217 protein-coding genes, 3 pseudogenes and 2 riboswitches (2 of these 222 running past the window's edge) are annotated in these 226,163 nt (G+C 63.2%); of the genes and pseudogenes, 98 read left to right on the forward strand and 122 right to left on the reverse strand.

Annotated elements, in window-relative coordinates:
* Positions 1-496, reverse strand: partial view of a 5-oxoprolinase subunit PxpA gene (pxpA, locus tag CIT25_RS06175; protein ID WP_095483992.1) — the 5' portion only. The gene continues 227 nt to the left of window position 1, outside the view; the window shows 496 of its 723 coding nt (coding positions 1-496); its start codon is at positions 494-496; its stop codon lies off the left edge, out of view.
* Positions 497-631: 135 nt separating this feature from the next.
* Here pxpA and CIT25_RS06180 point away from each other — a divergent pair, with 135 nt between their 5' ends.
* Positions 632-1,537, forward strand: a complete 906-nt coding sequence (locus tag CIT25_RS06180; RefSeq protein WP_095483669.1) for a LysR family transcriptional regulator — start codon at positions 632-634, stop codon at positions 1,535-1,537.
* Positions 1,538-1,689: 152 nt separating this feature from the next.
* Here the strand turns inward: CIT25_RS06180 and CIT25_RS06185 are convergent.
* The 3 genes and pseudogenes from CIT25_RS06185 to CIT25_RS06195 all read right to left on the reverse strand — a co-directional run.
* Positions 1,690-2,016: pseudogene (locus CIT25_RS06185) on the reverse strand (type II toxin-antitoxin system VapC family toxin); the annotation flags it as partial.
* 187 nt (positions 2,017-2,203) lie between these two features.
* Complete coding sequence (locus tag CIT25_RS38245) at positions 2,204-2,377, reverse strand: hypothetical protein (protein ID WP_245467655.1); 174 nt, start codon at positions 2,375-2,377, stop codon at positions 2,204-2,206.
* A gap of 121 nt (positions 2,378-2,498) precedes the next feature.
* On the reverse strand, positions 2,499-3,260 hold the full coding sequence (locus tag CIT25_RS06195; RefSeq protein WP_095483671.1) for an IclR family transcriptional regulator domain-containing protein: 762 nt from the start codon (positions 3,258-3,260) through the stop codon (positions 2,499-2,501).
* Positions 3,261-3,398: 138 nt separating this feature from the next.
* Between CIT25_RS06195 and CIT25_RS06200 the strand changes: the two genes are divergently transcribed.
* The 3 genes from CIT25_RS06200 to CIT25_RS06210 are packed head-to-tail and all read left to right on the forward strand — an operon-like array spanning position 3,399 to position 5,113.
* Positions 3,399-4,130, forward strand: a complete 732-nt coding sequence (locus tag CIT25_RS06200; RefSeq protein ID WP_095483672.1) for a 3-oxoacid CoA-transferase subunit A — start codon at positions 3,399-3,401, stop codon at positions 4,128-4,130.
* A 1-nt stretch (position 4,131) separates the two neighbouring features.
* Entirely contained in the window at positions 4,132-4,803 is a 672-nt protein-coding gene (locus CIT25_RS06205) for a 3-oxoacid CoA-transferase subunit B (protein ID WP_095483673.1), read from the forward strand.
* Between the two features lies 1 nt (position 4,804).
* On the forward strand, positions 4,805-5,113 hold the full coding sequence (locus CIT25_RS06210; RefSeq protein ID WP_206072920.1) for a thiolase family protein: 309 nt from the start codon (positions 4,805-4,807) through the stop codon (positions 5,111-5,113).
* On the opposite strand, the gene CIT25_RS06215 is transcribed toward CIT25_RS06210, so the two are convergent.
* From CIT25_RS06215 to CIT25_RS06245, 7 genes are all read right to left on the reverse strand, one after another.
* The gene (locus CIT25_RS06215) at positions 5,110-6,159 is read right to left on the reverse strand and encodes a 3-carboxy-cis,cis-muconate cycloisomerase (protein ID WP_095483674.1); all 1,050 of its coding nucleotides are present in this window, start codon (positions 6,157-6,159) and stop codon (positions 5,110-5,112) included. The two genes, CIT25_RS06210 and CIT25_RS06215, sit on opposite strands and share 4 nt — an antisense overlap.
* Positions 6,156-6,770, reverse strand: coding sequence for a protocatechuate 3,4-dioxygenase subunit alpha (gene pcaG, locus CIT25_RS06220; RefSeq protein WP_095483675.1), 615 nt, complete (start codon positions 6,768-6,770; stop codon positions 6,156-6,158). The genes CIT25_RS06215 and pcaG overlap by 4 nt, the downstream gene beginning before the upstream one ends.
* Complete coding sequence (pcaH, locus tag CIT25_RS06225) at positions 6,770-7,528, reverse strand: protocatechuate 3,4-dioxygenase subunit beta (RefSeq protein WP_095483676.1); 759 nt, start codon at positions 7,526-7,528, stop codon at positions 6,770-6,772. The genes pcaG and pcaH overlap by 1 nt, the downstream gene beginning before the upstream one ends.
* Positions 7,525-7,929 carry a 4-carboxymuconolactone decarboxylase gene (pcaC, locus tag CIT25_RS06230; protein WP_095483677.1) on the reverse strand — a complete coding sequence of 135 codons (405 nt, stop codon included), beginning with the start codon at positions 7,927-7,929 and terminating at the stop codon, positions 7,525-7,527. The genes pcaH and pcaC overlap by 4 nt, the downstream gene beginning before the upstream one ends.
* Positions 7,926-8,726 (reverse strand): 3-oxoadipate enol-lactonase, encoded by an 801-nt coding sequence (gene pcaD, locus CIT25_RS06235; protein WP_095483678.1) that lies wholly within the window; start codon positions 8,724-8,726, stop codon positions 7,926-7,928. Before pcaD ends, pcaC begins: the two co-directional genes overlap by 4 nt.
* Before the next feature lie 5 nt (positions 8,727-8,731).
* On the reverse strand, positions 8,732-10,624 hold the full coding sequence (locus tag CIT25_RS06240; RefSeq protein ID WP_095483679.1) for a bifunctional sugar phosphate isomerase/epimerase/4-hydroxyphenylpyruvate dioxygenase family protein: 1,893 nt from the start codon (positions 10,622-10,624) through the stop codon (positions 8,732-8,734).
* A gap of 84 nt (positions 10,625-10,708) precedes the next feature.
* Positions 10,709-11,395: a TetR/AcrR family transcriptional regulator gene (locus CIT25_RS06245; RefSeq protein WP_095483680.1), complete on the reverse strand. Its 687-nt coding sequence runs from the start codon at positions 11,393-11,395 to the stop codon at positions 10,709-10,711.
* A gap of 177 nt (positions 11,396-11,572) precedes the next feature.
* On the opposite strand from CIT25_RS06245, the gene CIT25_RS06250 reads away from it, so the two are divergent.
* From CIT25_RS06250 to CIT25_RS06285, 8 genes are all read left to right on the forward strand, one after another.
* Positions 11,573-12,481 (forward strand): shikimate dehydrogenase, encoded by a 909-nt coding sequence (locus CIT25_RS06250; protein WP_095483681.1) that lies wholly within the window; start codon positions 11,573-11,575, stop codon positions 12,479-12,481.
* Positions 12,482-12,529: 48 nt separating this feature from the next.
* Positions 12,530-13,516, forward strand: coding sequence for a TRAP transporter substrate-binding protein DctP (gene dctP, locus CIT25_RS06255; protein WP_095483682.1), 987 nt, complete (start codon positions 12,530-12,532; stop codon positions 13,514-13,516).
* Positions 13,517-13,595: 79 nt separating this feature from the next.
* Complete coding sequence (locus tag CIT25_RS06260; RefSeq protein ID WP_095483993.1) at positions 13,596-14,114, forward strand: TRAP transporter small permease; 519 nt, start codon at positions 13,596-13,598, stop codon at positions 14,112-14,114.
* Positions 14,111-15,412 (forward strand): TRAP transporter large permease, encoded by a 1,302-nt coding sequence (locus CIT25_RS06265; RefSeq protein WP_095483683.1) that lies wholly within the window; start codon positions 14,111-14,113, stop codon positions 15,410-15,412. Before CIT25_RS06260 ends, CIT25_RS06265 begins: the two co-directional genes overlap by 4 nt.
* A 4-nt stretch (positions 15,413-15,416) precedes the next feature.
* Positions 15,417-15,851: a type II 3-dehydroquinate dehydratase gene (locus CIT25_RS06270; RefSeq protein ID WP_095483684.1), complete on the forward strand. Its 435-nt coding sequence runs from the start codon at positions 15,417-15,419 to the stop codon at positions 15,849-15,851.
* A gap of 173 nt (positions 15,852-16,024) precedes the next feature.
* The gene (locus tag CIT25_RS06275; RefSeq protein WP_158302519.1) at positions 16,025-16,780 is read left to right on the forward strand and encodes a cyclase family protein; all 756 of its coding nucleotides are present in this window, start codon (positions 16,025-16,027) and stop codon (positions 16,778-16,780) included.
* Positions 16,781-16,852: 72 nt separating this feature from the next.
* Complete coding sequence (locus CIT25_RS06280) at positions 16,853-17,203, forward strand: M20/M25/M40 family metallo-hydrolase (protein WP_095483686.1); 351 nt, start codon at positions 16,853-16,855, stop codon at positions 17,201-17,203.
* Positions 17,204-17,295: 92 nt separating this feature from the next.
* Positions 17,296-18,642: an NAD(P)/FAD-dependent oxidoreductase gene (locus CIT25_RS06285; protein WP_095483687.1), complete on the forward strand. Its 1,347-nt coding sequence runs from the start codon at positions 17,296-17,298 to the stop codon at positions 18,640-18,642.
* Between the two features lie 71 nt (positions 18,643-18,713).
* Here the strand turns inward: CIT25_RS06285 and CIT25_RS06290 are convergent, their stop codons facing one another.
* The 8 genes from CIT25_RS06290 to CIT25_RS06325 form a co-directional block, all read right to left on the reverse strand.
* A complete protein-coding gene (locus CIT25_RS06290; protein ID WP_095483688.1) occupies positions 18,714-20,225 on the reverse strand; it encodes an amidohydrolase family protein in 1,512 nt (503 codons plus the stop codon).
* A 68-nt stretch (positions 20,226-20,293) separates the two neighbouring features.
* The gene (locus CIT25_RS06295; RefSeq protein WP_095483689.1) at positions 20,294-21,187 is read right to left on the reverse strand and encodes an ABC transporter permease; all 894 of its coding nucleotides are present in this window, start codon (positions 21,185-21,187) and stop codon (positions 20,294-20,296) included.
* Positions 21,172-22,218 carry an ABC transporter permease gene (locus CIT25_RS06300; protein ID WP_095483690.1) on the reverse strand — a complete coding sequence of 349 codons (1,047 nt, stop codon included), beginning with the start codon at positions 22,216-22,218 and terminating at the stop codon, positions 21,172-21,174. Before CIT25_RS06300 ends, CIT25_RS06295 begins: the two co-directional genes overlap by 16 nt.
* Positions 22,215-23,780, reverse strand: a complete 1,566-nt coding sequence (locus tag CIT25_RS06305; protein ID WP_095483691.1) for an ABC transporter ATP-binding protein — start codon at positions 23,778-23,780, stop codon at positions 22,215-22,217. Before CIT25_RS06305 ends, CIT25_RS06300 begins: the two co-directional genes overlap by 4 nt.
* A gap of 22 nt (positions 23,781-23,802) precedes the next feature.
* Positions 23,803-24,873 carry a BMP family ABC transporter substrate-binding protein gene (locus CIT25_RS06310; RefSeq protein WP_095483692.1) on the reverse strand — a complete coding sequence of 357 codons (1,071 nt, stop codon included), beginning with the start codon at positions 24,871-24,873 and terminating at the stop codon, positions 23,803-23,805.
* A 105-nt stretch (positions 24,874-24,978) separates the two neighbouring features.
* The gene (locus tag CIT25_RS06315; RefSeq protein ID WP_095483693.1) at positions 24,979-25,299 is read right to left on the reverse strand and encodes an NIPSNAP family protein; all 321 of its coding nucleotides are present in this window, start codon (positions 25,297-25,299) and stop codon (positions 24,979-24,981) included.
* Entirely contained in the window at positions 25,296-26,927 is a 1,632-nt protein-coding gene (locus CIT25_RS06320; RefSeq protein WP_095483694.1) for a GMC family oxidoreductase, read from the reverse strand. The genes CIT25_RS06315 and CIT25_RS06320 overlap by 4 nt, the downstream gene beginning before the upstream one ends.
* 2 nt (positions 26,928-26,929) lie before the next feature.
* Entirely contained in the window at positions 26,930-27,781 is an 852-nt protein-coding gene (locus tag CIT25_RS06325; RefSeq protein ID WP_245329774.1) for a uracil-DNA glycosylase family protein, read from the reverse strand.
* Positions 27,782-28,006: 225 nt separating this feature from the next.
* Between CIT25_RS06325 and CIT25_RS06330 the strand changes: the two genes are divergently transcribed.
* Positions 28,007-28,684, forward strand: a complete 678-nt coding sequence (locus CIT25_RS06330; protein ID WP_095483696.1) for a TetR family transcriptional regulator C-terminal domain-containing protein — start codon at positions 28,007-28,009, stop codon at positions 28,682-28,684.
* Positions 28,685-28,758: 74 nt separating this feature from the next.
* Here CIT25_RS06330 and CIT25_RS06335 read toward each other — a convergent pair whose 3' ends face one another.
* Together CIT25_RS06335 and CIT25_RS06340 are read right to left on the reverse strand one after the other, a co-directional pair.
* On the reverse strand, positions 28,759-29,655 hold the full coding sequence (locus tag CIT25_RS06335; RefSeq protein ID WP_095483994.1) for an arginase family protein: 897 nt from the start codon (positions 29,653-29,655) through the stop codon (positions 28,759-28,761).
* A gap of 382 nt (positions 29,656-30,037) precedes the next feature.
* The gene (locus CIT25_RS06340) at positions 30,038-30,946 is read right to left on the reverse strand and encodes a LysR family transcriptional regulator (protein WP_095483995.1); all 909 of its coding nucleotides are present in this window, start codon (positions 30,944-30,946) and stop codon (positions 30,038-30,040) included.
* A gap of 113 nt (positions 30,947-31,059) precedes the next feature.
* Here CIT25_RS06340 and CIT25_RS06345 point away from each other — a divergent pair, with 113 nt between their 5' ends.
* The gene (locus CIT25_RS06345; protein ID WP_158302520.1) at positions 31,060-31,539 is read left to right on the forward strand and encodes a cupin domain-containing protein; all 480 of its coding nucleotides are present in this window, start codon (positions 31,060-31,062) and stop codon (positions 31,537-31,539) included.
* A gap of 29 nt (positions 31,540-31,568) precedes the next feature.
* On the opposite strand, the gene CIT25_RS06350 is transcribed toward CIT25_RS06345, so the two are convergent.
* The 8 genes from CIT25_RS06350 to CIT25_RS06385 form a co-directional block, all read right to left on the reverse strand.
* Complete coding sequence (locus CIT25_RS06350; RefSeq protein WP_095483698.1) at positions 31,569-32,645, reverse strand: ABC transporter ATP-binding protein; 1,077 nt, start codon at positions 32,643-32,645, stop codon at positions 31,569-31,571.
* Positions 32,642-33,442: an ABC transporter permease gene (locus CIT25_RS06355; protein ID WP_095483699.1), complete on the reverse strand. Its 801-nt coding sequence runs from the start codon at positions 33,440-33,442 to the stop codon at positions 32,642-32,644. Before CIT25_RS06355 ends, CIT25_RS06350 begins: the two co-directional genes overlap by 4 nt.
* Before the next feature lies 1 nt (position 33,443).
* Complete coding sequence (locus tag CIT25_RS06360; RefSeq protein ID WP_095483700.1) at positions 33,444-34,304, reverse strand: ABC transporter permease; 861 nt, start codon at positions 34,302-34,304, stop codon at positions 33,444-33,446.
* A 69-nt stretch (positions 34,305-34,373) separates the two neighbouring features.
* Positions 34,374-35,378 (reverse strand): ABC transporter substrate-binding protein, encoded by a 1,005-nt coding sequence (locus CIT25_RS06365; RefSeq protein ID WP_095483701.1) that lies wholly within the window; start codon positions 35,376-35,378, stop codon positions 34,374-34,376.
* A 68-nt stretch (positions 35,379-35,446) separates the two neighbouring features.
* Complete coding sequence (locus CIT25_RS06370; protein WP_095483702.1) at positions 35,447-36,922, reverse strand: aldehyde dehydrogenase; 1,476 nt, start codon at positions 36,920-36,922, stop codon at positions 35,447-35,449.
* On the reverse strand, positions 36,919-37,971 hold the full coding sequence (locus CIT25_RS06375; protein ID WP_095483703.1) for an LLM class flavin-dependent oxidoreductase: 1,053 nt from the start codon (positions 37,969-37,971) through the stop codon (positions 36,919-36,921). Before CIT25_RS06375 ends, CIT25_RS06370 begins: the two co-directional genes overlap by 4 nt.
* A 6-nt stretch (positions 37,972-37,977) precedes the next feature.
* Positions 37,978-39,771 (reverse strand): alpha/beta fold hydrolase, encoded by a 1,794-nt coding sequence (locus CIT25_RS06380; RefSeq protein ID WP_095483704.1) that lies wholly within the window; start codon positions 39,769-39,771, stop codon positions 37,978-37,980.
* Positions 39,764-40,351 carry an amino acid synthesis family protein gene (locus CIT25_RS06385; protein ID WP_095483996.1) on the reverse strand — a complete coding sequence of 196 codons (588 nt, stop codon included), beginning with the start codon at positions 40,349-40,351 and terminating at the stop codon, positions 39,764-39,766. The genes CIT25_RS06380 and CIT25_RS06385 overlap by 8 nt, the downstream gene beginning before the upstream one ends.
* A 147-nt stretch (positions 40,352-40,498) precedes the next feature.
* On the opposite strand from CIT25_RS06385, the gene CIT25_RS06390 reads away from it, so the two are divergent.
* From CIT25_RS06390 to CIT25_RS06425, 7 genes and pseudogenes are all read left to right on the forward strand, one after another.
* Complete coding sequence (locus CIT25_RS06390) at positions 40,499-41,170, forward strand: GntR family transcriptional regulator (protein WP_095483705.1); 672 nt, start codon at positions 40,499-40,501, stop codon at positions 41,168-41,170.
* A 248-nt stretch (positions 41,171-41,418) separates the two neighbouring features.
* Complete coding sequence (locus CIT25_RS06395) at positions 41,419-42,006, forward strand: sulfocyanin-like copper-binding protein (protein ID WP_245329775.1); 588 nt, start codon at positions 41,419-41,421, stop codon at positions 42,004-42,006.
* A gap of 264 nt (positions 42,007-42,270) precedes the next feature.
* On the forward strand, positions 42,271-43,077 hold the full coding sequence (locus CIT25_RS06400) for an SDR family oxidoreductase (RefSeq protein ID WP_095483997.1): 807 nt from the start codon (positions 42,271-42,273) through the stop codon (positions 43,075-43,077).
* 10 nt (positions 43,078-43,087) lie between these two features.
* Positions 43,088-44,036 (forward strand): annotated as a pseudogene (locus CIT25_RS06405) (3-hydroxyacyl-CoA dehydrogenase).
* Positions 44,033-44,995, forward strand: a complete 963-nt coding sequence (gene kce, locus CIT25_RS06410; RefSeq protein ID WP_095483707.1) for a 3,5-dioxohexanoate:acetyl-CoA acetone transferase — start codon at positions 44,033-44,035, stop codon at positions 44,993-44,995. Before CIT25_RS06405 ends, kce begins: the two are co-directional and overlap by 4 nt.
* 265 nt (positions 44,996-45,260) lie before the next feature.
* Positions 45,261-46,472 carry an acyl-CoA dehydrogenase family protein gene (locus tag CIT25_RS06420; protein WP_095483708.1) on the forward strand — a complete coding sequence of 404 codons (1,212 nt, stop codon included), beginning with the start codon at positions 45,261-45,263 and terminating at the stop codon, positions 46,470-46,472.
* Between the two features lie 31 nt (positions 46,473-46,503).
* On the forward strand, positions 46,504-47,541 hold the full coding sequence (locus tag CIT25_RS06425) for a phosphotransferase family protein (protein WP_095483709.1): 1,038 nt from the start codon (positions 46,504-46,506) through the stop codon (positions 47,539-47,541).
* 27 nt (positions 47,542-47,568) lie between these two features.
* Here the strand turns inward: CIT25_RS06425 and CIT25_RS06430 are convergent, their stop codons facing one another.
* The 6 genes from CIT25_RS06430 to CIT25_RS06455 form a co-directional block, all read right to left on the reverse strand.
* The gene (locus tag CIT25_RS06430) at positions 47,569-48,066 is read right to left on the reverse strand and encodes a sarcosine oxidase subunit gamma (RefSeq protein WP_095483710.1); all 498 of its coding nucleotides are present in this window, start codon (positions 48,064-48,066) and stop codon (positions 47,569-47,571) included.
* The gene (locus CIT25_RS06435; RefSeq protein ID WP_095483711.1) at positions 48,059-51,013 is read right to left on the reverse strand and encodes a sarcosine oxidase subunit alpha family protein; all 2,955 of its coding nucleotides are present in this window, start codon (positions 51,011-51,013) and stop codon (positions 48,059-48,061) included. Before CIT25_RS06435 ends, CIT25_RS06430 begins: the two co-directional genes overlap by 8 nt.
* On the reverse strand, positions 51,010-51,306 hold the full coding sequence (locus CIT25_RS06440; RefSeq protein WP_095483712.1) for a sarcosine oxidase subunit delta: 297 nt from the start codon (positions 51,304-51,306) through the stop codon (positions 51,010-51,012). Before CIT25_RS06440 ends, CIT25_RS06435 begins: the two co-directional genes overlap by 4 nt.
* 13 nt (positions 51,307-51,319) lie before the next feature.
* Entirely contained in the window at positions 51,320-52,576 is a 1,257-nt protein-coding gene (locus tag CIT25_RS06445) for a sarcosine oxidase subunit beta family protein (RefSeq protein ID WP_095483713.1), read from the reverse strand.
* Between the two features lie 10 nt (positions 52,577-52,586).
* A complete protein-coding gene (locus CIT25_RS06450) occupies positions 52,587-53,735 on the reverse strand; it encodes a M24 family metallopeptidase (protein ID WP_095483714.1) in 1,149 nt (382 codons plus the stop codon).
* Between the two features lie 75 nt (positions 53,736-53,810).
* Entirely contained in the window at positions 53,811-55,043 is a 1,233-nt protein-coding gene (locus CIT25_RS06455) for a M24 family metallopeptidase (RefSeq protein WP_342587090.1), read from the reverse strand.
* A 199-nt stretch (positions 55,044-55,242) separates the two neighbouring features.
* Between CIT25_RS06455 and ehuB the strand changes: the two genes are divergently transcribed.
* From ehuB to CIT25_RS06480, 5 genes are read left to right on the forward strand one after another with little or no spacing between them, the layout of a single operon-like run.
* Positions 55,243-56,112 (forward strand): ectoine/hydroxyectoine ABC transporter substrate-binding protein EhuB, encoded by an 870-nt coding sequence (gene ehuB / locus CIT25_RS06460; protein ID WP_095483716.1) that lies wholly within the window; start codon positions 55,243-55,245, stop codon positions 56,110-56,112.
* Positions 56,113-56,165: 53 nt separating this feature from the next.
* Positions 56,166-56,894, forward strand: a complete 729-nt coding sequence (ehuC, locus tag CIT25_RS06465) for an ectoine/hydroxyectoine ABC transporter permease subunit EhuC (RefSeq protein ID WP_095483717.1) — start codon at positions 56,166-56,168, stop codon at positions 56,892-56,894.
* On the forward strand, positions 56,891-57,550 hold the full coding sequence (gene ehuD / locus CIT25_RS06470) for an ectoine/hydroxyectoine ABC transporter permease subunit EhuD (RefSeq protein WP_095483718.1): 660 nt from the start codon (positions 56,891-56,893) through the stop codon (positions 57,548-57,550). The genes ehuC and ehuD overlap by 4 nt, the downstream gene beginning before the upstream one ends.
* Positions 57,547-58,326 (forward strand): ectoine/hydroxyectoine ABC transporter ATP-binding protein EhuA, encoded by a 780-nt coding sequence (gene ehuA / locus CIT25_RS06475; protein ID WP_095483719.1) that lies wholly within the window; start codon positions 57,547-57,549, stop codon positions 58,324-58,326. Before ehuD ends, ehuA begins: the two co-directional genes overlap by 4 nt.
* Entirely contained in the window at positions 58,323-59,045 is a 723-nt protein-coding gene (locus CIT25_RS06480; RefSeq protein WP_095483720.1) for a GntR family transcriptional regulator, read from the forward strand. The genes ehuA and CIT25_RS06480 overlap by 4 nt, the downstream gene beginning before the upstream one ends.
* 152 nt (positions 59,046-59,197) lie before the next feature.
* On the opposite strand, the gene CIT25_RS06485 is transcribed toward CIT25_RS06480, so the two are convergent.
* Together CIT25_RS06485 and CIT25_RS06490 are read right to left on the reverse strand one after the other, a co-directional pair.
* On the reverse strand, positions 59,198-59,503 hold the full coding sequence (locus CIT25_RS06485; protein WP_095483721.1) for a hypothetical protein: 306 nt from the start codon (positions 59,501-59,503) through the stop codon (positions 59,198-59,200).
* 7 nt (positions 59,504-59,510) lie between these two features.
* Complete coding sequence (locus CIT25_RS06490; protein WP_095483722.1) at positions 59,511-60,281, reverse strand: DUF899 domain-containing protein; 771 nt, start codon at positions 60,279-60,281, stop codon at positions 59,511-59,513.
* A gap of 124 nt (positions 60,282-60,405) precedes the next feature.
* On the opposite strand from CIT25_RS06490, the gene CIT25_RS06495 reads away from it, so the two are divergent.
* From CIT25_RS06495 to CIT25_RS06545, 11 genes are all read left to right on the forward strand, one after another.
* A complete protein-coding gene (locus CIT25_RS06495; protein WP_095483723.1) occupies positions 60,406-61,626 on the forward strand; it encodes a helix-turn-helix domain-containing protein in 1,221 nt (406 codons plus the stop codon).
* A 9-nt stretch (positions 61,627-61,635) separates the two neighbouring features.
* Entirely contained in the window at positions 61,636-62,283 is a 648-nt protein-coding gene (locus tag CIT25_RS06500; protein WP_095483724.1) for a Vgb family protein, read from the forward strand.
* Between the two features lie 387 nt (positions 62,284-62,670).
* The gene (locus tag CIT25_RS06505) at positions 62,671-63,387 is read left to right on the forward strand and encodes a GntR family transcriptional regulator (protein WP_158302521.1); all 717 of its coding nucleotides are present in this window, start codon (positions 62,671-62,673) and stop codon (positions 63,385-63,387) included.
* Entirely contained in the window at positions 63,387-64,481 is a 1,095-nt protein-coding gene (locus tag CIT25_RS06510) for an LLM class flavin-dependent oxidoreductase (protein ID WP_095483998.1), read from the forward strand. Before CIT25_RS06505 ends, CIT25_RS06510 begins: the two co-directional genes overlap by 1 nt.
* Complete coding sequence (locus CIT25_RS06515; RefSeq protein WP_095483726.1) at positions 64,481-65,026, forward strand: flavin reductase family protein; 546 nt, start codon at positions 64,481-64,483, stop codon at positions 65,024-65,026. The genes CIT25_RS06510 and CIT25_RS06515 overlap by 1 nt, the downstream gene beginning before the upstream one ends.
* 95 nt (positions 65,027-65,121) lie before the next feature.
* Entirely contained in the window at positions 65,122-66,099 is a 978-nt protein-coding gene (gene dctP, locus CIT25_RS06520) for a TRAP transporter substrate-binding protein DctP (protein ID WP_095483727.1), read from the forward strand.
* Between the two features lie 61 nt (positions 66,100-66,160).
* On the forward strand, positions 66,161-66,673 hold the full coding sequence (locus CIT25_RS06525; protein ID WP_095483728.1) for a TRAP transporter small permease: 513 nt from the start codon (positions 66,161-66,163) through the stop codon (positions 66,671-66,673).
* Positions 66,674-66,677: 4 nt separating this feature from the next.
* The gene (locus CIT25_RS06530) at positions 66,678-67,988 is read left to right on the forward strand and encodes a TRAP transporter large permease (RefSeq protein ID WP_095483729.1); all 1,311 of its coding nucleotides are present in this window, start codon (positions 66,678-66,680) and stop codon (positions 67,986-67,988) included.
* 26 nt (positions 67,989-68,014) lie between these two features.
* Positions 68,015-68,713, forward strand: coding sequence for a hypothetical protein (locus CIT25_RS06535; protein WP_095483730.1), 699 nt, complete (start codon positions 68,015-68,017; stop codon positions 68,711-68,713).
* A gap of 66 nt (positions 68,714-68,779) precedes the next feature.
* The gene (locus CIT25_RS06540) at positions 68,780-69,535 is read left to right on the forward strand and encodes an HpcH/HpaI aldolase family protein (protein WP_095483731.1); all 756 of its coding nucleotides are present in this window, start codon (positions 68,780-68,782) and stop codon (positions 69,533-69,535) included.
* A 15-nt stretch (positions 69,536-69,550) separates the two neighbouring features.
* Positions 69,551-70,507, forward strand: a complete 957-nt coding sequence (locus CIT25_RS06545; RefSeq protein WP_095483732.1) for a C-terminal binding protein — start codon at positions 69,551-69,553, stop codon at positions 70,505-70,507.
* 21 nt (positions 70,508-70,528) lie between these two features.
* Here the strand turns inward: CIT25_RS06545 and CIT25_RS06550 are convergent, their stop codons facing one another.
* The 8 genes from CIT25_RS06550 to CIT25_RS06585 all read right to left on the reverse strand — a co-directional run bounded on the left by CIT25_RS06550 (position 70,529) and on the right by CIT25_RS06585 (position 77,843).
* Entirely contained in the window at positions 70,529-70,987 is a 459-nt protein-coding gene (locus CIT25_RS06550) for a MaoC/PaaZ C-terminal domain-containing protein (protein WP_095483733.1), read from the reverse strand.
* Position 70,988: 1 nt separating this feature from the next.
* On the reverse strand, positions 70,989-72,065 hold the full coding sequence (locus tag CIT25_RS06555; RefSeq protein WP_095483734.1) for a Gfo/Idh/MocA family protein: 1,077 nt from the start codon (positions 72,063-72,065) through the stop codon (positions 70,989-70,991).
* The gene (locus CIT25_RS06560) at positions 72,058-72,387 is read right to left on the reverse strand and encodes an L-rhamnose mutarotase (RefSeq protein WP_095483735.1); all 330 of its coding nucleotides are present in this window, start codon (positions 72,385-72,387) and stop codon (positions 72,058-72,060) included. Before CIT25_RS06560 ends, CIT25_RS06555 begins: the two co-directional genes overlap by 8 nt.
* 10 nt (positions 72,388-72,397) lie before the next feature.
* Positions 72,398-73,510 (reverse strand): mandelate racemase/muconate lactonizing enzyme family protein, encoded by a 1,113-nt coding sequence (locus CIT25_RS06565; RefSeq protein WP_095483736.1) that lies wholly within the window; start codon positions 73,508-73,510, stop codon positions 72,398-72,400.
* A 4-nt stretch (positions 73,511-73,514) separates the two neighbouring features.
* On the reverse strand, positions 73,515-74,612 hold the full coding sequence (locus CIT25_RS06570; RefSeq protein WP_095483737.1) for an ABC transporter ATP-binding protein: 1,098 nt from the start codon (positions 74,610-74,612) through the stop codon (positions 73,515-73,517).
* A gap of 1 nt (position 74,613) precedes the next feature.
* Positions 74,614-75,480: a carbohydrate ABC transporter permease gene (locus tag CIT25_RS06575; RefSeq protein WP_095483738.1), complete on the reverse strand. Its 867-nt coding sequence runs from the start codon at positions 75,478-75,480 to the stop codon at positions 74,614-74,616.
* Positions 75,481-75,482: 2 nt separating this feature from the next.
* On the reverse strand, positions 75,483-76,379 hold the full coding sequence (locus CIT25_RS06580) for a carbohydrate ABC transporter permease (RefSeq protein WP_095483739.1): 897 nt from the start codon (positions 76,377-76,379) through the stop codon (positions 75,483-75,485).
* Between the two features lie 144 nt (positions 76,380-76,523).
* On the reverse strand, positions 76,524-77,843 hold the full coding sequence (locus CIT25_RS06585) for a type 2 periplasmic-binding domain-containing protein (RefSeq protein WP_095483740.1): 1,320 nt from the start codon (positions 77,841-77,843) through the stop codon (positions 76,524-76,526).
* Positions 77,844-78,007: 164 nt separating this feature from the next.
* Between CIT25_RS06585 and CIT25_RS06590 the strand changes: the two genes are divergently transcribed.
* On the forward strand, positions 78,008-78,793 hold the full coding sequence (locus tag CIT25_RS06590) for an IclR family transcriptional regulator (RefSeq protein WP_095483741.1): 786 nt from the start codon (positions 78,008-78,010) through the stop codon (positions 78,791-78,793).
* Between the two features lie 65 nt (positions 78,794-78,858).
* Complete coding sequence (locus CIT25_RS06595; RefSeq protein ID WP_095483999.1) at positions 78,859-79,695, forward strand: amidohydrolase family protein; 837 nt, start codon at positions 78,859-78,861, stop codon at positions 79,693-79,695.
* 20 nt (positions 79,696-79,715) lie between these two features.
* Here the strand turns inward: CIT25_RS06595 and CIT25_RS06600 are convergent, their stop codons facing one another.
* The 8 genes from CIT25_RS06600 to CIT25_RS06635 are packed head-to-tail and all read right to left on the reverse strand — an operon-like array spanning position 79,716 to position 87,240.
* The gene (locus tag CIT25_RS06600; protein ID WP_095483742.1) at positions 79,716-80,681 is read right to left on the reverse strand and encodes an ABC transporter permease; all 966 of its coding nucleotides are present in this window, start codon (positions 80,679-80,681) and stop codon (positions 79,716-79,718) included.
* 5 nt (positions 80,682-80,686) lie between these two features.
* Positions 80,687-81,637: an ABC transporter permease gene (locus CIT25_RS06605; RefSeq protein ID WP_095483743.1), complete on the reverse strand. Its 951-nt coding sequence runs from the start codon at positions 81,635-81,637 to the stop codon at positions 80,687-80,689.
* A complete protein-coding gene (locus CIT25_RS06610; RefSeq protein ID WP_095483744.1) occupies positions 81,634-82,365 on the reverse strand; it encodes an ATP-binding cassette domain-containing protein in 732 nt (243 codons plus the stop codon). Before CIT25_RS06610 ends, CIT25_RS06605 begins: the two co-directional genes overlap by 4 nt.
* A complete protein-coding gene (locus CIT25_RS06615) occupies positions 82,358-83,095 on the reverse strand; it encodes an ATP-binding cassette domain-containing protein (RefSeq protein WP_095484000.1) in 738 nt (245 codons plus the stop codon). Before CIT25_RS06615 ends, CIT25_RS06610 begins: the two co-directional genes overlap by 8 nt.
* A 58-nt stretch (positions 83,096-83,153) precedes the next feature.
* A complete protein-coding gene (locus CIT25_RS06620) occupies positions 83,154-84,341 on the reverse strand; it encodes an ABC transporter substrate-binding protein (RefSeq protein WP_095483745.1) in 1,188 nt (395 codons plus the stop codon).
* Positions 84,342-84,361: 20 nt separating this feature from the next.
* Positions 84,362-85,528 carry an ABC transporter substrate-binding protein gene (locus CIT25_RS06625; RefSeq protein WP_095483746.1) on the reverse strand — a complete coding sequence of 389 codons (1,167 nt, stop codon included), beginning with the start codon at positions 85,526-85,528 and terminating at the stop codon, positions 84,362-84,364.
* Entirely contained in the window at positions 85,525-86,685 is a 1,161-nt protein-coding gene (locus tag CIT25_RS06630) for a CaiB/BaiF CoA transferase family protein (RefSeq protein ID WP_095483747.1), read from the reverse strand. Before CIT25_RS06630 ends, CIT25_RS06625 begins: the two co-directional genes overlap by 4 nt.
* 3 nt (positions 86,686-86,688) lie before the next feature.
* A complete protein-coding gene (locus CIT25_RS06635; protein WP_095484001.1) occupies positions 86,689-87,240 on the reverse strand; it encodes a MaoC family dehydratase in 552 nt (183 codons plus the stop codon).
* A gap of 190 nt (positions 87,241-87,430) precedes the next feature.
* On the opposite strand from CIT25_RS06635, the gene CIT25_RS06640 reads away from it, so the two are divergent.
* The 13 genes from CIT25_RS06640 to CIT25_RS06700 all read left to right on the forward strand — a co-directional run bounded on the left by CIT25_RS06640 (position 87,431) and on the right by CIT25_RS06700 (position 102,582).
* Positions 87,431-88,528, forward strand: a complete 1,098-nt coding sequence (locus tag CIT25_RS06640) for a lactonase family protein (protein ID WP_095483748.1) — start codon at positions 87,431-87,433, stop codon at positions 88,526-88,528.
* Positions 88,529-88,629: 101 nt separating this feature from the next.
* A complete protein-coding gene (locus CIT25_RS06645) occupies positions 88,630-90,147 on the forward strand; it encodes a S10 family peptidase (RefSeq protein ID WP_095483749.1) in 1,518 nt (505 codons plus the stop codon).
* Between the two features lie 328 nt (positions 90,148-90,475).
* Positions 90,476-91,504 (forward strand): proline racemase family protein, encoded by a 1,029-nt coding sequence (locus CIT25_RS06650; RefSeq protein ID WP_095483750.1) that lies wholly within the window; start codon positions 90,476-90,478, stop codon positions 91,502-91,504.
* 76 nt (positions 91,505-91,580) lie between these two features.
* Positions 91,581-92,165: a DUF1349 domain-containing protein gene (locus CIT25_RS06655; protein ID WP_095483751.1), complete on the forward strand. Its 585-nt coding sequence runs from the start codon at positions 91,581-91,583 to the stop codon at positions 92,163-92,165.
* Positions 92,158-93,240 carry a Gfo/Idh/MocA family protein gene (locus CIT25_RS06660; RefSeq protein WP_095483752.1) on the forward strand — a complete coding sequence of 361 codons (1,083 nt, stop codon included), beginning with the start codon at positions 92,158-92,160 and terminating at the stop codon, positions 93,238-93,240. Before CIT25_RS06655 ends, CIT25_RS06660 begins: the two co-directional genes overlap by 8 nt.
* A 109-nt stretch (positions 93,241-93,349) precedes the next feature.
* Positions 93,350-94,261 carry a dihydrodipicolinate synthase family protein gene (locus tag CIT25_RS06665; protein ID WP_095483753.1) on the forward strand — a complete coding sequence of 304 codons (912 nt, stop codon included), beginning with the start codon at positions 93,350-93,352 and terminating at the stop codon, positions 94,259-94,261.
* A 96-nt stretch (positions 94,262-94,357) separates the two neighbouring features.
* On the forward strand, positions 94,358-95,857 hold the full coding sequence (locus tag CIT25_RS06670) for an aldehyde dehydrogenase family protein (protein ID WP_095483754.1): 1,500 nt from the start codon (positions 94,358-94,360) through the stop codon (positions 95,855-95,857).
* A 53-nt stretch (positions 95,858-95,910) separates the two neighbouring features.
* The gene (locus CIT25_RS06675; RefSeq protein ID WP_095483755.1) at positions 95,911-97,548 is read left to right on the forward strand and encodes a choline dehydrogenase; all 1,638 of its coding nucleotides are present in this window, start codon (positions 95,911-95,913) and stop codon (positions 97,546-97,548) included.
* A 101-nt stretch (positions 97,549-97,649) separates the two neighbouring features.
* A complete protein-coding gene (locus CIT25_RS06680) occupies positions 97,650-98,330 on the forward strand; it encodes a GntR family transcriptional regulator (RefSeq protein WP_095483756.1) in 681 nt (226 codons plus the stop codon).
* Positions 98,331-98,576: 246 nt separating this feature from the next.
* Positions 98,577-99,731 carry an ABC transporter substrate-binding protein gene (locus CIT25_RS06685; protein WP_095483757.1) on the forward strand — a complete coding sequence of 385 codons (1,155 nt, stop codon included), beginning with the start codon at positions 98,577-98,579 and terminating at the stop codon, positions 99,729-99,731.
* Positions 99,732-99,813: 82 nt separating this feature from the next.
* Positions 99,814-100,692, forward strand: coding sequence for an ABC transporter permease (locus tag CIT25_RS06690; RefSeq protein ID WP_095484002.1), 879 nt, complete (start codon positions 99,814-99,816; stop codon positions 100,690-100,692).
* A 3-nt stretch (positions 100,693-100,695) separates the two neighbouring features.
* Positions 100,696-101,484 (forward strand): ABC transporter permease, encoded by a 789-nt coding sequence (locus CIT25_RS06695; protein WP_095483758.1) that lies wholly within the window; start codon positions 100,696-100,698, stop codon positions 101,482-101,484.
* Positions 101,485-101,496: 12 nt separating this feature from the next.
* On the forward strand, positions 101,497-102,582 hold the full coding sequence (locus CIT25_RS06700) for an ABC transporter ATP-binding protein (protein ID WP_095483759.1): 1,086 nt from the start codon (positions 101,497-101,499) through the stop codon (positions 102,580-102,582).
* Positions 102,583-102,681: 99 nt separating this feature from the next.
* Here CIT25_RS06700 and CIT25_RS38420 read toward each other — a convergent pair whose 3' ends face one another.
* From CIT25_RS38420 to CIT25_RS06735, 7 genes are all read right to left on the reverse strand, one after another.
* Complete coding sequence (locus tag CIT25_RS38420) at positions 102,682-102,813, reverse strand: hypothetical protein (protein ID WP_425351733.1); 132 nt, start codon at positions 102,811-102,813, stop codon at positions 102,682-102,684.
* Between the two features lie 168 nt (positions 102,814-102,981).
* Positions 102,982-103,914 (reverse strand): nucleoside hydrolase, encoded by a 933-nt coding sequence (locus CIT25_RS06710; protein WP_095484003.1) that lies wholly within the window; start codon positions 103,912-103,914, stop codon positions 102,982-102,984.
* Positions 103,915-103,925: 11 nt separating this feature from the next.
* Positions 103,926-104,939, reverse strand: coding sequence for a nucleoside hydrolase (locus tag CIT25_RS06715; protein WP_095484004.1), 1,014 nt, complete (start codon positions 104,937-104,939; stop codon positions 103,926-103,928).
* An 11-nt stretch (positions 104,940-104,950) separates the two neighbouring features.
* Complete coding sequence (locus CIT25_RS06720) at positions 104,951-105,937, reverse strand: ABC transporter permease (RefSeq protein WP_095483760.1); 987 nt, start codon at positions 105,935-105,937, stop codon at positions 104,951-104,953.
* On the reverse strand, positions 105,925-106,965 hold the full coding sequence (locus tag CIT25_RS06725) for an ABC transporter permease (RefSeq protein ID WP_095483761.1): 1,041 nt from the start codon (positions 106,963-106,965) through the stop codon (positions 105,925-105,927). The genes CIT25_RS06720 and CIT25_RS06725 overlap by 13 nt, the downstream gene beginning before the upstream one ends.
* 16 nt (positions 106,966-106,981) lie before the next feature.
* The gene (locus CIT25_RS06730) at positions 106,982-108,508 is read right to left on the reverse strand and encodes an ABC transporter ATP-binding protein (protein ID WP_167391038.1); all 1,527 of its coding nucleotides are present in this window, start codon (positions 108,506-108,508) and stop codon (positions 106,982-106,984) included.
* Between the two features lie 177 nt (positions 108,509-108,685).
* Positions 108,686-109,690: a BMP family lipoprotein gene (locus CIT25_RS06735; protein WP_095483763.1), complete on the reverse strand. Its 1,005-nt coding sequence runs from the start codon at positions 109,688-109,690 to the stop codon at positions 108,686-108,688.
* Between the two features lie 255 nt (positions 109,691-109,945).
* Here CIT25_RS06735 and CIT25_RS06740 point away from each other — a divergent pair, with 255 nt between their 5' ends.
* Entirely contained in the window at positions 109,946-110,530 is a 585-nt protein-coding gene (locus tag CIT25_RS06740) for an amino acid synthesis family protein (protein ID WP_095483764.1), read from the forward strand.
* Positions 110,527-111,111, forward strand: a complete 585-nt coding sequence (locus tag CIT25_RS06745; protein WP_095483765.1) for an amino acid synthesis family protein — start codon at positions 110,527-110,529, stop codon at positions 111,109-111,111. The genes CIT25_RS06740 and CIT25_RS06745 overlap by 4 nt, the downstream gene beginning before the upstream one ends.
* 6 nt (positions 111,112-111,117) lie before the next feature.
* Here the strand turns inward: CIT25_RS06745 and CIT25_RS06750 are convergent, their stop codons facing one another.
* The 3 genes from CIT25_RS06750 to CIT25_RS06760 are packed head-to-tail and all read right to left on the reverse strand — an operon-like array spanning position 111,118 to position 113,591.
* A complete protein-coding gene (locus CIT25_RS06750; RefSeq protein WP_095484005.1) occupies positions 111,118-112,305 on the reverse strand; it encodes an amidohydrolase family protein in 1,188 nt (395 codons plus the stop codon).
* Positions 112,306-112,346: 41 nt separating this feature from the next.
* On the reverse strand, positions 112,347-112,898 hold the full coding sequence (locus CIT25_RS06755) for a MarR family winged helix-turn-helix transcriptional regulator (protein WP_095483766.1): 552 nt from the start codon (positions 112,896-112,898) through the stop codon (positions 112,347-112,349).
* A 48-nt stretch (positions 112,899-112,946) separates the two neighbouring features.
* Positions 112,947-113,591, reverse strand: coding sequence for a cysteine hydrolase family protein (locus tag CIT25_RS06760; RefSeq protein ID WP_095484006.1), 645 nt, complete (start codon positions 113,589-113,591; stop codon positions 112,947-112,949).
* A gap of 233 nt (positions 113,592-113,824) precedes the next feature.
* Here CIT25_RS06760 and CIT25_RS06765 point away from each other — a divergent pair, with 233 nt between their 5' ends.
* Together CIT25_RS06765 and CIT25_RS06770 are read left to right on the forward strand one after the other, a co-directional pair.
* On the forward strand, positions 113,825-114,679 hold the full coding sequence (locus CIT25_RS06765; protein WP_095483767.1) for an NAD-dependent epimerase/dehydratase family protein: 855 nt from the start codon (positions 113,825-113,827) through the stop codon (positions 114,677-114,679).
* On the forward strand, positions 114,676-115,482 hold the full coding sequence (locus tag CIT25_RS06770; protein ID WP_095483768.1) for an SDR family NAD(P)-dependent oxidoreductase: 807 nt from the start codon (positions 114,676-114,678) through the stop codon (positions 115,480-115,482). The genes CIT25_RS06765 and CIT25_RS06770 overlap by 4 nt, the downstream gene beginning before the upstream one ends.
* 59 nt (positions 115,483-115,541) lie before the next feature.
* On the opposite strand, the gene CIT25_RS06775 is transcribed toward CIT25_RS06770, so the two are convergent.
* The 5 genes from CIT25_RS06775 to CIT25_RS06795 all read right to left on the reverse strand — a co-directional run bounded on the left by CIT25_RS06775 (position 115,542) and on the right by CIT25_RS06795 (position 120,822).
* Entirely contained in the window at positions 115,542-116,612 is a 1,071-nt protein-coding gene (locus CIT25_RS06775) for a Gfo/Idh/MocA family oxidoreductase (RefSeq protein ID WP_095483769.1), read from the reverse strand.
* Between the two features lies 1 nt (position 116,613).
* Positions 116,614-117,513, reverse strand: a complete 900-nt coding sequence (locus CIT25_RS06780) for a carbohydrate ABC transporter permease (protein WP_095483770.1) — start codon at positions 117,511-117,513, stop codon at positions 116,614-116,616.
* Positions 117,513-118,442, reverse strand: coding sequence for a carbohydrate ABC transporter permease (locus tag CIT25_RS06785; RefSeq protein WP_095483771.1), 930 nt, complete (start codon positions 118,440-118,442; stop codon positions 117,513-117,515). Before CIT25_RS06785 ends, CIT25_RS06780 begins: the two co-directional genes overlap by 1 nt.
* Positions 118,439-119,377 (reverse strand): sugar phosphate isomerase/epimerase family protein, encoded by a 939-nt coding sequence (locus CIT25_RS06790; protein ID WP_095483772.1) that lies wholly within the window; start codon positions 119,375-119,377, stop codon positions 118,439-118,441. The genes CIT25_RS06785 and CIT25_RS06790 overlap by 4 nt, the downstream gene beginning before the upstream one ends.
* 98 nt (positions 119,378-119,475) lie before the next feature.
* Complete coding sequence (locus CIT25_RS06795) at positions 119,476-120,822, reverse strand: ABC transporter substrate-binding protein (RefSeq protein WP_095483773.1); 1,347 nt, start codon at positions 120,820-120,822, stop codon at positions 119,476-119,478.
* 503 nt (positions 120,823-121,325) lie between these two features.
* Between CIT25_RS06795 and CIT25_RS06800 the strand changes: the two genes are divergently transcribed.
* On the forward strand, positions 121,326-122,345 hold the full coding sequence (locus CIT25_RS06800) for an isopenicillin N synthase family dioxygenase (RefSeq protein ID WP_095483774.1): 1,020 nt from the start codon (positions 121,326-121,328) through the stop codon (positions 122,343-122,345).
* A gap of 395 nt (positions 122,346-122,740) precedes the next feature.
* Here CIT25_RS06800 and CIT25_RS06805 read toward each other — a convergent pair whose 3' ends face one another.
* From CIT25_RS06805 to CIT25_RS06860, 13 genes are all read right to left on the reverse strand, one after another.
* Positions 122,741-125,962: an AfsR/SARP family transcriptional regulator gene (locus CIT25_RS06805; RefSeq protein WP_095483775.1), complete on the reverse strand. Its 3,222-nt coding sequence runs from the start codon at positions 125,960-125,962 to the stop codon at positions 122,741-122,743.
* Between the two features lie 235 nt (positions 125,963-126,197).
* Positions 126,198-126,845, reverse strand: a complete 648-nt coding sequence (locus CIT25_RS06810; protein WP_245329777.1) for a phosphoadenylyl-sulfate reductase — start codon at positions 126,843-126,845, stop codon at positions 126,198-126,200.
* Between the two features lie 45 nt (positions 126,846-126,890).
* Positions 126,891-128,321 carry a putative sulfate exporter family transporter gene (locus tag CIT25_RS06815; RefSeq protein WP_095483776.1) on the reverse strand — a complete coding sequence of 477 codons (1,431 nt, stop codon included), beginning with the start codon at positions 128,319-128,321 and terminating at the stop codon, positions 126,891-126,893.
* Positions 128,318-129,775, reverse strand: coding sequence for a di-heme oxidoredictase family protein (locus CIT25_RS06820; RefSeq protein ID WP_245329778.1), 1,458 nt, complete (start codon positions 129,773-129,775; stop codon positions 128,318-128,320). Before CIT25_RS06820 ends, CIT25_RS06815 begins: the two co-directional genes overlap by 4 nt.
* Positions 129,776-129,784: 9 nt before the next feature.
* Positions 129,785-130,477: a hypothetical protein gene (locus CIT25_RS37395; protein ID WP_245329779.1), complete on the reverse strand. Its 693-nt coding sequence runs from the start codon at positions 130,475-130,477 to the stop codon at positions 129,785-129,787.
* Positions 130,478-130,662: 185 nt separating this feature from the next.
* Complete coding sequence (gene atzF, locus CIT25_RS06825) at positions 130,663-132,492, reverse strand: allophanate hydrolase (protein WP_095483777.1); 1,830 nt, start codon at positions 132,490-132,492, stop codon at positions 130,663-130,665.
* On the reverse strand, positions 132,489-132,830 hold the full coding sequence (locus CIT25_RS06830; protein ID WP_095483778.1) for a cupin domain-containing protein: 342 nt from the start codon (positions 132,828-132,830) through the stop codon (positions 132,489-132,491). Before CIT25_RS06830 ends, atzF begins: the two co-directional genes overlap by 4 nt.
* Positions 132,823-133,491, reverse strand: coding sequence for a cysteine hydrolase family protein (locus tag CIT25_RS06835; RefSeq protein WP_095483779.1), 669 nt, complete (start codon positions 133,489-133,491; stop codon positions 132,823-132,825). The genes CIT25_RS06830 and CIT25_RS06835 overlap by 8 nt, the downstream gene beginning before the upstream one ends.
* The gene (locus tag CIT25_RS06840; protein WP_095483780.1) at positions 133,491-135,017 is read right to left on the reverse strand and encodes an ABC transporter ATP-binding protein; all 1,527 of its coding nucleotides are present in this window, start codon (positions 135,015-135,017) and stop codon (positions 133,491-133,493) included. Before CIT25_RS06840 ends, CIT25_RS06835 begins: the two co-directional genes overlap by 1 nt.
* 9 nt (positions 135,018-135,026) lie before the next feature.
* Entirely contained in the window at positions 135,027-135,728 is a 702-nt protein-coding gene (biuH, locus tag CIT25_RS06845) for a biuret amidohydrolase (protein WP_095483781.1), read from the reverse strand.
* 25 nt (positions 135,729-135,753) lie between these two features.
* Complete coding sequence (locus tag CIT25_RS06850; protein ID WP_095483782.1) at positions 135,754-136,680, reverse strand: ABC transporter permease; 927 nt, start codon at positions 136,678-136,680, stop codon at positions 135,754-135,756.
* Entirely contained in the window at positions 136,680-137,786 is a 1,107-nt protein-coding gene (locus tag CIT25_RS06855; protein WP_245329789.1) for an ABC transporter permease, read from the reverse strand. The genes CIT25_RS06850 and CIT25_RS06855 overlap by 1 nt, the downstream gene beginning before the upstream one ends.
* Positions 137,787-137,844: 58 nt before the next feature.
* A complete protein-coding gene (locus CIT25_RS06860; protein ID WP_095483784.1) occupies positions 137,845-138,972 on the reverse strand; it encodes a BMP family ABC transporter substrate-binding protein in 1,128 nt (375 codons plus the stop codon).
* Positions 138,973-139,272: 300 nt separating this feature from the next.
* Between CIT25_RS06860 and CIT25_RS06865 the strand changes: the two genes are divergently transcribed.
* From CIT25_RS06865 to CIT25_RS06900, 8 genes are all read left to right on the forward strand, one after another.
* Positions 139,273-139,965: a GntR family transcriptional regulator gene (locus tag CIT25_RS06865; RefSeq protein ID WP_185928188.1), complete on the forward strand. Its 693-nt coding sequence runs from the start codon at positions 139,273-139,275 to the stop codon at positions 139,963-139,965.
* Positions 139,966-140,098: 133 nt separating this feature from the next.
* Positions 140,099-141,853: an adenylate/guanylate cyclase domain-containing protein gene (locus CIT25_RS06870; RefSeq protein WP_095484007.1), complete on the forward strand. Its 1,755-nt coding sequence runs from the start codon at positions 140,099-140,101 to the stop codon at positions 141,851-141,853.
* A gap of 208 nt (positions 141,854-142,061) precedes the next feature.
* A riboswitch (guanidine-I (ykkC/yxkD leader) is annotated at positions 142,062-142,176 on the forward strand.
* A 100-nt stretch (positions 142,177-142,276) separates the two neighbouring features.
* Positions 142,277-143,341: a putative urea ABC transporter substrate-binding protein gene (locus CIT25_RS06875; protein WP_095483786.1), complete on the forward strand. Its 1,065-nt coding sequence runs from the start codon at positions 142,277-142,279 to the stop codon at positions 143,339-143,341.
* 63 nt (positions 143,342-143,404) lie between these two features.
* Positions 143,405-144,256 carry an ABC transporter permease gene (locus CIT25_RS06880; protein WP_164547257.1) on the forward strand — a complete coding sequence of 284 codons (852 nt, stop codon included), beginning with the start codon at positions 143,405-143,407 and terminating at the stop codon, positions 144,254-144,256.
* A complete protein-coding gene (locus CIT25_RS06885; RefSeq protein WP_095483788.1) occupies positions 144,253-145,062 on the forward strand; it encodes an ATP-binding cassette domain-containing protein in 810 nt (269 codons plus the stop codon). The genes CIT25_RS06880 and CIT25_RS06885 overlap by 4 nt, the downstream gene beginning before the upstream one ends.
* Before the next feature lie 12 nt (positions 145,063-145,074).
* The gene (locus tag CIT25_RS06890; RefSeq protein WP_095483789.1) at positions 145,075-146,283 is read left to right on the forward strand and encodes an agmatinase family protein; all 1,209 of its coding nucleotides are present in this window, start codon (positions 145,075-145,077) and stop codon (positions 146,281-146,283) included.
* A 2-nt stretch (positions 146,284-146,285) separates the two neighbouring features.
* Entirely contained in the window at positions 146,286-146,804 is a 519-nt protein-coding gene (locus CIT25_RS06895; protein ID WP_095483790.1) for a hypothetical protein, read from the forward strand.
* Positions 146,805-146,841: 37 nt separating this feature from the next.
* Positions 146,842-147,444 (forward strand): HupE/UreJ family protein, encoded by a 603-nt coding sequence (locus CIT25_RS06900; RefSeq protein ID WP_206072921.1) that lies wholly within the window; start codon positions 146,842-146,844, stop codon positions 147,442-147,444.
* 180 nt (positions 147,445-147,624) lie between these two features.
* Here CIT25_RS06900 and CIT25_RS06905 read toward each other — a convergent pair whose 3' ends face one another.
* A complete protein-coding gene (locus CIT25_RS06905; RefSeq protein WP_095483792.1) occupies positions 147,625-148,338 on the reverse strand; it encodes a GntR family transcriptional regulator in 714 nt (237 codons plus the stop codon).
* Positions 148,339-148,599: 261 nt separating this feature from the next.
* On the opposite strand from CIT25_RS06905, the gene CIT25_RS06910 reads away from it, so the two are divergent.
* The 6 genes from CIT25_RS06910 to CIT25_RS06940 all read left to right on the forward strand — a co-directional run bounded on the left by CIT25_RS06910 (position 148,600) and on the right by CIT25_RS06940 (position 154,591).
* Positions 148,600-149,688 carry an ABC transporter ATP-binding protein gene (locus CIT25_RS06910; protein ID WP_095483793.1) on the forward strand — a complete coding sequence of 363 codons (1,089 nt, stop codon included), beginning with the start codon at positions 148,600-148,602 and terminating at the stop codon, positions 149,686-149,688.
* A gap of 33 nt (positions 149,689-149,721) precedes the next feature.
* On the forward strand, positions 149,722-151,011 hold the full coding sequence (locus CIT25_RS06915) for an ABC transporter substrate-binding protein (RefSeq protein ID WP_095483794.1): 1,290 nt from the start codon (positions 149,722-149,724) through the stop codon (positions 151,009-151,011).
* 245 nt (positions 151,012-151,256) lie between these two features.
* Positions 151,257-152,171 carry an ABC transporter permease gene (locus tag CIT25_RS06925; protein WP_095483796.1) on the forward strand — a complete coding sequence of 305 codons (915 nt, stop codon included), beginning with the start codon at positions 151,257-151,259 and terminating at the stop codon, positions 152,169-152,171.
* Between the two features lie 4 nt (positions 152,172-152,175).
* The gene (locus tag CIT25_RS06930; RefSeq protein ID WP_095483797.1) at positions 152,176-152,994 is read left to right on the forward strand and encodes an ABC transporter permease; all 819 of its coding nucleotides are present in this window, start codon (positions 152,176-152,178) and stop codon (positions 152,992-152,994) included.
* Positions 152,995-153,002: 8 nt separating this feature from the next.
* Complete coding sequence (locus CIT25_RS06935) at positions 153,003-153,749, forward strand: aspartate/glutamate racemase family protein (protein WP_095484008.1); 747 nt, start codon at positions 153,003-153,005, stop codon at positions 153,747-153,749.
* Between the two features lie 5 nt (positions 153,750-153,754).
* Complete coding sequence (locus CIT25_RS06940; protein WP_095484009.1) at positions 153,755-154,591, forward strand: GNAT family N-acetyltransferase; 837 nt, start codon at positions 153,755-153,757, stop codon at positions 154,589-154,591.
* A 154-nt stretch (positions 154,592-154,745) separates the two neighbouring features.
* Here CIT25_RS06940 and CIT25_RS06945 read toward each other — a convergent pair whose 3' ends face one another.
* From CIT25_RS06945 to CIT25_RS06970, 7 genes and pseudogenes are all read right to left on the reverse strand, one after another.
* Positions 154,746-155,405: a GDSL-type esterase/lipase family protein gene (locus CIT25_RS06945; RefSeq protein WP_095483798.1), complete on the reverse strand. Its 660-nt coding sequence runs from the start codon at positions 155,403-155,405 to the stop codon at positions 154,746-154,748.
* Between the two features lie 59 nt (positions 155,406-155,464).
* A complete protein-coding gene (locus tag CIT25_RS38070; RefSeq protein ID WP_280953348.1) occupies positions 155,465-155,593 on the reverse strand; it encodes a hypothetical protein in 129 nt (42 codons plus the stop codon).
* A 174-nt stretch (positions 155,594-155,767) separates the two neighbouring features.
* Positions 155,768-157,066, reverse strand: coding sequence for an NAD(P)/FAD-dependent oxidoreductase (locus CIT25_RS06950; protein ID WP_095483799.1), 1,299 nt, complete (start codon positions 157,064-157,066; stop codon positions 155,768-155,770).
* Positions 157,063-158,036, reverse strand: a pseudogene (locus CIT25_RS06955) (branched-chain amino acid ABC transporter permease). The gene CIT25_RS06950 and the pseudogene CIT25_RS06955 overlap by 4 nt, the downstream one beginning before the upstream one ends.
* Positions 158,033-158,941, reverse strand: a complete 909-nt coding sequence (locus tag CIT25_RS06960; protein WP_095483800.1) for a branched-chain amino acid ABC transporter permease — start codon at positions 158,939-158,941, stop codon at positions 158,033-158,035. The pseudogene CIT25_RS06955 and the gene CIT25_RS06960 overlap by 4 nt, the downstream one beginning before the upstream one ends.
* Positions 158,938-159,705 (reverse strand): ABC transporter ATP-binding protein, encoded by a 768-nt coding sequence (locus CIT25_RS06965; RefSeq protein ID WP_095483801.1) that lies wholly within the window; start codon positions 159,703-159,705, stop codon positions 158,938-158,940. The genes CIT25_RS06960 and CIT25_RS06965 overlap by 4 nt, the downstream gene beginning before the upstream one ends.
* Positions 159,702-160,502 (reverse strand): ABC transporter ATP-binding protein, encoded by an 801-nt coding sequence (locus CIT25_RS06970; RefSeq protein ID WP_095483802.1) that lies wholly within the window; start codon positions 160,500-160,502, stop codon positions 159,702-159,704. Before CIT25_RS06970 ends, CIT25_RS06965 begins: the two co-directional genes overlap by 4 nt.
* Positions 160,503-160,629: 127 nt before the next feature.
* On the opposite strand from CIT25_RS06970, the gene CIT25_RS06975 reads away from it, so the two are divergent.
* From CIT25_RS06975 to CIT25_RS07000, 6 genes are read left to right on the forward strand one after another with little or no spacing between them, the layout of a single operon-like run.
* The gene (locus tag CIT25_RS06975) at positions 160,630-161,367 is read left to right on the forward strand and encodes a GntR family transcriptional regulator (RefSeq protein ID WP_095483803.1); all 738 of its coding nucleotides are present in this window, start codon (positions 160,630-160,632) and stop codon (positions 161,365-161,367) included.
* A complete protein-coding gene (locus CIT25_RS06980) occupies positions 161,364-161,849 on the forward strand; it encodes a DUF3830 family protein (protein ID WP_095483804.1) in 486 nt (161 codons plus the stop codon). Before CIT25_RS06975 ends, CIT25_RS06980 begins: the two co-directional genes overlap by 4 nt.
* Positions 161,850-162,209, forward strand: a complete 360-nt coding sequence (locus tag CIT25_RS06985; RefSeq protein ID WP_095483805.1) for a TIGR04076 family protein — start codon at positions 161,850-161,852, stop codon at positions 162,207-162,209.
* Positions 162,206-163,261 carry an aldo/keto reductase gene (locus CIT25_RS06990; protein WP_095483806.1) on the forward strand — a complete coding sequence of 352 codons (1,056 nt, stop codon included), beginning with the start codon at positions 162,206-162,208 and terminating at the stop codon, positions 163,259-163,261. The genes CIT25_RS06985 and CIT25_RS06990 overlap by 4 nt, the downstream gene beginning before the upstream one ends.
* Positions 163,262-163,269: 8 nt before the next feature.
* On the forward strand, positions 163,270-163,698 hold the full coding sequence (locus CIT25_RS06995; RefSeq protein WP_095484010.1) for a DUF4440 domain-containing protein: 429 nt from the start codon (positions 163,270-163,272) through the stop codon (positions 163,696-163,698).
* 53 nt (positions 163,699-163,751) lie between these two features.
* Positions 163,752-165,011, forward strand: coding sequence for an ABC transporter substrate-binding protein (locus tag CIT25_RS07000; RefSeq protein ID WP_095483807.1), 1,260 nt, complete (start codon positions 163,752-163,754; stop codon positions 165,009-165,011).
* 73 nt (positions 165,012-165,084) lie between these two features.
* Here the strand turns inward: CIT25_RS07000 and CIT25_RS07005 are convergent, their stop codons facing one another.
* The gene (locus CIT25_RS07005) at positions 165,085-165,624 is read right to left on the reverse strand and encodes an Lrp/AsnC family transcriptional regulator (protein WP_095483808.1); all 540 of its coding nucleotides are present in this window, start codon (positions 165,622-165,624) and stop codon (positions 165,085-165,087) included.
* Between the two features lie 48 nt (positions 165,625-165,672).
* Between CIT25_RS07005 and CIT25_RS07010 the strand changes: the two genes are divergently transcribed.
* Complete coding sequence (locus CIT25_RS07010) at positions 165,673-166,845, forward strand: MFS transporter (protein ID WP_095483809.1); 1,173 nt, start codon at positions 165,673-165,675, stop codon at positions 166,843-166,845.
* A gap of 162 nt (positions 166,846-167,007) precedes the next feature.
* The gene (locus CIT25_RS07015; RefSeq protein ID WP_095483810.1) at positions 167,008-167,433 is read left to right on the forward strand and encodes a GNAT family N-acetyltransferase; all 426 of its coding nucleotides are present in this window, start codon (positions 167,008-167,010) and stop codon (positions 167,431-167,433) included.
* Between the two features lie 79 nt (positions 167,434-167,512).
* Here CIT25_RS07015 and CIT25_RS07020 read toward each other — a convergent pair whose 3' ends face one another.
* The 9 genes from CIT25_RS07020 to murA all read right to left on the reverse strand — a co-directional run bounded on the left by CIT25_RS07020 (position 167,513) and on the right by murA (position 178,383).
* Entirely contained in the window at positions 167,513-168,628 is a 1,116-nt protein-coding gene (locus CIT25_RS07020) for an anhydro-N-acetylmuramic acid kinase (protein WP_095483811.1), read from the reverse strand.
* A gap of 7 nt (positions 168,629-168,635) precedes the next feature.
* Complete coding sequence (locus tag CIT25_RS07025; protein ID WP_095483812.1) at positions 168,636-169,640, reverse strand: serine hydrolase domain-containing protein; 1,005 nt, start codon at positions 169,638-169,640, stop codon at positions 168,636-168,638.
* Between the two features lie 232 nt (positions 169,641-169,872).
* On the reverse strand, positions 169,873-171,621 hold the full coding sequence (locus CIT25_RS07035) for an ABC transporter ATP-binding protein (RefSeq protein WP_095483814.1): 1,749 nt from the start codon (positions 171,619-171,621) through the stop codon (positions 169,873-169,875).
* Positions 171,618-172,457, reverse strand: a complete 840-nt coding sequence (locus CIT25_RS07040; protein WP_095483815.1) for an ABC transporter permease — start codon at positions 172,455-172,457, stop codon at positions 171,618-171,620. Before CIT25_RS07040 ends, CIT25_RS07035 begins: the two co-directional genes overlap by 4 nt.
* The gene (locus CIT25_RS07045) at positions 172,457-173,416 is read right to left on the reverse strand and encodes an ABC transporter permease (RefSeq protein ID WP_095483816.1); all 960 of its coding nucleotides are present in this window, start codon (positions 173,414-173,416) and stop codon (positions 172,457-172,459) included. The genes CIT25_RS07040 and CIT25_RS07045 overlap by 1 nt, the downstream gene beginning before the upstream one ends.
* 43 nt (positions 173,417-173,459) lie before the next feature.
* Positions 173,460-174,998 carry an ABC transporter substrate-binding protein gene (locus tag CIT25_RS07050; protein WP_095483817.1) on the reverse strand — a complete coding sequence of 513 codons (1,539 nt, stop codon included), beginning with the start codon at positions 174,996-174,998 and terminating at the stop codon, positions 173,460-173,462.
* 126 nt (positions 174,999-175,124) lie between these two features.
* The gene (gene murQ / locus CIT25_RS07055; protein WP_095483818.1) at positions 175,125-176,048 is read right to left on the reverse strand and encodes an N-acetylmuramic acid 6-phosphate etherase; all 924 of its coding nucleotides are present in this window, start codon (positions 176,046-176,048) and stop codon (positions 175,125-175,127) included.
* 191 nt (positions 176,049-176,239) lie between these two features.
* Complete coding sequence (locus CIT25_RS07060; protein WP_095483819.1) at positions 176,240-177,130, reverse strand: glucosamine kinase nucleotide-binding domain-containing protein; 891 nt, start codon at positions 177,128-177,130, stop codon at positions 176,240-176,242.
* Positions 177,127-178,383: a UDP-N-acetylglucosamine 1-carboxyvinyltransferase gene (gene murA / locus CIT25_RS07065; protein ID WP_095483820.1), complete on the reverse strand. Its 1,257-nt coding sequence runs from the start codon at positions 178,381-178,383 to the stop codon at positions 177,127-177,129. The genes CIT25_RS07060 and murA overlap by 4 nt, the downstream gene beginning before the upstream one ends.
* A 180-nt stretch (positions 178,384-178,563) precedes the next feature.
* Here murA and CIT25_RS07070 point away from each other — a divergent pair, with 180 nt between their 5' ends.
* Entirely contained in the window at positions 178,564-179,421 is an 858-nt protein-coding gene (locus tag CIT25_RS07070; RefSeq protein WP_095484011.1) for a MurR/RpiR family transcriptional regulator, read from the forward strand.
* Between the two features lie 39 nt (positions 179,422-179,460).
* Here the strand turns inward: CIT25_RS07070 and CIT25_RS07075 are convergent, their stop codons facing one another.
* From CIT25_RS07075 to CIT25_RS07095, 5 genes are all read right to left on the reverse strand, one after another.
* A complete protein-coding gene (locus CIT25_RS07075) occupies positions 179,461-180,243 on the reverse strand; it encodes an ABC transporter permease (RefSeq protein WP_095484012.1) in 783 nt (260 codons plus the stop codon).
* Positions 180,240-181,106: an ABC transporter permease gene (locus CIT25_RS07080; RefSeq protein ID WP_095483821.1), complete on the reverse strand. Its 867-nt coding sequence runs from the start codon at positions 181,104-181,106 to the stop codon at positions 180,240-180,242. Before CIT25_RS07080 ends, CIT25_RS07075 begins: the two co-directional genes overlap by 4 nt.
* Entirely contained in the window at positions 181,103-182,164 is a 1,062-nt protein-coding gene (locus CIT25_RS07085; RefSeq protein WP_095483822.1) for an ABC transporter ATP-binding protein, read from the reverse strand. The genes CIT25_RS07080 and CIT25_RS07085 overlap by 4 nt, the downstream gene beginning before the upstream one ends.
* 94 nt (positions 182,165-182,258) lie before the next feature.
* Complete coding sequence (locus CIT25_RS07090) at positions 182,259-183,296, reverse strand: ABC transporter substrate-binding protein (protein WP_095483823.1); 1,038 nt, start codon at positions 183,294-183,296, stop codon at positions 182,259-182,261.
* 66 nt (positions 183,297-183,362) lie between these two features.
* On the reverse strand, positions 183,363-184,346 hold the full coding sequence (locus tag CIT25_RS07095; protein ID WP_095483824.1) for an isopenicillin N synthase family dioxygenase: 984 nt from the start codon (positions 184,344-184,346) through the stop codon (positions 183,363-183,365).
* Between CIT25_RS07095 and CIT25_RS38075 the strand changes: the two genes are divergently transcribed.
* The 5 genes from CIT25_RS38075 (at position 184,345) to CIT25_RS07115 (ending at position 189,710) form a co-directional block, all read left to right on the forward strand.
* Positions 184,345-184,479, forward strand: a complete 135-nt coding sequence (locus CIT25_RS38075; protein WP_280953349.1) for a hypothetical protein — start codon at positions 184,345-184,347, stop codon at positions 184,477-184,479. The genes CIT25_RS07095 and CIT25_RS38075 overlap by 2 nt on opposite strands.
* Positions 184,480-184,567: 88 nt before the next feature.
* Complete coding sequence (locus CIT25_RS07100; RefSeq protein WP_245329780.1) at positions 184,568-185,728, forward strand: carbohydrate kinase; 1,161 nt, start codon at positions 184,568-184,570, stop codon at positions 185,726-185,728.
* Positions 185,729-185,758: 30 nt separating this feature from the next.
* Entirely contained in the window at positions 185,759-186,688 is a 930-nt protein-coding gene (locus tag CIT25_RS07105; RefSeq protein WP_095483826.1) for a pseudouridine-5'-phosphate glycosidase, read from the forward strand.
* Between the two features lie 70 nt (positions 186,689-186,758).
* Complete coding sequence (locus CIT25_RS07110) at positions 186,759-187,580, forward strand: enoyl-CoA hydratase/isomerase family protein (RefSeq protein ID WP_095483827.1); 822 nt, start codon at positions 186,759-186,761, stop codon at positions 187,578-187,580.
* 3 nt (positions 187,581-187,583) lie between these two features.
* Positions 187,584-189,710, forward strand: coding sequence for an acetate--CoA ligase family protein (locus CIT25_RS07115; RefSeq protein WP_095483828.1), 2,127 nt, complete (start codon positions 187,584-187,586; stop codon positions 189,708-189,710).
* Here CIT25_RS07115 and CIT25_RS07120 read toward each other — a convergent pair whose 3' ends face one another.
* From CIT25_RS07120 to CIT25_RS07160, 8 genes are all read right to left on the reverse strand, one after another.
* Positions 189,711-193,181, reverse strand: coding sequence for an indolepyruvate ferredoxin oxidoreductase family protein (locus CIT25_RS07120; RefSeq protein WP_095483829.1), 3,471 nt, complete (start codon positions 193,179-193,181; stop codon positions 189,711-189,713).
* Complete coding sequence (locus CIT25_RS07125) at positions 193,178-194,596, reverse strand: FAD-binding oxidoreductase (RefSeq protein WP_095483830.1); 1,419 nt, start codon at positions 194,594-194,596, stop codon at positions 193,178-193,180. Before CIT25_RS07125 ends, CIT25_RS07120 begins: the two co-directional genes overlap by 4 nt.
* A gap of 292 nt (positions 194,597-194,888) precedes the next feature.
* A complete protein-coding gene (locus CIT25_RS07135; protein WP_095483832.1) occupies positions 194,889-196,169 on the reverse strand; it encodes an amylo-alpha-1,6-glucosidase in 1,281 nt (426 codons plus the stop codon).
* Between the two features lie 59 nt (positions 196,170-196,228).
* On the reverse strand, positions 196,229-197,269 hold the full coding sequence (locus CIT25_RS07140) for an ABC transporter ATP-binding protein (protein ID WP_095483833.1): 1,041 nt from the start codon (positions 197,267-197,269) through the stop codon (positions 196,229-196,231).
* 21 nt (positions 197,270-197,290) lie between these two features.
* Positions 197,291-198,133 carry a carbohydrate ABC transporter permease gene (locus tag CIT25_RS07145; protein ID WP_095483834.1) on the reverse strand — a complete coding sequence of 281 codons (843 nt, stop codon included), beginning with the start codon at positions 198,131-198,133 and terminating at the stop codon, positions 197,291-197,293.
* Positions 198,130-198,975: a carbohydrate ABC transporter permease gene (locus CIT25_RS07150; protein ID WP_095483835.1), complete on the reverse strand. Its 846-nt coding sequence runs from the start codon at positions 198,973-198,975 to the stop codon at positions 198,130-198,132. The genes CIT25_RS07145 and CIT25_RS07150 overlap by 4 nt, the downstream gene beginning before the upstream one ends.
* Positions 198,976-199,047: 72 nt before the next feature.
* Entirely contained in the window at positions 199,048-200,313 is a 1,266-nt protein-coding gene (locus tag CIT25_RS07155; protein WP_095483836.1) for an ABC transporter substrate-binding protein, read from the reverse strand.
* A 36-nt stretch (positions 200,314-200,349) separates the two neighbouring features.
* The gene (locus CIT25_RS07160; RefSeq protein ID WP_095483837.1) at positions 200,350-201,408 is read right to left on the reverse strand and encodes a substrate-binding domain-containing protein; all 1,059 of its coding nucleotides are present in this window, start codon (positions 201,406-201,408) and stop codon (positions 200,350-200,352) included.
* 218 nt (positions 201,409-201,626) lie between these two features.
* Here CIT25_RS07160 and CIT25_RS07165 point away from each other — a divergent pair, with 218 nt between their 5' ends.
* The 10 genes from CIT25_RS07165 to CIT25_RS07210 all read left to right on the forward strand — a co-directional run bounded on the left by CIT25_RS07165 (position 201,627) and on the right by CIT25_RS07210 (position 213,443).
* The gene (locus CIT25_RS07165) at positions 201,627-202,601 is read left to right on the forward strand and encodes a sugar-binding transcriptional regulator (RefSeq protein WP_095483838.1); all 975 of its coding nucleotides are present in this window, start codon (positions 201,627-201,629) and stop codon (positions 202,599-202,601) included.
* 44 nt (positions 202,602-202,645) lie between these two features.
* Positions 202,646-204,091, forward strand: coding sequence for an ABC transporter substrate-binding protein (locus CIT25_RS07170; RefSeq protein WP_095483839.1), 1,446 nt, complete (start codon positions 202,646-202,648; stop codon positions 204,089-204,091).
* A 205-nt stretch (positions 204,092-204,296) separates the two neighbouring features.
* Entirely contained in the window at positions 204,297-205,220 is a 924-nt protein-coding gene (locus CIT25_RS07175) for a carbohydrate ABC transporter permease (RefSeq protein WP_095483840.1), read from the forward strand.
* 9 nt (positions 205,221-205,229) lie between these two features.
* A complete protein-coding gene (locus CIT25_RS07180) occupies positions 205,230-206,087 on the forward strand; it encodes a carbohydrate ABC transporter permease (protein WP_095483841.1) in 858 nt (285 codons plus the stop codon).
* A gap of 5 nt (positions 206,088-206,092) precedes the next feature.
* The gene (locus CIT25_RS07185) at positions 206,093-207,211 is read left to right on the forward strand and encodes an ABC transporter ATP-binding protein (RefSeq protein WP_095483842.1); all 1,119 of its coding nucleotides are present in this window, start codon (positions 206,093-206,095) and stop codon (positions 207,209-207,211) included.
* A complete protein-coding gene (locus tag CIT25_RS07190) occupies positions 207,208-208,332 on the forward strand; it encodes an ABC transporter ATP-binding protein (RefSeq protein WP_095483843.1) in 1,125 nt (374 codons plus the stop codon). The genes CIT25_RS07185 and CIT25_RS07190 overlap by 4 nt, the downstream gene beginning before the upstream one ends.
* Positions 208,332-209,885 carry an FGGY-family carbohydrate kinase gene (locus tag CIT25_RS07195; RefSeq protein WP_095483844.1) on the forward strand — a complete coding sequence of 518 codons (1,554 nt, stop codon included), beginning with the start codon at positions 208,332-208,334 and terminating at the stop codon, positions 209,883-209,885. The genes CIT25_RS07190 and CIT25_RS07195 overlap by 1 nt, the downstream gene beginning before the upstream one ends.
* A 10-nt stretch (positions 209,886-209,895) precedes the next feature.
* A complete protein-coding gene (locus tag CIT25_RS07200; protein WP_095483845.1) occupies positions 209,896-210,936 on the forward strand; it encodes a 2-hydroxyacid dehydrogenase in 1,041 nt (346 codons plus the stop codon).
* 48 nt (positions 210,937-210,984) lie between these two features.
* Entirely contained in the window at positions 210,985-212,502 is a 1,518-nt protein-coding gene (locus CIT25_RS07205; RefSeq protein ID WP_095483846.1) for a glycerol-3-phosphate dehydrogenase, read from the forward strand.
* Entirely contained in the window at positions 212,502-213,443 is a 942-nt protein-coding gene (locus CIT25_RS07210; protein ID WP_095484013.1) for a sugar phosphate isomerase/epimerase family protein, read from the forward strand. The genes CIT25_RS07205 and CIT25_RS07210 overlap by 1 nt, the downstream gene beginning before the upstream one ends.
* Positions 213,444-213,486: 43 nt before the next feature.
* Here the strand turns inward: CIT25_RS07210 and fba are convergent, their stop codons facing one another.
* The gene (gene fba / locus CIT25_RS07215) at positions 213,487-214,551 is read right to left on the reverse strand and encodes a class II fructose-bisphosphate aldolase (RefSeq protein WP_095483847.1); all 1,065 of its coding nucleotides are present in this window, start codon (positions 214,549-214,551) and stop codon (positions 213,487-213,489) included.
* Positions 214,552-214,840: 289 nt separating this feature from the next.
* On the opposite strand from fba, the gene CIT25_RS07220 reads away from it, so the two are divergent.
* From CIT25_RS07220 to derI, 3 genes are all read left to right on the forward strand, one after another.
* Positions 214,841-215,608 (forward strand): DeoR/GlpR family DNA-binding transcription regulator, encoded by a 768-nt coding sequence (locus tag CIT25_RS07220; protein ID WP_095483848.1) that lies wholly within the window; start codon positions 214,841-214,843, stop codon positions 215,606-215,608.
* A gap of 111 nt (positions 215,609-215,719) precedes the next feature.
* Entirely contained in the window at positions 215,720-216,478 is a 759-nt protein-coding gene (locus CIT25_RS07225; protein WP_095483849.1) for a triose-phosphate isomerase, read from the forward strand.
* A 38-nt stretch (positions 216,479-216,516) separates the two neighbouring features.
* The gene (gene derI / locus CIT25_RS07230; protein ID WP_095483850.1) at positions 216,517-216,960 is read left to right on the forward strand and encodes a D-erythrulose-4-phosphate isomerase; all 444 of its coding nucleotides are present in this window, start codon (positions 216,517-216,519) and stop codon (positions 216,958-216,960) included.
* A gap of 98 nt (positions 216,961-217,058) precedes the next feature.
* Here derI and dhaL read toward each other — a convergent pair whose 3' ends face one another.
* The 9 genes from dhaL to oiaX all read right to left on the reverse strand — a co-directional run.
* The gene (dhaL, locus tag CIT25_RS07235; RefSeq protein ID WP_095484014.1) at positions 217,059-217,697 is read right to left on the reverse strand and encodes a dihydroxyacetone kinase subunit DhaL; all 639 of its coding nucleotides are present in this window, start codon (positions 217,695-217,697) and stop codon (positions 217,059-217,061) included.
* An 11-nt stretch (positions 217,698-217,708) separates the two neighbouring features.
* On the reverse strand, positions 217,709-218,716 hold the full coding sequence (locus CIT25_RS07240; protein WP_095484015.1) for a dihydroxyacetone kinase subunit DhaK: 1,008 nt from the start codon (positions 218,714-218,716) through the stop codon (positions 217,709-217,711).
* A gap of 75 nt (positions 218,717-218,791) precedes the next feature.
* Positions 218,792-219,265 (reverse strand): 6,7-dimethyl-8-ribityllumazine synthase, encoded by a 474-nt coding sequence (locus CIT25_RS07245; protein WP_095483851.1) that lies wholly within the window; start codon positions 219,263-219,265, stop codon positions 218,792-218,794.
* A gap of 75 nt (positions 219,266-219,340) precedes the next feature.
* Positions 219,341-219,487: riboswitch (FMN riboswitch) on the reverse strand.
* Positions 219,488-219,604: 117 nt separating this feature from the next.
* Entirely contained in the window at positions 219,605-221,893 is a 2,289-nt protein-coding gene (locus CIT25_RS07250) for a xanthine dehydrogenase family protein molybdopterin-binding subunit (RefSeq protein WP_095483852.1), read from the reverse strand.
* Positions 221,894-221,902: 9 nt separating this feature from the next.
* A complete protein-coding gene (locus CIT25_RS07255) occupies positions 221,903-222,889 on the reverse strand; it encodes an FAD binding domain-containing protein (RefSeq protein WP_095483853.1) in 987 nt (328 codons plus the stop codon).
* 3 nt (positions 222,890-222,892) lie between these two features.
* Positions 222,893-223,552 (reverse strand): 2Fe-2S iron-sulfur cluster-binding protein, encoded by a 660-nt coding sequence (locus CIT25_RS07260; protein WP_095483854.1) that lies wholly within the window; start codon positions 223,550-223,552, stop codon positions 222,893-222,895.
* 89 nt (positions 223,553-223,641) lie between these two features.
* On the reverse strand, positions 223,642-224,526 hold the full coding sequence (locus tag CIT25_RS07265) for a helix-turn-helix domain-containing protein (protein WP_095483855.1): 885 nt from the start codon (positions 224,524-224,526) through the stop codon (positions 223,642-223,644).
* A 167-nt stretch (positions 224,527-224,693) separates the two neighbouring features.
* On the reverse strand, positions 224,694-226,028 hold the full coding sequence (locus CIT25_RS07270; RefSeq protein WP_095483856.1) for a four-carbon acid sugar kinase family protein: 1,335 nt from the start codon (positions 226,026-226,028) through the stop codon (positions 224,694-224,696).
* 11 nt (positions 226,029-226,039) lie between these two features.
* A protein-coding gene (gene oiaX, locus CIT25_RS07275; protein ID WP_095483857.1) for a 3-oxo-isoapionate-4-phosphate decarboxylase OiaX crosses the window boundary here: on the reverse strand, positions 226,040-226,163 show its end. Its footprint extends 1,127 nt past the window's final position; only the last 124 of its 1,251 coding nucleotides appear in the window; its start codon lies beyond the right edge, outside the window; its stop codon occupies positions 226,040-226,042.

A 226,163-nucleotide genomic window follows, 5' to 3' on the forward strand; every position in this document is an offset into this window, starting at 1 on the left:
GATCGGCATAGAACTCGGCGACGAATGGGATACCGCGCTCTTGATAGATCTCCTCGTGCAGGGTGCCCGTCATGCCGAAGAGGGGTACGCCGAAAACCTCTGCCGCGTCGCACACGCCATGGGCGATTGCCTCCTGCTGCATTGCCATGAAGTAAAGGCTGCCATGCGGCTTGATATGGTGGAGTTCCACACCCTCGGCCTTGAGGAATCCGGCAAGCGCTCCCACCTGGTAAATGATGGTGTTCCTGACTTCGTCGCGGGTCAGCCGCATCTCGCGCCGGCCGAAACCCTGAATGTCCGGCAAGCCTGGATGGGCGCCGATCTTTACGCCACTCGCCTTGGCGCTGCGGACGGCGGCGTGCATGTGATCCGGATCGGAAGCGTGAAAACCACAGGCGACATTGGCAACGTCGATGATCGGCATCATGCCCACATCATCACCAACCTTGTAGAGGCCAAAGCTTTCGCCCATGTCGCAGTTTAGCGTCACCGCCATCGCATTGTTACCCCTCGAAGCTGCCGTCTTTGCGGCGTTGCAGCATTTTTTGCGCATGCGCGGGCATTTGTGAAATAGTAGTTTATTGATTGTCATATCAAAAAAACAGATAATGGTTCTGGGCCGGAGCGCACCATGACCATCACCTTGAAACAGCTTGATTATTTTATCGCGACCGCCGAGAGCGGACAGGTCAGTCATGCCGCGGTGGAACTCAACATCTCACAATCGGCGGTCACTGCGGCGATAAAGACGCTTGAGGCTGACCTGGGCGTACGGCTTTTGGAGCGTAACCACGCTGGCGTAAGATTGACGATGGAGGGCGCGCGGTTTCTTGAACATGCGCGTGTTATCACCGGGGCCGTCGCGGCCGCCGTCCGAAGCCCGTTGCGCGATAGGAAAGGCCTGGCGGGCAAGCTGCGGCTGGGCATGACCTACACGGTCGTCGGCTACTACATGTCGCGCCACTACGCGCGGTTTCGAAAGACCTATCCCGAAATCGAGGTCGAGGTGCTGGAACTGCCCCGAGACGCTCTCGAAAGCGGCTTGATGTGCGGGGACATCGACATGGCCGTGATGCTGGTGTCCAACCTGGAGCACACCGAGGAATTGGCGCAGGAGGTCTTGATGCGGTCGAACCGCCGGCTCTGGCTTTCGGCTGATCATCATCTGCTCGCGCGGCAGGAAATCAGCCTCGCCGATGTGGCGGCGGAAGATTATGTCATGCTGACGGTGGACGAGGCACGCACGACGGCCGCCCGTTACTGGGATGCCGCGGGCCTTTCGCTCCGCGCCGTCCTTACCACCAGTTCGGTCGAGGCCGTGCGGTCGCTCGTGGCTGCCGGCATGGGGGTCACTGTCCTGTCCGACATGGTTTACCGCCCCTGGTCCCTGGAGGGGCAGCGCATCGAAGTGCGCGGGCTTGTCGAGCCGATCCCCACTATGGATGTCGGCCTGGCCTGGTCGCGTGACAGACCAATCGACCCGGCGGCAGCGGCCTTCCGGGCCTTCATGTCCGTGACCATGGGCGGCGGCGGCTAACCGCCGGCCCGTCAGACAGACGCTCTACCTCAGGCTCGCTGGTTGGACAGCGGATGGTCGTGAAATAGTCCGCGACGATCGCGTCCTTCTGCTCATCGGTCCAGTCACCAGCCACGGGCGCCCGGCATGGTCGGCGGGGCAGGAGGGCTGGATCATGCCAGCAGCTGCGTCGGCACGCCGAGCATCGGACCGGCCTCGGCAAGCCGCTGGTCGAGCGTGTGTACCGTGGCGCCATGCTCCGACGCTGTCGCTAGATGCAGAGCATCGCCGGCGCGAAGTCCGAGCGTATGCTGATCGGCGAACTTCGCCGCCGCCCGGAAATGCCCGCCCGTCACTGGCAGCACGTTGAAGCTCTCGGTGATCAGCTTGTTGAACATGGCGAGCGCCGCCGCGTGCTGCTCCAGGTTGACCTGCCCGGTCCGCAGCTTGATAGCCATCGCCGAGGACATCTCGGTGATGGTCCAGTCGCTGATCAGAAGCGGGGTTCTTCAGCCCATTCCATCCTGCGAACCTACTGCCGTGACGGAGAACAAGCTGTCCTCCAAATTGCACGCTTCGCGATGCACGCCCCTGATCGCTCGCCAGCACAAAGCCCGTGAGTCTTTAGGAGATGTAATATGATGATCGATCAAACTTCCTGCGAACTCCGTGATGTACACAGTTGGACTAGTGACGGATCGTTGATCCCGGACTGGGTGTGCAGTCAGCGATGACTGTGTCCTCGCTGACCTCGGTAAGCGCTGCGCCACCGGTCGCCGCCTTCTCGTTGTCGACGAGATCCGCCTCGTTCCGCTTCACCGACATCGACATGGCGCAGCTCTGCGCGTCGAGCGGCGCCATCGCTTCCCGCCAGGAGGCGCCTGGGAGCGGCTTCCCACTGGCGAGCCACGCTACAGGCGTCGCGAGTTGGTTCCGCGCCCGCCGGCGCGGTCGTCCGGGCTGAACCATTGCGCGACCATGTTCAGCGTAGGATTTCCTGCATTCTCGAGCTGACGGTCTGAAGCGCCGAGAGATAGCGCGCTGCGAGCTCTTCGATCGGCTCGCTGCGGGCCGGCAACCCGAGATTGACGGCAGCGACGATGACACGGCGTGCCGTCACCAGGGGAACCGCGATGGAGCGGAGGCCGACCTCGACCTCTTGGTCGATGACGGCATAGCCTTCTGCCCGAACGCGAGCCAGCTCGGCCATGACCGCCTCGGGCTCCGTAAGCGTATGCGGGGTGCGACGGGGCAGGGGGACGGAACCGAGCCGCTCCCGCGCCTGGGCCTCGGGCAGGGCGGCGAGCAGCACACGGCCCATCGAGGTGCAATAGGCCGGCAGGCGCGAGCCGGGCATCAACGTGATCGACATCACCTTTCGCTGCGCCGCGCGGGCGACATAGACGATCTCGGCGCCATCGAGGATCGAGACCGAGGAGCTTTCCCCGATCTCGTCGGACAACTGGTCGAGCAACGGCTGCACGAGTTGCGGCAGCGGCATGGTGGCGAGGCAAGCCGTGCCCAGCCGCAGCACGCGCGGGGTCAGCGTGAAGAACTTCCCGTCATAATCGGCATAGCCGAGATGTGCGAGCGTCAGCAGGCACCGCCGTGTCGTCGCCCGATCTAGCCCGGTGGCCGCCGCGACCTTGGAGATCGACTGGCGCGGGTGGTTGGGGCTGAACGTCTCGATCACAGCCAGGCCCTTGGCGAGGCCGCCCATCAGGTCGCGTTCGGACACGGTCATGCTGCTTCTTACGTCAATGTTGAGCGATATGCGAACAAATGCTTCATATCGCACAAGCTGAATGGACGGAAGCTCGGGCCGGGCCTATCCCTCGCTTTGCCGCAGGCGTTTTGTGCCACGGAACTGAGAGGAACTCGGATGGACAAGACAGTCGCAGACCCCGCCACGGCGGTGGCGGGGATCGGAGACGGCATGACCGTGATGATCGGAGGCTTTGGGGGGGCGGGTTCGCCCATCGAGTTGATCCACGCGCTCATCGACCGTTTCCGCACCACGGGGCACCCGAAGGACCTGACGATCATCAACAACAATGCGGGCAACGGCCATGTCGGCCTCGCCGCGCTGATCGGGGCCGGGATGGTGAAGAAGCTGATCTGCTCCTTCCCGCGCTCTGCTGATCCGGTGGTGTTCACCGATCTCTATCTGTCCGGGAAGATCGAGCTGGAGCTGGTGCCGCAGGGCACGCTTGCCGAGCGCATCCGCGCGGGTGGGGCAGGAATCCCGGCCTTCTATACGCCGACGTCCTACGGAACGGATCTCGCGAAGGGCAAGCCGGTCGCTGAATTCGACGGACGGTGCTATGTGCAGGAACGCTGGCTGAAGTGCGATGTAGCGCTCGTGAAGGCGGAGATTGCCGACGCCCATGGCAATCTCACCTATCGGGCGGCCGCGAGGAACTTCAATCCGCTGATGTGCATGGCGGCGGCGGAGACCGTCGTGCAGGCGACGCGGATCGTGCCGGCGGGAGGGATCGACCCCGAAATCGTCATCACCCCCGGCATCTTCGTCCAGAAGGTGGTCGCGGTCGCCCATCCGCGGCAGGAAGAAGATCTGAACCGCGCGAACGCCGTCTATCCGGAAATTGCCTGAGATGATTGTGAAGCTGACCAACAACCAGATCGCCTGGCGCGCCGCGCAGGACATTCAGGACGGCGCCTATGTCAATCTCGGCATCGGCTTTCCCGAGAAGGTGGCGCAGTATCAGCCGCCCGGTCGGGAGGCGATCTTTCACACCGAAAACGGCATCCTGAACTTCGGCGAGCCTCCGCCGAAAGACGAAGAGGACTGGGATCTAATCAATGCCGGCAAGAAGGCGGTGACGCTGAAGCCTGGCGCCGCGTTCTTCCACCACGCGGACAGCTTCGCCATGGTGCGGGGCGGCCATCTGGATGTGGCGATCCTCGGCGCCTATGAGGTAGCCGAGAGTGGCGACCTCGCCAACTGGTCGACAGGGCCAAATGGGGTGCCAGCGGTAGGCGGCGCGATGGACCTCGTCCATGGCGCCCGGCGCGTTGCGGTGATTACCGATCACGTGACGAAAGACGGCAAGCCGAAGCTTCTGAGGCGCTGCACCCTGCCTCTGACCGGCGTCGGCTGCGTGACGCGCGTCTATACCTCGCTTGCGGTGATCGACATCGAGGGCGGGCGCTTCGTCATGCGCGAGAAGCTGCCCGCATTGTCCCTCGATGATCTGCAGTCCGTCACTGGCGCCGAATTGCTGGTGACCGGCACTGTTGCCGACCTGATCGTCCCGGAACTCTAGGATGACGGACGTTTCCATTTGCGACTATATCCGCACGCCGATCGGCCGCTTTGGCGGGGCATTCTCTTCGGTACGGGCCGACGATCTTGGCGCCATTCCGCTCAAGGCGTTGCTAGCGCGCAACGGCGGCGTCGATTGGGAGGCCGTGGACGATGTGATCTTCGGCTGCGCCAATCAGGCGGGCGAAGACAATCGCAACGTGGCGCGAGCATTTTGCAGCCAAGTGGAATCAATTGGCGTCGCAGAAATGCAGCTAAAACAAATAGATAGAGCGGGACGCCCAGTTCAATTTGAATGCATCCCGCTCTAGGCTCCGATCGCCGTAATGTTGCTCAGCAGCCTGTCCGCGACACAGGTCGATGCTCCAGCCGCCATGAGCATCTGCGGCAGGATCAACCATTCCAGCGTCCAGGCGGCGCCAGAGCGCTCCTGCTCGTGGACGAGCGCATGATGCATCCCCGAGAGCTGGACGGCGTTGTAGCGGGCGAGCGTCACCAGCATCTCGGCATCGATGGGATTGCGCTTGTGCGCCATGGCGGACGATGAACCGCCGCCCGCCAGTTGCAGCTCGTCGCCTGCCTGCGCCATCAGCGCAATGTCCTGCCCGAGCTTGCCGAGGCCGCCCGTCACAAGCGACAGCCAGTTGGCCAGCTCAGCGATGCGGTCGCGCTGGCTGTGCCATTGCGGCGCGTCGCCGAGGCTCAGCCGCTCGGCCACCGCGGCACGGACGGCGGCTCCCTTGTCTGCGAACTTCTCGAGTGTCCCGACGGCGCCGCCGAACTGGATGACGAGAACCGATCTTCGCATCGATTGAAGCCGCTCGTGGTGGCGCACGAGCGGTTCGCGCCAGCTTGTGACGCGGTCGGCTACGGAAATCGGGATCGCTGCCTGCATTCGGGTTCGGGCCATCAGCGGGCGATCGCCAAACCGATGACCGAGATCGGCAAAGGCGACCACCAGTGCCGAAAGCCGTTCTTCCAACAGGTCGATACAGGCGCGAATTCGCAGGATCATGGCCGTGTCGATCACGTCCTGGCTGGTCGCACCGAAATGCACATGCTCCGAATGCGGCTCTCCCACGGCATGCCTGATCTGCCGCACCAGCTCCGGCACCATGACGCCGTCGCGCGCTGTCGCGTCCCTCAGGGCCGGGATTTCCGGCTGGAAGTTGTCGAGGACGCGTCCGATTGCGCTTGCTGCAGCCGCGGGGACGATGCCGAGCGCACCCTCTGCGTCGGCGAGCGCTTTCTCGAATTGCAGCATCGTCGCAAGTTCGGCCTCGACGCCGAGCAGCGTCGCCATCTTCTCATCGCCGAGAAGCCCGGACAGGAGGGGACTGTCGAATGCTGCGATCATATGTCGAAGAAGACCGTCTCGTTCATGCCCTGAAGATGAATGTCGAACTTATAGATGTCGCCATCGCGCGGCGCGACCAGCGTTGACACGCGCTCTCTTTGCTCAATACGCATCAGGACGGGATCCTCGGCGTTGGCCGTTTCCTCGTCGCCGAAATACATGCGGGTGTGAAGGCCAATGTTGATGCCACGCGCGACGATCCAGACTGTCAAATGCGGCGCCATCTTGCGGCCGTCAAAAAAGGGCACGCGACCGGGTTTGATGGTCTCGAACATGCATTCGCCCGTCGTCATGTCGGTGGGCAGCCGGCCCCAGCCGGTAAAATTCGGGTCGGCGGAGCCACGCAGATCCGAGGGCGAATTGTAGATGCCGGCGGCGTCCGCCTGCCAGATCTCCACAAGCGCGTCTTTCAGCGGCGAGCCGGCGCCGTCGATCACCCGGATGTTGACCCTGATGCGCTCGCCCTTGGTCTTGTCGGCGACCATCGCGGCGCCAAGGTCGCGTTCATAGACGCCCGAGATGCCGACAAAGTTGGGCGTCAGCCCTATATGGACGTAAGGTCCCGCAGTCTGCGAGGCGCTTTCCTTCAGCCGGCTGAGACCCTGGACCATCAGCTGCCCTCGATGCGGTTTTCGAACGGCGTCGAGCGGCGGCCGCGCAGCACGATGTCGAATTTGTATGCCCGCGCATCCATCGGCATCGTTGCCTCCATGTCGAGCGCGGCGGTGAGGCCTTCAATAGCGCGGCGGTCGTTGATGGTCCGCACGATCGGGCACCTCCAGATCATCGGGTCGCCCTCGAAATACATCTGGGTGATCAAGCGCTGCGCGAAGCCGTGCCCGAAGATCGAGAAATGGATGTGGGCTGGGCGCCAGTCGTTGGGTCCGTTGGGCCAGGGATATGGCCCCGGCTGGACCGTGCGGAAACAATAGGAGCCATCCTCGCCGGTGATGGTGCGGCCGCAGCCGCCGAAGTTCGGATCGAGCGGCGCGAGATAGGTTTCCTTCTTGTGTCGGTAGCGTCCGCCTGCGTTGGCCTGCCATATCTCCAGCAGCGCACCGGCGACGCCGATGCCGCGCTCATCGAGTACGCGGCCATAGACGAGGATGCGCGGCCCGATCGCGCTTTCGCCCGGCCCGGCAAAATTGTATATGAGGTCATTGTCCAGCTCACCGAGAATATTGTGGCCGAAGACCGGCCCCGTAAGCTCCGACAGGGTGTTGTCGAGGGAAAGAAGCGGCCGTTGCGGCGAGCGCAGCACCGAAGTCTTGTAGGCTGGCGTGAAAGCCGGCGGATGCCAGTTGCGGTCGCGCTGAAAGAAGGCGCCGATTTCCGGCGTGCGGTTGGCGGGAAAGCGCGACTTGGTCATGATTTGCCGGCTTGAGCATCCATTTCGTCGAACGTCTTCCTGGCGATCTTCATCGCGTGATTTGCCGCCGGCACGCCGGCATAGATTGCCACATGCAGTAGCGCCTCGCGTATGTCGTCGCGCGTCGCTCCGGTATTGACGCTGGCGCGGATATGCATCGCGACTTCTTCATCCTGCTTCAGCGCGGCGAGCAGCGCGATGGTGATCATAGAACGCTCGCGCTTGGTGATGTTCGGCCGCGACCAGACGTGGCTCCATGCAGCCTCCGTGATCAGTTCCTGGAAAGGAATGTCAAATTCGGTCTTGGCCGCCTCTGCGCGGTCGACATGGGCGTCACCCAGCACCGAACGGCGCGTCGTCATCCCTTCGACGTATCGGGCGCCGTGTTGTTGCTTGCTCATTCGCGCTCCCTTCGCATGTCGTTCAGGAAGCCACGGATCAGCCCTGCGAGCCTTCCCGGCTGCTCGACGCATGGGATGTGGCCCGCACCGGCGATGACCTCGAACCGTGAGGCGGGGATTGAGAGGGCCAGCGATTCCACCAGTTCAGGCGGCGTCGATCCGTCTTGATCGCCGACAATGCAGAGTGTCGGCACTTTGATCGCGGCGGTCGTAGCGGTCAAATCGGCGTCGCGGATAGCTGCGCAGGCAGCAGCGTAGCCGGCCGGATCCTGGCGCGTCAGCATCGTTTTATACCCGGCCAGTTCCTCGCCGCGATTCTTATGGAAATCCGGTGTGAACCATTTTCGCATCACGTCGTCGGCAAAGCTCGCGATGCCCTCCGACAGCGCCGCGTTGATGCGCCCGTTCCACATCTCGGCCGTGCCGATTTTCGCTGCCGTATCGCAAAGGATCAACCCCTCGATCAAATCCGGCCGCGTCTTGTAAAGGCATTGCGCAATGACGCCGCCGATCGAAAGCCCGCAGATCACAGCGCGTTTTACGCCAAGATGGTCGAGCAGCCCTGCAAGGTCCGTCGCATGGGTCTCGATTGTTTGCGGCGCGTCACCCAGCTCGCTCAGACCGTGTCCGCGCTTGTCAAATGCAACGAACGTGCAGTCGTTGGCGAGCCTTCGCTCGACCTCGTTCCAGATGCGCATATCCGTGCCGAGCGAGTTCGCGAAGACGACCGTCGGCCTGCCAGCTGCGGGACGATACCGATAGTGGATCGTCGCGTCGTTGATGCGAGCAAAGTTCATAGCGGTCATATCTTTGGCATTCCTTTGGGCCGCATCAGCCGCTTTTGCGCGGCGATGCGGAATGGTGCGTTCGGCGCACCATATCCTGCATACGCGCTGCGCCGTTCAACAAACTCGATAATGAACCCCTCTCCGAATGTCGGCGCATAGAGCTGAAAAAATTCGCCGTTGTCGTCGCGGTCATAAAGAATATTGGCTGAGCGCAACCGATCGGCGACCTCCGGATCCAAACCGAAGCGCGCCTCTACGTCGTCGTAGTAGTTCATCGATATCTGAAGCGGTTCGAAGCCGTTGGCCTGCAGCTTCGCCGCCGTCGCAAAGATGTCATCGGTCGCGAGTGCGAAATGCTGGACGCCGGAACCAAAGGTTTCGGCGATGAAATGGCCAGCCAGGGTGCGGTGACTCTCGGCGCCGTTCAGCGTGAGGCGGAAGCGCTTGTCCAGACCTTCGATCACCTGGCTGCGCACGAGGCCGGCCGGATCGACGATGTCGACCATAGGGGTCTTGGTCGTCCTGAAGATCGAGACATAGAACAGCAGCCAGCTCGGCATCTCCTCCTGTGCCATGGTCTGCCCGACATGATCGATGCGGGTGAGGCCGACGCCATTGCCGGAACTTGTCGGCATGACCGGCGTGAACTCTATGTCCCAGACCTTCGCCAGGTCGGTCTTGGCGTCGAGGAAGTAGATCAGTCCGCCACCGACGCCGCGGATCGCCGGGATCGACAGCTCGCCAGGGCCGACCCGCTGGTGAAAGATCTCCGCGCCCAGCGCCTCGGCGCGCGCAACCGTGGCGGCGGCGTCCTCGACCTTCAGGCCCATCGCATATGCCGATGTGCCATGGACAACAAAGGAAGAATGGGCGAAGCCCTGCCGCTCCGTATTGATGACAATATTGATCTCGCCCTGGCGGTAGAGCGTGACGTCCTTCGAGACGTGTCGACCGGCCTCGACAAAGCCGAGCATGCGCAACAGCGATCCAAGCTGTCCGGCGTCCTGGCGATCGGCCGCGAACTCGATGAACTCGACCCCTCCAACCGAGATGCGGTCGGGCATGGGCGGGATAGCAACGTCAAGTGCCGGTTCTTCACGCCGCACCTGATCCATCAACCACACGAGCGAACGCCGTCCGTCGACGGAGATCGCCTTTGCCGACCCGCCACGGAACTGGTCGTTGAAAATCTCGAGCGACAGATAGCCATCATAACCGGTTGCCGCGACCGCCTGCATGAACTGTCGCACCGGCAGATCGCCTTCGCCTGGCATGTTGCGGAAGTGCCGGCTCCAATAGAGCAAGTCCATTTCGATCAACGGCGCGTCGGCGAGTTGGACAATGAAGATCTTGTCGGCGGGTATCGAACGGATGGAGCCGAGCTCAATCCTGCGGGCTAGCGTGTGGAAAGAATCGAGAACCAGCCCGATGTTCGGATGCGCAGTCCTGCGCACGATTTCCCACGCATCGCGATGATCGTTGACGTGACGCCCCCAGGCCAATGCCTCGTAGCCGACGCGCAGGCCGCGCTTGGCGGCGCGCTCGCCAAGCTCGTGAAAGTCCATGGCCGCCCGGTCGATCCCGCCAAGCGAGACCGGCGATACCGACGAGCATACCAGCATCAGGTCGGTGCCGAGTTCCTGCATGACGTCGAACTTGCGCTCGGCACGGTCGAAGGCGCGGCTACGCTGGGGCTCCGGCAAACCCTCGAAGTCCCTGAACGGCTGGAAGAGCGTTATGGTCAAACCTGCGTCATCAGCCATTCGGCCGACGTCGCGCGGTGAGCCGTCAAAGGCGAGGAAATCGTTCTCGAAGATTTCAACACCGTCGAAGCCCGCGGCGGAAATTGCCGCGAATTTCTCCGCCAGGTCACCGGCGATCGACACCGTCGCGATCGAAGTCTTCAAACGCGCCTCCTCCCTGGTTGTTATGAACGAACCAGTTCGTACATAATTAAGGCAACGCTGGCAGCACCGCAAGTTTTGGCGCGCTCAGCGTTCTGCGGGAGCTTCGTCCTTCGCGACAAAGCGCAACAGCATCTCCACGCTGTTGCGCTTGAGCCGCTCGAGTTGTGCCGGAGCGCCAAAGTCGCGTCCGAAGATCATCGAAAAGGTGGCGCGGTTGGAAACGTTGAAGAAGCACAGCGCGCTTACCTGCCAATGGAGTTCGACCGCGTCGAGCCCCGGCCGGAAGACCCCCTCTTCGACACCGCGTGAATAGATGCGAGAGATATGGTCGATCGCAGTCACGTTCAGTTCGCGGATCGCATCCGATTGTTCGAGGTATTGGCCGTGATGGATGTTCTCGATCATCACCATGCGGATAAATTCCTCGTGTCGGTGATGGTGGTCGAACGTGAACTCCACTAGGCGCGTCAGTGCCGCCACGGGGGGCAAACCTTCGATATCGAGTTGGGCCTCGCCCTCGCGCACCTGGCGATACGCGTTCTCGAGCGCGCGCAGGTAGAGGCCCTCTTTGTCACCAAAGTAGTAGTAGATCATGCGCTTGCTGAAGCGTGTGCGCGCCGCAATCTCGTCTATGCGCGCGCCCGACAAGCCGTTCAGGGCAAACTCCTTGGAGGCGATCTCCAGGATGTTGCGGCGCGTGCCCTCAGGGTCCTGGATACGCGTCGTGCCCGCGTCCGGCTTCGTCTTTCGTTCCTTCTTGATAACGGCCATGCAGTTTGAGTTCCCGCCCCGGCGCCAGCCGGCAATTGACTAAACTAACCAGTTAGTACATCATTCGCAAATCGCGACGGACTTATTTACCGGCGCGTTTGACGTGAACACAAGGGCGATCCAAGAATTGCCGCATTTGGGCCAGGAGGCGGCCCGCACAGGGAGGAATCTCGGGAGATGGGCGACAGCCTTGTCGACCTCCTTTGCCGTCTTGCGGACGAGCACAAGGGTGCCGCCAGCTGCGACAGCGAAAAGGTCGTGATTGGCCTTGTCGGACGCGGCATTCAGTCCTCGCGCACTCCCGGCATGCATGAGCGTGAAGCCCGGCGCCTTGGCATCGGCTATTCGTACCTTTTGCTCGATTTCGACAGGCTCGGATTTCCGGACGCGGCGATCGGCGACTTGATCGCGGCGGCGCAAATTGCGGGCTTTCAGGGCCTCAACGTCACTCATCCGTTTAAACAGGCTGTTATTCCCGTCCTCGATGCGCTGTCGCCAGAAGCGCGCGCGATAGGCGCGGTGAATACGATCGTGTTCGCTGGCGGACGCAAGGAAGGCCACAACACCGACGGCTGGGGTTTCGCGGAGAGTTTTCGCGAAGCGATGACAGGCGCATCGATGGGCAGTGTCGCCATGTTCGGCGCCGGCGGAGCGGGCGCCGCAGTCGCAAACGCGCTGATGGAGATGGGCGTTGGCCGGCTGTTCGTCGTCGACAGCCAACCCGATCGCGCCTCGGATCTTGCGTCGCGCATGGGCGCCTTGTTCGGCGGCCGCGTCGAGGCGTGGCCGGACCTGGCCGCAGCGGTGCGCATGGCAAACGGCATCGTCAACACGACCCCGGTGGGCATGGCGAAATACCCCGGAACACCGTTCGACACGGCTCTTCTGACGGCCGAAAAATGGGTCGCCGACATAGTCTATTTTCCGATGGAAACGGAGTTGTTGATCGCGGCCCGTAAGATCGGCTGCAGAACGCTGCCGGGCATCGGCATGGCGATCTATCAGGCCGTCCGCGCGTTCGAGCTCTTCACCGGGCGCAAGGCCGACCGCCGCGCCATGGCAGATCACTTCGAGGCCGCCGCATGAACTCAATGACGCCTATAGCCGCATGAAGACCACTGGGAGGAAATCGACATGAAAGCTGAAATGAACCGACGCATGTTTATGATCGCTGCCGGCGCATTTGCCGCCGGAACCGCTGTCCCCGCCTTCGCGCAGGACAAACCAAAGCTGCGTTTCTCGGCCGTGTTCTCGGAACAGGACATCCGGGCTGAGATGATGAAAATGTTCGCTGACGCCATCAAGGACGACTTTGCTTTCGAGGGCTACTACGGCGGCAACCTGTTCAAGCAGGGCACCGAGCTTGTCGCCATCCAGCGCGGCAACCTCGAAATGGGCAACATCGCCCCGCAGGACATCTCCAAGCAGATTCCGGCCTGGTCTATCGTCACCGTCGGCTACCTGTTCCGCGACGCCGCGCATCTCAAGGCCTTCTTTGCCAGCGACGCCGGCGCGGAGCTGAAGAAGATGACCGAGGACCAACTCGGCGTGAGGGTGCTCGGCCCCACCTATTTCGGCCTGCGTCAGGTCGGCCTGAAGCCCGATAAGGAAATCAAGACTCCCGCCGACTTGGCCGGCGTCAAGCTGCGCATGCCGGGTGGCGACGCCTGGCAATTCCTCGGCCAGGCGCTCGGCGCGAATCCTACGCCGATGGCCTACGCAGAGGTCTATACTGGCCTGCAGACAGGAGCGATCGATGGGCAGGACAACCCTCTGCCCAACGTCGAGAACATGAAGTTCTACGAGGTCATGTCGCAGATCGTGCTGACCTCGCACCTTGTCGGCTTCGACCTCCTCAGCATCTCGAAGAAGGTGTGGGACGAGATGGGGGCCGAGAAGCAGGCAAAGGTCCAGGCCGCGGCGGACAAGGCGATCGACTTCTCGACAGAGAAACACCTGACGCGCGAGAAGGAACTCGTTGAAACATTCAAGGGCAAAGGCCTGAAGATCTACGAGCCCGACGTCGCTGCATTCCGCAAGCACGTGCAGGAGCAATATCTTGCCTCTGACCTCGCCAAGGAATGGCCGGCCGGGATGATCGACAAGATCAACGCGCTTTGACGCGCCAAAACTCGCCAGCCGGTCCGCTTGTGACCGGCTGGCCCAAACTCGTTTAGCCAGACGACGCCAGGGAGGCATGATGAACCCGGGATTGAGAAAGGTCGGCGGCTGGCTATACCGGCGCGCCGAGAACGCCATCGCCATCGCAATCGGCGCCATGTTCGCCGCGTTTCTTCTGCAGGTTGCTTTTCGTTACCTTCTCAACTGGCCGACCGGCTGGAGCAACGAGCTCACCGTCGTGCTCTGGATTTGGGTTGTGCTGTTCGGCGCAGCGTTCGTCGTTCGTGAGGAAGAGGAAATCCGTTTTGATCTCCTCTATGCCGCAGTCGGTCCGAACATAAGGCGAGCGATGACGCTCGCCTTCGCGATCGCTCTCGTCGCGCTCTATGGCTGGTCCTTTCCGGCCGTCTTCGACTATGTGACCTTCATGAAGGTCGAGAGCACCGCCTACCTCAAGATACGCTTCGACTGGCTGTTCTCGATCTACCTCGTCTTCGTGGTCGCCGTGATTGCCCGCTACCTATGGCTCGCGTGGCGTGCTCTCCGGGGCGAAGCGCCGGCGGAATTTGACCCGACGAAAGCGAGTTCCGGCGTATGAGCCTCGCGAGTCCCTTTTCGCTGTCGGTCGTTGCGATCACAGCGCTGGCCCTGCTTGGCCTGCCGATCGGTCACTCGATGATCGCCGGGTCGATCCTCTATCTCTGGCTAGCAGGGCTCGACATGGGCACGTCCGCCGAGCAGCTCCTCAACGGGCTCTACACGAGCTACATTCTGCTTGCCGTGCCGATGTTCATTCTCGCCGCGGAGTTGATGAACGCCGGAACAATGACCGACCGGCTGCTGCAATTCTGCAACGCTGTCGTCGGCCGTTTCCGCGGCGGCCTGGCGCAGGTCAACGTGCTGCAGTCGATCATCTTCGCCGGCATGTCCGGCTCGGCCATTGCCGACGCCGCGGGCACCGGCAAGATGATGCAGCAGCTCATGACCAAGGATGGCAAGTACCCGGCGAGCTATGCCGCTGCGCTGACAGCCGTCACCTCCGTGATCGGCCCGATCATTCCTCCGTCAATTCCGCTGGTCATCTATGCGCTGATCTCGGATGCATCCATCGGCTACCTCTTCATTGCGGGTATCGTGCCGGGCCTTCTTCTCGCCCTGTCGCAGATGATCATCGTCGCCATCGATGCGCGCCGGAAGAACTTTCCGGTCGAGAAGCCGGTGCCGCTCAGGGAATTTCCGGGGATCACCTTGCGAGCGTTTCCGGCGCTGATGCTGCCGGTCGTTCTGCTGGTCGGCATAAGGGGCGGCGTGATGACCCCGACCGAGGCTGCGGCGGTCGCCGCCGGCTACGCGCTGCTCATCTCGGTCGCGATCTATCGCAGCGTGACGCCGGTTCAGCTCTACCATGCGCTTCTCAACAGCGCCCGCACCACGGCCTCGATCGGCATGCTCATCGCCGGCGCCCTGGTGTTCAACTACGTTGTCACGGTTGAGAACATTCCGCAGTCCCTGTCGGTGATCCTGCAGTCCTGGGATCTTTCGCCGATGGGTTTCCTGATCCTCGTCAACATCCTGCTGCTGATCCTGGGCTGCGTGCTGGAGGGCACGACTATTCTGCTGGTGATCGTGCCGGTGCTGATTCCGACGGCGAAGGCGCTCGGTGTCGACATGGTGCATTTCGGCGTGATGGTCGTCGTCAACATCATGCTCGGCCTCGTCACCCCGCCATACGGGTTGCTGCTGTTCATCATGACCCGCATCGCAGAGGTGCCGCTGCGCGACCTGGTGCATGACGTAATGCCGTTTCTCTACGCCATGATTGCCGCCCTGATGCTGATCACCTTCTTCCCATCGCTGGTGCTGTGGCTGCCGCGCCTGCTGGGCTATCAAGGATAGGACCATGACCAAGCCAATCTTCGTTCTCAACGGTCCAAACCTCAATCGCTTGGGCAGCCGCGAGCCGGAAATCTACGGGACGACGACGCTTGCCGAGATCGAGACGATGTGCCGGAAGGCCGCAGACGGGCTTCCAGTCCGCTTTCACCAGTCGAATTTCGAGGGTGAGATCGTCGGCTGGATCCACGAGGCGATCGACGACGGCGCCGGCATCATCATCAACCCGGCGGGCTTCTCGTTCACCTCGATTGCCATCCTCGACGCGCTCAAGATGTTTCCTGGGCCGATCGTTGAGCTCCACATTTCCAACATCCACCGACGCGAGGAAATCTATCACAAATCGCTCGTCTCGACGGTGGCGACGGCGGTCATCGCCGGTTTGGGGCCGCGGGGATACGCCACCGCGGTCAATTCGCTGAAGCAACTGATGGAAGGTTAGGTAAGGCCACAGGCAAGGCGTGAAATCCGCAGCGGGAATATACTAACTGGATAGTACGACAATCGTCTCGTCAAGATCGCCAATGGGAAGGAAAAAACATGTGCCCTCCGGGATGCCTGCATTCAATCTGTGAGAAAGCCACACGTAGAGGTCTTCTCAAAACCGGCTTCACTTTGGGCCTCGGCGCCGCCGCCGCGGCGTTTCCTGGCACGCCACAAGCCCAGGCCGCTCCAACGAGCTTCAGCGAGACGGTCGACCTTTCGCACGCGCTCTATGAAGGGTTTCCGACCTTTAGCGGCGAGAAATGGTTCACCGTCGAGCATTTGGTCACCTTCGCAAAGGACAAGGTGAACCTGAACCGCTGGACGATCGTCGAACACAGTGGCACCCATATGGACGCGCCCATCCATTTTTCTGCCGATGGCTTGACGGCCGATCTGATTCCCATCTCCGACCTGATCGTGCCTGTCGCGGTCATCAATATTGCTTCGCGGGCGGCCGAGAATGCGGACACATCTCTCACCCCCGACGATATCAAAGCGTGGGAGGCAAAGAACGGGCCTCTTCCGGAGGGATGCTGTGTGGTGATGAATTCCGGATGGCACAAGCTTCTGGACGATCCAAAGTTCACCGGCAATGACGGCGAGAAGAGAAATCATACCCCCGGCTTTCACGTCGAGACTGCGCAATTCCTGATAGGCGAGCGAAATGTTAAGGGCATTGGGGTCGACACCCTCTCCCTCGACACGGGGCTTAATTCGGGCGGGGCGTTTCCCGTCCACTACGAATGGCTTGGAAGCGGTCGCTGGGGCGTCGAGTGCCTTGCAAATCTAGACGCGATTCCTGAAGTCGGGGCGCGTCTCTTCCTCGGGATTCCGAAGGTGAGGGGCGCGACGGGCGGGCCGACTCGGGTGATCGCGCTTCTCTAGATCCACCCGGTGGCGACTGCGGTAAAAAGACGATCTGCGGGCTTGAGAGCCGTTTGAAAAATCGAGGGCTGGATGGCCCAGATCGCCAAGAAGACCAAGCGCAATCACCACGGACTCCTCTGCGCGCACGAGTATGACGACGTCTTCGCCGATTCCATCAACGAGCCCGAGGCGACGGCTATCTTCGCCAACGGATTGGAGCGTGCGGGTATTGGGCGGCGCGACCAGAAGGTGCCGTCGGTCGGTTCGGAGGATTTCGGGCAGTTCGGGCTGAGCGGCGCAAAGGCCGCGATGCTCTTTCTCGGGTCCAGCCCCGACTGGCCACGGTTCCATCCTCCTGATTATGACTTCCGCGACGAACTGATTCCGGTGGGTATCCGGATATTCTCGGAGACGCTGGCGGCCTGTCTGGATAACAGCTGAATGCGATCGTCTGCGATGTCCTGCCGACCGATGCCGCCGGCAGAAGTGTGCGGATAAGGTGTCGATGTGACCAAGAGAAAGACAGGCTGCCATTGACAACCTTCCCGTTCAGCGAAGCCATCCCGGTGCAGTTTCAGGCGCTGCTGCCGAAGACATCCGACGTCGTGATCGTTGGCGGAGGCATCATCGGCGTGATGACGGCACTGTTTCTGGCGCGACGGAACATCTCGGTCACGCTTGTCGAGAAGGGCCGCATCGCGGCCGAGCAGTCATCGCGCAACTGGGGTTGGATCCGGCAGCAAGGCCGCGACGCTGACGAACTGCCGATCATGATCGAAGCGCGCCAACTCTGGCAGCAACTTGCCGAAGAGTGCGGCGAGGATATCGGTCTGAGGCAGACCGGCATCACATACCTTGCGCGGACCGACACGGAGATGGCCGCGTTTGCTGCGTTCGTGCGGATCGCCGGCGCACACGGTGTCGACACACGCCTCCTCGACCCGAATGAGGTCGTGGATCTGATCCCCGCCATGTCGCGGCGCTACAAGGGCGGAATGATAACCCCGTCGGACATGCGGGCCGAGCCTTGGGTTGCCGTGCCGGCGATCGCTCGCCTGGCCGCCCGGGAAGGCGTCACGATCATCGAGAATTGCGCGGCGCGGATGCTTGACCGATCCGGCGGTCGGATCAGCGGCGTCTGGACCGAGAAGGGCCGCATCGCTACCTCGAATGTTCTCGTCGCCAGCGGCGCGTGGACATCGCTCTTCCTGCGCGCGCATGGCATCTCGATCCCGCAGCTCAGCGTCAGGTCGACCGTCGCCGCGACCGAGCCGATGCCCGAGATCTATGCGGGGGCAGCCACCGACGAACACATCGCCTTCCGGCGGCGGCAGGATGGCGGCTATACGCTCGCGTCGGGCGGTGCCAGCCAGCTCTATGTCGGCCCGGACGCATTCCGGCATGCGATCAAATACGTTCCCGCCTTGAGGGCAAATCCCCTGGGCACGCGATACCTGCCGGCGGCGCCAATGGGATATCCGGATGCCTGGTCGACGCCGCGCAAGTGGGACGCGACCCAGGAAAGTCCGTTCGAGCGGATGCGCATCCTGAACCCCGCTCCCGAACCCTCCGGGCTCCGCTCGATCGAGCGCGGGTTCAGGGAGCTTTTCCCTCAGGTCAAGGACGTGCGGCTGAAGGCGAGCTGGGCGGGCATGATCGATGCGATGCCGGACGTGGTGCCCATCGTCGACCGCGTAGCCGAGATTCCAGGCCTCGTCGTTGCGACCGGGATGAGCGGCCACGGTTTCGGCATCGGGCCCGGCATGGGCCGCGTCGTGTCGGACCTGATCCAGGGTAATGAGGTTGGCCACAACCTCAATCGGTTCCGCATCTCGCGATTCAGCGACGGCAGCCCGATCCGATTGGGGCCAGCCTTGTAGCCCCCATACCGACCATAATGACGGTGCTTGAGGCATGTCGCCGGCGGAATGATGGTGCCCGCTACGCAGGCTCATGCGCCATGATTTCCGGCATAGCGGTTCATCCCGATGTCCTTCGACGTGGCGCGCCGATGGATTTCCGCCATGGCGGAGTGGAACACCGCGTTCCGTGTCTCCAGTTCGGCGTGCGCGGCGAGGTGCGCCGGGACAAGCTCACGGATCTCGGCCAGTATGGCGGCTTCGTCGATCGTTTGCAGGCGGCCGTCATGGACGACGATCTGCCCCGCTATCATCACCGTTTCGATGGAAGAACCGTTCTCGGCATAGACGAGATGCTTGGCGATATCGTTGAGCGGGGTGAAGCTGAGGGTGGTGAGATCGAGGATCAGCAGATCAGCGGCCTTGCCGACTTCGAGCGAACCGGTGACATTCTCCAGCATGGCACTGCGTGCGCCGCCGATCGTCGCCATGGTCAGGATTTCCTCAGCACGGATCCACTGGTCATAATCCGGGCCGGAAACACTGTGGATCAGCCCGGCCACCCGCATGACGTCGAAGATGCGCGCCGTGTCGTTCGACGACATGCCATCGGTCCCGAGACCAACGGTTATGCCTGCATTCATCAGGCGGCGAATGGGAGCAATGCCGGCGCCGAGCTTCTGGTTGGAAATGGCATTGTGGGCAACGGAGCACCCTGCCTCGCCCATCGTCGCGATGTCCTTGTCGCTCACCCAGACGGAATGGGCGATCGTCGTGTTGCGCGACAGCACGCCGAGATCGCTCATATAGCCGATCAGGCTCTTGCCGTAGACTTCATGGCCGGTCACGGCCTGTGTCTTGGTTTCCAGGATATGCGTGTGTAGCGGCACGCCCATGTCAACGGCGAGTGCATGGCAGGCTTGCAGCAAGTCCGGGGTACAGCGTTGCGGCGCTGACGGTGCGATCATGAAATTGAGCCGGCCGGCCCTGCCATGCAGCGACGCGAAGGCGGAACGGCAGTAGTCCATATAGGCGTCGGTCGACATCGGCGGCCCGAAATCGAGCTTCTGCTGCAGGTGGAGCGGCATCACCTCGCGGGCGTAGGGCAGGGCGTCCAGCGCATGCACGTTCATGGCCGCGCTCGACACATTGGCGCGGATGCCCGCGTCCTCATAGGCCCTGAAGACGGCTGACAGCCGTGAGAGGTCGTGCGCAGGCGGATCGAAGAAGTCGTCGCATATCGTCGTGACGCCGCTGCGCAGCGATTCCATCGCGAGGAGAAGGCTGCGCAGGTAGAGAAGTCGCTCGTCGACGACAGGGCCCATCAGCAGGGGGTAGGCGTAGAGAAGCCAGAGCTCTAGCGGCATGCCTTCATATCGGCCGCGAAAGAAGGTTTCGCCCGAATGGGCATGGGCATTGACGAGGCCCGGCATTACCAGCCGGTTTTGGCCGTCGATTAAGGTGGCATCCGGCGCAGCCACGAGGTTCTGTCCGACGGCAGAGATGCGGCCGTCCTCGATAAGAATGTCGCCTTGGAACGGCTTGCTTCCGTTCCGGGCGCACATCGTCAAAAGGGTGGCGTTCTTGATCAGTGTCTGGGGCATGGGCATGTCCTGCTCGTGTCGCGCTGTACGCGCCCGGCTGCCGGTCCGGTGCGATGCCAGCCTGGTGTCTATTGGTCGCGCAGCTCACCGAAGCCGCTGGCGGCCTTGGTGCCGCCGCGCAGCTGCGTGCTGAGCCAGATGCCGAGAACGGTGGCTATGTAAGGCAAGGCGAGCAGCAGATCGTGCGGGACGCGGTCGCCGAAGGCGAGCTGCGCCCTGATGCCGAGCGCACCAACGACGGCGAAGAACACGGCTGCCAGAGTCGCGCCAATTGGATGACCCGCGCCGAATATGACGGCGGCAAATCCCATGAAGCCGCGGCCGGCTGTCATGTTCTGCGCAAAGATCTGAAGGCTCCCCGCAGCAAGCTCAGCGCCGGCGAGCGCGCAAAGCACGCCGCCGGTCATCAGCGCGACGAGGCGCATTGCCGCTGGATTGACACCCACACCGCGCGCGGCAAAGGGATGCTCGCCCGATGCCGCCAGACGCAGGCCGAAACGGGTTCGCCGCAAGACAACCCACATCGCGAAGACGATCGCCGGCATCATGACGACGAGGATCGAAAGCGACCCGAACGCCCCGAAGGCGGGTCCTATGCGCGGCAGGCCGAAGGGTGCGCTCACTGCGGCCTGCGTTCCAAAAATCGACTGCACGGCAAGCGCGGTTCCTCCGAGGCCGAGCCCTGTAAGCCCGAGGCCGGCAATGATCTGGTTGGCCTTGAGCTTCTCCACCACGAACCAGAACAGGATTGAGCCGAGGACGCACGCCGTGATCGCACCGAAAAGCGCGATCCAAATCGATTGCGTAAGCACGATGCCGAGGATCGTTGCGCATGCGCCGGTAATCATCAGGCCTTCGAGGCCGAGATGCCAGATGCCGGCTCGCTGGGCGATGACGCCGGCAAGGGTCACGTAGATCAGCGGAGTGCCCGACCGCAGGATGGCGATTACGAAGTCTTCCATATCCGTCCTCCGAGTTTTGCTATCCGGTCGACGGCGCTGGATTTCGCGGTGATGAACAGAGCAATGGCTGCGTTGATGATGTCGATTGCCGACGACGGCAGGCCGGCCATGATCGGCAGGTAGAGGGCGGCGGACGCTAGCCCACCGAAGAACAGCGACACGATAGCCGTGCCGACGACCGAGAAGTTGGCGACGAGTGCGATCAGGATTGCGGTGAAGCCGTGGCCCGGCAGGAAACCGCCGGTCAGTCGTCCGTTGGGGCCCATGAACTCTATCGTGCCGGCAAGACCGGCGAGCGCGCCGCTGAGCAGGAAACTTGCGAGCCCGATGCGCCATGTCTTCGCGCCCTGCCACTCGACCATCGTCGGATTGCGACCGGCAAGGCCAGAGAGCACGCCGAAGGCGGTTCTGTTGACCAGAAACCACATTGCCAGGCCGACCAGAACGGCGATGGCGATGATCGTCGGAGACAATCCGAGCGAGTCGCTGATCCGGTAAGCGCTGTCGAGCGGGCGGCTTGACGCCTGCTGCCCGGTGCCCGATGGGTCCTTGAGCGGTCCGGCCGTCACATAAAGCAGCACCAGACCGGCAATGAAATTGCCCATAAGCGTGGTGATCACCTCGTCCGCGCCGGATTTCAGCCGCAGGAGCCCGGGCCAGAAAGCCCACAACGCACCACCCGACATGCCGGCGAAGAAGCAGGCGGTCATGAGGATCGGCGCCGGTGCGCCGTCAAGCCATTCGGCCATGAACGCGGCCGCGATGGCTCCCATGTAGAACTGGCCCTGGGCGCCGATGTTGAAGTAGCCCGCCCGGAAGGAGACGGCCACGCCGACAGCCGTGATGAACAGGGGAAGCCCCCAACGAAGTGCCTGTTGCAGGGCGCCGGGTCTGAGGAAAGCGCCATCGGCGATCGACTGGAACATCAGGGGCGCCGAATAGCCGGCGGCCTGAAAGATAACCCCGCAAAGCGCAAGGGCGATCAGGATGAAGATCAGCGCGCGGAAAACGGAGACGAACCGATCGATCATCCGAGCACTCCTGTCATGGCTGCGCCGACGGCTGTGATGTCATAGGGTGGACGGAACTCGGCGACGATGCGCCCGGACAGCATGACAACGACGCGGTCCGAGATATCGAAGATCTCGTCGAGATCCGAAGAGATGAACAGCAGGCCGCAACCGCGCGCCCGCGCATCGAGCATCGATTGCCATACGAACGACGTTGCGCCGATATCGAGACCTCGCGTGGGCTGCGCCGCAAGAATAAGGCGGGCGTTTTCGTCCATCTCACGCGACAGGATCACCTTCTGGGCGTTCCCGCCCGATAGCGAGCCGGCCCGCTGACCGACATCGGAATAGCGGACATCCCATTGCTTGAGGGCGGTATCGCATTGCTTGCGCAGAGCAGAGGGGCTGATGGCGGACAGGAGCGGTCTCTGAAGGAGACCGCGCGCCGACCAGTTTTCCCAAAGAGAGCTGGTCAGGCTAAGGCCTTCGACATTCCGTTCGAAGGGAATGACGCGCAGTCCGGCCGCTCGTCGTGCAGCGAGTGGTGCGCGGGTCACGTCCATCCTGTCGATGGAGATATCGCCGCTGACGACATCAGCCAGTGCCGAGATCGCGCGCACAAGCGTTCTCTGCCCGTTGCCCTCGACGCCGGCCACGCCGACGATTTCCCCGGGGCGAACCTCGAGGCTGATCTCGTCGAGCGCCGGGCCTTCGGGATCGCGCCGCGTGGAAACGGCGCGCATCTTGAGGACCGGGGCGGCAGCATCGGTGTCCGCAACATGCTGTTCGGCATGGGTGATCACTGCTGCGCCTGTCAAAGCCGCCTTGTCGTCCGAGCTGAGGTTGCGGGCGGCGGCTGGCCCGATGATAAGCTCGGCCAGCCGATCCGCATCAATCCCGTCGCAGGACAGCGGTCCGTCGACGAGCTTTCCGCCGCGCAGAACCGCCACCGTATCCGCAATCGCCAGAACCTCCCGTATCTTGTGCAGGATGAGGATGACCGTGACGCCGCGCTCCTTGAGACGTCGGACCCGATCGAAAAGCTTCTCAGCGCCTTCGGGAGACAGGACCGCGGTCGGCTCATCCAGGATGAGGAGCTTCGCATCCGAGACGAGGGCTCTGGCGATTTCAACACTCTGCTGGGTTTCCACCGGCAGGTCGCGGATACGCTGCTTGGCCTTCACCTTCACATGGAGCGCATCGAGATGATGCTGCCACCGCTTTTCGAGGGCTGCCTTTGTGAATAGCCCTCCACCTTCCGCGCCGAACTGCATGGCTTCGGCAACCGTGAAAGAGGGGGGAAGGGCAAAACTCTGGTGGACGAGTTCGACGCCCGAACGCCGGGCATCCCTCACGTTTCCACCCGCAAGCGGGCGGCCGTCGATTTTGAGCTCGCCCGATGCAGGGCGCACGAGACCGGCCAGGACTCGGGCAAAAGTCGTCTTGCCCGCGCCGTTTTGGCCGACCACGGCGTGGATCATGCCCCGTTCGAAGACTGCTCCGACATCGGAGAGCGCGACAATGTGACCGTAGCGCACGGTCACATTGCGGCATTCAAATATGGGGGATCTGTCCTCGGTCACCGCAGCATGATCCAGTCGAAGGTCAGAGGCTCGTATTGAACGGCACCTTCAGCGACCCATCGAGGATCGCTGCGCGCGCCGCCGCTATTTCTGCCCCTGCCTCCTTGCCTTTGGCGATGATGTCAGCCGGTCCCTGCTGCGTGAAGAGGGGCGACGGAATGAAGTCGATGACGCCTGTTCCAAGGCCGGTATGCTCATGTGTGCCACCGGAAAAATCGCTGCCGAGTGCCTTCGTGACCTCGTTGTAAAGCGAGGTGCCGAAGTCGAGGCCGACGATCGAGATCACGGACTTTGGCCCCTGCGGGAACTGGGCCGGGTCGAGCACGCTCACCAGGCGGCCTTCCGCCTCGTTTGCGGCGGCGATGATGCCGAAGTCGGTTGCCGCGGCGTCGGTCTGGATGAAGTCGATACCGCTCGAGTACATCTGCGTGGCGATTTCCTGGCCCTTGGCCGGGTCCTGGAAAGAGCCCGCGAATGCAATGGCGACGGATACGTCTGGACGCACGGACTGGGCGCCTGCCTTGAACGCATTGTAGTCGGCATTGATCGGCGGAATGGAAACACCACCGATGAAGCCGAGCTTTCCTGCTTTGCTCACACGCGCGGCGAAAATGCCGGAGAGATAGCACCCCAGATAGTAATCATAGGAAACGGTGACGACATTCGGGATCGCCGGCTCGAAGGGATCTGCAAACAGCTGGATCCACTTGGTATTGGGATAGGAGGGAGCGAGCGCCTTGAAGGGTTCCGCGACCTCGTTGAAGGTCGAGACGATCACTGCCGCACCAGCATCGCCCAGCGTACGGAAAATGGTCTCGTAGGTCGCCGGGTCCTGAGCGTATACCGCGCGATACTGGAAGCCTTGCTCCTCGGAGAGCTGCTTGAGCTTGGCAATCATCGAGTCCACCGGACCGGCATCGCCTGCCGCCTGCGTGTGAACCAGCGCCACGAGGCCGCCCGAAGCGTGCGCGGCAGCTGTCAGCAGGCCGCCCGCCATTGTGAAGGCAGCCAATCCTGCCGAGGCCTTGAGGAGGCTGCGGCGGCCGACCGGCCGGTGCAGCACATTCATTTCATTTGAAGTCTTGTTGGTCATGTTCCCTTTTCCTTGCTCTAGAGGTTCGATATCTGCAACTTCTTATTGGGGTGGCTTCTTTCGCCGCCCGGTCGTCATCGGGATGCAAGGTTTGCATCCTCTTCCTCAGGCGCCGGGAGAAAACGGCGCCGGATTCATGATCATCACGTCCTGGCTCTGAATGGCGCCGAGAGACCAGACGCCGGAGATGAACGCCTGCCATTCCGGGTCGGCATACATGGCTGCCCGCCGCGTCTCGCGGTCGGCGAGGCTGTCATAACGCCACATCAGGACCGTCGTGTGCAGGCGGCCGATCTCGCTGACATAGAGTCCGAGAAAGGTGTTGAGATGCCGCTTCTGGATCGGCAGACCCTCGGTCTCGTATTTCTTCAGCCAGCCATCGACTGTTCCCGGCCGAAATGTGTACGTGCGATGTTCCACGATCATCTGGATGCCTCGTCGAGAATGAATTCGGCGGCTCGCTCCCCGATCATGATCGACGGCGCGTTCGTGTTGCCGCTGGAAATGATTGGCATGATCGAGGCGTCCGCTACGCGCAGGCCCTCGATGCCGTGAACTTTCAGTCGGGCGTCGACCACGGCCATCGGGTCGTTGCCCATCTTGCAGGTGCCGACCGGATGGAAGGTCGTCATGGCATTGGTACGCAGCCACTTGACCATTTCGGCATCGCTTTCGACGGCCAGACCCGGGGCGAGCTCCTTGCCGCGATATTTTTCGAAAGCCTTCTGCTTGATGATGTCGCGCGTCATGCGGATCGCGTTGATCATCGTGCGAATGTCAAACTCGGTTTGCAGGTAGTTCGCGTTGATGCGCGGCCGGTCCATCGGATCGGCCGAGCGCAGCCTGATCTCGCCGCGGCTCTCGGGATTGACCGGGCCGACGCGCAACGAGAAGCCATGGTTGGCCTCCACCCGCTCTTTCTTGAACGGGTTTGGAAAATGCAGGTTCGCCGTCTTTTCGAGCGCCGGCATGAAGTGAAGCTGGATGTCAGGCGCGGCCAGATCGGTGCGCGACTTGACGAAGGCCCCGGCTTCGTAGGGGAAAGTCGTGGCGATGCCTTCACCGAACAGCATGCCCTGGATCACCGACCAGGTGAGCTTGTCGGCGCGTAGGTCCGAATAGAGCGTGACCGGCTCCCGGCATTCATAGGCCATGACGCAATCGACATGATCCTGAAGGTTCTTGCCGACACCAGGAAGATCCTGGACGACAGGGATGTCATGCTGCGCGAGCTCGTCGGCAGCGCCGATCCCCGAAAGCATGAGGATCTGCGGCGAGTTGACGACGCCGGCCGACAGGATCACCTGGCGGTCTGCATAGGCTCTCGAAATGTTGCCTTTTCGGCTGAACTCGACGCCGACAGCCTGGCCGTTCTCGATGAGGATGCGCCTCGTATGGGCGCGGGTGATGATCGTCAGATTCGGGCGTTTCTTTGCCGGCCGCAGGAACGCATAGGCTGCCGAGCAGCGTTTGCCCTTCGCGATGGTGAAGTCATAACGGCCGAAGCCTTCCTGCTCTTCGCCGTTGAAATCATCGTTGTGAGGATATCCCGCCTGTCCGCCTGCCTCGTGAAAGACATCGAGCAGGCTGTTCCAGCCGCGCGCCCGGCAGACGGTCAGTTCGCCTTCGGCGTTGTGATAGGCGCCATTGCGCTGCACATGGGTCTCCGAGCGGAGGAACGCTGGCAACACCTCATCGTAGGACCATCCTGTGGCGCCCATCTGCGCCCAGCGATCGTAGTCGTGCCGGTTTCCGCGAACATAGATCATGCCGTTGATGGTGGATGTGCCGCCGAGCACCTTGCCACGAGGCCAGTAGAGCGACCGTCCGTTCAGATGCGGCTCGGGCTCTGTGTGATAGTGCCAGTTGTAGATGCCCGAATGGAAAAGCTTGCCCATCAGCATGGGCAGCCGGAACAGCGGGTTGAGATCCCTGCCGCCGGCCTCGAGCAGAAGCACCTTGTTGGCGGGATCGGCGGACAGGCGGTTTGCCAGAACGCAGCCTGCCGAACCGGCGCCGATGATGATGAAATCGAATGTCTTCGTTGCCGCCATGGTCACCACGCGATGGGACGAGAGCCCATCTCCTCCAGGTAGCGGTTGCAAAGAATGAATGGATTGGGTCTGGAAAGGACGGCTTCGGCGCGGGCGGGATGATCGCGCAGAACGCAGCGAAGATGCCCGCCCGCGTTCTCGTCGATTCCCGCTTCTGCCAGTGCTTCCGCGGCGGCGTCGCCGAACCCGAGGAATACCAGCGGCTTTTCCCGCGAGGCAAGGGCGCGCAAGGTTTCCACGATCAGCGGACGCCAGAGCCGGAGATGGCCCTTGGACTGATGCGGATCCACATCCACCTTGAAGCGAGTGAGCGTCAGCGAGGCATTCAGTAGGAGAACGCCTTTCGAGACCCAGCGGTCCGCGATATCGGACGGCTGCTCGATGTCGGCTGCACCGCTCTCCATGGCTGCAAGTGTCTTCGGCCAATCGTCGAAGCTGCGGGTATAGGACAGGTCACCGGTGCGCGCTGCCAGGATCATCTGCATGTAGGCACGGATGCTCTTTGAAAACATCTTGTCGAGCTCGTGCCATCCCGCCAGGTTTCCAGCTTCAAATGCCCGTCCGGTGGCAAACCCGGGTTCGGGGTAGGGGTCCTGGCCCAGAACGACACAGTGAACCTCATCGGGGGCGATTCCGTCGAAAGCTCTCAGGCAATGCGCGCCCGCAGGCATTCCCGGAAAGTGCTTGCCGCGACGGACGGGAAAGATCGGTTCCCAGACCTCGAGCTCAAGTTCGGCCGCGATCCCGTCAATATCCGGCCCCGCATGCCTGATCAGTGCACGCCAGGGTCCGTTCAGATCGGCGGACCAATCTGAAAGGAATTCCTCCATGGCGGTCTTTAGCAACATTGCCATTCGCACCCTCTCCAAGGTGGTCGACTGCGGCAGCTCCTCCAGGAACCTGACCGTTTTGTCAGCTTTTCATGAAAAAACTTGACCAGATTGTCAACTTCTTTTTTAGTGGTGCTTCGATTCTCGAGGCCTCATAAAATCCGGTTGAAAGGTCTCTGAGCAAAAACGAACTGTTGACCCGGGTGATCATCCAGGCGCAAAAAATCAATGAAAATAACGGAATAACCAATGGCAGAAGAACTGAACGCGCCCCGTGCTTCCGCTGAAAAAGGGCACCCGTCGCAAGCCGCGTCGGATGAGCCGATCAGAGCGAGGAACGTGCTCAAGATCCTGACAGCGGCTGTCGAGATCTTCTCGCGGAAGGGCCTTGATGGTGCCCGCATCGTTGAGATCGCGAAGGCCTCAGGGCTGCCGAAGGGCAATGTCTACTATTACTTCTCGTCGAAAGAGGAGATCTACAATGCCGCCATCGATCGCCTCATCCATAGTTGGGACGACGCGTTTCGGCATATATCGGCCGATCGTGAGCCCGGCGAGGCAATCGAGGCTTACATTCGAGCGAAGCTGGACCATGCCCGGGAGAATGCCGCAGAGACGCGCCTTTTCGCAAACGAGATACTGCAGGGAGCTGTACATCTCTCGACCGAGGCTCGCGATCATATGCGAACCGTCACGTCCGAGAAGGCCCGGGTGATCGATATTTGGGCCATGGCCGGAAAGATAGAGAAAGTCGACGCGCGCCATCTGTTCATTCTGTTGTGGTCCGCGACGCAGTTCTATGCCGAGTTCGAGGCTCTCGCCTGCGATGCGCTACATGTCAGCCAGCTAAAGGTGGCTGACTACAATTTGGCTGCGAAGACGATCACGGAGACGGTCTTGCGGGGGCTCCTTACCCGTCCATCGTGATGGACAATGCGGCAGGGAGTCCGACCTCTGCGGCGACTGATGAGTTGGCAGCTCATCGGGGCAGCCCGGCCCCCTTAAGCGGGCGCGGAAGTGCCGAGAGCTACGGCCAGGACATCAACAAGGCCACGGCCGGCGCTGCCGTCGACGTCGAGGCGCGGATTGTAGATGGCGACCTCGAGCCCGACCGCCTTGCCGCTTGCCAGGATGATCCGGAGCGCTGCCGATAGCTCGTCCCACGACAGCCCGCCCGGTACGCGGAAATCGACCGCCGGCATGATCGCATCGTCGAGACAATCGGCGTCTAAATGGATGAAGAAGCCGTCGAGCTCAGGCCGCGTCAGGTGGCCAACGGCCGCCCGGGCAGCGGCTTCGACGCCCAGGAGGCGGACGGCATGGAGATCGTAGGCCATGAGCTCCGCCGGTAAGGGCTGGCTGCCGAATTCGGCCTGGTCTTCGTGATCGCGAAAAGCGAAGGCGACAGCGTCCTCGGAGCGCACCAACGGACGGCGGCCCTCCAGGTCGGTCAGCAGCGCCGGCCCGTAGCCGGTGACGAAGGCCAGGTCCATGGACGCGCCTTCGCCGTTGGGCTCGGCCTCGGGCTGGAAGAAATCGGCGTGGCCGTCGATGAAGAACAGGCCGTAGCGGCCGCGCCGGCGCAGCGCGAGCATCGGGCCCAGCACGATCGTACAGTCGCCGCCCAGCACCACCGGGAATTCGCCTGCGTCCAGCACCTCCTCCACCGCGTTGGCGAGCTTGGGCGACCACGCCGCGATCGCGTTGGCGTTGAGCGTCAGGGTGGCAGGGTCGGGCTTCGGGTCTTTCGGCGGGACGGCCAGCCGCCCGGCATGGCGCGCATGGATTCGGTCGGCGAGGCCCAGTTCCAGCAGCCGACTGGGCAAGTCCTCCACGCCGTCGGTCGCCAGACCCAGCGCGGACGGCGCTTCAAGAATGGCATAGGGGCGGGTCGGCATCAGATGCTCCCAGGTATCGCGAGTGAGAACCGGCGCAGCGCCGGCGGTCTCTGCCACTAAGCGCTGCGCGCCCAAGGCAGCCTCGGTACGCAAGATCCCAAATTGCTCTTCAGGCCGCCACGCTCTTCGACCAGCACCGCTGACGGTATTTTTCTCGTCAATTCGATCGCGCTGTTTTCGCCGGAAATCGCACCACTCGGCCAATTGATAGCGAAAGTGGGCAAAACCGAGGAAATTTCAACCCGCCCAAGTCCCTTTTGAAGTCAAGATCGCAAGTTTTCTGACCGGCATGGAGACTGTTCCTGACTGCGTTCTGAGAGAAAGTTGCGAGGCTGGATCAATGGGTGCCGTAGCTCAAAACGATCCAAAACGGGCGCTCTTCTCAAAGGCCTTCATCCCAATACGGCATGCGCCCAATGCATCGCGCAAGGTGGTCGACGAAGGCGCGGACCTTCATCGACATGAGCCTGTTGCTGGGATAGACGGCATAAATCGTGCTGGCTGGAGGCTCCCAGGCGTCAAGCACGCGTCGCAGCGCGCCAGTACGCAGCGGCTCCGCTACCGCCCAAGTGGGCAGTAGGGCGATGCCGATGCCACCGAGCGCCGCAACGCGCAGCATCTCCGCATTATTGCTGCGAAAGCTGCCCCCCACGGCCACCCTTACCTCGCCAATTTTGCCGGCAAGGCGCCATTCATCGCCCCAAGGCAGGAGGCTGGTGCAGAGGCAGTTGTGCTTGGCAAGGTCGCCCGGCTCGCGCGGCGCTCCACGCTCCGTGAGATAAGCGGGCGCAGCACAGGCGACGAGCCGGGACGGCGCGAGCTTGCGCACGACAAGCGGCGAATCCTCGATCACGCCGATGCGGATCGCCAGATCGAGCCCTTCATCGACCAGACTCACATGCGCCGGGCTCAAAGCAATATCGACGGAAAGTTCCGGATAGCGCGTCAGGAACTCGGGGACGGCCGGCGCCACATGCATCCAGCCGAAGCTGTCGGGCGCCGAAATGCGAAGGGTGCCGCGCGGCTCGCGCTGCAGCGCGCTCGCCGCCTGTTCGGCAGCTTCGGCTTCGGCGAGAATCCGCGCACAGTGGCGGTAATAGGCTGCGCCCGCTTCGGTCATCGAGAGTCGACGCGTGGTGCGGTTGAGCAGGCGAACGCCCAGGCGCTCCTCGAGCCGCTGCACATGGGCGCTAACAGCAGATTTGGAGATTTTGAGGTGCCGTGCCGCCGCTGAGAAGCTGCCGCTATCAACGACGCGAGCGAACGCAGCGATTCCATCGAGCGGATCCATCGTCGGATTGTCCTGAAATCCGGACAGCATGTCCATACAATTCCGGCTAATCGACGGGCGAGAACGGACCTATGTCTCTTGGTGAGCCACCTGAGCCACAAAGGAGATCGACGATGGATGCCAAAGTTACAGCAGCCGAACCGTTCGTTCGCGAACCGGCGACCGGATCGACGCTCAACGTTCTGGGCATCACCCATATCTACAAAGCCACCGGCGCTGAGACTGCGGGGTCCTTCTCGCTCTGGGAGTCCGTGGTTCCGCCGGGCGCGGGAACGCCACCGCACACCCATGCCCGTGAGGATGAAGCCTTCTACGTGCTGAGTGGCGAACTCGTCATCGAATTCGAGGGCGAACCGGCACCTCACCGCGTTGCGCCCGGCTGCTGTTTCTTCGGCCCGCGCGGCCGGCGCCATGCCATCCGCAATGTCGGCGACAAGCCGGCTCGCGTGCTCGTCCTTTGCGCGCCGAGTTGCGGCCTTGATCAGATGTTTGGCGAATTGGACGTCGCGACCGCCGCCGACATGCCGGAAATGGCAAAGCTCATGGCCATCGCCGCCAAATACGGCGTCACCATCGAGCCGCCGGCTGCCTGAGATCTCGTTCCAGACCGCCAGCGCGCCCGTCAGGCGGGAAACAGAAATGCGGCGGCGGGATCGAAAAAAATCTGTCTGCTCGAGGCGATGCCTTCATGTGCTTGCGCCATGTCGGATGTCGGCCTGACGTCGATCTCCTGGCCGGCGGCCGTGCGCGCGATGACTCGCCGCCGCTCGCCGAAGAAGGCGGTGTCGATGAATTCGACCGCAAGCCCGGCAGTGGCCGGGCCGGGCCTCAGCCGAAACGCTTCCGGCCGCACCATCAGCCGGGTCTTCTGGCCATGGCTGAAGTCCTGATCGATCCTGACGCCGGAGACGACCGAGCCATCGGCCAGGCGGATCGTGGCGGAGCCGTTGACGGTTTCAAGATGCTCAGCCGGCAGGAAATTGGAATTTCCGATGAAGCTGGCCACGAATTCGCTCGCAGGTCTCAGATAGAGGTCCTCACCGGTGCCGATCTGCTCGATGCGCCCGTCCCGAAACAGGGCGATGCGATCCGAAAGATGCAGCGCCTCGTCCTGATCGTGGGTGACGTAAAGGATCGTTACGCCGGTTTCGCGATGGATGCGCCGTATCTCGGCCTGGATTTCCTCGCGCAGCTTTTTGTCGAGCGCCGAAAGCGGCTCGTCCATCAGAAGGATCGGCGGATCGTAGGCCAGCGCCCGGGCAAGCGCCACGCGCTGCTGCTGTCCGCCGGAAAGCGCGCCAGGATATCGGCCGCCGAAACTCTCGAGCCGGACCAGCGACAGCATCTCGGCGACTTTTCGGTTCACCTCGGCGTCCGGCCGGCGGCGCACGCGCAACGGAAAGGCAACGTTCTCGGCGACGGTGAGATGCTGGAACAGCGTGTAGCGCTGGAACACCATGCCGATATTGCGCTTGTGCGACGGCACCGACAGCAGCGACCTGCCTTCGAGAAGAACCTCGCCGGATGTCGGCTGCTGAAAGCCGGCGACCGCGTAGAGCGTCGTCGATTTGCCGGAGCCGGAAGGGCCGAGGAAGGTCAGGAATTCGCCCTTAGGTATATCGATCGTGACATCGTGCACCGCGACGAAGCTGCCGAATGTCTTGCGCAGGTAGCGAATGGAGAGAAACGGTTCGGTCATTTCGACAGTTTCCGCCGAATGAGTGCGGTTACGATCATCAGGCTCAAGGTCAGAAGTACCAGAAGGCTGGAGGCGGCGGCGATGACCGGGCTGAGATCCTGGCGCAGGCTGCCCCAGATCTTGACCGGCAAGGTCTGCAAGGTGGGGCTGGCCATGAAGATCGCGACCACCACCTCGTCCCACGAGGCGAGGAAGGCAAAGATCGCCGCCGAAAAAATCCCGATCTTGATCGCCGGCAAGGTGACCCGGAGTTTTGCCTCGAATGGGCTTGCGCCGCAGACGATCGCCGCATCCTCGATGGATTTGTCAAAACCTTCGAGTGCCGCGGTGATGGGAATGATGGCGAAGGGGAGTGCCAGGACTGTGTGTGCGATGACGAAGCCTGCCGTGGTGCCGCCGAGCCCGATCCGCAGGAAGAATGCATAGATGGCGATGGCGAAGACCACGACCGGCAGCACCATTGGCGTCAGCAGCAGGCCGCGAAGCGTGTTGCGCCCGCGAAACTGTCCCCTGACCAGGGCGAAAGAAGCCAGGAGCCCGATGACGACGGCAAGAATCGCGACCATGGTGGCAATGCGCGCGCTGGTCAGCGCTGCTTCGAGCCAAGCCGGATCGGCGAACAGCTCCGCATACCATTTCAGCGTCCAGCCGGGCGGCGGAAAAGCCAGCCACCGCGACGATCCGAACGACAAAAGCACGATGAAGACCACCGGCAGCAGCAGAAACGCGGCAACCAGGCCGGTGAAACCCAGAAGTGCTGCGCGCAGCCAGCCCAGCCGGTCGTAGTCGAGCAGCATCTCAGATGCCTCCTGTCATGCGCTTGGCGCCGACGAGGCGCAGTTGCAGCGCGTAGAGGGCCATGGTCACCAAAAGCAGGATGAAAGCCGCCGCGCTTCCGAGCCCCCAGTTGAGCAAGGACTGGATCATCTGGGCGATCATTGCGGCGAGCATCATGTTGGAGGTGCCGCCGAGCAGCGTCGGCGTCACGAAATAGCCGAGCGACATGACGAAAACCATCAGGCCGCCTGCAGCGATTCCGGGAAGCGACAATGGCAGCAGGATGCGGCGGAAGGCGTTGAAGGGGCTCGCACCGCACAGGGCGGCGGCGCGCAGCGTCATCGGATCAATGGCGCGCAGGGTTCCGACCAGTGGCAGTATCATGAAGGGCAGCATGATGTAGACCATGCCGATGGTGACGCCGGTCAGGTTGTTGATCAGCGGCAGCGGCTCGCTGATCAGGCCAATATCCATCAGCGTCCGGTTGATGACGCCGGTGCGTTGAAGCAGCACCATCCAGGCATAGGTGCGGGTGAGCAGATTGGTCCACATCGACAGGATGATGATGCCGAAGACGATCGAGCCGAGGGCAGGCGGCATGATCGCCAGCATCCAGGCGACCGGAAACGCCACGATCACGGTGACGGCGGTGACGACGGTGGCGACCAGAAAGGTGTTGAAGAAGACCCGCGCATAAGTGCCGTCGCCAAACAGGATGGCGTAGTTCTGCAGGCCCGGTACGGGCTCGGTCACGCTGCGCAACAGCAACGCGACGACCGGCACCACGAAGAACAGGGTGATGAGGGTCAGCGCCGGCAAGGCGCCGCCGACGCCGTCTGGCCTTCGGAGGATTGGCTGTCGATGAAGCAAATTGCCCGACATGGCGATGATCCCGGCAGCTCAGGCGGGACGCCTAGCGGCGCCCCGCCGGTTCATGGGTGAGGGCGGCGGCTATTTGGCCTGCCAGGCGTACCAACGCTCCGCGATCGCGTCGCGGTTTTCAGCCCAGTAGTTCATGTCGAGGTTGATCTGCCCGTCGACATAGGCGTCCGGCAACGACTTGACGACGTCGGCCGGCATTTCGGCCTTGGCTGCCGTGTTGATCGGCGCGTAGCCGCTTGCTTCAGCAAACATTGCCTGGCTTTTCGCGCTTGTCGCTGTGGCCAGGAATTTCATCGCGCTAGCCTTGTTCTTCGAGCCCTTGGGGATGACGAGCACGTCGGCGGCAGTCATGTTCTGTTTCCAGGATGCCCCTACATCGGCGCCGTCCTGCTGGAGGGCGAAGACACGCCCGTTCCAGAGTTGCCCGAAGGCTGCCTCACCGGAGGCGATCAGCTGTTGCGACTGCGCGCCGCTGTCCCACCAGACGATTTCCGACTTGATCGTATCGAGTTTCTTGAACGCCCGGTCGAGGTCGAGCGGATAGAGCTTGTCTGCCGGCACGCCGTCGGCCAGCAATGCGATCTCGATGACGCCTGGCGCCGACCATTTATAGAACGTGCGCTTGCCGGGAAATTTCGTCAGGTCGAACATGTCGGCCCAGCTGGTTGGCTCGCCCGACACCGCCCCTTTGTTCCAGGCAAGAACGAAGGAATAGTAGAAGCTGCCGACCGCATGCTCGGTGGTGAAGCGAGGATCGAGATCGGCTTTCGGCACGACATTGAAATCGATCGGCTCCAGCAGGCCATCCTTAGCCGCCTTGATGGCGAAATCCATTTCGACATCGACGACATCCCAGGCGACGCTGCCGCCTTCCACCATGGCCTTCAGCTTGCCGTAGTCCGTCGGGCCGTCCTGCAGGACCTTGATGCCGGAATTGGCTTCGAACGGAGCAGCCCAGGATTTGGTCTGCGCCTCCTGGGTGGTTCCGCCCCAGCTGGTGAACACCATTTCATCGGCCCGTGCGGCGGTGGTTGCCAAGAGTCCGGCCAAAATGCCGGTCAAAATCAGTTTCATGTCATTCTCCTCTGTTGGTTGTTTTTGGTTTCTTGTTGTTATGAAATTGCGCGATCGCGGCGCTGCCCTCATCGCATGACGAACGGATCCGGGATCGGCTCGTCGGATATCCGTATCCAGACGGATTTCGAGCGCGTGTAATCGCGGATGGCGTCGAGCCCGCCCTCACGGCCGAGCCCTGACTGACCGTATCCGCCGAACGGCACGAGCGGCGAAACGGCGCGGTATGTGTTGACCCAGACGACACCGGCATGGATGTCGCGCGCCATGCGGTGCGCCTTGGCGAGATTGGTGGTGAACACGCCCGAGGCCAGGCCGAACGGCGTATCGTTGGCAAGCGCCAGGGCTTCGGCTTCCGTGTCGAAGGTGAGAACGCTGAGCACCGGACCGAACAATTCCTCCCGCACGCAGGGCAGCGCTGTATCCTCGGTGTCGATCATGGTCGGTGCGTAGTAGAAGCCGCGCGGATGCTCGTCGGGCCGTTTTCCGCCGGTGATCAACGTCCCACCACTGGCGAGGCTCTCGGCAACGATCCTCTCGATCCATTCCCGCTGACGTAGTGTTGCCAGTGGTCCCATTTCGGTGGCCGGATCCTGCGGATCACCGATTTTGATGGCCTCGGCCTTGTGCTTCAGCCTGTCGAGGAACTCGGCCTTTATCGAACGCTCGACCAGCAGCCGCGAGCCGGCGACACAGCTTTGTCCAGACGCCGCGAAAATCCCGGCCACGACCGCGTTTGCCGCACTGTCCAGGTCTGCGTCGGCGAAAACGACAACCGGGCTTTTCCCGCCCAGCTCCAGCGTCGTGTAGGCGAGATTTTCCGCCGTGTTGCGGATAATCGCGCGAGCGGTCGAAGGTCCGCCGGTGAAGGCGACGCGTGAAACCAGCGGATGACTTGTCAGGCGCTGGCCGCAATCGTGCCCGAACCCGGCCAGTATGTTGACGCTTCCGGCGGGAAATCCGGCCTCGTGAACGAGTTCGGCGAAGGCCAGCAACGGCGCTGGGCCGTCTTCCGAGGCTTTCAAGACGACCGTGCAGCCGGCCGCCAGTGCCGGACCGAGCTTGACGGCCGAAAGGAAGAGCTGCGAATTCCACGGCACGACGGCAGCGACGACGCCGATCGGCTCGCGCCTGATGGTGACGTCCATATCGGCCTTGTCGATAGGCAGATGCGAGCCTTCATGCTTGTCGGCAAGCCCGCCATAGTAGCGGTAATAGTCGCCGACATAGGCGATCTGGGCGCGGGTCTCGCGGATGATCTTGCCGGTGTCGCGCGTTTCCAGTTCAGCCAGGCGGCCGGCATTGGCGACGACCAGGTCGCCGAGGCGCACCAGCAGCTTGCCTCGCGCCGTCGCCGTCAGCGATGCCCACGCGGCGGAGTGCAAAGTCCGGTGCGCCGCTTCGACGGCGCGGTCGACATCGGCTTCGGTTGCAGCGGGCATCGTCGCCCAGGGCGCTCCGGTGGACGGATCGATGCTTTCGAAGGTGGCCGTCGGCGTATCGAACGCTCCATCTATGAAGTTGCTGAATGCCACGAGGGTCATTGCGGCCTCCCATGCCCGAACGCCGGCATCACCTTGTCGACAAACAGCTGCAGCGACTTCTTCTTGCGTTCGTGCGGTAGGCCGCTGTCGATCCAGATCGAATATTGGTCGTAGCCGAGCGCCTCGTATGCCTTCAGCCGGGCGATCACCTCTTCGGCTTCGCCGATAACCAGGTTCTGTCGCATTTTGTCGGGCGCGTATTGCGGCATGGCCGCGATCTCGTCGCCGGTGAGCGCTTCCAATATGCCTTGGCGAACAGGCTTCTTGTTCTGGAACCACGCCCCGAACTGGCAGTAGAACAGCGACAGGTCCTTCGTCAGCTGCTCTGCATCGGCGGCGTCTTCGGCAACGAATGTGTGCATCAGCAGCATGATCTCGGGGCGGGCGATGTCCGGATGCGCCGCGCACGCCGCGTTGAAGCGCTCCATCAGGCTGGTTACCTCATCATCGCCCGAGGCGAGCGGCGTCACCTGGACGTTGCAGCCGTTGGACACGGCGAAGTCGTGCGAGTTCGGATCGCGCGCCGCCACCCAGATCGGCGGGTGCGGTTTTTGCACCGGCTTGGGCGACGAGGTGGTCGAGGGAAAAGACCAGAACTCCCCGGACATCTCGAAGTCGCCCTCCCAGAGGCCCTTGATAGCGGGGATGATCTCGCGCATGCGCTGGCCCGCGCCCCAGGCATCGAGCCCCGGGAACAGGCGCTGGTATTCGTAGCTGTAGGCGCCGCGCGCGATGCCGATGTCGAGCCGGCCAGCCGTGACGACATCGGTCATTGCTGCCTCGCCGGCGAGCTTGATCGGATGCCAGAACGGCGCGATGACCGTTCCTGTGCCGAGCCGGATGCGCTTCGTCCTGGCGCCGAGATAGGCGATGTTGATGAACGGGTTTGGCGAGATGGTGAACTCCATGCCGTGGTGCTCGCCGATCCAGGCCGTCTCGAAGCCTGCCGCCTCGGCCATCAGGACCAGTTCCTCAAGCTCGTCGATGAGCTCGGCATGCGGCTTTGCCGGGTCCGAGCGTTCCATATGGACGAAGAGCGAGAACTTCATATCTGTTCACCCCGAAGTGTTCATGGATACCGGCTTGGCGAGCGGACGGACTTCACCTTCGACCTCGTTGCCGACATAGACTCCAAACGCATCCTCCCGACATTCGCGAACGTAGCGGGCGAGCATCGAGCGCGCAGCAGCGTCGGCGATGTTCAGTCCGGCAATCCTGTCGATGTCGACGAGCCGAACCTGGCCATCGCTGGAGTGGGGCGCGTCCACCGTGCCGCGGTAATAGACATGCGTTCGCGATGGGTTTGCGGCGTCGTCCCAGACTGCAAACAGGAATCCGAGATGAGCCTCGATGGCTTTCGCAGCCAGCCGTCCCCTGAGGCTTCGCGTGTCGGCGGGCGTCCCGAGTCCTCGGCCCGCCGGCAGTTCGAAAAAGCCGTCGGCATTTTCGAAAAACAGCACGCGGCCTTCGTCTTCGAGGATAGCGCCGACCTCCATGTCCGGAGGCGCGGCCGCCAGAGCTTCCTGGCTGAGACCAGGCGAGACATACGCCCCACGGCAATAGCCGAGGGGCTGCGATGAATTGTGGGAGAATTCGCGAACGCGGCCGATGAGGATCGAATGGTCGCCGGCGTCGACCAACTGCTCCATGTCACAGTCAAACGTCGCCACCGATCCAGCGAGCAGCGGGCTGCCGGTCGGGCCGAAGCGCCACTCGACAGCCGAGAACTTGTCCTGCGATTTCGAAGCGAAGACGCCGGACGCGGCTCTCTGTTCCTCCGAGAGCACATTGATGGCAAAGCACTTCGAGGTCGAAAACACCGGATGACCCAGCGCTTTCTTGGCGATGCAGACCAGCACAAGCGGCGGATCGAGCGAAACGGATGTAAACGAATTGGCGGTGAAGCCTCGAGGCTCTCCTTCCGGCCCGATCGCGGTGACGATGGTAACGCCGGTCAGGAAGGAACCGAGCGCCCGCCTGAATTCGCCCGCGTCGAAGGCTGTGTCCATCGCCGGTCGCGCCGGTGTGCTTGCGCCGTCGTTGCTCTCGAGAAAATCGACAATGCGCCGTGTGACCGTGTCAGGCGAGGCTACGGCCATCATATGTCTTTCGCCCTCCAGAACGGCGCAGCGACCGCACGGCGCGAGGCGGGCCATCGCCGCCGACATCGCAGGCGAGGAATTCCTGTCCTGCGAGCCGGTCATGAACAGAGTCGGCATCGCTAGACCGGAAAGACGATCGCCATGCGCCGCATCCGCATGGGCGAAAAGTCGATACGTGCGCGCATAGCCTTCCGGGTTGACGCTCTGCAGTGCCGCGCGCGTTGTCCTCGCCGCCTCGGCCAGGCTGTCGGGGACGGGGTTGCCGAACCAGCGCGCGATCGTTGCGTCCGTCCCTGACGGGTTTTCCGCGCCATTCAATTCGGCGGCGCGCTCGCGCACTGCCTGCGCAAGGTCCGCCGGGCGGCGAAAGACCGCGTTGAGCGACACCATGCGGCGGACCCGTTCTGGTGCGTTGAGAGCGATTTCCTGCCCGACCAGCGCCCCCATTGAATGGCCAACGATCGAGACGGCATCCAGGCCAAGGTGATCAAGAAGCCGGATTGCCTGTCCTGCATAGTCGGCAAGGCTGGCGTCCTCGGGCGGTAGCGGCGACCGGCCATGCCCCAGCATGTCGATCGCGATCACATCCCATCTGTCCCGCATCAGCTCGATCTGGGGCCCCCAGATCGCCGCGTTCATGCCGACGCCGTGGATGAGGAGGACGGGCGCGCCGGATCCGGCCCGGATGAAGCCGGTGCCGTCAGGCGCCGTTTCGCGATGCCAGGCAGGCTCCGTCAGCTCAGCCATGCAGGTCGCCGACCTCCTTGAGATCCTGGTAGCGGTCGCCGATGCGATGATGCGGTCGTCCGCCGATCGAGGCGCCAAGCGCTACCACCAGCTCGTCCGGCGCCGGCGCGTCGCCGATCTGGAAATGCACAGTCAGGTAGTGCGAACGTCGGCCTTCATCGTACTTGTCCATGAGTGGGATCATGATCGGCGTGTTCGGCCCGCCACGCAGGTTGGTGAAGGCGAGATAGGTCTTGGCGCCGACGGCACGCCGATAGTGGTTGCCGAAATGCAGCGTGTGGATGAGCGCGGAGGCATGCTCGATCTCGCCTGATGTACCGCAGATTGCGGCCTTGCCGTAGCCTTCGATCGCTTCGCCCGATCCCGCAACTGCGAGAATTTCATGGGTCAGCATCTCCCCCAAAACCGGCGCATAGGCGCGGATCTCGGGAGAAAGGTCCTCGGTGAAACCGCGCCCGGCCCAGGGATTGTCGAGCACTGCCGCCACGCCGATCAGTCGCAGCGGCCGGGGGGCCACCTTGCCGCCTTCAATCAGCGTGTTCTCGACATAGGTGACGATCTTTCGGATGGCCGGCTTCATCGAATCCTCGGTGGTCGTTCGGCCGAGGCATCCGGAAAAGCTCCCTTCCGCCCCGGTCATCTTATGGTATACCATACTATTGAAGACCAAATCCCTTGTCAACGGATCGTCGAATCTGTTTGTTTGCGGATGCTGGGAGTAGATGAATTGGCCGACGACACACTGAGGATCGAACGATCCACCAAGACGCTGAGAACGCTGGCGCTGGAGCGCATGCGCGACGCGATCATGGGGTTTCACTTCCAGCCCGGCGAACGGCTGGTCGAGCGGCCGCTTTGCGACCAGCTCGGCGTCAGTCGCTCGGTGGTGCGCGAAGTTCTGCGGCAGTTGGAGACTGAGGGCCTTGTTCAGATGATACCAGGCCACGGACCCGCGGTGGCCAGGCCGGATCTCAGCCGCACCGATGAGATTTATGAACTCCGCGCTTTGATGGAGGGCATCGCGGCGCGCGCCTGCGCGCTGACGGCGACTGAGGACCAGATCGCTGCGCTTGAGCGCGCATTCGATGTGCTGCTCACGGCGTGGGCCTCAGCCAATCCGATCGAGGTGATGCGGGCGACGACAAAATTCTATGAAGTGCTTTTCGATGCCGCCGACAAGCGCATCGCCTGGGAAATCGTCCAGGGTCTGAACGTCCGCATCAACCAGCTGCGTTCCATGACCATCGCTTCGGTGGACCGCCGCGATGCCGCAATTGCCGAAATGACCGACATCATGAACGCGATCAAGTCGCGCAACGGCGATGACGCCGAAGCCGCGGCCCGGCGACATGTGGAGCAGGCGTGGCGAATTGCGCAACAGACCCTTCGCAACAGCTGAAGCAGAAACTTCACATTACGGAATCGCCCGTCGCTCTCGCACTGACGCACTGCAGGCAATTCCAACGCGCATCCCGATGATATAGCAGCAATGGCGTTGTTTCTGACGGCTGACGATAGCGCACTCTGGGTTTGCTGGTGTGGATGCCATTTCAAGCGTATTCTCTTCCTTAGGGAACAAGCCAGGTCGACTTCGATTGGCGGTCGCTTGCGCTCGGCCGCCCCGCTCGGGAGGAGCCTCTGATTGCGATGGCGCGCTTTGCTCACCTCGCCCTTCTCGCCGTTGCCTTGGGATTGTTGCCTGGAATTGCACTGGCTGGGGAGCCTTTCGTCCCGAGCTGGATCAAGAACGATCCTGCAGCCGAGACAGTGGCCATAGAGATTGTTGCCGATTGGAACCAAGTCGAGCGGTATCGCAGGGACAACATCCGGACCGACATTATCGACTTCAACGGTTACTGGGGCGGCAATCTTACCATCGTCGTGCCAGCAGAATGGTCGGTAAAGATCGAGTTCATCAATGGCTCCTCGTCTTTCCGGCACAGCCTGATGCTGACCAGGGTCTACGCTCAGTCAGAGATGCCCGTGAAGTTGACGGCCGAGGATGCGATCTGGGGGGTGTACACCGATCCGCCAGAGGGGATTAAAATCAATGAGAGGAGGCAACTCAACTTTGTTGCGCAGCAGGCCGGGAGCTATTTCCTCGCCTGCGGGAGGCAAACGCATCTGATGGACGGACATTGGATCGGTTTCGAGGTGAGAGACAGCATCGAGCAGGCCGTGGCAATCATAGACGAAAACAAATTTCCGCAGGAGCAGCCCCCAGGACGGCCTTAGGGGCTACGCGAGCAAGCCAGCGCCATGGCTTGGTCGTGGAGATCAATGCAAACCCAGGGCGGCTTACCGGAAATTCGAAAGTCTGGCGTGCCCGAGCAGCTGCCTTTGCTCGCCTAGCCACCAGCGGGCAATGCTTTCGCCACTATTTCAGCTGCCCTATGCCACAAGGGCAATTCTGTACGGCTTGGTCGTTCTGGGCGCTGTCATGGCGCTGCGCGAACGGCGGCTGCAATGAGAAAGGACAACACGATGAGCGCGACGGCGATGAGTAAAGGGGCACCGTCATCGGCGGACGATTTTCTGACCGGGTTGAAGGGGCAGCGCGTGCTGGTGACGGCAGGCGCCGGCGGTATAGGCTTTGCCATTGCCGACACGTTGTCGCGGCTCGGCGCGCGCATCGTCGTTTGCGACGTCTCCGACGAGGCGCTGGCCGCTGCTCCGGACAGGATAGCGCTCGTCGCCGCGGTCAAGGCCGATGTCTCGCGCGAAGACGACGTCGACCGGCTGTTCGAGACCGTCAAGGAAAAGCTCGGCGGCCTCGACGCGCTGATCAACAATGCCGGCGTTGCCGGGCCGACCGGCGGCGTCGATGAGATCGATCCGGCGGAGTGGCGGCGCTGCATCGACATCTGCCTGACCGGCCAGTTCCTCTGCGCCCGACGTGCCGTGCCGCTGATCAAGGCGGCGGGCGGCGGCTCGATCGTCTCGATGTCGTCGGCGGCCGGCCGCTACGGCTACGCTTTCCGCACACCCTATTCGGCGGCCAAGTTTGGCGTCATCGGTTTCACGCAGAGCCTCGCCAAGGAACTCGGGCCGCACGGCATAAGGGTCAACGCCATCCTGCCCGGCATCATCGAGGGACCACGCATCGACAAGGTGATCGCCGACCGGGCCAAGCAGCTCGGTGTGTCGAATGAGGCGATGACGGAGCGCTATCTCCAGAACATCTCGCTGCGCCGCATGACCAGCCCTTATGACGTCGCCTCGATGGTCGCCTTCCTGCTGTCCAATGCGGGGATCAACATTTCCGGCCAGTCGCTCGGCGTCGACGGCAACGTCGAAACGCTTTGAGGAACCGATCATGACAAAGGTCGCAATTGTCGGCAGCGGGTTCATCGGACGGGCCTGGGCGATCAGCTTCGCCCGCGCCGGCCACGATGTGCGGATGTGGGATCAGTCGCCGGCCGCGGCGGGCGGTGCGCATGATTACGTCGCCGGCGTGCTGGGTGACCTCGCCGCGAACGATCTGCTGCGCGGACAGGCAATCGATGCCGTGCGTGGCCGCATCGCCGTCGTTGCGGAGCTGGAAGAGGCGCTGGCCGATGCGGTCCATATCCAGGAGAACACGCCCGAAAGCCTCGACGTGAAGCGCGAGGTGTTCTCTCTGATTGATGCGTTGGCCGGTCCGCAAGCGGTGATCGCCAGTTCCACCTCGGCGCTGCTGCCGTCGAAATTCACCGATCATCTGCAAGGGCGGCACCGCTGCCTGGTCGTGCATCCGATCAAATCCGCCCTATCTCATTCCGGCTGCGGAAGTCGTGCCGGCGCCATGGACCTCGCCCGAAACGGTCGAAAGGACCCGCGCCTTACTCGTCGCCGCAGGCCACGCGCCGCTGGTGATGAAGCACGAGCTCGACGGCTTCATCATGAACCGCCTGCAGGGCGCGCTGCTGGAGGAGGCTTTTCGCCTTGTCGCCGACGGCTATGCCAGCGTCGAGGACGTCGATATCGGCATTCGCGACGGGCTGGCGCTACGCTGGTCGTTCATGGGTCCGTTCGAGACGATCGACCTCAATGCACCGGGCGGCGTGCGCGACTATGTCGAGCGCTATCAGACGATCTATGCCAACATTTTTCCGCAGACGCTGCGCCGCGTCGACTGGGCCGGCGAGGTCATCGAGACAGTAGAGGCCGACCGCCGCAAGCGGCTGCCGCGGGAAGAGCTCGGCGAACGGCAGGTGTGGCGCGACCGCCGGCTGATGGCGCTGGCGGCGCACAAGAGAAAATCGGATCAGGAGTTCGGACGATGACGGAAACGAACCGCAAGCCCAGCGCTCAGCAGGCCAAGGGCAAGGTTATCATCACTTGTGCGGTGACGGGGGCGATCCACACGCCGACCATGTCGCCCTATCTGCCGATCACGCCGGACCAGATCGCGTCCGAGGCGATCGCGGCGGCAGAGGCGGGTGCCGCGATCCTGCACCTGCATGCCCGCGACCCTGAGACCGGCAAGCCCGACCAGACGCCGGAGGCGTTCGCGCGTTTCCTGCCGCGCGTCAAGCAAGGCACCAACGCCGCCATCAACATCACCACTGGCGGCAGCCCCTACATGAAGGTCGAGGAGCGCGTGCGCCCAGCCACTGAGTTCAAGCCGGAAGTCGCGTCGCTCAACATGGGCTCGATCAATTTCGGGCTCTATCACCTCGCGGACAAATACGAGACCTTCAAGTTCGACTGGGAAAAGCCGCATCTGGAAGCGACGCGCGACCTGGTCTTCCGCAATTCGTTCAAAGACATCGAATACATTCTTGCGACCTGCTACGACAACGGCACGCGCTTCGAGTTCGAGTGCTACGACATTGCCCATCTCTACAATCTCTCGCACTTTGCCGACCGTGGGCTGGTGAAGCCACCGTTCTTCGTGCAGTCGGTATTCGGGCTGCTCGGCGGCATCGGCACGCATCCTGAAGACGTCGCCCATATGAAGCGCACCGCCGACCGGCTGTTCGGCGACCAGTTCCGCTGGTCGGTGCTTGGTGCCGGCGCCAGCCAATTGCGCATCGCGGCGCAATCGGCAGCGCTTGGCGGCAACATCCGCGTCGGGCTCGAGGACAGTCTTTGGGCCGGCAAGGGTAAGCTTGCCAAATCGAACGTCGAACAGGTGGTGCTTGCCCGCAAGATCATCGAAGGCCTCGGCATGGAGGTGGCGACGCCCGACGAGGCGCGCGAGATCCTGTCATTGAAGGGCGGCGACAAGGTCGCGTTCTGAGGTGGATCGCGAGATCTGGGCTTATGACTATGACATCGCGACTGGTGCTGCCAGCAACCGGCGCACCTTCGCCCGCGTCGACGCCGGCCGGGGTGGCGCTGCGGCAGCCTGTTCGCAATAAACGGCCTTGGCATCAAGGGCGTTGCGGAACCACGCTTCGCCGGATGACGGCGGCTGAAAAAGGGGATAGAGGCGAATAAGGAAGCCGAGCGCTCGCTCGATTTCTAGACGATGGCGGCCACCTCGCTTCGCTGAGAGTTTGTCCATGAATTTCGACATTCCAGCCCGCACCGAAGATTACCGCGTCCGCATTGCCGACTTCGTCGAGCGTGAGATCCTGCCGCTCGAGGCCGACAAGACGTCCTATGACGCGCATGGAAATATCGCCTTGCCGCTGCTGGAGGCGCTTCGCGCCAAGGCGCGGATGGCGGGCCTGTGGTGCCTGCAGCTCAAGCCCGAAACCGGCGGCGCCGGCCTCGGCAAGATGGACATGGCGGTCTGTTATGAGGAGATGAACCGGTCGATCTTCGGACCCGTGGTGTTCAATTCGGCAGCGCCCGACGATGGCAACATGATGGTTCTGGAGGCGCTCGGCACGCCAGCACAAAAGGAAAAATGGCTGAAGCCGATCGTCGAGGGCAAGGTGCGATCGGCCTTTGCCATGACCGAACCGCACCCCGGCGGCGGCTCGGACCCTTCGATGATCATGACGCATGCGGAGCTGCGCGGCGACAAATATGTCGTGACCGGCCGCAAATGGTTCATCACCGGCGCGGAGGAGGCCAGCCATTTCATTCTGATCGCGCGAACCTCGGACGACCCGCGCCATGGGCTGTCGGCCCTGATGTTCCACAAGGACCAGCCAGGCTGGCGCATCGTGCGCCGCATCGAGATCATGGGCCCGGAGGAGCATGGCGGGCATTGCGAGCTGGAGTTCGATGGGCTCGAAATCCCTGTCGAAGACATGCTGGTCGGCGAGGGTAGGGGCATGAAGGTGACGCAGGTGCGGCTCGGCCCAGCGCGGCTTACCCACTGCATGCGATGGCTCGGACTGTCCAAGCGCTGCGTTGAGATCGCGCGCGCCTACGCCGCCGAGCGCTATGGTTTCGGCCAGCGCCTCGCCGACCGCGAAAGCGTCCAGCTGAAGCTCGGTGACCTCGCCATGCGCATCGAGATCGGCCGCATCCTGGTGATGAAGGCTGCGTGGGAGCTGGACCGCGGCGGCTTTGCCCGCAAGGAAGTATCGATGGCCAAGATCCAGGTCGCCAATGTGCTGCATGACGCAGCCGATGTGGCGATCCAGATCAATGGCGCGCGTGGCTATTCCAAGGACACGGTGCTCGAATGGATCTACCGCTATGCTCGCCAGGCGCGGCTGGTCGACGGTGCCGATGAGGTCCACAAGATGGTGCTGAACCGTTTCCTCAACGAGGAAGAGAGAGGCTTCTGGCGCTGGACGGTCGAAGGCGAGGCGTAAGCGACGCGCGGTGGCATCTCAGGAGGAAAAGATGGCGCAGCCGTCGAATGCGGATTTCGATCCTGCGGCATTGAAGGCTTTTCTCTCGAACCGCTTCGGCGACGCCGCCATGACGCTTGAGCGGATTGGCGGCGGACAGTCCAACCCAACCTACTTCGTCGACTATGGTGCGCATCGCATGGTGCTGCGCAAGAAGCCGGCCGGGCCGATCCTGCGCGGGGCGCATGCCGTCGACCGCGAATTCCGCGTGCTTGAAGCGCTTGCACCGACCGATGTGCCGGTGCCCGGGCCGGTGCTCTATCACGACGGCGTCGAGCCGCTCGGCACGCCCTTCTACCTGATGGAGCGGCTTGATGGTCGCGTCTTCCACGACTGTTCGCTGCCCGGCCTTTCGCCCGCGCAGCGACGCGGCATCTATTTCGGCATGGCCGAAGCGATGGCCAAATTGCATGCTGTCCGTCCCGACGAGGTCGGTCTCGGCGACTACGGCCGGCCCGGCAACTATTTCGAGCGCCAGATTGGCCGCTGGACCAGGCAGCTCAGGGAATCGCCGAGTGACAGAATTCCGGCACTCGAAGTGGTCGCCGACTGGCTGCCGCAGCACCTGCCCGCGGATGATGGGCGCGTGGCGATCGCCCATGGCGACTTCCGCCTCGGAAATCTGCTGTTCCATCCCGGCAAGCCGGAGGTGATCGGCATTCTCGATTGGGAGCTGTCGACGATCGGCCATCCGCTCGCCGATCTCGGCTTTTGCTCGATGACCTGGCATTCGACCCCGGGCGAGTATGGCGGCATCCTCGGCCTCGATCATGCCGCACTCGGCATCCCGAGCCAGCGCGAATTCCTCGACCATTATTTCGCGCATGCCGTGCCCACTGCGCCCCTGGAACGCTTCCACCTGGTTTTTTCGCTGTTTCGTTTCGCGGTGATCTTCGTCGGCATCGCCGACCGGGCGCGGGCAGGCAGCGCGGCGTCGGCCGATGCCGCCGGGAAGTGGCCTCTCGCCGGCCGCTTTGCCGTGCGTGCCCAAGAGATCATCCAAGGAGCAAGGCCGTGGAGCGGCTCCTGAGGAGAGCGTTCGCGCCTGGTCCTTTCCCTATTTCGCGGCGTCAGCAATCCAGTCCGAGAGGCTTCGCGAAAAGCTTCGCGGCACCATGAGTTCGCACGCGGTCTCACCGGTGCGCAGGAAAAGCACGGGCACATGATGCAAGGACGTCAGCACGGCCCGGCCCGGGGCGGCCGCCGACGCGCGCCAGTCGACGGCGATGCATTTGGAGAGAACCCGCGCGATGTCAGCCCCAGCCATTCTGAAACGCACGCGACCTTCGTCGAGAGAAACTGAACAGCCGAGATCCGGGTCGACGGCAAGCGAAGGTGCCTGCGCGCCGTCGTCAAGAGCCAGCCAGAGACGGCGAGGGGCAACGCGGATGACAAGGAAACCCTTGTGGCGAACAGTCTCTCCAACCGAGGCAGGAAGCTTGGTGCCGAGCGACGTCGAGAGGCTCGATTCGAATTGCCCCAGCGTGCCGTCCCAGCCCTCGACCTGGATGAGCGGGCAATCGGCCACGGACAGGCTGAAATCCGGGCTAGCCATGTAGCCGCTCTCCCTGCGGATCGAGAAATACCGGCGAGACGATGCGGGCGCGCACCGTTTCGGTCTTCATCGGATAGACGGCCACGATCTCGCTTCCTTCGCTAGCGACATCGCCAGCAAGCAAGGCCAGCCCGACATAGCGACCGCGTTCAGGGCTGAAGGTGACGGAGGTCACGCGGCCGCGCCCGTGGCCGTAAGGTTTCTCACCCGGCAGGAACAGGATGGCGCCACCGCGAAGGCGTTTTCCCTCCTCGATGCATTCCAGCCCGACCAGGCGCTGCCGGTCTGGCGCCTGGAAGGCGGGGCGCCGTCGCAACACGTCGCCGACGAAGCCGGTGCGCTTGCCGGCCATGCGGCCGAGGCCAAGATCGTCGAGCGTCGTGCGCCCATCGATTTCAGGTCCGGCGACATGGCCCTTTTCGACGCGCAGCGCACCGAGCGCCTCGACGCCATAAGGCTTCAGATCGAACGGCCTGCCAGCTTCGAGCAGGCGGCTCCAGAGCTGTTCACCGGCGGTTGCGCCGACATAGATTTCGTAGGCGCGCTCGCCGGAATAACTGAGACGCAGGATGCGGAGCGCACGGCCTCGCCATTCGCTTTCGAGCAACCCCATATGCGCAAGTGCCGCGTCGGAAACGTCGAGAGCGGGAAACGCCGCACTCAGAATTGCGCGGCTTTTCGGTCCGGCAACCGACATCGCCGCCCATTCATCGCTCACCGAGGTCACGGCTACGCGCAAATCCGGCCAGGCCGTGTCGAGCAGGAATTCGAGACGCGACAGCACATCGGCGGCCTTGGCGGTCGAGGTGGTCATGAAGAACCGGTTCTCCGCCAGCCGCGTCGTGGTGCCGTCGTCGAAGACGATGCCGTCGTCGCGCAGCATGACGCCGTAGCGGGCGCGGCCGACCGGCAGTTTGGCAAAGCCGTTGGCGTAGACGCGATCCAGGAAAATCGCGGCATCCGGGCCTTGGACGTCGATCTTGCCGAGGGTGGAAATGTCCATCAGGCTCGCGGCCTGGCGCGCATTCCGCATTTCGGCGACGTAGGCTTCGTTCACGTCACGTCCGGACTGCTTATAGAAATAGGGCCGCATCCAGAGCCCGACCTCCAGCATCTCGGCGCCGTTCGTCATGTGCCAATCGTGCATCGGCGTGCGGCGGATCGGCTTGAAATGATGACCGATGGCGCGTCCGGCAAGCGTACCGATGGCGACCGGCGTGTAGGGCGGGCGAAAGGTCGTGGCGCCGGTCTCGGGGATCGTTGCGTTGCGCAGGGTGGCCATCGCGGCAAGCGCCGGAAAATTGCTTGTCTTGCCCTGGTCGGTGCCCATGCCGAGGGTGGTGTAGCGCTTCAGGTGCTCGACCGATTCATAGCCCTCGCGATGGGCGAGCTCGATATCCCCGGTCGTCACGTCCATCTGGAAATCGACGAAGGCCTTTCCACGCCCAGCGGGCAGGACCTCGCGAAGCTGGGCTGCGGCGGTCTCGCCAAGATCGAGTTTCGATGGAGTGGGCGCCGGTCCCGACTTGCCGCAAAACGATGCCGCCTGGGTGCCGGCGCGGTGACCGTCCTCGATGGCACCGGCGGTCGAATAAGCTCCCATCATCGAGCCGGCGCCGAACCGGTCCGCCGCAAACGCGCCCGGCACGAAGCCGCCGATGTCGTCGCGGTAGGCAGGTTTGATGCCCAGGTGCGAGGTGAGATGCACGGTTGGCGACCAGCCACCGGACACGCAGACCAGGTCGCAGGCGGCCTCGGATTGGCCGTCCGGCCCGTTGAGCGTTGCACGCCTGACGGCATGGCCGCCGCGCAGGTCGACGATGTGCGTTGCGGCCCGCACAACCACGCCGAACTGTGCGGCCTCCGCGACAAGTGCTGCGGGAAGTGATGCGCGCAGATCGGCAACCGTCACCTCTGCGCCGGCTGCGGCAAGGTCGAAGGCGGTGCGCCAGGCGCCGTCATTGCTGGTGGCGACGATGATTTTTTTGCCGGGCAGGACGGCGAAACGGTTGAGATAGGTCCGGGCGGCCGAGGCAAGCATGACGCCGGGCCGGTCGTTGTTCGAGAATACCATTGGTCGCTCGATGGCGCCGGTGGCGAAAACGATCGAGCGGGCGCGAAGCATGGTGAACGTCTGCCGCGCCTCGCCGACCGGCTGGCGATTGGTTGGGTCGCGTTGCTCGACCAGTCCGATGACATTGCCGTCATAGATACCGAAAGCGGTCGTCCGCTTCATCAAGGCGACGGTTTCGGAGCTCTCCAGCTCGGCTTCGGTCTGTCTCAACCATGCGGCCGCCGCGCTGTCGGACGGTTCCGCCAGGAGTTGGCCGCCGAGCAGGAAATCCTGCTCGATCAGCGCGACCCGCGCGCCGGCGGCCGCGGCAGCACGCGCCGCCGACAATCCCGCCGGACCGCCGCCGATGATCGCGACATCGGCAAACGCATGACGAACCTCGTAACGGTCGGGGTCAGGGTCGGTGCCGGCTCTGCCCAGCCCGGCCGCCTTGCGGATAAAATGCTCGTAGAACATCCAGGCACGGCGCGTCGGGCCCATGAAGGTCTTGTAGTAGAAGCCGGCCGAAAGGAACGGCGCCAGCAGGCCGTTGGCGCTTTGCACGTCAAAGGCAAGCGAGGGCCAGCGGTTCTGGCTCTCCGCGACCATGCCGTCTGCGAGTTCGAGTGTCGTCGCCGGCAGGTTCGGCTCGCGCCTGCCTGCGATTCCGAGCGTAACCAGCGCGTTCGGCTCCTCGGGCCCGGCGGAAAAGATGCCGCGCGGACGATGATATTTGAAGCTGCGCCCAACCAGGGTGACGCCGTTGGCGAGCAGCGCGGACGCGAGCGTGTCGCCGCGATATCCAGCCAGCTTGCGGCCGTCGAAGGTAAAATCGACCGGCTGCTCGCGGTCGATACGGCCACCCATCGACAGCCGCTTGTGGTTCGAACTCATGCCGGTGGTTTCCTGGCTGGTGATTTCCTGGCCGACAATTTCCGGGCGAGGTCGACGGATGCGATGGCGTGGTTGCGCGTGTCGCGTTCGACCACCAGCCATTGGCGGCAGCCGATCACGTGCTGCCAGAATTCGCGGTGCAGGCCCGCCGGATTTGTCCTGACATACACGTAACGGTACCAGGCCTCCGGATCGGGATCGTCGTGGGCCGGACGCGTGACGGAAGCATCGCCGCCGTAGCGGAACTCGTCATGGTCGCGCGGACCGCAGCAGGGGCATTCGATGCGCAGCATTGTCTTGCGCCTCCTATTGCAGCCAGGCGGAGGGGCCGGCGCCAGCCTCATCGAGCGTGTGGCCGGTGCGGAAACGATCGAGCCCGTAGGCCGCGATCAAGGGGTGCGGCTTGCCGGTGGCGATCGTGTGCGCGAAACACCAGCCGGAAGCCGGCGTCGCCTTGAAGCCGCCATAGCACCAGCCGCCGTTGAGATAGAGGCCCCCGATCGGCGTCGGGCAGATGATCGGGCTGGCATCGGGGGTCATGTCCATGACGCCGCCCCAATGGCGCAGCAGACGGACGCGCGAAATGCAAGGCATCAGCGCAATCGCCGCCTCCGCCACTTCGCGCACGACGCCGAGATTGCCGCGCTGAGCGTAGGAATTGTAGCCGTCGAGATTGCCGCCGAAGACCAGCCCGCCCTTGTCCGACTGGCTGACGTAGAAATGGTCGGCGCCATAGGCGACGACTTGGTCTACCAACGGCTTCAGCGGTTCGGTGACAAAGGCCTGCAGGACGTGGCTTTCGATCGGCAGTTCAAGGCCGGCCTTGGCACCGAGCACGGAGGTATGACCGGCAACAGCGAGGCCGACCTTGCCGGCGCCGATCCGGCCTTTCGTCGTTTCGACGCCGACGATACTGTCGCCGTCGCGGAGGAAGCCGGTCACCTCGCAGTTCTGGATGATGTCGACGCCATGGCCGTCGGCGGCGCGCGCATAGCCCCAGGCGACGGCGTCGTGGCGCGCCGTGCCCGCCCGGCCCTGGAAGATAGCGCCATGGATCGGAAAGCGGGCGGTGTCGGAAAAGTCGAGATAGGGCACCAGACGTCGCACCTCGTCGCGGTCGAGGATATCGGCATCGATGCCGTTCAGCCGCATGATGTTGGCGCGGTGGCTAAAGCTATCGAGCTGGTCGGCCGAATGCGCCGTGACGAGCTGGCCGCGCTGCGAGAACATGACGTTGAAATTCAGCGCCCGCGACATGTTCTCCCAGAGCTTCATCGAGAATTCGTAGAACTGGGTGTTGCCGTCGAGCAGGTAGTTGGAGCGGATGACGGTGGTGTTGCGGCCGACATTGCCGCCGCCGATATAGCCCTTTTCGAGAACAACGACATTGCGGATGCCGTGGTTCTCGGCGAGGTAGAACGCGGTAGCGAGGCCGTGTCCACCGCCGCCGATGACAATCACATCGTAGGACGGTTTTGGCTCCGCTGCCCGCCAGGCGCGTTGCCAGTTCTTCTGGCCTGACAGCGCGTTGCGGAAAATCGAGAATGCCGAGTAGCGCGCCATGCGTGCGGGCCTATCGAACGATCGGGCCGGCCGGCGTGCGGGTAAGCACTTCGGCACCCGCATCGGTCAGAAGCACCGTGTTGGAAACGAAGTCATCACCGCGACCGGTGCCCATCAGCCACGACAGGATGTGGAAGCTCATCCCGGTCTCGATCTCGAGATCGGAATCGTGCCTCAAGCCGGTCACCGAGTTGCCGCCGGTCCATGATGGCGGCTGCCCGACGCCGACGAGGTAGCCGCAGTGATGGCGGCGATAGTGAGAAAGACCGGCCTCATCGGCGACGGCTTGCCAGGCGGCGTAGAGGTCGCGCGCTCTGGCGCCGGGCCGCAGCGCCTCGACGACCGCGTTGAAGGCCTTGGCGGTCACTTCCGCCATCGCGGCATCTTCGTCGCTGATGTGGCCGATGCGAACGAGCCGGCCGAGCGGCGCGTGATAACGCGCGATGCAGCCGGACAGTTCGACGAAGACCGGCTCGCCCTTGCGATAGATCCCGTCACCCCAGGTCGTATGCTCTTCGCCCAGGCGCGCGGCCGGGCGGATGAACGGGCCGAAGCCCGGAGCATGACCGCCGGCGCGGATCATCGCCGCAACGCATTGGGCCGCGACCTCCGGTTCGGAGGCGCCGTCCGAGATCGCCGCGATCGCGGCGCCGGCGGCAGCGTCAGTCACTTGTGCCGCCTGACGCATCAGCGCCTGTTCCTCGGCGCTCTTCACCCGCCGCATTTTGTCGACCAGACCGGAGACATCGCTCCATCTGGCATCAGCCTGCGTTTGGAGTGCGATGGCAAGCCCATGGCTTAGGCCAGCCGTCCAGTATTCGAGGCCGATCCGCTCGCCGGACAGGCCGAGCTCCGCAAGCACGCGCGCGGCAAGATCGGCCGCCGTTTCGCTGTCGGAATGGCCGCGGAATTCCGCTGCGGTCACCTGTTTCTCGATCGTCACCTTTTCCATCGAGCGGGTGATCAGAACAGGTTTTCCTTCGAGCGGGACGATCAGCAGGTGAGGGGCAAAATAACCCCAGTGATCGAGCCCGGTGAGGTAGAAGACGTTCTCCGGCGACGCAAAGACCGCCGCGTCGAACTCACGCTCGGCCAGCGCCGTGCGGACCTTGGCAAGGCGGCCGGCGATTTCGGCTTCGGAAAACGGATTACGGTCCATCAGGCGTCCTCGTGCTGGGTGCCGGTTTCGTTGCCGGCATGATCTTTCGTCAGTTCCGGGTTCCCGTCCTCATGGTCAGTCGAGGACGATGAGTTCGCGCGCCACATCGCAGAGGCGTTCGCCGCCGCGATCCGTGACAACGAAGGATTCCGAGATGGCGATGCCGAAATCGTCGAGCCAAACGCCGGCCATGAAATGGAAGCACATCCCGGACTGCATCTGGGTGCTGTCGCCGGGACGGAGACTTGCGGTGCGCTCGCCCCAATCGGGCGGGTAGGCGAGCCCGACCGGATAGCCGACGCGGCTTTCCTTCTTCAGCCCATTCCTCCGCAGGACCGCCTGCCAGGCGGCTTCCACCTCTTCGGCGGTGGTGCCGGGGCGCGCCTTCTCAAGGCCGGCGTCGACGCCCTCGACGATCGCCTTAGCCATGTCGAGGATAGCTTGCGGCGGCTTGCCGAAATGCACGGTCCGCGTCAGCGCCGCATGATAGCGCCGCCGCACCCCGGCGATCTCCAGAATGGCGAGGCCGCTGTCCGGCAACGGCGCATCGGACCACGTCAGATGCGGCGTGCTGGTGCCCTCGCCGACGGGCATCAGCGGACAGATTGCAGCATAGTCGCCGCCCGCTCCGGGCACGCCCATGATCTGCGCGTGATAGATTTCCGCAATGACGTGGTTCTGAGGCACGCCAGGTCGCATTTTTTCGATGGCGTGGTTCATGGCGTGCGTGCAGATCGCACCGGCCTCGCGGATCAGCACCAGCTCGGCTTCGGATTTGACCAGTCGCGCCCAGTTGACGAGATCATGGTTGTTGGCGAAGTGCGCGTCGGGCAGCCCGCTGACGAGATGGGCGTGGCAGCGCGCGGTGTAATAATGCGCGTCCATCTCGACGCCGATGCGGGCCTTTCCCCAGCCACGCGATCGGATCAGATGGGCGAGTTCGTCATAGGGGTGTTCGACGGGCTGCTGCACCAGCCGTTCCGAGAACGGCACGATGTTTTTCTCCAGCAGGCCGGTGGTCAGGCGTGCGCTCCTGGCGTCCTGCGCCCTGCCGAACCAGATCGGCCGGTCCTCTTCCAGATGGACGAGGACGCACTGCGGAACGTAGAACGACCATCCGTCATAACCGATCAGCCAGCACATATTGGCGGGATCCTGACAGACGATGAGGTCGAAGCCGGCCTTTTCCATGCGTCTCTTCACGCCAGCTAGGCGCTGCGCATAGTCCGCTTGCGTGAATGTCCCGAAACCGCTCGCGCTCGCCACCGAAATCCTGCCTTTACGGATGCGCTGTTTTGCCCTTTTCACACGGGCAACTTGCCTAAATTGTGCACAACTAGACAATAATTTGTCGTTTGACCGCGAATTATCGCCGAATTTCTAACGTTTTTATATCTTCACTTGCGCAATGTCTAGGGCAGTTGTATACGTCTTGTCAGGCGGGTGTCGACCTCGAAGAAGGCTGCGCCCTGGGAACCATTCATCAGTTGTTCAACGGGAGAAAAGCATGTTCAAATCATCGATATCGCGCCGGATGGTCGTCAAAGCCGCCGCCTGCCTCGCGCTCGCCGCCACGTCATTGGCGTCGTTGCCCGCTCATGCGGAAACCACTCTCGAACGGGCCAAGAAGGACGGCTACATCCGCGTCGGCTTCGCCAACGAGGCGCCGTTCGGTTTCGCCACGCCTGACGGCAAGCTGACCGGTGAGGCGCCGGAAGTCGCCAAGGCGGTGCTCGCCAAGATGGGTATCGCGCAGGTCGACGGCGTGCTGACCGAATTCGGTTCGCTCATTCCGGGTCTCAAGGCCGGCCGTTTCGACATCATCGCCGCTGGCATGTTCATCAATCCGAAGCGCTGCGCCGAGATCAATTTCTCCGAGCCGTCCTACGGCATCGGTCAGGCCATGCTGGTGGCAAAAGGCAATCCGAAGGGCGTGAAGGATTATTCCAGCATCAAGGACAATCCGGATCTCAAGCTCGCCGTGATGGCCGGCGCCGTCGAGGGCGGCTATGCCAAGGACGCCGGCGTCGCCGCAGGGCAGATTGTCGCTTTGCCCGACCAGTCCAGCCTTGTGGCCGCTGTTCAGGCTGGCCGCGCGGACGCTGCCGCACTGACCGCCCTTTCGATCGCCGACATGGCCAAGAAGGCCGACGGCGTCGAATCGACCAAGCCGTTCGGCGAGGTTGCCGGCAAGTCGGTGAAAGGCCATGGCGGCTTCGGCTTCCGCAAGGAAGATACCGATCTGCAGGAGGCGTTCAACGCCGAGCTGAAGACGTTCCTCGGTTCACCGGAGCACATCGCGCTGGTCGAGCCGCTCGGCTTCGGCAAGGACTATCTCCCCAACAAGACCACCGCGCAGCTTTGCGCGGGCGAGTAGGTTCCCAACTGCTGGCGGCGCGAAAGCGCCGCCCTTTTTTCTAGGGGAATCGCATGGGAATCCGTACCCTTGTCACCCTGCTGATCGTCGCGCTTGGCGTGATCGCCGCCTTGGCTACGCAGGAAGCCTATAGCCTGTTTCTACCGGGGCTGCTGCAAGGCGCGGTCCTGACGATCGAGATCGCCATCCTCGGCAGCCTGCTGGCAATTGTCATGGGCGTGCTGGCAGCGCTGGCGCGGATGTACGGCCCGGCGCCGCTCAGATGGCTGGCCACGGTCTATGTCGAGATTTTCCGCGGCACGTCGGCGCTGGTGCAATTGTTCTGGTTGTTTTTCGTGCTGCCGCAATTCGGTGTCACCCTCAACGCATTTCTGGTTGCCGTTCTGGCGCTCGGCCTGAACGTTGGTGCTTACGGATCGGAAGTCGTGCGCGGCGCGATCCAGTCCGTCGCTCGCGGACAGTGGGAGGCGTGCACTGCGCTGAACATGAGCCGCCCCCAGATGCTGCGCCGGATCATACTGCCACAGGCTTTCGTCGCCATGATCCCACCTTGGGGCAATTTGTTCATCGAGCTTTTGAAATCGACAGCGCTGGTCTCGCTGATAACGCTCTCGGACCTCGCTTTCAAGGCGCAGCAGATGAACCAGAATACGTTCAAGACCATTCCGATCTTCACCCTCGTCCTGCTGATGTATTTGGCAATGTCGCTGGTTGTGACCATCGGCATGCGGCTTCTCGAAAGGCGAGCTTCGCTTGGGCTGGCGCGGGGGAAGGCAGCATGATCTGGGATTGGGCATTTGCTTTTGAAATCCTGCCGGTGCTCGCCCGCGCCGCCATCGTCTCCATCGAAGCGACGCTGATCGGCTTTGCGCTTGCCGCCTCGCTTGGCCTGGTACTGGCGGTCGTCCGCATTGCCGTGCCTTGGACCGGCTGGACGATTTCGGTGCTGGTCGAGCTGATCCGTTCTACCCCGCTGCTGATCCAGATATTCTTTCTCTATTTCGTCTTTCCGAAATTCGGTGTCGTGCTCGACGCCTTCACCGCCGGGGTGCTTGCCATCGGCATCCACTATGCCGCCTATTGCTCCGAGGTCTATCGCGCCGGTTTCGACAACATCCATCGCGGCCAATGGGAAGCCTCGATCGCGCTCAACCTGTCGTCCTGGACGACGTTCCGCGACATCATCATCCCGCAGGCGATTCCGCCAATCGTTCCGGCGCTCGGCAACTATCTGGTCGCCTTGTTCAAGGAGACGCCATTGCTTTCCGCGATCGCCGTGATGGAACTGATGCAGACCGCCAAGATCATCGGCTCCGATACCTTCCGCTACACCGAGCCGATGACGCTGGTCGGCCTGTTCTTCCTTGCCATGAGCCTGGTTTCGGCCGTGCTCATCCGCTCCCTGGAACGCCTGCTCAACCGGAGGACCATGCGATGACAGAACAACCGATGGTCCGCTTCGACAATGTCTCGAAGCGCTACGGCGCGCTGACCGTTCTCGACGGACTCAACCTCGAAATAGCACGCGGCGAGAAGGTCTCCATCATCGGCCCGTCGGGTTCCGGCAAGACCACGGTGCTGCGCATGCTGATGACGCTGGAGACGATCAATGACGGGGTCATCTGGGTCGAAGGCCAGCCGCTCACCCACATGGAGAGGAACGGCAAGCTTGTTCCCGCCGATCTCGCACACATTCGCAAGATCCGCGCCAAGATCGGCATGGTGTTCCAGTCGTTCAATCTGTTCCCGCACATGACGGCGATGCAGAACTGCATCGAGGCCCCGATAACCGTGCTCGGCATGAAGCGGGCCGATGCCGAGGCGCGTGCGGCCGAATTGCTCGACATGGTCGGCTTGTCGGAGAAGAAGGACCACTATCCCTCGCAGCTTTCCGGCGGCCAGCAGCAGCGTGTCGCCATCGCCCGCGCTTGCGCCATGCGGCCCAAGATCATGCTGTTCGACGAAGTGACCTCGGCACTCGACCCCGAGCTCGTCGGCGAAGTGCTTGAAGTTATCCGAAAACTCGGTAGGGAACATGACCTCACCATGCTGATGGTCACCCACCAGATGGGATTTGCCAAGGAGTTCTCCGATCGCGTCTGCTTCTTCCATGCGGGCAAGATCTGCGAGCAGGGGCCGCCAGCCGAGTTGTTCGGCGCCCCCAAGAACGAGCGGACACGGCAGTTCCTGCACGCTGTCCTGGAGGCTGGATGACGCTTGAGACAGATGCCACGCCCATAGCCGTGACGGCCGCGCCGACGCGCCCGCTCTCGGCGCGGGAGCGGTTCGAGCGTATCTACCGGATACTGCGCGACCGCATCTGCCTGCTCGACTACGCGCCGGGTAGCCATCTCTCCGAGGAAGAACTTGCCCAGGAATTCCAGATCAGCCGCACGCCGGTTCGGCGTGTCCTGGCGCGCCTCGAATCCGAGGGGCTGGTTCAGTCAGTCCATGGCGTCGGCACGATCGTCACCGACGTCGACATCGAGGAATTGCAGCAGGTCTATCACTTGCGCCTGGAACTGGCGCTCCTCGTCGGCAAGCTTTCACCGATCCCGCGCACGGCGGACGACCTCGACCGGATCCGGGCGCTCATCGCGCGCTGCGATTCCGATGTGCTCAATCCCGACCAGCGCGCTTTCCTGCGCCTCAACATGGATTTTTTCTACGAGCTCACGGCGATGACCGGTAACCAGCCGCTGCGTGAGATCAGCGAGCGCCTGTATTTTCAAGTCGCGCGCGTCGTGCTGAAGTTGATGCCGCAGTTGGGCCTTGTCGAGGAGTTCACTGCGTTCCGTCGCGAAATGGAAGAGGTGCTTGCCGCCGCCGAAATCGGCGACTGGGAGTCCATCGGGCACATAAGACGCGCTCATATCTCAATGAGCTTTCGCCGCATGATGCGTCATGCAGGCGAGGCCAACATCGCCACGTAGGGCTACGCGAGGTCGCGCGCTAGATCGGTTCATCGTTTCAGGGAAACGCCGAACCGCTCTATCTCTTTGTTTTTTGCGCAATTCGGACGGAAAACCGTTTCACACTTTTCCTGGAATTGCTCTAGTTGCCGTTTGATCCGGCGAACGCCGGATCACGACCGGTGGGCAGCGCTTCGTCGGCTGGCAACCAGCTTCAGCCAAGGCGCCGAATGGAAGGCGCTCATCAGCAAGTACATGATGACCATTCCGCTCAGCGGCGAGGCATCTTCCGCAGCCGTGCAGACCATGTCCGCATCACCGGTAACGGCCGTCAGCAGCGCCATGATTGCGAATGTTGGCGCGGCCGCCAGCGACAGCCAGTCGGCCGCGCCGCGGGCGGCGACGTTGTCGCTTGGGAAAGCGGCAGATCCGCTGCGTGCGGGCGGCGTCTTCAGCGCGTGGTCGGGGTGGAGTGTCATCGAGACGTCAGCCCTGGCCGTACTCGTCGTGGCGCCGCCACCAGACGCCCTTCTCGTTGCGCCCTCGAGGCGCGCGGTCGAGCCACTGATACATGCCCCAGAGGCCGTCCAATCCGCGCGCATAGGTGGAATAGGCGTGGTAGACGACGCCGTCCTCGAGCACGAACGTGCTCATGCCCGGCCTCTCGCGCGTGTAGGTGGCCGTGTCTGTCCCGCTCATCGCAGCGAACGTCGCGGAGCCGTCGGCAGTCGTGCGCGAGGGTATCTCGGCGAGAGGCGTCTCGCGCACATAGTTGTATTCGATGCCCTCCTCGCGCTGCTGCTCCTCGGTGAACGAAACGTCGAAGTCGAAATTGAAGTCGCTGCCGTGCGAGGACGCCCAAGGGAAAGTCCATCCCATCCGCCGCTTGTACGCCTGCAGCTTCGCGAGCGGTGCCCGCGATACCGCCGAAAGCGTGACATCGTGGTTGGCGAGGTGGACGACGAAGCCGTCGAACCCGTCCGTGATCGCCGAGCAGGCCGGACACCCCGCCGTGTAGTCGGGCCCGAACATGAAATGGTAGACGAGGAGCTGCGAGCGCCCCCTGAAAAGGTCCGCCAGTGAGGCGCTGCCTTCGTCGGTCTCAAATCGGTAGTCCTTGTCGATCCGAACCCAAGGCAGCTCTTGCCGCCGCTGCGCCAGCTCGTCACTTTGCCGCGTGAGCTCCTTCTCCGCATCGAGCAGATCAAGCCGCGCTGCCAGCCACTGCTCACGTGTTCCGGTCTTGTGTGTCGGCATCGTTCTTCTCCTCTATGTCCTGCGTCGTTCGCACCGTTTTCCATGCGGCGCGCTGGCTGTTGGTCTTGAGATAGATTAGGACCGGATATCGAATGGTGAGAGTTACAAGTGTGACGGGATTCCGATGGACTCGCTGATCACCGCTGCGGCGCGCGCCCTCGCGACGGGTGATCCCCTCGGCGCATTGAAGCGGGTCGCCCTGCGTGACGATGCGCCTGCGCTCGCGCTGCGCGGCATTGCGATGGCGCAGCTCGGCGATTTCGTTCGAGCAAAGGCTCTCCTCAAAAGTGCTGCGCGCGCCTTCGGCCCGAAAGAGGCCGTGGCCCGCGCGAGGTGCGTCGTCGCCGAAGCCGAGATCGCACTCGTCTCGCGCGACCTGGGCTGGCCGGCGAAGGCACTCGACGCCGCGCGGTCGACGCTTGAAAAGCACGGCGACCACGTCAATGCCGCGCATGCGCTCAATCTCGAGGTCCGGCGCCTGCTCCTGATAGGACGCCTCGACGAGGCCGAGCGCAGGCTCGCCGGGTTCGACCCCACACCGTTCCCACCCGCGTCGAGGGCCGCCCACGAGATGGTGGTTGCGGGAATCGCGATCCGACGCCTCCAGACCAGGGCGGCGCGCGCTGCGCTCGCTCGCGCCGAGCATGCCGCGCGCGAGGCGGATATCCCGGCACTAACGGCAGAGGTCGAAGGCACATCCCTCGTGATGAACACGCCCGCGGCGCGCCTGATCGCGCGTGGCGAGGAACGCCCGCTTCTGCTTGAAGAGGTCGAAGCGCTGCTGGCGTCGGAGGCGCTCGTCGTGGACGCGTGCCGCAATGTCGTGCGGGGCGCCGGCATGATCGTCTCGCTCGCGACGCGCCCGGTCTTGTTCGCGCTTGCGCGCACGCTGGGCGAAGCCTGGCCCGCAGACGTGCCGAGGAGCACGCTCGTCGCCCGCGCCTTCGGCGGCAAGCACGCCGATGAATCGCATCGCGCCCGGTTGCGAGTCGAAATCGGGCGGCTTCGCGTGGAACTGCGGTCGCTGGCGGATTTGAGCGCGACCAAGCGAGGCTTTGCGCTTAAGCCGCGCCGCGCGCCCGAGATCGTCGTGTTGGCGCCGCCCGTCGAAGAGCAGCATGCGGGGATGCTCGCCTTCCTTGCCGACGGCGAGTCGTGGTCGAGCTCGGCGCTCGCGATTGCGCTCGGAGCCAGCTCGCGCACCGTTCAGCGATCGCTCGAGCAGCTTGCGGCAGCAGGCAAGGTGCAGTCGTTCGGCCGCGGGCGAGCGCGCCGTTGGATGACCCCACCGGTGCCGGGATTCCCGACAATCTTGTTACTCCCCGGTTCACTGTCGGGCTACTAGGATAGAACCATGGAACGATCTGCAGCCGAAATCCTCCGCGAATATGGACCCTTCCCGGGTGTCGACCAGGTGGCTGGGGTTACGTTCGACGGTCAGCACGTCTGGTTTGCGTCGGGAGACAGGCTGAACGCCTTCGATCCCGTGAGCGGCGAGGCGGTGCGCTCGATCGACGTCGCCGCCCACGCAGGAACGGCCTTCGACGGTCAGCACCTGTTCCAGATCGCCGAAGACCGCATCCAGAAGATCGATCCGAAGACCGGCCAGGTGCTGGCCACGATCCCGGCGCCTGGTGGCGGCGGCGACTCGGGGCTCGCCTGGGCCGAAGGGACACTTTGGGTGGGGCAGAATCGCGGTCGCAAAATCCATCAGATCGATCCCCAGACAGGGGCAGTTCTTCGCACAATCGATTCCAACCGTATCGTCACAGGGGTCACCTGGATCGACGGCGAACTCTGGCACGGCACCTGGGAAGGTGACGAGAGCGACATCAGGCGGATAGATCCTGAGACGGGAAAGGTCCTGGAGAAGCTTGATATGCCGCCTGGAACAGGCGTGTCAGGGCTCGAATCCGATGGCGGCGATCAGTTTTTCTGCGGCGGTGGAAACAGCGGCAAGGTGAGAGCCGTCCGCCGGCCCAGGCGAGGCTCCGGCTCCTAAATCCCGATTGACTCAGTGAGCAGAGTGACCGAAGCGGCCCTCGCGGGCGAGCTTCGACGAACCGTCTGCTGGGACCGCCAGCAGGTCGGTTGGCCATCGACATGGCGGACTGGATCGCGGGAGCCCTTGCCCGCCGATTGCATGTCACCGCGCCTCTGCTTTTCATCGCGGTATCGCCGTTCCGCGGCCGTCCTCCGGCTCGCCAAATCAAAACAGTATACATTATAGACTTAAAATATCTTGCCAGGTGATCCAGCCTATGCTCCACTTGGGCCGGGAACATGGCTGACAGGTCAAATTCAGCCGACATATGGCTGCACTTCAAACGGGATGACCGCGAGAGCACAGCCGCAACCATATACGAAATCTTCGCATGGGAAGGCGTGGATGGCGGAAGCGATAGAGTTCAAACGGGTTGGCGAGGGCAATCTGCGTGCCCAGGTCTATCAGCAGATCCGCCTGACCATACAGCGCGGCGAACTGGCGCCTGGCCAGAAGCTCGTCGATGTCGATATTGCCGCCCAGCTTGGCATCTCCAGAATGCCTGTCCGCGACGCATTGATGCAGTTGGTGCATGAAGGCTATCTCGTCGGCACGACACGCGGCTTCACGCTGCCCACGCTTACTGCGACGGATATTGCCAACATTTTCGAGGTCCGCCGCCTGCTCGAACCGCGGGCGGCCGCGCACGCCGCGCGAACACTTGACGCCGCTGGCCTCAAGACGCTGGCAGCCGCGCTTCAGGAGGCAGAGGCAGCCGCCGCCGCCGGCGATGCCGCCCTCTTTTTCCAGGCCAATTCGGCATTCAGGAATTGCTGGCTCGGCGCTGTCGAGAACGATCGCCTTTCCCAAACGATTGCCCGCTTCGCCGACCACGTGCTCGTCGTCCGGTTAAAGACGCTGTCGCACCAGCCGACGCAGGCCGTCATCGTGGCCGGCATGCGCGCAATCTACGAGGCGTTCGCCAAGCGCGACGCCGTCGCGGCTTACGACCGCATGACCCACTTCATTCAGAACGCCGAGGAGCGTTTCATGAAGCTGAGCCCGCCGTTGCAACAGTTCGACGACGAAGCTGCGAGCATTCCGCGGCAGGGAAAATCATGATCAGAAAGCAGCATCCGCTGAAAGGGCCGAACAGATTCAAGCTCGGCGTCTTTTCGATGAACGCCGATGGCGGCCTGGCAATGACCACCGTTCCCGAGCGCTGGCGCGCCCGCTGGGAAGACAACCTCAATTCTGCCTGCATCGCCGATCGGGCCGGCCTGGAGTTTCTGCTGCCGATCGCGCGTTGGCGCGGCTTCGGCGGTCTGACGCATGTGCGGGAGTGGTCGTTCGAGACTTTCACCTGGGCGGCGGGTCTCGCCGTCGCCACGGAGAACATCGGTCTGTTCATGACCGTGCATGTGCCGCTGGTTCATCCGCTGCAGGCTGCAAAAGCGCTGGCGACGGTCGACCACATCTCTAACGGGCGTGCCGGCTTGAACATTGTCTGCGGCTGGAACCCGGACGAGTTCGCCATGTTCGGGCAGACGGTCGGCGACCGGACCTACGATCAGGCCGAAGAATGGATCAACATCATCGAGCGTGCCTACCAGTCCAGGGAGCCGTTCGACTTTGGCGGCGAATTCTATGATCTGAAGGGGGTCGTCAGCCGTCCGCCAAGCCTGCAGGCGCCGCGCCCGGTGACCATGAACGCCGCTTTCGGCGCGCCGGGGCGCAACTATGCGGCGCGCCACTGCGACTACCTCTTTTCTACTTTTTCCGAAATTGCCGATGGCCGCGCGCATGTGGTCGACATCACCAACCGGGCGGCTGAAGTCGGACGCGAAGTCGGCGTCTACACAGTTTGCCATGTCGTCTGCCGGGAGACCCAGCAGGAAGCCGAGGATTATTACCGGCACTACGCGCTTGAATGCGCGGACGAGGGCGCGGTCGACGAGCATATGCGCAAGAAGAAGGAATTCGCGAACTCGCATGACGCAAAAGCCTTCACCGAATATCGGCAAAGGTTCGCCGGCGGTGCTGGAACGTTCCCGCTCATCGGCACACCGGAAAAGATCGTCGACGATCTCACTGAGATCATGGACCAGGGCTATTCCGGCTCCGCCCTCACATTCGTCAACTACACCTACGAATTGCCCTTCTTCTGTGACCGCGTGCTGCCGCTGATGCGCCAGGCCGGGCTTCGCGTAAATTGATGCCGGCGGCCGCCATTCCGACGCCATGGGTGCATGGGCACGACGCCATCAATCCGCGCGCCTTCAAGCAGGCAATGCGGGCCGTGGCGGGCTCGGTCGCCATCCTCGCGGCGGAGCATGACGAGATCGGCTTTTGCGGCATCACGGCGACAGCCGTCTGCTCATTCAGCGCCGAGCCGCCTTCGCTGCTGGCCTGCGTCAACCGCAGCAGCACCTTTGCCTCGGCCATTCGCGAAGGCGTGCCCTTTTCCGTCAATCTTCCGGCCGGCGACCAGGAGAATGTTGCGCGCGCCTTTGGCGGCATGACCAAAGCCAAGGGCGTGGCGCGGTTCTCGTCCGGATCATGGGTGCGCGGCGGAACCGGCGCGCCCTTGCTTGTCGGCGCGCGGGCAATGTTCGAGTGCCGGGTAGCCGAAATCATCGTTCGGGCATCGCACATGATCGTCATCGGCATCGTCTCGGGGGTGGCGCTGGATCGCGCTGACCGATCGCCGGTCTTCTACGCGCATGGACGGTTCCTGACGGTAGGAGATGAGGCCAACTAGACGCCGTTCGCGCAGCGGAGCAGCGATCGCAATTTCAGATCGGCCCGATCGCGGGCCCAACATAAGCGAAGTGATCTATCAGAGGGAGTACGGCAATGCGCATTTGGAAGTCCCTTGTTCTGGCTGCACTCATGTCGGGTGTGGCGGGTATCGCCACGGCTGAAGAAGTTGTCCTCAATGCCGTGCATTTTACGCCTGCGCAGAACGGCTACGCACAGAGTTTCCTAAAATTCGTTCAGAAGGTGAACGAAAAGGGCAAGGGCGTGGTTCAGATCAATGTGCGTGGCGGGCCGGAGGTCGTTCCGCCGATTCAGCAGGGTGCGGCGCTCAAGAGCGGCCTGATCGACGTGATCGACACGCCGGCAGGTCAGTTCCTGGAGCTCGTTCCCGAAGGCGAGGTTTTCTCTGCATCGACGAAGACGCCCTGGGAGGTTCGCGAGAATGGCGGCTGGGATTTCATCAGCGGAATTTTCGAGAAGAAGGCCAATGCCCATCTGCTGGCCCACGTCGACGCGGGCTCGGGCTTCAACATCTTCACCATCGACGAGCCAAAGCTCAATGATGAAGGCAGCATCGACTGGAGCAGCCTGAAGATACGTTCGTCGCCGCTCTATCGTGATTTCCTCGAATCCCTGGGCGCAACCGTCATCGTGCAAGCGCCGGGAGACGTCTACACCTCGCTTGAGCGCGGCGTCGTCAATGCCAACGCCTATACCGTGTTTGGCTATTCATCGTTCGGCTGGGACAAGTTCACCAAATACCGCGTCGACCCGCAATTCTTCAAAACCGATGTGCTGGTCTCGATCAACAAGGCGAAATGGGATGCGCTGTCGCCCGAGGCGCAGAAGCTGCTTGCCGACACGGCCGTCGAATACGAGCGAGAGAGCTACGACGCCAATCTTGCCGAGTCTGAAAAGCAGGCACAGGCGATGATCGACGGCGGGCAGAAGGTGATCAGCCTGACGGGCGCTGGCCGCGACAAATTCCTGGCGGCTGCCACGCAGGCGAGCTGGGCAAGAATGACCAAACGCGATCCCAGCAACATCGAACAGTTGAAGAAATTCTTTCAATAGTCCGATGAGAGGGTGCCCTTTTGCGCCCCTCCATCAAAGGTGAGCATGAGGGCCGTCGGGAATGGACAAATTGTTTGCAGCGATCGGGAAGCTGAGCCTTGCGCTGGCCGCGGCGGCAAAGGTGGTGCTTGGCCTCATCATTGTCGCGGTGGTCGCCGATGTATGCGTCCGCAATCTGGGCCTGAGACCGCTTGCCTGGGCGGTGTCTGCGACGGAATATGGTCTGCTCTACGCGGCATTTCTGCCGATGCCCTGGCTGGTCCACAGCAAGGGCCATGTCTTCGTCGAGTTCCTGCGCAAGGCTCTGCCTGCACGGGCCCGGGCTGTGCTTGAAAAGCTGGTCTATCTCGCCTGCATCGGCGTCTGCCTCTACCTTGGCAGCGTCGCGCTCTCTTCCCTGATAGGCGCCGTGTCGGGCGGCGAATATGAGACGCGCAGCTTCGACATGCCGAAATGGCTGGTCTTTCTGCCCATCACACTCGCCTTCTACCTCTCGGCGCTGGAATGGCTCAGATATCTGCTGGGCCATGACACGCTGTACACGCTCGATCCTCTGGAAATGGAAGGGCTCTGATCGGATGGCCTGGCTGTTTCCATTCGCCGTGCTCGTCGGCGCCATCCTTGTGTTGATGGGCCTTGGGCTGCCGGTCGCCTTCGCGTTCTTCGTCACCAATGTGATCGGGCTGTATTTGTTCTTCGGCGGCTCGATCGGCGTGACGCAGATGATCGCCAACTTCTCTGACGCCGTCTCGACCTATGCGCTCGCCCCGCTGCCGATGTTCCTCGTCATGGGCAGCCTGTTCTTCCGCTCCGGCCTCGGCGAGAAAGTCATCTACGCGCTCGACCTGTGCATCGGCAATCTGCGGGGACGTCTTGCCTATGTCGTGCTCGCCGCCGGCACGATCTTTTCTGCGCTGTCAGGCTCGAGCCTCGCCAATACCGGCATGATGGGCTCGCTGATGGTGCCCGAGATGCTGAAGCGGGGCTACAAGCCGCACATGGCCTACGGGCCGGTGCTTGGAGCCGGAAGCCTCGCGGTCATCATCCCGCCATCCTCGCTGGCTGTCTTGCTCGGCTCGCTGGCCCAGATCGATGTTGGCGCGCTGCTCATAGCAGGGGCTCTACCTGGGCTGCTTCTCGTCGTCATGTACGCGATGCTGATCTTCGCACAGACGAAGATCGACCCTGACGCCGCTCCGCAATATCCGGTGCCCGCCGTTCCTGCGGCCGAGAAGGTGAGGGCGGTTGCCGTCAACATCATTCCGATGAGCGTCATCGTGTTCATGGTGGTCGGCACGATCATCCTTGGAATAGCGACGCCGACGGAGTCGGCAGGGCTCGGATGTGCCGCCGTCTTCGCGTTGTTGTTTGTCTACCGAAGGTTCAGCTGGTCGGTTGTCTGGAAGTCGCTGGACGATGCGATGAAGGTCACGGGCATGACCTTCCTGATCATCTCGGCCTCGACGACGTTCTCGCAGATATTCGCCTTCTCCGGCGCGTCGAACGGCTTTATCCAGTTCATCGTGGGCTACGATCTTGGACCATATCCCATGCTGCTCATGATGGTGCTGGTCATCCTGCTGCTCGGCATGTTCATGGATCAGGTCTCGATGATGCTGATCACGCTGCCGATCTTCCTGCCGATCGCCCAGCAATTCGGGTACGATCCGGTGTGGTTCGGGCTGATCCTGCTGCTCGCCTATGAGGTCGGCTTCACGACGCCGCCGTTTGGCCTGCTGCTGTTCATCATGATCGGCGTTGCGCCGAAAGGCACGTCGCTCAAAACTGTTGCGATGTCCGCGGCGCCCTACATCGCGCTGACCCTCCTGCTGATCCTGCTGATTGTCCTCTTTCCGCAGATCGCCCTCTTCCTTCCGAATTTGATCTAGCCGAACTCGATCCAGCAGGTGTCTGCATGCGCTTTGCCTATCTCGCTTTCTTCCACGATGACCGTCAGGCAAACCCGGCCATCGCCGATGAAGACGTTGACGCGGCGCGTCGCGTAATTGCGACAACGCCGGGTCTTGCGCTTGCAAACATCTATCTGCCCGAAGTGGCGACGGACATGTTCAACAAGGATGGGCCACCGCCGGTCTTTGGCTTCCAGCTCTATTTCGACGAGCTGGCGGACATGGAGGCGGCGCTCGCGCCGTCCGGCCATCTGCAGGCGCTTACCGCACCGGGTGTGCTGTCGAGCATCGCCGGTTCGAGGCCGACGCAGCAGGCAATGTGCGTGCGTCCGTTCCCCGTCGATAACGCTGGCGTCAGGACGTCTGGGCTGCCCTGCAGCTATCTTGTCCACTACCCCGGGCCGGCCGAAGACATGAATGCCTGGCTCTACCACTATGTGACGCATCATCCGCAATTGATGCGGGGCTTCCCCGGCATCCGCCACATCGAGGTTCTGTCGCGGCTGGATTGGTGCGGCTCGCTGCCCTGGCCGCGGATCGACCATATGCAGCGCAACCGGGTCATGTTCGACAGTCCTGCGGCGCTGACGCACGCACTGCAATCGCCGGCGCGGCTGGAGATGCGCGCCGACTACAAGACCTTCCCGCCGTTTTCAGGCGGCAGCCTGCACTTTCCGATGTCGACGGAAGCCGTGCATCCTTAGCCGCGGATCGTCGCCAAGTAAGCGCGAACTGTTTTTCGCCGACGCCGAAAAACCTCTGGAGATCTCATGTACGACTTTCGAAAAAAATGCGTCTCTCTCGATCGCCTCATCGGCACCTTCTGCGCCATCCCGCATCCGGTGGCGGTCGAAGTGGCGGCCGCCAGCGGGGTCGACTTCCTGTGCATCGACTGGGAGCATTCGCAGATTGGCCGCGAACGGCTTGAGGATCTAGTCCGCGCCGCCGACGTTCACAAGGTTCCTGCGATGGTGCGTGTGCCGGGCCACACGCCGGAGTGGATTGCGGCCGCGCTCGACGCCGGCGCCTCAGGCGTCCTGGTGCCGCGCGTCTCGACGGCCGAGCAGGCGCGCATGGCGGTCATGGCCTGCCGTTACCCGCCTGTCGGTGCACGCGGCGTTGGTCCAGGCCGTGCCGCCGGTTATGGGTACAGGATTCCGGACTACCTCAAGTCGGCCAACGAGGCCCTGACGGTCGCGATCCAGGTCGAGACGGCCGAGGGCCTCGCCAACATCGACGACATTGTCCAGGTCGACGGCGTCGACGTGATCTTCATTGGTCCCGGCGACCTGTCGGTCTCGATCGATGCCATGGGGCCAGCCGGCCAGGACAAGCTCAATGCCGCGATTATCAAGATCGCGGCTGCGGCGCGCGCGGCCCGCAAGGCGGTCGGCATCTTTCGCCCTTCGGCAGACGATATCGGCAAATGGTCGAAGCACGGCATCAGCTTCTACATGCTGGCCAGCGACACGATGTTTCTTGGCGCCGGCCTTGCCGCCGGTGCGGCCTCTGCGCGCAGCGCCTGATAGCAAGAGATTGGCATGAAGATAATCAAGACCGACGGCGTGTTGTCAGTCGAGGCAGAGCAGCTGCGCTATCTCGACGGCTTGAACGCCGAGTTTATCGAAAAGACGCTTCTCACAGAGGATGCCCTGATCGAGCAGTGCCGTGACGCCGATGCATTGATGGTATTACGGGAGCCGATCACGGCTCGCGTGCTGGCCGAACTGAAGAACCTCAAGGTCATCGGACGGTTCGGCGTAGGGCTCGACTCGATCGATATCGAGGCCGCCAGCCGTGCCGGTGTTCAGGTAACCTATGTGCCGGACGCCAACCTGGTGGAGGTCAGCACACATGCGATGGCGCTGATCCTGGCCCTGACGCGCAGGCTGAAACAGTTCGACAGCGCAGTCCGCGCCGGCCGCTGGGCCGCAATGACCGACGGCGCCGGCATCACGCGGCCGGACAGGCAGATCCTTGGCCTGATCGGCTTCGGCCAGATCGGACGTCTGACCGCCGAGCGGGCACGGGCCTTCGGCTACCATATCATCGCCTACGACCCATACATGCCGGCAGAGCGCATTACGGCCGGCGGTGCTGAACCGGTCGGTTTCGATGAGCTGCTCGCCAGGGCCGACATTGTCTCGCTGCACGTTCCAGCGACACCGGAAACCAGAAACATCATGTCGGCTGATGCCCTGTCGCGCATGAAGCAAGGGGCGATGCTCATCAACGTGTCCCGTGGCGGCCTGGTCGACGAGGTCGCGTTGGCGGATTTGATCCGGCGCAGCCATTTGGCCGGCGCCGGCATCGACACATTCGAGCAGGAGCCGCCTTCGCCCGACAATCCGCTGCTGGCGCTGGACACCGTCCTGGTCAGTCCACACGCGGCGCACTACTCGACCCAGTCCTACGCCGAGGTCCGCAACAAGGTGTTTGCCGATGTCGCATCGGTCCTGCGCGGCGGGAAGCCGGTCTATCCGGTCAACCGGATATGACTGCTCGCGGCTGCAAATAGCTTAGCCCCGTTTGGGCTTGTCGCGACGCTCAACGATGTAGATGTGGTCGGCCGCCAGGACGACATCGCCATGCTGGTTGATCACCTCGCAGCGCTCGATGACCCGGCCCGAACCCGGCCGCTTCGGGTCGTCCTCCTTGGCCGAGATGGTGGTGCGGGTCTTGATCGTATCGCCGATGAACACCGGCTTGATGAAGCGCAGCCTGTCATAGCCATAGGAGAAGGCGACTGGGTTGATGACGCTTGCCGTCAGTCCGACGCCGACCGAAAAAACCAGCGTGCCATGGGCGATGCGCTGGCCGAACGGCGTCGTCTTCATGAACTCGGCGTCCATGTGGTGAGGGAAGAAATCGCCCGTATGGCCGGCATGCACGACGAAGTCGGTCTCGGTGATGGTGCGCCCGCTGGTCATGCGCGACGAGCCGATCTGGTAGTCTTCAAAGTAGATCGTCTGCTCCATGTCAGGGCCTCGTTGCGATCGGTGTTGCCGGCGCCGCGCTCGATCGGTAGGCGGCCTCGACCAGCGCCATCGTGTTCCAGCCGTCCTCAACGGAACTGACCAGTTCGGCGTCTTCACCGCAAGCGTAGCGCTGGACATTGGCCATGCGGCCGACGAAGGCGTCCGGAAACCATTCGCCGACGAGCGGCACCGTAATCCAGTCGGAGCCGCCCTTCGGATAGATTTCAAGGATGTCAGGCTCGCCGCGCGGATAATCGAGATTGAGCCCGAGTTTGAGATAGGCGGCGCCCTCGGTGCCGCAGATGCGGAACTCGCAGGCCTGATGCCGGCGACCGAACTTGTGATCGTGATTGATCGACAACGCACAGCGCACGATATCGCCATAGTCGAGGATCGCGCTGGTGCGCGTTTGCGCGACCTTGTGGTTGGGATAGCCGAGCGTCTTGGCGTGAACCCCCTTGGGATCGCCGAGCAATTGCCGGATCAGGTCGAGATAATGGATCGAATGCATGGCGATCTCGACGCGCGGCGCCTTGAGCAGGAACTCCCAGAGCTGCCAAGGTGTCGCCAGCGCCAGCCATGCGTCGAAATCGACCACGTCGCCAAGCCAGCCCTTGGCGATCGCATCCTTCAGCGCCAGCATCATCGGCGCGAAACGGAGCTGGAAATTCACCGCAGCCTTCAGATCTTTGGAGCGGCAGATTTCAAGGATTTCGGTGGCCTCGGTAAGATCGCTGCCCATCGGCTTCTGGATCAGCGCTACGGCGCCGTCGGGCAACGCCCTGAGCACGCCGGCATGATGAGCCGGCGGCGTCGCCAGATCGAAGACGACATCCTCGATCGCCGCGGCTTCCTCGACCGACCGGTAAGCGGTGACGCCCCATTTTGCCGCGAGTTCTTCCGCCTTGTCGTGATCGGGATCGAAGAGTCCGGGGACCGGAAAGCCGGCTTTCGCATAGGCCGGGAAATGCGCATCGCCGACGATCGAGCCGGCGCCGAAAATCACGATCGGTCTCGGCTTCGATGGCTGCCCCCAAGCCTGGGCGAGCGAGGCAGGATCGAAAACGCCATCAGTCATGATGGAAGACCTCTTCCATCGAGGCCCACCATTCGCCGTCCTTGCGTGTCGGCAGCGGCTCCTGGCAAGGCATGCACAGCGCCCACCATTCCTGCGTCTTGGGATCAGCGGCCATCTTCGCCATGTCGGCGGCATAGTCGGTGCCGTGATATTCGAAAGTGCTGAACAAAAGGTGCTCCGGCTCCTTGAGATAGATCGAATAATTCCTGATGTTGCAGGAGGAGATCATGGCCAGCACGTCAGGCCAGACGGCAGCGTGAAGCCGCACATACTCGGCGACCTTTTCCGGCTTGAGGCCGAGCACCATTCCCATCCGCTGCATGTCCGGCTCCCTATTTCATTATGTCGGTCGTGAATTCCGCGATGCTCTTCGCTTTGACCGCGTCCCAATCCCAGTCGATGCCGATGCCGGGCTCGTCCGGCGCCAGTGCGTGCCCGTTCTCAATGCGCATTTTCTTGCCGGTCAGGTCGTCAAGCTGGGGAATATACTCGACATATCGGCCGTTCTGAATGGCGCAGGTCAGGCTGACATGCAGTTCCATCAGGAAATGCGGGCAGACCGGGATGTCGAACGCCTCGGCCGCATGCGCCACCTTCAGCCAGGGCGTGATGCCGCCGATGCGGCCGACATCGACCTGCACGATCGAGCAGCCGCCTTTTTGCATATATTCGCGGAAATGGCGGATCGAATAGAGCGACTCGCCGATAGCGATCGGCGTCGACGTCGCATTCGACAGCCGCACATGGCCGTCTATGTCATCGGCCGGCAACGGTTCCTCGATCCAGGCGAGGTCGAGATCGCGCAGCCGCTCCGCCCGGCGGATCGCCTCGTCGACCGAAAAGCCCTGGTTGCAGTCGGTCATGATTTCGTAGGATGAGCCGACTGCCTGGCGCACGGCCGTCAGCCGGGCAAGGTCCTCGGAGCCGTGCGGTTTGCCGATCTTGACCTTCGAGCCGCGAAAACCCTTTGCCTTGGCGGCCAGCGCGTCCTCGACCAGCGCCTCGGTCTCGATATGCAGCCAGCCGCCCTCGGTCGTGTAGAGCGGGCAGCGGTCCTTGGCGCCGCCGGCCAGTTTCCACAGCGGTAGCCCCTGTTTCTTCGCCCGCAGGTCCCAAAGTGCGGTATCGATGGCCGCCAGCGCGATTGCCGTGATTGCGCCGATCGTCGTGGCATGGGTGGCGAATTCGAGCTCGTGCCAGATCGCCTCGATCATGTCGGCGTCGCGGCCGATCAGCCGCGGCACAAGATGGTCGGCCAACAGCCGCATCACCGAGGAGCCGCCGGTGCCGATCGTGTAGCTGTAGCCAGTGCCGATCGCGCCGTCGGCGTCGGTGATGGTGACGATCGGCGTTTCCTGGCTGACAAAACTCTGGATCGCATCGGTGCGCTTGACCTTCGGCACCAGGTCGACCATCCGCAGTTCGACTTTTTCGATCTTGGCCATGACGTCAACCTCGCAATGTCTTGCCGGTATCGGTAGAAAACAGATGGGCCTGCGACAGGTCCAGGCTCATTTTCACCCGGTCGCCGGCCCTGAGCGGTTTCGGATTGAGCATACGGGATACCCAGTCACTGCCGTTGAATTCGGCGAACACCAGCGTCTCGTTGCCGAGCGGCTCGGTGACGGTCACCGGCAACTCTAACTGGTGGACATCGGCGTCCTCGCCGGAACTGATGCCGTGTCCCGTCGGATAGATATCGTCGGGTCTCAAGCCGAACACCACCTTGTCGCCGGTTCCGACATTGGCTTTGAACTGGCTGGGCAGGGGCAGTCTCTCGCCACTGGCGAACAGCAGCTGTCCGTCGTCAATCGCTGCCTCATGCAGATTCATCGGCGGCGAGCCGATGAAGCCGGCCACGAAGCGCGTCTGCGGCCGGCGGAAGACCTCGTCGGGGGTGCCGACCTGCTCGATGAAACCGTCGCGCATGATGACGATACGGTCGGCGAGCGTCATCGCCTCGACCTGGTCATGGGTGACGTAGATCACCGTCGATTTGACCTTGGCGTGCAGCTTCTTGATCTCGGTGCGCATCTGCGTTCGAAGCTTGGCGTCGAGATTGGAAAGCGGCTCGTCGAACAGGAAGACGTCGGGATCGCGCACGATGGCGCGACCCATGGCGACGCGTTGGCGCTGTCCGCCCGACAGTTGTGACGGCCGGCGGTCGAGCAGTTGGTCGAGACCGAGAATACCCGATGCCTCGGCGACACGGCGATCCATTTCCTCTTTCGAGGCGCCCGCGATCTTGAGCGAGAAGCCGAGGTTTTCGCGCACCGTCATGTGCGGATAGAGCGCATAGGACTGGAACACCATCGAGATGTTGCGCGAACGCGGCGGCAGATCGTTGACCATGCGGCCGCCGATCTCGATGACGCCGTCGCTGATGTCCTCGAGGCCGGCGATCATGCGTAGGGTTGTCGACTTGCCGCAGCCGGACGGACCGACCAGCGCGATGAACTCGCGGTCGGCGACCTCGAGGTCGATGCCGTGCACGACCGCCACTGGGCCGTAGCTTTTGGTGAGTTTCTTCAGGGATACGGTTGCCATGTCAGCCTTTCACCGCGCCGGAGGTGAGACCGCCGACGAGATGTTTCTGGACGATGAAGGTAAGCGTGAGCGCCGGTATGATCATCACGACGGCCAGCGCGCACATGCCGCGCCAGTCGATGGTGAACTCGGCCGTATAGTCGAGCAGGCCGACCGGCAGCGTCTTGGAGTTGATCGAGCGCGTCAGCTGCGAGGCCAGCGCGAACTCGTTCCACGAGGTGAGGAAGGCAAAGATGCCGGCCGAGGCGATGCCAGGCCCGGCAAGCGGAAACTCGACCTGCCAGAAGGCCTGCCAGCGCGTGCAGCCATCGATCTGCGCGGCCTCGGCGAGATCTTTCGGCACCTGGCGGAAAAAGCCGTCGATCAGCCAGATGGTGAAGGGCACGTTGAGTGCGACATAGACCAGGATCAGGCCGAAATGCGTGTCGATTATGCCGAGCCGTGCAAAGACGAAGAACAGCGGCAGCGACAGCGCGATGCCGGGCACCGTGCGCGTCAGCATCAGGCCGAGGAACATCGCCGACTTGGCGCGGAAGCGATAGCGGGCAAAGGCGTAGCCGCCGGCCATGCCAATGGCGATGGCGATCACCGTCGAGGTCACCGAGACGATCAGCGAATTGCGGAAATAGTCGAGCACCGGGATGCCGCCCTTGCCGATGCCGCTGAACATGGCGACGTAGGCGTCGAGCGAAAGCTCCTGCGGGATCCACACCGGCGGCTTGGCCATGATCTCGACGGTCGGCCGCAGCGACGACAGCACGATCCAGATGCCGGGCAGGCAGATGACCAGCATGGCAAGGAACAATCCGACGCCGTGAGCGATGCCGAGCGCCTTGTTGCGGACGCGATGCAGGCTGTTCTGGTCCATCCTCACCACTCCGCCGCGATCTGCGTGCGCGCCGCGGCAAGCTTGCGGTAGAAATAGACGGTGAACAGGATCGACAGCAGGATCGAGAAATAGGCCATGGCGTTGGCCATGCCCATCCTGGCGTCGCTGTAGGCGGTGCGGGCGACGAGCGTCCAGACGAGTTCGGTGCGGCCGGCGGGACCGCCGTCGGTCATGATCTTGACGATGTCATAGGCGCGCGCCACGTCGAGCGAGCGGATGGTCATGGCGATGGAAGCAAACGGCATGATGAAAGGCCAGGTGACATAACGAAATGTCTGCCACGGCGTACAGCCGTCGACGCGGGCTGCCTCGACCGGCTCGCGCGGCATCGCCAGCAATCCGGCAAGGATCAGGATCGCAAACACCGAAGTCGACGACCAGATTTCGGCGGTGAGGATGGCGATGAAGGCGAGATTGCCGTCGATCAGCCACGGGATGGCGCGGTCGGTCAGGCCGAGCGCCTGCAAGGCGTTGTTCACCAGGCCGATATTGTCGTTGAACATGAATTTGAACTGGAAGCCGACCAGGATCGGCGAAAACATCATCGGGAACATCATGATGGTGCGCAGCACCCGTTGCCCGCGCGACGCCTTCTCCACCAGCAGCGCCAGCCCCAGCCCGATCAGCATTTCCAGATTGAGCGCGACCGTCAGCAGCACCACGGTGCGGGCGAAGGCGATCCAGAAATCCCCGTTGCTCAGGATGTTGATGTAGTTGCGCGCGCCGATGAAGACCCAGAGTGTCTCCGGCTTGGTCAGCCGGAACGGCGTGAAGCTGGAGTAGAGCGAAAGCAGCAGCGGCAAGACCACCACCGCCGCCAGTACGATGATCGCCGGAAGCAGGAGCAGCAACGGCGGCGAGGGTCTCCAGCCTTTCATGTCGATCCGGTTCTGGTTGGTGCCCGGACACCGAAGGCCGTTATCGGCGAGCTCGGATCAAGACAAAGCGTGTTGCGCATGGTCGGTCTAGAAACGGGTCGGGGGCGCCGCTCTTCGATAAGCGCAGCGCCCCGTGGAAAGATGTCAAAGCTTGCCGGCGTCTTCGAGGATCTGGGTGGCCTTGGCGGCAGCGTCGTCCAGAGCCTGCTTGGAGGTCTTGTCGCCGAGGATGGCCGCCTGCAACTCGGGATAGACCGCGTTGGAGATTTCGATCCATTCAGGCGTCTGCGGCACGGCGAAAGCGTGCTTTGCCTGTTCCTGGAAAGCGGCCAGCACTTCCGTCTTGTAAGGATCGCCGGCCGCTTGCTGGATGTCCCAGTCCCACACCGCGGTGCGGGTCGGCAGTGGTCCGCTTGCAGCTTCAAGTTTCTGGCTGTCCTCGTTGGTCAGGAACCAGACCAAAGATGCCGCGGCTTCTTTGCTGGCGCAGTTTTCGGTGACTGAAAATCCATGATGCCCCGACCAGCCGGTGCGAATGCCGGCCGAACCCTTCGGCGCCACCTTCACCCCGACATTGCCGGCGACCTTCGACGACTTCGGATCGTTGAAGAACCCTGCCCAGCCCGGCCAGTCGAGATTGATGGCGACGGTGCCCGAGGCAAAGCCCTGGCCAAGATCGTCCCAGAGATAATTGGTGGTGCCGGCCGGCACCGCCTTGGCCTTGTAGAGATTGACGAACCAGTCGAGCGCCTGCACGCCGGCCTCCGAGTTGAAGGCGGGCTTGCCGTCCTTGTCGAGATACTCGCCCCCCTCGGCGATGAGCATCTCGTAGAAGCGGCCGTTGATCGCCTCTTCCTTGCCAGCGAACTGGGTGCCGTAGAAATCCGGCGGGCTGGCGAAGAATTCCGCCTGCTGGGCGACTTCGTCCCAGGTGTCGGGCGGCACCAGTTCCGCGCCATACTTGGCCTTGTAGGCGGCCTTCTTGGCCTCGTCCTGATAAAGGCTTTTCTGGTAGTAGAGCGCGGAGACGTCGAACTGCGCACGCGGCAGCATCGCCAGCTTTCCGTCGAGCGTCGAGGCCTTGATCGTCGACGGCACGAAGGCGGCGACTTCCTCCTTGGGCAGCAGCGCGTTGAGATCGGTGTAGATGTCAGGATATTGCGGCGCGAAGGACGAATGGTTCGAGCCGACGCACCAGTTGATGCTGCCGGACGCGATGTCCGACTTGATTTCCTTGTCGAGTTCGAAGTGGTTCTTCTTCGAGATCACGTTGACCTTGGCGCCGGTCAGCTTTTCCCATTCGCCGATGCGCGCGTAGAGCCCTTCATATTGCTGGCCGCCAATCAGCTTGGCGTCGATGGTGACGCCGTCGAACTTGCCGGGCAGTTCGGCAGCAAAAGCAGCGCCCGCGCCAAGCGCAAGCAGCGCCACGCCGGCCGACAGGCCGTAAAACAGTCTGGTCATTTGGTTCCTCCCAACGGCGTGCGATGGCGACCCATATCCAGGACCCGATCTGCGCGCTTCATTCATATACAAACAAAACATTTATGCGGTCGTCAAGTTGAAAGTTCTTTCCGGATGCTGGCCATTGTGCGTATATGAAAGCTGAAATTCACTGGGGAGCGATTATGGCGGAGGACGAGGACGATGACCGATATCGTGCCCCGGCGCTGGACAAGGGGCTCGACATTCTCGAGCTTCTGGCCGGCGTCGACGGTGGCCTGACGCAAGCGGAAATCGCCAAGAAGCTCGACCGCAGCCCCAACGAGTTCTACCGCATGCTGGACCGGCTGGTGCGACGGGGCTACGTCGCGCGGCCCGACGGCGATCGTTATTCGCTGACGCTCAAGCTGTTTGGCCTGGCGCAGTTGCACGCGCCGGTGCGACGGCTGGTTTCCTACGCGACGCCGCTGATGCGCGAGCTTGCCGAAACCTCGCAGCAGGCAAACCAGCTCGTCGTCTTCGACCGCGGTTCCGCGGTAGTGATCGCGCAGCAGGAGGCGCCGGACTATTGGGGCATCTCGATCCGCGTCGGCTCGCATATCAGCCTGTTCGATACCGGATCGGGACATGTGCTGCTGGCCTTCCACTCGCCGGAAGAGCGGCAGATGATGATCTCCGAACATCTGCGCAGCACCGACAGGCCGCCTCAGTCACCGGAGTTCTTTGCCCGCCTCGACCAAGTCCGCGAGCGCGGCTATGAGATGATGGCGTCGCTGCAGACCGCCGGCGTGTTCAATCTGACGGCACCCGTTCTTGGCTCTGACGGCAGGGCAATCGCGGCGCTGTCGATCCCCTATATAACGCTGGTCAATGCCCCAAAGGCGCCCGACATCACTAGGACAATCGAATTGCTGCGGGCGGCGAGCGAAAAACTCTCGCAACTGGCGGGATCGGCCGTCAACTCGAAGTGAATTCTTATTTGAATGAAGAATTTCTCCGTGAGATGATCCTGAAACGCCAGAGGAGGAGCGCGCCGATGATCTTCGATACCCATCTGCACCTGATCGACCAGTCGGCGCTGCGCTACCCCTGGCTCTCCGGTGTGCCGGCGCTCAATCGCGACTTTTCCCACGACGAATATGCAGTCCAGGCTCGCCGCGCCGGCATAGAGGGCGCATTCCACATGGAGGTCGATGTCGAACCCGCCGACATCGAGGCCGAAACCGGCCACGTGAAGGCGCTGTCACAACAGAGGGGTAGTCTGTTGCGCGGCGCAATCGCCTCCTGCCGACCGGAAGAACCGGGCTTTGCCGCCTACCTGGAGGCGCAGCGCGCCGATCCCTTCGTCAAGGGTTTCCGGCGTGTGTTGCACGTCATGCCGGACGAGCTGTCGGAAGGCGCACTGTTCCGGGAGAACATCAAGCGGCTTGCCGGCACCGGCCTGACCTTCGATCTCGTCGTTCTGCCGCATCAAATCCCAAGAGCGATCGCACTCGCCGATCTCGCGCCGGATGTGCAGTTCGTGCTCGACCATTGCGGCGTGCCCGACATCAAAGGGGATGGTGAGCACCCATGGCGCGAGCATATGACGGAGATCGCGCGGCGTCCGAACGTCGTCGGCAAGATCTCCGGCGTGGTCGCCTATGCGGATGCCGGTTCATGGACCGTCGATACCCTGCGCCCCTATGTCGAGTACACCATCAAATGCTTCGGCTGGGACCGCGTCGTGTGGGGCAGCGACTGGCCGGTCTGCACGCTTGGCGGCGGGCTGGCGACCTGGGTTGCAGCGACGCATGCGCTGCTTGGCGGCGCAAGCGCCGAGGAACGGCAAAAGCTGCTCTCCGCCAACGCGAAGCGGCTGTGGAGTTTGTAGAAGAGTTAGCGGGCTCTGCCTCAGATTGTCGCCGATACGTGCCGCTCGCGACCGTAAAGCGAAACCAGCAGCACGATGACCAGACCAAGTGCAGCCTGCATGGTTGAGGGCCGGAAGCCAAGGCCGATCAGCAGCGTGTTGATCTCCGTCAGCACCAGCACGCCGGCGATGGTGCCGAAATAATTGCCGCGGCCGCCGACAAGGGCGGCGCCCCCGACCACGACCGCCGCGATGGTCTGGAACAGATAGGGCTGGCCGACATCGCCATAGGCCGAACCGGTGAAGCCGAGCAGCAGCACGCCAGCCGCGGCAGCAAAGAAAGCGCTTGCCGCGTAGGTCACCGTCCACATGCGGACCGGATCGATCAGCGCCAGCGGGGCTGCACCGGGGTTGCTGCCAAGCGCGTAAAGGCGGCGGCCGTAGGCCGTGCGCGCCAGCACCAGCGCCACCAGCAAGGTCAGCACCGCGACGCAGGGCACCAGCGCCGGCACCGGCAGCGGTCCGACCGAACCGCCGATCGAGACGAAGGCGGAAACAGCTGCAGGCGCCGATCCGGATGGAAAGCCGCCGGTCCACAACAGCACGGCGCCTTGCACGATCATGCCAACGCCAAGCGTGACGATCAGCGGGTGGATGTCGAGCCCGCGCGAGATCAGGCCGTTCAGCGCCCCGATCAGCACGGCGAGCACGCCAACGATCACGCAGACAAGGGCAAAATTCCAGCCGGCGCCGTAGAGCTGTGCCGCAACGACATTTGCGAAGCCGATAATGAAGGGGATCGACAGGTCGATGCCGCCTAGAATGACGACGAGGGTCTGGCCGATCGATGCCACCGCCAGCAGCGAAGCGATGACCAGCAGCGCGCGGATGGCGAACGGCGCGGAATAGCCCGGGATGAGCAGCGTGCCGACAATCTGCAAGGCGGCAGCGACCGCAAAGGCGCCTGCGACGCGGGCATTGGTGGACTGAAACCAGGTCTGGCTCATGCTTCTCAGCCTTTCCGTCCGGAGAGCCGTTCCTGCAGCGCCGTCATGATGACCGCTACAACCAGAATGACGCCATAGGCGATCTGCAGCACATAGGTGGAGACGTTGAAGGCGGTCAGCACGCTCTGCAGCAGGAAGATATCGATGGCGCCAATCGCGGCGCCCAGAAGACCGCCGCGCCCGCCGGCAAGGCTGACGCCGCCGAGCGCCACCGCCGCGATCGCGATCAGCGTGTAGGTTGGTCCGATGTTGGGATCGGCCGAACCGATCAGCGCCGTCAGCATCAAGCCCGCGCAGGCGGCGAGAATGCCGGTCATGACATAGGCGATGAAACGGACTTTGGTGACCGGAACGCCGGCCGTGTAAGCGGCGCGGTCATCGCTGCCCACCGCCATCAGCTGGTCGTAGTAGGGGGTCTGCCGCACCAGCCACCAGAACAGGAAGATCAGCGCCAGCGGCAGTGCCGACCACGGGCCGGCCATCGCCTTCAGCCAGACTGGCGCCGGGCCGATCGGCGCCGGCAGGATAGTCAGCGTCATCCCGGTCAGGATCAGATAGGTGCCAAGCGTCGCGACGATCGGCTGGATGCGAACGACGGTCGCCAGAAAGCCGTTGGCCGCGCCGACGATCGCGCCGATCAAAAGCGCTGCCGGCACGATGACCAGCGGCGAAGATATGCCGAGCTTGAGAAACAGCAGCTGGATGACGATCGCATTGACGAAGCCCATCAGCGGCCCGACGGAAATGTCGATGCCGCCACGCCCGGCCAGGATCACCGGAGCCGAGGCAAGTGCTGCGCCGATCAACGGTGCGGCGAGCCCGATCAGCGCGCCCCAGGCGGAAGGATGGAAGCGTGACGGATTGAGCAGCAGATTGACCGCGATCAGGATGACCAGCAGCACCGTCGCAAAACCCGCGCCGCGCCATCGCTCCGCCATGCGCCGAAACCCGCTCATGCCGCGCGTCCGAACATGGCGGCGATCACCGTATCGCTTTTCATCTCGTTTCCGGTGATTTCAGCCGCCACCTGCTGTTCGCGGAAAACCAGCACGCGATGGCAAAGCAGGAGGATCTCCTCGATCTCGCTCGACAGAATGACCAGAGCCATGCCGTCCGCCGCGAGTCCCCGGAAGACATCGTAGAGGACATGGCGCGTCGCCACGTCGACACCGCGCGTCGGGTCGTTGAGGAGCAGGATCGCCGGCTCCAGCGCCAGTGCCCTGGCCAGCAGCACCTTCTGCTGGTTGCCGCCGGAAAGCGTGGTGATCGAGGCATCCGGCCGTGGCGCGACGATGGAGAGTTTTTCGCGGTAGGCCTCGTAGCGCCGCCGCCGTGCTGCGAAGCTGAGCAGGCCGAAACGCATGTCACGCGACAATGTCGAGACGGCAAAATTATCAAGCACCGATTGGGTCGGGAAGATGCCGGTGGAGCGCCGGTCGCGCGGCAAATAGGCGATGCCGCTGGCGACCGCCTTGCGGAAGCTGGTGATCGCGCGGGCTTCGATGGTCACATCGCCGGCGGCCGGCCGTTCCAGCCCGGCCAGCACTTTCAGGAACCGCTCTTGTCCATGGCCGTCGAGGCCGGCAAGACCGACAATCTCGCCCGGCGCAATGGCTTGTGTCACGGGGCTTGCGCCCGGCGCGATCACCAGGCTGCGCACCGAAAGGGTAGCGCGATCAGCCATGCGCCAGCTCCGCCGCCGTGCGTGGCGCCATCGCCTTGAGAAGCTCGGAGGCGGTGGACGTGCCGCGTTCCTCGGTCGTCACCACGCTGCCGCCGCGCAGGACGGAAATCCGATCGGAAAGCGTCATCACCTCGTCCATGCGATGGGTGATGAACAGGATCAGGCAACCTTCGGAGGCAAGCTTGCGCATCATGGCGAAAACCGCCTCGCGGTCGGCGAAGTCGAGCGCCGCCGTCACCTCGTCGAGAATGAGAATGCGCGGGTTGCGAACCACGGCGCGGGCAAGCACCACAAGCTGCTGAACGGCCAGCGGCAATTGCCCGGCCAACTGGTCGAGCGGGATCTCGGTAACCGCGAATTGTTTCAGCACCGCTTGCGCGCGCTGGTGCCGCTCGGCGCGCGGCACGGTGCGCGTCAGTAAGCCATCGAGGCCGAGCAGGATGTTGTCCGTCACTGAACGGTCAGGTGCGATCAGCACTTCCTGGAACACGGTGGCGAAACCGGCGGCCTGGAACGCCGCCGGTCCGAAGCCGGCAAAGGGCGACCCATTGAGCAGGATCGTGCCGCTGTCCGGCTGGACAATTCCCGACAGCAGCTTGACCAGGGTGCTCTTGCCCGAACCGTTCTCGCCCAGGATGGTGTGGATCGTGCCGGCGCGGAACGCGATGGAGGCATTCGCGAGAGCGACCGTTTCGCCATAGCGTTTCGAGACACCCTGGACTTCCAGCATGAGGGATTCCTGATAGGGAAAAGCCGGCTCTGCCTGAGCGGAGCCGGCGTTCATGAGCTTACTTGGCGCAGGCGTCCGGCACCTTCGAATAATCCCAGCCCTTGGTCGGCGCGGGATTGGCGAAATAGGCATCGAGCCATTCTTCCGGCATCGGATCCTCCGGCGGAACCGGGAAGATCGAGACTGCGTCCGCCGTCATACAGTCCTTGTACCAGGTGCCCAGGTCGGCGTTGTGGACCGGCGGAATCGGGATCAGCAGCGTGTTGAGCTTCGGCTTTTGCCCGTCGAGCATACGCGCCCCAATGCGGAACAATGTCTCGGCGGTCCAGTGCGGCAGAACCGCATGGCCTTCGAAGCGATATTTGTCCGGATTGGCTTTCCAGTAGCCGAGCGCGTCGCCGGTGATCGAGCCGGTGATGAGCGGGGCAGGGCGGCCGGCCTCGGCAAAGGCCTCGGCGACGACGCGGCTTTCGCTGCCCGTCGTCCACACCGCATCGATCGGCGCCGGATTGGTGGCGATCGCCTGCAATACCGTCGTCTTGGTGACATTGGCCGTCCAGTTGCCGTTGACGCTGCGCGAGACCTTGAGCTTGGGGTTCTCGGCCAGCGCCTTGTCGGCGCCCTGACGCTCCTGCACGACGATCGGATGACCTGCGATGCCTTCGACCAGAAGTATGCTGCCGCCACCCGGTATTGCCTTGCCGATCGCCGTCATCATGTCGTAGCCCCAGCGGGCATAGTTGGAATCGACGTTGATGGCATTCGGGCTGGTCACCGACCCAGCCGCCGTGATGAAGGGAATGCCGGCCTTTGCGGCGGCATCGATGGCATCATCCAGCGCCGTCGCCGAGCCGGGGATCGAGGTGATGATCGAACATTTCTTATCGATGAAGGCGCGGATCTGGTTGATCTGCTGGCTGGCATCGTTGTTGGAGTCCGACACTTCGAAGCTCGCCACCGTGCCGTCGGCGATCAGTCCGTCGACAAGCCGCTTCAACTCCTTGGTGACGGTGACCCGCCACGGATTGCCCTGGTAGGATTCCGAGTGGCACCATTTCCACGGCTTCGCCGGCGGCGTGAAATTGTCCCACGCCGATGGCAGGATCTTCTGCGGCGCGCCGTCATATTGCGCCTTCAGTTCAGTTGGCAGTCCAGCGATCACGCCCGAAACGTCCTGGGCGCAGGCAATTGTCGTGATCGATGCAAGGGCGGTCGCAGCCATAAGGCCGCGGATCAGGCTGTTCATAGTCTCCTCCATTCGTTGTTTCAGGCTCCTCCACCGGCAGTGCCGGACACCCGTGCCGGGAAACTCTCCAGAAACAGGCGATTAAGATCGGCGACGACGCGGCCGGCATCGTGCTTTTCGGTCAGGCCGAGATTGATGCGATCGGACGCCGCCTGCTGGAAGGCCATGTAGCCATCGTGGCGTGGCCTGACCCAGGCGCCTTCGAGTGTGGCGCGCGTATCCTTGTAGAAATTGCCGGCGGCTGCATTGACGGCGGCATCGTCCCAGGCTGCGGCGTGGCCAGGCTGGCCGCCGGCCAAAGCATAGGGGCCGCGCTGCACGTCACCGCTGGCGATCCAGTAAGCGAAGTCGATGGCCGCCTGCTTGGCCTTCGAAAAGGCCGACACGGCGATGCCGGTGCCGCCGAGCGCCGAGCCGACCGGATCGGCATTGCCCGCAGCCGGGATGTCCGCGAAGGCAAGGCGGTTGGTCCGGAATCCGGCAATGGCATAGGAGACATAGCCATAGATCAGCGGCGCGCAGGCGATCCGCGAGCCGGACCTGGCCATTTCCTCCAGGACGTCGATCGGGTCCATGCCGAGGCAGGCCGGGTCTACGAGAGCCGCGATCTCGCGCATCATCTCGAAAACGCGGCTGCCCACATCAGCGTTTACGTGAGCGCCAGGCTCCTCGACGGCGGGCCGGCCGAGATTGCCGGCAAGCGTGTAGAACACCATCAGCGAATGCGGCGGCCTGAGCGGCAACAGCATGTGGCCTTGCCGCGCCAGATCGAGCATTTCGCTCCAGCTCGCCGGCTGAGCGGAAAGCATATCAGGCCGCCACGCTTGCACCTGGCTCGCCGTATCGATCGGAAACGCCCACTGCCGGCCTTGCCAGTTGTAGCTCGGATAGGACCGACCGACGCTGCCCGCCGCCAGCGTCGCACGTTCCGCTTCGCGGCCCGCGACGTCGAGCGGCGCCAGGCAATTCTCGGCGGTGATCTGGCCGACATGCGGATGATCGATGACGATCAAATCATAGGCACGGGCCAGTTCCTCGACCGGGAAGGATTCGAAATCCTGCAGCGAGCGCTTGTCCCATTCGATAGTAACGCCAGTCCGCTGCTTCCACAGTGCCGAACAGGCGACCATCGGGTCGTAGCCGCGCGGATGGCTCCAGGTCATGCCTTTGAGCCTCACGTCGCTCACAGCCCGAACTCCTTGCGGATCTTTGCGCTGTGCTCGCCGATGCGTGGCGCGGCGCGCTCGACCTTCGCACGCACACCATCGACCCGGAGCGGCGAGCGCGTGGTGAGGATCGAGACGTCATCCTCGCGCGTCACCGTCTGCAGCATGTCGAGAACCTGGAAGCCTTCGCTTGCCATCATTTCCGGCCAGCTCAACACCTTGGCGCACCAGATATCGGCAGGCTCGAGGATGGCAAGCCACTCGTCGACCGTCTTCGTCGCGATTTTTTGCGCGATGATCGCCTTGATCTCGTCGCGGGCGGTGAACCATGTCGACGGCTGGTCGCGGTAGGGCGCAAGCTCTTCGAGCCCCAGAAGATCGGCCAGCTTCGGGATCGGCGTCATGGCGATCGCCAGATAACCGTCCTTGGCCGGATAGACGCCGTAAGGCGCCGATAGATAGGCATGGGCGCTGCGGAAGGCCGATCGCCGCGGCAGGCGGCGCCCGTCATTGAGATGCGTGGTCAGCACCTCGAACTGGAAGTCGACCAGCGCTTCGAGCAGGCTGGTCTCGACATGGCTGCCCGTGCCGGTCACGCCGCGCCGCACCAGTGCGGCAAGAATTCCTTGCGCGGCGGCGGAGCCCGCCAGCATGTCGGCAATTGCCAGGCCGAAAGGCACCGGTCCCTGGTCCTCGTCGCCGTTGAGCCACATCACGCCCGAGCGTGCCTGCGCCAGCAGATCCTGACCGGGCCGCTTGACCCAGGGACCTTCCTCGCCATAGCCGCTGATCGACGCATAGACTAGGCGCGGGTTGATCTTGCGCACCGCCTCAAAGTCGAGGCCCAGGCGCTCAATGACACCTGGCCGAAAATTCTGGATCAGCACGTCGGCCTTGGCCAGCAGGCCGCGTAGCGCCGCAAGGTCGGCCGCGTCCTTGAGGTCGATGGCAAGACTTTCCTTGGCCCGGTTGATGGCATGGAAGATGGTGGAATCGCCACCGATCTCGGTGTCGCTGAGATAAAGCCGGCGCGACAGGTCACCGCCGTCCGGCCGCTCGATCTTGATGACACGGGCGCCGAGATCGATCAGTCGCAGCGAGCAGTAAGGCCCGGACAGGAACTGGCTCATGTCGACGACGACTAGGCCGGTCAGCGGCAATTCGGCGGCGGCGGCCATCGCCTATTTCTCTGTCTTGCCGGCGAAATCGGCCGGATTGCGGTATTTCACCGTCTGCAGGTGCTCGCAATAAAGTACGAGCTCTCCTTCACCCTTGAAGACTTCATAGCTGGCGCGGATCAGACCCATCTCTTTGTATTTGGGTTTCTTGTCGAGGTTGGAGCGGATCGAATAGATCGTGTCGCCGATGAACACCGGCTTGATGAAGCGCAGTTTGTCGTAGCCATAGGAGAAGGCGTTGACGCAATTGGTGGCGACGAGGCCGAGCCCGGCCGAGAACACGAAGGCGCCGGCGACCAGGCGCTTGCCGAATATGCCTTCCGTTTCGGCGAACATCTGGTCCTGCACGTAAGGGTGGATATCGAGCACCAGCGCGTTGAAAAGGTGGCTGTCGCCCTCGGCCATGGTCCTGCGCAGCGAACGGATTTTCTGGCCGACCGGCCAGTCCTCGTAGAACCAGTTCTCCGCGTTCCAGACCGGGAGATCGGCGTGGTCCTTCGGCATGTTGGCGGGATGTGTCGACGCCACGCCGACGGTCGGCGCGAAACCAGTCATGACGGTATCCGTTGGAAGCACGGATCATCCGTCCGGGCGCGCCGCGGGCCAGCAAATTGCATGATCGATCCTCCCGCAATCTTCTTTTGTGAATAGTATTTTCACATATGGGGTTGTGTTGCAAGCGTGAACAGGCGAAATTTTGCCCCAATCCGCGGCGGGCTACGCCGGCGGAACAAGGGAGGATTTGATGCAGAATGCCTGTCTGGTCTTCGTTGGCAGCCTCAACCGCGAGGCGCCGTATTTTCAGGGCGCGCGCGGCGTCGGGCTCAGCGTTTACAGTTTCGACGAGGAGACGCTGGAGACGCGGAAATTGGCCGAGACGGGTGACGTCGACAATCCGACCTTCCTGTCGGTGACGCCGGACGGCTCCCACATCTATGCCAACTCCGAAGTGTTCGCCTGGCGCGAGGGCGTGGTCTCGGCCTACCGCTTCGATAGGCAAACCGCCGCGCTGTCCTACATCAACAAGCAGCCGAGCCTTGGCAGCATCACGGCGCACAATACCATCACGCGCGACGGCACGAAGCTGCTGGTCGCCAATTACGGCATGGGCGAAGGCGGTCCCGATCGCTCGGTCGTTGTCTACGGACTACGCGAGGATGGTGGCCTGACCGCGCCGTTGTCGAGCGTCGCCCATGCCGGAACTGGCCCCGACACAGCTCGTCAGGAACGCCCCCATGCTCACAGCGTCACCGACACGGTTGCCGGCGGCGTGGCGATCGTCGCCGATCTCGGCATCGATCGGCTTTTCTCGTACCGCATCGGGCCTGACGGCAGCCTGACCAGACTGGCGGAGTCGGTGCTTGCCTCAGGCGCCGGCCCACGCCATGTGGCGCTGCATCCGGGCGGGCGCTTCGTGTTCGTCATGAACGAACTGGATTCAACGATAGTGTCGCTTGCGCTCGACGATGTGTCAGGAAGGCTCACCGTCATCGACACGAAGCCGGCCGTGTCGGCGGAGGCGCGCGACGGCAATCATTGCGCCGACATCCAGATCTCGCCCGACGGCCGCTTCCTCTACGGTTCCAACCGCGGCCATGACAGTATCGCGGTGTTTTCCGTCGACCAGCAAACAGGCGCGCTTGCGCTGGTCGATTACACGCCCTGTGGGGGCGCTACGCCGCGCAATCTGGCACTGACACCCTCGGGCCGCCACCTCTTCTCCGCCAACCAGAACGCCGACCGCATCTCGATTTTCGCGCGCGACATGGCCACCGGCCGGCTGGCCGACACCGGACGGTCCATCGATGTCGGCACGCCGATGTGCGTGAAGATCGTGCGCTGAAAGCCATCGATCTCCTTCTGGCCGCGAGGGCGCGCACGGTCCTGTGATTTCGGCTGAGCCATCGGCGTGGTAGCTTCCAGTCGTTCCGTTCCGGAGTTGTCATGCGTGCCAAGCTGCTAGAAATCACCCTTGCCATGTTGCTGTTGGTTGGCGGCCTTCCGGCCGGCCATGCGCAAGTGGCCGAGCGGCCGTCGCCTTCGGGTGGGGTTCTGTCGCTGCTTCCGCCTCCGCAGGTCTCCGATCATTCGATCGTGATCGCGGGACGTACGCTCAACTATCAGGCGAAGGCAGGCACTCTGTCATTGCTGTCCGGCAAGGGCGACGTCACCGCGGAAGTTTTTCATGTCGCCTATACGCTACGTCCCGAGCCGAGCCGGGAACCTGATCCCCAGCGCCCGATCACTTTCGTGTTCAACGGTGGTCCGGGAGCGGCTTCCGCCTATCTGCATCTCGGCGCGCTCGGTCCACGCGTGATGGCGACGGCGGCTAATGGAAGTTTTCTTCCATCGCCGCAGAGGCTTTTGGACAACCCGAACACATGGCTCGACATGACCGACCTGGTCTTTGTCGACCCGGTCGGAACGGGTTACAGCCGCGAAGCGCCCGGAACCGAGGCACGCAGCTTCTGGGGCGTCAACCAGGACGCCGCCTCGATGGGCGCCTTCATCCGGCTCTATCTGGCACAGGCCGGTCGCGCAGCGTCACCGGTGTTTCTTGCCGGCGAAAGCTATGGCGGGTTTCGGGCGGCACTGCTTGCCAAGACGCTTCAGGATGACATCGGCATCAGTCCTCGCGGCATCGTGCTCATCTCGCCGGCGCTCGAATTCACACTCGTGCGGCCCGACGAGTTCCAGCCGCTTCACTGGGCGCTTGAGCTCCCGTCGCTGGCGGCGGTGCGCCTGCGCAGCGAAGGCGTCACCGGTTCCGAGTTGCAGGAGCGGTTGGCCGATGTCGAACGCTATGCGCTTGGCGACTATCTCGTCGCGCTTGCCAGCGGGCTCGAAGAGGGTGGGCGCCTGGCGAGCCCGCGCGTGGCCGAAATCACCGGTCTGCCGCTTGAACTCGTCAAGCGAAACTTTGCACGCATTCCCACCGCACTCTTCGCCAGGGAGTTTGCACGGGCAAGGGGCAATGTTCTCAGCGCCTATGACGGCATGATCGAAACGGCGGACATCGCGCCGGAAAGCCTAAGATACAGCGGTCCTGATCCGGTCCTCGACCGAAGCGTGCCGGTGCTCACTTCCGCCTTTGTCAGCTATATGCGTGACGAATTGAAATTCCGCACCGATCTAAGTTACCGGCTCCTCAACCGTGAAGTCAGCGGCAATTGGGATTACGGGACGAGCCCGACGCGTCAGGGCTATGTCGGCGTGATGGATGACCTTCAGCAGGCGCGCGCGTTGAACCCCGGCCTCGGCGTTTTGATCGTCAACGGCTACACCGACCTGGTGACACCCTATTTGGTGTCACGCTATCTTGTCGGCCAGATTCCTTCGCTTCCTGGCGCGAAGCCCATCCGCGTCGACCTGCTGGAAGGCGGCCACATGATGTATTTCAGGCCAGACAGCCGGCGTGCGCTGAGAGAGGCCGCGACCGAGCTTTACCAAGCGCCGAAGTGAAACGGTTTTGTGAAGCAATTTTTGCTTTCCAAATGTGAAAGACGCTTTGGCTGCCTTCGAACGATGCGTGCGGCCATGAACGCGGTTGTAGCCGGATAGTCGATCATCACCCGATGGTCTTCGTCTAACCGGGTGGATCCAGTCGCCATCACTACGTGTAGGCGCCGGCTTGAATGCAGGACGCCAACTCTTTTGAATGAGCACATTGACAAAAAATCATCGCCGCAATAATCCAATATATTGGATGCAATACGCAGCACGCGTTAGAACAAAGGCATGCCGGGTGCATGATGATCGTCGACAAGCCTGGACCTGAGGACACAAGCCAATGAACCTGGATCGCGTCATTACGGTCGTCGGGGCCCATGCCGAGGGCGAGGTGGGCCGGGTGATCACTGGCGGCGTCCTGCCGCCGCCGGGTGCTACGATGTTCGAGCGCATGGAGAATCTGGAACGCGAAAGCGCGTGGCTTCGCAACATGCTGCTGTTCGATCCACGCGGCAGCGTCAATGCAGCCGTCAACCTGATCACGCCGCCGATACGCGCCGACGCCGATATCGGCATGATCGTCATGGAGTCGGACTACTTCGTGCCGATGTCGGGCTCGAACCTGATCTGCACGGTCACGGTCGCCCTCGAGGCGGGCATGATCCCGATGCGCGGCGCTGAGACTATCGTCAGGGTGGACACGCCGGCCGGCCTGGTCGAGGTGACGGCGGATTGCAGTGGCGGCAAGTGCCGTCGCATCACGTTCCGCAACGTCCCGTCGTTCGTCATGCATCGCGACCGGATGGTCGACGTGCCCGGGATCGGATCGCTACGGGTCGATGTCGCCTATGGCGGCATGATCTACTGCATTGTCGATGCCGAGGACGTCGGCGTCACCCTGGCGCGCGACGAGGCGCGCGACCTGATCGAGCTCGGCGAACGCATCAAGGCGGCAGCGGCCGAACAGCTTCCCTCGATCCATCCGGAGAACCCGTCGATCAACACCGTCAACCAAACCGAGTTCGCCGGTCCGCTGCGGGTCGTCGACGGCGTGAAGACCTCGAAGAATGCCGTGGTCGTCTCTCCCGGTCGGCTCGACCGTTGCCCCTGCGGCACGGGAACCTCAGCGCGGATGGCCTTGCTGCATGCGCGCGGCGATCTCGCTGTGGGCGAGCGCTTCCGGCATACTTCGATTCTCGACACCGTCTTCGATTGCCGCATCGTTGAAACGGCGATGGCGGGCAATGTGCCCGCGGTGGTGACTGAGATCTCCGGGCGCGCCTGGCTGACCGGAGTGAGCCACTACGGGGTTGATCCGGAGGATCCATTTCCCGAGGGCTACCGCCTGTCGGACACCTGGTTCAGGTAGCCGCCGACAAAACTTTGCCGGCTAATCAGACTGCGCAAAACCCATCACGCAACGCGAACCGAACAGGCAAAAGCCGATGACGAAATCTAAGAATACCGACCTGACCTGGCTCAACCCGCCACCACATCACGCGTTTTCCGGCAACACTTTGAATGTGCGCACCGGCAAGGAGACTGATTTCTGGCGCGAGACATTCTACGATTTCTGGCGCGACAGCGGTCATTTCCTCTATCGCCAGGTCGAGGGCGACTTCAGCGCCGAGGTCACGGTCAAGGGCGACTACAAGGTGCTCTACGACCAGGCCGGATTGATGGTCCGGCTGAGCGAGACGCATTGGGTCAAGGCCGGCATCGAATTCACCGACGGGCTGATGTATTTCTCCGTCGTCGTCACCAACGATGCGTCCGACTGGTCGCTGGTCAGCATTCCGGCAAGTCCGGACGGCGTCAGGATCCGACTGACCCGCCACGCCGAAGCGATCCGAATCCAGTATCTGGATGCGTCCGACGGCCACTGGAAGCCGGTGCGGCTTGCCTATTTCCCACCCTCGAAAACGATCGATGTCGGCATGATGTGCTGCTCGCCGCAACGTGAAGGTTTCAAAGTCACATTCAGTGATTTTTCGGTCGGCCCGGCGATATCGAGGGAACTCCATGACTGACACGCCCCAAGCGGTGCCGGCCGCGAGCCGCGCGCGTCGAGATGCGGACAAGGTCCGCTGGGCGATCGTGGGGGCAAGCCAGATCGCCCGCTCGTGGGTCGCCAAGGCAATCCAGTCGGTGCCGGATGCGGAGTTGGTGGCCGTTGTCAGCAGGAGTGCGGAGCGCGGCCGTTCGTTCGCCAACGATCTCGGGATACCGGTATCCGCGACAAGCCTCAAATCGCTTCTTGCCGAAACCGCGATCGATGCAGTCTACGTCTCGACCAACAATGCTAGGCATCGCGACGACACGCTCGAAGCTGCGGCAGCGAGCCTGCACGTGCTCTGCGAAAAGCCGCTCGGGCTGACGCTGTATGATGCCGTCGAGATGGCCAGGGCCTGCGACCGCGCCGGCGTCGTCCTGGCGACGAACCATCATATGCGTGGCGCGGCGACGCACAGGGCGATCCGCGACCTGGTGCTGACAGGCCAAATCGGCCGGCCGCTCGCCGCGCGCGCGATGTATTGCGAATACTTGCCCAAGGAGTTGCAGACCTGGCGCACGAAGGACAAGGAACAGGGCGGGGTCATCTACGACCTGACCGTGCACAATGTCGACGTTCTGCGCTTCGTCCTCGCGGACGAACCGGTCGAGGTCATGTCGATGAAGGCGAGCAGCCTGATCGGCGAGAATGGCGTGGAGGACCAGGTGCAATCCATCGTCAATTTCGCTTCCGGGTTGATTGCCTACATGCATGAGGGCCAGGTCTTCGCCCATCACGAGACGGCGCTTGAGATCCATGGCACCGAAGGGTCGATCTATGGCCGGGGCATCCTGGATGAGGCGCCGTCCGGTCGGGTCTATCTTCGCCGCGGCACCGAGATGACGGAAATCCCGGTCGAGCCCGCCAACCTCTACGCCACAACGATCGCCCAGTTCGATGCGGCAGTGCTTCATGGCGATCGTCCGGCGGCGACGGGTTGGGACGGCGTCGCCTCGTTGGCCACGGCGCTGGCCGTCAGACGCTCGGCGCAAGAGGGGGTGCGTGTGTCCGTGCCGCGCTTCGAGGGAAATCCGCCCGTTCCGGTGGTGTGACATGGCCGTATCGGCGTTGCCACAAGGTCGATTTCATAGTGGACTTTCAAATGGAATATTGTAGATTGGATACATTATTGCGAAAGCGAGTCCAAGGAGAGACCAGACGATGACGCATTGGCAGGGGGTTTTCCCGGCGGTTACCACCAAGCTCGACCAGGACGGTTCGATCAATCTCGAAGCGACGCAGGCGAGCATCAACCGCCTCATCGACAATGGCGTTTCCGGCATCATCGTGCTGCCGATGCTGGGCGAGAACGCCTCGCTGCTGCCGCAGGAGAAGGAAGCCGTCATCCGGGCAGCAAAGGAAGCCGTTGCCGGCCGCGTTCCGCTTCTCTCCGGCCTTGCCGAGATTTCGACCGCCGGCGCGGCCGCGAGCGCCCGCAAGTTCCAGGATTACGGCGCCGAAGGCCTGATGGTGTTCCCGAGCCTCGGCTACAAAACCGACCCGCGAGAGACGGCCGAATGGTACAAGGCGATCGCCGGTGCCAGCGACCTGCCGATCATGATCTACAACAACCCGATCGCCTATGGCGTCGACGTCACGCCCGCCATCCTCAAGGTGCTGGCCGAATGCCCGACCATCGTGGCGGTCAAGGAAGAGACCGGTGACGTGCGCCGGGTCACCGACATGTTCATCGAGCTGGGCAGCCGCTTCGATATCTTCTGCGGCGTCGACGACCAGATCGTCGAAAGCATGTCGCTCGGCGCGACGGGCTGGATATCGGGCATGACCAATGCCTGGCCGAAAGAGTGCGTTGAGATTTTCAACCTTTGCGCGGCCGGAAATTTTGCCGGGGCACGCGATCTCTATCGCATCATGACCCCGTCCTTCCATCTCGATACGCATGTGAAGCTCGTTCAATACATCAAAATGGCCGAGCACCTCGTCTACGGCGCGCCTGAATGGACCCGGGCGCCGCGACTGCCGCTGGTCGGCGAGGAGCGCGAGCGCGTTATCGCCACGATCACAGCGACGATCGAGCAGCTCAAGAAGACGCAATCACGCCGGGCTGCCTGAGCACACGCGGACGTCTGAGGCGAGGGTACTCAAAGCTCCGCGTCGTCGGTCGCGCTTCGAAAGCCGCAGCCGATGGATGTGTCAGGGATGGATTGTATGGATAAAGTTTCAATGTTCGGCGTGTCCGACCTGAAGCAGATGCGCGATACGGCGCGGCGACTGGACACGTCCTGGATTGGCGATGGATTTTCCCGCGACGACGGCTCCGACGTCAGAAACATCATGTCTCCCTTCGACGGGGAGACGATCAGCGAAGTCGCCTTTGCCAGCGAGAAGCAGGTGGATCTCGCCGTGCAGGCCGCCCGCGCGGCGCTGAAGGCGGACTGGGGCACGATGGGGCACGAAGGACGCGCGGCGTTGATCCGTGCGCTGGCGGACGCCGTCGAAAAGAATCGGCTCGAATTGGCGCTCCTCGAAAGCCTCGACGTCGGCAAGCCGATCCTGCATTCCTACAATGACGATGTGCCGACGACGGTCGGCGTGCTGCGCTGGTATGCCAGCCTGACCGAAACCGCCTACGATCTCAGCCCTGCCCGTCGCAATGGCGTGCTCAGCCAGATCGTGCGCGAGCCGCAAGGCGTGGTCGGCATCGTCCTGCCCTGGAATTATCCGCTGACCACGCTGGCGCTGAAGATCGGCCCGGCGCTGGCGGCCGGCAACACGGTCGTCTGCAAGCCGGCCGACGATACGCCGCTCACCACGCTGCGGCTGGCCGAGTTGGCGATCGAAGCGGGTTTCCCGGCTGGCGTCATCAACGTCGTACCCGGCACCGGCGCGGTTGCCGGAAAGGCGCTGGGCCTGCATGGCGACGTTTCGGCGATCAATTTCACCGGTTCGACCGCCACAGGGCGGCGCTTCCTGCACTATTCGGCCGATTCGAATTTGAAGGAAATTTCGTTGGAGTGCGGCGGCAAGAACCCCGCGATCATCCTGCCTGATGTCAAATCGCTCGATCGTTTCGCCGACGACATTTCGACCGGCTTCCTGATGAATTCCGGCCAGCTCTGTTCATCCATATCGAGGGTCCTCGCGCCGCGTGCGCTGGAAGCCGATCTTCGCGACATGCTCGCCACGAAGATGAAGGAATGGCCGATCGGCGATCCGTTCGATCCGGCTACGCGCATCGGGCCGCTGGTCAGCGACGCCCATGCGGCCAAGGTCAATCGCGCCGTCGATAACGAGAAGCGGCACAACAATGATCTCAGCGTGTCGGGAGCAGAAATTACCGGCACATCGCCACGCCTGGTCGAACCGGTGGTGTTTTTCAATGTCGCCGAAAGCGCCGAGGCCTGGAGCGAAGAGGTCTTCGGCCCGGTTCTCTCCGTCAGGTTCTACGACAATCTCGACAGCGCGATCCGCAGCGCCAATGACACGCAATACGGCCTGAGTGCTTATGTCTTCGGCGAGAATCCAAACGCAATTCGCGAGGCATCGGCCACGCTCGACGCGGGGTTCGTGGCGATCAACGCCTTCTGCGAGGGCGACTTCACGACTCCGTTCGGCGGCTTCAAGACGTCCGGCTTCGGCGGCAAGGACAAAGGCATTCATTCGCTCGACCAGTATTCCCGGACCAAAAGCATCTGGTGGGCGACATAGGAACTCAGCCTGGCCGAAACATCCAGTCAAGTGCAAGCGAAGGTAAGTTCGACATGGCTTCCAAGGCGTATGACTATATCGTCGTCGGGGCGGGTGCCGCCGGTTCGATCGTCGCCGCCAGGCTAGGCGAGGACAAGAGCGTTCGAGTGCTGGTGCTGGAGGCCGGCCCGAGCGACAATTCCATCTACGTTCGAATGCCGGCGGCGATGTCCTACCCGCTGACCGACCAGCGCCGGACCTGGAGTTTCGAGACGGGACCGGAGGCCGCGCTCGGCGAGCGCATGATCACGCATGTCAGGGGCAAGATGCTGGGCGGCTCCGGGTCGCTCAACGGCATGGTCTATGTCCGCGGCAATCCGCGCGACTTCGACGGGTGGGCGCAGGACGGTCTGCCGGATTGGTCGTTTGCGTATTGCCTGCCTTACTTCAAGAGGCTGGAAACCTACGACAAGGGCGCCAATGCCTATCGAGGCGGCGATGGCCCCATCGCGATCACGACACTCAAAGGCGATCTGCCGGTCTTCAAGGCGTTTCTCGAGGCTGGTCAACAGGCCGGTCATCCACTCAATCCCGACTACAATGCCTATCGCCAGGAAGGCGTCCATATCTATCAGGCAAATATCGACAGGGGCGTGCGGGCGAGCGGCGGCAGGGCCTATCTCAGGCCGGCAATCCGCAAGGGCAATGTCGAGCTGAAGTTGAATGCGCTGGCGCACCGGGTCAATTTCGACGGCAAGCGCGCGGTCGGCGTTACCTACGAGGCGGATGGTGCGACCCACACAGTCGAGGCTGGACGCGAGGTGGTGCTGTGCGGCGGCGCCTTCAACTCGCCGCAGCTTTTGCTGCTGTCGGGCGTCGGTGGCCCAGACGAACTGGGCAGTCTGGGTATCAAGTCGGTCGCGGACGTGCCCGGTGTCGGCAAGGGGTTGGTCGACCATGTTGCCGTTTCGGTGCGTTACAGGGCATCGCGTCGCGGCGTCTCGCCCGCCATGGACCTGAACATGTTCAAAATGGGCCTGATCGGCGCGCAATGGCTGTTCATGCGCTCCGGGCTCGGCGTGACAAATCTTTGGGAAGTCGGCACGTTCTTCAGGAGCAGTGCGGCTGCCGACTACGCCAACATCCAGCACGAGTTTCTGCCGATGCTGGGCGAACTCATGCACGGCAAGGTCAACATCGAGGAGGGGTTCCAATACCAGACTTGCCTGATGCGGCCGAAGAGCCGGGGCGCCGTTACACTGAAATCAGCCGATCCGCGGATGCATCCGTCGATCATTTCCAATTACCTCGCGCATCCGCAGGACCAGCGGGATCTGATCGACGGCGTGCGTCACACTGACGAGATCATCCAGCAGCGCGCCTGGGACGGCATGCGCGGGCAAGCCCTGACGCCAGGGCTCAGGACGATGCCCGATGGCGAAGTGCTTGCCTGGCTAAAGGAAAACCTCGGCACGCAGTACCACCCGTGCTCGACCTGCCGTATGGGCGTCGACGACATGTCGGTCGTCGACGCCGACGGCAAGGTGCACGAGACCGAGGGGTTGCGTGTCATCGATGCGTCGGTCATGCCGCGCATCACCAGCGGCAATTTGCACTGCCCGACCATGATGATTGCGGAAAAGCTTGTCGACCGCGTGCGCGGCCACTCGCCGCTGCCGCCAGAGAGCCTGGATTATGCGGATCGGCGATGATCGATGGGAAACGGAAGCTCGATTGCAAAGCCGAGATTGGACCAGGATGAAATATTGGATACGATCCTGCGACAAGTAGAACGATTCTGAAAGCGCCTGCCATGCCGACACCGCCCAAGCCTCTGTTGCAGCGCCAAACCGTAACCGCGATGGTGGCGGAATATATAGCCGCCAAAATTATCGGGGGCGACTATCCCGGCGGCCACCAGATTCGCCAGGAGGCGATAGCGGCCGAGTTGGGTGTCAGCCGGATTCCGGTGCGCGAGGCGCTTCTGCAACTGGAAGCCGAAGGTCTTGTCGTCATCAGGACGCATCGCGGCGCAGTCGTCTCCGATCTATCGGCTGACGATGCGATCGACCTGTTCGATGCGCGGCTTCTGCTGGAACCCTTCCTCGTCAAAAAGGCCATAGCGCGCCTATCCAATCAGGATATCGCCAATGTCGAGCGAGCGCTTCGTGATTACGAGGCTGCTATCGCCAGGGGCGATCCGAAGGAACTCAGCCGCCTCAACTGGGCCTTTCACACCGCGCTGCTCGAACCGTCGATGCGACCGCGTTCAATGGCGGTGCTACAAACGCTCTACAGTTCGGCGGATCGCTATCTGCGCCTGCAGATCGAGCCGTTGAAGGCGCAGACTAAAGCGCTGCAGGAGCATCGTGACATTTTTGAAGCCTATCGCCTGCGTGACGCCGTCGAGACATCGAGACTGCTCAAGAAGCATGTCGCCGACGCGGCCGAAGAAATCGTCAGCCAACTGAAGCGGGGCGAAGCCGCCGGCTGATCCTGCTTCAGCTGTATCGGCCTTTTCGTTGCGTCGAATCCGGGCGCACATGTTGCCCTGTCGTTCAAAATCGGCTTGACGCGAGCGCAGCCGATCTGGATAGCCGCGACGCCTCCGCAAAATCTTTACAAGACAATCAAAGCCGAGCGGTGGTGGGACGAATTCGTTTGACTCCCATGGTTATTGTATCCAATATCCTGTAAACAAGGTTGTCGTAAATTGCCATCAGAAAAAGGGGAATCCGCAATGACACGCAAAGCAGGAGACGAGGTCAATTCGGGCTTGTTCACGTCAGCAGTCAGCAGGAGAGCCGTTCTCACCGGAATGGCCGGCTTGGGAGGCGGGGCATTCCTGTTGAGGTTGTCCACGCTGCCTGCGCAGGCCGCTGCGGGTGGCGAACTCCAGGTCATGGCCTGGGAAGGCTATGACCTGACCAACGAGCTTTCGGACTGGCGCAAGGCAAACGGCGTGACGGTCGAGGCCACGTCGATCGCCAACCAGGATGACGTGCAGGCAAAATTTGTGGCCGGCAATCCGCCGCCCATCGATCTGGCCGAATACAATCAGGCCTATGCCGATCTCTACATCCGGGAAATGAAGATCGTAAATCCGATCGATATGTCGAAAGTGCCGAACTACAATGCCGACAACCTCTTCGGCCAGTTCTACGACCAGCCGACATGGTTCGCCGACGGGCAATATTGGGGATCGCCCTATATCTGGGGGTTCAACACGATCCTGTTCAATGCCGACAAGCTGGCCAAGCCGACATCCTACGTCGACCTGCTCGATCCTTCGCTCAAGGGCAAAATCGCCATCATGGACGACACGGTAAGCTCCTGGCCCGTGGCTGCGCGCGTTGCCGGCTTCGGTGACAAATATCCGCTGCTGACCAAAGACGAGCTCGGCAAGACTTTCGCGGAATTCTCCAAATACCGTGCTCAGGCCCGCGTCATCGCCCTCAATCAGGGCGAACTTGTAAACCTTATGGTTTCCGGCGAGGTCGTAGCAGCCCTTTGCGCCGATCCCTCGATCATCACGCAGACCGACCAGCAGAACATGAAGATCGAGATGGCCATTCCGAAGGAAGGTCCGATCCTGTGGGTGGACGCCTGGTTCATTCCGGTTTCGGCGGACAATATCGAGGCCGCTCACGCCTTCATCAACCAGTCGCTCGATCCCGCGGTGCAGGCCAAGGTCGCCATGGCCGTGGTTCAGGCGCCGGTTTCGAAGAAGGCGGTGGCATTGCTCGATGAGAAGTCGCGCAGCCGCATCGATTATGACGCCATTGAGACGATGTTCGCAGCCGGCCTGCCCGGCATTCCACCACGGGCATCCGACACCCATGCCACCTATGACGATTGGGTCGCGGCGTGGCAGGAATTCAAGGCGGGGATGTAGACTTCCCGTGTTTGAGTCGGCTGAATTGAGAGTTGGCTATCAGCGTCATTGCCGATAGCACATTTTGTCCGTGAGAATGTTCATGAAGGCACCGCGCTCTAGCATGGGCAGCCTGCTGGCGGCACCCGCTGTTCTGTACATGGTCGTGTTTTTCGTCGTGCCGAGCCTGATCCTGTTCGTCTACAGTTTCTGGACGGCGGCCTCGTATAAGATCGTGCCGGACTTCGTGTTTTCGAACTATCTTAATTCGCTGATGTCGCCACTGTTCTGGACGGTGACGATCAACGCCATCCTGATCGGGCTTGTCACGGCATCGATCACGTTGGTGCTTGCGATCCCGGTCGGCTATTACCTCGTCTATGTCAGCCGCTCGCAGGTCATCCTCTATCTTATCCTGATCACCTGGTTCTCCAGCTATTTGGTGCGCATCTATGCCTGGCGCACCTTACTTGGCACTAGCGGCGTCCTCAATACCATCCTGCTCCAGGCCGGCATCGTCGACTCGCCGGTGGGGGTATTCCTGTTCAGCCGGTTTGCGGTCGCGATCACGCTGATCCACATCTACCTGCCATTCTGCATCCTGCTGGTGGTGTCGTCGCTCAGCGAGATCAAGAAGGACCTTGTCGACGCCGCGCGCGACCTTGGCGCTTCGCCGCTTGGCGCCTTCTTTCGCGTCATCGCACCCAACGCAGCCAACGGGCTGGTCGGCGCCTTCATGCTGACCTTCGTCATGGTCGCGGGCGATTATGTCACGCCGCAGATGCTGGGTGGCTCGTCGGGTCAGACGACGGGGCTGCTGATCGCCGATCAGTTCCGCAAGACCGGAAACTGGCCCCTCGGTGCCGCTCAGGCCTTCCTGATGTTTCTGGTGTCGACCGCCATCTATTTCGCCGTGATGGGGCTTGGGCGTGCAACAGGTCTGATCGTGAAGCGCCGGCCTGCAAAGAAAGCGGGAGCGTAGCCAGTGATCCTCAGAATTGTCGTCTGGTCGATCCTGGCGTTCTTGTTGATGCCGCTGGTGATTATTGTTCTCTTTTCTTTCCATGCGAGCCCTTCGCTGTCCTTTCCCTTTGCCGGCTTCAGTCTGCGCTGGTACGCCGATGTGCTTGGCAACGCCCAGCTAGGCTCGGCACTGGTCAAGAGCCTCACCGTCGCCGGTTTCACCGCGGTGATCACGCTTGTCCTTGGGGCGGCCGCCTCGCTCGCCTGGCTTCGCCTGGGGCGGGGAGGTCGCACCCTGCTGGAGGTGCTATGCCTGACGCCGATCGCACTTCCAGGCCTCTTCGTCGGCGTCTCGCTTCTGGTGCTGTTCGCCCAGGCCCGCGTCCAGCTCTCGACGGTCACTATCGTCATCTCGCACGTGGTGCTGGCCCTGCCGATCCTGATCGTGGCGATGCGCGCCCGGCTCGCGCTGTTCGATCCATCCCTGGAGGAAGCCTCGCGCGATCTCGGCGCCAGCCAGATCCAGACTTTCGGCAGGGTGACGCTGCCACTGATCGCACCGACCTTGATCGCCTCGGCCATCCTGGCGTTTGCAGTATCGTTCGACGAGTTCGTCGTGACCTCCTTCGTCGCCGGCACCGAGACGACCTTGCCCATGTATATCTGGTCGATGATGCGCCGCACCGTCACCCCGCTCATCAACGCCATCTCGACGCTCGCTCTCCTGTTCTCGGTCGCCATCCTCTTCATTGCCTGGCTCATCGGCCATCTGCGCAGAAGGTCTGCCGTCGCAGGCCGCACCGTTTCATAAGGATCGACAAGCATGACAATCCGCCCGCCCGTGATCGAGATAGCCGCTGCCCAAAAAATGTTCGGCTCGTTTCAGGCGCTGAGCGACATAGACCTGTCCATTGAACAGGGCGAGATCGTAACCTTGCTTGGCCCCAGCGGCTGCGGCAAGACAACCCTGATGCGGCTCATAGCCGGCTTCGAGGCAGCGACCGCCGGCACCGTCAAGATCGATGGCAAGGATTGTGCCGACCAGCCGCCCGAGCGGCGGCCTGTGAACATGGTCTTCCAGCGCTATGCACTTTTTCCGCATCTCGACGTCTTCGAGAACGTCGCCTTCGGCCTGAAGGTCAAGGGCACGCCCAAGGCCGAAATCCGTGAGCGGGTCCAGCGCATGCTGCATATCGTTCAGCTCGACAGCTTCGCCAACCGCTATATCAACGAGTTGAGCGGCGGCCAGAGCCAGCGCGTGGCGCTCGCCCGCGCGCTCGTCAATGGTCCGAAAGTCCTGCTGCTCGATGAGCCGCTTGCCGCCCTCGATCTGAAGATCCGCCAGCACATGCTGGTCGAGATGAAGCGCATTCACGCCGAGACCGGCGCCACCTTCGTCTACGTCACGCACGATCAGGATGAGGCGATGATCCTCTCCGACCGTGTCGTTCTCATGGAGAAAGGCCGCATCGTTCAGATCGACCGGCCCGAAATCATGTACGCAGCGCCAAGGTCGCTGTTCGCCGCCAAGTTCCTCGGCGAGACCAATCTGTTCGAGGCGACGATGGCAAGCGACGATGCTTCCGGCATGACTGCCGTCACCGCATCGGGGCTCCGCTTTCACAGTTCTGTCGTTCCCGCCGGCGAATTGCGCGGCAAGGTGATCGTCTCAATCCGACCGGAATCTTTCCGCTTCGCCAGAGACAATGACACCACGCAATCGGCGACCGGGCAGGTCGAGGATGTCATCTTCATCGGCAGCAGATCGTTCTATACCATCTGCCTGGCTAACGGCATTCGCGTTCGGATTCAAGTTCAGCGGAGCACCCGCACCAGCTTGCCGAAACCAGGTGAGAAGGCAGAAATTTTCTGGGACTCCGAAAACGTCGTCATGCTTCCGGAAGCCTGATTGCCGGCTGTCGGTCAGATCTTCGGGAAAAGCAAACCTGCACAGGATATGTGCCGCTAAGACCTAACTGACCGGCTGATAAACATTCCGCGGCTCGTTCTACCGGGCATTCGCCTCGTCCCGGTCGAACTTGAAGTCGGCGGGAAGGCGACCGCGGAAGGCGCGAAGCCGTTTCAGCAATTCCTCGGGCGCAGCTTTGCGCGCGACGCCAAGCCGTCCGGCATCGGTCACATGGATTTCAATCTCATCGCCTTCCCTGAGTTCGAGCGCCTCGACGACAACGGCGGGAAGACGGATGGCGAGACTGTCGCCCTACTTCGAGACCCGCATCACGCTCTCCCATAGATGTACGTCCGGCGAGATGTATATCCGCAGGAGGCTAGGACCGAAAGACCCAGTCTAATCCCGCAGCAGATCGAACATCAATTTGAAGAAGCGGTCTGCATCGACTTCATGCGCGATGCGGGCATTGTCCTGTTCGCCACGCTCGCCCCAGAAATCGGCAACGGTCGCACCGAATGCGTAGCTGCCCGACAGATTGACGCCGATATGGGCGGGACGCGTGCGCACCAGCGTCGGGTCGATGGCCAGCGCCAGCACCAGAGGATCGTGCATCGCCCCACCGACGCCCATCGAGTTGCGATGCAGCTTCTCGTAGAACAGCAGCCAGTCGTTGACGAGCCGGCCGAGCGGCGTGTCGATGGTTGCGAGCTCGGCATATTGTGGCGCCTCGATCAGCACCTGCATGGTGACATCGAGGCCGACCATCAGGATCGGCACACTACTGTCCAGGACGATCTTCAGCGCTTCCGGGTCGCAGAAGGCATTGAACTCGGTCGGCGTGATGATCTCGCTCCTGCGATAGAACACGCCGCCCATCCAGATCAATTCCCTAATTTTGGGCAGCACGTCGCGATGCTTCAGGATCAGCAGGCCGATATTGGTCAGCGGGCCGGTGGCGACCACCAGAATCGGCTCGGGCGAGGCGCGCAATGTGTCCGCGAGGAAATCGACCGCGTGCTGCTTGACCGGCTTGATCGTTGCCTGCGGCAGGTAGGGGGAGCCTTCCAGGCCGCTTGGCCCGTCGGCGGTGCCAAGCACCAAGGGCCGCGCCAGCGGACGGTGGCAGCCCTGCGCCACCGGAACGTCGCCGGCGCCGATGAATTCGAGGATGCGCAGCGTATTGGCCGTCGTCTTCTCGACCTCGGCGTTGCCGCAGGTCGTGGTGACGCCGAGCAGTTTGATGGCCGGCGAGCGATGCGCCATGACCAGCGCAATGGCGTCGTCGTGACCAGGATCGCAATCGAACAGGATGGGAGTTGCAGTGGTCATCGTATCGTTCCTCACGCCGGCCGCTCGTACTGCGCGACGGTCTGTTTGAACATGTTGAGGAAGCGCCGGCCGTCGAGGTCGGTGCAGATGCGCGTGGTCTTCGGTCCGCCGCCGGGCAGCAATTGCCTGCCGCGATAGGCGACGGTCTGTCCGCGCGCTATACGCCCGTCCAGCACGACGTCAACGAACAGCGGCTCGGTCATCGTGGCAAGGCCCGGATCGAAAGCCAGCGCCACAGTGATCACGTCGTCCATCGGGAAGCCGACCAGATCGAAGAATTCGCGCCAGATGTCGATATAGATCGGAAAGCTGTTGGCGATCATCTCGAGAACGGGATTGTCCTTGGCGCCGGCCTGCATGTCCGCGAGGTCGTCGCGCGTCAGCATCGAGGCGGCGACGCGGTTGTCCTCGCAGATGTCGAGCGGTACGAGGATCTTGTCGACATCGGCGTTCAGCACGATGCGCGAGGCCTCCGGGTCGGCCCAGATGTTGTATTCCGACAGCGGCGTGATGTTGCCGGGCGTCTGGAAGTTGCCGCCGAGCACCAGCAGGCGCTTGAGCACCTCCGTCAGCCGGGGTTCCTGCAGCAGCGCCATCGCCGCGTTGGTCAGCGGGCCGGTCGTCACCAGCGTGATCTCGCCGGGATTGGCCATCACCGTTTCGATGATGAAGTCGACAGCGTGTCCCGGATTTGCCTGGCGCGACGGCTTCGGCGCCGGTGGATTGAATTTCTTCAGGCGGTCGCCGAACCGCGCCACGAGCCGCTTTTCGAAATGGACCGGCGCTTCCATATCGGCCTTGGCGTTGCCGACGATCGGCCGCCATGCACCGGCATGAACCGGGATGTCGTCGCGCCCGGCAAGCCGGAGCGTGTTGAGGACGACATTGGTGACCTGCTCGATCGGGCCGGCCGCACCCGTCACGGTGGTCACGCCTTCGAGCCGGAGGTTTGGGTTCGCCGCGGCAAACAGCACGGCGAGAATATCGTCGCCGGCAGAATCCACGTCGAGGATTATGCGTTCCATGGAAAGTTCCTTCATGAGGGATGTTTGCCGTCAGGCCCGGGATTCTTGTCCACCGACAGCAGTTTTTGCATTGAAGCCAGCGTCTCCATGATGATCCTTGGGCGCGCCCGGTACGAGAGGGCGAACAGCGCCGTGAGCGCGACGACATAAGGAACTGTGAGGACCAGATAGGACGGATAGCCGAATGTCTGCAGGCGCAGCGAGAAGGCATCGGCGAAGCCGAACAGCAGGCAGCCGGCCAGTACCTTGAGCGGATCGCCGTTGGAGAAGATCAGGATTGCCACGGCCATGAAACCACGGCCCGATGACATGTTCTCCGTAAACATAGTTATGTAGCCGAGCGACAGATGCGCGCCGGCCAGCCCCGCCAGTAATCCGCAAAGCAGCGACGCGGTGTAACGGACGCGCGTGATCGAGATGCCGAGCGCCTCGGCGGCTTCGGGCTTCTCGCCCACGACGCGGATATAAAGCCCGAGCCGGGTGCGGTTATAGAACAGGACCAGCAGCGGCACCGCGATGAACGCGACATAGACCATCGGCGTGAAGCCGGAGATCAGCGATGCCCATGAGCCGAGAAGGTCGCGGGCGCCGGGCAGCTGGACTTTCGGCAGGCCGACGATGCCTTGGCCGACGATGGAGCCTCGCGTGCCGAAGATCGCCTTCATCAGCGAAATCGTCATGCCGCCGGCGAGAATGTTGAGCGCCAGCCCGACGACCACTTCATTGGCTCGGAAGCTCACCACCAGAACGGCAAAAACCAGGGCAAAGGCGAGCGCCGCCGCAACACCGCAGGCGACGCCCAGCAGCGCGGAACCTGTCCAGATCGAGCCGAGGACGGCGAAGAAGGCGCCTGCCAGCATCTGGCCTTCGAGGCCGATGTTGAAGATGCCGGCCTTGGTGGTGAATGAGCCGCCGAGTGCGACCAGAAGAATGGGAGCCGTGGTGCGAAGCGTTGCTGCGATCAGCGCGACATTGACGAGCTTGTCTAGAATTTCCATCGCCGCTCCCCTGCCTGGCTGTCGCCGCGCCGCCTGACCAGAACCTGCGCCGACACGCTGAGGATGATCAGCGCCTGGATCACGGTGATGATCTCGCGCGACGCGCCGGTATCGACCTCGAGCAGCAGCGACCCGTTGCGCAGCGCGCCGAAGAACAGCGCGGTGAAGATGGTGGCGACCGGCGAGCCATTGGCGAGCAGGGCAGCAATCAGCCCGTCGAAGCCGAAACCGGGAGCGAAGCCTTCCATGAACCGGTGATGGACGCCGAGCGTCTCGACGCCACCGGCCAGTCCGCCAACGGCCCCTGAAAGGAGCAGAACCAAAAAGCCCTGTCGTTTCACGTTGACGCCGCCATATTCGGCGAATTTCGGCGCCGAACCGACCATCGTCACGCCATAGCCCCAGCTGGTGTAGCGAAAGACAAGTGCCGCGCCGATCGCCAGCACCAGACCGATGACCAGGCCCCCGTTCAACCGGGAAAAGTCGAAGATCCCCGGCAGATAGGCCGTCGGCAGGATCGGCGGCGTCTCCGACCAGCCACCTGGTCGCTTGAACAGAAAGATCGTGAAATAAGAGGTCAGCAGCACCGCAACGTAGTTCGACAGGATCGTCGAGACGACTTCGTTGGTGTTGTAGCGGGCGCGGAAATAGGCCGGGATCGCAACCCACGCGGCACCCGCCACAATCGCGAGTGCCAGCGCTGCCAGCATGTGAATGCCCGCGGGCAGGGGAAAGGCGAAGCCGACCCAGGCGGCAGCAAAGCCGCCGAGGAAAAGCTGGCCCTCGATGCCGACGTTGAACATGCCGCCGCGCAGGCCGACGCAAGCAGCGACGCCGCAGATCAGGATCGGTGTCGTCTGCAGCAAGGTTCCGGCAATCTTTGCCTGATCACCGAAGGCGCCGCGCAACAGCGTCATGAAGACACGTACCGGGCTTTCACCGACCATTAGGATGATGATCGCGCCCATGAGCAGCGCCACGGCGACGGCGATGATCTGACCGGACACGGCACGCAAACGATCGTTCATCTTGGAGACTCCGGCATCATGCAGGCTCCGCGGCGAATTCCGGCACGGCCACGCCTGCCATCATCATGCCGATGCGGTCTTCATCGGCATCGTCGCCGGCGACCTCGCCCATGATCCGTCCGTTGAACATCACCAGGATGCGATCGGCAAGGGCGGCAAGTTCGTCGAGTTGCACGGAAATCAGCAGGATTGCGCGGCCGGCAGCGCGCTGGCGCATGATCTCGTCATGAATGGCTTCCTGCGCGCCGATGTCGACGCCGCGCGTCGGCTGATCGATCAGCAGGAAGTCGGCGCCGTTGGTGAACTCGCGCGCCAGCACGACCTTCTGGATATTGCCGCCCGAAAGCCGCTTGACGGCATCGCCCGATCCTTGCGCGCGAATATCGAAATCCTTGATCAACTTGGAAGCGTTTTGGCCGATGGCGTTCCAGTTGAGCACGCCGCCGCGGCTCCATGGCGCACGATGCTGGCGTCCCATCAGCATGTTTGCCGCAATCGATGCATTGCGGTCGACCCCGCGCACCATCCGATCGCCGGGAACATGCGCCAAGCCGGCCTCGCGGATTTCGGCGGGGGAGAAGGTGGCGAGGTTCCGGCCCTTCAGCCGGGCTACGCCATGGCTTGCCGGCCGCAGGCCCGAAAGCACCTCTGCCAGTTCCGTCTGGCCATTGCCGGCAACGCCGGCGATTCCCACCACCTCGCCGGAGCGGATGGTGAAGTTAACGTCGCGCAGCGCCGGCAACCGGCGGTCGTCGCGCGCCCACAGTTGCTCGACTTCGAGGATCACATCGCCGTGCTGCGGTTCGCGCGGACGGCGATCGAAGCTGACCTCGCGGCCGACCATCATGCGCACCAGTTCGTCCTTGCTGAGCTCAACGGTTGGGCGCGTCGCCACCCTCCTGCCGTTGCGCAGCACCGTCACGGTGTCCGAGACCTCCATCACCTCTTCCAAATGGTGCGAGATGAAGATCACCGTCATGCCATCCGCCACGAAGCTGCGCAGCGTCTGGAACAGTTCACGGCTCTCCTGCGGCGTCAGCACCGCGGTCGGCTCGTCGAGAATGATGGTGCGCGCGCCGCGCACCAGCACCTTCAGGATCTCGATGCGTTGCTCTATGCCGACCGAGAGCAGTCCGACGCGCTCGGTCGGATCGACCCGCAGCCCGAAACGCTCCGACAGTTCGCGCGTGCGCGCAATCTGCGCGGCGTGATCGATCAGCCCATGGCGGCGGATCTCCATGCCGAGAAAAACATTGTCGGCGACCGAGAGCGAGGGAACCAGCTTGAAATGCTGATGCACCATGCCGAGACCGGCCTTGATGGCGACGGCGGGGTCGGCGACCACCGTCTCCTCGTCGTTCAGCCGGATCGAGCCCTCGTCGGGTTGCAGGAGACCGAACAGGATGTTCATCAATGTCGTCTTGCCGGCGCCGTTCTCGCCGATGATGGCGTGGATTTCGCCCCGGCGCACGGCAAGGTCGATGCCGTCATTGGCGATGAATGCGCCGAAACGCTTGGTGATGCCCGTCAGCGCGACAGCCATCCCAGCGACATCGGGGCCAGCGACATTGGCGCCGGCCGCATTGTTGCCGGCATTGTGGGGGGTCGAAGACCCCGACGCGTTCGACACCTTGCTTCTCGCAAATTGGACGCTGATCCGTCGCCGCAAGCCGTAGCGGATCAGCGTAGCGCTTTCCTGGGAGGATGCGCGGTTGTTGTCTTACTTCGCCTTGGCGATCTCGATCTTGCCATCGAGAATGGCCTTCTTGATCTCGTCCAGCTTTGCCGTCACATCGGCCGGGATCGTCGGGGCGATATCATCGCAGACCTTGACCTCGACGCCGCCCGAAGCGAGGTCGAAGGTGCGGGTGCCGGCGGCCACCTTACGGCCCTCGACTTCGTCCTTGATCAGCGTGTAGACGGCGATGTCGCCGCGCTTCAGCATGCTTGCGAGCACATTTCCGGGGGCCGTACCGCACATGTCGATGTCGACGCCGATCGAGTATTTGTCGACCGCAGCACTTGCCTGCATCACGCCTTCGCCCGTCGGGCCGGCGACGTTGTAGACGATGTCGGCGCCCTGGCCGTAAAGCGCCTGGGCAAGCTCGCTGCCCTTGGCCGGGTCATCGAAGGTTCCGGCGAAGACGGAGTTCACCTTCACGTCGGGCGCGGCATATTTCGCGCCTTGCTCGTAGCCGCCGAGGAAGTTGCGGATCACGGGGATATCACGGCCGCCGACGAAGCCGATCGCCATGCCGTCGCCGATCTTAGGGAATTCGCTGCCCTTGGCCTCGATCATGCCGGCGAGCGCGCCGGCGACGAAGGATCCCTGCTCCTCCGCGAAATTGGCATAGATCATGTTGGGATTGTCGAGTACGCCGTCGATGAACACGAAGCGCTGGTCGGGATAGGCTTTGCTGACCTTCTGCAGCGAGTCCACCAGTTCCCAGCCCATCACAAAGATCAGGTCGTACTGCTTGGCCTTGGCAAGGTTCTCGAACTGCTCCTCGTAGTCGAGCGCGCGATTGCCGGTGTCGACCAGCTTCAGGTCGATGCCGAATTCGTCCTTGGCCTTGTTGAGGCCGTTGACGATGGAAACACCGAAGCCCTGTGCAAAGTATCCCGAGATGGCGGCCACGGACACTTTGTCCTGTGCCGCGGCAGATCCGAACGACACGGCAAGCATCGTGCCGGCCAGACATAGATTTTTGAGCGCCCTTTTCATGTCATTCCCCTTCAGCTTTTTTCAGCTTTTGAAGCCACGCCTTAACCATCCGCGCTATCGCCGAGACGGCGGCTATTTTCGTTGATGGTCATATGAGTTTATGAGCGGCCCCGCAGGCTGTCAATCGTCCTGCGAGGCAGTTTCGTTGTGCCATTTCTCGCTTCTTGCGTGTCGAAGCTTGACAAATATCGGCTGGGGATAATTGTTGATACTCTAACGAGTTTGTGTGAACGACGGGAAGAAAGAGAGCGGACAATGCCGGCTGTGGTGGTCAGGAAATTTCTGGTTCAGGTCGAGGAGATATTCCACGAGGGCGGCCCACTTGCGGCACGTCCGCCCAAACGCGGCGCGATCGTCGCCGTCATCGCCAACCCCTTTGCCGGGCGCTATGTCCAGGAAATCACCGGCTTCATGGACGATCTGAAGCCGCTCGGTCTCGATATGGCGCGACGCCTGATCGATGCCATCGGCGAGGGCGTCTCGGCGATCGAAGGCTATGGCAAGGGCGCCATCGTCGGTGCTGCCGGCGAGCTCGAACACGGCGCGCTCTGGCACAATCCAGGCGGTTACGCGATGCGCGAGCTGCTCGGAAACGCTAGGGCAATCGTGCCGTCGACCAAGAAGGTCGGCGGCCCCGGAACGCGGATCGACATTCCGATCACGCACATAAACGCTTCTTACGTGCGCAGTCATTTCGACGCGATCGAGGTCGGCGTCACTGACGCGCCGCGCGCAGACGAGATGGCGGTCATCCTGGCGATGACGACAGGCGCGCGCGTTCACGCGCGGGTGGGCGGCCTTGCCGCCGCGGATATCAAAGGCGAGGACGGATTGAGATGAGCGTAGAAATCCGCCGGATCATCACCATCATCGAGGAAACCCTGATCGAGGGCGGCCGTCCCGTCGATCCGCCGACCCGCCGCGCGGCGGCCATTGCCGTGATCCGCAACCCGTACGCAGGCACTTACGTCGAAGACCTGTCAGCGTTGAGCGACATTGGTGAGGAATTGGGCGACATTTTGCCGAAGCGCGCGGTCGCAGCACTTGGCTTTCCCGGCAATAAAGTCGAAAGCTTCGGCAAGGCAGCCGCCGTCGGCGCCGACGGCGAACTCGAGCACGCCGCCGCCATCCTTCACCCCAAGCTCGGCGCCCCGTTCCGCGATGTGCTTGGCAAGGGTGCGGCGCTCATTCCCTCGTCGAAGAAGCGTGGCGGCCTCGGCGTGCCGCTGGACATCCCGCTCGGCCACAAGGATGCGGCGCGGGTGCGCAGCCATTTCGATGGCATGGAGGTCCGAGTTCCTGACGCACCGCGCGCCGACGAGATCGTCATCGCCATCGCCGTGACCGATTCCGGCCGGCCCCATCCACGCGTTGGCGGGCTGACCAAGGACAAGATCGTCGGCAAGGATGGCGTCAGCTAAACGTCGCTATCCCTGAATGACTTCAGGCACCCGCATTGCCGGCGGGGTGTTGCGGCTTCGACGGGTCTGCACCAGGCCGTCGATGACGACCATTCCGATCCCCGGAAGGTTGCCCTGCGCCACGCTGTCGAGCAGCCCGTCGCCGGCGCCGCCGATCGCCTGGTCCATGAAGATCAGGTCGGCGGCGCGGCCGACTTCGATCATGCCACGATCATGCAGCTTGCGCACGCGCGCCGTGTTGCCGCTGGCAAAGCAGAATGCCACTTCCGGCGCGACACCGCCCAGCGAAGCCAGCATGGTGAGGATCCGCAGTATGCCGAGCGGCTGCACGCCGGACCCGGCCGGGCTGTCGGTGCCAAGCACGATGCGCGAAAGTTCGCCGCGCTGCCTAGCAAGATCGAGCACGAACAGTCCGGTGCGCAGATTGCCGTTATGGACGATCTCGAGCGCCCGCGAGCCCTTCTCGCAGATCTGCCGGATTTCCGCTTCGGGCAGTGCCGTCGGCCCGCCATTGACATGGGCGACAATGTCGGCGTCGACCTCCAGCACGACATCCGCACCGATGCGGCCGGAGCCGGGCAGGGACGGGCCACCGGTGTGGGTCATTGAGGTCATGCCGTATTCGCGCGCCCAGGCGACCATCTGCCGTCCGGTCGGCCCGTCCTTGACGCCGCCTAGGCCGACCTCGCCGACAAGCGTGACGCCGGCTTCGGCGAGGTAGCGGAAGTCCTCCTCGACCAGGCCGGGCTCCAGAATCGGCGCACCGGCCAGTATCTTCATCCCACTCGGGCGGAAGTTGGAAAAGGTCCGCTGCGCCGCGATGGCAAGCGCCTTCAATCCGACCAGGTCGCGCGGACGGCCCGGCGTGTGGACCTCCCCCGCCGAGACGATGGTGGTGACCCCGCCATGCACGGTCGAATCCATCCAGCCGATCTGGTTCTGCCGCGGCGTCCAGTCGCCGGCTACCGGATGGACGTGATTGTCGATGAGGCCCGGCGCGACCGCGCAGCCCATTGCATCGATCACGGTGCCGGCAGCACTGGTATCAAGGGCGCCGGCTTTGCCGATGGCGGTGATCTTGCCGTCGACCGCGACGATCGTGTCGGCGTCGAGGATCGGTTGGGCGAGATCGCCGGAAAGCATCAGGCCGATGTTGCGCACGACAAGCGTGTTGGGTTTCGGGTCGGGCGACATCGGCACCTCGTTTGCTATTTCCATGAATTTTGGAACGCGAGTTACTTCCCGCTATCGCCATTCGATGGGTCGTCGTCATTGATGCGATTGAGCAGGCGAAGCAGCGTCGCCTGTTCCGTGGGCGAAAGCGGCGACAGAAATCTCCGCCCGACCTCGACGCTGCGTTCGAGCCGGTCGAGCGTGTATCTGGTTCCCTTGTCGGTCAGCGCGATCATCGACAGGCGTTGGTCGGTATCGGACGCGCTGCGGGTGATCAGCCCGTTCTTGAGAAGTTTGCGAACGACGATGCTGATGGTCGACGGGTCCATCGCGGTCAGCCGTCCCAGATGATTCTGCGAGACCTCGCCTTGCTTGAGAATGGTGGCGAGGGCGGCGAATTGCGTTGGCGAAAGATCTTCGCCGGCCATGACCTGTTGGAAGCGCAGCGTCGCGCGCTGATGTGCCCGGCGGATCACGTGCGCCGGATGGCGGTCCAGTTCGTAGCCGGTCTTGGCGTATCGCTGCAGCACCTGTTCGCGGCTCAGCGGCTTGGCACTGTCGCCCGGCCCTTTGGGTGCCGCACTTTCGGGTTGCGATTCGATATCAGTCGTCACGCCGGGCTCCTCTTGCCGCTGTCTCGGATGCCGCAGGCTCGAAAAAGCTCAAGCCGCGACTTCAGCCGGTTGAAGCGACGTTCCGTCGCGAAGGGCCGCGACGACGCTTGCCGAATCGCTGACCACGCCGAAATGCGTCGCTATGTCGTAGAGCGAGCTTTCCTGCTCGCGTGGTCCCGTCGCCGCGCAGCAATCGCTTGGCACTACCACTTCATAACCCTGAAAAAAGGCGTCATGGACGGTCGAGCGCACGCAGATATTTGTGACCACGCCGAAGATGACCAGTTGATCGACCTGCATGTCTTTGAGCGTCAGGTCGAGGTCGGTTTGAAAAAACGCCGAGTAGCGCCGCTTTATCAGATGGATTTCATCGTCGCGGGCGCCAAGGTCCTCGATGATCTCCGGTCCCCAGCTACCCTCGAGACAATGCGGCGTGCGCTTCACCCATTCGCGCTCGCGGCGCATGCCGGCCCTATGGGTGTCGTGCACCCAGATAACCGGCACACCGTCGGCGCGCGCCGCTTCGATGATGGCCAATTGCGGCGCAACCAGCGTCTCATATCCCGGCAGCACCATCGCCCCGCCGGGCTTGCAAAATTCATTGACCATGTCGATGACGATAACCGCCGCGCGTTGCGGATCGAGGCGCATCGCGTCATCGTGCCGATGTGAGGAAAAACTGTCCACGGGCATGGCGAGCTCCTTTGGTCGATCGTTGATGCTCATACAAAAAACCGTCGCGGATGCCAAGTCAATCCCGTTCGGAGCAAAGCCTTGTCGCCTGGTGTGCGCGGGACGCGCCGGCAAAGGTCCGCGCCGTTCTCCGATGCGGAATGGCATTGACAAGGTTCGGCAATCGGGTGTTCGATTTGTATGACCATCAATGGTATTCAATTGGCTGAATTCGCGGCGTCGAGGGCTGAGACATGAAGACGATCGTCACCGGATCCAGCGGTCTGCTTGGCCGCCATGTCGCCGCGGCGCTGGTCGCGGCCGGTCATGATGTGCTGGGCATTGATGCCGTCGCGCCGGGAGACGTGGCATGGCGGCATGCAACCGCGGATCTGACGGATCTTGGCTCGACGCTGCAGCTGGTGCGCGATTGCGACGCTGTGGTTCATGTCGCGGCCATTCCGCGCCCGACCGGGCGGGCCGGCGGCGAAGTGTTCAAGACCAATGTCGCGACCGCCTACAATGTCGTCGAGGCGGCGGCCATGGCTGGCGCCGCGCGCTTCGTCTATGCCTCGTCCTTCAGCGTTTTCGGTTATCCGTTTTTCGAGAAGACGGTGCGCCCGCCCTATCTGCCGGTCGATATGAACCACCCAGTCGGCGCGCAGGATCCATACGGCCTGTCGAAATGGCTCGGTGAGGAAATCGTCGGCGCGGCGGTGCGCCGCGGCGCTTTCTCGGCTGTCAGCATTCGGATGCCATGGATCCAGACCCCGGCCAGCTTTTTCGCGGGCGTCGGCCCGCGCCGTGCCACTGCCGACAGCGCCCGTGACCTGTGGGCCTATCTCGATGCGCGCGACGCGGGGCAGGGCTTCCTGCAGGCGTTGGAATGGAAAGGCGACGGCCATCTCCGCGTCCTGCTCAGCGCCGCCGACACGTTCATGGAAGAGGAAACCGAGCCGCTCGTGCGCCGTGTCTACCCGGATGTCCCGCTATCGCGGCCGATCGCCGGCCATGGTGCCGTGCTCGACACAGTCCATGCGCGCGAAACCATCAGCTTTGAGCCGAGCCATTCGTGGCGCTCTTACCCGAAGCCGGAGCTTGGAAAATGAAGCGATTCGACGAAAGATGCGTCCTTGTCACCGGTGGCGCCGGCGCGATCGGCAGTGCGGCGGTCCGGCGCTTCCTCGAAGAAGGCGCACGCGTCGCCATTGTCGACCGCAACGGCGCGGCGGCGCAGACACTGGCCCAATCCCTGGGCGAGCGCGCGATCGCCATCGAAGCCGACGTCACCGATGAAGCAGACGTGCGGCGCGCCGTTGAAACGACCGTGGAAACATTCGGCGAGCTGAATGCGGTGTTCAACAATGCCGGGATTTCCGGCGTCGTCGCTCCGGTTCACGAACTGCCTGTTGACGACTGGGATACCATCATTCGTATCAACCTGCGCGGCATGTTTCTCGTCCTGCAGGCGTCGCTTCGGGCGATGATCGAGGCCGGTAATGGCGGCTCGATCGTCAATATGGGCTCGTCCATGGCCGGCTGGGATGTGCTCGCCGGCGGCGCCGGCTATGTCGCCTCCAAGCATGGTGTGGTCGGACTGACGCGGGTCGCCGCGATCGATGCTGCGCCATACGGCATACGGGTCAATGCCATCTGCCCCGGCGTGATCGAGACAACGCTCGGCGTTCCCACAACCGGCGACAGCGATTTCGAAAGCGGTGTCCGGCATTTCGCCGACCGAATCCCGCTGCGCCGCATCGGCCAGCCCGACGATGTCGCGGCCGCCGTGGCCTTCCTGGCCTCCGACGAGGCCAGGCATGTCACCGGCGTGGATTGGCTGATCGACGGCGGCCAGACCTTGCAGAGCTGGGCCAACGCGCCGGCCGGCGGCGTATTTCCGAAATTTCGCTAAAGCAATTCCAGGAAAAGTGCGTAGCGGTTTTCCGTCCGGAATTGCGTAAAAACAAACACTTAGAGCCTTTTTGGCGGCATTGCCTGGATGATCTGGACGGCGAGATCGAGGTCGGCAAGCCCGCCCGAAAGCGGCGTGCGCGGTTTTGCGCCGGCCAGGATGCAGTCGGCGAAATGCAGCCATTCGCGGCGGAAGGCGGTGTCGGGAATGCCCGGTATCACGCGTTCGGATGCCGTCTCGCCAGCCGCTTCGCGCACCCGCACGATGGCCGAGGCGTTGCGGAAATAGGGGTTCTGGAAATCTATCCGCACCTCCTCGCGCTCGCCATGGACATGGATCCACTCGTCCCACCACTCATACTGGGCGAGCGCCACGTCAAGGAGGCAGGGGACGCCGTCATAGTCGAGCACCGCGAGAAGCTGGTTCGGGCCGGTCTGTCGCGCATGAACGACGCCGCTTGGGGCGCCGAAAGCGCCGCGCATGACGGCGAGATCGTGGCTGCCCAGGCCCAGCAACAGGTGATAGAGATCGCGATAGCCGGCATGGTCTGGGCCGAGTGCTGCCTCGATCCGCTTTGCAACGGCATTGCGTCCGGCCGCGAGCAGATCGGCCGATACGTCGGCGATGCGGGTCTGCGTATAGAGCTTGCCGTAGCGATCGAAGCGACCGGCGAAATCATGGACATGAATGGATTTCGGCCTGCCGATCGCGGCAATGCGCTCGAGGCCGATCTCATATCCCGGATCATAGAATTTCATGTAGCCGACAAGCGCGACGAGGCCGCTCCGTTCGGCCTGCTCGACCAGCGGACGCGCCTCCTGCGGTGTAAAGGCAAGCGGCTTCTCGACGATCAGATGCTTGCCGGCGCGGATGGCGTCAGCGACCATCCCGCCATGATCGTAGGTGCAGATCACCACGGCGTCGATATTTGGATCGGCAAGCAGCGCGCGATGGTCGCTATACCGTGCCGCGACGCTGTAATGCTCCCCGATTTTGTCGACAGTGCCGGGTGAGATGTCGCAGAGCGCGGCGATCCGAAACGCCGGCAATTCCTGGAGATAGGGCAAGTGCATCAGCTGGGCGATCTCGCCGCAACCGATAACGCCGACGCCGATAACGCGATCCTGCATGTCAACCCTTGACGGCGCCGGCCGTCAGGCCGGCGATGAACTGCCGTTGCATGGCGATGAAAACGATGATCACCGGCAGTGTCGTGATCGTCAACGCGGCGAAATACAGCGTCCAGAGCGAGTCGTATTGCTGGAAGAAGCTGACGAGCCCGAGCGGAATGGTCTGTACGGACGGGTCGCGCAGGAGCAGGAAGGCGAGGAAGAAATCGTTCCAGATCTCGATGAAGCCGAAGATCAGGATCAGCGCCACGCCCGGCCGGATCAGCGGCAGCATGATGTGGATCAGGATCGCCAGCCGGCTTGCGCCATCGACGCGCGCGGCGTCCTCCAGGTCGGCGGGCAGCGTGACGAAGAAGCTGCGCAGGATGAAGACCGAAAGCGGCAGCGAGGTCGCCGCGTAGACGAAGGCGATGCCGAGCCGGTTGTTGATCAGGCCGAGATCGCGCGCCACCATGAACAGCGGAATGGCCATGACCTGCGGCGGCACCAGCATGGCTGCCACCGCCACCGCGAGCACAAGGCCGCGCCCGGGAAAACGAAGGCGCGCGACCGCGTAGGCGCACGGCGTTGCCACGGCCACCAGGATGATCAATGCCGAACCGGTGACGAAGACGCTGCTGACGATGCGCGATCCCATGCCGGCGATCCGCCAGGCATCGACATAGTTCTGGAACACAAGGCTCGAGGGCGGCCCCCAGATGTTGCTCAGCATTTCCTGCTTGGTCTTGAGCGAGCCGAACAGCACCCAAAGCAGCGGATAGAGCGTCTCCAGCAGCACTAGGACGAGCGCGGCATAGATGCCGGCAAGTTCGAGAATGCCGCGCGCGCCGAGGCGATGAACGCTGAAGCGATGGGCGGCGCTGCCATCCCGGGAAAGCGGAGGGTTGGCTGCGGCGCTCATCAGACCTCAAGCCTTTGCCGCCGCATCAGGGCGAGCAGCGCGACACTGGCCAGTCCGACGATCAGAAAAAGTACGTAGCCGATGGCCGCTGCATAGCTCATCGCGCCGTCCTGGAAGGCCTTGCTCATCATGTAGGTGAGCACGACTTCGGTGGCGTGGTTCGGCCCACCCTTGGTCAGGACATAGACGATGTCGAAGTTGCGCACAAAGGCGCCGGACAGGCCGAGAATGGTGTTGATGAAGACGATCGGCATCATCATCGGCAGGGTGATATGCCAGAAGCGCTGGACCGGTCCGGCACCGTCCATCGTCGCCGATTCATAGAGTTCCGCCGGGATCGTCTGCAGCCCAGCGAGATAGATCACGGCGTGGAAGCCCAGCCATTTCCAGACGTCGACGACGATGATCGAATAGAGTGCGATATCGGCGTCACCAAGCCATGATCGTTTCAGCCCACCGAGGCCGAACAGATCGAGCGCGCCATTGAGCAGCCCGAAGACCGGATTGTAGATCCAGGACCAGAGCAGTCCGACGGCGACGAAGGACATGGTCACCGGGATGAAGGCGGCGGCGCGAAAGAAGGTGCGGCCGACGAGCGCCCGGTTGAGAAGCAGCGCCAGCCCGAGACCCAGCACGTTTTTCAAGACGACAACGGCAAGGACGAAGATCAAATTGTTGCGCAGCGCGGCGAGGAAGATGCGATCATGTGCGAGGCGCTGATAATTGGAGAAGCCCGCCCAGCTTGGGTCGGAAAACCCATCCCAATTGTGCAGGCTGAGCCAGAAACCGTTGACGAACGGCCAGAGGTAGAACAGACAAAAAAGGATCGCGGCCGGCAGGATCATGACGAAGGCGACCGCGCCGTCGCCTGAAACGAAGCGTCCGAAACGACTCGCGGAAGGAGCCGCCCCCTGCGGTCGCGTGCTCATGCGGCCTTCGCAGTTTTCGGCATCAGCACCAGCCCGAGCGTGTCGCTGATATAGGCGATGCTCTCCAGCGTGCTCTGCTCGGCCGTCTTCTTCGATGCGTCCAATTCTATGATGGCGAGGCCGTCATAATTTGCGTCGATCAGGACGTCGACGATGCCGGCAAGATCGACGACACCCGCGCCAAGCTCGCAAAAGGCGCCGTATCGGTCGTAGCCTTTCAGCGCAGGATCGACCCTGGTGTCCTTGAAATGCATGTAACGCACGGCCGAGATGTAGGTTCTGACCGCATCGACCGGATCGGAATTTGTATGGGCAAGATGCGCTGGATCGATACACAGGCCGGCAAAGTCCATGTCCAGCTCATCCATCATCCGGTCGAGCTGGTCGCGGCGCTCGATGAAGGTGTCGAGATGCGGATGGTAGACCGTCTCGATGCCGAGATCCTTGGTCCGTCTGCCGATATCTTCGAGCGCACGGCAAAAGGCGCGGTAGTCGTCGGCGGTGTGAGGCCCGGCAATGGCTTCCGACGGGCCGCCGCCCAGAACCAGCACCGGTGAGCCGAAGCCCTTCAGCATCCTGGTCAGCGCGACAAGCACATCGCGCTCATAAGGCCAGGCGACAGGGTTGGTGAAGATCGCATTCACGTAGAAAGAGGAGAGCTTGATGCCATACTCGCTCTGGCCTTCCGACAGCAGCGCGTAGCGCCGCAAAATGTCGGTATCGGTCGTCACGCCCATCGGCGCCTGGTTGCCGAGCTGCATATATTTGCGGGCGTACTGGTCCGAGAGGCTGGTGAAGGCGAGGATCTCGAACCAGCCGAAACCCTGATCGGCCAGGAATTTGATGGCCGGCCTGAGCGGTAGTCCGGTGAGGTCCCAGCTGTTCAGATGATAGCCGATCGAGAAGCGCTGCCGCTCGGCGCGATTTGTCGTCATGTCTCTGTCTCCGGTAAGAGAGGCAGCCCGAGACGGGCGGCCCCGTTTTCTTGCCCTGGCGCATCAGCTCGGCTGGATGCGCTCGCCTGCATGCGAGCTCACTTGGGCGGCCAGTTGCCCTGCGCCTTGAGGTCGTCGAAGGTGGTCTGGATCGAGGCCGCCGCCTCCTCGGGCGTCGTCGTGCCGCCAACGATGCCGGCGATCGCCGAAGCGGTGGCTGTCGCGACTTCCGACGGCCAGATCCAGTCGAGGAACTTGATGGTGCTCGGGAAGGCTTCCTTGCGCAGCTCGACCGCATAGGCGTCGTCGACCTGCGGCACGCCCTTGATCGAGGCTGCGATCGGCTGCTCCGGCGCAAGGTAGAGCGTCGCAACCTCAGGCTGGGTCAGATATTCGATGAACTTGATCGCCGCATCGAGCTTCTCGGGCGGGATCGACGAGGCGACGCAGATCCCGTTGTCGGCGCCGCCGCCATGGCCTGGCGCGCCCGGCGTTCCATCCATTTTCGGAAAGGCAAAGACGCCCCATTTGAAGTCCTTGACGCTCGACTGGAGCGACGGGATTTCCCAGGTGCCGCCATAATACATGGCGCTCTTGCCGGCGGCGAAAGCTGCGCGCATTCCGTCCTGGTCGACGGAGAGCGAGTCCTTGGAAAGGATGCCGTCGTCGACCCACTGCTTGATCAGCTTGAAGCCTTCGACGTCAGGCGCATCGGTGAACTTTGCCGTGCCCTCGAGATTCTTCTGCGTCTTGCCGACCGGGTCTCCCGATGCCTGCGAAAAAGTTTCGAAGAACCACATCGGCCACATCACGGTGTTCGAGCCCTGATGCAGGAGAGGGATGACGCCCGCGTCCGTGAACTTCGGCACGGCCGCCTTCAGGTCGCCATAGGTCGGCGGGACCGGGATATCGAGCTTCTGAAAGAGGTCGACATTGTAGAAGATCGTCGATGTCGACAGCGTCGAGATCGGGACACCATAGACCTGGCCGCTGACCGTGAAGGCGCCAAGCGCGGCGGCGTCGATCCTGTCTTGGAACGGCTTGATCTTGTCGGTGATCGGCATGACCAGCTTGCGCCTGACATAGGCGCCATTGGTGTAGAAGGCCGGGCAGGCGATCAGGTCCATTTCCTGGCTCGCCAGCTTGGCGGTCATCAGGCGCTGGATGGAATCGGTCTGCGGCCCCTGGGCATCCCACTCGACCTTCGAGACGTCGGGGTTGGCCTTGAGGAAGCCGTCAATGACCTGCTGCTGGATCTTCTTCTGCTCGTCCGGCGTCTGACGCGGAGCGAGCTGGTCGAGGGCCGAACCGCCGAAGACCTTGAGCGTGATCCCCTCGGCATGGCCGATGCCGGGCGTCGTGATCAGGCTCAGGCTGAGCAGTGCGGTAGCAAGGATGGCGGGATGTTGTTTCGAACGATGGGTCACTCTCTGCTGAATGGGCATCTGGCTCTCCTTTACGCCAATGCCGAGGGGCAACCTCGGGACCAAAGATCGTTGATGGTCATATGATCTTGGTCGCCTGTTGCAAATTTTGTCAATCGGTAGGCATGCCTATTATTTCACCAATTTCATGGGCCCAGAGAGTTGGCGGGCGAGCGCGGCGTCGTCTGATGCGCCGCGCTTCCCCCGTTCCCGCACCTCCGCTCGGCGCCAACAAGACGATAACGGCGCCGGTCAGGTTCGGCGCACGGTGAACGTGCTCTCGCAGGAGGCGAATACGGGAAGCGTGTTTGAGCGTTTGGCGGCATCGGCCGGAAGCGCCGCGGCTCCAGGGTTCCGTCGCGCCCTGGAGCATCCTTTCGGACGTTATTTGCCTGCCGGCCGCCAAACGCAGCGCTGACTTTCTTCCATTGGCGTCGAGATTGGATCGAGCATTGCTTTGATCGCAACGACCTGCGTGTCACCGTAGAGGCCTGATCCAAGCCTGAGGCAGAAGGAGGTTGACCATGGCCAGGATTGTACCCGTGCTCGATCTCAGCCGTCTCGGACAGGGCGCGTCGGAGCGTCGGACCTTTCTGTTCGACCTACGCACGGCGGCCCGTGACGTCGGCTTCTTCTATCTCAGCGGCCACGGGATTTCGGCTGCGGAGATTGACGAGGTGCTCGACGCCTCGCGTCGGTTCTTTGCCTTGCCCGAAGCCGACAAGCTGGCCATCGAAATGGTCAAGTCACCGCAATTCCGCGGCTATACGCGCACCGGTGGCGAACTGACCAAGGGCAAGGCCGATTGGCGTGAACAGCTCGACATCGGCGTCGAGCGCCGACCCGTGCCACAGGGACCGGGCATTCCTGCCTGGACGCGGCTGCAAGGGCCGAACCAATGGCCTTCGGCCCTGCCGGAACTCGAGCCGGCGCTGCTGGCATGGCAGACCAGGGCGACGGCGGTGGCGATCCGCCTGCTGAAGGCTTTCGCGCTGTCGCTCGACCAGGCCGAGGATGCTTTCGATCCGATCTATAGCGGTGAGCCCAACCATCGCATGAAGATCGTGCGCTATCCCGGACGCGACGCAACCGGCGGCGACCAGGGCGTCGGCGCGCACAAGGACGGCGGTTTCCTGACGCTCCTGCTTCAGGACGAAAATAAGGGGCTGCAGGTCGAATATGACGAAAGCTGGGTGAATGTGGATCCCATCCCCGGAACGCTGGTGGTCAACATCGGCGAGCTCCTCGAATTGGCGTCGAACGGTTACCTCAGGGCGACTGTGCATCGTGTCGTCACGCCACCGGCCGGTGTCGAGCGGATTTCCGTTCCTTTCTTCTTCAGCGCCCGGCTCGATGCGACGATCCCGTTGCTCACCCTGCCTGAAGAACTGGCTGCCGAAGCGCGCGGACCCGCGAGCGATCCGGAAAATCCGCTGTTTCGCGACGTCGGAACCAACGTGCTGAAAAGTCGCCTGCGCTCGCATCCTGACGTGGCGCGCCGGCACTATGCCGATCTTCTCGAAACGAGGGCGTCACCTGTCTGAAGGCGTCGGAGCAAATAGAACAGAAATTTTCGTCATCGCCGGCGGCTTTGGAATTTTATTCGTCGCCAACGCGCCCAAACAAGCTCAAACAGGTAAGACCGTTCGACGGTTTCCTCCCATTCCGCTGAACGGTGTTCCCCTCTGAAGGTTGTAACCTTCTTTTGGCCGGGCCGCATTCGAGCCCGGCCATTTTTTCGTGCGATTTCGGCAAATCAGCTGTGATCCCCGAACCGTGAATCTGGGAACGGGACTGCCGGCTTTGCCGTAAGCGATCCATATGCGCCTGCCTTCCACACTGCGTCGCGTAGGAGGCCGCAGATGCACAAAAGCGCGCGATCGAAAAAACCGGGTGACGCCAGCCCTAGGGTTTCGCGAGACAGCACAACATATCGTTTTCAGCGCGTGAGCCGTGCGAGATAGGGTTCGACCAAGGCGCGTATTTCGGCGGCGGGCGCCGCTTCTCCGGCAGCATCCAGCGCCCGTTTGTAGCGTGCATAGTCGTCGACTGCGGCTTCGAAATCACGGCGCGCCAGCCGCTCCTTGATCAGCGCCTTGCAGACGGGTCCGGCATCGGGATAAAGCTCCAACGTCCTCAGATAAATCGAGCGCGCTTCGTGAGCGTTGCCGGTCGTCTCGAGCCGCAGGCCGATCCGCAATCCGAGATCGATCAGATCGCGACGCACTTTTTCAGCGGCAGCGAGCGACCAGAAGCTGGCGCGCTCGTGCAGAAACAGCGGACCTGGAAATGCGAGGAAGAGCGCTTCAGCTTCCGGGAGCGCCTCGCCATTGGCGATCGCGACTGCCTTGAGCCGTGCATCCCAGTCGGCGAGGTCGACCCAGACCTTGTCCGACGCGAGGCGAAGCTTGCCTTCGCGCTGGACGATGAGATCGGTCCGCCCGAGCAGCTTGCGCAGCCGATGCAGCGCTTGCTCGCAGGCCGCCCGCGCCTGGTCCCCGTCGAGGTCGGGCCACAGCCAGTCCTGAAGGGTCTCCAGCGAGCAGGTGTTGTCTTTCGAGATCGCCAGCACCCGCAGGATGTCGAGGGCCTTCGTCGGCGGCTTGGCGCCGAGAGGAAGAGGGTTTCCATCGAGTTCGAGCCGGAAGCCTCCGAGAACGTGGACCTTGAGCGGCCACGGCCAGGCCGCGGGCCGCCGCTGCGGCACGTCCAACCGGCGTTCCCCAATCAGCGACCGGCAAAGCTTGGGCTCGATGCCGCGCTCAAGCGCATCGCCAAGCAGTTCGGCGAGCAAGTCCGGAACGTTGAGGAGCACCATTGGCCAGCTGATGTCGCGGAGCGCCTCCAGGAAGATCTTCAGCCGGTCGCCATAGTGCGAATGTCCGCCCCACAGGGTCTCCAGCGCCTCCGCCGCGAGAATGCATATCTCGGTTCGCTTGCGGGCGCCGCCGTCCAGCCGCGGCAGCAGGTCGCTGAGCAGCGCGGCGGCTTCGCGAGGTTTCCTGTCGGCCAGCAGCACCTGGAACTTCGTGATGTAGTGCGGCCAGCGCTCAACCATCGGCTCGTTGGCGGCCTCGATGGCCTCCATGAAGCGCTCGCAATCCCGGTAGGCGGCCGCGAAATCGCCTTGCCTGGCATGCAGCGCGGCGTGGCAGTCGGCGACGACGGCGACTTGCGTGGTGAAGCGGCTGTCGGCGATCTCGGCCAGGCGCTCGACCACCTGGTGGAACTCCGCAAAATCGTTGCGGACCTTCATCTGCATCTGGAGATGGTAGAGCCCGCCGAACTCCACGCTCTTGAGCGACTCGCGCTCGCCAATGGCGATCGCCTCCCGCAACGCCGCTTCGGACGAAGGATAGGGAAAATTTCTTCTTTTGTAGGGGAAGTAACGACCACTCTCCGCACCGAAGGCGACCAGCCACATGCCAAGGATCCAGGGCAGCACGTCCTTCTGGCCTAAATCGTCGATAACGCTGTCGACGGCCTTCGCGAACAGATCGGCCCGCATGGTCGACGCCGAAAGATCGATCAGCGTTTCGCTCGCAAGCAACCGAAATCCGCTCGGATCCTGGCCGGAGTTCTTGGTCAGTCGCTCCAGCAGTTCGGCTTCCAGTGCTTGTCCGGCCGGGCTGCCGCGGTAGTAGTCGTCGCCGAAGTTTAGCGCCCGCATCATGCCAATGCGCACCAGCATCGCTTCCTCGCGAGGCAGTTCCGGAAGGCCGCGCTCGATCAGCTCGAATGCCCGGCGGGTCCACATGGAAAGGCCTTCGTAGGTGCGCCAACTGGCGGTCTTGACCAAGACGGCGCGCGACACGGTGAGACACAGGCCGCGCTGATCGTCCGCCTCGCCAAAAGCCTGCCATGCCTTCGCCAGCCAGCGCTCCGCGGCGACGTCGTCCGGCACGTGGGCAACGCCCAGCCAATAAAAATGCCAGCCGCTCATCAGCGCTTCCGGCAATCGGCCGCACCAGTCGATGAAAGTCGCCCGGCCGCCTTGCGCCAGCACATCCTCCGCGCGGCTCAGTATGAGTTTGCTGGCAAGCCCCCAGTCCTCCGCCTGCAAGGCAAGCGGGATGGCTTCATCCAGACGGCCTGCCTCGACGAGGATCGTCGCCGCTTTTCGTTTCAGCAATCTCTGCTCTTCTCGTGGCACGCGCTCAGCGAAACTTCGGTCGAGGAAATCCCGCAACAGATCATGCAGGTAGAAGACGTCGCGGCTGCTTTCCGTACGCGTGACCAGCAATTGCCGCTTGTAGAGCCTGTCGAGCAGTTTTCCCGCCTCGCCAGATCCTATCATCTCGTCGGCCAGTTCGGCGCTGATTTCAGGCAGCAAGTTGAGCTTCAGCAGCATATCCTGGTCGGTGGCGGGGAGGGAAAGGAAGAAATGACGGCCAAGAAGATCCAACAGCGCGTTCTGCCCGCCGCTCGTGTCATCAGGTCCGACCGTCGAGCCGTGGTCCGCGAGCAGAACCAGTCCGATCGCCCAGCCGCGCGCGGCTTCGACATCGACTGAGGCGTTCTTCGAACGCAGTTGGACGAGATCGCGCGCTTCCGCGGTCGAGAATTCGAGCGCCGACCTGTCGACGACGGCCATCTGGCCTCTGAGGACTAGGTCGCTAAGTTCTTCCCGTGGCAGCGTTCGCGAGGCGCAAATGCACCGAACCGTGTCCGGAAGCTCACGGAACATCACCGAAAGCACGCCACGAAACTCTGGCGTGTCGGCATCGTGCAGATCGTCGAGAACCAGAATGGTATCGGGTTTCAGCCGCGCGAAATAGGCCCTGAAGAAGCGCCTGGCGAACTCGTTCGGCTGCTCGGCATATTCGACGCCGAACACCGGCATGTCGCCAACCGCAGGTGGGGCGAGTGACTGCGTCAGATACTGAAAAAAGCGCGCAATGTCCTGATCGCCCTCGTCGACGCGGAACCACACATGCGGCGCCTCGACGCTTTCGAGATAGTCGATGACCGCGGTCGTCTTGCCGTAGCCGGCCGGCGCCGCCACCCAGCATATGGTCGACCGCGATTTCCGATCGATCGCTTCGAGAACGCGGTTCCGCCTCAATATCCTGGCACTGCGCGGCGCCGCCAGCTTGGCGATCCGGCCTGTGCCCGAGAGCGGGCGCCTCGCATCGGCTTCGATGGCGTCTAGAGGGGTCATGAGGGCTCGCGCTCGACCAATCATCGAGCGCCGGTCGTGCCGCCGTGACCGTCCCGCCGCCCAGATTGACCCTAGGGTAGCGCAATCATGCAACAATTCGTAGTGGCTTCGCAGATGAAGCGGCGATGGCCGATTCCAGCCGTCGACTGGATGCCTGCGCGATCGCGAAATCAGGACGCGGATGAGACCGAATTGTGTGAGGCAGCGCCGGCGGGTGACCGATGGATCCCGCACTCTATCTTCGACAGGCCGCTCCAGCGGCCCGCGCGCGGATTGTCCGCGCTGCCGCACTTGACCGTGCAGGGCGCGCAGCCGATCGAGAGGTAGCCCTTTCGAGGAGCGGATGCTGGGGAAGATGATAACGGTCGAGATAGTCCTCAATCTGCTGGCGGGTGAAGCGGGCAAGCGGGTCGATCTTCAGGCGCCCGTCAGTTTCCTCCAGTGTCGAAACATCCGCGCGAAGCCCGCCATGATATCGCTTGCGACCGGAAATCCAGGCTTTGAAACCGGTCAGCGCATTTTCGAGCGGCAGAACCTTGCGGATGTGGCAGCACCGGTCCGGATCGCGGCGGTGCAGCGCTCCAGTGCCGTCGAGCATCCGCATGACGTCGGCCTGAGGCTTGACGACGCGCAGATCGGTGAGACCGAGCAGAGCCGTCAGCTGCGCGCGATAGGCGATCGTCTCTGCGAACAGCTTTCCGGTGTCGAGCGTGATGATGGGGAGCGAACGGTCGATCGCGGCTGCCATATGCAGCAGCACTGCGGATTCTGCGCCGAACGAGGACACGAGCGCTATGTTTCCACAAAACAGATCGGTGACGAGCGGCGCCAGCAGGTCGGGCCCGTCGAGATGGTTCAGCTCTGCGACGACAGCTTCATACATCGCGGTTCGGCCGGTCAAAGACGGTGGTGGCGTGACAAGGCCGCATCATAGCTTCGCCACGAAATCGAGGATCGCCTGGCGGTCGGTCTCGTCCAGGTCGAAGAAACGGTCGCGCACGATCTGCGCCGTGCCGCCATGGGCGAAGACGGCATCGCGCAGCGTGGTCGCGCGGCCGTCGTGCAGGTAGCGTTGGCGCAGGCGGATGCCGACGAGCGGCGTGGTCCGCCATTCGGCGCCGATGGCATCGCCCTGGACGATCTTGTCGTCGAGTGCCGGCCCCATGTCGTGCAGCAAAAGGTCGGAATAAAGCCGGACTTCGCCGTTGACACCTTCCAGCGCTGGCACATGGCATTTGGCGCAACCGACCGAGGCGAAAAGCCGTCCGCCATGGCTGCCGAGCATCGCGCTGTGGCTCGATGAAGGCGATGCGGTCCGGAAGGTCGACGAGAATGGGAGCAATGCGCCATAGGCCAGCGCCGCCGACAGTACCAACCCGACGAGGCCCACGCCGACCAGGCGCCAGGCGCCGCCGGCCTCTCCGAGTCGGCTGACCCGGGTGGTGATGCCGAGCGCGATCATCACCATGAGGAACAGGAACTGGTCGACATCGAGGATGACGCGGCGCAGTTGCGGATTGAGGGTGATCTCCGAATTGAGCATCACCACGCCGATGAACGCGACGATGAACCACGGGAACGGGATCGGCGCTGCCTCTTGCGCCTTGTTGCGGCTGCGAAAGACCAGGCTGGCGGCGAGCAGAAGCGGGACGAGCATCAGCACCTTGCTGAGCTTGACCAGCGTGGCGGTGTTCAGCGCGCCATCGGAAATGGCGAAGGAGGCGCCGTAGACCTGCGCCAGCTCGAAAATGCTCGCCCCGACGAACACGCCATAGAGGCGGTCGTCGAGATGCGGCAGCCATCCGCTCAGGAACATGACCGGATAGGCGAGCAACGCCACGGTGCCGCTCAGCGTGATCAGGGCGATGGCGATGCCGGCACTCTGGTCGCGCGCACGCACCAGCGCGGCCATGGAGAGGATCGCCGCGGCGCCGCAGACGGCGCTGCCGACCGCGACAAGCAGCGCGATCTCGGCGTCGAGCCTGAACAGCTTGCGCGCGATGGCGTAGAGCAGCGTCAGCACGAGGATCAGCTCGATGGCCGCCACCCCGAGCGGCATGAACCCCAGATCCAGGAACAGCCGCGTCGTGATACGGAAGCCGACCAGCACCACGGCGAGCCGCAGCAAATAGCGCTTGGTGAAGTCGAGCCCCGGCCGCAAGGCGTCTGGACAGGCGAAGCTGCTGCCGATCATGAGCCCGAAGAGCATGGCGACGAGGACCGGGTTGCGCGACAGCGGCTCGCCCAGTCCGCCGGCGATCCAGCCGGCCGCAAGGGCAAGTGCCGCAGCAACGATGACGCCAGGCAAGACCGGGCGCATTTTTTCGGGCGCATGGGAGAGCGTCAGGGCGAGGCTCATGGCTTTGCCCCGTCGGGCAGGCGGAGCGTTCGCAGATAGAAGGCGACCGCCTCGATCTGCGCGGTATCGTCTTCGATCGGCTGCGAGCCCGCCTCGCGGCTGACAGTCGCGCTGGTGATGCCGAGTTCGTTTGCGAAAGCGTTCGCTACCATGTCTTCGAGGGTGGCTATGTCAGCCTTCCAGCCGTATCGGCCGACCCGCGATGCGCCCTGACCATCGACGACATGATGCGCGCGGCCTTTGATGCCGTCGCCCTTGCTGACCGCCTGCGCTTCGATGACCCTGTCGGGTATCTCGTCGATCCCAGCGATACCGTAGAGTGCGAGCGGCATGCGCAGCGAGATCACATTGGCCTGGCTTGGCATCGCCGCCGACACGATCCTCATGCCATCGCGCAACGCATGGCGTCTGGCGACCGGGCTGTTGGGATGATCGATCGGAACCGTGCGCCCAGAGCCCGGATCAATATGGGCTATTCTGCGCGCAAAGTGGTTTTCATCGATGCTCGCACCGCCAGGGCCGGGATGGCAGGCCACGCAGGACGTTGCATTGAACAATGGGCCGAGGCCCATGCGCGGCGTGAAATCGGTCTGGAACGACTTTTTTCCGCGCGCCGCAAGATTGGCGTCGGCGGCAGCGCCCTGCGTCCCCTGCATCGCTGCCGCCGCGCCGTGCTCGTCGAAGACCCCAACCTCGACGAGCGCCCCTTCGAGGCCCGGAAATCCCGGAACCTCGCCGCCAATCGTTATCCAGATATGCTGTGCATCCGCCGAGGTCGCGATCGCGCGAAGGCGATCGGGGCCGAGGGGCCCGAGCCCTGGAATCTCGATCGTCGCCCGGGCGAGAAGCCGGCCGTCCTGGCTCAAGCGCAGCAGCGAGCCGTCGCCGCGATTGGCGACGAACAGATCAGACCCGCCAGCCAGCGTCGTGTGGCTCGAGAATTGCGGATTGGCGATCTCGGGAATGGCCGCGGCGACATCGACCGGACGGTCGAATTCCGGCAGCGAGATCGTGCGGCTCCTGGCGACCGCGAAATGCCGCCGGTCGTCCTCCAGTTCAAGCAGCACCAGCCGGTCACGGCCGGGGTCGGCGATGTAGAGAGCGCGGTCCGGGTTCCACTTGAAGGCGACGCCGATGACGCCGGGATCGTCGCCGATGCCGTGGCCGGTGCTTACCGTGCCCAGGCCGGTGCTTACCGTGCCGGGGCCGGCCAAGCCGTCGACGCCATCCTGGACGTGGATCTGAACCACGCTTCCATCCGCGGTGACGGCGGCGAACACGGCAAAGCCGCTGCCGTCCGGCGATCGACCGAGAAACGCCGTTCCGAGCGCGCCCGTCTGCATTCCGCCTGATGTCAGCTGGCCGCTTGCCTGGTAATTCATGAGCTTGCCAAGCCAGCCGCTGGGCTGCGCTTTCGGCGTATTCTCGCGATCGGTATGCCGGCCGGCGAACACGCCGCCGGCCTAGCGGCTTGGCGCGTTGGCGAGTGGCGCACCGTCGGGGTCGACGACCGTGACGCTGCCCTCGCCATTGACCCCGCCAGGCGCGTTTGCGATCCAGGGCCTTCCGAACGCGTTGTTGATGGAAATGTATCGCGGTCCGGACGCAGCTGCGTGGCGCGCGGTTCGAGCCCCGGCATTGTACCGCCGGTTGAGAAACCGTTCGCTCTGCGCCGTGTAGAGCTGAACCCTCGCATCCGCGTCTTTGCCGGTGAGATCTTGCGGAACGATGATGGTGCCAGCAGACTTGCCCGCGCGCGGATCGATGGACAGGATCGTCCCGACCTCAAATACTGGATCGCCCGGCGGCGCGCCGAAATTGCTACCTACGGCGACAAGAACCCTGAGCGGATCGAGCACCCGCCCTTCGCGCGTCGCCATGAGGAATTCCGGATTTCCTGGAATCGGCCCGCCGACATGAAAGCGGCCCACCTCGCGCACGCCGGCCACGTCGGGCAGCCCGACCGCGACGACACGCGCGTTCAGGCGCCAGTTGGGGGTCTGATCTCCCGCGAACGCCCAGGTCGGCAGCAGGCCGACAAGTATCGCCGCCGTCGCCATGTTCCAGCGAGCAGAAAACCCCGACAGCGCGGACCATCGCCGGGTCTGATGAGTCCCGGCGAAATCCGTGGGGGCCACTGCACTGCCTGTTCGCATCGCGAGGTCTCCGGCGGTCGCAAGCGCTCGGTGACGCCTGCCACTCACGGTGCAACGTTTCGACCACGCGCGCTTACGGATCGCTTACGGCATTCGGCGTAACTGGCTCGCCGTATCAACTGCGAGCCGAGCATCGCTGCTATGATTTGAGGTCGCGCTGACGTTGCGGCGCGAACGCCGATCGTTCAACCGGCCGGAGCGGTTCCCAGTCGATTTCCGCCGGCTTTTGCGATGAAGCTGCGCCAACCGCCATAGGCCGAAATGTCGATAGCCTGTGACAATCCGGCGGTTTCGACCAGGAAGCCTTTGGCCGATGTCCCGTCATCGAGCTCGATCGTGCCTATGCCGAGCGGCGGTGGGATCGCGGCCACGAACCGTCCGAACGCGTCTGCTGAAAGCCGCCAAACCTCGACATCGATCGCCGCTCCGTTGCCATCGGCAACGCGCACGAGCCCCGGCTTCGGCACGGATTGGCCGGCAAGCGCATAGAGCTGATAGGAAGCAACTGTCTTGGCGATCCTGCTCATTCGGCCGCCCAGCGCGCAGAGTTGGCCGTTGAGCGGCATCCCCGACAAATGTGCGCCGACGACCACGAGCTCGATCATGGCGTCATCGAAATCAGGCGTTTTGGCGGATGAGGCAGGCATTGGCCAGCCGGTCGCACCAAGCCCGAGACCGCCGGCTGCATGGAGCTCGCTGCCGAGCGCCGCCGTCAGAGCGTCCTTGCCGGCAGCGGCAAGCAAGGTGACGCTCATCGGCAAGCCATCGTCGCGCTTGCCCGTCGGCACGGCGATGCCGCACATGTCGAGCAGATTGACGAAGTTAGTGTAGGTGCCGAGCCGGCTGTTGGTGACGATCGGATCGGCCAAAACAGCCGCCAGCGAATAGTGCGTCGGCGCCGTCGGCACGCAGAAGAGGTCGACCGAGGCGATGACAGGCGCCAGCCCGGCCTTGTAGGCCTGCAGCGCATAAAAGCCCTTGAAAGCATCCGTTGCCGAAAGTTTTCGCGCGCCGCCAATGATCGTGCGCGTCACCGGGTGCATGGCTGCTTCGTTCGCTTCCATGAAATCCGCGATCGCCGCATAGCGCTCGGCCACCCATGCGCCTTCGTAAAGCAGGTTGGCGGTGGCGTAGAAATCGCCGAAGGGGATTTCTACCAATCGGCAGCCGAGCTGTTCCAGCGTCCGCAGCGCCGTTTCGAATCCCGCCTGCATGGCGGCGTCGCCAAAAAATTGCCGGTCCGTCTTTGCCGGAATGCCGACAGACGGCACCGGTGGACGCGGACCGAGCGACGGCGCCGCGATAACGCGCGAATAAGGATCGGCGTCATCCTTTGCCGCCGCGGCCCTGAAGACGCTGTAGGCGTCATCGACGGTGAGCGCGAAGACGGAGACGCAGTCGAGCGTGCGGCAGGCCGGCACGACGCCGGCGGCCGACAGCGCGCCGACCGTCGGCTTCAGCCCGACGATGTTGTTGAGGCCGGCGGGGATACGGCCGGAGCCGGCGGTGTCGGTGCCGAGCGCGAAAGAAACAATGCCGCGCGCCGTCGCCACGGCCGAGCCGCACGAGGAGCCGCCCGGCACCAGTTTAGGATCGATCGCGTTTCTCGGTATCGGATAGGGCGTGCGCACGCCGACGAGGCCGGTGGCGAACTGGTCGAGATTGGTTTTTCCGACGACCAGCGCGCCGGCCGCCCTCAGATGCGCGACGACGGTGGCGTCTTTCGTCGGCAAGTAGGCATATTCGGCGCAGCCGGCCGTGGTCGGCATGCCGGCAACATCGATGTTGTCCTTGACCGCAAACGGCACGCCCCAGAGCGGCTTTGCCACGGGATCGAATCCGCCGAGTGCCTCGGCTTCGGCGAGCATCTCGGCCTTGCTTGCCAGATGGATGAAGATGCCGGGATCGTCCGCTTCCGCTATGCGCTGAAACACGGTTTCAACGACGGTCGCAACCGACATGCCGGAGGCATAGGCCGCGTGCAGGCTGCCGATATCGAAGCGGATTTCGCTCATTTCGTCTCGTCCAGAATGATCACCGGCAGATTCCACTGGATCAGCACGACGCAGCCGTCTTTCGTCCACACCGAATGCTCGGTCCCGGCCGGGTTCAGCACCACGCTTCCGGCAGGATAGTCGCCATTCCCGTCGCTCTGCATGCCCTCCAGCACGACGATGGTTTCCAGCCCGACATGGCGATGGCGCGGCACGCCGGCGCCGGGCCGATAGTTCAGGATCGCGACGGACGGTTCAGCCGGTCCGCCCTTGAGCAGCCAATGCACCGAGATGCCTTCGCGAAAATGCTCGAATGTCAGATCACGCCAGGTGAGAGCCGGATATGCAATGTTAGGCATCGGCAATTCCCTTGAGCACCTGGTCCGTCATCGCCGTCCAGCCGACGATCGCGCCCTGCGCCCTGATCATGGCCAGCGCGGCCGCCTTGAATTCCGGAAAATAGCTCTCCGTCGCATCCTCGGCCAGCAGGCATTCATAGCCGCGGTCGTTGGCCTCGCGCATCGTCGTCTGCACGCAGACTTCCGTCGTTACCCCGGCGAAGACGAGTTGCTGCACGCCGAGCCGCTTCAGGTCCTCGCCGAAGCTGGTGGCGTAGAACGCGCCCTTGCCAGGTTTTTCGATAACGATTTCGCCAGGCAGCGGGGCAAGCTCGTCGAGGATCGCCGTTCCCGGCTCGCCGACGATCAGCACGCGGCCCATTGGGCCGACATCGCCGATCCTGATCGACGGATTGCCGCGGTTGCGCTTGGCCGGTGGCAGGTCCGAGAGGTCTGATCTGTGGCACTCCATTGTGTGGATCACCGGCAGGCCGGCGGCGCGAAATCCCTCGATCAGTCTCTTCACCGTTGGAACGATCGCCACCACCCGGCTGACGTCGTTGCCGAGACTGGCGCCGAAGCCGCCCGGCTCGGCGAAATCGCGCTGCATGTCGATGACGACCAGCGCCACCGCCTCAGGCTTGAAAGCAAACGGAAACGGCAGCGCGTCGATCTCGGCCATCAATGATGTCCAGCCATGTGCTCGCCGATGGTCTGCACGCTCGCCTGCGCGATCGGCGTCTCGTAGACCAGCGCGCCGTCGGACATGACGAAGATGCGGTCGGAGAGTTCCAGCAATTCGTCGAGGTCCTCCGACATCAGCAGCACCGCAGCACCGGCGTTGCGTGCCTTCATGATGCGGGCGCGGATCTCGGCGACGGCGGAGAAATCGAGTCCGAAGCACGGATTCGAAACAATCAGCAGATCGACCTCGCCGGTCAGTTCGCGGGCGAGCACAGCGCGCTGGACGTTGCCGCCGGAGAGCGACGAAATCGGCGAGGCGAGCGAGGCCGTCTTGACCTTGAAATGCTCGACTAGGCGGGCCGCATAGTCCCTGATGGCACTCATCTTGATCCAGTTGATCGGTTTGCCAGCCTCGTTCAGGTCGAAGGTTCGGAAAGCCATGTTTTCCGCCACCGTCATCCTTGGCGCGCAGGCATTGCGCAACGGTTCCTCCGGGATGAAGCGCACGTTGAGCGTGCGGGCCTCGGCGCGGCTGGCGCCATAGGGCGAGCCCTTCACCAGCACGTCGCCGGCATCACGCGCACGCTGTCCGGCAAGGACTTCGAGAAATTCCTTCTGGCCGTTGCCGGAAATACCGGCGACGCCGACGATCTCGCCGGATTTCACATCAAGCGCGCCGATATGGATTGTCTTCAGCCCTGTTCGGTCGGGCGCCTTCAGTGCCTTCACCGTCAGGATTTGCCGGGCGCCGACAGGCACTGGAGCGCGGCTGTCGAGCGCGGCAATCGGCTGGTCGCCGATCATCATCGCCGCCATCCGCTTGTGAGAGAGTTCCGAGACTTTCCCTGTTCCTGTCAGTCTGCCCTTGCGCAACACCGTGATGTCGTCGGCGAATGCCGTCACCTCATGGAATTTGTGCGAGATCATCAATACGGTGAGGTCGCCCGCCTTGGTCATGCCGCGCACGAGGCCGAGCACTTCCTGCGCCTCGCCGGGGGTCAGCACCGACGTCGGCTCGTCCAGCACCAGAAAACTGCGGCCGAGATAAAGCTGTTTGATGATCTCGAGCTTCTGTTTCTCGCCGGCGGCAAGTTCGGCCACCTTGACGTCGAGCGGCAACTTGAACGGCATCCGCTGCATGAATTGGGCAAGTGCGGCGCGCTCCTTGCGCCAGTCGATAATCCCCGGCACCTTTTCGCGGGCGATGACCAGGTTTTCCGCACCTGTCAGCGACGGGACCAGGGTAAAATGCTGGTAGACCATGCCAAGGCCGAGCGCCGAGGCATCCTTCGGGCTGGTGATCGCGACCTCGCGGCGGTCGACCAGAATGTCGCCGGCGGTCGGGTGATAAAAACCCATCATGCATTTGACCAGCGTCGACTTGCCGGCGCCGTTTTCGCCAAGCAGCGCATGGAACGATCCCGCCGGCACCTTGATCGACACGTCGTCCAGCGCGGTGAAGGCGCCGAAGCGCATTGTCATGCCGATCGTCTCGACGCCGACTGCTTTTTTGCGGTCACTCATGGTCGAGCCTCATGGTAACTGGGCAACGAAGGACGCCGAGTTCGACACCGCGCCAAACACGCCACCCTGCATCTTGATCATCTTGATCGCAGCCAGATGGTTGCCGTGGTCGGTCGCCCCGCAGCAATCCTCCAGCATCACGCATTCGAAGCCGCGGTCATTGGCCTCGCGCATCGTCGTGTGGACGCAGACATCAGTGGTGATGCCGGTGAGCACGATGTTTTCGATGCCGCGCTGGTTGAGGATCAGCTCCAGGTCGGTGGCGCAGAACGAGCCCTTTCCTGGCTTGTCGATGATCGGCTCGCCTTCGGCCGGATAGAGATCGGGGATGATGTCCCAGCCCGGCTCGCCGCGCACCAGGATGCGTCCGCAAGGTCCGGGATCGCCGATGCCGGCATTGATGCGGCGTGAGCGCCAGCGCTTGTTGGCCGGCAGGTCGGCGAGATCGGGCCGGTGGCCCTCGCGCGTATGAATGATGGTGTAGCCCTTCGCCCGCATGGCCGACAACACCGACTTGATCGGCTCGATCGGCGCACGCACCAGCGAAAGGTCGTAGCCCATATGGTCGACATAGCCGCCCGGCCCACAAAAGTCGGTCTGCATGTCGATGATGATCAGCGCCGTGTTGTCGGGCCGGAGCTCGCCATTGTAGGGCCATGGATAGGGATCGGCGTCGATGTAGCGCTGCGTGACTTCGGCTCTGGCGTTCATTGAGCAAAACTCCAGTCTGGAAACGTCATTTGGTGATCGACAGTTCGCCCGGCGCGCCGGCGAGCGAACGGCTCGGCGACGAGGTGGCGATCATGATGATGAGCGTGAGAATGTAGGGTGCGGCGTAGAATAGATAGTAGCCTTGCGTGACGCCGACCGATTGCAGCGCCGGCCCCAGCGCGCCGGCGCCGCCGAACAATAGCGCCGCGGCAAAGCAGCCAAGCGGGTTCCAGCGCGCGAAGATGACCAGCGCCACCGCCATCAGCCCCTGGCCCGACGAAATGCCTTCGGTCCAACTGCCGGGATAGTAGAGCGACAGGTAGGCGCCGCCGATTCCGGCCAGCGCGCCGCCGAGGCCGGTGGCGAGGAGGCGCACCGTGTTCGGGTTGAGGCCCATGGCGCGCGCGGCGTCGGAACTGTCGCCGACCACGCGCAGGATCAGACCGGCGCGGGTGTTGCGGAAAGCCCACCACAGGAACACGGCAAGTGCTGCGCCGATCAGGAACAGCACGTTGACGTTGAGCGCCGCCTGCACCTGCGGAACATCGGACCAGCCGCCAAAGGGGATCGCCGGCAGGTCGGGCGCCGAGGGCTGGATGAACGGCTTGCCGAAGAAGAAGGCGAGACCCGAGCCGAACAGCATTAGCGCAATGCCGATGGCGATGTCGTTGACCCCACGGAATTTGCAGATCCAGCCGTGGAACAGGCCGAAACAAAGACCGGCGGCTGCGGCGGCCAGCAGACCGAGCCATGGCGAGCCGGTCATCACCGCCACGGCATAGGCGGTCATCGCGCCGAAGACCAGCGTGCCTTCGAGGCCGAGGTTGATGCGCCCCGAACGCTCGGTGATGGCTTCGCCCAGCGACACGAAGATGAAGGGGGTCGACACGCGAATAGCGCCGCCGAGCATGGCGAGCGGAACGCCCCAGAGGCCGATCTCGGTCGAGTCCATCACGCAGTCCCCTTCAAAAGAACTGGCCTCTGCCAGAGGTCGGGATTGAAGGCCTTGAAGCGGCCGTAGAAGGTTTCGCTGAACAGGATGACGACGAAGAGCATGCCTTGCAGCACCAGCACGGTGGCGTCGGGCAGGTCCATGCGGCGCTGGATCAGCCCGCCGGAGGCGTCGATGCCGCCAAGCAGGAAGGCGACCGGGATGATGGCGAGCGGATTGTGGCGGGCGAGGAAGGCGACGAGGATACCGGTATACCCATAACCGGCGGCGAGCGAGGCGTTGGCGCTGCCTTGCACGGCGGCGACTTCCAGCATGCCGGCAAGGCCGGCGAAACCGCCGGCCAGCGCGGTGAAACCGACGATCAGCGGTCCGACCGCAAGTCCCTGCACCTGGGCCGCCCTGACATTGCCGCCGGCGATGCGGGCGGCGAACCCCCAGCGGGTCTTTTCGATCAGCAGCCAGGACAGAATGCAGGCGATGACGCCGACGACGAGGCCCCAATGCACGTCCATGCCCGGAATGTTGCCGATGCGGTAGGCCTCCGCCAGCGGCTCGGTCGAGGGCTTGTTGAGCGAGGCGGGATCGCGCAGCGGTCCTTCCACCAGATGGTTCATCAGCGCGATGGCGATATAGGCCATCAAAAGGCTCGATATGGTCTCGTTGACGGCACGGTAGTGGCGTAGCGCGCCGACGGCACCGATCCAGATGCCGCCGGCGGCCAGGCCCGCCACGCCCATGGCAAGAACAACGAAAAAGGCGGGCGCGCCGCTGGTGGCGACGCCCATGGCGGCCGCGGCAACGCCGCCCAGCACGATCGCGCCTTCGCCGCCGATGACGACGAGGCCGAGCCGGGCCGGCAGCGCCACGCAGAGCGCCGCAAGCAGCAGGGGTGCGGCCCGCGACAGCGAGTTCTGGATCGAGAACCACGAGCCGAAGCCGCCGCGCCACATCGTTTCATAGAGCTGCACGGGCGACTTGCCGACCAGCGCGATGAACAGGCTGAACAGGGCCATGCCGACGATCAGCGCCGCGAGCGGGATGACGAAGGCTTCCGCTCGCCGGGCGATCCATTCGAGCGCCGCCGGATAGCTTTTGGCGCCGAACATCGCTGGCGCGCCCGCGCTGCTCACCGTGTCTGCCATGGCCCCCGTCTCCGATGCATGATCAAGCGGTCGAGCCGACGACACCTTCGACGAGATAGTCCATGCTTTCCAGCTCGATCGCGGTCTCGACGAACGTCTGGCTTTCGGTTGCGACGACATCGCCCTTGTTGTTCTTCAGGGGACCCTTGATGACCGAAAAGCCGCCCTTCATCATCTCGGCGAGCGTGCCGTCGAACTGCGCGCGCGCCGCCTCGCTGACGGCGGGACCGAGCGGGCTCATCTTGACGAAGCCGTCGGCCAGTCCGCCGCGCGTGAAATTGGGCAGCGGCTTGCCGGCCATGAGGTCGTCGACGAACATCTTGTAGACTTTTGCCCAGTTCCATTCCGCGCCGGTCAGATATTTTTCGGGCGCCAGCGGGCTCTGGTTGGCGTGGTAGCCACAGATGAAGGCGCCGCGCCCCGCCGCCGTCTCGACCACCACTTTCGGGCTGTCGACATGGCAGGTGATGACGTCGGCGCCTTGATCGACCAGCGCATTGGTGGCTTCCGCCTCCTTGACCGCCAGCGACCATTCGCCGGTGAAGATCACCTGGCAGGTGATTGCCGGGTCGACCGAGCGTGCGCCAAGCAGGAAGGAATTGATGTTGAGCAGGACCTGCGGAATGGGTTTTGCCGCGACGAAGCCGATCTTCTTGGTCTTGGTGGCATGACCGGCGGCGACGCCGTTGAGATACTGGCCCATGCCGATATAGCCGAAATAGGAACCGGCATTCATCGGATGCTTGTCTTTGTTCCACATGCCGCCGCAATGGCGAAACTGAACGTCGGGGAATTTCGCGCACATGGCCAGCATGTGCGGATCGAAATAGCCGAACGAGGTTGGAAAGATCAGCGAGGCGCCGTCGAGGTTGATCATCGATTCCATCGTCTTCTGGACATCGACCGTCTCGGGGACGTTCTCCTCCTCGACAACGGAGATGCCCTCGATGGCCTTCAATGTCGCGGCACCTTCGGCATGCGCCTGGTTATAGCCGTAGTCGTCCTTCGGCCCGACATAGATGAAGCCGACAGTGGCGGCCGCGGCGAACGCCCTGCTGATCGGAAATGACGCCGAGGCCAGACCGAGCGCCGCTCCGGCGGCGGAGGTCTTGAGCAGATCGCGGCGGCTAAGCATGAATCTCTCGGTCATGTGAATGCTCCCTGTTGGACCCTTTTCCGGGTCGATTAATTCCCTTCTCACGAAAGTGCATGCAATCGGTGTGCCAGTTCAAAAGATAAAATTTATTCAATGAAATCAGCGGATGTGCCGAGCCGCCCTGCTCAAGCGAAAGGCAATTGCATACACTTTTTGCCTTTCAAATAGCCAGTTTGACATGTAGATTAAAATAGAGGCATAGAGAGGCGCGCCCGAGTCGAAACTGGCCGGCGAGCCGCTTGCCGCATAGCCGCGAACAGACTGGACGGAGGAGAATTGTCGGGGAAGCGCAGCTTGATCAGGTCGGGCACGACCGTCGATCAGATGGTGAGGGCGATCGGTGACCGGATCGTCACCGGCTTCCTGCGCCCCGGCGAAAAGCTCGACGAGGCCTCGCTGGCGGCCCGTTTCGATGTCTCGCGCACCCCCGTCAGGGAGGCGCTTGGCCGGCTGAGCGCCATGGGGCTGGTCGAAAGGCGGCCCAACCGGGGCGCCACCGTCGCCGTGGTGACGCAGGAGCATCTCGCCTCGATGTTCGAGAGCATGGCCGAGCTTGAAGCGATCTGCGCGCGGTTCTCGGCCGAGCGCATGACCGCCGGCGAGCGCCGCGCGCTCGAGGTCGAGCATCAGGCATCGGCGCGCCTTGTGCAGTTGGCTGCGGAGGAGGATTATGAGTATTTCAACACCGAGTTCCACACCCGGCTCTATCGCGGCGCGCACAGCAAGCACATCTATGAACTGACCGTCATGACGCGCAGCCGGCTGGCGCCGTTCCGGCGCGCGCAATTCATGCTGCCGGGCCGCCTGGCCAAATCCTGGCAGGAACACGACGTCATCGTTACCGCGATCATGCGCGGTGACGGCGCCGCCGCGGGAAACGCAGCCAAGGATCATGTTTCGATCGTCAGCGAGGCGAGCGCCGTTTTTGCCGCGGTTGACCCGATGAAGTCGGAGACGGATTCGATCGGAGTGTCTTCCTACAAGTGAAAATCTGACGCTCGGTACCCGACGTGGAAGACGTTTTCCGACCCACCCCATCGCAGACTCTCGCCCAATGGACTCGCAGCGTGGCCCCCAATACAATCCCGGTCCCGTGGGCCTCCGAAGGCTGATGCATGACATGGCAGAAGAACGCGTCCAACGCCGCCTTGCTGCGATATTGGCAGCCGATGTGGTCGGCTACAGCCGCCTCATGGAGCGGGACGAGGCTGGGACCCTTGTTGCCATCAAGTCCCGTCGCAAAGACATCCTACAGCCACTGCTCGCCAAGCATAATGGCCGCATCGTCAAGCTGATGGGTGACGGGGTGCTGGTGGAATTTGCCAGCGCCGTGAATGCTGTCCAATGCGCGGTCGAGCTCCAGAACGCGATGGCAGCTGCCAACGCCGACGTGCCCCAAGATTCCCGGATTGTGCTGCGCGTCGGAATCAACCTGGGCGACGTGATGGTCGAAGGCGGCGATCTCTATGGTGATGGAGTCAACATCGCGGCTCGGCTCGAGGCCTTGGCTGATGCTGGGAGCATCGTCGTCTCTCGCACTGTCTTCAACCACGTCCGGGGCAAGGTGAAGCTCGGATTCGATGATCTCGGCGAGCAGCAACTCAAGAACATCGCCGAGCGGGTGCGGATCTACCGACTGCGGCCGGACCGCGAAGCGGCGATGGCGCGGCCTGCCTTGGCGCTTCCCGACAAGCCGTCGATTGCCGTTCTGCCGTTCACTAACATGAGCGGCGATCCGGAGCAGGAGTATTTTAGCGACGGCATGGTGGAGGACATCATAGCGGCGCTGTCCCGGGTGCGCAGCTTCTTCGTGATCGCGCGGAATTCGAGTTTCACCTACAAAGGCAAAGCGGTCAATGTGAAGCAGGTCGGGCTCGAACTCGGCGTGCGTTACGTGCTGGAAGGGAGTGTCCGCAAGGCGGGCAATCGGGTCAGGATCACGGGACAGCTCATCGAGGCGGAAAGCGGGAATCATGTCTGGGCTGATCGCTTTGATGGCAGTCTCGAAGACGTATTCGAACTGCAAGATGGGGTGACCCAGAGCGTGGTCGGTGCGATCGCTCCGAAGCTTCAGCGAGCGGAAATCGATCGCACGTCGCGAAAGCGAACCGAAGATTTGACTGCTTACGACTTTGTTCTGCGTGCCCTGCCACATGCCTGGTCAGGGTCGCCCGAAAGGAGTGCAATCGCCCACGATCTCCTTCAAAAAGCAACCGCCGTCGATCCTTCTTATGCGTATGCCTACGCGATGGCGGCCTGGTCTTTGATGTTCAGCAAGAATTCGGGTTGGCACTCTTGGCGGCCCGACCAGCAGGAGTTGTGTGTTCGGTTTGCCAGGGAAGCGCTCAAGCTCGATATGGAAGATCCAGCCGTACTGTGGGCATCCGCTACGGCGCTCGCAAGTGTCGTACACGAACATGAACATGCTCTCGAGCTGATCGAGCGCTCGTTGGCAATCGACCATAATTCCGCACAGGCCTGGGCAGCAAAAGGTTGGGTGACTTCCTGGATCGGACTTGATGGGATCCCTTCGTTGGAAAGGGCAATGCGATTGAGCCCGTTCGACCCGCTGTTGTACCTTTTTCATGCCTCGATTGCTGAGTGCCACCTTGCGGCAAGAAGGCACGAGATGGCATTGGAATGGTCTCTCCGCGCCATGCGAGAACATCCAGAACCTCCTCCATTCGTGCGGCGGGTGCTCGCCGCCTCGTACGCTCGCCTCGGGCTAGTTGAAGAAGCGCGACGGGTGGTGGCAGGCATACTGGCGGAAAGCCCAAGCTTTACTGTGAGGACCTGGCTAGAGATAACCGCCCAGCGTGGTCCGCACGTCCAATACCTCGCTGAGAGCCTCCGTCTCGCTGGCCTCCCCCAGTGAGTAGGCATCGAGTCGCACGCGTCAAAGAGAATCTCCCGTCGGACTCTTATGTCAAGCGGGACCACTAGCAATCAGGCAAACTGCCCAATCCGTCGGCGATGCGATGATTTTCGCGTCACTCGTGCGAATGCTCGAAGCCGCACAGGCCCACAGATGCCGGCCTTTTGGCATAATTCGGCATTGGCATGCTCCTTGCATCGTTGGTGATGTGCAGAGCGTCTAGGGTTCCGGCCGCGACAAAGCGGTGCTGGTCCAAGAGATGCGACCGCCAGGGGTGCACTGAGGCATCCGGCGGAACACGGCGGGCCAAAATCCCGGGAGAACCCTGCACGGGTTTGCTGGCGCGAACCTCTCCCGGATGCGCGCTCCGTAAACCCCAACATAAAGTCCGGACGCAATCCGGATCGCGAACAGGGGTACGCAATGCTTCGCAAGCTGGCCGCAATCATCCTAGCCGCATCACTCAGCCTTTCCATGATTTCCGCCGCCGACGCGGCGCCCAAGAAAGACTTCAAGATATGCTGGTCGATCTATGTCGGCTGGATGCCGTGGGGCTATCTCTCAGACAGCGGCATCATGAAGAAATGGGCCGACAAATACGGCATCAATGTCGAAATCACCCGCATCAACGACTATGTCGAAAGCATCAACCAGTACACCGCCGGCGGCTTCGACGGCTGTTCGATGACCAACATGGACGCGCTGTCGATCCCCGCTGGCGGCGGCGTCGACACCACCGCCGTGATCATCGGCGACTTCTCCAACGGCAATGATGCGGTGATCCTCAAGGACAAGTCCGCGCTCGCCGATATTGCCGGCCAGAAGGTCAATCTCGTCGAGCTCTCCGTCTCGCATTACCTGCTGGCGCGGGCGCTGGACACGGTCAAGCTCGCCGAGAAGGACATCACCGTCGTCAACACATCCGACGCCGACATGGTCGCCGCCTATGGCACCAGCGACGTCACCTCCGTCGTCACCTGGAACCCACTGGTTTCCGAGATCACCGCCATGCCGGGTGCTCGCAAAGTGTTCGATTCCTCGCAGATTCCTGGCGAGATCATCGACATGATGGTCGTCAACACCGAGACGCTGAAGGACAATCCAGCGCTGGGCAAGGCGCTTGTCGGCGCATGGTACGAAGCGATGGACCTGATGACCTCCGACACGCCGGAAGGCAAGGCAGCCAAGGAGGAGATGGCCAAGGCTTCCGGCACGGACCTCGCCGGCTTCGACGCGCAGCTCGCCTCGACGGCGATGTTCTTCGACCCTGCCAAGGCGGTCGAGTTCACCAACGGCGCCGAATTGCCGAAGACGATGGATCTTGTCCGCAACTTCCTGTTCAGCCACGGCATTCTCGGCACCAACGCGGCGAGTGTCGACGTGATCGGCATGAGCTTTCCCGACGGATCCACGCTGGGCGACGCCAAAAACGTCAAGCTGCGTTTCGATCCAGCCTTTATGGCCGAGGCCGCAACCGCAACGCCCTGACACGACATGTTGGCCAGGGGACCGAGCGACATGAATACAGTCTCCGAAACGGGCGGGGAGGGCATGCGTCCTTCCCGGCCAAGGCCGAAGGTGCGCCTTCGCATGATCAATGCGAAGGTCTCGCGCGGCAGCGCCTTGTTCCTCGGCGGCTTGCCGTTCTTGTTCGTGGCGATCGCCTATCTGATCGCCTCGGCGCAACGACTGGCGGTCAATCCCAGCGATAAGCTGCTGCCTTCGCCGGCACAGATGTGGTCGGCCTTTCTTGACCTTGCCACGGTTCCGGACAAACGCTCGGGCGATCTCATCCTGTGGGTCGACACCTATGCCAGTCTCCTCAGGCTGTTCGCCGGCGTGGGTGTTGCCACCTTCGCGGCGCTTTCGCTCGGCGTCGCCATCGGCTTCATTCCACGGGTGCGGGCCTTCCTGCTGCCCTTCGTCACCGTCGTCTGCGTCATCCCTCCGCTGGCGCTGCTGCCTATCCTGTTCATCGCGCTCGGCCTCGGCGAAACGGCCAAGATCACGCTGATCGCCCTTGGCGTCGCGCCGGTGATGGTGCGCGACATCGCCAACCGGGTGATGGAGTTGCCGTCCGAACTGGTGGCCAAGGCACAGACGCTTGGTGGCAACAGCTGGACCATGGTCTTGCGGCTGGTGCTGCCGCAAGTCATGCCGCGCCTCATCACTTGCGTGCGGCTGGCGCTCGGGCCGGCCTGGCTGTTCCTGATCGCCGCCGAAGCCATCGCCTCGACCGAAGGGCTGGGTTACCGCATCTTCCTCGTCCGCCGCTATCTCTCGATGGACGTCATCCTGCCCTATGTCGCCTGGATCACGCTGCTTGCCGTCATCACCGATTGGCTGCTGGTGCGGCTGTCGCGGGCGGTCTCCCCTTGGGCGCATCCCGTGGAGGCCAGATGAGCCGCATCGTCGTCCATGGGCTGGAAAAGAGCTACGGCGATGCCCGCGTGCTCGAGCGGGTCAACGTCACTGCCGAAGCCGGCGAATTCCTGTCGCTGGTCGGCGCCAGCGGCTGCGGAAAATCGACGTTCCTGCGCATCCTGCTCGGCCAGGAGCAGCAGAGCAGTGGCGTCGTCATCGTCGGCGATGGCCCGATCGTCCCAGAGCCGACGCCGCAGCGTGGCATCGTCTTTCAGCGCTATTCGGTGTTTCCCCATCTGACCGCCATCCAGAACCTGCAGCTGGTCGAAGACTTTCGCTCGGGCGGGCCGTTTGGCCGCGTCTTCGGCGCCAGGCGCGCAAACGCCAGGCAAGAGGCCGAGACCATGCTGGAACGGGTCGGGCTTGCCCATGCGCGCGACCTGTATCCGACATCGCTCTCCGGCGGCATGCAGCAGCGGCTTGCGATTGCGCAGACCTTGCTCGGCCGGCCGCAGATACTGCTTCTCGACGAACCGTTCGGTGCGCTCGATCCGGGCATCCGCGTCGAGATGCACGAGCTGCTCACCGAGCTCTGGACCGAGCACGGCATGACGGTGGTGATGGTCACCCACGATATCGGCGAGGCCTTCAAGCTCGGCACCCGCGTGCTGGTCTTCGACAAGGTGCGCCACGATCCGCAGTTTCCGTCGGCTTATGGCGCGACGATCACCTACGACTTGAGGCTCGATCGCAAGACCCGGGCTTCCTCTCATCACTTGGCCAAGGTGGCCGCGATGGTCGGGACGACCCGGCCGGATACAGCAATGGCGACGACGGCGTCGTAACGGAGACCGTGTATGTTCAGAAATATCCCCGAACGCAGCCACCGCCGGGCAGGGCTCGTCGCTCGGGAGGCAAGGGAACGCTTCCACCACCCGGATTTCGATGCCCGCGGAACGCAGGGCTGGAAGTCGATCGAGGCCGAGGGAAAGCTGCCGGAAAGCGGCTGGCGCAAGGAGCAGCAATGGGCGCTCGACATGGGCCTGCCGGGATCGGAGTCGATCGTCGACAAGTCGATCCCGACATTCGCGCGCGGCGAGCTGCCGCATTTCGCCGGCATCAACACCTTTCTCAAGGCGCCCTATGTCGAGAACGTCCGCGACGTCGGCAAATATGATGCCGCCGTCATCGGCATTCCTTTCGACAGCGGCACCACCTACCGGCCGGGGACCCGCTTCGGCCCGCAAGGCATTCGTCGCATCTCGGCGCTCTACACGCCATACAACTACGAGCTCGGTGTCGACCTGCGCGAGCAGATGACGCTGTGCGATGCCGGCGACGTCTTCACCATTCCCGCCAATCTCGAAAAGAGTTTTGACCAGATCACCAAGGGCGTCAGCCATGTCGCCTCGTCCGGCGCGCTGCCGATCATGCTTGGCGGCGACCATTCGATTGGATTTCCCTGCGTGCGCGGCATCGCCGACGTGACCTCGAAACGCATCGGCATCATCCATTTCGACCGCCATATCGACATCCAGGAAAAGGATCTCGACGAGCGCATGCACACCACGCCCTGGTACTGGGCGACCAACCTGCCGAATGTCTCGGCGACCAATCTCGTGCAGCTCGGCATCGGCGGCTGGCAGGTTCCCCGCTACGGCGTCGCCGAAGCGAGGAAACGCGGCACCAACGTGCTCACCATTGCCGACATCGAGCAGATGGGGCTTGAGAAGGCGGCGGAAATCGCGCTCGAGCTCGCATGGAAAGACACCGACGCCGTCTACATCTCCTTCGACGTCGACAGCCTCGACTGCGGCTTCGTGCCGGGCACGGGCTGGCCTGAGCCGGGCGGCTTCCTGCCGCGCGAGGCGCTCAAGCTGCTTGGGCTGGTGACGGCGCCGGGCATTTGCGGGCTGGAAGTGGTCGAGGTTTCGCCGCCCTACGACACGTCGGACATCACAGCGCTGTTCGGCGTGCGGGTCGTCGTCGAGGCGCTCGGCTCGATGGTCGCTCACGGCAATCTCGGCAAGCATAAATCGATCATCGACAAACCGGTGAGTTTTTGACCATGCACGACGATCACCACCACCACAGTCACGACCATGGCGACGGCCACCATCACCACGACCATCCGCACGCGCTCGGCCACAACGGGCCCGCGGGCAAGCCGCTGCAATGGCAGACGCCGCACCTGCCGGACCAGGCTCACGAGCCGCCGGCCGATCCAGCGACGGTCGACCTCGATCTTGTCGAATCCGCTTTCCTCGAAGGCTTTGCGCGGGCGCCGGACCCGTCCAGCTTTCTACGTCTGGCCGGCATACCGTTTGTCGGTGAGAGGGCGGACGGCGTGCGGCTTCATCTGCTGCGCGTCGAGACCGAGGATCTGGTCGATGTCGGCGCGGTCATGCCGCTCGTCGGCGGCACCGGCGTCGCCTATCACCCGTTGCCGGCGCGCCTGACATCGCACCGCCGCCGCCTCGCTTTCATCTATCACGATGGCAGTGAGCAAAAGCCTCTCGGCTTCGCCGCGGCGCGCGCTCTCGCGGACCGTTCCGCCGCTTCGCAATTCACCGTTCCCGGGCACTGAAACCAGAACCCGTCACTCTCATCGAACAGGTACAACCATGAAAACATTCGCAGGCATGAAAACACTAGCAAGACTTGGCACACTTTCAGCTATGGCCGCCCTCACACCGTCGCTGGCGTTTGCCCATAGCGGCGGCCTTCACGTCCACGGCCTTTTCGCCGGCCTCGAACACCCGCTCCTCGGCATGGATCATCTGCTCGCCATGGTCGCGGTCGGCATGATTGGCGCCCGCGCCGGCGGGCGCAGCATTGCCCTTGTGCCGCTGTTCTTTGTCTCGGCGATGGTCGCCGGAGCCTTGCTCGGCATGGCCGGCATCGGCCTGCCTTCCCTTGAAACCGGCATCGCGCTGTCGCTTGTCGTCTTCGGCGCCATGATCGGCCTTGCCAGACCTCTGCCGCTTGCTGCCGCGGCTGCACTGACGGCCTTGTTCGGCCTCTTCCACGGCAATGCCCACGGCCTCGAAATTCCCGAGAGCGCCGGCGGCATCGCCTACGCTGCGGGCTTCGTGCTCGGCACATCGATGCTGCATGCGATCGGGGTCTTGTCCGTCCTCACGCTCGCCCGTTGGCCGACGACGGTCCGCACCGCGGGTGTCGCCACCTCGCTGGTTGGAATGGCCATGGCGGTCCAAGCCTTCTGAGTAAGGGACCTCTTCCGAGTGAAGCAACCGGCGCGCGGTGGGCAAACAGAACTGGAAAGCAGATGAGCCAGAGATGGTTGATGAGGCTGCGGCGCATTCGGGACATGCTGCACCAGATCCTGAAAACCCGTGCCGAACGGCTTTGAGGGGCGTGTCTTTCGCGTCCCTCCGGAATGACCGTCAGAATTCGAGCGCCTGTCTGAGTGCCGGACCGCTCCTGACGCGCAGATCGAGGTCGGCCTCGATATGGTCGATGTGGTGCAGCATCAGTGCGCTGGCGCGTTCGGAATTGCCATTTTCGAGCGCCTCGAGGATATTCATGTGCTCGCTATGGCCACAGCTCGAGACGCCCGAGCGGCCATAAAGCGCGATCACCAGCGATGAACGCGCGACCAGCTCCTCCATGAAACGCTGAAGGATGACGTTTCCCGCGACCGACGCCAGCAGCAGGTGAAAATCGCCAGAAGCCTTGATCTCCGACCGTCTTGCGCTTGGTCCGCGTTCGGCGATGAAGCGGCCCTCTTCATCGAGCTGGGCCTTGAACGCAACGACATGCGCCGGCGTCATGCGCCCGGCCGCGGCGATCGCGATGCCGGGCTCGATCAGCCGGCGCGAAGCAAAAACCTGGCGCGCTTCCTCCGGCGACGGATTGGCGACGAAGGCGCCGCGGTTGCGCTCGGTCCGCACCAAACCTTCGAAGGAGAGCATTTGCAGCGCCGCGCGGGCCACGGTGCGGCTGACGTCGAACAAAGTGCCGACCTCGCCTTCGGACAGCTTGGTTCCGGGCGCCAGCCGGCGATCGACGATCGCGTCGCGCAACTGGTCGCGGATCGCTTGGGCGCGGTCCTCGTTGGCATTGTCGACAGCAGGGAAAGTCTGGTCGGCTATATTCATGATGGTAGTCCCTGCACCTTTCTACCCTGAATCGGGTCGCGTGCACGAGGGCCAAAGTGAATACGATCCCAAAAAAGATTGCATACGATTTTTGCGGGAATCGCCCGCTATCGCCTATAATTTGTGCATTGCACAAGCGTGCCGTTTCGGCAGCCAGCCGGATGCAATCCTGATTTTCCTAAGCTTTCAATCGCTTGAGGCCGATGTGGAGCAATTGGCATGCATGATGCTTTGCTTAAGTTGATTTAGAGAGGAAGCCGGATGTCCAAAGCCGCCGAAATCGACATCGTGTCCGTTTCGAAAATCTATGGCGCAACGACTGCCGTCGAAGACATCAGCCTGAAAATTCCCGCGGGAACCTATTGCTGCCTGCTCGGCCCGTCCGGCTGCGGCAAGACCTCGACGTTACGCATGATTGCCGGGCACGAGAGCATATCGAGCGGCGACGTGCGGCTCGGCAATATTGTGGTCACCGACCTGCCGCCGGCTAGGCGCGGCACCGCCATGATGTTCCAGTCCTACGCGCTGTTTCCGCATCTCGACCTGATCGACAATGTTGCGTTCAGCCTCAAGATGAAGGGTGTCGGCAAGGAGGAGCGCCGCGCCAAGGCGCTCGTCATGCTGAAGCTGATGCAGATGGAAGCCTATGCCGGCCGCCGCCCGGCGCAGCTTTCGGGCGGACAGCAGCAGCGCGTCGCTCTGGCCCGGGCGCTGATCACCGACCCCGAGGCGCTGCTGCTCGACGAACCGCTCTCGGCACTCGATCCGTTCCTGAAGATCAGGATGCGGGCCGAACTGAAGAAGCTGCAAACGTCGCTCGGCATCACCTTCGTTCACGTCACCCATAGCCAGGAAGAGGCGATGGCGCTCGCCGATCTGATCGTGGTGATGAACGACGGCCGCATCGAGCAGGCGGCGCATCCGCGCATCGTCTTTGAGCGGCCGGCCACCGCCTTCGTCGCCCGTTTCATGGGCGATCACAACGTCGTCTCCGGCCGCGTCAGCGGCAGCCGGGACGGCATGATTGTCTTCGATGTTCCGGGTGGCGCCTCGCTTGCGGCCAGCGGCCAGGGCAAGGCGATCGGCGAGCCGATCGATATCGCCATTCGAACCGACCATGTGCGGATCGGCGACCCGCCGGCCGTGGGGCTGGGTTTCACCGGCATCGTCTCCAACGTCGAATACCGCGGCTCGACCGTGAAGCTCTCGGTCAATGGCGCCGGCATCGAGGATTTCACGGTGATCGTCGACGACACCAGCTTTTTCGCCAAGCCGGTCGCCGTCGGCGACGCGGTGCCGATCGCCTGGGACCCCGAGGACGCGATCGTCCTTGGCCGTCTCGATTCCTGAACCAGAACAACCAATCAAAAAAGGGGAACTGACATGACCAACACCACCGACAAGAAGACAGGAATTTCCCGCCGCTCGCTGCTCAAGACAGGTGCCGCCGCCGTCGGTTTTGCAGCCGGCTCCGGCGTCATCACCGGCTTCCCGACGATCTGGGCGCAGAACCCGATCACGCTGCGCCAGTTTGGCACCGGCGTGTCCAACCTCAACGCCATCGCCGACAAGTGCAAGGCCGACCTCGGCATCACGCTGGAGATGACGGCGACCGATTCCGACGCCGCCGCCCAGCGCGCGGTGACCCAGCCGGACAGCTACGACATCGCCGACATCGAATACTGGATCGCCAAGAAGGTGTATCCCTCCGGCGTGATGCAGCCGATGGATGTCAAGAAGCTGAAATATTACGACAAGATCGTGCCGCTTTTCATCACCGGCAAGCTGACGCCCGACAGCGCCATCGCGCAAGGCACCGCGCCGCACACCGTCGGCTTCGTCGAGGCACAGGACGCCAAGACCTTCGCCAAGGAACCGACCCAGTGGATGACGATGGTTCCGACCATCTACAATGCCGACACGCTCGGCATCCGCCCCGACCTTGTCGGTCGCGACATCACCACCTGGGCCGACATCATGGATCCGGCCTTCAAGGGCAAGGCCGCCATCCTCAACATCCCGTCGATCGGCATCATGGATGCGGCGATGATCATGGAAGCCATGGGCAACATCAAATATGCCGACAAGGGCAACATGACCAAGGAGGAGATCGATCAGACGATCGACTTCCTGATCAAGGCCAAGCAGGACGGCCAGTTCCGCGCGTTCTGGAAATCGTTCGACGAGAGCGTCAACCTTATGGCTTCAGGCGAAGTGGTCATCCAGTCGATGTGGTCGCCTGCGGTCGCTGCGGTCCGCTCCAAGGGCATCGCCTGCAAATACCAGCCGCTCAAGGAAGGCTACCGCTCCTGGGGCGGCGGCCTTGGCCTGGCAGCGCATCTCGAGGGCGCCCAACTCGACGCCGCCTACGAGTATATCAACTGGTACCTGTCCGGCTGGGTCGGCGCCTATCTCAACCGCCAAGGCTACTACTCGGCCGCCATGGACACGGCCAAGCAGTTCATGTCCGAGGACGAATGGGGCTACTGGGTCGACGGCAAGGCCGCCAAGGGCGATATCATGGCGCCGGACGGCAAGGTCATGGAAAAGGCGGGCGCCGTGCGCGACGGCGGCTCCTTCGTCGAGCGCATGGGCAAGGTCGCCTGCTGGAACTCGGTCATGGACGAGGACCGCTACATGGTGAAGCGCTGGAACGAATTCATCGCGGCTTGATGCAAGGCTGAGATGTTGCATTCCTTCGCGCCCCCCTCTGTCCTGCCGGACATCTCCCCCACTTGGGGGGAGATCGGCCGTCGCCGCTGCTTTCGCCAATCTCCAACTTCGCAAGAAGAGGCGCCAACAGCGAAGCTGCCAATCTCCCCCCAAGTGGGGGAGATGTCCGGCAGGACAGAGGGGGGCGCGAAGGATCACAGCTTGCCAGATTGTCGGCCCTCCGCGACACGCCCGGGCTGTTCCAGATGACCGTGGTCCTCAACCAGCCTGTAGCCACCACCGCCGCAAACCCCGCCAGACGCCGCCGGCTCTCGATCGGCACCCTCGCCCCCTACCTCCAGGCGACGCCGCTGGCGCTGATCCTCGGCACGTTCCTTCTGCTGCCGATCCTGATGATCGCCGTGGTCTCCTTCTGGGACTATGATTTCGCGGCGATGTACCCGGATTTCCTGACCACCAACTACGCCGACACGCTCGGCTCCTGGGTCACCTGGAAAACCTATCTGAATACGCTGAAATACGCCGCCATCGTCTGGGCGCTGACGCTGTTGATCGGCTTCTGGGTCGCCTATTTCCTCGCCTTCCATATCAGGACCACTGCTATGCAGATGGTGCTGTTCCTTGTCTGCACGGTGCCGTTCCTGACTTCCAACATCATCCGCATGATCTCCTGGATTCCGGTTCTTGGCCGCAATGGCCTGGTCAACTCGACGCTGGTGCAGATGGGGCTGATCCCGAAGCCGATCGAATGGCTGCTTTATTCCGAATTCGCCGTGGTGCTCGCCATGGTGCATCTCTACACCCTGTTCATGGTGACACCGATTTTCAACACGCTGATGCGCATCGACAAGTCGCTGATCGAGGCCGCGCGTGACGCCGGCGCGTCCGGCTGGCAGGTGTTGTGGAACGTCATCATCCCGCTTGCCAAGCCCGGCATGGCGATCGGCACCATCTTCGTCGTCACGCTGGTGATGGCCGACTTTTCGACCGTGCAGGTGATGTCCGGCGGGCAGAGCGCCTCCGTCGCGCTGATGATGAAGAACCAGATGTCGCTGCTGCAATATCCGGCGGCTGCCGCCAACGCGGTCGTGCTCCTGGTGCTGGTGTTGCTGATGGTCGCCGGCATCCTGCGCATCGTCGACATCCGCAAGGAGCTGTGAAGCGATGAGCCAGGACAAGCGCTCCCTCGAATTCTACGTGCTGGCAGCCTTCTTCGCTATTTTCGTGCTGTTTCTCTACGGCCCGCTTTCGGCGATTCTCATTCTTTCGTTTCAGGGCGAGAATGGCGGGCTGACCTTTCCGCTGAACGGCGTTTCGCTGCACTGGTTCGCCAATCTGTTCGAGCGCCAGGCGGTCGGCGATTTCGGCGGCAGTTTCAAACGCTCCTTCATCCTTGGCCTTATGGTGATGATCGTGACCGTTATCGTGTCGCTGCTTGCCGGTCTTGCCTTCCGCCAAAAGTTTCGTGGCGCCACCGCATTGTTCTATCTGGCCGTCGCCAGCCTCGTCGTGCCGTCGATCATCATTTCGCTCGGCATTGGCGTCGTCTTCCAGCAGATCGGCTTTCGCCCCGCCTGGTACACGTCCGCCTTCGGGGCGCATCTGACCTGGACCTTGCCCTTCGGCGTGCTCATCATGTTCGCCGTCTTCAACCGGTTCTCGCCGGCCTATGAGGAAGCCGCGCGCGACCTCGGAGCATCGTCCTGGCAGACCTTCGCGCATGTCGTCCTGCCGATGATCTCGCCCAGCCTGATCGGTGTCGGCCTGTTCGGCTTCACGCTGTCCTATGACGAGTTCGCCCGCACGCTGATGACCTCGGGCACGTTCAACACGCTGCCGCTCGAGATCTATGGCATGACGACAAATGTGACGACGCCGGTGCTCTATGCGCTGGGCACGGTGACATCAGTGTTTTCTTTCCTGGTGATCCTGCTGACGCTCGGCGCAATCGTCTATGTCGGCCGTCGCCGGGCACGTATTTGAGAACCGCAGTGCAGATCCTCGTTGTCAATCCGAACACCACCGCCAGCATGACCGAAACCATTGCAGCGGCGGCGCGGCTCGTGGCCGGCGCCGGCACGGAAATCGTCGCCGTCACCTCGTCGATGGGTCCGGTTTCGATCGAAGGCTATTATGACGAGGCGCTTGCCGTGCCGGGCCTGCTGGTCGAGATCGCCGCTGGCGAGCGCTCGGGCGCGCAGGCTGCGATCGTCGCCTGTTTCGACGACACCGGCCTCGATGCCGCGCGCGCCATGGCCAACATCCCGGTCATCGGTATCTGCGAGGCAGCGCTCAGCACGGCCTCGTTCATCGCCCAGCGCTTCACCGTCGTCACCACGACCGAGCGCTCGCGCGTGCCGGTCGAAGGGCTGGTGCAGCGCTATGGCATGGCGGGGCGGGCACGCGTGCGCGCCGCCGACATTCCGGTTCTTGCCCTCGAAGACCCGGCATCGGACGCGATCCTGAAGCTGCGCGGCGAGATCGCGCGCGCACTCGAGGAGGATCGCGCCGAGGCCATCGTGCTCGGCTGTGCCGGCATGGCCGATCTTGCGGCTGCGCTGCAGCGGGAGTTCGGCGTTCCGGTCATCGACGGTGTCGGCGCCGCCGTGAAACAGGCCGAGGCGTTGATCGCGCTTGGCCTGTCGACATCCAAGCGTGGTGCCTATGCAAACCCACTGGCAAAGCCTTATCGTGGCGCCTTGAAATCCTTCGCCCCCGGTATAGTTGCCGCCGAGTGATCGCAATGTCCCGAACGATCAGAACGCTCGCACTTGAAGAAGTGGAAACGCTTGTCGACTGGGCGGCAGCGGAGGGCTGGAATCCCGGCCTCGGCGATGCCGCAGCGTTCCACGCGGCGGATCCCGACGGCTTCATTGGCGCCTTTGTCGATGGCGAGATGGTGGCCGGTATTTCGGCCGTGGCCTATGGCGACGATTTTGGCTTCATCGGCCTGTACATCTGTCGGCCGGACAGGCGCGGAGAGGGCCATGGCAAGGCGGTCTGGGATGCCGGCACGGCGCGGCTCGGCAGCCGCACGATCGGCCTCGATGGTGTCGTTGAACAGCAGGCCAACTACCGCAGCATGGGCTTTGCGCCGGTCTACCGGACGATCCGGTTCGTCGGAGCGCCGAATGTTTCGGCAGGCACCGACAGTGACATCCGTGCCATAGGCCCTGACCTCATAGCGGATCTCTTGGGCTACGACAGCCGGTTCTTTCCCGCTCCGAGACGGTCGTTCCTGGAACACTGGCTGCGCCCGCCGCACATCGCGCTTGCGATCGTCAGGGACGGCGCAATCGAGGGATACGGCGTCGCGCGCCGATGCCGGGACGGTCACAAGATCGGCCCGCTCTTTGCCGACAGCCTGGGCGCGGCAAGCCGTCTCTTCGCCGCACTCGCCAATGCTTCCGGACCCGGAAATATCCATCTCGACGTTCCCGAGACCAGCGGGGACTTTGCAGCCCGGCTGACGGCCGCCGGTCTTCAACCGGGCTTCGAAACCGCTCGAATGTACAAGGGAAAAGCGCCGCAGCTCACGCAGCCCGGGGTCTTTGCGATGACGACCTTGGAGCTTGGTTGAGGCGGAGCGTCTATTTGTAACGCGCAAAGTCGGTTGGCACCTCCGCGCAACTTCACTTGGCACTAACTCGCGCGCTTTCTACGGCCGTTAACGGTGCCTTAAAGCCCAACGTCACAGGTCAAACACTCCTGTTGGGGAGATCCGTGACTATTGTTTATCGTTCCGCTGAAACCGCAGCCATCATCGGCCGGAGCTGGTTCTCCCAAACCCGATAGCCGGCGCCGTTGAGGTGGATCCCGTCAGTCGTGAGGTCCGGTCGTAGGCTGCCATCTCGGGAGAGAGGCACGTTAAGATCCACGAATCGGCAGTTTGCAGCCTTTGAGCACAGGGCGATGAGCGCACTGTTCAATCGCTTTATCGCGGCGTTGTGGACCTCGCTGTTCGTGAGCAACGTCGACTGGACGACGATGCTCTCCACATCCGCCAACCGATCGATGATCTTGCCGTAGGATGCAGCCACGTCGTCGGGGCTGGTTGACCTGCGAATATCGTTGATCCCGAGCATGATGAAAACCAGCCGGGGCTGCGCTGCCGTAATCTGGTCGAGCCTCAGGAGCGCGCTACCGACGCGTTCGCCAGATATGCCGCGATTGATAATCGACAGTTTGGGAAACATCTCCTGCCAATGGCCACTCGCAGTGAGAGAATCGCCAAACATCACGATGTCGGCATGTCCTTTGAATTGACGGAATTCGTCGACTTTGGCTTGCCACGCAGCGTTTTCGAACCGCATAGCAAGGGCCGTCACCAACAGAATCGACAGTATTGCGCCAAAGATCAGCGCTGCCGATGGATGGATGAAGCACTTAGGCATCTCGCGGCTCGCACACACGGATCAGATATTTTAAGGAATCGGGCGCCATGGCCAACCCGTCATTGCCAAGTTTTTGCTCTCATTCTTGGCGAGGCGTTCGGCAACTGCTCATCGATCTCCTTCAAGCGTTGCTCTAGATTAGCAAGAATGGTTTTGTCGAAGGCCAGTTTTCCGGTCTCCTCCGACACGACGAACCTACTCCAGACGCCTTCCTTTGCACGAATAGCTCCTTGCCGTAGTCGCCCTCGCTGCCGAAGTATGGCGGGTCTAGGAGAAAGGGCCGAGTGCGGCAGAGCTATCTTGCGCGTTGCATAATGCATGTCGTTGTCCCAAAACCGCTGCGCACTTTTGGGCGACATGCGTTAACCTGCCGCATCCAGCCGGTCGCGCAGCATGCTTAGGGGAAGCAGCATGTTTGGCGCATGCCGCATCAGGCCGTGGAACGGGATCGGCGACGGCGGCGCAAACGGCAGCGGCAAGTCCTGTGGCTTCACGCCATCAGCCCAATCGGCAAGCGCCTTGCCCATGCTCGTGGTCATGGCGATGCCGCGTCCGTTGCAGGCAAAGCCGGCAATCAGGCCGGGTCCGAGATCGACGAGGTGCGGCAGGAAGTCAGGCTCGACGGCAGCCATCCCCGACCAGCTATATTCAAGCGGCGGGATCCCCGGGAGGTCGAGGTGCTTTGCCAGCCGCCGCCAGATCGCTTGCGGCACCCGCGCTTCGGCGCCCAGACCGAAAATATGCATGCCGCCGGTGATCAGTCTGTTTTCCCTGTCGAAGCGGAAGGTGAAAAGATTGCGCCTTGTGTCGCCGACGCCTTGCCCGCCGGGAAGCAGGCGGGTGCGTATTTTGCGGGGCAGCGGCGCCGTCGCGATCTGGAAGATTTTTAGCGGGAAATAGGTTCGCTCAAGCGTGCGGTTCAGCGACCCGCCATAAGCGTTGGAGGCAATCAGCACCTTTCCGGCGCGTACCGAGCCCGACGCCGTCTTCAAGACCCAGCCATCCCCAATGCGATCGATCGATGTAACGAGCGTATGCTCGAAGATGCGCGCGCCGGCTTTTTCCGCAGCGTCGGCCAATCCGCGCGCATATTCGACCGGATTGAGGACGCCGCCCGAACGGTCCATCCAGCCACCGACATAACCGCGAACGCCGGTCAGCTCTTCGACCGCCCGCCTGTCCAGCGCAACAGTCGGTCTTCCGCGCCTCGCCCATTGTTCGGCGCGCGATCTGGTTTTTTCGAGAGCAGCCTGCGAATGGGCTGGCTGTATCCATCCGCTCTGGACGGCATCGCACTCGATGCCGTGCCGCCTGATCAGGTCGAAGACGAGGTCGGCGCTGCCGGCCGCGAAATCGATGAGGCGTTCGCCACGTTCTGGCCCGAGCTGGGCAATGATATCGTCGGGGTCTCTTTTCGCGAAATTCGGCACGACGAAGCCGGCATTCCTGCCGGTTGCTCCCCAGGCGATGATTTCCGCTTCGAGGACGGCGACCGAGATGCCTTTCTCGGCGCTGTGCAGCGCGGTGGAAAGGCCTGAAAACCCGCCGCCGACAATTGCCAGATCGACATCGAGTGCGCCTTCGAGCGCGGGCCGATCACGGCGATTGCGGCTGACGGCATGCCAAAGGGAAATGCCGTGCGGCCGGATCTCAGCGCTCATGAGCCGCTCTCGCTCGCGGCCACGCGTGCACGCTTGCCGAACCTTGGACGCCGCGGCCTGTCGCCAAACAGGCCGTTCGGCCTGACCAGAAGGATGACGCACAGCATCACGCCGATGGCGACGATCTGCAGCGAGGCGGCGCGCGCCTGTTGTTCCGGCGAGAACAAGACGCTCGTCAAGGCTCCCGATCCGGCCCAAATCGCCCAGACCAGGATGCTGCCGATGACGGCGCCGATGTTGCTGCCCGAGCGACGATCAGCATCACCCAGACCTGGAAAGTCAGCGCCGGCAAATAATTGTCCGGCGCGATGAAGCCTGTGAAATGCGCCTGCAACGCGCCGGCCAGTGCCATGATGGCGCCGCCGACGGCAAAGGCCTGGACGCGGTAGAAACGCGCGCTTTTCCCCAGGGATATCGCGGCCCGCTCATCCTCGCGAAGCGCCTTCAACACGCGCCCCCACGGGCTGCGCGACAGATGCTCCAGCGCGAGATAGACGATCAGTGTCACCACCGAGACGACGGCTAGGTTCGACAGGTTGAACAGCAACGGCGTCTCCGCGAGGCCGCCGAAGGGACGCGGAATGAAGCCGATGCCGAAGGGGCCGCCGGTCAGTTTTTGGGCGTTGAGCGCCACCAGCTGCACGACGACGGCAACGCCGAAGGTGGTGATCGCCAGATAGTCCGATCTCAGGCGCAGCGTGGCGATGCCGGTGATCGCGGCGGCGACCCCGCCAACGACCATCGCGCCCAGCCAGCCGACAAGGATCGGCAGGCCGAAGCCGCCGAGGCGTGCGGCATCGTCGGGCGTGGTCAGCAGCGCCGAGGTGTAGGCGCCGATGGCGACAAAGCCGGCGAGCCCGACATTGAAAAGCCCGGTCAGCCCCCATTGCAGGTTGAGCCCGAGCGTGACGAGCGAAAAGATCAGCGCGGTGGTCAGGAAGAAAGCGCCGTAGCCGAGCAGATCCATCAGCGTTCTCTCACTCCGAAAAGGCCGATGGGCCGCACGAACAGCACGGTCATCAGGATGATGAAGGAGACGGCCGCCCGCCATTCGGCGCCGATCAACTGCACTGCGCCGGCTTCGGCGAGACCAATGATCAAGCCGCCGAGAACGGCGCCAGGCACGCTGCCGATGCCGCCGAGGATGGCGGCCGCGAACATCGGCAGCAGCATGTCGAAACCCATGAATGGGCGGATCTGGATGAGAATGCCGATCATGACGCCGGCGACGCAGGCTAGCGCCCCGCCGACGATCCAGGTGACGCGCACGACCTTGGCGACGTCGATGCCGACAATGCGGGCCAATGCCGCGTTCTGGCTCAGTGCCTGCATCGAGCGGCCGGTCTGGGTGCGGGTCATCAGGAGATGCACGCCGAGCACCAGAACGGCGGTCAGAAGCAGCAGCGCGATCTGGTCGGGGGTGATGCGAATGCCGAAGCCGACCGGCATGGCGATCTGGATGGCCCGGCTGAAATAGGTCGGACGCGAGGTGAAGATAAATTCGAGCAGGCTTCTCAGCGCCATCGAGGCGCCGAAGCTCGCCATCACCACGATGATCGCCTGGCCCTTGGCCCGCAGCCGCGCGAAAAGCATCAGGTCGAGCAGCAACGCCAGCAAGCCGGTGATCGCCATGCCGATCACCACCGCGGCGATCAACGGCCAGCCGAAGGAGAGCGGAGCGATCGGCGCGATCTTGCCGAACATCGCGCCGATGGCGCCGACGGCGGCGAGCGTCGCATAGGCGCCCCAGGCCATGAAGTCGCCGTGCGCGAAGTTCGAGAAGCGCAAGATCGAATAGGTGAGCGTCACGCCGATGGCGCCGAGGCCGATCATCGAACCTGCCAGCAGTCCGTCGACGACAAATTGCAGGTTCATGCCGCGCTTCCTTTGCCGGAGTGCCGGTCTCTTTCAGGATCGAGGCGGCGCTGGCCGAGATAGAGCTCGGCGACGACCGGATCGTTCCAGAGCTCGGAGGCGACGCCCTCGTGCCGGTCCTTGCCTTCGACCAGAACATAGGCGCGGTCGCCGATGGCAAGCGCTGCCTTGGCGTTCTGTTCGACCAGCAGAATAGTGACGCCGGATATGCGTATACCGGCCAGCATCTCGAACACCATCGCCACGAATTTCGGCGACAGGCCGGCCGACGGCTCGTCGAGCACCAGCACCTTGGGATGGACGATCAATGCCCGGGCGACGGCCAGCATCTGCCGCTGTCCGCCCGAAAGGTTGCCGGCGACGGTCTTGCGCTGACGGGCGAGATCGGGGAAGGCCGCATACATTTCCCCGATGCGGGCAGGGATCTCGCGCGGCTTCAGGATGCCGCAGGCGACCTTCAGATTGTCCTCGACCGACATTAGCGGGAAGATGTTTTCGGTCTGCGGCACGAAGGCGAGGCCGAGGCGGACCATGGTGTGGGCGGGTGCGGCGGTGATGTCGCTGCCGTCCAGCAGCACCGTGCCGCCGGTGATCGGGACAAGGCCGGCGATCGCCTTGATCAAGGTCGATTTGCCGGCGCCGTTGGGGCCGAGAACGACGACGATCTCGCCCTTGCCGACGGTGATCGAGGCGCCGCGCACGATCGGCACACCTGGCTCATAGCCGGCTTCGAGATTGCGGACATCGAGAACCCTTTGGCTCATGCCGCGCCTCCGAGATAGGCCTCGATGACGCGCGGGTCGCGTGCCACCTCGTCCGGGCTGCCTTCGCACAGAAGCTGGCCGCTCGCCATGACCAGCACACGGTGGCAGAGCCGCGTCACCATGTCGATATTGTGCTCGATCAGCAGGAAGGTGATGCCGCTTCTGTTGATGTCGCGAATGCGGTCGATGATGACTTCGAGCAGCGTCGCGTTGACGCCGGCCGCCGGCTCATCGAGCAGGATGATCGCCGGGTTGGCCATCATGACGCGGGCGAGCTCGAGCAGCTTGCGCTGGCCGCCGGAAAGCACGCGCGCCGGTTCGTGCGCCAGGCGGGCGAGCGTGACGAGCTCGAGCAATTCGATGGCTCTCGTCTCGGCAGCCCGCTCTTCGGCGGCGACCCGCCGAGGTGTCAGGAAATTGGCGAGCAGCCGCTCTCCGGCCTGCCCCTGCGCCGCCAGCATGACGTTTTCGATCAGCGTCAGGTTGGGCAAGGGCCGGGGGATCTGGAAGGTGCGGCCAAGGCCGCGGCCGATGCGGCGATGGGCAGCTTCCCCTGATACGAGCACGCCGTTGAGAAGGATTTCGCCGCTGGTCGGCAGGATGCTGCCGGCCAGCAGGTCGAACATCGTCGTCTTGCCGGCGCCGTTCGGGCCGATGAGGCCGAGTATCTCACCCGGCCGGACGTCAAACGAGACATTGTTGACCGCGACGAGCCCGCCGAAGCGCCTGACGACGTTCCTGGCCGTCAGAACCGGCGTGCGGGTCTCCGCCCGCTGTTGTGCGGTTGTGTCACTCATGGAACCCTCTGGCCGAAAGCGATCACCGCCGCCTTCTGGTTTGATTTGTGATCACACTTGCTTTGATCACGCTATTCGGCTTTAATTTCTTCCGCAAGCCGAAAACGGGCCAAGACCGGGACTTCCCATGCAGAAGGCCGCCATCGAACGGAACAATGAAACGATCGCAGCCCAGCTTACGCCGGTCGGCCGCGAGACGGTGCAGGATCGCGTCTATTCGGAGCTGCGTCGCGCCTTGATCGGCGGCCTCTTCGAGCCGAGCCAGGTGCTGACCATCCGCGGCCTCGCCGACGCGCTGGTCACCAGCACCATGCCGGTGCGCGAGGCGCTCGGACGACTGATCACGGAGAAGGCGCTGGAAGCGCTTCCCAACCGCTCCGTGCGCGTGCCGCCGATCACGCTGGAGCGGATCGACGATCTCTTGCGCGCCCGTTCCCTGATCGAGGGCGAAGCCATCGCGCTGGCCGCCACGCGCATGAACCCGCGCCAGATTGCTTCGGTCGAGGCCATGCTCGGCGAGTGGGACGAGATGCGGGCGCTGAAACACAAGAAGGATATCGACCGCGAGGCGACGCTCAACCAGAGCTTCCATTTCGAGATCTACCGCTGCTGCGGTTCCGCCGTGCTGATCCCGATGATCGAGAGCCTTTGGCTGCAATCAGGACCCTGCATCCGCGTTGCTATCTATGCCTTTTCCGACGCCGGCGAGGTCGACACCGCCCACTACCATCGCAGCATCGTCGCAGCGCTTGCGAGGCAGGATGCGCAAGCGGCGCGCGAGGCGCTGGTGGCCGACATCAGCCGGCCTTTCGCCTTCCTGCGCGACAAGCTCCAATCCGCAAGCAAAGAAGGATTGAGGGCATGACGCCTGCCATCAGGATCACTGAGGAACGTTCAAAGCTTTCCGTGACGGCGTTGCTGTTGCCTGAAAAGGCGCCTGACAACGCTGCCTTCCTGCTGGCCTATCTCGAGCAGCCGCGCGTCGTTGCCGGCATCCATGCGATGTGGACGGGGCCGGAGATCTCCTGCCCGGTTCCGTCAGCGGATATTGAGGGCCAAACCTATGCCAGGCCCCTGCCGGCGGAGAATGCAACGCTGACGCCGCAGCCGGGCGACATCGTGCTATCCTACGTGCCGCCCCGCATGTGGGGCGGCAGTCCGAATGCGATTTTCGACATCGGGTTGTTTTACGGACAGGGCGCGCGCCTGCTGTTCCCGATCGGCTGGCTTGCCGGAAGCGTGGTCGCGCAGGTGCGTCCCGAGGAGCGCGACCGGTTCGCCGCCGCCTGCGGCGTGATCCGCCGCAACGGCGCTTGCGACATCACCTTCACTCGTGTGGAGATATGAATGGCTGAGGACGACGACAGTTTCGAACTCTTCGATCTTCGTGTCGAGGCGGTTATCCCCGAGGGCAAGCCGATCTATTGCGGCGCCAAGGCGGGTGACTATTTCGAGCTCAAGGGTGAGATGCTGTCGATGCCGGCGGGGCAGGGTTTTTCGATCTATTCGATATCAGCCGTGCTGCCGCTGCTCGCGGCAAAACAGCGCCCGACCCACAAGAACGACTGGATGACATCAGACGCCGAGATCGCCTGCCCCGATCCCAATTGCGCCAGCCGGCTGAGGATCGTCAGGACGGGCAAGCGGCGGTTCAGCCACGCCGAAACCACGGCGGTGCCGCTGCCGAAGGAGAATGACCAGAGATGACCGAAAAGTCCTTCGAGCTCAGCCCCGGCTATACGATCTCACGCGTCATCCGCGGCGGCTGGCAGCTTGCCGGCGGGCATGGCGCGATCGATCGCCAACAGGCGGTGACCGACCTGATCGCCACTTTCGACGCCGGCATCAGGACCTATGATTGCGCCGATATCTATACCGGCGTCGAGGAGCTGATCGGCGCGGCGCGGCTGCGGCTTGCCAATGAGCGCGGCCTCGACGCCGCCGCCAAAATGAAGGTTCACACCAAGCTGGTGCCTGACCTGGAAAGGCTTGCAAACATCAGCCGCGACTATATCAGGGGCATCGTCGACCAGTCGCTGCGGCGGCTGAAGACGGAGCGGCTCGATCTCGTGCAGTTCCACTGGTGGGATTATGCGCTGCCCGGCTATGTCGACGCGATGGGCTGGCTCAATGACCTTCGCCTGGAAGGCAAGGTGCGCAATGTCGGCACCACCAATTTCGATACGCCGCATTTGGCCGAGATCCTGGCCGCCGGGGTGCCGCTGGTCAGTCAGCAACTGCAATACTCCGTGCTCGACCAGCGGCCGGCCAACAGCCTCGCGGCACTCGCCAAGCAAAACGGCGTCAGTTTCCTCTGCTATGGTTCGGTGGCAGGCGGCTTCCTGAGCGAAAAATGGCTTGATGCTGCCGAGCCGCAGACGCCCCTCGAAAACCGGTCGCTGGTCAAATACAAGCTGATCATCGACGACTTCGGTGGCTGGGAGCTTTTCCAGGAGTTGCTTCGCACATTGAAGGCCGTCGCCGACCGCCATGGCGTCGACATCGCCACCATCGCCAGTGCCTGGGTGCTGGAGCAGCCGCAAGTGGCGGCCGTCATCGTCGGCGCCCGCAACCAGGCGCACGCCCTTGCCAATGCTAGGATTATGGACGTGGTGCTCGACGCCGACGACCGGGCGCGGATCGCCGCCGTGATCGCGCAAAGCCGTGGGCCATTAGGTGACGTCTACACGCTGGAACGGGACCGCCACGGCCGCCACGGCTCGATCATGCACTACAATTTGAACGCAGGCCGGATATGAGCGCCGCCATGGACGAGAAGTCCTCTCTGCTTTCCCGCGCGAGCGCCGAGGTCGTCGATCTTCACCGCTTTTTCGTCGACTGGTTCGTTGCAGGAAGCGCGGACAGGGCGGATTTCAGCCGCTTCGAACGCGTCATGAACGAAAGTTTCTGCATGGTTGCGCCGGACGGCCAGATCCTCGATCGTGACGCAGTGGTCGACCACGTCAGGGTAAGCCGCGCTACCTGTGATGGCGACTTCACCATTTCGATCGAAGACATCAGGGCCAGCTGGCAGGCCGACGACGCGATCGTCCTCTGCTACGTCGAAACGCAGCAGCGCGCCGGCAAGCACAGCCGCCGTCGCTCGAGTGCCGTTTTCACCACCAGTTCATCGGCGCCCAATGGCGTTGAATGGCGACATCTGCATGAAACCTGGCTGCAGGTGTCGGAAGGCTGAACAGGCTCAAGACATGAATTGAATCAGTGTCGTGTAACGAAAGGGGAACAACAGTGACAAAGACGATACTTCAGATCACCACCGCGCTGGCTCTGCTGACAGCCGCCGGTGCAGCGCAAGCCGCCGATTGCAAGATCACGGTCGGCCTCGTCATGGAACTGACCGGTCCGGCCGGCGAATACGGCCAGGCCGGCGCCAAGTCGGTCGAAATGGCCTTCCGCGATATCAACGACGCCGGCGGCGTGCGCGGTTGCGATCTCGCCACCGACACGCGTGACAGTCAGAGCCAGGGCAACATTGCGGTCGACGCCGCAACCCAGCTCGTGCAGGTCAAGAAGGTGCCGGTGATCATCGGCGGCATCATCTCCTCGGTGTCGATCCCGATCCTGACGTCGGTCACCGCTCCGGCCAAGATCGTCCAGGTCTCGCCGGCTTCCTCGTCGCCGACGCTGACGGCGCTCGGGCGCGACGGCAAGACCAATGGCATCTTCTTCCGCACCATCACCTCGGATGCGCTGCAGGGCGTCGCCGCGGCCAAATATGACATCGACAAGGGCTTCAAGAAGCTGTCGGTCATCCACGTCAACAACGACTTCGGCGTCAACATGGTGGCGGAATTCTCGCGCGCCTATAAGGCGCTCGGCGGCACCATCGTCTCCGACACGCCCTACAATGAAAAGCAGTCGAGCTATGCGTCCGAAGTCACGGCGGCCATGGCCGGCGAGCCCGACGGGCTTTATCTCGTCAGCACGCCTGTCGACGGCGCGACCATCGCCCGTACCTGGATCTCGCAGGGCGGTGTCCAGAAATTCCTGCTCAATGACGGCATGAACAGCCCGGACTTCATCGAATCCGTCGGCGCCGATTATTTGAAGGACGCTTATGGCACTTCCTCGGGCACCAGCCCGACCGCATCGACCGAGTATTTCACCAAGAACTACAAGGAATTTTCGGGCATCGAACCGTCGAACCCGGCGGCCGACCGGTCCTATGATGCCGGCGCCATCGTCGGATTGGCAATCGCTATTGCCGGGTCCGAGGATCCGGCCAAGATCAAGGAGGCCATGTACAAGGCGGTCGACCCGGCCGGCACGCCGATCTATGCCGGCAAGGACGAGTTCGCCAAGGCGCTCGGCCTGATCAAGGATGGCAAGCCGATCCGCTACGAAGGCGTCATCGGCCCGGTCGCCTTCGACAAATACGGCGACATCACCGGCCCGTTCCGCCTCTGGAAGATCGTCGACGGCAAGGTGACGTCCGATGGCGAAATGACGACGGATGACGTCAACGCCCTGCAGGCGAAGCTTCAGTAAGGCGCCTATATCTGTCCGGCATCATTTCATTGAGGTTGATGCCGGACACCACCGTCCCGACTCGCACGCTCAGCTAGTATAGCGGCTTGGCCATGTGCCGGGGTGTCGGCCACTCCGTCGTGATCCCGGGCTGCACCGGCCGCTCCAGATAGGTCGACAAAACCACGTAGCTTCGCGTCGAGGTGACGCCGGGCGTTTCGTAAAGCCGCGACAGCAGGCCTTCGAGCGCCCGAGTGTCCTCGGTGCGGACTTTGATCAGCATGCATGTGTCGCCGGCCACCGAATGAATCTCCTCGACTTCGGGGTGCTCGGAAATCGCCATCAGTTCGGGGGTCTTTCCCCAGCCCTTGGTGTCGATGTGCACGAAAGCGAGTAGCGGCTTGCGCACCGCCTTGGGATCGATGATCGCCGCGGTGTTGCGGATGGCGCCGCTGCGCCGAAGCCGCTTCACCCGTTCATGGGCTGCCGGCGGCGACAGGCCGACGCGTTCGCCGAGCTCGGCATAGCTGATCGTGGCGTCATCGACCAGAACGCCTAATATTTTTCGGTCGGTGGCGTCGATGTCGCGGGCGGCAGGCCTGTTCTGCGGAATGCCATCTGTTTCTTCGTCCATAATGAAATTCCTTATTGATACAGAATTTAATACGGTCATTATTGCCATATGTCGAACAGTGATCAAGTCGCAACATTGACGGCTAGGCCGCCTATCCCGGCGCTCGCTTATCTGCTCACTGGATGCATCGCCGTGATCGGCTCCAACTCGCTGGTTCTCGGTCCGATAGCACCGGCGGTGGCCGCGTCGTTTGCGACAAGCGTGCCGGCCGTCATGATCGCGTCCGCTGCGTTCGGCCTCGGAACATCCGCAAGCGCCTTGTTCCTGGCGCGCTATATCGATCGGCTTGGCGCTCGCCGCATGCTGCAAGGGGCCTTGCTGCTGCTGGCGATAGCGCTTCTCGCCAGCGCCGCCGCGCCGACGGTGACGGCGCTGGTTGCGGCCCAGCTTCTCGCCGGCATCGCCGCCGGTATCGCCATGCCGGCAATCTATGCCAGCGCCGCAGCGATCGCGCCACTTGGCCGCGAAAGCGGGACGATCGGCGTCGTGCTGACCGGATGGACGCTGAGCATGGTAGCCGGCGTTTCGCTATCGGCGGTGCTTGCCGATCTGCTGCATTGGCGCGCCGTTTTTGCGGCGGTCGCGGTCCTTGCGGCGCTCGCGTTGACCGGCCTTACGCTGACGTCGCTGAGCGACGTCAGGAAGAGCGGTCCGGCGCCGACACCGCTCGGCGCTTTGGCCGTTCCCGGCATAGTGCCGCTTCTGGTGGCCTGCGGCGCCTTCATGACCGCCTTTTACGGTGTCTATGGCTATCTCGGCGATCACCTTCACAATGGCTTGGGACGGCCGGTCAGCGCCAATGGGCTGGCCGCGCTCGCCTATGGCGCCGGCTTCGGCACGGCGGCACTTCTTGACGGCGTGATCGATCGCATTGGAGCGCGCCGCGTCATGCCGTTCGCCTATCTTCTGGTCGCGATCGTCTATGTCGCGCTTGCCGCGTCAAGCAGTAGTTTTCATCTGACCATCGCGATGGTGGCGGTCTGGGGCCTTGCCAATCATTTCGGGCTGAACGTCCTGGTGATGCGCCTTTCGGCGCTCGACCCGGCGCGGCGCGGCACCATCATGGGTTTGAACAGCGCAGTGACCTATCTCGCGGTGTTTGTCGGCACCACGGCCTTCGGACCGCTTTATTCCAGCTTTGGCTTTGCGGCATCGGCCGTGGTCGCAGCGTTGCTCATGCTGGTTGCCGCTTCGGCGGCGGCGTGGCATTCGCCGCGGTAGTCGCGGACCATCGCAAGTCGCCGGTTTGAGCCACGCGGCGGCAAGCGGCAGAGCTTGCGCCTCCCTCCTGTCCTTCGATAAATGCAAATGAAAGTGCCACAGTCCGGAAGGACGCGCGGCGCTGTATACGGATATCCGGCTGCGAGCCCGTCTGGACATGGGATGAACACGACGCTTGAAACCACCGCAGACCCTTCGCCGAGAGAGCTCGCTTTTCTCGGGGAGCGGCTCAGCGCGTTCAACGACAGCGATGTCGGTCCGGCCAACAGGAAGGCGCTCGCGGTGTTCGTGCGCGATGAGCATGGCGCCGTTGTCGCCGGTATCTCGGGATACACCGCCTGGGGCTGGCTCTATGTGCAATGGCTCTGGGTTGATGAGCGCCTGCGCGGCCAGCACATGGCCGGCAATATGCTGGATGCGGCCGAACAGGAAGCCGTCGCGCGCGGCTGTCACGGCGCCCTGATCGACACGTTCAATCCGAAAGCGGCCAAGGCCTATGAGCGTCAGGGATATCGGCCTTTCGGCGTGCTTCCCGATTTTCCCGTTGGCCGCAGCCGCGTCTTCCTGCAGAAGAAATTGTTGGCTTGAGTACGGTCGAGCCGAAGCCCGAAGGATTTGGCCCAAACCAGCCCGGCAAAATGACCAACCTGATCTCATCTTGCTCTAGTTAGCCGGCAAGGCGCCCGCCGCGCATCGGCTGTGGCACACCGGTGGTGGTCGGGAAGCTGATCGGCAGGCCCCTGAGCACGCGGACCGCAAGGAAGGCGAAGCACTCCGCCTCCACTGCGTCACCTTTCCAGCCGAGCGCCTCCGCCGGCACCGCTTCGACGCCGGCGCGGCTGGCAAGCATGGCCATGATCGTCGGGTTGTGGCGGCCGCCGCCGCTGACCACCAGCCGCTTCGGCCGATGCGGCAGAAGGTCGAGCGCTTTGCCGACGGCGGCGACCGTGAAGGCCGTCAGCAGTGCTGCGCCATCCTCAGCGTTCATTCCATCCGCCATGGCCGCGCCGAAATCGAACCGGTCCAGCGATTTTGGATAGGGCTTGGCCAGATAGGGATGCTGCAAGAGCTTGGCCAGCCGGGCTTCGTCGACGGTGCCGGCGCGGGCCAATGCGCCATCGCGGTCCATCTCGCCAAGCCCTTTCGACTTGATGAAATCGTTCAACGGCGCATTGGCCGGTCCCGTGTCGAAGGCGACGACATTATCCTTGCCGTCCCACCAGGTGATATTGGCAACGCCACCGAGATTGAGCACGGCCGTGTCGCCGCTGGCGTCGGCATCGCGCAGCAACGCGGCGTGATAGGCCGCCGACAGCGGCGCGCCCTGGCCACCGGCGCGCATGTCGGCCGAGCGGAAATCATAGGCCACTTTGGTACCCAGAATGGCATGCATCAACGCGCCATCGCCGAGCTGGCGGGTCTGGCCGAGCCGGCCGACTTGCGGCGCGCGATGCAGCACGGTCTGGCCATGGAAGCCGACGACCCCAATATCGGCCATCGTCAGACCGTAGCTTTCGACCAGGTTCTTGACCGCCGCGGACTGGGCGCGCGTCAGCGCCTGTTCGGCCTCGCGAAAAATCGCCGGCTCCGGTCCGGTGAAATTCCATGCCCTGGCTTGATCCAGCGTCTCCTCCAGCAGGGTCCGGATCGATCTGGGGTAGGGTGCGAGCGTGTAGGTGCCGAAATCCGCAATCCGCTCGCCGTCGGTCTTGATCAGCGCAACATCGATATTACCGTCCAGCACGGTGCCGGTCATCAGACCGACGGCCCAAATTGGTTCCATAACTATCCTAGGCTCCATTGACGAGATCGCTGACCGACTGGCGAAGCGCTGCGATCCCACTGTTGAAATGACGTGTCGGATGGATCCGGTTGGTGAGCAAGGTCCATGCCTTGCCTTTGTCGAAGTCGATCCACAGCCCGGTGCCGGTAAAGCCGGTATGCCCGATCGTCCCAGGGCTGCACAGCCGGCCGCCGGACCAGCCTTCATAGGGCTGCTCCCAGCCATGGGTGCGGGTCGCGGACAACGGCGTGCGCATCAGCGTGATCGTACGCGCGGATGCGCCGGTCCCGTCCAGCAACCCTTGTGCAAAGTCGAGGATAGACGCCGCCGTTCCGAACAGCCCGGCGTGACCCCCACCTTGCAGCGCCGAGCAATTGTCGTCGTGGACCTCGCCGCAGAGCACGCGATGACGCCAGGTGCAGTCTTCCGTCGCCGCCGAGGCATCCGGCTCGGCGGAGAACGCAAAGCCCGGGCCGGGGTCCATCTCGCGGATGGCCTTTCCCGACACGCGCTCCAGGGCAAAGCCGAGCAGGATAAAATTGATGTCGGAATAGACCGGTTCCCCGGCCTGCCATTCGCGCTGCAGGACGAAGGCGCGCAACAGCTCGAGGTCGCGCCCGTAGGTGTAGATTGGCGCAACGGCGGGAAACGGCGTCTGATGGCCGAGGCACTGGCGAAACGTCACCTTCCGCTCCCAGGCCTTTTCATCATATTGGCGCAGGTCGGATAGAACCGAGATCAGCGGTGCATCGAGATCGATGACGCCTTCCTCCGCCAGCGCCAGGATGCGTGGCGTCGTGAAGATGATTTTGGTCAACGAGGCGAGATCGAACCAGGTTTCGACATGCATCGGCCGCACCTTCGGCACGATTTGAGCCGAGCCGATTGCCCGGACGAAGCGGTCGCCATGCCGATCGACCATGCCGAGCACGCCGCCGGGAATGCGTGAGGCAGCCACCGCCGCTTCGAGAGGGGCGAAGGCGCGGTCGAAGAAGTGGGCGAGGTCGGTCAATGCCAGCCTCCGCTCGAAACTTGGCGCTTTACGACACCCCCCTCCGTCCTGCCGGACATCTCCCCCTCAAGGGGGGAGATTGGCAGTTTTGGCGCCGCCGTCCATTTCTTTCCGCGTTGAAAATTGGCGAAACCTAAGGCGATATCCAATCTCCCCCCTTGAGGGGGAGATGTCCGGCAGGACAGAGGGGGGTGCTGTCCCGCTGCGTCTGGATAATTTTGGGCGACATGCATCACGCTTCCACCCTCGCTCTGTGATCCGGCCCGAACTCATCCCACCTCGCCGGCTCCGGTTCAAATCCCAGCGGCCGCACAAGCGAGGGGACCTGGCGCGTGTCCAGTTCGAAATGCTCGCGCCGCCGGTCGATGGTGGGAACCGCCGCAATGAGCTTCTTCGTGTAGGAATGCTTCGGCTCCGACAACACCGATGTGGCGTCGCCGATCTCGACGATCTGGCCGGCATAGATGACCGCGATGCGGTGGGCGATCCGCTCGACGACAGCCATGTCATGCGAAATGAACAGATAGGCCAGCCCGAACTCGCGCTGCAGTTCGACCAACAGCTCCAGAACCCTGGCCTGCACCGAGACATCGAGCGCGGAGACCGCTTCGTCCAGGACGACGACGGAAGGGTTGAGCATCAGCGCGCGGGCGATGCACAGTCTTTGCCGCTGGCCGCCCGAGAATTCGTGCGGGTATCGTTCAAGACTACTTTCCGGCAGGCCGACGCGTTTCAGCAGCGCGGCCATTTTCGTCCGCGTCTGCGCGTTCACACGGCCGCCGGTGGCGATCACCGGTTCCGCCAGAATGCTGGCGATGCTGAGCCTGGGATTGAGCGAAGCGTAGGGGTTCTGGAACACCATCTGCACTGGCAGGGCGCTCTGCTCGGCGGCAGCCTTCCGCGCGCCGGCCGAGAATGTGCCGCGCGTCGACCGCACAAGCCCCAGGATCGCGCGCGCGGTGGTGGATTTGCCGGAGCCGCTCTCGCCGACGATGGCCAGTGTCTCGCCGGGCATCAGGTCGAAATCGACGCCGTCGACCGCATGCACGGCGCCGCTGGCGCGGCCGAAGAAACCTGATTTGACCGGAAACCGCACCACCAGGCCGTCGACCTTCAGCGCCGGCTCGGTGCCTTTGTCCTGTTCGCGTCGCCCGTCCGAGCGCGTCGCGCGACCGCTGGCGAAATGCGGCACGGCGTGCAGCAGATGCTGCGTGTAGGGGTGCTGCGGATGGTCGAGTATCTGGTTCAACTCGCCCTGCTCGACGGCCTCGCCGCCCTGCATCACCATGATCTTGTCGGCGATGCCGGCGACCAGGCCGATGTCGTGCGTGATGAAGATCATCGACATGCCGGTTTCCCGCTTGAGCTCGGCGAGCAGCGCCATGATCTGCGCCTGCACCGTCACGTCAAGCGCCGTCGTCGGCTCGTCAGCTATGAGCAGGCGCGGATTGCAGGCGAGCGCCATGGCGATCATCACGCGCTGCAGCATCCCGCCCGACAGCTGGTTCGGTGTGTATTCCAGCCGCCGCGCCGCATCCGGAATGCGCACGCGATCGAGCGCATCCTTCGCTGCAGCCGTAGCCTGCCGGCCGGTCAGGCCGCGATGCAGGCGAAACGATTCCTCGATCTGCGTGCCGATGGTCAGCACCGGATTGAGCGAGGTCATCGGCTCCTGGAAAATCATGCCGATCTCGGCGCCGCGGATCTTTGTCAGTTGCGGCTCGGTCGCCGTCAACAGGTCGAAGACGCTGTTGTCGGCCCGTCTCAGCTTGATCGAGCCGCCGGTGATGCGGCCGCCGCCATAGTCGACGAGGCGGTTGATCGACAGCGCGGTGACCGACTTGCCCGAGCCACTTTCGCCGACGATTGCCAGTGTCTCGCCTTCGGCGAGGTCGAAACCGACGCCGCGAACGACCTCATTGGCTTCAGGGTTGCGGCCGAAGCCGACGCGCAGGTCGGTGATGGACAGAAGCGGCATCACGCGATCGACCTCCGCATCTTCGGATCGAGAATATCGCGCAAGGCATCGCCAAGCAGGTTGAAGCCCAGGATGCTGACCATGATGGCGAGACCCGGGAAGATCATCAGCCAGGGAGCTGTTTCCATGAGGTTGCGGCTGTCGCTCAGCATCAGTCCGAGCGACGCGGCGGGCGGCTGTGTGCCAAGGCCGAGGAAGCTCAAGCCGGCCTCCGTCAACAATGCCCAGGCCAGCGCCAGGGTAACCTGGACGGTCAACGGCGCCACGAGGTTGAGCAGCAGATGCCGGGTCAGGATGTAGCTTGAGCTGGAGCCGAAGGTGCGCGCGGCGTCGACGAATTCACGCGCCTTGAGCGACAGGGCAGGGCCGCGCACGACGCGCGTGAAGATCGGCGTGTAGACGATGGCGATGGCAACGATGCTGGTCCATGTTCCCGGCCCCGCAACCGTGACGATCAGCAACGCCAGAAGGATCGCCGGGAACGCCAGCAGCACGTCCATGACGCGCATGAGCAGGCCGTCCCAGCGGCGTCCGAACCACGCTGCCGCCAGCCCGAGAACGGTGCCGGCGAGCGTTGCGAAAGCGACCGAGAAGAACGCCACCGTGAAGGATTGGCCGATCCCGGTCATTAGCCGGCTTGCCACATCGCGGCCGAACAGGTCCGTGCCCATCCAGTAGGCGCTGTCGGGCGCATGCAGCCGGTCGACGCGATACTGCATCAGCGGATTGTGCGGCGTCAGTCCCAGCATTCCGAGGATCGCAAGCAGCAGATAGAGCGCGACGATCGCGCCGCCGATCCGGCCGCTGGTATGCGCGAAGATGGCGCGCAGAATACGCATCAGCGCTCCCCCAGCCGGATGCGCGGATCGAGCGCGACATAGGCGAGGTCGACCAGGAGATTGACGATCATGAAATTGAAAGCGATGAACAGGACGCTTCCCTGCACCAGCGCATAGTCGCGCTGCAGGATCGCATCCAGGATCATGCGTCCGAGACCCGGCAGCGCATAGATCTGCTCAACGATGACGGCGCCGCCCAGGAGGTAGCCGAACTCGATGCCGCTCAGCGTGACGACTGGGATCAGCGCATTCGGCAGGGCGTGGCGCCAGATGACGGTTCGGTTGGAGGCGCCCTTGCTGCGGGCCGTCCTGACATAGTCGTCGCTCAGCACGTCGAGCATGGCCGAACGCGATATGCGGGTTACCGAGGCCGCGAAGGCAAATCCTAGCGTGACCGCGGGCAGCAGCAGCTGGCTCAGATTGCGCAGCGGATCCTGCCACAGTGGCGAAAACGCGCCCATCGTCGGCAGCACGCCAAAACCGGCGGACAGCGTGTAGATGATCAGCAGGGCAAGAACGAAATTCGGCGTCGACTGACCGATCATAGCGACCACGCGCACGCCGAGATCCGACAGCTTCTCATTGTGGGTGGCGGCGAAAACCCCCGCCGGCATGCCGACCGCAAGCGCGATGATCATCGCCAGCAGCGCAAGCTCGAGCGTGAGCGGGAAGCGCTCGAGGATAACGTCGAGGACCGGCTTGCCATAGGTGACCGAGATGCCCAGATTGCCGTGCAAGAGACCGAGCACCCAGCGCCAGTACTGGATGAACCAGGGCTGGTCGATGCCGAAATAGGCTGCAAGCGCATCACGCTGCGCGGGCGTAAGGAGGCCGGCTTCGGTCCCCAGCATCGCCGTGATCGAGTCGCCCGGAACCATCCGGATCGCCACGAAAACGAGAACGGACACGCCAATCAGGACGAGAGGAAACGTCGCCAGCCGTCGCATCAGATAGTTCACGCGAAGAATACCTCTCGGGCGATAGGTCCGAAGCCGGAGTTGGTTACTGCTGGAGCGTTACCTTGGCGAGGCTGAACAGCGATCCGGTCGGCACCGGCACGAACCCTCCGACATTCTTCTGCTGGGCCGTATAGCTGTACGAGGTGTAGAGCCAGATCCAGGGCGACATCTCGGTGATATGTTTCTCGAAATCGCCAAAGATCACCTTGCGTGCCGCCGGGTCGGTCTCGGTGCGGCCTTTCTGCATCAGTCCGTCGAGCGTGTCGTCGATATAGTTCGCCACCTTCTGCAAGTTTCCGGCCTTGGTCCAGTAGCGATTGTACATCGTGTAGGGATCGGCCCTGCCGCCGTTCAAGGCGATGGCCATGTCGAAGTCGCCCTTCAGCCAGGCATCGACATAGACATTGAGCTCCATCATCTTGATGTCGAGCTTGACGCCGATTTCGGCGAGCTGCGACTGGATGACCTGGGCTTCGGCCGCCGCCGTCGGCGGCTCGCCGGTGGCGCCGATCACGCTCGCCGAAAAGCCGTCGGCATAGCCGGTCTCGGCCATCAGCTTCTTGGCCTTCTCGACGTCGCGCGTGTAGCAGAACAATTGGTTCGGATCGGTCGCCAGAGCAGGGATCGTCAGCGGGCCGGTGACCTTGCCTTCGCCAAGCGAGGCGGTGTCCAGCACCTCCTGCCGGTCGATGGCGCAAGAGATGGCTTGACGCACCTTGAGCTCGGTCATCGGCTTGCGTGACGGATTGAGCTGCAGCACGTGATAGGCAAGAACCGGCACGCGGTTCAATTGCAGGCTGGCTTCCTTTGGAACCAGCGTGGCGACAAGCGGGTCGTTGAGCAGCGCGAAATCGACCTGCTTGGTGCGCAGCGCCGCCAGGATCGCCGTCTCGTCCGGAAGCACCGAGATGTCGATGCCGTCGACGCCGGTCGCGCCACCGGCCCAGTCTTTGTTGGCGACAAGCACTTCCTTGGAATTCGGATCCCATTTCTCGAGCTTGAACGGACCCGAGCCGATCGTCGTCGTGCCGATCGAGCCGGCGGCGATTTCGCTGGCAGGGACAATGGCTGCGTTGATGTCGCTCATCGCCGTCAGAATCGGAACATCCGGCTGCGACAGGTGAAACACGACGGTGGCCGAATCTGGCGTATCGATGCTGGCGATCGAAAGGAAGTTGGCGCGGGCGGCTGCACTTGTCTTCTCGTCGAGTATCCGTTCGAACGATGCCTTTACATCGGCCGACGTCACCGCCGCGCCGTTCTGGAATTTTGCTTTCGGATTGAGCTTGAAGGTCAGCTCCTTGCCGTCCGCCGAGAACTGCCAGGAATCGGCGATGGCCGGGGTGATCTGCAAATTTGCGTCGAGCCGTACCAGCGGTTCGTAGATCAGCTCCAGCAGCCGCAGTGACGAAAAGGCTGTCTGCTTGTGCGGATCAAGCCCGGTGGCGTCCTGTGACCAGGCCATCCGCAACGTCGCCGCATTCGCCTGCGCCGGGACTGCCGCAATGCCGAGCATCGCCGCCAAGGCAATGCCAGGTAGCGTCATGCCGGAAAGCAGTTTCTTCGTAAGGTGCTGTACCATCGTCGTCTCCCATTCTGATCGAACTCGATGCCTTGCAGTTCCGCGGACCGCTTCAAAGAGACACGCGTCCCCAGAATGTCGGCCCAGAATGTCGGCCCAGTCTGTCGGCCCAGTATCCATGCGGCTTCACACCGTCTTTTCGCCTATCGCCTTTCGCAGGAACCCTCCGGCAGCGCCAAGCGCCTCGCGCGCCTCTTCGACGCCCATGCCGGTGATCGTCACCAGTATCGCCAGCTTGACGTCATTGTCGGTCTGGTCGAGTGCTTGTCGTGCCTGTTGCGCCGCGCAACCGGTCGTCTGCATGACGATCCGGACGGCCCTGGCGACGAGCTTCTTGTTGCTGGGGTTAAGGTCCACCATCAGGTTCTGATAGCTCTTGCCGATGCGGATCATGCTGGCGGTCGTCAGCATGTTGAGGACGAGCTTTTGCGCCGTTCCCGACTTCAGCCGGGTCGAGCCGCTGAGAACCTCGGGGCCGACAAGCGGAGAGATGGCGATGTCGGCAAGGCCGGCGATGATCGACCTGGGATTGCAGGACAGCGCCACGGTCGTCGCGCCCACCTGCCTTGCATACGTTAAGCCGCCGATGACATAGGGCGTTCGCCCGCTGACCGCGATGCCGACCACCACATCGTCGGCGGTGAGATTGATCTCCTGCAGAGCCTTCATGCCCTGTTTTGGATCATCCTCCGCGCCCTCGGCGGACCGCACCAGCGCGTCAGCGCCGCCTGCGATCAGGCCCACCACCATGCTCTCGGGCACGCCGAAGGTCGGCGGACACTCCGAAGCGTCGAGGACCCCCAGCCGGCCGCTCGTGCCGGCACCCATATAGACAAGCTGCGCACCTTTCTGGAACGCACCCACGATCCGGTCTACGGCGGCGGCGATTTCCGGGATGACCTTTTCGACGGCGGCCGGCACGCCTCTGTCCTCATCATTGATCTTGCGCAGGATATCGATGGTCGGCAGTAGGTCGATATCCATCGTCTTCGGGTTCCGATCCTCGGAAACCAACCGCTCCAGCTCCGACATCAACCCTTGTTCGCTCATCCGCTTGCTTTCAAAGTTCTTGCCGCCAGCAAGTACTAATGTGATGCCGCGCCAAGCGTCGACCAGTGCCAGTGGTTGGCATTGGCTTCGTGTCGGCTGTCCCGGTTTCTGCTTTGTTAACTTTCTAAAATTGATTATTCGCAGTGTCAACGGACAGTGGAATATAATATTCCATTCCTTGTGTTGGGACGCTATCGGCCGCCAAGAGACTTTTTGGCCAGGATGATGGCCCCTGAAACCGCGTCGCCATCGGCGGGTTTCAGACGCCGGCGGACGTCGGGAGAAAGCCACGGCTCGAGCGGGCTGGACAACCCTCCCAGCAACGTCAACCGTGGCGCGCCTTTTTCGAAAAGCACCCGCACGAAAGTATCGACTTGCTCGGCCGCACCTTGCACGATGCGTCGTCCGACCGGATCTCCCTGGTCGGCGTGGCGGATCACCATGGGTGCGAAGGCCGCATAGTCGGTCGCTGTGGCGCGGTCCATCCAGGCGACCGCCTCGATCGGGTCGTCCTTGAAACGCTGCATGACCTCCGTCAGCAGCGCCGTGCGCTCGTGCCGGCCATCGTGGGCGCGCAAGGCGAGCTGCACGGCCTTCAGCCCAAGGTCGGCGCCGCTTCCCTCGTCGGAGATCGGAAAGCCGTAGCCACCGACGCGCAGGTCGCGCCCGTCGACAAAACCGATGCCGATGGAGCCGGTGCCGGCAATGACAATGGCGCCGTCCTGGCCCGAATGCGCACCAAGGCAGGCGCCGACGCCGTCGCTGACGAAGTCGATGCTGGCAAAGGGATGTGCAATCGCCCGAAACGCCTCCAGCGCACCCTTGCGCCCGATGCCGGCGAGGCCAATTCCTGCCCGGATCCGGGCGATCTCCGCCGGCCCGAAACCCGCCTCCTCGATCGCCGCGTCAAACGCTTTGGCAACGGAGGCCCAGGCCGCGCCGATGCCGAGCCGCGTCGTTGCCGGGCCCGACAAGCCTTGCCCCAGCACCGTTCCCGCTTCGTCTTCGATGCGGGCGCGGCAGCCGGTTCCGCCGCCGTCGACGCCCAGGAAATAATGCGCAGACGCCGCGGCGACACTCATCCACTTATCCGCTCGATCTGGGCGCCGCACAGGCGGAGCTTGCGGTCCAGCTGCTCATAGCCGCGGTCGAGGTGATAGACCCGGTTGATGACTGTCTCGCCTTCGCAAACCAGCGCCGCCAGCACCAGCGAGACGGAGGCGCGCAGATCGGTGGCCATCACCTGCGCGCCCCTCAGCTTCTCGCCTTCGCGCACCAGCGCCATGGTCCCTTGCAGCTTAATATTGGCGCCGAGCCGCATCAGCTCGGGAACATGCATGAAGCGGTTCTCGAAGATCGTCTCGCGCAACAGCGCCGCGCCGTCGGCACAGCACATCAACGCCATGAACTGGGCTTGGAGATCGGTCGGAAAGCCAGGATAGGGTTCCGTCGTAACGTCGACCGCTCTGAGGGAGCCGTCCCTCGATACGATCAGTCCACGGTCGCCGGGCCAGACCTTCACACCAGTGGCCTCGAGCAGCTGCACCACCGATGCCATGTGCTCGAGCCGCGCATGGGTCAGCTCGAGCTGGCCGCCGGTGATGGCCGCGGCAATCGCGTAGGTGCCGGCCTCGATCCGGTCCGGGATGATGTCGTGCGTGGCAGCACGCCAGTTGCTGCTGCCCTCGATCAGGATGCGGTGCGTGCCGGCGCCTTCGATCCGGGCGCCCATGGCGTTCAGGCAGGCGGCGAGATCCGCCACCTCCGGTTCGCGCGCCGCATTGAGAATTTCGGTCTCGCCCTTCGCCGCGGTCGCGGCCATCATCGCGGTTTCCGTCGCTCCGACCGACGGCGAGCTCAGAACAATGCGTGCGCCTCTCAATCCGCCCGGCGCCGACGCAACGATCAGTCCGTTCTCGATGGCAATGTCGGCGCCAAGGGCGGCGAGCGCCGCGACATGCATGTCGATCGGCCGTGCGCCGATCGCGCATCCGCCGGGCAGCGAAACCCTGGCATGGCCGAAGCGGGCAAGCAGCGGGCCGAGAACAAGCACCGTCGCGCGCATGCGCCTCACCGTGTCGTAAGATGTCTCCTTCGAGAGGGCACCACTTGTATCGATGGTGGCGGCATGGGCTGATCTGGTGATCTCGGCGCCGTGCAGTCTCACCACGCCAAGCATATTTTCCACATCGGTCACATCAGGCAGGTTCGTCAGCTCCAGCGGATAGGGGCTGAGCAGCGCTGCCGCTATCTGTGGCAGAGCCGCGTTCTTCGCGCCGGAGATGGTCACCGCGCCTAGCAGCCGCTGTCCGCCGACGATCCGCAATTTGTCCATGGCTCTGGAACCTGACCTGATATGTGTACGAGCTTACGCGCTCGCAGGCGATCTTTCATGCCCGAATCTGGGCCGGTCGCATCGGCTCGAGAGTCGATGGATCATTCCTGGCTGTCAATCGTGGCCGGAATAATTTATTCCTTTGTTTGGCATTGCCTGCAACTGGCGACAAGGGAACGCATGTCCGTCCTGAAGAAGATCGAGGCCAAGCTCGAAACCATGGCGCCCGGTGATCGCCAGATCGGGCGATTCATCATCGACCATCCGGACCAGATGCTGCGCCTGTCGACGGCGGCTCTCGCGGCCGAGATCGGCCGCAGCCAGTCGAGCGTCGTCAAGTTCAGCCAGAAGCTGGGTTATTCCAGCTATCAGGAACTCAAGCTCGCCGTCAGCGAGGCCAAGGCGCAGGAATGGCAAGTGCCGGCCGGAGTGATCCATGGTTCGATCGAGGTCGGCGACAGCTACCAGATCATCCTGAAGAAGCTGACCGGCAGCAAGCTTCTGTCGATGCAGCAGACCGTCGCCGCCAACAGCGAGCGGATCATCTCCAGGGCGCTGGAAATGCTGGACCGTGCGCGTCGCATTCATCTGGTCGGCGTCGGCGCCTCCTCGCTGGTCGCGCGCGATTTCTCCTACAAGCTGATGAAGCTCGGCCGTAATGTGCTGCACGACAGCGACAGCCATGTGCAGATGGCCAATGTCTCGACGCTCGGACCCGGCGACGTGCTGTTCGCGCTCTCCTATTCCGGTGCCAGCATCGAAACCTTGCGGATGGCCGAACTTGCCCGCAAGCGCGGCACGACGGTGATCGCCGTCACCGGCCTGCATGACAATCCGTTGAGCCGCGTCGCCGACATCCGCCTCTACACCATCGCCGACGAAGAGCGTGCACGCTCCTCGTCCATCACCGCACGCGATGCGCAGCTGACACTGACGGACTTGCTGTTCATCCTGCTCGTGCAAAAGCAGCCGGACGCCAATGAATATGTCCACAACAGCGAAGTGGCCGTCTCGGTGCTGAAGGCGGATCGATCATAGCGCTGCCGGTGTGTTGCAGATGACAAGCGCAGCATCATCTCAGAAGCGATGGATGCGCAGGCCCAGCACTTTCTCCGAGACGATCACCACCACCAGCGTCAGCACGATCGATACGGTCGAGACGGCTGCGGCTTCCGGCGTGAAGTTGGTGCGCAGATAGTCGAACAGCTGGATCGGCAGCGTCGACGTCCCGATTCCCTTCAGCATGAACGAGATGGTGAAAGTGTCGAAGGATATGATGAAGGCGAACAGCGCGCCGCCGATGACGCCGGGCTTGATCAGCGGCAGCATGATGCGGCGGAAGCGGGTCAGGCGGTCTGCGCCCAGCGAACGCGCCGCCATGTCCCAGGACGGGTCGAAGCTTTCCAGCGAGGCCGAGACGTTGATGAAGACGAAGGGCAGCGTGATCAGCACATGGCCGGCGACCATGCCGATCATGGTCGTGGTGCCGATGCCGATCGCATAGACGAAGAACAGCAGTGCGATCGCCGTCAGCACTTCCGGCAGCAGCAGCGGCGCCAGCATGGCGACGCGCACCGTCTCCTTCCAGCGGCCGGCATGCTGGACGTAGTAGAGCGCGGCCATGGTGCCGATGGTTCCGGAAATGACGGTGGCAACCGCCGCCACCCACAGCGAGGTTCGGATCGCGCGCATGAACACGTCGTTGTGGAAGAACGTCACATACCAGCGCAGCGACAGGCCCTGCGGCGGGAACGTCAGGAAATTGCCGGCATTGAAGGAAGCGCCGACCACGACCAGGATGGGCGCCAGCAGAAACGCGTAGACCAGCAGGCAGTAGAGCGTGAGCACCGGCCGCTTCATGGTCGCGCCACCTTCCATTTCATGCGCGTCAGCCGCGCGAAGATGACGACGCAGAGCGCGCCGGTGACGGACAGCATGAGCGCCAGCGCCGAGCCCCATGGCCACTGGAACGTGTCGATCAGCGCGTCGACGACGGTGACGGCCATGGTCTTGACCCTGAGGCCGCCGATCAGCGACGGCGTCACATAGGCGCTGAGCGACAGCACGAAGACGAGGATGCAGCCGGCCTGGATGCCTGGCGTGCACAGCGGCAGGACGATGCGGCGGAAGGCGGTGAAGCGCGAGGCGCCGAGCGAGCGCGCCGCCGATTCCAGCGACGGGTCGACGCCCTGGATCCCCGCCATGATCGGCAGGATCATGAAGGGCAGGAAGACATGGACCAGCGCGATGACGATGCCGAGCGCATTGTACATCAGCGGCAGCGGGCGATCGATGAGGCCCATGCCGGTCAGCGTGCGGTTGATGAGGCCGGCATTGCCCAAAAGAATCGTCCAGCCATAGGAGCGGATGACGATGCCGACCAGCAGCGGCGACAGCACCAGCCCGTAGGCCAGTGCGCGAAAGCGCATGGTGCCGCGCGCCAATTGCCAGGCGACGGGAAAACCGACGACAAGGCAGATCGCGGTGGTGAGCAGGCCGATCCACAGCGTGTTGGCGACCTGGTGCAGGTAGAAACTGTCGGCGAAGAACTTGGTGTAATTGCCTGTCGTGAAGCCCGGGCCGTAAGGCGTGCCTTGCCCCGGCATGCGAAAGCTCATCACCACGATGTTGAGGTAGGGCAGGATGAGAAAGATGCCGAGCAGCACCGCCGCCGGCGCGATCAGGACCAGCGGTCCAAGGCCCTTGCGGCGCGCCGCCCTCATTTTGCTGCCCCGAGCAGCCAGAACCCATCCGCCGGCGCGTGCACGCTGACGCGGTCGCCTTCGGCAATCCGAATGTTCGGAAAGGTCTGGACGTGCAGCGTCTCTCCGGAATCGAGGGCGACGCGGTAATCGATAATGCTGCCGGAATAGTAGCGCGCGGTGACCTTTCCTGCTGCGCCGCCTTGACCTTCGGGCCTGAGTTCGATCGCCTCCGGGCGCAGCGACAGTGTGACGGCGGTGCCCGGCGCATAGTCTTCGCGGCTGTCGACGGCGACTTCGCCGAAGACGGACGCCACGCGCCTTTTGCCGGCTTCCGCCGCCCCGATGATCGTGCCCTTAATCAGGTTCACCTGGCCGACGAATTGCGCGATTTCTAGATTTTCGGGGCGCTCATAGATGTCGGACGGCGCCCCGATCTGGGCAATGCGGCCGCCGAACATGACCACGACCCGGTCGGACATCGTCATCGCCTCGGCCTGGTCATGCGTGACATAGACGGTGGTGATGCCGACGCGGCGCTGCAGATCGCGGATGAAAACACGCATTTCCTCGCGCAGCTTGGCGTCGAGATTGGCGAGCGGCTCGTCGAGCAGCAGGATCTTCGGCTCGATGACCAGTGCCCGAGCCAGCGCCACGCGCTGCTGCTGGCCGCCGGAAAGCTGGTTCGGAAAGCGCTCGGAATAGCCGCCGAGTTGCACCATATCGAGCACCTTGGCGATGCGGCTGCGCATTTCGGGCTTGGCGATCTTGCGCATCTCCAGCCCGAAAGCGAGGTTCTGGTCCACCGTCATGTGCGGAAACAGCGCGTAGTTCTGGAACACCATGCCGATGTCGCGCTTTTCGGCCGGCACGTTGACGACGTCCTTGCCGTCGAAGCGGATCGCGCCTTCGCTCGCCTCCTCGAAGCCGGCGATCATCTTCAGCGTCGTCGTCTTGCCGCAGCCCGACGGACCGAGCAGCGAAATGAACTCGCCATCGGCGATACGGATCGAGATGCCGTCGACCGCGCGTGCGGTGCCGAAGGTCTTGGTCAGCCGCTCGATGCTAACCTCGGTCATGAATGCTCCACTTCACAGGCGATCGACCGCCACCGCAGGTGCGGCGCGGCTGGCGGGAGGCGCGCCCCGAAAGCGAGACGCGCCATCTCGATCTTTAAAGGATCGTCTTGGCCCAGCGCTCGGCCAGCTCGCCCTGCTTCTCGTTGACGAAATCCCAGTCCCAGGTGAGGATCTTGGTCATTGCCTCGCCCGAGACCGGCACATCTGCCTTGAGGTCGTCCGGAATGACCACCTTGGAGTTGGTCGGCGACACGAAGAATTCCTTCGCCATCAGCATCTGGATTTCCGGCGACAGCAGGAAGTCAGCATATTGATAGGCCAACTCCTTCTCCGGACCGTTGGCCAGGATCGAGACCGTCTGGTCGAACATGAACATGCCTTCCTCGGGAACGACGCAATCGACCGGCAGGCCCTGCTTGCGCAGCCGCGCGATCTCGCCGAAATCGAACGGCGCGACGACGATTTCGCCCGAAGACAAAGCCGTGGAAAGATTGAAATCCACCTGGATCACCTGGCCCAGCTTGGCGAGGGCGTCAAAGCCGGCATCGACATCGTACTGGTCCTTGCCGAAGATCTTTGAGGCCAGCAGCAGCTCCATCTTGCCGGCACTGTTGGCGAAATTATAGAGGCCGATCCTGCCCTTGAACTCCTCGTTGCTCCACAGGTCCTTCCAGGCCTTGGGCGGCGTCTGAACCAGATCGGTGCGGTAGCCGATGCCGATCGGCGAAATGGCGCCGGTGGCGCCGAAACCGTCGGCGATCTTGGCCAGCGGATAGAGGTCGTTGTAATTCGGCAGCTTGGCCAGATCGAGTTTTTCGAAGAAGCCCTCCTTGCGCAGGCCGGACGCGAACACCTCATTGGTCATGATGATGGAGTAGGGCGGCTTGTCGACGCCGGCGGCACGCAAATTGGCGCCGAAGACGCGGCCATTGCCGACATCGAGCGTCACCTTAGCGCCCGAGGCCTTCTCGAAGGCCGGTGCGATGGTCGAGCGCCAGAACTGTTCCCAGACGCCGCCGAGCGTCGGCACGATCAGCGTCTTCTCCTGTGCGATGGCTGGCATTCCGATGAGCCCGGCGGCGCCGAGCGCGCCCATGCCGGCAAGCGTCTGTCGTCTGGTGAATTTCGTCATCACAATTCCCCTTGTTGATTTTTTTGAATCAATTCGTTCTTTGGGACGGCCGAAGCGCTCCATCGTTCAGCGGCCGAAAGCCTGTCGGGTCTTCAGCTCGATATAGTCTCCATAGGTGATCGGCTCATATTTGGCCTGCTTGCCGTCCGTGCAGAACGGCTCCAGGCAAGAGATCACCGTCTCCTTGCTGGGGTTGACGAAAAACGGGATCGACTGGCGGCGCGAGCTGCCTTTCCTGTTGCGCGGCGGATTGGCGACGCGGTGCGGCGTCGAGACCCATTCGTCGTTGCTCCAGCGCATGAAGGCATCGGCGATGTTGACGACATAGGCGCCGTCGATCGACGGCGCATCGAGCCAGCGGCCGTCGCGTGTTTGCACCTGCAAGCCGCCGGACGATGCTTCCGAACGCAGGATGGTCATGAAGCCGTAGTCGGTGTGGACGCCGGCGCGAAGCTGGCCGGGCAGGGGGTCCAATTCCTGCTCGGGATAATTGATGACCCGCAATGCCGACAGATGGTTCTCGAAAGCTGGCTCGAAATAGTCGGGCTCGAGGCCGATCGCCTGGCAGAAGATCCGGCGCAGATGCCCGGCAAGCGACTCCATTTCGGAGAAATAATCACGAAAGGCGCTCTCGATACCTTCGGGCTGGTCCGGCCAGGTGTCGCCGTTGAGGCGCAGGCCGAAATTCAGGCTTTCCTTGTAATCGCCTGGTGTCTTGATGCCCTTGGTGGCGGCCAGCGCCTCGTCGGCGATCGGCGAGAACGCGACGCCGCCGTTCAAGCCGGTTCCGCGCCCATGGCTGCGCTTGTAGTCCTCCGGAAGATCGAAGAACGCGCGCGCCAGATTATAGAGCCGCATCGTCCTCTCGGGCGACACGCCATGGCCGGTGACCAGAAAGAAACCGGTGGTCCGGCAGGCGGTCTCGATAGCCCTAACGACAGCGCCGGTGCCGGCCTCGCCGCGGATGAAAGGCCCGACATCGATGACGGGAATCCCCTGATCTGTTGCTTCGCCCTGATCTGTTGCATCGACTTGAGGCGCAGGCTGCATGATCTCGATCACCTTCCTGTTGGAATTGTCAAACGCAGAAGGCGAAATCCAGGCATGGCCGCTTCAGGGTGTTGAAGCAGTGAAAGCGGGCAGGGCGGATGATCTCGCATGCGCATCGCTGTGCCTTCTCTAGTGCCTTGTCCCGCTTCGAGAGAAGCCGGGGAAACGCCGGTTTGATGGACGTTATAGCTACAAACGAATGTTGACAAGATCATCTGTTGTTGTCCATATCGAAAATGTTCAGCTACGAATTGGACGGGCCGGGTGAGACTATGGACGACCTTGGAGCACAGGAACAAGCGGTTCTGGACCTCATCGCGGCGAACCCGTTCGCCGGCCAGCAGGACATAGCGACCGCGCTCGGCATTGCCCGTTCGACCGTCGCGGCCCACATCGTGCAACTCGTCAACAAGGGCTACATTCTCGGCCGCGGCTATGTGTTGCCGGCTTCCAAGCGCATGATCTGCATCGGCGGCGCGGTCCTGGACCGCAAGTACCACGCCAAGAAGGATCTGATCTTCGAGACGTCGAACCCGGTCGACGGCTATCGCAGCTTCGGCGGGGTCGCCCGCAACGTCGCCGAGAACCTTGTCCGCCTCGGCGTCGACGTCAGCTTCGTCTCGATTGTCGGCGACGACGAAACCGGCCGCTCGCTGGTGCGGCATCTGCGCGATCTCGGCGCCGACGTCAGCCAGGTGATCACCACAACGGAGCGGCCGACGGCGGAATACGCGGCCATCCTCGATCTCAACAACGATCTCGTGCTCGGCATCGCCGACATGGAGATTTTCGATCTGTTTTCACCATCCTATCTCGACCGCTTCTGGCCGCATCTGGCTTCGGCGACTTGGGTGTTCATCGACTGCAACCTACCGGCCGCGACGATCGCAGCGCTGATGTCACGCAAGCAGGGCGCGCGTTTCAAGCTCGCCGTCGACACGGTGTCGTCGCCGAAATCGGCACGCCTGCCGAAGGACCTGACCGGCATCGACCTGTTGTTCACCAATCACGACGAGGCCAACACCATGCTTGGCATCACCGATGCCGACAAGCGGCTGAAGCCGAAAGACGCTGCCGCTGCCTTGCGCGCGGCCGGTGCTGCCGAGGTCATCGTGACCATGGGCGCGCATGGATTTGCTGTGGCGACCGAGAGCGGCGTGGCGACGATGCGCTCCGTGCCAGCGCGGGCCGTCGACATCACCGGCGCCGGCGATGCGATGATTGCCGGCACCATGTACAAGGTGCTTTCGGGCGATCCCGTGCCCCACGCAGCGCGCACCGGCGCGCTGCTCGCCACGCTGACCACCGAGAGTGAATCCAGCGTTCATCCCGATCTGTCGCCGCGCTTCCTCACCGCCGGCATGTACCGCATTCCCGCTTGAAAGCGAGACGACCCTGAAAGCGAGACGACGATGAAAACTTCCCTTCTCCACCTGAACGACGAAGTTGCGGCAGCACTTCGGGAAGGCCGTGCGGTGGTGGCGTTGGAATCGACGATCATCACCCATGGCATGCCTTATCCGGCCAATCTGGAGACCGCGCGCGGTGTTGGAACCGTGGTGCGCGAGAACGGCGCTGTTCCCGCCACGATCGCGGTAGTCGCCGGCAAGATCAAGGTCGGGCTTGACGACCATGAGCTGGAGCAGCTGGCAGCGGCAAAAGACGTGGTCAAGGCATCCGGGCGCGACCTTGCCGCCATCATGGTGGGCGGCGGATCGGCCGGCACCACGGTCTCGGCGACGATGCGGATCGCTGCATTGGCCGGCATCGGCATTTTCGCGACGGGCGGCGTCGGCGGCGTGCATCGCGGCGCCGAGGCCACTTTCGATATCTCTGCCGACCTGACCGAACTCGGCCAGACCGGCACCACCGTCGTCTGCGCCGGTGTGAAATCGATCCTCGATATGGCAAAAACGCTGGAGTATCTGGAGACACAACGCGTGCCGGTGATTGCCTATCAGAGCGATGATTTTCCGGCCTTCTATACACGCTCCAGCGGACTGAAAGCCGATCATCGCCTCGACACGCCGGAGGAGATTGCTAGGGCCATGCTGCTGCACGAGCAGATCGGCTCGGGCACCGGCATCCTCGTTGCTAATCCAATTCCGGAAGTGGATGCGCTCGATCCGGCCTTCATCGACGGCACGATCGCTGCGGCTGTGGCGGAAGCCGAACAACGCGGCATCGGACGCAAGGAATTGACGCCGTTCTTGCTCGCCCGCATCAACGAGCTTTCGCAAGGCCGCAGCCTGAAGGCCAATATCGCGCTGGTCCGCAACAACGCCGAGCTCGCCGCTCGCATCGCCGTGGCGCATGCGCGGCTGAAGCGCATGGCCGCGTAGACAAGGTCAACTCTCAGCCCGGCTTCACCGACCTCCGATTTCCGACTGCCGAAAATACCAGGAGAACCGCATGAGCGAGCAGGCCACCTACGAGACGATCCTTTACGAGAAGGACGCGACCGACAAGTTCGCGACGATCACCATCAATCGTCCCGACAAGCTCAATGCGATGAACAAGACGGTGATCCGCGAGATCGACAAGGCACTCGCCGCCGCCGTTGCCGATCCTGATATCAACGCGCTGGTGATCACCGGCGCCGGCCGTGCCTTCTCCTCCGGCTACGATCTGCAGGGCGGCGACTTCGATGTCGACATCGATTTCTGGCGCGAGGACATGGGCGAGAACGCTGAAGCGCTGCTCAACATCTGGCGCGCGCCGATCCCGGTCATCGCGTCGGTCAACGGCTATGCGCTGGCCGGTGCGCTGGAACTGATGATGTGCTGCGACCTGGCGATCGCCGCCGACAATGCGAAATTCGGCGAGCCTGAGGTGCGCCACAATTCCGGGCCGCCGGCGCTGATGATGCCTTGGCTGCTCGCCACGCGCGACGTGCGTTGGCTGATGTATACGGGCGACCTTGTCGACGCCGAGGAGGCGCTGCGCATGCATCTGATCAACCGGATCGTGCCGGCCGATCAGTTGAAGGAAAAGACGGAAAACCTCGCCCGCAAGCTGGCGCGCATGCCGGTTCCGGCGCTGAAGTTCACCAAGGCGTCGATCAACAACCAGCAGATGGTGGCCGGGCTGCTGCCGTCCTTCCGATACAATATCGAGGCGATCGCAGCACTGCATGTCACCAAGCAAGGTCGTGAATGGATGGCCAACCTCGCCAAGATGAGCCTCAAGGAATATCTCGCTTTCCGTGACGGTCCGTTCAAGGGCCTCGACTGAGCCGTGACCGGCCTCGCCGCTTCGCATGAGGCGATGCGGGCGCTGATGGCGCCGCGTTCGGTCGCCGTCATCGGTGCTACGGAACGGGCTGACGCGTCGTCGAGCTACGTCATGCGCAATTTGATGGCGTTCGGATTCTCCGGCACCATCATCCCCGTGCATCCGAAGGCCGAAAAGGTGTTCGGCATTCCGGCCATTCCGTCGCTCGACCGGCTCGATGCGCCGGCGGACGTGGCGGTGATTGGCATCGGCGCGGCACACGTTCTGAGTGCGCTTGAAGAAGCCGGCAAGGACGGCGTCAAGGCGGCCGTCGTGCTGGCCAGCGGCTTTGCCGAGACCGATGAAGAGGGCAAGGCGCGCCAGCAGGCGCTGGTCGGGATCGCGCGAAAATACGGCATGGCGATTTGCGGGCCGAACTGCCTCGGCCTGTTCAATCTGCAAAGCGGTGCAGCGCTCTATTCCTCGACGCTGTCGGCCAATCTCAGGAAAGGCCAGCTCGCCATTCTGTCACATTCCGGCGCCAGCGCCATCGCGCTCGCCAACACCGGACGCTTCGGCTTGAGCCACATCATATCGTCGGGTAATAGCGCGGCGACCGATCTTCCCAACTTTCTTTCTTATCTCGCCGACGATGACGCGACGCGCGTCATCGGACTTGTCGTGGAAGCGATCCGCGATCCCGCCGCCTTCACCTCGGCGATGCAGGCGGTGCATGCCGCCGGAAAGCAAGTGATTGCCCTGCGCGCTGGCAAGTCCAGCAAGGGCGCGGAAGCCACCGCCGCGCATACCGGTTCGCTCGCTGCCGCCAACGAAGCCTATGAAGCCTTCTTCCGGCGGACCGGCGTGATCGAGGTCGCCGACATGGACGAGTTCGTCGAGACCGCCGCGCTCTGCCTGTCGCTGAAGGCCAGGCCAACGCGCAGGGGCGTCGCGGTCGTTGGCGTCAGCGGTGGCGGTGTCGCCCATGTCTCCGACATGGCCGACCAGGTCGGCATCGACCTCCCGGAGTTTTCACAACACACCATCGTGCGGCTGAAGGCCTTGCTGCCGCCCTTCGCCACGCCGCAGAACCCGGTCGACACCACGGGCGTGGTTTTCGCCGATGGCGCGATCTATCGCAGCGTGCTCGACATCTTGGCGCAGGATCCCGCCGTCGGCCTGATCGTCGCCGCGCAAGACGCGCCTGTCGGCCTCGATGCCGGCGGCGCTGCCGAATATGTCGGCATTGCCGACGCCGTTGCCGCTTACGCAAAGGATGCGACCGTTCCCGTCATCTTCATGAGCAATCTCTCCTCCGGACACCATCCCGTGGTCCGGGACAGGCTTGCCGGCGTGCCGGTGCTCAACGGCACACGTGCTGCGCTGCGTGCCGTGCGGCGGCTGCTGGACGCGACCGGCGCCACGATACCGAACGCCCCGGCGATCGAACCGGCCGGCGAAAACGATCCGTGGGCAGAGCGTCTTGCTGCCGGCAAGAAGCTGACCGAGCGGGAGGCCAAGCAGTTGCTGGCCGAGAACGGTCTGAGAGTGACGCGCGAGCGTCAGGCGGCAACGGCGCAAGAGGCAGGCGAGGCTGCAGAGGCGATCGGCTTTCCGGTCGTGCTGAAAATCGAATCGCCTGACATTCTCCACAAGACCGAAGCCGGCGGCGTGCAGCTCGGCATAGGCAATGCAGCCGAAGCTGCCGAAGCCTTCACGGCGATCATGCAAAATGCCGGGGCCTACGCACCGGATGCGGAACTGCGTGGCGTGGTGGTGCAGGAAATGGCCGGGCGCGGCGTCGAAGTGCTGGTCGGCCTCATCCGGCACGAGCCATTCGGCCTCGGTATCGTCGTCGGCATCGGCGGCGTTCTTGTCGAGCTGGTCAAGGACGCCGCATTCGATCTGCTGCCGATCGATTGCAAGTCGGCCGAGGCGCTGATCGATCGTACACGATTGGGCGCTCTGCTCAAGGGTTATCGCGGCGCGCCGCCGGCCGACCGGGAAGCACTGGTCGAGACGATCCTGGCGCTGTCCGATTTCGCCGGCCGCTACGGCCATCTGATCGAGGCTGTCGACCTCAATCCGGTCGTCGTGTTCGAGAAGGGCGTCTGCGTTCTCGATGCGCTGGTCATTCCGAGAGCGGAATAGTCACGCCGCCGTCTCCAACCGGCTTTCCCTGCCCAATTTTGCCAGCAGCGCTTTCTTCCTTGCCTCGAAACGTTCGACCGCCGCCATCTTGACGTGGCCGAAGCCGCGCACCTCTTCCGGCAGCCGGGCAAGCTCGGTCGCGACGGCATGATTGCCCTGCGTCAGCCGCGCCGAAAGGCCTGAGATCAGCCCTTCATAGTCGGCAACCATGCGCCGTTCCATCCGCCGCTCCTGCGTGCGCCCAAACGGATCGAAGCGTGTTCCGCGCAGGCCCTTCAGCCGCGCCAGCATGGCGAAAACCGGATTGATCCAGGTGCCGAAAGCGATCTTGCCAGGATGGCCGGTGCGTGGGTCGATGCGCGAAATCATCGGCGGAGCGAGATGATGCCTGATCCTGAAATCGCCCTCGAACTGCTCGGCCAGTTTTTTCCTGAAGGATTGATCGCGATGTAGCCGCGCCACCTCATATTCATCCTTGTAGGCCATCAGCTTGAAGGCCCCGACCGCCACGGCTTTGGCAAAATCCTCGGAGCCGGCTGAGGTCCCGGCTTCGGCCGCGCGGGCGGTCTCCACCAGCTTGCGGTAGCGGTTTGCGTAGGCAGCATTCTGATAATCGGTCAGGAATGCCATCCGGCGCGCAACCATGGCGTCGAGCGTCTCTGGCTTCGTCGCCTCGGCGCTGCCTATCTGCGCCGTATTCAGCACCGCCGCAAGGTCGATCGCCACGCGGCGGCCCCAGCCGAAGGCAGCATGGTTCATGGCGACGCCCGCGCCGTTCATCTCGATCGCTCTGTCGATCGATGTCAGGCTGATCGGCACCAGTCCGCGCTGCCAGGCATTGCCGAGCAGGAACATGTTCGCGGCGATGGCGTCGCCCATCAGCGCGAGGCCAAGCTTCGTCGCCGAAACCAGCGTGACCGCCTCCTCGCCGGCTGCCCGGCGCAATTGCTTCAGCGTCGCTTCCTGGCGGAAGTCGATCGCGGTGTTCTGCACAAAGGAGGCGGTCGGCGCGAAATGATCATCGAGCACGGCTGTTGTGCGGCCATGCGCAAAGGTCGAGAGCGATGTCGCGGACGCAGAGACGACGATGTCGAAGCCAAGCACGAGATCGGCCTCGCCTGGGCCTATCCTGACCGTGTTGAGCAAGTCGGGGTCGCGCGCCAGCCTGATATGCGAGATCACCGCGCCGTTCTTTTGCGCCAGCCCGGTTTGGTCGAGGGTCAGAAGGCCGAGCCCGTCGAGATGCGCCGCCTGGGACAGAATGGCGCTGACCGTGATGACGCCGGTGCCGCCAATGCCGGCCAGCAGCATGTTGTAGGGGCGGTCGAGCGCCGCCAGCGCCGGCATCGGCAATTCACCGGAACCAGCCGTCACCGCGCGCGCTTTCGGCTTGCGGATCGTGCCGCCTTCCACGGTCACGAAGCTCGGGCAAAAGCCCTTGATGCAGGACAGGTCGGTGTTGCAGCTCGACTGGTTGATCCTCCGCTTGCGGCCGAACTCGGTCTCCTCAGGCTCGATCGAAATGCAGTTGGAGACGGCCGAGCAATCGCCGCAGCCTTCGCAGACCAGCTCGTTGATGAAGGCCCGTTTTGGCGAGACCGGATAGGCGCCGCGCTTGCGCCGGCGGCGTTTTTCGGCGGCGCAGACCTGGTCGAAAACCAGCACCGTCACGCCCTCGATCTCCCTGAGCTCGCGCTGCACGGCGTCGAGCTCGTCGCGATGGTGGATGGTCACGGACCGCGGCAGGACGCCCGCCCAGGCCTCAGGCTTTTCGGACACCACGACCACGCGTTTCGCGCCCTCCGCCAGCGTCTGCTCGACGATGGAGGGCACGGAAACCTCGCCGTCATGACGCTGGCCGCCGGTCATGGCGACGGCGTCGTTGTAGAGGATCTTGTAGGTGGCGCTGACCTTGGCGGCGATGGCAGCTCGGATCGCCAGCAGTCCGGAATGGAAATAGGTGCCGTCGCCCATATTGACGAAAATGTGCCTCTCGTCGGTGAAGGGCGACAGGCCGATCCACGCGCCGCCTTCGCCGCCCATCTGGGTGAAGGTGGAGGTCTCGCGCTCCATGCCGATGACCATCATGTGGCAACCGATGCCGGTCGAGGCGCGGCTGCCATCGGGCACCACGGTGGAGATCGAGTGTGGGCAGCCGGAGCAGAAATAGGGATCGCGCTTCAGCGCGATCACCTCGCCTTGTGCTGACGCCGCGACGGCCTCGATTGTCTTCAGATGCAGGCCAAGCTCCGCGTCCGGCGCGCCGAGCCGCGAGACGATGGCGCGGGCGACCGAAACGGCGCTGATCTCGCCGATAGAAGGCAGCAGCGGCGCATCGCGCTCGTCCGTCTTGCCGAAGACGCGAGGGCGATTGGGTGCGTTGAACAGCAGCGCCTTGATCTGGTCCTCGAGCACCGGCCGCTTCTCCTCGACGACGAGGATTTCCTCCAGCCCTTGCGAGAAGGCCTTGAGCCCCTCCGGCTCGAGCGGCCAGACCATGCCGACCTTGTACAGCCGGATGCCGAGCTCGGCCGCGCGCCGCTCGTCGATCCCGAGCGCCGACAGCGCGCCAAGCAGATCGAGCCATGACTTGCCGGTCGAGACGATGCCGAGCCGCGCCTTGCCGCTGCCATGCACGATACGGTCGATACCATTGGCACGGGCAAAGGCATGCACCGCCGCCATCTTGTGCTCGAAGCGGCGCTCCATCGCATGCGGGCCATCCGGCCAGCGCAGCGACAGGCCGTCAGTTGGAAGTGGCAGCTCTGGTGTAACGATACCAAGCCGCGCCGGATCGACGTCGACGGTCGCCGTGCATTCGACGATCTCGGTCTGGCACTTGAAGCCGATCCAGGCGCCGGAATAACGGCTCATCGCCCAGCCGAGCAGGCCGTAGTCGATATATTCGCCGACGCCACCCGGCGACAGCAGCGGCACCATGGCCGAGATCAGATTGTGCTCGCTCTGGTGCGGCAGCGTTGACGAGACGGCGCCGTGATCGTCGCCGACCAGAAGCAGCACGCCGCCATGGCGGTTGGTGCCGACGGCGTTGGCATGGCGGATGACATCCATGGTGCGGTCGACGCCCGGACCCTTGCCGTACCACATGGAAAAGACGCCATCGTAGCGCGAGCCGGGAAACATGCCGGTCTGCTGCGTGCCCCAGACCGCGGTCGCGGCCATGTCCTCGTTCAAGCCGGGATGGAAGACGACATGGTTGGCTTTCAGATACTTGCCGGCGCGCTGCATCTCGCGGTCGAAACCGGCCAGCGGCGAGCCGCGATAGCCCGAGACATAGCCGGCGGTATTCAGGCCGGCGGCAAGGTCACGCTGGCGTTGGACAAGCGGCAGCCGCACCAGCGCCTGCGTGCCCGAGACCAGGATGCGGCCGCGTTCCAGGGCATAGCGATCGTCGAGGCTGACTGGGACCGCATTCGCCTGTCCGGCTTTCGGGAGAGCGGCAGCCGTCATTGGTGCACTCCTTTACACGCAATACCTGCCGGCGCGAGATCAAAGACCCGCCCGGCATTGAGGATATTGTTCGGGTCGAAGGCCGCTTTCAAGCGCCGCATGGCCGCGATCTCGGCATCACTGCGCGCCAGGTGCAGCCACTGCTTCTTGTCGAGGCCGATGCCGTGTTCGGCCGAGACGCCGCCGCCGGCCGCGGCCACGCCCCTATAAACGATGTCATATGCGGCGGCCGGATCCACGGTGTCGACCTGATAGTGCAGATTGCCATCACCGAGATGGCCGAAGACATAGATGTCGGCGCTGGGGTCGATTGCCCGGATCGCGGCTTCCGCCGCTTGCAGGAAAGTGCCCATCCTGGCCAGCGGTATGCTGATGTCGACGCCGATCAGGCCTTTCATCGAAAACAGAAAACGATTGGCGTCCTCTCGCACCGCCCAGAGCGCGCGGAATTCGCGCGGCGACTGCGAGACGACCACGTCGTCGATCACGCCGTCCTCGACCGCCTGCATCAGCACCTCGGCAAACCGTTCGCCGTCGCGGTCGGGCTCGTGGCCCTGTATCTCGGCCAGCACATAGACGGGCGCGCCGACCGGCAGCGGCGCCGGCGCGTCCATGCCGGCGACCATGGCGCCGTAGAGCGGCGCGAAATTCACCTCATAGGCCGAGAGCAACGGTCCGAGCTTCTGCCTGAGCAGCGCAAGCAGCGCGATCGCCGCATCCAGCGAGGCGAGCGCGCAGAAGGCATTGACCTCGGTGGCCGGCTTTGGGTGCAGCCGCAGGCAGGCGCGCGTGACGACGCCGAGCGTGCCTTCGCTGCCGATGAAGAGCTGGTTGAGGTCATAGCCGGAATTATCCTTGGGCAAGCCTTTGAGCGAGGTCAGGATGCTGCCGTCGGCAAGCACGGCCTCGAGGCCCAGCACCTGCGCGCGGTACATGCCGTAGCGCAGTACGCGGATGCCGCCGGCATTGGTGGCGACATTACCGCCGACCGTGGCCGTGCCGCGCGCGCCGATGTCGACGCCGAACAGCAAGCCGGCCGCGTCGGCCGCTTCCTGCACCATTTGCAGCGGCGCGCCGGCCCCGGCGATGATCGTCGCCGCTTCGCGGTCGGGCGCCTCGATCGCCGTCATGCGCTCCAGCGACAGCACCGCTTCGCCGGGCTGAATGCGCGCCGCACCGGCAAGCCCGGTCCGGCCGCCCTGGACGACAAGCCGCTGCCCGACCTCATTGCACAGGCGCAGAATGTCGGACACTTCGCCGGCCGTGCGCGGACGCAGGACGATCGCCGGCGGGGCGCCGTCCTTGCCGTCCGGGTCTTCCTGATAGCGCGGTCCGGCCTCTTCGGCCGAGACAATCGCGGATCTGTCCAGCCGCTTTTCCAGCCGCGACAGAAGCTCGGCAATTCTCTGGTGCATGAGGCTCAAGGAAACGAATGACCCGGACGCTTCGATGCGGCCGGGAGAGTTGTGGATGAAGGCCGCGAAAGCGACGGCAGCCGATTTCTGTCGTCCGGCAAACGAGCGGAAAACCCGCCAAAAATACAGCCGGTTGTTTTCGCCATGCGTCGCTCCTGTAACAGGTCGACCATAGGCGCGGCCTGCTATTTGTCAAACCTATGGGGGCCGCAATGCAGGTCGGCGACAACATCCGCTCGACCATTCTGGACGGCACGCTGAAATGGGGTCTTTGGCAAGAACCCCATTTAACTCATCTCTCACTCTTCAGGAACTCGATCACCATTGCCGCCGTCCAGGTGAAACGGCCGCCGCCGAGCGGTTCGCCGCTGAGCGGATCGTAATATTCGGCAAAGCCGCTCTCGGCGATCAGGTCGACGCTCGACCGCGTGATCCGCTGCGCAACCTGCGTGTGGCCAGAGGCGGCAAGGCCGTCGGCGATCATGTAGTTGACCACCAGCCAGACCGGCCCGCGCCAATAGCGCTTGGCGTCGAAGCGCGGATCATCGAGGTCGTGCGACGGGACGATATAGCGTGCCTTGCCGGCGATACGCTCGATGGTGGCGGCGATTGCAGCGATACGGGGTTTCGGGATGGCCGAGAAGACCGGCAGGATGCCGCCCACCGAAGCGCTGTCGACGAGCTTTCCGATGACGCGGTCGAGGCAGAGATATTGGCCGTGCGCATCGCTCCACAGCCGCTCCATCGCCAAAAGCCCTTTTTCGGCGCGGGCGCGATTGGCTTTTGCGATCTCCATTTCGCCAAGCGTCTCGGCGAGATCGGCAAGGTCGGCCGCTGAGCGGATCAGGATGGCGTTGAAGCCGGGATCGACGATCTGGAAGGGTGAGGCATCGTGCAGCTTTGCATTGTCCCAGCCAAGTGCGCGAAAATGCTGCAGCAGCCAGAGGTAGCGGTCATATTGCGCCTTGGTCGGCCGGTGCGCCGGGTCGGCATGCAGGGTGTCGCGGCGTGTGTAGGCCTCGACGCCTTCGGTCGGCACCCGCTCGAAGGCGTCGTCCCAGTCGATCGAGTTGTCGCGGCCGGACTCCCATGGATGAATGATTGCGACCAATCCTTCGCCCCTTGGATCGCGGTTTTCGTAGAACCAGCGATGCCAGGCGTCGATCTTCGGCAGCAGCGCGCGGGCGCGCTCGGCCGCCAGTTCCTTGTCCTTGGCCCGGTCGAACAGGCGGCGAACGGCAAAGCCCGCCACCGCCGGTTGGGTGATGCCGGAGGTGGCGGTCGGGCGGTTGGTTCTCCAGATCTCCGGCCCCGGGAAATAGCTGTCGTTCAGGACATGGAAGACGATATGCGGCACCATGCCGTCCGGCCATTGATGGGCGAACAGCGTCTCGATCTCGGTCCAGGCGCGCGCCTCGTCATAGTGGGCAAGACCGAGAGCGGTCAGGCAGGAATCCCAATTCCACTGGAACGGATAGAGGCCCTTGGTCGGGATGGTGTAGTCGCCGTGGTCGTTTTCCCTGAGCACCTCGACGGCACGGGCGATGGTTTCGTTGACGGCAAGAGAGATCATTGAAGCGTTCGTACTTTCGGGATTGAAGGGCGTTGGCTGATTGAAGGGCGTTGGCGGGATCAAAGGGCGTTGGTGGTTTCAGGATCGAACCAGCGGATGCGATCGGCTTTGGGCGCAAGTCGCAGGTGGTCGCCGACGGCGATCGCAGCGCTCGATTCGAGGATGGCGCGAAACAGCCCACCCTCGACATCGCAGGTGACCAGCGTATGCGGACCGAGCGGCTCGACGACGCGCACGGTGGCATGCAGCCCCTCGTCACCTGCGTCGACATCTTCGGGGCGAATGGCGAATTCAATTCTGTGCTTGTCCGATTTAGGGCCGGGCAGCGTCAGGCCGGCGACGGTCCAGCTTCCGTTCCCAGTCTTCGTCGCGGGGATGCAATTCATCGGCGGGTTGCCGATGAAGGAACCGACGAAGCGTGCGGCCGGATTGCGATAGACCTCGACCGGCGAGGCGGCCTGGACGATACGGCCCTGATGCATGACGGCGATGCGGTCGGCGAGGCTCATCGCCTCGACCTGATCGTGAGTGACATAGATGGTGGTGGTCTTCGATGCAGCGAGCACGCCCTTGAGCTCGGCGCGCATTTCGAGCCGGAGCAGCGCGTCGAGGTTGGACAGCGGCTCGTCCATCAGGATGACGTCGGGCTCCATGGCGAGCGCGCGGGCCACCGCCACGCGCTGGCGCTGGCCGCCGGAGAGCTGGCCCGAATAGCGTTTCAGCAATTGCTCGATATGCATGAGCTCGGCGGTGCGGGTGACGCGGCGTTCGACCTCTTGCTGCGGCAATTTCTTCATGCGCAAACCGAAAGCGATGTTCTCGAACACGGTCAGATGCGGGAAGACGGCATAGTTCTGGAACACCATGGCGATGCCGCGGTCGCGCGGCGGCAGATGATCGACGCGACGGCCACCGATCCAGACCTCGCCCTGGCTCGGCGTTTCCAATCCGGCAACGATCCTGAGCAATGTCGTCTTGCCGCAGCCCGAGGCGCCGAGCAGCACCATGAATTCCTGGTCGGCGATGGTGAGGTCTATCGAATGCAGTGCGGTGAAGCCGCCGAAGCGTTTGGCCACCTGTTTTATGGCGATCTCAGCCATCGGCTTTCTCTCTATCGCGCATCATCGGTTGGCGATCCCCCACATGGCGAACAGGTATTTGCGGACGGCGAAGATGAAGATCAGCGCTGGGATGACCAGTGCCGCCCCACCGGCGAATTTGAGATAGAGCGGCGACTCGCCGAGGCTCTGCAGCAGGAAGGCGGTCAACGTCCGGTTCTCGATGGTGAGCACGGCGGCGGCAAACACCTCGTTCCAGGAGATGGTGAAGGCAAAGACCGCCGAGGCCGCGATGCCGGGCAGTGCCAGCGGCAGGATGACTTTGCGAAAAGCCTGTAGGCGGGTGCAGCCGAGCGTCCAAGCGGCTTCCTCGAGCTCTACCGGAATGCCTGAGAATAGTGAAAAGGTGATCAGCACCGCGAAGGGCAGCGCCAGCGTGGTGTGGACCAGCGCCAGCCCGATGGCGGTGTCGTCGAGGCCGGTGCGGATGAACATCACCGCAAGTGGCAGCGCCAGCAGCGGCAGCGGAAAGGCGCGGGTCATCAGCACCAGGAAACGGAACGTGCCCTTGCCCGGAAAATCGAAGCGCGACAGCGCGTAGCCGGCGGGCGCGCCGAAGCCGATCGAGAGGATCATCGTCAGCGTGGCGACGAGGACCGAGTTCCACAGCGCCCTGCCGACGCCGGCGAAATTGATGAAGAAAGACAGGCTGCCGAAATCGAAGGAAGGGAAGAAGCGTTTCGGAAAGGCAGTGACCTCTTCCGGCGACGACAAGGCGTTGACCATCAGAAGATAGATCGGCAGCAGCACCCAGACGGAGAGCAGGATGACGGTGGCGACCAGCAGCCAGTTGCCGGCCTTACGGGCCGCGGGCGCGGCGATTGGCATCTCTGCGACGGCGCTCATATGCGTGCTTCCTTCGGCACGCGCAGCACTCGCAGGAAGAACAGCGTGAGCCCGACCGAGATGGCAAGGATGAGCAGCGCGAAAGCGGCGGCAACGTTGCGGTCCTGCAACGAGAATTGCCAGTTGTAGGTCTCACCCATCAGCACCGGAAAATTGGTGCCGCCGAGCGCCGCCACCACGGCGAAAACCTCGAAGGCGAGGATGACGCGCAGGATGATCGCCGTCTGCAGGCTGGGACGCAGCAAGGGGAGCGTGATCTTGACGAAGCGCTTCCACGGGCTCGCGCCAAAGACCTCGGCTGCCTCGTGATATTCCCGCGGGATGAGCCCAATGCCAGCGACCAGGATGACCATCATGATTGCGGTCGCGCGCCAGATCTCGGCCAGCACCACGGCGACGAAGATGGTCAGCTTGCTCTGGTAGCCGAGAAACATGACAGGCCTGTCGACGAGGCCAAGGTTCGACAGCAGCGTGTTGAGGAAGCCCGACTGGTCGAAGATGGCCAGCCAGATCAGCCCGGCGGCGAGATCGGAGATGCCGAGCGGAATGGCGAAGATGTAGAGCGCCGCACCCCGCCCGGTTTCGAGCCTGGACACCACCGTGGCCATCAACAGCGCCATGACCAGCTGGATCGGCACGACGATGGCTGCGAGCAGAATGGTGTTCCAGAAGGCGACCGGGAACTTCCAGTTGCCGGTCATGGTGCGGAAATTGTCCAGCGTGAAGCCGCCATCGCGGGTGAAGGCCTCGAAGGCGACCAGCGCGAACGGGTAGAGGAAGAAGACGCACAGGAACAGCGTCGCCGGCATCAGCAGCAGATAGGGCAGGGCTTTGCCGTGCATGGTGTGTTCTCTGTGCGGCGTATGAAAGGGCGCCCGGAGCGCAACAGTTCCGGACGCCCCCTCGGGAGGATTCTAGTCTACCGGGCACGCGCCTTCGGATGGCTTGTCGGGCGCCCAGCACGGTGCCTTGGACTGGTCGATGAGCGCCTTGAGCGCCGTCGCCTGTTCCTCGAGCACGCCCCGCACATCCTGGCCGCCGAGCACGATGCGCTCGAAACTGTCTGTGTAAACCTGGTTGAACTTGCCGCCGAGATCGCCGAGCCCCATTGGCAGCAGCGCCGGCAGCGCATCCGGGGCGCCGGTCATGGTGGCGATGACCGGGCCAAAGGCTTTCACAGAGGCCGGCATGTCGTCGGGCAGCTTGACGTCGACCACGGGGAAGAAGTTGGTGGCCTTGAGCGTCGCGATCTGTGTTTCAGGCTTCAGCATGTAGGCGACCAGTGCCTTGGCCTTGTCCACGTCCGGCGAGGTCTTCGGAATGGCGACGCCGGCGACCACCGGCATGTAGCCGCGACCCGCAGGGCCGGCCGGCGCCGGGAAGGCGACGAACTCGTCGGGTCTCTGGTTGAAGGCATCAGCAAGCCGCGCCACGTGGTCGAACGCCACCCACACTTCACCGGTCAGCAGTGGCTCCTGCATGAAGGCATAGTTGGTCGAATTCGGGTTGGTGTACTGCCACAATTCCTTGAACTTATTCCACGCGGTCTCGGCCTCCGCCGAGCGGAACTTGGTCACCATCGAGCCGGTGTAGGATGGGTAGAGAAAACCCTCGAAGAAACGGTGCTTCAGCCCCTTCGGTCCGGCCGGGAAGCCGAATTTCGGCGAGCCGGTCTTCTCGGCGATGTTCTTCGCCCATTCGATCAACTGGTCATAGGTGATGGTGTTGAGATCGACGCCTGCCGGCAGATATTGCAGCGCCTGCTTGTTGGCCGCCATCAGGAAGGTGGCCTGCATCCACGGCATATATTTCTGTTCACCTGTGCCGAGCATGCCGAGCTTCTTGTAGTCTTCATTGAGCTTGACACCGCCGACATCGACGCCGGACAGATCGACAAGGTCCGCGCCGACCGTGGAGAAGTCTCCGTGCAGGCCGCCGAGCACGCCGATGGTTCCGGAGCCGGCCTGCAGCTCGGCCTGGAGGCGGGTGAGCCAGGGCCCGTCCTCGGCGACTTGGTAGTCGACCTGTCCGTCAAATGCCTTCAGCACTTCGCTGCGCATTTTCTGTGTCTCCTCCACAGGCCGCGCCTGCGTCGACCAGAACAGCACCTGGGCTTGCGCGCCGCCGATCGCGATCGACAGTGCGAGTGCGGCGCCGGCCAATGTCTTCAACGCATTCATCGTGGTCTTCCTCACTGCTTGTGCGCCGCCCCGGCGTCAGTTTTTTCCTATGGGTGCCGGTCCTGTGGGTGCTGGGCCATGGCTTGCCCGCGAAACCAAGGTCGGCCGGATCAGCCGCGTCAGCGGTGCGGCGGACCCGTCGCCAATGACGGTCAACAGCATCTCGCCGATCTCGCGCGCGCACTGGCGGATCGAGGCATCGAATGTGGTGAGGCCCGGCGGCGCATAGGCCGAGGCGGCGATGTTGTCGAAGCCGATGACCGAGAGGTCGCGAGGGATGGTCAGGCCGGCGCGGGTGGCCTCTTCCATGACGCTGAGCGCCAGTTCGTCGAACAGCGCGACGATGGCCGTCGGCCGCTCGTCCGCATGCAGCAGCCGGTTGATGGCCCGGAGGCGGGCGCCGCGATCGAAGCGCGGCGCCGTCGCCACATCGAGCCTGACTGACGGATCGCCTCGGCGCGCGATCGCTGCGGCGAGCCCGTCTTGCCGCAGATGGCGAAACGTCATCGGCTCGGCGATCGTCACCAGGCCGAGATGGCGGTGCCCGAGATCGTAGAGCATATCGAAGGCTTCGCCGAAGGCGTGTGCGCCATCGGTGTCGAGCCAGTTGTAGGAGAAGTCGGTGTCGAGCAGCCGGCCATGGGCGACGAACGGGAAATTGCGTTGGCGCAGATAGGCGAGCCGTTCGTCGACTTCGGCGATGCGGGTAACGACGGCGCCATCGGCGCGTCCGGATTCGACAACATGGCGAAGCACGGAAAGTTCCGACTGGCCTTGCGCCACGGCGGCGAGGATCAGGTCGGTGCCATGAGAAACCAGCCCTTCGCCAAGCCCGGTGACGAATTCGCCGAGGAAGGAATCGACCAGATTGGCGCCGCGGATCGGCAGCACCATGCCGACAAAGCCGCTGCGGCCTGAGACCAGCGTGCGGGCTGCCGTGTTGGGCACGTAGCCGGCCTGACGCGCGGCTTCAGTGACGCGTTCGCGCGTCTTCAAGGCGATCTGCTGATGACCGGCAAGCGCCCGCGACACCGTGGTGATCGACAGGTCGAGCTGCGCTGCAAGTTCCTTGAGCGTGGTGACGCGGGTCGGCACCGTTCCTCCGGATCGAGTGTTTGAAGCGTTTGTAATGGGTTTCAGCTGGATTGCAAACGTTTTAAATCCGGGGCCGAGTCAATGAGGTGCCGATGCTCTACAGCGACCAAAGGCTGGTTTTTGGCCCGCTTAGCGTGATTTGAACCACGTAGTGCTTGACTCCGGCGGCGCCTTGTGAAAAATTTTGCACCAACTGATAAAAATATCTTAGGGCGGAAATGGTTGGTTTTGGAAACGGCCTCCTGCGCGACGATGAAACCAGTATGGCGACGCGTGCCGCCTGGCTTCATTATGCTGGCGGCCTGACCCAGTCGGAGGTCGCCAAGCGGCTGGGCCTGACCAGCCTCAAGGCGCACCGCCTCATCACCAAGGCCAATCAGGAAGGGCTGGTCAAAGTCTATATCGACGGCGAAGTGTCGGAATGCGTGGCGCTCGAAGACGAGTTGTCCAGCCGCTACGGCCTCGATTACTGCGAGGTCGTTCCCGACTTCGATGGCGAAGACCTGCCGCTCAAGGCGCTCGGCATCGCCGGCGCGCAGTTTCTCAAGCGCGAGATCGAACGTGGCGAGGATACGCTGATCGGCGTCGGTCATGGCCGCACGCTCGCCGCCTGCGTGGAATATCTGCCGCGCATATCGGCCGAAAAGACCCGTTTCGTTTCGCTGCTTGGCGGCCTGACGCGCAAGTTCTCGGCCAATCCCCACGACGTCATTCACCGCCTGGCCGAACGGACCGGCGCGGAAGCCTATGTGATGCCGGTGCCGATGTTCGCCAACACGGTCGAGGATCGAACCGTGCTGCTCGGGCAGAAGGGCATCAGCGAGGTCTTCGATCTCGGCAAGGCCGCCGACCTGCTCATTGCCGGTATCGGCACTGCCGAGCGCGAGGCGTCGCTGGTCGCCACGGGCATGATCGAGAAGGGCGAAATGGAGGAGATCCGCCGCAAGGGGGGCGTCGGCGAATTGCTCGGCCATTTCTTCGACGATGCTGGAAAGGCGGTCGAGACGACCCTTTCCAACCGGGCGCTGGCGCTGGCGCGCGAAGACATCAGCAATCGCAGGATTGTCGCCGTTGCCGGCGGCAAGGTGAAGGTTCGTGCCATCAAATCGGTGTTGGAGGGCCGCTATCTCAAAGGCTTGGTCACCGATGAGCGGACGGCGCGATCACTCGTGGAGCAGACGCCGGTCGGGTAGCCGGCAACCATTCGATTGAAACTACCCTGTGGAGGAGAAGACAAATGCATGAGAAAGAAAAAGACCTGATCGATGCGTTCCTGCGCGGACAAGTCGATCGTCGTGGGCTGATCAAGGGCCTTGGCGCGATGGGCCTTGCCGCCGGCACGGCCGGCACGCTGCTCAATCTCGGGCAGACCCGCGCGCTCGCCGCGGATTTCGACTGGCAGGCGCACAAGGGCAAGACCATCAAGCTCTTGCTCAACAAGCATCCTTATGCGGATGCGATGATCGCCAACCTCGAAAACTTCAAGAAGTTGACCGGCATGGAAGTCGTCTATGACGTGTTTCCGGAAGACGTCTATTTCGACAAGGTCACCGCTGCGCTGTCGGCCAGTTCGCCTGAATACGATGCCTTCATGACCGGCGCCTACATGACCTGGACCTATGGCCCGGCCGGCTGGATCACCGATCTCAACGAGTGGATCAAGGATCCGACCAAGACCAACGTGAACTATGCCTGGGACGACTTCCTGCCCGGCGTCAGGAAATCCTGCGCCTGGAACGGCCAGCCCGGCGGAGTGCTCGGCTCCGACGACGCCAAGCAGTGGTGCATTCCATGGGGCTTCGAACAGAACAACATCACCTACAACAAGGGTATGTTCGACAAGGTCGGCGTCAGCGTTCCCGGCAATATGGACGAGATGGTCGCTACGGCGGCGAAGCTCACCAAGGATGTTGGTGGCGGCGTCTACGGCATCGGCGTGCGCGGCTCGCGCTCCTGGGCGACGATCCATCCCGGCTTCCTGTCGGCTTACGCCAACTTTGACCAGAAGGACCTGAATGTCTCGGCTGACGGCAAATTGTCGGCCGCGATGAACACCGCCGAATCCAAGGCCTTCCACAAGCAGTGGGTCCAGATGATCCAGGAGAGCGGCCCCAAGGACTGGTCGACCTACACCTGGTATCAGGTCGGCACCGATCTTGGCGCCGGCGCTTCGGCGATGATCTTCGACGCCGACATCCTCGGCTACTTCATGAATGGCGGCGACAACAAGATGGCCGGCAAGCTCGCGTTTTCCGCCTTCAAGGCCAATCCCGCAGCCAAGGCGCCGACGCCCAACATCTGGATCTGGTCGTTGTCGATGTCCAATTTCTCGAAGGACAAGGACGCCACCTGGTACTTCATGCAATGGGCATCAGGGCCCGAGCATGCGCTGTTCGGCGCGACCAAGATGGATTTCGTCAATCCGGTCCGTCAGTCGGTCTGGAAGGACGAGATGTTCCGCGAGAAGCTGAACAAGAGCTATCCGGGCTATGTCGAGATGTTCGACGTCTCGGCGCCGGGCGCCAGCATCAAGTTCACCCCGCAGCCGCTGTTCTTCGATCTGACCACCGAATGGGCGGCGACGCTGCAGAAGATGGTGGCCAAGGAGGTGCCGGTCGACGAAGGCCTCGACATGCTGGCCACCAGCGTCGACGGCCAGCTCAAGGAAGCCGGGCTCGGCTGAGTCCTGGCGAACGGTTGGCCCGCTTTTGCGGGCCAGCCGGCCATTCCACTGCGAAGCGGCGCCTGGAGCATCGGACCCAAAAGTGGAAACCGGTTTTGGGAAAATCCGATGCTCAACCACTGGCGGTGCCGCCACTCGCCCAACCGGCCGCCTAGCTCCCTGGGCGGCCGGCAGGGCGTAGCAACAGAGATGACGGAACACCACGATGACTGCGGCGACAATGCGAAGAAACAGGCCTTCCGGCTTCAGGATCAGCAAGAGGGTGCTGCCCTATGTACTCAGCCTGCCGGCCTTGCTCGTCTGCATCGGCATCCTGATCCCGTTCTTCACATCGGTTGTCTATTCGTTCCAGCGCTATCGGCTGAGCCAGCCCTGGGCGCGGCAGTTCAACTGGGGCGACAATTATATCTCCTTCTTCACTGACCCTAAGTTCTGGAACACGCTTGAGATATCGCTGCTCTATGCCGGTATCACCGTCCTGCTCGAACTGCTTCTCGGTCTCGGCATCGCCATGCTGCTGCAGAAGCGCTCGACGCTGAACAACTTCATCTCGATCATGCTGCTGATGCCGCTGATGACGGCGCCGGCGCTTGCCGCGCTGATGTGGAAGCTGATGACCAATCCCGGCTTTGGCGTGCTGAGCTATCTCGCCAGCCTGATCGGGCTGCAGGATTTCCGCTGGGCCTCGTCTCCGTCGACCGCGCTTTTCACAGTGGTTCTTGTCGACATCTGGGTCTACACGCCCTTCATCATGATCCTGCTGCTTGCCGGGCTGCGCAGCCTGCCGACGCAGCCCTTCGAGGCAGCGGCACTTGACGGCGTGCCGAGGAGTTTCGTGTTCTTCCGCATCACCTTGCCGATGCTGACGCCCTACATCCTGACGGCGACGCTGTTTCGCCTGCTTGATTCCATCCAGCAGTTCGACATCATCTATGCCATGACCCAGGGCGGTCCGGGCGACACGCTGACCGTCTTCCAGGTCGAGGCCTACCTCAACTTCTTCCAGTCGACCAATGTCGGCCGCTCGGCGGCGCTGATGATCATCCTGTGGGCGATCACCTATTTCCTCTCGAACATCTTCATCAAGAACTGGCTGCGGCTGCGCGAACGCGCCCGCGGCCAGGCATAGGAGGCTGAGATGGAGCACACCTCGCTTCTCGAACGCATCCTGCGCGGCGTAGCGCTGACGCTGGTCGTGATCTTTTTCATGTTCCCGATCGTCTGGATCTTCATGATGTCGTTCCAGACCAACGAGACCATCCTGCGGATTCCGCCGCAGCTTGTCTTCAAGCCGACGCTGGCCAACTACACCGCGCTCATCACCGGAAAGCTGACGACGGCGGCCGGTACGCTCGACATCGCCTTCATGCGCAACCTGTGGAATTCGGTGTTCCTGTCGGTCACCTCGGTCGCCGTCGCGCTGTTGCTCGGCGTTCCCGCGGCCTACGCCTTTGCGCGGCATAAGTTCCGGGGCTCGGAAGACATCGCCTTCACGCTGCTGTCATTCAGGTTTGCGCCGGCGCTGCTGGTGCTCCTGCCGCTGACCCTCTATTTCCAGAAGCTTGGACTGGCCAACACCTATATCGGGCTGATCTGGGTCTATCAGCTGATCTGTCTGCCGCTGATCCTATGGATCGTGCGCGGCTATTTCGAGGATATCCCGGCCGACATCGAATATGCCTATCGCATCGCCGGTCATTCCTGGTTCGCCACCTTCCGCAAGATCGCGCTGCCGCTCGCCGGCCCCGGCATTGCGGCTGCCGGCCTGCTCGCCTTCATCTTCGCCTGGAACAACTTCGTCTTCGCGCTGGTGCTCGCCTCGGCCGACAAGCAGCCGGTGACGGTCGGCGCGCTGGCTTTCATCACTTCCTCCGGTATCCAGTATGGCCAGATCTCGGCGGCGATCGTGCTTTCGATCACGCCGACGCTGGCGCTCGCCCTCTATGCGCAGCGCTATCTCGTCGAAGGCCTGTCGCTCGGCGCCGTGAAAGGATAGCTCCGATGGCCAGCCTCGAACTGCGAAATGTCGTCAAGCGCTACAAGAGCCAGACTGTTCTCGACAATCTGTCGCTGACCGTCGCCGACGGCGAAACCCTTGTCCTGTTCGGACCGTCCGGCGCCGGCAAGACAGTGCTGCTGCGGCTGGTCGCCGGCGTCATCGACCCCGATGAAGGAAAGATCTTCATCGGCGGTGAGGACATGACCGACCTCGACGCCGAGTTCCGCGGCGTCGGCATGGCGTTCCAGAATTTCGCGCTGTTTCCGCACATGACCGCCTTCGACAACATCGCGACGCCGCTGGAAGCCAACCGCTCGTCGCAAAGTGCGATCAAGGCGGGTGTCCAAAGTGTCGCCGAGCTGCTCAAGATCGGCCATGTGCTCAGTCACAAGCCACGGGCGCTGTCCAACGGCCAGAAGCAGCGCACCGCGCTCGCCCGCGCTCTGGTCGGCTCGCCGCCGGTGCTCCTGCTCGACGATCCCTTGCGCAACGTCGATGCCAAACTGCGCTTCGAGATGCGGCTCGAACTGCCGAGGCTTTTGGCCGATCGCGGCGCGACCGTCGTCTACGTCACCCAGGACTACAAGGAGGCCATGGCGCTCGGCGATCGCATCGCGGTGATGTCGCAAGGTGTCATCAAGCAACTCGGCACGCCCGAGCAGATCTATCGTGAGCCGGCGAACATCGAGATCGCACGGCTGTTCGGCGACCCGACCATCAACCTGCTCGACGTCAAGCCGTCACGCGATGCCAAGGGCATCTATGTCGGCCTGTCGAATGTCCAGGTACATCTGACCGGCGCCTATGACGCGATGGTCGGCCGCGACTGCGTGATCGGCTTGCGGCCGGAAGCGCTGAGCTTCGTCGATGAAAGCACGCCGAGCGCCATACCGGTGACGGTCGAGGCCGAGACGCCGCTCAACGAAAAGATCGTCACGCTCGTGCGCACCGTGCGCGGCCGCGAAATCCTGGTCTCGCGTCCAGCCGGAACACCGGGGCAAAGCGAAGGCAGGGCCCATATCGCCGTCGACGGCAAAAGCGCCTTGCTGTTCGATCGTGCGAGCGGCGACCGCATCGGCTCGAAAAACGTCGTCAATTTGCGCAGCGGAGAAGCGGCATGAGCCAGAGCGCACTCGCCATTTCAGGCGTCGACAAGTTCTACGGTCCGATCGACAGGGGCGTGCATGCCGTCCAGAATCTGACGATCGAAATCGACAAGGGCGAGATCGTCGCACTGCTCGGCTCGTCCGGTTGCGGCAAGACCTCGACTTTGCGCATGATCGCCGGCTTCGAGGAGGTCTCGCGCGGCACCATCTCGGTTGCCGGCCGCAAGGTGCACACGCTGGCGCCGGTCAAGCGCAATGTGGCGATGGCGTTCGAGGGCTATTCGCTCTATCCGCCGCTGACCGTGCGCGAGAACATGGCGTTTGCGCTGAAGGCGGCCAAGCTGCCGAAAAGCGAGGTTGACGCGAAGGTTGCCAGCATCGCCAAGCTGCTCGAGATCGAGGATATTCTTGAGCGCTATCCGAGTTCCATCTCCGGCGGCCAGCAGCAGCGCGCCAGCCTCGGCCGGGCGCTGATCCGGCAGGCCGATCTGCATTTGCTGGACGAACCGATGGGCCAGCTCGAGCCGCAGCTTCGCGCCGTGCTGCGCGGCCGCATCAAGCACTTCATCAAGGAGCGCGGTTTGACCGCGATCCTGGTCACCCACGACCAGACCGAGGCCAACGCGCTTGCTGACCGGATCGCGGTGATGGAAGGCGGCGTGCTGCAGCAGTTCGACACGCCCGACATGCTCAAGCAGCGGCCGGCCAACCTGTTCACCGGCACCTTCGTCGGTGAGCCGCCGATGAATGTCTTCGAGGCCTATATCGGCGCGGCTGCCGACAAGATCAATCTGCGGCTACCCGACGGGCTTTCGCTTGATTATGACAAGGACGCGTTCAGCGGCGCGGTTCGCGACGAATTGCTCAAACGGGAGCGGGTCGTCATCGGCATCAGGCCCTATGCGGTTCGCCGCTCGAAGGACGGCGTGCCGGCCACGGTTTCGGCCAACCAGTGGCTCGGCGACCAGACGCATATCGCGGCGGATTTCGCCGGCGGCTCGCTGGTCCTGGTCGAGCACGACCGCACCCGGCTGGAGCTTGGCGCGCCGATCAATGTCAGCATCGATCCGAAAAACCTGCACGTCTTCGATCAGTCCAGCGGCGCGGCCATTTCGCACGGCATGGAACTTGCCTGATGCGGGATGTGCTGATCGGCATCGATGCCGGCACGTCTGTCATCAAGTCCGTCGCCTTCGACACGGCGGGCCGGCAGCTCGCGGCTGCGGCGGTGCCGAATCGTTACGAGACCTTGCCGGGCGGCGGCGCCGAGCAGGATCTGGCGCGCACCTGGGCCGATACCGCGACCACCTTGCGCCAGCTTGCCGACAAGGTGCCGAACCTCGCCAGCCGCACCATCGCGATCGCCGTGACCGGACAGGGCGATGGCACCTGGCTGATCGACAAGGACGGTGAGCCGGTCGCCAAAGGCTGGCTGTGGCTCGACGCGCGCGCCGCAGGGGTCGTCGAGGAGATCCGGGCGCGACCGGAGGATCGGCTGCGCTTCGAAAAGACCGGCAGCGGTCTGGCCGCCTGCCAGCAGGGACCGCAGTTCGCCTTCATGAAGCGCAACATGCCCGAAATGCTTGGCAAGGCGGCGACGGCGTTCCACTGCAAGGATTGGCTCTATTACAAGCTGACCGGCGAGCGCGCCACCGACCCGTCGGAAGGGACCTTCACCTTCGGTGACTTCCGCACGCGCGGTTACAGCGACGATGTGCTTGAGGTGCTCGGCGTCACTGATCTCAGGCATCTGCTGCCGCCGATCGTCGACGGCACCAGGCACAGCGCCGGCCTGTCGGCGGCGGCTGCCGAAGCGACCGGGCTGCTTTCCGGCACGCCGGTGGTGCTGGCCTATGTCGACGTGGCCTGCACCGCGCTCGGCGCCGGCCTGCTCGACCGCGAGCGCAAGCCCGGCTGCTCCATCATCGGCTCCACCGGCATGCATATGCGGCTTGCGCAAACGCCGGACGAGGTGCTGCTCAACGAAGCCGCGACCGGCTACACGATGACGATGCCGGTGCCCGGCGTCTTTGCGCAGATGCAGTCGAACATGGCGGCGACACTCAACATCGATTGGGTCCTTAGCCTCGCCTCCGGCATACTCGCCTCGCAAGGCATAACGCGCACCAATGGCGAGATGATCGCGCTGGTCGATGAATGGATATCGTCATCCGAGCCGGCGTCGCTGCTCTATCAGCCCTATGTGTCCGAGGCCGGCGAGCGGGGGCCGTTCGTCGACGCCAATGCAAGGGCCGGCTTCGTCGGCATTTCGTCACGGCACGGCTACGCCGACATGGTCCGCGCCGTTTTCGAGGGGCTGGCCTTCGCGGCACGCGATTGCTATGCCGCCATGGGGCCGCTGCCGAGCGAAATCCGGCTGACCGGCGGTGCAGCCAGAAGCCCGGCTCTGCGCAAGATCCTGGGTGCTGTCGTCGGCGCCGCCATTCGCACCAGCCAACGCGAAGAAGCCGGTGCTGCGGGCGCCGCGATGATCGCTGCGGTCTGCGTCGGCCAATACAAGTCGATGGATGAATGCGTCGGCAAATGGGTCACGCCGCTGCTTGGCGCGGCGGAGCCGAGCGACCGAGAACTTGCCGCGATCTATGAGCGGGCGGTTCCGTCCTACACATTGGCGCATGAGGCGCTGCGGCCGGTCTGGCGGTCGATGGCCGCATCCAGGGCAAACTGAGAAGTCGAGCATGCGTAAGAAGATTGCAATCATCGGCGACCGCTTCATGCTTCCCGAAGTGTTTCGCGAAAAAATCGAGAAGGCCTGCGGCGACAATCTCGACATCCGCACGCTGGAGGCGGCCTGGCCCGACGAGCCGATGGAATTCGGCAATGCGGCGCTCGGCCTCGACAAGGTCAAGGAGTATTTTGGCGATCCGGACGAGGTGGTCGATTTCATCGGGGATGCCGAGATCTTCGTCACCCAGCTTGCGCCGCTCTCCGAGACCATGATGCAGCGCCTGCCCACGCTCAAACTGGTTGCGGTATCGCGCGGCGGCCCGATCAACATCGATATGGCCGCCGCCAAGGCCCACGGCATCACCGTCGTCAATGTGCCCGGCCGCAATGCGAGTGCTGTGGCCGAGTTCACCATCGGCGCCATCCTTGCCGAGACGCGGCTGATCCGGGTCGGGCACGAAGCCTTGCGCAAGGGGGAATGGCGCGGCGATCTCTACCGGGCCGACCGTACCGGCCGTGAGCTCAACGAAATGACCGTCGGCGTCATCGGCTATGGCAACATCGGCACCAGGCTGGTCCGCCTGCTGCGCGCCTTCGGTTGCCAAATTTTGGTGTCCGATCCCTATGTGCAGTTGAGCGCTGAAGACCGCAATGCCGGCGTTGAACTGGTCGCGCTCGACGATCTCCTGTCCCGCTCCGATGTGGTCACGCTTCATTCCCGAGTAACCGAAGAGACCCGCGGACTGATCAACAAGGACACCATCGCGCGGATGAAACCCGGGGTGATCTTCGTCAACACCGCGCGTGGGCCGCTGGTCGACTACGACGCGCTATACGATGCTCTCGTCTCGGGACACATCGGCAGCGCCATGCTGGAGACGTTCGCGGTCGAGCCGGTGCCTGCCGACTGGCCGCTGTTGCAGCTCCCGAACGTCACGTTGACGCCGCATATCGCCGGTGCCTCGGTGCGCACGGTGACCTATGCGGCCGAGCAGGCCGCCGAAGAGGTGCGTCGCTTTATCGCCGGTCTTCCGCCTATCAATCCATGCTGAAAGCGCAGCAGCCATGAAGTACCTGTTACGCATAGAGGACCCGGCGAGATGAGCGGCGCCACTGAAATCGTCGATCTCTTCGTCATCGGCGGCGGTGTCAACGGCGCCGGCATCGCGCGCGACGCAGCCGGCCGCGGCCTTTCTGTCATTCTGTGCGAAAAAGACGATCTTGCCGAAGGCACCAGTTCGCGATCCGGAAAGCTCGTCCATGGCGGCCTGCGCTATCTCGAATATTACGAGTTCCGGCTGGTGCGCGAGGCGTTGATCGAGCGCGAAGTGCTGCTCGAATCCGCTCCCCACATCATCTGGCCGATGCGCTTCGTGCTGCCGCACAGCCCTGACGACCGGCCAGCCTGGCTGGTCCGGCTCGGCCTGTTCCTCTACGATCATCTCGGCGGCCGCAAGCGGCTGCCGGGCACCCGAACGCTCAACCTGCGCACCGCGCCCGAAGGCGCGCCGATCAAGGACACGTTCAAGCGCGGTTTCGAATATTCCGACTGCTGGGTCGACGACGCCCGTCTCGTCATCATCAATGCGCTCGATGCGGCGGAGCGCGGAGCCAAGGTCTTTACGCGAACCGCCTGCACCGCCGCCCGCCGTGAAAACGACCTGTGGTCGGTCGAGATGCGCGACAGCCGAACCGGCGTCAGGACCACGGTTCGGGCGCGGGCGCTGATCAACGCCGCCGGGCCGTGGGTCAACGATATCATCAACCGCGTGGCCGGCCAGAATTCCAAGCGGAACGTGCGCCTGGTCAAGGGCAGCCACATCGTCGTGCCGAAATTCTGGGAAGGGCGGCAGGCCTATCTCGTCCAGAACAGCGACAAGCGCGTTATCTTCATCAATCCTTACCAGAACGATCTGGCGCTGATCGGCACCACCGACATTCCCTATGATGGGCGGCCGGAAGACGTAGCGGCGGATGCCAGCGAGGTCGACTACCTGATCAAGGTGGTCAACCGCTACTTCAAACGCGGGCTTGCCCGCAGCGATGTCATTTACTCGTTTTCGGGCGTCAGGCCGCTCTATGACGACAACGCCGACAATCCGAGCGCGGTGACGCGCGACTATATTTTCGAGCTCGACGCCTCGGCCGGACAGGCGCCGCTGCTCTCCGTCTTCGGCGGCAAGATCACCACCTTCCGCAAATTGGCCGAGCACGCGCTGGACAAGATCGCCCCGTTCTTTCCGAAAATGGGCAAGCCATGGACGTCGAAAAGCTATCTGCCGGGTGGCGATATCGCCAACGCCGACTTCGAGCAGTTTCTCGGCGATCTCGGCCGCGAATATCCCTGGATGCCGGCGTCGCTGGTCAAGCACTATGGCCGGCTCTACGGCACCAGGACGCGGGTTCTGGTCGGTGCGGCCCAGTCGCTCACCGACCTGGGGCGGTGCTTCGGTAAGGATTTCTTCGAACGCGAAGCCAATTATTTGTTCGAGCACGAATGGGCGCTGACATCAGCCGATATTCTCGAACGGCGCACCAAGCATGCGCTGCATCTGTCCGCCGCAGAAAGAGCCACTTTCGAGGACTGGTGCGCGAGCCGGCTGGTGAAAGCAAGCTGATGGCCTTTACGCTTTCCCTCAACACCAATCCGCTGGTCAATCGCTTTGCCGAACCGGACGATCTGATCGATGCGATCGCTTACGACATCGGCATCAGGGACGTGCAGCTGACGCATGAATTCGTCAATCCCGGCTGGCCGGCGGCGACGATCTCGAAATTCCTCCGCCTGTTCCGCGCCGCGCTCGACCGCACCGGCGTGCGCGTGACGTCGGGGATGACCGGCCCCTACGGCAGGCTCAATCATTTCGGCCACCCTGACGCCGATGTGCGCCGCTACTATGTCGATTGGTTCAAGACCTTTGCCGATATTTCCGCCGAGCTCGGCGCCAGCGGCATGGGCACGCAGTTTGCGATCTTCACGCACAGGGATTTCGACAATCCGGAGCGTCGCGCGCGGCTTTTCGACATCGCGCTGGAATGCTGGCGCGAGGTCGCCGAGCATGCCAAGGCGGCCGGTTTGAGCTACCTCTTCTGGGAGCCGATGTCGGTCGGCCGTGAATTCGGCCACACGATCGAGAGCTGCCGGGCCCTGCAAAACGAGATCGAAGCAGCCGGCATGGCCATCCCGATGGAGATGATGGTCGATATCGACCATGGCGACGTCACGTCGAGCAATCCGGACGACATCGATCCCTATGCCTGGGCCGAAGCGTTTCCCAAAGTATCGCCGATCATCCACATCAAGCAGTCTTCGATGAATAAGGGCGGTCATTGGCCGTTCATTGCCGCCTACAACAAGGACGGCCGCATCACACCGGAAAAATTCCTGGAGACGGTTCGCCGCGGCGGCGGCGTCGACAACGAGATCTGCCTGGAATTGTCGTTTCGCGAACGCGAGCCGGTCGACCATCAGGTCGTCGCCATGATACGCGAGTCGGTCGACTACTGGGCGCCGTTTATCGAGACCGGCAGAGCCGCTCTCCTGCCGAAAGCGGGATAGATGAACAGGAGCCGATGCGGCTCCTGTTCAGAACCAGAATACGTCAGCCGAATTTCGGATCGAGGCTGCCCGACTTGTAGCGCTTGGCCATTTCCGAGACTGGCAGCGGCTTGATCTTCGGCGCGTTGCCGGCGGTGCCGAATTGCTCGAAGCGCTCCTTGCACAGCTTCCTCATCGCGGCCATTGCCGGCGTCAGATATTTGCGCGGATCGAATTCGCTCGGGTTCTCGGTCAGCACCTTGCGGATCGCGCCGGTCAACGCCATGCGGTTGTCGGTGTCGATGTTGATCTTGCGCACGCCGTGCTTGATGCCGCGCTGGATCTCCTCGACCGGCACGCCCCAGGTCGGCTTCATCTGGCCGCCATATTTGTTGATGATCTCCTGCAGCTCTTCCGGCACCGAGGACGAGCCGTGCATGACCAAGTGCATGTTCGGCAGCCGGCGATGGATCTCCTCGATCACGTTCATGGCCAGAACCGCGCCGTCCGGCTTGCGCGAGAACTTGTAGGCGCCGTGGCTGGTGCCCATGGCGACGGCCAGCGCATCGACATGCGTGTCCTTGACGAACTGCACCGCCTGCTCCGGATCGGTCAGCAACTGGTCATGGCTGACGGCGCCCTCGACGCCGTGGCCGTCTTCCTGTTCGCCGCCGCCCATCTCCAGGGAGCCGAGAACGCCGATCTCGCCTTCCACAGACACGCCGCCCCAGTGCGCCATGTCGACCACGCGGCGCGTGATGCCCGAATTATAGTCGTAGTCTGCCGGCGTCTTGCCGTCTTCCTTCAGCGACCCGTCCATCATCACCGAGGTGAAGCCATACTGGATCGCGGTCACGCAGGTCGCTTCGTTGTTGCCGTGGTCGAGATGCATGCAGACCGGGATGTCGGGATGGATCTCGACCAGCGCATCGATCAGCTTGGCCAGCACGACGTCGTTGGCATAGGCACGGGCCCCGCGGCTCGCCTGCAGAATGACAGGCGATTTGGTCTCCTCGGCGGCCTCCATGATGGCGAGGCCCTGTTCCATATTGTTCATGTTGAACGCAGGCACGCCATAGCCGTGTTCGGCGGCATGGTCGAGCAATTGTCTCAATGTGATGCGAGCCACCCAATAGTCTCCCGTATTTGGTTTCAAGCCTATGGTTGCGAGCCGTCCGGTCGTCGTTCAGCCCACTGATGCTTCTGGCCGGATTTCCAGAGAACCGCAACCTTTGGCCATGCCGCCGGGAGCAATTCTTGTTACAAGACAGCAATCAAAGCGAATAATATCCCAAAGAAATGTAACATCATCACAAAAAATCTGACGCATATGCGATTTACTCTGTTATATGGCTGTGGCTCGGCGTTTCCGCCACGGTGGACTCGCAACGAGCCGGATTCAGGGAACAGGCTGGACAATGAAGAGCGACGGCCGGCGGCAAGGCATCATGGATTTTCTGATGGATACTGGCACGGCCAGCGTCGATGACCTTGCCACGCGCTTCGGTGTATCGAAGATGACCGTCCATCGCGACCTCGACGAACTCGAGGAAAGCGGCTTCCTGCGCAAGGTGCGCGGCGGTGCCTCGATCCAGCCGAGCGGCTTGTTCGAAAGCGATTTCCGCTACCGTCAGAAGCAGGCCGGTGAGGAGAAGCAGCGCCTGGCGGCTGCCGCGGTGGCGATGATCGAGCCGGGCCAGACGGTGATCATCGACGACGGCTCGACCGCCGGCGGCATTGCACGTCACCTTGCGGATCTCCGCCCGCTGACGGTGATCTCAAACAATCTGGCCGTCATACAGGATCTGGCAGGCGTTGGAGGGATCACCCTGATCGCGCTCGGTGGCCAGTACAGCAAGAAGTTTCACGGTTTCTTCGGCCTGCTTGCCGAGGACACATTGAGATCGTTGCGCGCCGATGTGGCCTTCCTGTCGTCGTCGGCCATCCACGGCGCTTCCGCCTTCCACCAGGACCAGGAAGTGGTCCATACCAAGCGGCTGATGATGGCCGCCGCCGCGCGTAAATATCTGCTGGTCGATCACGGTAAGTTCGGCCGCACGGCGCTGCATTTCCTGACCGATCTCAAGGCGTTCGACGCCGTCTTCACCGGTCGCGAATTGCAACCCCAGATGCGCGAGGTGTTGGATGGCGCCGGCGTTTCGCTAACACTAATCGAGAAGGACTAGACCATGATCCCGAAAAGTGGGAACCGGTTTTCGGAAAAAGATCATGGTCAAAGAAGAAGATAGAGCCCCATCCGGCTACGCGGGATGGAACAGGCTCTAGAAGGAGGACGCATGGTTTACTGGGTCGGCACAAGCTGGAAAATGAACAAGACGCTTGCCGAGGCGACTGAGTTCGCCAAGGCGCTGGCGGGGTTCGTCCCCGGTTTCGACGACCGCATCCAACCCTTCGTCATCCCGCCCTTCACGGCGGTCCGCGAGGTCAAGAAGGCGTTGGCCTCGACGCGGGTCAAGGTCGGCGCCCAGAACATGCATTGGGCCGACGCCGGAGCCTGGACCGGCGAGGTCTCGCCGGTGATGCTGACGGATTGCGGGCTCGACCTGGTCGAGCTCGGCCATAGCGAACGGCGCGAGCATTTCGGCGAGACCGACAAGGCGGTCGGCCTCAAGACCGCGGCGGCGGTGAAGCACGGGTTGGTGCCGCTCATCTGCGTTGGTGAGACATTGGCGCAACGCAACAGCGGCCAGGCCGATGCGGTGCTGGCTTTGCAGGTGCATGGCGCGCTGCAATACCTCGAAGGCCAGGCAAAGGCGGCGACGATCCTGTTTGCCTATGAGCCGGTCTGGGCGATCGGCGACAAGGGCATTCCGGCAAGTGCAGACTATGCCGATAGGCAGCAGGCGCTGATCAAGAAGATCGCCGGCGACCTCCTGCCGGCCATACCGCCGGTGCTTTATGGCGGCAGCGTCAATCCGCAAAATGCCGCCGAACTAATCGGCCAACCCCATATCGACGGGCTTTTCATCGGCCGCTCCGCCTGGCAGGCGGAAGGCTATATCGACATCCTCGGACGCGCCTCGGCGGCGATCTGAACCAATCTAAAAGCATTCAGTCAGGAAAGGACACGACCATGAAAATAGCCATTGGAGCCGACAGCGCCGGCAAGCCGCTGCTCGACGTCATTGCCGCGCATCTCGCCACCAAACCCGGCCTCGCCGTCAGCGACCTCAGCCAGGCCGGCTACTATGCCGACCTGTCGCAGAAGCTCGCCCAGACCATCCTCGACGGCGAGAACGATCGCGGCATCCTGTTTTGCGGCACCGGCATCGGCGTTTCCATCTCGGCCAACAAGGTGCCCGGCATTCGCGCAGCACTCACCCACGACACCTACTCCGCCGAGCGCGCGGCGAAATCCAACAATGCCCAGATCATCACCATGGGCGCCCGCGTCATCGGCCCGGAACTGGCCAAGTCGATCGTCGACGCCTGGCTCGCATCGGAGTTCGACGAAAAGGGACCATCGGCCGGCAATGTCCAGGCGATCGACAGGCTCGACGCAGCGAAGCTGGGCTAGAGCGCTTCATCGTTTCACGGAAACGCCGAACCGCTCTATCTCTTTGTTTTTGCGCAATTCCGGACGGAAAACCGTTTCACACTTTTCCTGGAATTGCTCTAACCCAGGCTTTTCCGCATCGCGCCAATCACGGTGACGGCCGATGCGGCGCCGGGGTCCATATGCCCGAGCGATCGCTCGCCGAGCCGCGACGAGCGGCCCTTCGCGGCGATCATCTCCTTGGTCGCCTCGGCGCCCCGTTCGGCTGCTTGAAGCGCCGCTGCGAGACTTTCGGACAGGGTCTTGCCTGAGGCATGCGCGGCCGCCGCTGCTTGCGCCGCCGGCAGCCAGGCGTCGACCATCGTCTTCTCGCCGATCTCGGCCTTGCCGCGATCCTGGATGCCTTGCGCCATCGCCTGGAACAGGGCGATGAAATCGGCACCCGCCAAGGTCGTCTTGCCCTTGACGGCAGCCGCACCACGCATGAAGGCCGTCGCATAGAGCGGACCTGACGAAGCGCCGACGGCGTTGAGGAACGATTTCGCCGCGGTGTTGAGGAGAGCTGTCGGCTCGGTCGCCGCGAGGTCCAGCAAAGCGAGCGCATCGCGCACTGCGCCAAAGCCGAGCGCCATGGCGATGCCATGATCGGCGTCGCCGATGACACCGTCTAATTGGCAGAGCCTGTCCTTGTCGGCTTCGATCGCCACCGCGATCGCATCGAACATAGTTTTCAAGCCGGCTGTGTCGATGGATGTCATGAATGCTGCTTTCAGCCGGCGCGGAACATGGCGCAGTCGCAAGGATGGTCGAGCATCGTCTGCAATTCGTCGTCGAGATGCATCAGCGTCACCGAGGCGCCGGCCATTTCGAGCGAGGTGCAATAATTGCCGACCCAGGTCGCGTGAACTGACACGCCGATGTCACCCAGCCGACGCTTCACGCGCCGGTTCATGATGTAGAGTTCCATCAGCGGCGTCGAGCCGAGCGAGTTGACGAGCACGGCGACCTTGTCGCCACGCGCCGGCGCCATCTCGTCGACGATCTTGTCCAGCATCTCGTCGGTGATCTCGTCGGCTGTTTTCAGTTTTCCCCGCGCAATGCCCGGCTCGCCATGAATGCCCATGCCGATCTCCATCTCGTCCGGCCCGATCTCGAAATTCGGCCGGCGGGTCTGCGGCAGCGAACAGGGCGACAGCGCCACCCCCATGGTGAAAGTATGGTCGTTCGCCTTCCGGGCGATGCGCTCGCATTCATCGAATGAGAGCATCCGGTCGCAGGCGGCACCGGCAGCCTTGAAGATGAAGAAATTGCCGGCAACGCCGCGCCGCTTGTGCCGCTGGTCACGCGGCGCCGATGCCACGTCGTCAGTGGTCAGCACGGTGCGCACCTCGATGTCATCCATCGCCGCCATCTCTGCGGCCATGTCGAAATTCATCACGTCGCCGGCATAGTTGCCATACATGAACAGCACGCCGGCACCGCCGCTGGCCGCCTTGGCGCATTCGAGGATCGGGTCCGGCGGCGGCGAGGCGAAGACATTGCCGATCGCGGCCGCGTCGGCCAGCCCCTTGCCGACGAAACCGAGGAAGGTCGGCTCGTGGCCCGAGCCGCCGCCGATGACGAGGCCGACCTTGCCGTCCCGCGGCCCATCGCGGGCGATGATGGAGCGCGGACTTCCCTCAGCGCTTGTGAGATGGCGGGGATGCGCGGCCAGGATGCCTTCCAGCATCTCGTCGACGGTGCGGTTGCCGTCATTGATGATCTTCTTGGTCTGCACCTGCATCCTCCCGATTTCGGTATTTTCGCAGATAGTACAGCGTGTTACCGGGATTTCCACCCGGGGACTGACATTTCACGCGGCGATACGTTCCCGCGCGGCCAAGATCTGAACGCAGGCATTGGCTGCCTCTTTGCCCTTGACCTGGAAGTGCTCGAAGAAGAAGCGGTGGTGGTCCGCACTGTCATGGTAGTTGTGCGGGGTGAGCACCGCCGAAAGCACCGGCACCCCGGTGGACAGTTGCACGTTCATTATGCCGTCGATGACCGCGCCCGCCACGAATTCATGCCGGTAGATGCCGCCATTGACGACAAATGCCGCGCCGAGGATCGCTGCATAGCGACCGGTCTCGGCAAGCGTCTTGGCATGCAGCGGAATCTCATAGGCGCCCGGCACATCGAAGACATCGACGGCAAAGCGTTTCTCTCCAAGAACCGCAAGTTCGGCCTGGAACGCCTCGACGCACTGGTCGACGATGTCGGCGTGCCAGCGCGCGCGAATGACGGCAACGCGGATCGTTTCATAGTCTTTCTGGGAATGCTGATTCATGGGTCCATCCTTCCGTTTCGAACCAGAATCAGGACGCACGATACGGAATCCGACCGCGAAAGCGGACCGTCTTCCGTTCGTTCTCTTCCATCCGGACTGTGACCGTCGGCTCCGGAATCACACCGGATCTGCTGACCCCTCCGGCTAACCGGAAAGCGCTCGCGGGCTTGGGCCGAAACCCTTACCGCCGGTGGGGACTTTCACCCCGCCCTGAGAACATTGACGGAGTTTGTATGGAAGGGGAGGGCGATGCTGTCAACCGCCGAGTCCATCGCGGATGGCGCAGAAATATCGATCGGTTCCGCATGAGGGCAAGAGAGGCGCGGGCAACCTGCAGCGTCAAATGGCGATCACGGGCAAGGCAGGCAGAACCTTGTCCAAGGTGATGGGAAATTCACGCACTCGCACGCCGGTCGCGTTGTAAATGGCGTTGGCGACAGCAGCCCCCGCACCGCAGACGCCGAGCTCGCCCAGACCCTTCGCGCCAAGTGGATTGGCCTTGTCATCATGTTCCTCGAGGAAGACGACCTCCATCTCGGGGACGTCGCCGTTGATCGGGACGTGATACTCGGCAAGATCGTGATTGACGAAGTGGCCGTAGCGCGGGTCGAGCACCGTCTGCTCCATCAGCGCCGCGCCGATCCCCCAGGTCATGCCGCCGATGATTTGCGAGCGCGCGGTCTTGGCATTGAGGATACGGCCCGCGCCCATCACAGCCAGCATCCGGCGCATGCGGATCTCACCGGTATCGCAATCGACAGCGACCTCGGCGAAATGCGCTCCATAGGAATGCTGCGAGTAAGCCTTGTATGACTCGGTGGTAGCGCCTGGGGCCACGGAGCCTTCGGCCTCGAACCCCGCGGGAGCGATCCTCCGGATGAGATCGGCCAGGCCTGCCGACTGCTGGCCGACCCTGACCTCGCTGTCGGCAAAGCTCGCCTCGGTGGCGTTCGCGCCGCGCAACGGCGAGGCTTCGCTCGACTGCGCCGCCTCCAGGATCCGTTGCTTGAGAGCATTGCACGCGTTATGCAGCGCCGAACCCGCGCTCGCCGCGCCCCAGGACCCCCCGGAGCCGGCGGTACGCGGGAAGCGACTGTCGCCGAGCTCCACTTTGACGGACGAGATCGGCACGCCGAGGCTCTCCGCAGCAATCTGGGTCAGGATCGTATAAGTGCCGGTTCCAATATCGGTCATGTCGAGCCGCGCCGTCACCCGACCGTCCCGGTCGATCGCAACCCGCGCCGTCGCCGCGCCAATGTAGTTCGGACGGATCGCCGCCGCCATGCCGTAGCCGATGAGCTTCCGGCCCTCTCGGGTGCGGCCCGGCGTCGGTTCTCTCCGCACCCAACCGAAACGGCGGGCGCCTTCCTCCATGCAGGCGACGAGATTGCGGGTGGAGAACGGCACTCCGCGCTCGGGATCCTGTGCCGGTTCGTTGCGGATTCTGAGTTCGATCGGGTCCAGGCCGAGCCGCTCGGCGAGTTCATCCATGGCGCATTCGAAAGCCAGCATGCCGGGCGCTTCACCGGGCGAGCGCATCCATTCGCCGCGGTTGATATCCAGCGGAACCAGGCGATGACGGGTGACCCGGTCCGGCGCCGCATAGAGCGAGCGGGCAAAGACTGCGGTTTGCTCGCAGTATTCCTCGAAGCTGGACGTTGCGGACCAGACATCGTGCGCAATCCCGGTGAGCCGCCCGTCGGTGTCCGCGCCGAGACGCACCTGTTGGATCATCTCTGCGCGGTGACCGGCATTGGCGAACATCTGTTGTCGCGTCAGCGCAATCTTCACCGGGCGCTGCAGAAACTGCGCTGCAAGCGCGGCCAGGATCGTATCGGCATGGGCAATCAGCTTGGAGCCGAAGCCTCCGCCGATGAAGGGGCTCACGATGCGCACACGCTCGGGCGGGATGCGAAGCGTGCTGGCGACTCCCGCCCGGAAATTCGCTAAAGTCTGCGCCGATGTATGGATCGTCAGTTCGTTGCCTGACCAGGCGGCGAGCGTCGCATGGGGCTCCATCGGATTGTGATGTTCGAAGGGGGTCCGGTAAGTGGCATCGATCTTGACCGGAGCCGCCGCAAAGGCGCTCTCGAAATCGCCGACCACGCTGTCGGTCTCGAAGCCGGCATTGGTCCGTTTTGGTGCGTAGGCGTCGGCCTTATGTCCCGGTAAATCATAGACGCCCGGCGCCTCGTCGTAGCGCACTTTGATGAGGCCCGCAGCAGCGCGGGCCGCCTCGAACGTCTCCGCGACAACAAGCGCGACGGGCTCGTCGTAATATCGCACCCGCTCGCTGTTGAGCGCGGGCCGGGCGCGTGTGAAGACCTCCGGCACGGTCGGCGTGACCGCCGGGCCGAAATCCGGCTGGGCCGGCGCATTCCGGTGCGTCATGACCAGCAGCACTGCCGGCGCCCGTTCGGCTTCGGCCGTGTCGATCTCGGCGATGCGCCCCTTGGCGACGGCGGCGCCGAGAATATAGCCATAGGCTGTACCATCCAGCGCATTCTCGTAGGCGTAGGTGGCATCGCCCGTCACCTTGAGCGGACCGTCGATGCGGTCGATCGGGCGCCCGATGACGCCATTGCGTGGTTCGGAAGGACGGTTCTCGCTGGTCTTCGTCTCTGTCATCGTGTCACCTCACGCACTCTCGGCGGCAGCAGCGAGCGTGTGCCGCATCGTCCGTTTCGCCAGCGGGATCTTGAAATCATTACCGCCATGCCCGACGGCTCCGGCGAGCGCGGCTTCGGCTGCGTCGGTAAAGGCGCCGTCGGACGCCGCCGCTCCTGCGAGCGTCCGCTCCGCCTCCGTCGCGCGCCAGGGCTTCGCGGCCACGCCGCCCATGGCGATTCGCGCGCTTCGGATACGATCGCCGCTCGTCTCGACGATTGCCGCCACCGACACCAGCGCGAAGGCGTAGGAGGCACGGTCGCGCACCTTGCGGTAAACCTGTCGGCCGGGCGGCGGGGACGGCAGGGTGACCGCGGCGATCATCTCGCCGTGGCCGAGCACGGTCTCGACATGGGGCGTCGCCTCGGGCAATCGATGGAAATCACCGATCGGGATCGTGCGGGTCTCGCCGCCGGGCGATATGGTCTCGATCCTGGCGTCGAGCCCGGACATGGCGACCGCCATATCCGAGGAATGCACCGCGATGCAGGCTTCGCTCGCGCCGAGCACGGCATGCATACGGTTGAAGCCCTGAAGCGCCGCGCAGCCTGAGCCCTGCTCGCGCTTGTTGCAAGGCATGTTGCGGTCGTAGAAATAAGGGCAGCGCGTGCGCTGCAGGAGATTGCCGCTGGTCGAGGCCTTGTTGCGTATCTGGCCGGACGCTCCCGCCAGCAGCGCTTGCGTGAGCATCGGGTAGCGTGATCTCACCCGCGGATCGGCGGCGAGATCGCTGTTGCGGACCTGGGCGCCGACCCGAAGTCCGCCTTCCGCCGTCTCCTCGATCCGATCGAGCGGCAGCCGGCTGATGTCGACGAGATGCGCTGGGCGCTCGATCTCGAGCTTCATCAGGTCGAGCAGGTTGGTGCCGCCGCTGATGAACTTGGCGTCCGGTCGGGCCGCAACCGCGGCGGCTGCCTGCTCGGCACTTGCCGCACGTTCATAAGTGAAGGATTGCATTGCTCACGCCTCCTCTGCCGCGTCGCGGATTGCAGCGACAATGTTCGGATAAGCGGCACAACGGCAGATGTTGCCGCTCATCCGCTCGCGGATCTCGGCATCGGTGAGAGCGACGGAAGCCGCCGCTACGTCGGCGCTCGCATGGCTCGGCCAGCCGGCCTTGGCCTCGCCCAGCATGCCGACAGCGGAGCAGATCTGGCCCGGCGTGCAGTAGCCGCACTGGAAACCATCGCGGGCGACGAAGGCGGCCTGCACCGGATGCAGCCGGTCACCCTCGGCAAGGCCCTCGACCGTGGTGATCTCGTCGCCCTCATGCATTGCGGCAAGCGTCAGGCAGGAATTGATCCGGCGCCCATCGACGAGCACCGTGCATGCGCCGCACTGGCCGTGGTCGCAGCCTTTCTTCGAGCCGGTGAGGCCGAGATGGTTGCGCAGCGCATCGAGCAGCGTCGTCCGCGGGTCGAGCTCGACGGCAAGATCCCTAGCGTTGATCCGTAGGGACATCGGCATCGTCGGTACCGGCGTCGGAGAGGCGGCCGCCGTGACGGTGTCGGCCGGCTCTGCGTCGACCGGTATACCGGTAGCCAGGAGCACGCCGGTCGCCACCCCGCCCTCCAGCACCGTTCGACGCGTCGGCCCGCTCCTGTTGTCTGTTTTGGCCATGCATGATCTCCAGTCGCAGTTCTGTCACCCGTCGACACTGGAACTGGGGATGCGCGCGGCGGCTTTCTTTCAAGAAATCGGCGGCAATGTCAGAATTCCGGAGAAGAATTCACCCGATAGACCCGAGGCGTCATGCCCCTGAGGCGCCGGAAGGTCGTGGTGAAGTGGCTCTGGCTTGAAAAGCCGAGGCGAAAGGCAATGGTACCGATCGACAAACCCGTTTCGCGCAGCAGCATCTCGGCTCGCCGCACGCGTTCCTCGATCACATAGGCATAGGGCGCAAGGCCGGTCGTCGCTTTGAATCGGCGCGCAAAACTGTCGACGGCCATGCCCGCGACGGCTGCCAGCTCGCTTAGCGAAATGTCGGAGTTCATATGTGCATCGATATAAGCCCGAACTCGACCAAGCGCCCGACGGCTGAGACAGCCGTGACGTATAGGCGGATGTTGCTCCCGGTTCAGGTTGGCCACGCGGAGGCTGACGAGGGCGACCAGATGCTCGACATAGGCAGAGTCCGGCTTGTGGCCGAGTGCCATCTCGTCGCGAAGCGAACTCAGAAGCGTGGCGACGACTACGTCTTTCTTGTTCACCAGGATCGGCAGGTCTCTCAGGCGTTCGCATCCGGGAAGCCCGATATCGGGATCGATCCACAAGGCTGAGTAGGAGAGGTTTACGTCGCGATAAAAGCCGAGCCGCTCCGCGCCTGCGGGGACGAAGGTGAGGGCTCCGGGCCGGTCCATCCCGTCGTAGAGGGATCTTGCCTCGTGCCGGATAGATGTGTGGGACGTTCCGCCTTCTTCGGTCAGCACGATCAGATGATGAGGGGCTGTCCAGCGGAGCTCCGCCTCCCGGCACGCCCACCGCCGATTGTCGAAAACGATCGAGGAGCTGACCCATGACGCGGTTTGCAGAGGCTCCGACTTCTCCTCCTGGCTCCGAACCCGTCCGTCACCAAGCAACGGTCTGAATGACATCGCGGCATCCCGCTGGTTCACTCGCGGAGCCGTGGTCAGCCCCGGCTTGAGCGTTGTGCGCCGCCCCGCCGCTACGCATACGGCGGTTTATGTGGGACAGGCATCGTGCGTTGGTAACCGCTCCGTGTTCAAGAAGTCGTGAGATCGGTCAAATCCAGCGCCTTCTGTCAACCGCCGAGCCCATCGCGGATAGCGCAGAAATAGCGATCGGTTCCGACCTGCCCGCCCTTCAGGGCAACCTCTAGTCCTTCGATTGCCTTGACGCGCGAGTGGGCGACGCAAAGCGGCGAGCCCGGCGAGGCGGGCAGCGGCATCCGCACCGTCAGCGCATCGACGCCCATCTGGCCGAGTGCGTGGCTCGACGTATCGCCGCCGGCGATGACCACGCGCTGCAATTTCTGCTCGATCGTCAGCTCGCGAAGAAGTTCGCCGAGGCCGCGACCAAGCTTGTGGCGGGCGCCTTCCTGCCGGTCGATTTCAGCGCCCCGGTCGGCTGCTGGTCCAAGCGCCGTGTAGAGGACGACGCTGCGCCCGGCTTCCAGGCTGGCGCGTCCGGTGAAGACCGCGCGCGCAATCGCGTCGCTGGAGGCTTCGGAAACCAGTTCGATAGGATCCACCTCGATCCCGTCGAAACCGTCCGTCAAAGCATGCCGTATCTGCCGCTCCGTTGTCGGCGAGCAACTGCCCGAGACCACCGCGATCCGGTCGGCCGCACCCGGGGGCGAAAAGCCGGGCTCGGCACGGACAATCCCGTCAGACGCCCATTCAGCAAGCAGCGCATATTCGATGCCCGAAGAGCCGACGACGAAAGTGCCGCCAGGCCTGCGAACGCGCCATATCTCCTTGCCCGCAAGCGCCTGAGTCTCGCGGCTGTCGACATCCAAGAGCACGATATCGCTGCCATTCTCGATCAGGCGATCGAACGCTTCCGAGCGGAACGCCGACTGCAGCGTCGCTAGGTCGACCAGGCCCGAGCTGAGATCCGTCTGGCGCGACAGATGGATCAGCAGGTCCGACTCATCCATCGGCGTGGTCGGGTGGCGGCTCATCACGGGATGGCGATCGATACGGAAATATTTTTCGCGGTAGGCCGCAAACAGATGGCCGAAGGCGGTGTAGCGCTTGAGCTGCGGCGCGCCGACCACCAGCGGCACGCTGGCTTGGCTGAAAACCGAGCGGCCGATCTCGATGGCCCGGCCGATGCTGCCGATCGCCGGGCTGGAATCGAAGGTCGAGCAGACCTTGTAGTGGCAGATATCGGCGTTCAGGGTCTTCAGCCAGGCGAAGGCGCCCCGCAGATGCGTGTCCATCCACTGCGGCGTCTCGCTTCGGCTGGTGCCGGCGAGGCCGATGGCACGGCAATGCCTGAACTGCGAAAGCAGGGCCTCGTCCGGCTGGTGCATGAACAGCACGGTCGGCATACCGCCGAGCTCAAGCGCCTCCATGACGTCGGTCGAGCCGGTGAGGTCGTCGCCATAATAACTGAGAAGCAGGTTTTGCATAGCGTCGCTGCTCAGGCCGCTTTGCCGTCGCCGAATTTCTCGATCGACCGCGCCAATTCGGGATGGGTCAGGGCGAACTCCGCCAGCGGGATGCCATCGACCGCCGCCTGCCAGGCTTGCTGCACGGCGCGGACG

Source organism: Mesorhizobium mediterraneum, from assembly GCF_002284565.1.
Lineage (GTDB): Bacteria > Pseudomonadota > Alphaproteobacteria > Rhizobiales > Rhizobiaceae > Mesorhizobium > Mesorhizobium mediterraneum.

What these genes read in the sequence shown, in the direction of transcription:
- CIT25_RS06320 (WP_095483694.1), bottom strand. Translation starts at nt 26,927, where the DNA reads ATGGCGGCAACGAAGACATTCGATTTCATCATCATCGGCGCCGGTTCG.
- CIT25_RS07020 (WP_095483811.1), bottom strand. Translation starts at nt 168,628, where the DNA reads ATGGAACCAATTTGGGCCGTCGGTCTGATGACCGGCACCGTGCTGGAC.
- CIT25_RS06450 (WP_095483714.1), bottom strand. Translation starts at nt 53,735, where the DNA reads ATGGACCGTAATCCGTTTTCCGAAGCCGAAATCGCCGGCCGCCTTGCC.
- CIT25_RS06420 (WP_095483708.1), top strand. Translation starts at nt 45,261, where the DNA reads ATGAATTTCGACATTCCAGCCCGCACCGAAGATTACCGCGTCCGCATT.
- murA (WP_095483820.1), bottom strand. Translation starts at nt 178,383, where the DNA reads ATGGACAAATTGCGGATCGTCGGCGGACAGCGGCTGCTAGGCGCGGTG.
- CIT25_RS07205 (WP_095483846.1), top strand. Translation starts at nt 210,985, where the DNA reads ATGAGCGGCGCCACTGAAATCGTCGATCTCTTCGTCATCGGCGGCGGT.
- CIT25_RS06740 (WP_095483764.1), top strand. Translation starts at nt 109,946, where the DNA reads ATGCCGGCTGTGGTGGTCAGGAAATTTCTGGTTCAGGTCGAGGAGATA.
- dctP (WP_095483727.1), top strand. Translation starts at nt 65,122, where the DNA reads ATGCGCATTTGGAAGTCCCTTGTTCTGGCTGCACTCATGTCGGGTGTG.
- CIT25_RS06300 (WP_095483690.1), bottom strand. Translation starts at nt 22,218, where the DNA reads ATGATCGATCGGTTCGTCTCCGTTTTCCGCGCGCTGATCTTCATCCTG.
- CIT25_RS06945 (WP_095483798.1), bottom strand. Translation starts at nt 155,405, where the DNA reads ATGCCTAAGTGCTTCATCCATCCATCGGCAGCGCTGATCTTTGGCGCA.
- CIT25_RS06700 (WP_095483759.1), top strand. Translation starts at nt 101,497, where the DNA reads ATGACAATCCGCCCGCCCGTGATCGAGATAGCCGCTGCCCAAAAAATG.
- CIT25_RS06840 (WP_095483780.1), bottom strand. Translation starts at nt 135,017, where the DNA reads ATGAGTGACCGCAAAAAAGCAGTCGGCGTCGAGACGATCGGCATGACA.
- CIT25_RS06325 (WP_245329774.1), bottom strand. Translation starts at nt 27,781, where the DNA reads ATGGCAATGTTGCTAAAGACCGCCATGGAGGAATTCCTTTCAGATTGG.
- CIT25_RS06915 (WP_095483794.1), top strand. Translation starts at nt 149,722, where the DNA reads ATGACCAACACCACCGACAAGAAGACAGGAATTTCCCGCCGCTCGCTG.
- CIT25_RS06210 (WP_206072920.1), top strand. Translation starts at nt 4,805, where the DNA reads ATGACGGACGTTTCCATTTGCGACTATATCCGCACGCCGATCGGCCGC.
- CIT25_RS06490 (WP_095483722.1), bottom strand. Translation starts at nt 60,281, where the DNA reads ATGCCGACACACAAGACCGGAACACGTGAGCAGTGGCTGGCAGCGCGG.
- CIT25_RS07155 (WP_095483836.1), bottom strand. Translation starts at nt 200,313, where the DNA reads ATGAATGCGTTGAAGACATTGGCCGGCGCCGCACTCGCACTGTCGATC.
- CIT25_RS07120 (WP_095483829.1), bottom strand. Translation starts at nt 193,181, where the DNA reads ATGACGGCTGCCGCTCTCCCGAAAGCCGGACAGGCGAATGCGGTCCCA.
- CIT25_RS07010 (WP_095483809.1), top strand. Translation starts at nt 165,673, where the DNA reads ATGTCGAACAGTGATCAAGTCGCAACATTGACGGCTAGGCCGCCTATC.
- ehuA (WP_095483719.1), top strand. Translation starts at nt 57,547, where the DNA reads ATGACAGAACAACCGATGGTCCGCTTCGACAATGTCTCGAAGCGCTAC.
- CIT25_RS07165 (WP_095483838.1), top strand. Translation starts at nt 201,627, where the DNA reads ATGGTTGGTTTTGGAAACGGCCTCCTGCGCGACGATGAAACCAGTATG.
- CIT25_RS06400 (WP_095483997.1), top strand. Translation starts at nt 42,271, where the DNA reads ATGAGTAAAGGGGCACCGTCATCGGCGGACGATTTTCTGACCGGGTTG.
- CIT25_RS37395 (WP_245329779.1), bottom strand. Translation starts at nt 130,477, where the DNA reads ATGCGAACAGGCAGTGCAGTGGCCCCCACGGATTTCGCCGGGACTCAT.
- CIT25_RS38245 (WP_245467655.1), bottom strand. Translation starts at nt 2,377, where the DNA reads ATGGCGCCGCTCGACGCGCAGAGCTGCGCCATGTCGATGTCGGTGAAG.
- CIT25_RS06575 (WP_095483738.1), bottom strand. Translation starts at nt 75,480, where the DNA reads ATGGACCAGAACAGCCTGCATCGCGTCCGCAACAAGGCGCTCGGCATC.
- CIT25_RS06685 (WP_095483757.1), top strand. Translation starts at nt 98,577, where the DNA reads ATGACACGCAAAGCAGGAGACGAGGTCAATTCGGGCTTGTTCACGTCA.
- CIT25_RS06890 (WP_095483789.1), top strand. Translation starts at nt 145,075, where the DNA reads ATGTTCAGAAATATCCCCGAACGCAGCCACCGCCGGGCAGGGCTCGTC.
- CIT25_RS06830 (WP_095483778.1), bottom strand. Translation starts at nt 132,830, where the DNA reads ATGCCTAACATTGCATATCCGGCTCTCACCTGGCGTGATCTGACATTC.
- CIT25_RS06195 (WP_095483671.1), bottom strand. Translation starts at nt 3,260, where the DNA reads ATGACCGTGTCCGAACGCGACCTGATGGGCGGCCTCGCCAAGGGCCTG.
- murQ (WP_095483818.1), bottom strand. Translation starts at nt 176,048, where the DNA reads ATGAGCGAACAAGGGTTGATGTCGGAGCTGGAGCGGTTGGTTTCCGAG.
- CIT25_RS06880 (WP_164547257.1), top strand. Translation starts at nt 143,405, where the DNA reads ATGCGTCCTTCCCGGCCAAGGCCGAAGGTGCGCCTTCGCATGATCAAT.
- CIT25_RS06295 (WP_095483689.1), bottom strand. Translation starts at nt 21,187, where the DNA reads ATGGAAGACTTCGTAATCGCCATCCTGCGGTCGGGCACTCCGCTGATC.
- CIT25_RS07270 (WP_095483856.1), bottom strand. Translation starts at nt 226,028, where the DNA reads ATGCAAAACCTGCTTCTCAGTTATTATGGCGACGACCTCACCGGCTCG.
- CIT25_RS06665 (WP_095483753.1), top strand. Translation starts at nt 93,350, where the DNA reads ATGACGCATTGGCAGGGGGTTTTCCCGGCGGTTACCACCAAGCTCGAC.
- CIT25_RS07090 (WP_095483823.1), bottom strand. Translation starts at nt 183,296, where the DNA reads ATGACGAAATTCACCAGACGACAGACGCTTGCCGGCATGGGCGCGCTC.
- CIT25_RS06940 (WP_095484009.1), top strand. Translation starts at nt 153,755, where the DNA reads ATGTCCCGAACGATCAGAACGCTCGCACTTGAAGAAGTGGAAACGCTT.
- CIT25_RS07075 (WP_095484012.1), bottom strand. Translation starts at nt 180,243, where the DNA reads ATGAAGCGGCCGGTGCTCACGCTCTACTGCCTGCTGGTCTACGCGTTT.
- CIT25_RS06850 (WP_095483782.1), bottom strand. Translation starts at nt 136,680, where the DNA reads ATGGACTCGACCGAGATCGGCCTCTGGGGCGTTCCGCTCGCCATGCTC.
- CIT25_RS06180 (WP_095483669.1), top strand. Translation starts at nt 632, where the DNA reads ATGACCATCACCTTGAAACAGCTTGATTATTTTATCGCGACCGCCGAG.
- kce (WP_095483707.1), top strand. Translation starts at nt 44,033, where the DNA reads ATGACGGAAACGAACCGCAAGCCCAGCGCTCAGCAGGCCAAGGGCAAG.
- CIT25_RS06480 (WP_095483720.1), top strand. Translation starts at nt 58,323, where the DNA reads ATGACGCTTGAGACAGATGCCACGCCCATAGCCGTGACGGCCGCGCCG.
- CIT25_RS07105 (WP_095483826.1), top strand. Translation starts at nt 185,759, where the DNA reads ATGAAAACTTCCCTTCTCCACCTGAACGACGAAGTTGCGGCAGCACTT.
- derI (WP_095483850.1), top strand. Translation starts at nt 216,517, where the DNA reads ATGAAAATAGCCATTGGAGCCGACAGCGCCGGCAAGCCGCTGCTCGAC.
- CIT25_RS06565 (WP_095483736.1), bottom strand. Translation starts at nt 73,510, where the DNA reads ATGGCCAAGATCGAAAAAGTCGAACTGCGGATGGTCGACCTGGTGCCG.
- CIT25_RS06870 (WP_095484007.1), top strand. Translation starts at nt 140,099, where the DNA reads ATGGCAGAAGAACGCGTCCAACGCCGCCTTGCTGCGATATTGGCAGCC.
- biuH (WP_095483781.1), bottom strand. Translation starts at nt 135,728, where the DNA reads ATGAACGCCAGAGCCGAAGTCACGCAGCGCTACATCGACGCCGATCCC.
- CIT25_RS06725 (WP_095483761.1), bottom strand. Translation starts at nt 106,965, where the DNA reads ATGAACGATCGTTTGCGTGCCGTGTCCGGTCAGATCATCGCCGTCGCC.
- CIT25_RS06375 (WP_095483703.1), bottom strand. Translation starts at nt 37,971, where the DNA reads ATGAAGTTCTCGCTCTTCGTCCATATGGAACGCTCGGACCCGGCAAAG.
- CIT25_RS06355 (WP_095483699.1), bottom strand. Translation starts at nt 33,442, where the DNA reads ATGCTGCTCGACTACGACCGGCTGGGCTGGCTGCGCGCAGCACTTCTG.
- CIT25_RS06425 (WP_095483709.1), top strand. Translation starts at nt 46,504, where the DNA reads ATGGCGCAGCCGTCGAATGCGGATTTCGATCCTGCGGCATTGAAGGCT.
- CIT25_RS06715 (WP_095484004.1), bottom strand. Translation starts at nt 104,939, where the DNA reads ATGGAACGCATAATCCTCGACGTGGATTCTGCCGGCGACGATATTCTC.
- CIT25_RS07070 (WP_095484011.1), top strand. Translation starts at nt 178,564, where the DNA reads ATGTCCGTCCTGAAGAAGATCGAGGCCAAGCTCGAAACCATGGCGCCC.
- CIT25_RS06595 (WP_095483999.1), top strand. Translation starts at nt 78,859, where the DNA reads ATGATCTTCGATACCCATCTGCACCTGATCGACCAGTCGGCGCTGCGC.
- CIT25_RS07140 (WP_095483833.1), bottom strand. Translation starts at nt 197,269, where the DNA reads ATGGCTGAGATCGCCATAAAACAGGTGGCCAAACGCTTCGGCGGCTTC.
- CIT25_RS06515 (WP_095483726.1), top strand. Translation starts at nt 64,481, where the DNA reads ATGCCGGCGGCCGCCATTCCGACGCCATGGGTGCATGGGCACGACGCC.
- CIT25_RS06855 (WP_245329789.1), bottom strand. Translation starts at nt 137,786, where the DNA reads ATGTTCGGCGCCAAAAGCTATCCGGCGGCGCTCGAATGGATCGCCCGG.
- CIT25_RS06815 (WP_095483776.1), bottom strand. Translation starts at nt 128,321, where the DNA reads ATGAGCCTCGCCCTGACGCTCTCCCATGCGCCCGAAAAAATGCGCCCG.
- CIT25_RS07220 (WP_095483848.1), top strand. Translation starts at nt 214,841, where the DNA reads ATGAAGAGCGACGGCCGGCGGCAAGGCATCATGGATTTTCTGATGGAT.
- CIT25_RS06610 (WP_095483744.1), bottom strand. Translation starts at nt 82,365, where the DNA reads ATGGCTGATCGCGCTACCCTTTCGGTGCGCAGCCTGGTGATCGCGCCG.
- CIT25_RS06710 (WP_095484003.1), bottom strand. Translation starts at nt 103,914, where the DNA reads ATGACCACTGCAACTCCCATCCTGTTCGATTGCGATCCTGGTCACGAC.
- CIT25_RS06635 (WP_095484001.1), bottom strand. Translation starts at nt 87,240, where the DNA reads ATGACTGGTTTCGCGCCGACCGTCGGCGTGGCGTCGACACATCCCGCC.
- CIT25_RS07175 (WP_095483840.1), top strand. Translation starts at nt 204,297, where the DNA reads ATGACTGCGGCGACAATGCGAAGAAACAGGCCTTCCGGCTTCAGGATC.
- CIT25_RS06960 (WP_095483800.1), bottom strand. Translation starts at nt 158,941, where the DNA reads ATGAACCTGCAATTTGTCGTCGACGGACTGCTGGCAGGTTCGATGATC.
- CIT25_RS06995 (WP_095484010.1), top strand. Translation starts at nt 163,270, where the DNA reads ATGGACGAGAAGTCCTCTCTGCTTTCCCGCGCGAGCGCCGAGGTCGTC.
- CIT25_RS06780 (WP_095483770.1), bottom strand. Translation starts at nt 117,513, where the DNA reads ATGAGCGCCGCAGCCAACCCTCCGCTTTCCCGGGATGGCAGCGCCGCC.
- CIT25_RS06310 (WP_095483692.1), bottom strand. Translation starts at nt 24,873, where the DNA reads ATGACCAACAAGACTTCAAATGAAATGAATGTGCTGCACCGGCCGGTC.
- CIT25_RS06900 (WP_206072921.1), top strand. Translation starts at nt 146,842, where the DNA reads ATGAAAACATTCGCAGGCATGAAAACACTAGCAAGACTTGGCACACTT.
- CIT25_RS06580 (WP_095483739.1), bottom strand. Translation starts at nt 76,379, where the DNA reads ATGAAAGGCTGGAGACCCTCGCCGCCGTTGCTGCTCCTGCTTCCGGCG.
- CIT25_RS06360 (WP_095483700.1), bottom strand. Translation starts at nt 34,304, where the DNA reads ATGTCGGGCAATTTGCTTCATCGACAGCCAATCCTCCGAAGGCCAGAC.
- CIT25_RS06720 (WP_095483760.1), bottom strand. Translation starts at nt 105,937, where the DNA reads ATGGAAATTCTAGACAAGCTCGTCAATGTCGCGCTGATCGCAGCAACG.
- pcaC (WP_095483677.1), bottom strand. Translation starts at nt 7,929, where the DNA reads ATGAGCAAGCAACAACACGGCGCCCGATACGTCGAAGGGATGACGACG.
- CIT25_RS06570 (WP_095483737.1), bottom strand. Translation starts at nt 74,612, where the DNA reads ATGGCAACCGTATCCCTGAAGAAACTCACCAAAAGCTACGGCCCAGTG.
- CIT25_RS06440 (WP_095483712.1), bottom strand. Translation starts at nt 51,306, where the DNA reads ATGCTGCGCATCGAATGCCCCTGCTGCGGTCCGCGCGACCATGACGAG.
- CIT25_RS06690 (WP_095484002.1), top strand. Translation starts at nt 99,814, where the DNA reads ATGAAGGCACCGCGCTCTAGCATGGGCAGCCTGCTGGCGGCACCCGCT.
- CIT25_RS06430 (WP_095483710.1), bottom strand. Translation starts at nt 48,066, where the DNA reads ATGGCTAGCCCGGATTTCAGCCTGTCCGTGGCCGATTGCCCGCTCATC.
- CIT25_RS06800 (WP_095483774.1), top strand. Translation starts at nt 121,326, where the DNA reads ATGGCCAGGATTGTACCCGTGCTCGATCTCAGCCGTCTCGGACAGGGC.
- CIT25_RS06525 (WP_095483728.1), top strand. Translation starts at nt 66,161, where the DNA reads ATGGACAAATTGTTTGCAGCGATCGGGAAGCTGAGCCTTGCGCTGGCC.
- CIT25_RS06315 (WP_095483693.1), bottom strand. Translation starts at nt 25,299, where the DNA reads ATGATCGTGGAACATCGCACGTACACATTTCGGCCGGGAACAGTCGAT.
- CIT25_RS07080 (WP_095483821.1), bottom strand. Translation starts at nt 181,106, where the DNA reads ATGAGGGCGGCGCGCCGCAAGGGCCTTGGACCGCTGGTCCTGATCGCG.
- CIT25_RS06760 (WP_095484006.1), bottom strand. Translation starts at nt 113,591, where the DNA reads ATGCCCGTGGACAGTTTTTCCTCACATCGGCACGATGACGCGATGCGC.
- CIT25_RS06545 (WP_095483732.1), top strand. Translation starts at nt 69,551, where the DNA reads ATGAAGATAATCAAGACCGACGGCGTGTTGTCAGTCGAGGCAGAGCAG.
- CIT25_RS06340 (WP_095483995.1), bottom strand. Translation starts at nt 30,946, where the DNA reads ATGGATCCGCTCGATGGAATCGCTGCGTTCGCTCGCGTCGTTGATAGC.
- CIT25_RS06660 (WP_095483752.1), top strand. Translation starts at nt 92,158, where the DNA reads ATGACTGACACGCCCCAAGCGGTGCCGGCCGCGAGCCGCGCGCGTCGA.
- ehuC (WP_095483717.1), top strand. Translation starts at nt 56,166, where the DNA reads ATGGGAATCCGTACCCTTGTCACCCTGCTGATCGTCGCGCTTGGCGTG.
- CIT25_RS07040 (WP_095483815.1), bottom strand. Translation starts at nt 172,457, where the DNA reads ATGCGTATTCTGCGCGCCATCTTCGCGCATACCAGCGGCCGGATCGGC.
- CIT25_RS07265 (WP_095483855.1), bottom strand. Translation starts at nt 224,526, where the DNA reads ATGTCATTCAGACCGTTGCTTGGTGACGGACGGGTTCGGAGCCAGGAG.
- CIT25_RS06250 (WP_095483681.1), top strand. Translation starts at nt 11,573, where the DNA reads ATGGGCGACAGCCTTGTCGACCTCCTTTGCCGTCTTGCGGACGAGCAC.
- CIT25_RS06245 (WP_095483680.1), bottom strand. Translation starts at nt 11,395, where the DNA reads ATGGCCGTTATCAAGAAGGAACGAAAGACGAAGCCGGACGCGGGCACG.
- CIT25_RS06905 (WP_095483792.1), bottom strand. Translation starts at nt 148,338, where the DNA reads ATGAATATAGCCGACCAGACTTTCCCTGCTGTCGACAATGCCAACGAG.
- CIT25_RS06925 (WP_095483796.1), top strand. Translation starts at nt 151,257, where the DNA reads ATGACCGTGGTCCTCAACCAGCCTGTAGCCACCACCGCCGCAAACCCC.
- CIT25_RS06650 (WP_095483750.1), top strand. Translation starts at nt 90,476, where the DNA reads ATGAACCTGGATCGCGTCATTACGGTCGTCGGGGCCCATGCCGAGGGC.
- CIT25_RS07260 (WP_095483854.1), bottom strand. Translation starts at nt 223,552, where the DNA reads ATGGCCAAAACAGACAACAGGAGCGGGCCGACGCGTCGAACGGTGCTG.
- CIT25_RS06950 (WP_095483799.1), bottom strand. Translation starts at nt 157,066, where the DNA reads ATGAGCGCTGAGATCCGGCCGCACGGCATTTCCCTTTGGCATGCCGTC.
- ehuB (WP_095483716.1), top strand. Translation starts at nt 55,243, where the DNA reads ATGTTCAAATCATCGATATCGCGCCGGATGGTCGTCAAAGCCGCCGCC.
- CIT25_RS06990 (WP_095483806.1), top strand. Translation starts at nt 162,206, where the DNA reads ATGACCGAAAAGTCCTTCGAGCTCAGCCCCGGCTATACGATCTCACGC.
- CIT25_RS07050 (WP_095483817.1), bottom strand. Translation starts at nt 174,998, where the DNA reads ATGGTACAGCACCTTACGAAGAAACTGCTTTCCGGCATGACGCTACCT.
- CIT25_RS06630 (WP_095483747.1), bottom strand. Translation starts at nt 86,685, where the DNA reads ATGGCCGCCGCCGCCGAATTGCCGCTGACCGGCCTAGTCGTCGTCGAC.
- CIT25_RS06290 (WP_095483688.1), bottom strand. Translation starts at nt 20,225, where the DNA reads ATGCCCCAGACACTGATCAAGAACGCCACCCTTTTGACGATGTGCGCC.
- CIT25_RS06330 (WP_095483696.1), top strand. Translation starts at nt 28,007, where the DNA reads ATGGCAGAAGAACTGAACGCGCCCCGTGCTTCCGCTGAAAAAGGGCAC.
- CIT25_RS06600 (WP_095483742.1), bottom strand. Translation starts at nt 80,681, where the DNA reads ATGAGCCAGACCTGGTTTCAGTCCACCAATGCCCGCGTCGCAGGCGCC.
- CIT25_RS06265 (WP_095483683.1), top strand. Translation starts at nt 14,111, where the DNA reads ATGAGCCTCGCGAGTCCCTTTTCGCTGTCGGTCGTTGCGATCACAGCG.
- CIT25_RS06555 (WP_095483734.1), bottom strand. Translation starts at nt 72,065, where the DNA reads ATGACTGATGGCGTTTTCGATCCTGCCTCGCTCGCCCAGGCTTGGGGG.
- CIT25_RS07085 (WP_095483822.1), bottom strand. Translation starts at nt 182,164, where the DNA reads ATGACCGAGGTTAGCATCGAGCGGCTGACCAAGACCTTCGGCACCGCA.
- CIT25_RS07015 (WP_095483810.1), top strand. Translation starts at nt 167,008, where the DNA reads ATGAACACGACGCTTGAAACCACCGCAGACCCTTCGCCGAGAGAGCTC.
- CIT25_RS06365 (WP_095483701.1), bottom strand. Translation starts at nt 35,378, where the DNA reads ATGAAACTGATTTTGACCGGCATTTTGGCCGGACTCTTGGCAACCACC.
- CIT25_RS06765 (WP_095483767.1), top strand. Translation starts at nt 113,825, where the DNA reads ATGAAGACGATCGTCACCGGATCCAGCGGTCTGCTTGGCCGCCATGTC.
- CIT25_RS06805 (WP_095483775.1), bottom strand. Translation starts at nt 125,962, where the DNA reads ATGACCCCTCTAGACGCCATCGAAGCCGATGCGAGGCGCCCGCTCTCG.
- CIT25_RS06795 (WP_095483773.1), bottom strand. Translation starts at nt 120,822, where the DNA reads ATGCCCATTCAGCAGAGAGTGACCCATCGTTCGAAACAACATCCCGCC.
- CIT25_RS06395 (WP_245329775.1), top strand. Translation starts at nt 41,419, where the DNA reads ATGGCGCGCTTTGCTCACCTCGCCCTTCTCGCCGTTGCCTTGGGATTG.
- CIT25_RS06535 (WP_095483730.1), top strand. Translation starts at nt 68,015, where the DNA reads ATGCGCTTTGCCTATCTCGCTTTCTTCCACGATGACCGTCAGGCAAAC.
- CIT25_RS06505 (WP_158302521.1), top strand. Translation starts at nt 62,671, where the DNA reads ATGGCGGAAGCGATAGAGTTCAAACGGGTTGGCGAGGGCAATCTGCGT.
- CIT25_RS06985 (WP_095483805.1), top strand. Translation starts at nt 161,850, where the DNA reads ATGGCTGAGGACGACGACAGTTTCGAACTCTTCGATCTTCGTGTCGAG.
- CIT25_RS06385 (WP_095483996.1), bottom strand. Translation starts at nt 40,351, where the DNA reads ATGAAGCCGGCCATCCGAAAGATCGTCACCTATGTCGAGAACACGCTG.
- CIT25_RS06680 (WP_095483756.1), top strand. Translation starts at nt 97,650, where the DNA reads ATGCCGACACCGCCCAAGCCTCTGTTGCAGCGCCAAACCGTAACCGCG.
- CIT25_RS06775 (WP_095483769.1), bottom strand. Translation starts at nt 116,612, where the DNA reads ATGCAGGATCGCGTTATCGGCGTCGGCGTTATCGGTTGCGGCGAGATC.
- CIT25_RS06835 (WP_095483779.1), bottom strand. Translation starts at nt 133,491, where the DNA reads ATGGCCGAGATCGACGCGCTGCCGTTTCCGTTTGCTTTCAAGCCTGAG.
- CIT25_RS06530 (WP_095483729.1), top strand. Translation starts at nt 66,678, where the DNA reads ATGGCCTGGCTGTTTCCATTCGCCGTGCTCGTCGGCGCCATCCTTGTG.
- CIT25_RS06730 (WP_167391038.1), bottom strand. Translation starts at nt 108,508, where the DNA reads ATGGCTGTCGCGCTGACGGGCATCACCAAGCGTTTCGGCGCATTCATC.
- pcaD (WP_095483678.1), bottom strand. Translation starts at nt 8,726, where the DNA reads ATGAACTTTGCTCGCATCAACGACGCGACGATCCACTATCGGTATCGT.
- CIT25_RS07180 (WP_095483841.1), top strand. Translation starts at nt 205,230, where the DNA reads ATGGAGCACACCTCGCTTCTCGAACGCATCCTGCGCGGCGTAGCGCTG.
- CIT25_RS07135 (WP_095483832.1), bottom strand. Translation starts at nt 196,169, where the DNA reads ATGATCTCTCTTGCCGTCAACGAAACCATCGCCCGTGCCGTCGAGGTG.
- CIT25_RS06485 (WP_095483721.1), bottom strand. Translation starts at nt 59,503, where the DNA reads ATGACACTCCACCCCGACCACGCGCTGAAGACGCCGCCCGCACGCAGC.
- CIT25_RS07250 (WP_095483852.1), bottom strand. Translation starts at nt 221,893, where the DNA reads ATGACAGAGACGAAGACCAGCGAGAACCGTCCTTCCGAACCACGCAAT.
- CIT25_RS06675 (WP_095483755.1), top strand. Translation starts at nt 95,911, where the DNA reads ATGGCTTCCAAGGCGTATGACTATATCGTCGTCGGGGCGGGTGCCGCC.
- CIT25_RS06495 (WP_095483723.1), top strand. Translation starts at nt 60,406, where the DNA reads ATGGACTCGCTGATCACCGCTGCGGCGCGCGCCCTCGCGACGGGTGAT.
- CIT25_RS07150 (WP_095483835.1), bottom strand. Translation starts at nt 198,975, where the DNA reads ATGCACGGCAAAGCCCTGCCCTATCTGCTGCTGATGCCGGCGACGCTG.
- CIT25_RS06605 (WP_095483743.1), bottom strand. Translation starts at nt 81,637, where the DNA reads ATGAGCGGGTTTCGGCGCATGGCGGAGCGATGGCGCGGCGCGGGTTTT.
- CIT25_RS06970 (WP_095483802.1), bottom strand. Translation starts at nt 160,502, where the DNA reads ATGAGTGACACAACCGCACAACAGCGGGCGGAGACCCGCACGCCGGTT.
- CIT25_RS06500 (WP_095483724.1), top strand. Translation starts at nt 61,636, where the DNA reads ATGGAACGATCTGCAGCCGAAATCCTCCGCGAATATGGACCCTTCCCG.
- CIT25_RS06785 (WP_095483771.1), bottom strand. Translation starts at nt 118,442, where the DNA reads ATGAGCACGCGACCGCAGGGGGCGGCTCCTTCCGCGAGTCGTTTCGGA.
- CIT25_RS06640 (WP_095483748.1), top strand. Translation starts at nt 87,431, where the DNA reads ATGCAGAATGCCTGTCTGGTCTTCGTTGGCAGCCTCAACCGCGAGGCG.
- CIT25_RS07110 (WP_095483827.1), top strand. Translation starts at nt 186,759, where the DNA reads ATGAGCGAGCAGGCCACCTACGAGACGATCCTTTACGAGAAGGACGCG.
- pcaG (WP_095483675.1), bottom strand. Translation starts at nt 6,770, where the DNA reads ATGGTCCAGGGTCTCAGCCGGCTGAAGGAAAGCGCCTCGCAGACTGCG.
- CIT25_RS07145 (WP_095483834.1), bottom strand. Translation starts at nt 198,133, where the DNA reads ATGAGCGCCGTCGCAGAGATGCCAATCGCCGCGCCCGCGGCCCGTAAG.
- CIT25_RS06560 (WP_095483735.1), bottom strand. Translation starts at nt 72,387, where the DNA reads ATGCAGCGGATGGGAATGGTGCTCGGCCTCAAGCCGGAAAAGGTCGCC.
- CIT25_RS06745 (WP_095483765.1), top strand. Translation starts at nt 110,527, where the DNA reads ATGAGCGTAGAAATCCGCCGGATCATCACCATCATCGAGGAAACCCTG.
- CIT25_RS07210 (WP_095484013.1), top strand. Translation starts at nt 212,502, where the DNA reads ATGGCCTTTACGCTTTCCCTCAACACCAATCCGCTGGTCAATCGCTTT.
- CIT25_RS06345 (WP_158302520.1), top strand. Translation starts at nt 31,060, where the DNA reads ATGGATGCCAAAGTTACAGCAGCCGAACCGTTCGTTCGCGAACCGGCG.
- pcaH (WP_095483676.1), bottom strand. Translation starts at nt 7,528, where the DNA reads ATGACCAAGTCGCGCTTTCCCGCCAACCGCACGCCGGAAATCGGCGCC.
- CIT25_RS07190 (WP_095483843.1), top strand. Translation starts at nt 207,208, where the DNA reads ATGAGCCAGAGCGCACTCGCCATTTCAGGCGTCGACAAGTTCTACGGT.
- CIT25_RS07005 (WP_095483808.1), bottom strand. Translation starts at nt 165,624, where the DNA reads ATGGACGAAGAAACAGATGGCATTCCGCAGAACAGGCCTGCCGCCCGC.
- CIT25_RS06550 (WP_095483733.1), bottom strand. Translation starts at nt 70,987, where the DNA reads ATGGAGCAGACGATCTACTTTGAAGACTACCAGATCGGCTCGTCGCGC.
- CIT25_RS07245 (WP_095483851.1), bottom strand. Translation starts at nt 219,265, where the DNA reads ATGAATCAGCATTCCCAGAAAGACTATGAAACGATCCGCGTTGCCGTC.
- CIT25_RS07195 (WP_095483844.1), top strand. Translation starts at nt 208,332, where the DNA reads ATGCGGGATGTGCTGATCGGCATCGATGCCGGCACGTCTGTCATCAAG.
- CIT25_RS06735 (WP_095483763.1), bottom strand. Translation starts at nt 109,690, where the DNA reads ATGAAAAGGGCGCTCAAAAATCTATGTCTGGCCGGCACGATGCTTGCC.
- CIT25_RS06205 (WP_095483673.1), top strand. Translation starts at nt 4,132, where the DNA reads ATGATTGTGAAGCTGACCAACAACCAGATCGCCTGGCGCGCCGCGCAG.
- CIT25_RS06270 (WP_095483684.1), top strand. Translation starts at nt 15,417, where the DNA reads ATGACCAAGCCAATCTTCGTTCTCAACGGTCCAAACCTCAATCGCTTG.
- CIT25_RS06790 (WP_095483772.1), bottom strand. Translation starts at nt 119,377, where the DNA reads ATGACGACAAATCGCGCCGAGCGGCAGCGCTTCTCGATCGGCTATCAT.
- ehuD (WP_095483718.1), top strand. Translation starts at nt 56,891, where the DNA reads ATGATCTGGGATTGGGCATTTGCTTTTGAAATCCTGCCGGTGCTCGCC.
- CIT25_RS06200 (WP_095483672.1), top strand. Translation starts at nt 3,399, where the DNA reads ATGGACAAGACAGTCGCAGACCCCGCCACGGCGGTGGCGGGGATCGGA.
- CIT25_RS06895 (WP_095483790.1), top strand. Translation starts at nt 146,286, where the DNA reads ATGCACGACGATCACCACCACCACAGTCACGACCATGGCGACGGCCAC.
- CIT25_RS06770 (WP_095483768.1), top strand. Translation starts at nt 114,676, where the DNA reads ATGAAGCGATTCGACGAAAGATGCGTCCTTGTCACCGGTGGCGCCGGC.
- CIT25_RS06590 (WP_095483741.1), top strand. Translation starts at nt 78,008, where the DNA reads ATGGCGGAGGACGAGGACGATGACCGATATCGTGCCCCGGCGCTGGAC.
- CIT25_RS06620 (WP_095483745.1), bottom strand. Translation starts at nt 84,341, where the DNA reads ATGAACAGCCTGATCCGCGGCCTTATGGCTGCGACCGCCCTTGCATCG.
- CIT25_RS07225 (WP_095483849.1), top strand. Translation starts at nt 215,720, where the DNA reads ATGGTTTACTGGGTCGGCACAAGCTGGAAAATGAACAAGACGCTTGCC.
- CIT25_RS07255 (WP_095483853.1), bottom strand. Translation starts at nt 222,889, where the DNA reads ATGCAATCCTTCACTTATGAACGTGCGGCAAGTGCCGAGCAGGCAGCC.
- CIT25_RS06975 (WP_095483803.1), top strand. Translation starts at nt 160,630, where the DNA reads ATGCAGAAGGCCGCCATCGAACGGAACAATGAAACGATCGCAGCCCAG.
- CIT25_RS07095 (WP_095483824.1), bottom strand. Translation starts at nt 184,346, where the DNA reads ATGCAGCCTGCGCCTCAAGTCGATGCAACAGATCAGGGCGAAGCAACA.
- CIT25_RS06380 (WP_095483704.1), bottom strand. Translation starts at nt 39,771, where the DNA reads ATGGCTGAGCTGACGGAGCCTGCCTGGCATCGCGAAACGGCGCCTGAC.
- CIT25_RS06980 (WP_095483804.1), top strand. Translation starts at nt 161,364, where the DNA reads ATGACGCCTGCCATCAGGATCACTGAGGAACGTTCAAAGCTTTCCGTG.
- CIT25_RS06585 (WP_095483740.1), bottom strand. Translation starts at nt 77,843, where the DNA reads ATGACCAGACTGTTTTACGGCCTGTCGGCCGGCGTGGCGCTGCTTGCG.
- CIT25_RS06860 (WP_095483784.1), bottom strand. Translation starts at nt 138,972, where the DNA reads ATGACCGAGAGATTCATGCTTAGCCGCCGCGATCTGCTCAAGACCTCC.
- CIT25_RS06335 (WP_095483994.1), bottom strand. Translation starts at nt 29,655, where the DNA reads ATGCCGACCCGCCCCTATGCCATTCTTGAAGCGCCGTCCGCGCTGGGT.
- dhaL (WP_095484014.1), bottom strand. Translation starts at nt 217,697, where the DNA reads ATGACATCCATCGACACAGCCGGCTTGAAAACTATGTTCGATGCGATC.
- CIT25_RS06910 (WP_095483793.1), top strand. Translation starts at nt 148,600, where the DNA reads ATGTCCAAAGCCGCCGAAATCGACATCGTGTCCGTTTCGAAAATCTAT.
- CIT25_RS07125 (WP_095483830.1), bottom strand. Translation starts at nt 194,596, where the DNA reads ATGCACCAGAGAATTGCCGAGCTTCTGTCGCGGCTGGAAAAGCGGCTG.
- CIT25_RS07185 (WP_095483842.1), top strand. Translation starts at nt 206,093, where the DNA reads ATGGCCAGCCTCGAACTGCGAAATGTCGTCAAGCGCTACAAGAGCCAG.
- CIT25_RS06810 (WP_245329777.1), bottom strand. Translation starts at nt 126,845, where the DNA reads ATGTATGAAGCTGTCGTCGCAGAGCTGAACCATCTCGACGGGCCCGAC.
- CIT25_RS06670 (WP_095483754.1), top strand. Translation starts at nt 94,358, where the DNA reads ATGGATAAAGTTTCAATGTTCGGCGTGTCCGACCTGAAGCAGATGCGC.
- CIT25_RS06350 (WP_095483698.1), bottom strand. Translation starts at nt 32,645, where the DNA reads ATGACCGAACCGTTTCTCTCCATTCGCTACCTGCGCAAGACATTCGGC.
- CIT25_RS06645 (WP_095483749.1), top strand. Translation starts at nt 88,630, where the DNA reads ATGCGTGCCAAGCTGCTAGAAATCACCCTTGCCATGTTGCTGTTGGTT.
- CIT25_RS06215 (WP_095483674.1), bottom strand. Translation starts at nt 6,159, where the DNA reads ATGATCGCAGCATTCGACAGTCCCCTCCTGTCCGGGCTTCTCGGCGAT.
- CIT25_RS06615 (WP_095484000.1), bottom strand. Translation starts at nt 83,095, where the DNA reads ATGCTGGAAGTCCAGGGTGTCTCGAAACGCTATGGCGAAACGGTCGCT.
- CIT25_RS06435 (WP_095483711.1), bottom strand. Translation starts at nt 51,013, where the DNA reads ATGAGTTCGAACCACAAGCGGCTGTCGATGGGTGGCCGTATCGACCGC.
- CIT25_RS06445 (WP_095483713.1), bottom strand. Translation starts at nt 52,576, where the DNA reads ATGGCGCGCTACTCGGCATTCTCGATTTTCCGCAACGCGCTGTCAGGC.
- CIT25_RS06930 (WP_095483797.1), top strand. Translation starts at nt 152,176, where the DNA reads ATGAGCCAGGACAAGCGCTCCCTCGAATTCTACGTGCTGGCAGCCTTC.
- CIT25_RS06750 (WP_095484005.1), bottom strand. Translation starts at nt 112,305, where the DNA reads ATGTCGCCCGACCCGAAACCCAACACGCTTGTCGTGCGCAACATCGGC.
- CIT25_RS06655 (WP_095483751.1), top strand. Translation starts at nt 91,581, where the DNA reads ATGACGAAATCTAAGAATACCGACCTGACCTGGCTCAACCCGCCACCA.
- CIT25_RS06885 (WP_095483788.1), top strand. Translation starts at nt 144,253, where the DNA reads ATGAGCCGCATCGTCGTCCATGGGCTGGAAAAGAGCTACGGCGATGCC.
- CIT25_RS07060 (WP_095483819.1), bottom strand. Translation starts at nt 177,130, where the DNA reads ATGAGTGTCGCCGCGGCGTCTGCGCATTATTTCCTGGGCGTCGACGGC.
- CIT25_RS07170 (WP_095483839.1), top strand. Translation starts at nt 202,646, where the DNA reads ATGCATGAGAAAGAAAAAGACCTGATCGATGCGTTCCTGCGCGGACAA.
- CIT25_RS07200 (WP_095483845.1), top strand. Translation starts at nt 209,896, where the DNA reads ATGCGTAAGAAGATTGCAATCATCGGCGACCGCTTCATGCTTCCCGAA.
- dctP (WP_095483682.1), top strand. Translation starts at nt 12,530, where the DNA reads ATGAAAGCTGAAATGAACCGACGCATGTTTATGATCGCTGCCGGCGCA.
- CIT25_RS06260 (WP_095483993.1), top strand. Translation starts at nt 13,596, where the DNA reads ATGAACCCGGGATTGAGAAAGGTCGGCGGCTGGCTATACCGGCGCGCC.
- CIT25_RS06965 (WP_095483801.1), bottom strand. Translation starts at nt 159,705, where the DNA reads ATGAGCCAAAGGGTTCTCGATGTCCGCAATCTCGAAGCCGGCTATGAG.
- CIT25_RS06280 (WP_095483686.1), top strand. Translation starts at nt 16,853, where the DNA reads ATGGCCCAGATCGCCAAGAAGACCAAGCGCAATCACCACGGACTCCTC.
- CIT25_RS06875 (WP_095483786.1), top strand. Translation starts at nt 142,277, where the DNA reads ATGCTTCGCAAGCTGGCCGCAATCATCCTAGCCGCATCACTCAGCCTT.
- CIT25_RS06540 (WP_095483731.1), top strand. Translation starts at nt 68,780, where the DNA reads ATGTACGACTTTCGAAAAAAATGCGTCTCTCTCGATCGCCTCATCGGC.
- atzF (WP_095483777.1), bottom strand. Translation starts at nt 132,492, where the DNA reads ATGAGCGAAATCCGCTTCGATATCGGCAGCCTGCACGCGGCCTATGCC.
- CIT25_RS06370 (WP_095483702.1), bottom strand. Translation starts at nt 36,922, where the DNA reads ATGACCCTCGTGGCATTCAGCAACTTCATAGATGGAGCGTTCGATACG.
- CIT25_RS38075 (WP_280953349.1), top strand. Translation starts at nt 184,345, where the DNA reads ATGATCTCGATCACCTTCCTGTTGGAATTGTCAAACGCAGAAGGCGAA.